At 34.9% G+C, this 230,686-nt stretch carries 215 protein-coding genes and 6 tRNA genes (2 of these 221 cut by a window edge); 90 read left to right on the forward strand and 131 right to left on the reverse strand.

Annotation, left to right across the window (positions count from 1 at the left end; translation table 11 throughout):
- On the reverse strand, positions 1 to 727 hold the beginning of the coding sequence (gene glgB / locus C1638_RS01635; RefSeq protein WP_185140404.1) for a 1,4-alpha-glucan branching protein GlgB. Its footprint begins 1,220 nt before the window's first position; 727 of the gene's 1,947 nt are visible here — the first part of the coding sequence; it begins with the start codon at positions 725 to 727; its stop codon lies beyond the left edge, outside the window.
- 201 nt (positions 728 to 928) lie between these two features.
- Between glgB and C1638_RS01640 the strand changes: the two genes are divergently transcribed.
- The 9 genes from C1638_RS01640 to C1638_RS01680 all read left to right on the forward strand — a co-directional run bounded on the left by C1638_RS01640 (position 929) and on the right by C1638_RS01680 (position 10,737).
- Positions 929 to 2,050: an alpha/beta hydrolase-fold protein gene (locus tag C1638_RS01640; RefSeq protein WP_109619025.1), complete on the forward strand. Its 1,122-nt coding sequence runs from the start codon at positions 929 to 931 to the stop codon at positions 2,048 to 2,050.
- A gap of 89 nt (positions 2,051 to 2,139) precedes the next feature.
- On the forward strand, positions 2,140 to 3,555 hold the full coding sequence (locus tag C1638_RS01645; protein WP_109617605.1) for a leucyl aminopeptidase family protein: 1,416 nt from the start codon (positions 2,140 to 2,142) through the stop codon (positions 3,553 to 3,555).
- Between the two features lie 141 nt (positions 3,556 to 3,696).
- Positions 3,697 to 4,911, forward strand: a complete 1,215-nt coding sequence (locus C1638_RS01650; RefSeq protein WP_109617607.1) for an ATP-grasp domain-containing protein — start codon at positions 3,697 to 3,699, stop codon at positions 4,909 to 4,911.
- A 32-nt stretch (positions 4,912 to 4,943) separates the two neighbouring features.
- Entirely contained in the window at positions 4,944 to 5,657 is a 714-nt protein-coding gene (locus C1638_RS01655; protein WP_109617609.1) for an alpha/beta fold hydrolase, read from the forward strand.
- Positions 5,658 to 5,916: 259 nt separating this feature from the next.
- Positions 5,917 to 6,870, forward strand: coding sequence for an ATP-grasp domain-containing protein (locus C1638_RS01660; protein ID WP_109617611.1), 954 nt, complete (start codon positions 5,917 to 5,919; stop codon positions 6,868 to 6,870).
- 31 nt (positions 6,871 to 6,901) lie between these two features.
- Positions 6,902 to 8,020, forward strand: a complete 1,119-nt coding sequence (locus C1638_RS01665) for a carboxylate-amine ligase (RefSeq protein WP_076351627.1) — start codon at positions 6,902 to 6,904, stop codon at positions 8,018 to 8,020.
- A gap of 33 nt (positions 8,021 to 8,053) precedes the next feature.
- The gene (locus C1638_RS01670; protein WP_109617613.1) at positions 8,054 to 8,887 is read left to right on the forward strand and encodes a type 1 glutamine amidotransferase; all 834 of its coding nucleotides are present in this window, start codon (positions 8,054 to 8,056) and stop codon (positions 8,885 to 8,887) included.
- 92 nt (positions 8,888 to 8,979) lie between these two features.
- Entirely contained in the window at positions 8,980 to 10,164 is a 1,185-nt protein-coding gene (locus C1638_RS01675; protein ID WP_109617615.1) for an ATP-grasp domain-containing protein, read from the forward strand.
- Positions 10,165 to 10,245: 81 nt separating this feature from the next.
- On the forward strand, positions 10,246 to 10,737 hold the full coding sequence (locus C1638_RS01680; protein WP_109617617.1) for a MepB family protein: 492 nt from the start codon (positions 10,246 to 10,248) through the stop codon (positions 10,735 to 10,737).
- Between the two features lie 89 nt (positions 10,738 to 10,826).
- Here C1638_RS01680 and cphA read toward each other — a convergent pair whose 3' ends face one another.
- The gene (cphA, locus tag C1638_RS01685) at positions 10,827 to 13,457 is read right to left on the reverse strand and encodes a cyanophycin synthetase (RefSeq protein ID WP_109617619.1); all 2,631 of its coding nucleotides are present in this window, start codon (positions 13,455 to 13,457) and stop codon (positions 10,827 to 10,829) included.
- Between the two features lie 201 nt (positions 13,458 to 13,658).
- On the opposite strand from cphA, the gene C1638_RS01690 reads away from it, so the two are divergent.
- From C1638_RS01690 to C1638_RS01700, 3 genes are all read left to right on the forward strand, one after another.
- Positions 13,659 to 14,546 carry a cyanophycinase gene (locus C1638_RS01690; protein ID WP_109619027.1) on the forward strand — a complete coding sequence of 296 codons (888 nt, stop codon included), beginning with the start codon at positions 13,659 to 13,661 and terminating at the stop codon, positions 14,544 to 14,546.
- Between the two features lie 129 nt (positions 14,547 to 14,675).
- Positions 14,676 to 15,518: an isoaspartyl peptidase/L-asparaginase gene (locus C1638_RS01695; RefSeq protein WP_109617620.1), complete on the forward strand. Its 843-nt coding sequence runs from the start codon at positions 14,676 to 14,678 to the stop codon at positions 15,516 to 15,518.
- A 97-nt stretch (positions 15,519 to 15,615) separates the two neighbouring features.
- Positions 15,616 to 15,852 (forward strand): YtxH domain-containing protein, encoded by a 237-nt coding sequence (locus C1638_RS01700; RefSeq protein ID WP_109617622.1) that lies wholly within the window; start codon positions 15,616 to 15,618, stop codon positions 15,850 to 15,852.
- Positions 15,853 to 15,948: 96 nt separating this feature from the next.
- Here the strand turns inward: C1638_RS01700 and C1638_RS01705 are convergent, their stop codons facing one another.
- The 9 genes from C1638_RS01705 to C1638_RS01750 form a co-directional block, all read right to left on the reverse strand.
- Positions 15,949 to 16,212, reverse strand: a complete 264-nt coding sequence (locus C1638_RS01705) for a hypothetical protein (protein ID WP_109617624.1) — start codon at positions 16,210 to 16,212, stop codon at positions 15,949 to 15,951.
- Between the two features lie 50 nt (positions 16,213 to 16,262).
- Positions 16,263 to 16,463, reverse strand: a complete 201-nt coding sequence (locus C1638_RS01710) for a hypothetical protein (RefSeq protein WP_109617626.1) — start codon at positions 16,461 to 16,463, stop codon at positions 16,263 to 16,265.
- Positions 16,463 to 16,993, reverse strand: coding sequence for a PH domain-containing protein (locus C1638_RS01715; RefSeq protein WP_109619029.1), 531 nt, complete (start codon positions 16,991 to 16,993; stop codon positions 16,463 to 16,465). Before C1638_RS01715 ends, C1638_RS01710 begins: the two co-directional genes overlap by 1 nt.
- A gap of 165 nt (positions 16,994 to 17,158) precedes the next feature.
- Entirely contained in the window at positions 17,159 to 18,016 is an 858-nt protein-coding gene (locus C1638_RS22590; RefSeq protein WP_228427977.1) for a PH domain-containing protein, read from the reverse strand.
- An 11-nt stretch (positions 18,017 to 18,027) separates the two neighbouring features.
- A complete protein-coding gene (locus tag C1638_RS01730) occupies positions 18,028 to 18,897 on the reverse strand; it encodes a PH domain-containing protein (protein WP_109617628.1) in 870 nt (289 codons plus the stop codon).
- 137 nt (positions 18,898 to 19,034) lie between these two features.
- Complete coding sequence (locus C1638_RS01735) at positions 19,035 to 19,898, reverse strand: SHOCT domain-containing protein (protein WP_109619033.1); 864 nt, start codon at positions 19,896 to 19,898, stop codon at positions 19,035 to 19,037.
- A gap of 110 nt (positions 19,899 to 20,008) precedes the next feature.
- On the reverse strand, positions 20,009 to 20,491 hold the full coding sequence (locus C1638_RS01740) for an SHOCT domain-containing protein (RefSeq protein ID WP_109617630.1): 483 nt from the start codon (positions 20,489 to 20,491) through the stop codon (positions 20,009 to 20,011).
- Positions 20,492 to 20,616: 125 nt separating this feature from the next.
- Positions 20,617 to 21,984, reverse strand: a complete 1,368-nt coding sequence (hisS, locus tag C1638_RS01745; RefSeq protein ID WP_109617632.1) for a histidine--tRNA ligase — start codon at positions 21,982 to 21,984, stop codon at positions 20,617 to 20,619.
- 205 nt (positions 21,985 to 22,189) lie between these two features.
- Positions 22,190 to 22,528, reverse strand: a complete 339-nt coding sequence (locus C1638_RS01750) for a winged helix-turn-helix transcriptional regulator (protein ID WP_109617634.1) — start codon at positions 22,526 to 22,528, stop codon at positions 22,190 to 22,192.
- Between the two features lie 100 nt (positions 22,529 to 22,628).
- Between C1638_RS01750 and C1638_RS01755 the strand changes: the two genes are divergently transcribed.
- Positions 22,629 to 23,354: an SDR family NAD(P)-dependent oxidoreductase gene (locus tag C1638_RS01755; protein ID WP_109617636.1), complete on the forward strand. Its 726-nt coding sequence runs from the start codon at positions 22,629 to 22,631 to the stop codon at positions 23,352 to 23,354.
- 85 nt (positions 23,355 to 23,439) lie between these two features.
- Here the strand turns inward: C1638_RS01755 and C1638_RS01760 are convergent, their stop codons facing one another.
- Positions 23,440 to 23,892 (reverse strand): HRDC domain-containing protein, encoded by a 453-nt coding sequence (locus tag C1638_RS01760; RefSeq protein ID WP_109617637.1) that lies wholly within the window; start codon positions 23,890 to 23,892, stop codon positions 23,440 to 23,442.
- 17 nt (positions 23,893 to 23,909) lie between these two features.
- Positions 23,910 to 24,242 (reverse strand): single-stranded DNA-binding protein, encoded by a 333-nt coding sequence (locus tag C1638_RS01765; RefSeq protein WP_109617639.1) that lies wholly within the window; start codon positions 24,240 to 24,242, stop codon positions 23,910 to 23,912.
- Positions 24,243 to 24,624: 382 nt separating this feature from the next.
- Here C1638_RS01765 and C1638_RS22745 point away from each other — a divergent pair, with 382 nt between their 5' ends.
- From C1638_RS22745 to C1638_RS01780, 3 genes are all read left to right on the forward strand, one after another.
- Positions 24,625 to 24,759: a hypothetical protein gene (locus C1638_RS22745; protein WP_369073484.1), complete on the forward strand. Its 135-nt coding sequence runs from the start codon at positions 24,625 to 24,627 to the stop codon at positions 24,757 to 24,759.
- A 202-nt stretch (positions 24,760 to 24,961) separates the two neighbouring features.
- Entirely contained in the window at positions 24,962 to 25,837 is an 876-nt protein-coding gene (locus C1638_RS01775; protein ID WP_109617641.1) for an AraC family transcriptional regulator, read from the forward strand.
- A 67-nt stretch (positions 25,838 to 25,904) separates the two neighbouring features.
- Complete coding sequence (locus C1638_RS01780) at positions 25,905 to 27,071, forward strand: iron-containing alcohol dehydrogenase (protein WP_109617643.1); 1,167 nt, start codon at positions 25,905 to 25,907, stop codon at positions 27,069 to 27,071.
- Positions 27,072 to 27,191: 120 nt separating this feature from the next.
- Here C1638_RS01780 and C1638_RS01785 read toward each other — a convergent pair whose 3' ends face one another.
- The gene (locus C1638_RS01785; RefSeq protein WP_109617645.1) at positions 27,192 to 27,368 is read right to left on the reverse strand and encodes a class I SAM-dependent methyltransferase; all 177 of its coding nucleotides are present in this window, start codon (positions 27,366 to 27,368) and stop codon (positions 27,192 to 27,194) included.
- A gap of 229 nt (positions 27,369 to 27,597) precedes the next feature.
- On the opposite strand from C1638_RS01785, the gene C1638_RS01790 reads away from it, so the two are divergent.
- From C1638_RS01790 to C1638_RS01830, 9 genes are all read left to right on the forward strand, one after another.
- Positions 27,598 to 28,200 carry an HPP family protein gene (locus C1638_RS01790; protein ID WP_109617647.1) on the forward strand — a complete coding sequence of 201 codons (603 nt, stop codon included), beginning with the start codon at positions 27,598 to 27,600 and terminating at the stop codon, positions 28,198 to 28,200.
- A gap of 5 nt (positions 28,201 to 28,205) precedes the next feature.
- Positions 28,206 to 28,550 (forward strand): hypothetical protein, encoded by a 345-nt coding sequence (locus tag C1638_RS01795; protein WP_185140405.1) that lies wholly within the window; start codon positions 28,206 to 28,208, stop codon positions 28,548 to 28,550.
- Between the two features lie 30 nt (positions 28,551 to 28,580).
- Positions 28,581 to 29,492 (forward strand): TIGR01777 family oxidoreductase, encoded by a 912-nt coding sequence (locus C1638_RS01800; RefSeq protein ID WP_109617651.1) that lies wholly within the window; start codon positions 28,581 to 28,583, stop codon positions 29,490 to 29,492.
- 9 nt (positions 29,493 to 29,501) lie between these two features.
- Positions 29,502 to 30,077: a hypothetical protein gene (locus tag C1638_RS01805; RefSeq protein ID WP_123838307.1), complete on the forward strand. Its 576-nt coding sequence runs from the start codon at positions 29,502 to 29,504 to the stop codon at positions 30,075 to 30,077.
- An 88-nt stretch (positions 30,078 to 30,165) separates the two neighbouring features.
- The gene (nudK, locus tag C1638_RS01810) at positions 30,166 to 30,747 is read left to right on the forward strand and encodes a GDP-mannose pyrophosphatase NudK (protein WP_109619035.1); all 582 of its coding nucleotides are present in this window, start codon (positions 30,166 to 30,168) and stop codon (positions 30,745 to 30,747) included.
- A 32-nt stretch (positions 30,748 to 30,779) separates the two neighbouring features.
- Positions 30,780 to 31,268, forward strand: coding sequence for a hypothetical protein (locus C1638_RS01815; RefSeq protein WP_109617661.1), 489 nt, complete (start codon positions 30,780 to 30,782; stop codon positions 31,266 to 31,268).
- A 21-nt stretch (positions 31,269 to 31,289) separates the two neighbouring features.
- On the forward strand, positions 31,290 to 31,748 hold the full coding sequence (locus tag C1638_RS01820; protein ID WP_109617663.1) for a DUF2750 domain-containing protein: 459 nt from the start codon (positions 31,290 to 31,292) through the stop codon (positions 31,746 to 31,748).
- Between the two features lie 63 nt (positions 31,749 to 31,811).
- Positions 31,812 to 32,465: a DUF2306 domain-containing protein gene (locus C1638_RS01825; protein WP_165826484.1), complete on the forward strand. Its 654-nt coding sequence runs from the start codon at positions 31,812 to 31,814 to the stop codon at positions 32,463 to 32,465.
- Between the two features lie 276 nt (positions 32,466 to 32,741).
- Positions 32,742 to 33,119: a VOC family protein gene (locus C1638_RS01830; protein ID WP_109617668.1), complete on the forward strand. Its 378-nt coding sequence runs from the start codon at positions 32,742 to 32,744 to the stop codon at positions 33,117 to 33,119.
- A 309-nt stretch (positions 33,120 to 33,428) separates the two neighbouring features.
- Here the strand turns inward: C1638_RS01830 and C1638_RS01835 are convergent, their stop codons facing one another.
- Together C1638_RS01835 and C1638_RS01840 are read right to left on the reverse strand one after the other, a co-directional pair.
- Entirely contained in the window at positions 33,429 to 35,897 is a 2,469-nt protein-coding gene (locus C1638_RS01835; protein WP_109617670.1) for an SEL1-like repeat protein, read from the reverse strand.
- Positions 35,898 to 35,916: 19 nt separating this feature from the next.
- Positions 35,917 to 38,220, reverse strand: coding sequence for a tetratricopeptide repeat protein (locus C1638_RS01840; protein WP_109617672.1), 2,304 nt, complete (start codon positions 38,218 to 38,220; stop codon positions 35,917 to 35,919).
- A gap of 222 nt (positions 38,221 to 38,442) precedes the next feature.
- On the opposite strand from C1638_RS01840, the gene C1638_RS01845 reads away from it, so the two are divergent.
- The 5 genes from C1638_RS01845 to C1638_RS01865 all read left to right on the forward strand — a co-directional run bounded on the left by C1638_RS01845 (position 38,443) and on the right by C1638_RS01865 (position 42,540).
- Positions 38,443 to 39,207, forward strand: coding sequence for a hypothetical protein (locus C1638_RS01845; protein WP_228427980.1), 765 nt, complete (start codon positions 38,443 to 38,445; stop codon positions 39,205 to 39,207).
- A gap of 149 nt (positions 39,208 to 39,356) precedes the next feature.
- The gene (locus C1638_RS01850) at positions 39,357 to 40,121 is read left to right on the forward strand and encodes a hypothetical protein (protein ID WP_109617674.1); all 765 of its coding nucleotides are present in this window, start codon (positions 39,357 to 39,359) and stop codon (positions 40,119 to 40,121) included.
- Positions 40,122 to 40,298: 177 nt separating this feature from the next.
- On the forward strand, positions 40,299 to 41,195 hold the full coding sequence (locus C1638_RS01855; RefSeq protein ID WP_109617676.1) for a retropepsin-like aspartic protease: 897 nt from the start codon (positions 40,299 to 40,301) through the stop codon (positions 41,193 to 41,195).
- 140 nt (positions 41,196 to 41,335) lie between these two features.
- Positions 41,336 to 41,740, forward strand: coding sequence for a helix-turn-helix domain-containing protein (locus C1638_RS01860; protein ID WP_109617678.1), 405 nt, complete (start codon positions 41,336 to 41,338; stop codon positions 41,738 to 41,740).
- A 68-nt stretch (positions 41,741 to 41,808) separates the two neighbouring features.
- Positions 41,809 to 42,540: an SDR family oxidoreductase gene (locus C1638_RS01865; protein WP_109617680.1), complete on the forward strand. Its 732-nt coding sequence runs from the start codon at positions 41,809 to 41,811 to the stop codon at positions 42,538 to 42,540.
- Between the two features lie 106 nt (positions 42,541 to 42,646).
- On the opposite strand, the gene C1638_RS01870 is transcribed toward C1638_RS01865, so the two are convergent.
- From C1638_RS01870 to C1638_RS01885, 4 genes are all read right to left on the reverse strand, one after another.
- Positions 42,647 to 45,835: an efflux RND transporter permease subunit gene (locus C1638_RS01870; RefSeq protein ID WP_109617682.1), complete on the reverse strand. Its 3,189-nt coding sequence runs from the start codon at positions 45,833 to 45,835 to the stop codon at positions 42,647 to 42,649.
- A gap of 7 nt (positions 45,836 to 45,842) precedes the next feature.
- A complete protein-coding gene (locus C1638_RS01875) occupies positions 45,843 to 46,904 on the reverse strand; it encodes an efflux RND transporter periplasmic adaptor subunit (RefSeq protein ID WP_109617685.1) in 1,062 nt (353 codons plus the stop codon).
- A gap of 9 nt (positions 46,905 to 46,913) precedes the next feature.
- Complete coding sequence (locus C1638_RS01880; RefSeq protein ID WP_109617687.1) at positions 46,914 to 48,266, reverse strand: TolC family protein; 1,353 nt, start codon at positions 48,264 to 48,266, stop codon at positions 46,914 to 46,916.
- 87 nt (positions 48,267 to 48,353) lie between these two features.
- Positions 48,354 to 48,947, reverse strand: coding sequence for a TetR/AcrR family transcriptional regulator (locus C1638_RS01885; protein ID WP_106917642.1), 594 nt, complete (start codon positions 48,945 to 48,947; stop codon positions 48,354 to 48,356).
- Positions 48,948 to 49,135: 188 nt separating this feature from the next.
- Between C1638_RS01885 and C1638_RS01890 the strand changes: the two genes are divergently transcribed.
- Positions 49,136 to 53,047 carry a DUF7948 domain-containing protein gene (locus tag C1638_RS01890; protein WP_109617689.1) on the forward strand — a complete coding sequence of 1,304 codons (3,912 nt, stop codon included), beginning with the start codon at positions 49,136 to 49,138 and terminating at the stop codon, positions 53,045 to 53,047.
- A 31-nt stretch (positions 53,048 to 53,078) separates the two neighbouring features.
- Here C1638_RS01890 and C1638_RS01895 read toward each other — a convergent pair whose 3' ends face one another.
- A complete protein-coding gene (locus C1638_RS01895; protein ID WP_109617690.1) occupies positions 53,079 to 53,903 on the reverse strand; it encodes a CvfB family protein in 825 nt (274 codons plus the stop codon).
- Between the two features lie 127 nt (positions 53,904 to 54,030).
- Here C1638_RS01895 and C1638_RS01900 point away from each other — a divergent pair, with 127 nt between their 5' ends.
- Complete coding sequence (locus tag C1638_RS01900; protein WP_109617693.1) at positions 54,031 to 54,477, forward strand: hypothetical protein; 447 nt, start codon at positions 54,031 to 54,033, stop codon at positions 54,475 to 54,477.
- A gap of 105 nt (positions 54,478 to 54,582) precedes the next feature.
- Here the strand turns inward: C1638_RS01900 and C1638_RS01905 are convergent, their stop codons facing one another.
- From C1638_RS01905 to recQ, 5 genes are all read right to left on the reverse strand, one after another.
- Complete coding sequence (locus C1638_RS01905) at positions 54,583 to 55,422, reverse strand: proline and serine-rich protein 1 family protein (protein ID WP_228427983.1); 840 nt, start codon at positions 55,420 to 55,422, stop codon at positions 54,583 to 54,585.
- Between the two features lie 102 nt (positions 55,423 to 55,524).
- The gene (gene lpdA / locus C1638_RS01910; RefSeq protein WP_109617697.1) at positions 55,525 to 56,928 is read right to left on the reverse strand and encodes a dihydrolipoyl dehydrogenase; all 1,404 of its coding nucleotides are present in this window, start codon (positions 56,926 to 56,928) and stop codon (positions 55,525 to 55,527) included.
- Positions 56,929 to 57,052: 124 nt separating this feature from the next.
- A complete protein-coding gene (locus tag C1638_RS01915; protein ID WP_109617699.1) occupies positions 57,053 to 57,403 on the reverse strand; it encodes a hypothetical protein in 351 nt (116 codons plus the stop codon).
- A gap of 68 nt (positions 57,404 to 57,471) precedes the next feature.
- Positions 57,472 to 58,551: a glycosyltransferase gene (locus C1638_RS01920; RefSeq protein WP_109617701.1), complete on the reverse strand. Its 1,080-nt coding sequence runs from the start codon at positions 58,549 to 58,551 to the stop codon at positions 57,472 to 57,474.
- Between the two features lie 193 nt (positions 58,552 to 58,744).
- Entirely contained in the window at positions 58,745 to 60,949 is a 2,205-nt protein-coding gene (gene recQ, locus C1638_RS01925; protein WP_109617702.1) for a DNA helicase RecQ, read from the reverse strand.
- Positions 60,950 to 61,107: 158 nt separating this feature from the next.
- Here recQ and C1638_RS01930 point away from each other — a divergent pair, with 158 nt between their 5' ends.
- The 6 genes from C1638_RS01930 (at position 61,108) to C1638_RS01955 (ending at position 68,428) form a co-directional block, all read left to right on the forward strand.
- Entirely contained in the window at positions 61,108 to 62,067 is a 960-nt protein-coding gene (locus C1638_RS01930) for a KpsF/GutQ family sugar-phosphate isomerase (protein ID WP_109617704.1), read from the forward strand.
- 10 nt (positions 62,068 to 62,077) lie between these two features.
- Positions 62,078 to 62,641 (forward strand): Crp/Fnr family transcriptional regulator, encoded by a 564-nt coding sequence (locus C1638_RS01935; protein WP_109617706.1) that lies wholly within the window; start codon positions 62,078 to 62,080, stop codon positions 62,639 to 62,641.
- A gap of 96 nt (positions 62,642 to 62,737) precedes the next feature.
- Positions 62,738 to 63,424 carry a type 1 glutamine amidotransferase domain-containing protein gene (locus tag C1638_RS01940; protein ID WP_109617708.1) on the forward strand — a complete coding sequence of 229 codons (687 nt, stop codon included), beginning with the start codon at positions 62,738 to 62,740 and terminating at the stop codon, positions 63,422 to 63,424.
- A 221-nt stretch (positions 63,425 to 63,645) separates the two neighbouring features.
- Positions 63,646 to 64,473 (forward strand): twin-arginine translocase subunit TatC, encoded by an 828-nt coding sequence (gene tatC / locus C1638_RS01945; RefSeq protein WP_109617710.1) that lies wholly within the window; start codon positions 63,646 to 63,648, stop codon positions 64,471 to 64,473.
- 277 nt (positions 64,474 to 64,750) lie between these two features.
- On the forward strand, positions 64,751 to 66,382 hold the full coding sequence (locus tag C1638_RS01950) for a M1 family metallopeptidase (RefSeq protein ID WP_109617713.1): 1,632 nt from the start codon (positions 64,751 to 64,753) through the stop codon (positions 66,380 to 66,382).
- A 189-nt stretch (positions 66,383 to 66,571) separates the two neighbouring features.
- On the forward strand, positions 66,572 to 68,428 hold the full coding sequence (locus C1638_RS01955) for a M61 family metallopeptidase (RefSeq protein WP_109617714.1): 1,857 nt from the start codon (positions 66,572 to 66,574) through the stop codon (positions 68,426 to 68,428).
- Between the two features lie 45 nt (positions 68,429 to 68,473).
- On the opposite strand, the gene C1638_RS01960 is transcribed toward C1638_RS01955, so the two are convergent.
- The 4 genes from C1638_RS01960 to pepE all read right to left on the reverse strand — a co-directional run bounded on the left by C1638_RS01960 (position 68,474) and on the right by pepE (position 72,682).
- Positions 68,474 to 69,646: a sensor histidine kinase gene (locus C1638_RS01960; protein WP_185140406.1), complete on the reverse strand. Its 1,173-nt coding sequence runs from the start codon at positions 69,644 to 69,646 to the stop codon at positions 68,474 to 68,476.
- Positions 69,647 to 71,020, reverse strand: a complete 1,374-nt coding sequence (gene dacB / locus C1638_RS01965; RefSeq protein ID WP_109617716.1) for a D-alanyl-D-alanine carboxypeptidase/D-alanyl-D-alanine endopeptidase — start codon at positions 71,018 to 71,020, stop codon at positions 69,647 to 69,649.
- A 109-nt stretch (positions 71,021 to 71,129) separates the two neighbouring features.
- Positions 71,130 to 71,990 carry a hypothetical protein gene (locus tag C1638_RS01970; protein WP_109617718.1) on the reverse strand — a complete coding sequence of 287 codons (861 nt, stop codon included), beginning with the start codon at positions 71,988 to 71,990 and terminating at the stop codon, positions 71,130 to 71,132.
- The gene (gene pepE, locus C1638_RS01975) at positions 71,990 to 72,682 is read right to left on the reverse strand and encodes a dipeptidase PepE (RefSeq protein ID WP_109619041.1); all 693 of its coding nucleotides are present in this window, start codon (positions 72,680 to 72,682) and stop codon (positions 71,990 to 71,992) included. Before pepE ends, C1638_RS01970 begins: the two co-directional genes overlap by 1 nt.
- Before the next feature lie 189 nt (positions 72,683 to 72,871).
- On the opposite strand from pepE, the gene C1638_RS01980 reads away from it, so the two are divergent.
- On the forward strand, positions 72,872 to 73,432 hold the full coding sequence (locus tag C1638_RS01980; RefSeq protein WP_109617719.1) for a tetratricopeptide repeat protein: 561 nt from the start codon (positions 72,872 to 72,874) through the stop codon (positions 73,430 to 73,432).
- Between the two features lie 53 nt (positions 73,433 to 73,485).
- Here the strand turns inward: C1638_RS01980 and C1638_RS01985 are convergent, their stop codons facing one another.
- On the reverse strand, positions 73,486 to 73,974 hold the full coding sequence (locus C1638_RS01985) for a YdeI/OmpD-associated family protein (protein WP_109617721.1): 489 nt from the start codon (positions 73,972 to 73,974) through the stop codon (positions 73,486 to 73,488).
- A 207-nt stretch (positions 73,975 to 74,181) separates the two neighbouring features.
- Here C1638_RS01985 and fsa point away from each other — a divergent pair, with 207 nt between their 5' ends.
- Positions 74,182 to 74,835 carry a fructose-6-phosphate aldolase gene (gene fsa, locus C1638_RS01990; RefSeq protein ID WP_109617723.1) on the forward strand — a complete coding sequence of 218 codons (654 nt, stop codon included), beginning with the start codon at positions 74,182 to 74,184 and terminating at the stop codon, positions 74,833 to 74,835.
- Between the two features lie 75 nt (positions 74,836 to 74,910).
- On the opposite strand, the gene C1638_RS01995 is transcribed toward fsa, so the two are convergent.
- From C1638_RS01995 to C1638_RS02010, 4 genes are all read right to left on the reverse strand, one after another.
- Positions 74,911 to 75,486, reverse strand: coding sequence for a sugar O-acetyltransferase (locus C1638_RS01995; RefSeq protein WP_109617725.1), 576 nt, complete (start codon positions 75,484 to 75,486; stop codon positions 74,911 to 74,913).
- Between the two features lie 160 nt (positions 75,487 to 75,646).
- Positions 75,647 to 76,552 (reverse strand): GLPGLI family protein, encoded by a 906-nt coding sequence (locus C1638_RS02000; RefSeq protein WP_109617727.1) that lies wholly within the window; start codon positions 76,550 to 76,552, stop codon positions 75,647 to 75,649.
- A gap of 54 nt (positions 76,553 to 76,606) precedes the next feature.
- Positions 76,607 to 78,370 carry a M56 family metallopeptidase gene (locus C1638_RS02005; RefSeq protein WP_109617729.1) on the reverse strand — a complete coding sequence of 588 codons (1,764 nt, stop codon included), beginning with the start codon at positions 78,368 to 78,370 and terminating at the stop codon, positions 76,607 to 76,609.
- A gap of 5 nt (positions 78,371 to 78,375) precedes the next feature.
- Entirely contained in the window at positions 78,376 to 78,741 is a 366-nt protein-coding gene (locus tag C1638_RS02010) for a BlaI/MecI/CopY family transcriptional regulator (RefSeq protein ID WP_076351535.1), read from the reverse strand.
- Between the two features lie 455 nt (positions 78,742 to 79,196).
- Between C1638_RS02010 and C1638_RS02015 the strand changes: the two genes are divergently transcribed.
- Complete coding sequence (locus C1638_RS02015) at positions 79,197 to 80,405, forward strand: PepSY-associated TM helix domain-containing protein (RefSeq protein WP_109617731.1); 1,209 nt, start codon at positions 79,197 to 79,199, stop codon at positions 80,403 to 80,405.
- 10 nt (positions 80,406 to 80,415) lie between these two features.
- Complete coding sequence (locus tag C1638_RS02020) at positions 80,416 to 82,539, forward strand: TonB-dependent receptor domain-containing protein (RefSeq protein WP_109617733.1); 2,124 nt, start codon at positions 80,416 to 80,418, stop codon at positions 82,537 to 82,539.
- 304 nt (positions 82,540 to 82,843) lie between these two features.
- Here the strand turns inward: C1638_RS02020 and C1638_RS02025 are convergent, their stop codons facing one another.
- Positions 82,844 to 84,046, reverse strand: coding sequence for a DUF4374 domain-containing protein (locus C1638_RS02025; protein ID WP_109617734.1), 1,203 nt, complete (start codon positions 84,044 to 84,046; stop codon positions 82,844 to 82,846).
- 6 nt (positions 84,047 to 84,052) lie between these two features.
- Entirely contained in the window at positions 84,053 to 86,413 is a 2,361-nt protein-coding gene (locus tag C1638_RS02030) for a TonB-dependent receptor (protein ID WP_109617736.1), read from the reverse strand.
- Between the two features lie 566 nt (positions 86,414 to 86,979).
- Here C1638_RS02030 and C1638_RS02035 point away from each other — a divergent pair.
- On the forward strand, positions 86,980 to 87,561 hold the full coding sequence (locus tag C1638_RS02035; RefSeq protein ID WP_109617738.1) for a hypothetical protein: 582 nt from the start codon (positions 86,980 to 86,982) through the stop codon (positions 87,559 to 87,561).
- A gap of 441 nt (positions 87,562 to 88,002) precedes the next feature.
- On the opposite strand, the gene C1638_RS02040 is transcribed toward C1638_RS02035, so the two are convergent.
- On the reverse strand, positions 88,003 to 88,449 hold the full coding sequence (locus C1638_RS02040; protein ID WP_109617740.1) for a GNAT family N-acetyltransferase: 447 nt from the start codon (positions 88,447 to 88,449) through the stop codon (positions 88,003 to 88,005).
- 199 nt (positions 88,450 to 88,648) lie between these two features.
- Here C1638_RS02040 and C1638_RS02045 point away from each other — a divergent pair, with 199 nt between their 5' ends.
- From C1638_RS02045 to C1638_RS02065, 5 genes are all read left to right on the forward strand, one after another.
- Complete coding sequence (locus tag C1638_RS02045; RefSeq protein ID WP_109617742.1) at positions 88,649 to 89,362, forward strand: 2OG-Fe(II) oxygenase; 714 nt, start codon at positions 88,649 to 88,651, stop codon at positions 89,360 to 89,362.
- Between the two features lie 49 nt (positions 89,363 to 89,411).
- A complete protein-coding gene (locus tag C1638_RS02050; RefSeq protein WP_109617744.1) occupies positions 89,412 to 89,696 on the forward strand; it encodes an Ada metal-binding domain-containing protein in 285 nt (94 codons plus the stop codon).
- 11 nt (positions 89,697 to 89,707) lie between these two features.
- Complete coding sequence (locus C1638_RS02055; protein ID WP_109617746.1) at positions 89,708 to 90,511, forward strand: class I SAM-dependent methyltransferase; 804 nt, start codon at positions 89,708 to 89,710, stop codon at positions 90,509 to 90,511.
- A 288-nt stretch (positions 90,512 to 90,799) separates the two neighbouring features.
- Positions 90,800 to 92,104 (forward strand): hypothetical protein, encoded by a 1,305-nt coding sequence (locus C1638_RS02060; RefSeq protein ID WP_123838308.1) that lies wholly within the window; start codon positions 90,800 to 90,802, stop codon positions 92,102 to 92,104.
- A gap of 20 nt (positions 92,105 to 92,124) precedes the next feature.
- Positions 92,125 to 92,679, forward strand: a complete 555-nt coding sequence (locus tag C1638_RS02065; RefSeq protein ID WP_109617750.1) for a DUF6705 family protein — start codon at positions 92,125 to 92,127, stop codon at positions 92,677 to 92,679.
- Positions 92,680 to 92,909: 230 nt separating this feature from the next.
- On the opposite strand, the gene C1638_RS02070 is transcribed toward C1638_RS02065, so the two are convergent.
- From C1638_RS02070 to C1638_RS02090, 5 genes are all read right to left on the reverse strand, one after another.
- Positions 92,910 to 92,982 (reverse strand) — tRNA-Met (locus C1638_RS02070).
- 40 nt (positions 92,983 to 93,022) lie between these two features.
- Positions 93,023 to 93,095 (reverse strand) — tRNA-Met (locus tag C1638_RS02075).
- 39 nt (positions 93,096 to 93,134) lie between these two features.
- Positions 93,135 to 93,207, reverse strand: a tRNA-Met gene (locus tag C1638_RS02080).
- A 40-nt stretch (positions 93,208 to 93,247) separates the two neighbouring features.
- A tRNA-Met gene (locus C1638_RS02085) sits at positions 93,248 to 93,320 on the reverse strand.
- 39 nt (positions 93,321 to 93,359) lie between these two features.
- Positions 93,360 to 93,432: transfer RNA gene (locus tag C1638_RS02090), tRNA-Met, on the reverse strand.
- A gap of 101 nt (positions 93,433 to 93,533) precedes the next feature.
- On the opposite strand from C1638_RS02090, the gene C1638_RS02095 reads away from it, so the two are divergent.
- The 7 genes from C1638_RS02095 (at position 93,534) to C1638_RS02125 (ending at position 99,810) form a co-directional block, all read left to right on the forward strand.
- Positions 93,534 to 94,145: an L-threonylcarbamoyladenylate synthase gene (locus tag C1638_RS02095; protein WP_109617752.1), complete on the forward strand. Its 612-nt coding sequence runs from the start codon at positions 93,534 to 93,536 to the stop codon at positions 94,143 to 94,145.
- A gap of 38 nt (positions 94,146 to 94,183) precedes the next feature.
- Positions 94,184 to 94,885: a CPBP family intramembrane glutamic endopeptidase gene (locus C1638_RS02100; protein ID WP_109617754.1), complete on the forward strand. Its 702-nt coding sequence runs from the start codon at positions 94,184 to 94,186 to the stop codon at positions 94,883 to 94,885.
- Positions 94,886 to 94,889: 4 nt separating this feature from the next.
- On the forward strand, positions 94,890 to 95,648 hold the full coding sequence (gene yaaA / locus C1638_RS02105; protein WP_109617756.1) for a peroxide stress protein YaaA: 759 nt from the start codon (positions 94,890 to 94,892) through the stop codon (positions 95,646 to 95,648).
- Entirely contained in the window at positions 95,649 to 96,497 is an 849-nt protein-coding gene (gene prmC, locus C1638_RS02110) for a peptide chain release factor N(5)-glutamine methyltransferase (protein WP_109617757.1), read from the forward strand.
- Positions 96,498 to 96,539: 42 nt separating this feature from the next.
- Complete coding sequence (locus C1638_RS02115; protein WP_109617759.1) at positions 96,540 to 96,899, forward strand: DUF4180 domain-containing protein; 360 nt, start codon at positions 96,540 to 96,542, stop codon at positions 96,897 to 96,899.
- A 768-nt stretch (positions 96,900 to 97,667) separates the two neighbouring features.
- A complete protein-coding gene (locus C1638_RS02120) occupies positions 97,668 to 98,243 on the forward strand; it encodes a phage tail-like protein (protein WP_109617761.1) in 576 nt (191 codons plus the stop codon).
- 7 nt (positions 98,244 to 98,250) lie between these two features.
- Complete coding sequence (locus tag C1638_RS02125; protein ID WP_228427986.1) at positions 98,251 to 99,810, forward strand: lectin-like domain-containing protein; 1,560 nt, start codon at positions 98,251 to 98,253, stop codon at positions 99,808 to 99,810.
- 91 nt (positions 99,811 to 99,901) lie between these two features.
- Here C1638_RS02125 and C1638_RS02130 read toward each other — a convergent pair whose 3' ends face one another.
- The 8 genes from C1638_RS02130 to C1638_RS02165 form a co-directional block, all read right to left on the reverse strand.
- On the reverse strand, positions 99,902 to 100,873 hold the full coding sequence (locus C1638_RS02130; RefSeq protein ID WP_109617764.1) for an NAD-dependent epimerase/dehydratase family protein: 972 nt from the start codon (positions 100,871 to 100,873) through the stop codon (positions 99,902 to 99,904).
- Positions 100,870 to 101,655 (reverse strand): SDR family NAD(P)-dependent oxidoreductase, encoded by a 786-nt coding sequence (locus C1638_RS02135; protein ID WP_109617766.1) that lies wholly within the window; start codon positions 101,653 to 101,655, stop codon positions 100,870 to 100,872. The genes C1638_RS02130 and C1638_RS02135 overlap by 4 nt, the downstream gene beginning before the upstream one ends.
- Before the next feature lie 161 nt (positions 101,656 to 101,816).
- Positions 101,817 to 102,905 (reverse strand): helix-turn-helix domain-containing protein, encoded by a 1,089-nt coding sequence (locus C1638_RS02140; RefSeq protein ID WP_109617768.1) that lies wholly within the window; start codon positions 102,903 to 102,905, stop codon positions 101,817 to 101,819.
- Positions 102,906 to 102,935: 30 nt separating this feature from the next.
- A complete protein-coding gene (locus C1638_RS02145; RefSeq protein WP_109617770.1) occupies positions 102,936 to 103,577 on the reverse strand; it encodes a rhomboid family intramembrane serine protease in 642 nt (213 codons plus the stop codon).
- A 55-nt stretch (positions 103,578 to 103,632) separates the two neighbouring features.
- Positions 103,633 to 106,224, reverse strand: a complete 2,592-nt coding sequence (locus C1638_RS02150; RefSeq protein WP_109617772.1) for a DNA gyrase/topoisomerase IV subunit A — start codon at positions 106,222 to 106,224, stop codon at positions 103,633 to 103,635.
- Positions 106,225 to 106,232: 8 nt separating this feature from the next.
- Positions 106,233 to 106,649, reverse strand: coding sequence for a hypothetical protein (locus tag C1638_RS02155; protein ID WP_109617774.1), 417 nt, complete (start codon positions 106,647 to 106,649; stop codon positions 106,233 to 106,235).
- 82 nt (positions 106,650 to 106,731) lie between these two features.
- A complete protein-coding gene (locus C1638_RS02160; RefSeq protein WP_109617776.1) occupies positions 106,732 to 108,621 on the reverse strand; it encodes a DNA topoisomerase IV subunit B in 1,890 nt (629 codons plus the stop codon).
- A gap of 222 nt (positions 108,622 to 108,843) precedes the next feature.
- Positions 108,844 to 109,383, reverse strand: coding sequence for a DUF2867 domain-containing protein (locus tag C1638_RS02165; RefSeq protein ID WP_109619045.1), 540 nt, complete (start codon positions 109,381 to 109,383; stop codon positions 108,844 to 108,846).
- Between the two features lie 306 nt (positions 109,384 to 109,689).
- On the opposite strand from C1638_RS02165, the gene C1638_RS02170 reads away from it, so the two are divergent.
- On the forward strand, positions 109,690 to 110,838 hold the full coding sequence (locus C1638_RS02170; RefSeq protein WP_109617778.1) for a methionine aminotransferase: 1,149 nt from the start codon (positions 109,690 to 109,692) through the stop codon (positions 110,836 to 110,838).
- A 162-nt stretch (positions 110,839 to 111,000) separates the two neighbouring features.
- A complete protein-coding gene (locus tag C1638_RS02175; RefSeq protein ID WP_109617780.1) occupies positions 111,001 to 111,210 on the forward strand; it encodes a hypothetical protein in 210 nt (69 codons plus the stop codon).
- Positions 111,211 to 111,292: 82 nt separating this feature from the next.
- Here the strand turns inward: C1638_RS02175 and C1638_RS02180 are convergent, their stop codons facing one another.
- Positions 111,293 to 112,057 carry an SDR family NAD(P)-dependent oxidoreductase gene (locus C1638_RS02180; protein ID WP_109617782.1) on the reverse strand — a complete coding sequence of 255 codons (765 nt, stop codon included), beginning with the start codon at positions 112,055 to 112,057 and terminating at the stop codon, positions 111,293 to 111,295.
- A gap of 90 nt (positions 112,058 to 112,147) precedes the next feature.
- Complete coding sequence (locus C1638_RS02185; protein WP_109617784.1) at positions 112,148 to 113,086, reverse strand: helix-turn-helix domain-containing protein; 939 nt, start codon at positions 113,084 to 113,086, stop codon at positions 112,148 to 112,150.
- A gap of 146 nt (positions 113,087 to 113,232) precedes the next feature.
- On the opposite strand from C1638_RS02185, the gene C1638_RS02190 reads away from it, so the two are divergent.
- On the forward strand, positions 113,233 to 113,409 hold the full coding sequence (locus C1638_RS02190) for a bacteriocin (RefSeq protein WP_109617786.1): 177 nt from the start codon (positions 113,233 to 113,235) through the stop codon (positions 113,407 to 113,409).
- A gap of 160 nt (positions 113,410 to 113,569) precedes the next feature.
- On the opposite strand, the gene ychF is transcribed toward C1638_RS02190, so the two are convergent.
- The 4 genes from ychF to typA all read right to left on the reverse strand — a co-directional run bounded on the left by ychF (position 113,570) and on the right by typA (position 119,285).
- Positions 113,570 to 114,661: a redox-regulated ATPase YchF gene (ychF, locus tag C1638_RS02195; RefSeq protein WP_109617788.1), complete on the reverse strand. Its 1,092-nt coding sequence runs from the start codon at positions 114,659 to 114,661 to the stop codon at positions 113,570 to 113,572.
- Between the two features lie 199 nt (positions 114,662 to 114,860).
- The gene (locus C1638_RS02200; protein WP_109617791.1) at positions 114,861 to 115,412 is read right to left on the reverse strand and encodes a ferritin; all 552 of its coding nucleotides are present in this window, start codon (positions 115,410 to 115,412) and stop codon (positions 114,861 to 114,863) included.
- 315 nt (positions 115,413 to 115,727) lie between these two features.
- Entirely contained in the window at positions 115,728 to 117,338 is a 1,611-nt protein-coding gene (locus tag C1638_RS02205; RefSeq protein WP_109617793.1) for a glycoside hydrolase family 10-like protein, read from the reverse strand.
- A 141-nt stretch (positions 117,339 to 117,479) separates the two neighbouring features.
- Positions 117,480 to 119,285: a translational GTPase TypA gene (gene typA / locus C1638_RS02210; RefSeq protein WP_076351471.1), complete on the reverse strand. Its 1,806-nt coding sequence runs from the start codon at positions 119,283 to 119,285 to the stop codon at positions 117,480 to 117,482.
- Positions 119,286 to 119,499: 214 nt separating this feature from the next.
- On the opposite strand from typA, the gene C1638_RS02215 reads away from it, so the two are divergent.
- The gene (locus C1638_RS02215) at positions 119,500 to 121,152 is read left to right on the forward strand and encodes a hypothetical protein (RefSeq protein ID WP_123838309.1); all 1,653 of its coding nucleotides are present in this window, start codon (positions 119,500 to 119,502) and stop codon (positions 121,150 to 121,152) included.
- A gap of 35 nt (positions 121,153 to 121,187) precedes the next feature.
- Here the strand turns inward: C1638_RS02215 and C1638_RS02220 are convergent, their stop codons facing one another.
- Positions 121,188 to 121,439, reverse strand: a complete 252-nt coding sequence (locus C1638_RS02220; protein WP_109617796.1) for a DUF1294 domain-containing protein — start codon at positions 121,437 to 121,439, stop codon at positions 121,188 to 121,190.
- A 142-nt stretch (positions 121,440 to 121,581) separates the two neighbouring features.
- Between C1638_RS02220 and C1638_RS02225 the strand changes: the two genes are divergently transcribed.
- Entirely contained in the window at positions 121,582 to 121,938 is a 357-nt protein-coding gene (locus C1638_RS02225) for a hypothetical protein (RefSeq protein ID WP_109617798.1), read from the forward strand.
- Between the two features lie 87 nt (positions 121,939 to 122,025).
- Here C1638_RS02225 and C1638_RS02230 read toward each other — a convergent pair whose 3' ends face one another.
- The 6 genes from C1638_RS02230 to C1638_RS02255 all read right to left on the reverse strand — a co-directional run bounded on the left by C1638_RS02230 (position 122,026) and on the right by C1638_RS02255 (position 131,763).
- Complete coding sequence (locus C1638_RS02230) at positions 122,026 to 123,357, reverse strand: T9SS type A sorting domain-containing protein (protein WP_109617801.1); 1,332 nt, start codon at positions 123,355 to 123,357, stop codon at positions 122,026 to 122,028.
- A gap of 229 nt (positions 123,358 to 123,586) precedes the next feature.
- Positions 123,587 to 124,261 carry a YceI family protein gene (locus C1638_RS02235; protein ID WP_109617803.1) on the reverse strand — a complete coding sequence of 225 codons (675 nt, stop codon included), beginning with the start codon at positions 124,259 to 124,261 and terminating at the stop codon, positions 123,587 to 123,589.
- Positions 124,262 to 124,921: 660 nt separating this feature from the next.
- Entirely contained in the window at positions 124,922 to 125,614 is a 693-nt protein-coding gene (locus C1638_RS02240) for a M48 family metallopeptidase (RefSeq protein ID WP_109617805.1), read from the reverse strand.
- Complete coding sequence (locus C1638_RS02245) at positions 125,607 to 128,783, reverse strand: type I restriction endonuclease subunit R (RefSeq protein ID WP_109617807.1); 3,177 nt, start codon at positions 128,781 to 128,783, stop codon at positions 125,607 to 125,609. Before C1638_RS02245 ends, C1638_RS02240 begins: the two co-directional genes overlap by 8 nt.
- 122 nt (positions 128,784 to 128,905) lie before the next feature.
- On the reverse strand, positions 128,906 to 130,204 hold the full coding sequence (locus C1638_RS02250) for a restriction endonuclease subunit S (protein ID WP_109617809.1): 1,299 nt from the start codon (positions 130,202 to 130,204) through the stop codon (positions 128,906 to 128,908).
- Positions 130,201 to 131,763 carry a type I restriction-modification system subunit M gene (locus C1638_RS02255; RefSeq protein WP_109617811.1) on the reverse strand — a complete coding sequence of 521 codons (1,563 nt, stop codon included), beginning with the start codon at positions 131,761 to 131,763 and terminating at the stop codon, positions 130,201 to 130,203. The genes C1638_RS02250 and C1638_RS02255 overlap by 4 nt, the downstream gene beginning before the upstream one ends.
- 376 nt (positions 131,764 to 132,139) lie before the next feature.
- Between C1638_RS02255 and C1638_RS02260 the strand changes: the two genes are divergently transcribed.
- The 3 genes from C1638_RS02260 to C1638_RS02270 all read left to right on the forward strand — a co-directional run bounded on the left by C1638_RS02260 (position 132,140) and on the right by C1638_RS02270 (position 135,507).
- A complete protein-coding gene (locus tag C1638_RS02260; RefSeq protein ID WP_228427989.1) occupies positions 132,140 to 132,607 on the forward strand; it encodes an O-methyltransferase in 468 nt (155 codons plus the stop codon).
- Positions 132,608 to 132,707: 100 nt separating this feature from the next.
- Positions 132,708 to 134,831, forward strand: coding sequence for a Tex family protein (locus C1638_RS02265; RefSeq protein WP_109617813.1), 2,124 nt, complete (start codon positions 132,708 to 132,710; stop codon positions 134,829 to 134,831).
- A 49-nt stretch (positions 134,832 to 134,880) separates the two neighbouring features.
- Entirely contained in the window at positions 134,881 to 135,507 is a 627-nt protein-coding gene (locus C1638_RS02270; RefSeq protein WP_109617815.1) for an HAD family hydrolase, read from the forward strand.
- An 85-nt stretch (positions 135,508 to 135,592) separates the two neighbouring features.
- On the opposite strand, the gene C1638_RS02275 is transcribed toward C1638_RS02270, so the two are convergent.
- The 4 genes from C1638_RS02275 to C1638_RS02290 all read right to left on the reverse strand — a co-directional run bounded on the left by C1638_RS02275 (position 135,593) and on the right by C1638_RS02290 (position 140,591).
- Positions 135,593 to 137,164 (reverse strand): M20/M25/M40 family metallo-hydrolase, encoded by a 1,572-nt coding sequence (locus C1638_RS02275; RefSeq protein WP_109619049.1) that lies wholly within the window; start codon positions 137,162 to 137,164, stop codon positions 135,593 to 135,595.
- A gap of 176 nt (positions 137,165 to 137,340) precedes the next feature.
- Entirely contained in the window at positions 137,341 to 138,456 is a 1,116-nt protein-coding gene (locus C1638_RS02280) for a hypothetical protein (protein WP_123838310.1), read from the reverse strand.
- Positions 138,457 to 138,721: 265 nt separating this feature from the next.
- Positions 138,722 to 138,898 (reverse strand): BF3379 family histone-like protein, encoded by a 177-nt coding sequence (locus tag C1638_RS02285; protein WP_034684091.1) that lies wholly within the window; start codon positions 138,896 to 138,898, stop codon positions 138,722 to 138,724.
- A gap of 277 nt (positions 138,899 to 139,175) precedes the next feature.
- Entirely contained in the window at positions 139,176 to 140,591 is a 1,416-nt protein-coding gene (locus C1638_RS02290; protein ID WP_109617819.1) for an aminotransferase-like domain-containing protein, read from the reverse strand.
- 114 nt (positions 140,592 to 140,705) lie between these two features.
- Between C1638_RS02290 and C1638_RS02295 the strand changes: the two genes are divergently transcribed.
- The 3 genes from C1638_RS02295 (at position 140,706) to C1638_RS02305 (ending at position 143,523) form a co-directional block, all read left to right on the forward strand.
- Complete coding sequence (locus C1638_RS02295; RefSeq protein ID WP_109617822.1) at positions 140,706 to 141,218, forward strand: hypothetical protein; 513 nt, start codon at positions 140,706 to 140,708, stop codon at positions 141,216 to 141,218.
- A gap of 98 nt (positions 141,219 to 141,316) precedes the next feature.
- Complete coding sequence (locus tag C1638_RS02300) at positions 141,317 to 142,228, forward strand: helix-turn-helix domain-containing protein (RefSeq protein ID WP_109617824.1); 912 nt, start codon at positions 141,317 to 141,319, stop codon at positions 142,226 to 142,228.
- A gap of 89 nt (positions 142,229 to 142,317) precedes the next feature.
- Positions 142,318 to 143,523: an MFS transporter gene (locus tag C1638_RS02305; RefSeq protein ID WP_109617825.1), complete on the forward strand. Its 1,206-nt coding sequence runs from the start codon at positions 142,318 to 142,320 to the stop codon at positions 143,521 to 143,523.
- 28 nt (positions 143,524 to 143,551) lie between these two features.
- Here the strand turns inward: C1638_RS02305 and C1638_RS02310 are convergent, their stop codons facing one another.
- The 4 genes from C1638_RS02310 to C1638_RS02325 form a co-directional block, all read right to left on the reverse strand.
- Positions 143,552 to 143,905 carry a DUF488 domain-containing protein gene (locus C1638_RS02310; RefSeq protein ID WP_109617827.1) on the reverse strand — a complete coding sequence of 118 codons (354 nt, stop codon included), beginning with the start codon at positions 143,903 to 143,905 and terminating at the stop codon, positions 143,552 to 143,554.
- A 65-nt stretch (positions 143,906 to 143,970) separates the two neighbouring features.
- On the reverse strand, positions 143,971 to 145,092 hold the full coding sequence (locus C1638_RS02315) for a lactonase family protein (protein WP_438829974.1): 1,122 nt from the start codon (positions 145,090 to 145,092) through the stop codon (positions 143,971 to 143,973).
- Positions 145,093 to 145,573: 481 nt separating this feature from the next.
- Positions 145,574 to 146,218, reverse strand: a complete 645-nt coding sequence (locus tag C1638_RS02320) for a TetR/AcrR family transcriptional regulator (RefSeq protein WP_109617829.1) — start codon at positions 146,216 to 146,218, stop codon at positions 145,574 to 145,576.
- 236 nt (positions 146,219 to 146,454) lie between these two features.
- A complete protein-coding gene (locus tag C1638_RS02325) occupies positions 146,455 to 147,108 on the reverse strand; it encodes a TetR/AcrR family transcriptional regulator (RefSeq protein ID WP_109617831.1) in 654 nt (217 codons plus the stop codon).
- A 565-nt stretch (positions 147,109 to 147,673) separates the two neighbouring features.
- Between C1638_RS02325 and C1638_RS02330 the strand changes: the two genes are divergently transcribed.
- The 3 genes from C1638_RS02330 (at position 147,674) to C1638_RS02340 (ending at position 149,599) form a co-directional block, all read left to right on the forward strand.
- Complete coding sequence (locus C1638_RS02330; RefSeq protein WP_109617833.1) at positions 147,674 to 148,342, forward strand: hypothetical protein; 669 nt, start codon at positions 147,674 to 147,676, stop codon at positions 148,340 to 148,342.
- 118 nt (positions 148,343 to 148,460) lie between these two features.
- On the forward strand, positions 148,461 to 148,907 hold the full coding sequence (locus C1638_RS02335) for a KTSC domain-containing protein (RefSeq protein ID WP_109617835.1): 447 nt from the start codon (positions 148,461 to 148,463) through the stop codon (positions 148,905 to 148,907).
- Between the two features lie 332 nt (positions 148,908 to 149,239).
- On the forward strand, positions 149,240 to 149,599 hold the full coding sequence (locus tag C1638_RS02340) for a prevent-host-death protein (RefSeq protein ID WP_109617837.1): 360 nt from the start codon (positions 149,240 to 149,242) through the stop codon (positions 149,597 to 149,599).
- Positions 149,600 to 149,814: 215 nt separating this feature from the next.
- On the opposite strand, the gene C1638_RS02345 is transcribed toward C1638_RS02340, so the two are convergent.
- Positions 149,815 to 151,992, reverse strand: coding sequence for an ATP-binding protein (locus C1638_RS02345; protein ID WP_109617839.1), 2,178 nt, complete (start codon positions 151,990 to 151,992; stop codon positions 149,815 to 149,817).
- Positions 151,993 to 152,631: 639 nt separating this feature from the next.
- Between C1638_RS02345 and C1638_RS02350 the strand changes: the two genes are divergently transcribed.
- A complete protein-coding gene (locus C1638_RS02350; protein WP_109617841.1) occupies positions 152,632 to 153,474 on the forward strand; it encodes a M12 family metallopeptidase in 843 nt (280 codons plus the stop codon).
- Between the two features lie 321 nt (positions 153,475 to 153,795).
- Here C1638_RS02350 and C1638_RS02355 read toward each other — a convergent pair whose 3' ends face one another.
- From C1638_RS02355 to C1638_RS02380, 6 genes are all read right to left on the reverse strand, one after another.
- Entirely contained in the window at positions 153,796 to 154,911 is a 1,116-nt protein-coding gene (locus C1638_RS02355) for a nuclear transport factor 2 family protein (RefSeq protein WP_109617842.1), read from the reverse strand.
- 112 nt (positions 154,912 to 155,023) lie between these two features.
- Positions 155,024 to 156,046, reverse strand: a complete 1,023-nt coding sequence (locus C1638_RS02360) for a helix-turn-helix domain-containing protein (protein ID WP_165826485.1) — start codon at positions 156,044 to 156,046, stop codon at positions 155,024 to 155,026.
- 481 nt (positions 156,047 to 156,527) lie between these two features.
- On the reverse strand, positions 156,528 to 157,208 hold the full coding sequence (locus C1638_RS02365; RefSeq protein ID WP_109617846.1) for a MarR family winged helix-turn-helix transcriptional regulator: 681 nt from the start codon (positions 157,206 to 157,208) through the stop codon (positions 156,528 to 156,530).
- Between the two features lie 63 nt (positions 157,209 to 157,271).
- Positions 157,272 to 158,300 carry a ferrochelatase gene (gene hemH / locus C1638_RS02370; protein WP_109617848.1) on the reverse strand — a complete coding sequence of 343 codons (1,029 nt, stop codon included), beginning with the start codon at positions 158,298 to 158,300 and terminating at the stop codon, positions 157,272 to 157,274.
- A 36-nt stretch (positions 158,301 to 158,336) separates the two neighbouring features.
- On the reverse strand, positions 158,337 to 159,620 hold the full coding sequence (locus C1638_RS02375) for a cryptochrome/photolyase family protein (RefSeq protein ID WP_109617851.1): 1,284 nt from the start codon (positions 159,618 to 159,620) through the stop codon (positions 158,337 to 158,339).
- Positions 159,621 to 159,901: 281 nt separating this feature from the next.
- Entirely contained in the window at positions 159,902 to 160,201 is a 300-nt protein-coding gene (locus C1638_RS02380; protein WP_084184293.1) for a hypothetical protein, read from the reverse strand.
- Positions 160,202 to 160,803: 602 nt separating this feature from the next.
- On the opposite strand from C1638_RS02380, the gene C1638_RS02385 reads away from it, so the two are divergent.
- The 5 genes from C1638_RS02385 to C1638_RS02405 are packed head-to-tail and all read left to right on the forward strand — an operon-like array spanning position 160,804 to position 166,315.
- Complete coding sequence (locus C1638_RS02385) at positions 160,804 to 161,811, forward strand: LacI family DNA-binding transcriptional regulator (protein ID WP_109617853.1); 1,008 nt, start codon at positions 160,804 to 160,806, stop codon at positions 161,809 to 161,811.
- Positions 161,812 to 161,866: 55 nt separating this feature from the next.
- Entirely contained in the window at positions 161,867 to 162,781 is a 915-nt protein-coding gene (locus C1638_RS02390) for a carbohydrate kinase family protein (RefSeq protein ID WP_109617855.1), read from the forward strand.
- Positions 162,732 to 164,036, forward strand: a complete 1,305-nt coding sequence (fucP, locus tag C1638_RS02395; RefSeq protein WP_228427992.1) for an L-fucose:H+ symporter permease — start codon at positions 162,732 to 162,734, stop codon at positions 164,034 to 164,036. The genes C1638_RS02390 and fucP overlap by 50 nt, the downstream gene beginning before the upstream one ends.
- Positions 164,037 to 164,041: 5 nt before the next feature.
- Positions 164,042 to 165,451 carry a carbohydrate porin gene (locus C1638_RS02400; RefSeq protein ID WP_109617857.1) on the forward strand — a complete coding sequence of 470 codons (1,410 nt, stop codon included), beginning with the start codon at positions 164,042 to 164,044 and terminating at the stop codon, positions 165,449 to 165,451.
- Between the two features lie 18 nt (positions 165,452 to 165,469).
- On the forward strand, positions 165,470 to 166,315 hold the full coding sequence (locus C1638_RS02405) for a sugar phosphate isomerase/epimerase family protein (protein WP_228427995.1): 846 nt from the start codon (positions 165,470 to 165,472) through the stop codon (positions 166,313 to 166,315).
- A gap of 158 nt (positions 166,316 to 166,473) precedes the next feature.
- Here C1638_RS02405 and C1638_RS02410 read toward each other — a convergent pair.
- The 4 genes from C1638_RS02410 to C1638_RS02425 all read right to left on the reverse strand — a co-directional run bounded on the left by C1638_RS02410 (position 166,474) and on the right by C1638_RS02425 (position 171,866).
- A tRNA-Arg gene (locus tag C1638_RS02410) sits at positions 166,474 to 166,545 on the reverse strand.
- Positions 166,546 to 166,610: 65 nt separating this feature from the next.
- Positions 166,611 to 168,377, reverse strand: coding sequence for a TonB-dependent receptor (locus tag C1638_RS02415; protein ID WP_109617859.1), 1,767 nt, complete (start codon positions 168,375 to 168,377; stop codon positions 166,611 to 166,613).
- Between the two features lie 30 nt (positions 168,378 to 168,407).
- Positions 168,408 to 168,893 (reverse strand): hypothetical protein, encoded by a 486-nt coding sequence (locus C1638_RS02420; RefSeq protein ID WP_109617861.1) that lies wholly within the window; start codon positions 168,891 to 168,893, stop codon positions 168,408 to 168,410.
- 9 nt (positions 168,894 to 168,902) lie between these two features.
- On the reverse strand, positions 168,903 to 171,866 hold the full coding sequence (locus tag C1638_RS02425) for a tetratricopeptide repeat protein (RefSeq protein ID WP_109617863.1): 2,964 nt from the start codon (positions 171,864 to 171,866) through the stop codon (positions 168,903 to 168,905).
- A gap of 255 nt (positions 171,867 to 172,121) precedes the next feature.
- Here C1638_RS02425 and C1638_RS02430 point away from each other — a divergent pair, with 255 nt between their 5' ends.
- The 3 genes from C1638_RS02430 to C1638_RS02440 all read left to right on the forward strand — a co-directional run bounded on the left by C1638_RS02430 (position 172,122) and on the right by C1638_RS02440 (position 176,639).
- Entirely contained in the window at positions 172,122 to 174,362 is a 2,241-nt protein-coding gene (locus tag C1638_RS02430; protein WP_109617865.1) for a CocE/NonD family hydrolase, read from the forward strand.
- A gap of 103 nt (positions 174,363 to 174,465) precedes the next feature.
- Positions 174,466 to 176,148 (forward strand): APC family permease, encoded by a 1,683-nt coding sequence (locus C1638_RS02435; protein ID WP_109617867.1) that lies wholly within the window; start codon positions 174,466 to 174,468, stop codon positions 176,146 to 176,148.
- 158 nt (positions 176,149 to 176,306) lie between these two features.
- The gene (locus C1638_RS02440; protein ID WP_109617869.1) at positions 176,307 to 176,639 is read left to right on the forward strand and encodes an Mpo1-like protein; all 333 of its coding nucleotides are present in this window, start codon (positions 176,307 to 176,309) and stop codon (positions 176,637 to 176,639) included.
- 103 nt (positions 176,640 to 176,742) lie between these two features.
- Here C1638_RS02440 and C1638_RS02445 read toward each other — a convergent pair whose 3' ends face one another.
- From C1638_RS02445 to C1638_RS02460, 4 genes are all read right to left on the reverse strand, one after another.
- The gene (locus tag C1638_RS02445; protein ID WP_109617871.1) at positions 176,743 to 177,195 is read right to left on the reverse strand and encodes a hypothetical protein; all 453 of its coding nucleotides are present in this window, start codon (positions 177,193 to 177,195) and stop codon (positions 176,743 to 176,745) included.
- An 18-nt stretch (positions 177,196 to 177,213) separates the two neighbouring features.
- The gene (locus tag C1638_RS02450) at positions 177,214 to 177,672 is read right to left on the reverse strand and encodes a lipocalin-like domain-containing protein (RefSeq protein ID WP_109617873.1); all 459 of its coding nucleotides are present in this window, start codon (positions 177,670 to 177,672) and stop codon (positions 177,214 to 177,216) included.
- Positions 177,672 to 178,481 (reverse strand): hypothetical protein, encoded by an 810-nt coding sequence (locus C1638_RS02455; RefSeq protein ID WP_109617876.1) that lies wholly within the window; start codon positions 178,479 to 178,481, stop codon positions 177,672 to 177,674. Before C1638_RS02455 ends, C1638_RS02450 begins: the two co-directional genes overlap by 1 nt.
- Positions 178,482 to 178,563: 82 nt before the next feature.
- Complete coding sequence (locus C1638_RS02460; protein WP_109617877.1) at positions 178,564 to 180,585, reverse strand: DUF3857 domain-containing protein; 2,022 nt, start codon at positions 180,583 to 180,585, stop codon at positions 178,564 to 178,566.
- A 148-nt stretch (positions 180,586 to 180,733) separates the two neighbouring features.
- Here C1638_RS02460 and C1638_RS22595 point away from each other — a divergent pair, with 148 nt between their 5' ends.
- Complete coding sequence (locus C1638_RS22595) at positions 180,734 to 181,345, forward strand: DUF4377 domain-containing protein (protein ID WP_228427997.1); 612 nt, start codon at positions 180,734 to 180,736, stop codon at positions 181,343 to 181,345.
- A 112-nt stretch (positions 181,346 to 181,457) separates the two neighbouring features.
- Here the strand turns inward: C1638_RS22595 and C1638_RS02475 are convergent, their stop codons facing one another.
- Complete coding sequence (locus C1638_RS02475; protein WP_109617879.1) at positions 181,458 to 182,396, reverse strand: SPFH domain-containing protein; 939 nt, start codon at positions 182,394 to 182,396, stop codon at positions 181,458 to 181,460.
- 108 nt (positions 182,397 to 182,504) lie between these two features.
- A complete protein-coding gene (locus C1638_RS02480) occupies positions 182,505 to 183,860 on the reverse strand; it encodes a deoxyguanosinetriphosphate triphosphohydrolase (RefSeq protein WP_109619059.1) in 1,356 nt (451 codons plus the stop codon).
- 212 nt (positions 183,861 to 184,072) lie between these two features.
- On the opposite strand from C1638_RS02480, the gene C1638_RS02485 reads away from it, so the two are divergent.
- Positions 184,073 to 184,699 (forward strand): class I SAM-dependent methyltransferase, encoded by a 627-nt coding sequence (locus C1638_RS02485; protein WP_109617881.1) that lies wholly within the window; start codon positions 184,073 to 184,075, stop codon positions 184,697 to 184,699.
- Positions 184,700 to 184,725: 26 nt separating this feature from the next.
- Here C1638_RS02485 and C1638_RS02490 read toward each other — a convergent pair whose 3' ends face one another.
- Together C1638_RS02490 and C1638_RS02495 are read right to left on the reverse strand one after the other, a co-directional pair.
- A complete protein-coding gene (locus tag C1638_RS02490; protein ID WP_109617883.1) occupies positions 184,726 to 185,451 on the reverse strand; it encodes a LytR/AlgR family response regulator transcription factor in 726 nt (241 codons plus the stop codon).
- Positions 185,451 to 186,527, reverse strand: a complete 1,077-nt coding sequence (locus tag C1638_RS02495; protein WP_109617885.1) for a sensor histidine kinase — start codon at positions 186,525 to 186,527, stop codon at positions 185,451 to 185,453. The genes C1638_RS02490 and C1638_RS02495 overlap by 1 nt, the downstream gene beginning before the upstream one ends.
- A gap of 193 nt (positions 186,528 to 186,720) precedes the next feature.
- Here C1638_RS02495 and C1638_RS02500 point away from each other — a divergent pair, with 193 nt between their 5' ends.
- The gene (locus tag C1638_RS02500) at positions 186,721 to 187,149 is read left to right on the forward strand and encodes a hypothetical protein (protein WP_109617887.1); all 429 of its coding nucleotides are present in this window, start codon (positions 186,721 to 186,723) and stop codon (positions 187,147 to 187,149) included.
- Between the two features lie 33 nt (positions 187,150 to 187,182).
- Here C1638_RS02500 and C1638_RS02505 read toward each other — a convergent pair whose 3' ends face one another.
- Positions 187,183 to 187,518 (reverse strand): DMT family transporter, encoded by a 336-nt coding sequence (locus C1638_RS02505; RefSeq protein ID WP_109617888.1) that lies wholly within the window; start codon positions 187,516 to 187,518, stop codon positions 187,183 to 187,185.
- A 1,097-nt stretch (positions 187,519 to 188,615) separates the two neighbouring features.
- Here C1638_RS02505 and C1638_RS02510 point away from each other — a divergent pair.
- From C1638_RS02510 to C1638_RS02525, 4 genes are all read left to right on the forward strand, one after another.
- Positions 188,616 to 189,335 (forward strand): AAA family ATPase, encoded by a 720-nt coding sequence (locus C1638_RS02510; protein WP_109617890.1) that lies wholly within the window; start codon positions 188,616 to 188,618, stop codon positions 189,333 to 189,335.
- Positions 189,332 to 190,081: a YggS family pyridoxal phosphate-dependent enzyme gene (locus tag C1638_RS02515; protein ID WP_109617891.1), complete on the forward strand. Its 750-nt coding sequence runs from the start codon at positions 189,332 to 189,334 to the stop codon at positions 190,079 to 190,081. Before C1638_RS02510 ends, C1638_RS02515 begins: the two co-directional genes overlap by 4 nt.
- A gap of 13 nt (positions 190,082 to 190,094) precedes the next feature.
- A complete protein-coding gene (locus C1638_RS02520) occupies positions 190,095 to 190,538 on the forward strand; it encodes a hypothetical protein (protein WP_123838311.1) in 444 nt (147 codons plus the stop codon).
- A 362-nt stretch (positions 190,539 to 190,900) separates the two neighbouring features.
- Positions 190,901 to 191,620: an ankyrin repeat domain-containing protein gene (locus C1638_RS02525; RefSeq protein WP_109617893.1), complete on the forward strand. Its 720-nt coding sequence runs from the start codon at positions 190,901 to 190,903 to the stop codon at positions 191,618 to 191,620.
- Between the two features lie 121 nt (positions 191,621 to 191,741).
- Here C1638_RS02525 and C1638_RS02530 read toward each other — a convergent pair whose 3' ends face one another.
- Entirely contained in the window at positions 191,742 to 193,010 is a 1,269-nt protein-coding gene (locus C1638_RS02530) for a hypothetical protein (RefSeq protein ID WP_109617894.1), read from the reverse strand.
- Positions 193,011 to 193,142: 132 nt separating this feature from the next.
- Entirely contained in the window at positions 193,143 to 196,001 is a 2,859-nt protein-coding gene (gene gcvP / locus C1638_RS02535; RefSeq protein ID WP_109617895.1) for an aminomethyl-transferring glycine dehydrogenase, read from the reverse strand.
- A gap of 475 nt (positions 196,002 to 196,476) precedes the next feature.
- On the opposite strand from gcvP, the gene C1638_RS22220 reads away from it, so the two are divergent.
- Complete coding sequence (locus tag C1638_RS22220) at positions 196,477 to 196,629, forward strand: hypothetical protein (RefSeq protein WP_162926100.1); 153 nt, start codon at positions 196,477 to 196,479, stop codon at positions 196,627 to 196,629.
- 1 nt (position 196,630) lies between these two features.
- On the opposite strand, the gene C1638_RS02540 is transcribed toward C1638_RS22220, so the two are convergent.
- From C1638_RS02540 to tpx (C1638_RS02650), 23 genes are all read right to left on the reverse strand, one after another.
- Positions 196,631 to 197,278: a J domain-containing protein gene (locus C1638_RS02540; RefSeq protein WP_109617897.1), complete on the reverse strand. Its 648-nt coding sequence runs from the start codon at positions 197,276 to 197,278 to the stop codon at positions 196,631 to 196,633.
- A 422-nt stretch (positions 197,279 to 197,700) separates the two neighbouring features.
- The gene (locus C1638_RS02545; protein ID WP_076351331.1) at positions 197,701 to 197,958 is read right to left on the reverse strand and encodes a hypothetical protein; all 258 of its coding nucleotides are present in this window, start codon (positions 197,956 to 197,958) and stop codon (positions 197,701 to 197,703) included.
- Between the two features lie 91 nt (positions 197,959 to 198,049).
- Complete coding sequence (locus C1638_RS02550; protein WP_109617899.1) at positions 198,050 to 198,382, reverse strand: hypothetical protein; 333 nt, start codon at positions 198,380 to 198,382, stop codon at positions 198,050 to 198,052.
- 11 nt (positions 198,383 to 198,393) lie between these two features.
- Positions 198,394 to 198,948 (reverse strand): RNA polymerase sigma factor, encoded by a 555-nt coding sequence (locus C1638_RS02555; protein ID WP_174567008.1) that lies wholly within the window; start codon positions 198,946 to 198,948, stop codon positions 198,394 to 198,396.
- A gap of 232 nt (positions 198,949 to 199,180) precedes the next feature.
- Positions 199,181 to 201,190: a S9 family peptidase gene (locus tag C1638_RS02560; RefSeq protein WP_109617901.1), complete on the reverse strand. Its 2,010-nt coding sequence runs from the start codon at positions 201,188 to 201,190 to the stop codon at positions 199,181 to 199,183.
- Between the two features lie 171 nt (positions 201,191 to 201,361).
- On the reverse strand, positions 201,362 to 201,820 hold the full coding sequence (locus tag C1638_RS02565) for a DoxX family protein (protein WP_109617903.1): 459 nt from the start codon (positions 201,818 to 201,820) through the stop codon (positions 201,362 to 201,364).
- A 33-nt stretch (positions 201,821 to 201,853) separates the two neighbouring features.
- Complete coding sequence (locus C1638_RS02570) at positions 201,854 to 202,312, reverse strand: SRPBCC family protein (RefSeq protein ID WP_109617905.1); 459 nt, start codon at positions 202,310 to 202,312, stop codon at positions 201,854 to 201,856.
- 62 nt (positions 202,313 to 202,374) lie between these two features.
- Positions 202,375 to 202,803 carry an SRPBCC family protein gene (locus C1638_RS02575; RefSeq protein WP_109617907.1) on the reverse strand — a complete coding sequence of 143 codons (429 nt, stop codon included), beginning with the start codon at positions 202,801 to 202,803 and terminating at the stop codon, positions 202,375 to 202,377.
- A gap of 90 nt (positions 202,804 to 202,893) precedes the next feature.
- A complete protein-coding gene (locus C1638_RS02580; RefSeq protein ID WP_109617909.1) occupies positions 202,894 to 203,760 on the reverse strand; it encodes a VOC family protein in 867 nt (288 codons plus the stop codon).
- A 261-nt stretch (positions 203,761 to 204,021) separates the two neighbouring features.
- Positions 204,022 to 204,261, reverse strand: a complete 240-nt coding sequence (locus tag C1638_RS02585; protein WP_228427998.1) for a DNA-directed RNA polymerase subunit alpha C-terminal domain-containing protein — start codon at positions 204,259 to 204,261, stop codon at positions 204,022 to 204,024.
- A gap of 35 nt (positions 204,262 to 204,296) precedes the next feature.
- A complete protein-coding gene (locus C1638_RS02590; protein WP_109617911.1) occupies positions 204,297 to 204,710 on the reverse strand; it encodes an SRPBCC family protein in 414 nt (137 codons plus the stop codon).
- A gap of 85 nt (positions 204,711 to 204,795) precedes the next feature.
- Positions 204,796 to 205,227: a VOC family protein gene (locus tag C1638_RS02595; protein WP_076351310.1), complete on the reverse strand. Its 432-nt coding sequence runs from the start codon at positions 205,225 to 205,227 to the stop codon at positions 204,796 to 204,798.
- A 93-nt stretch (positions 205,228 to 205,320) separates the two neighbouring features.
- Complete coding sequence (locus tag C1638_RS02600) at positions 205,321 to 206,097, reverse strand: alpha/beta fold hydrolase (protein WP_109617913.1); 777 nt, start codon at positions 206,095 to 206,097, stop codon at positions 205,321 to 205,323.
- 3 nt (positions 206,098 to 206,100) lie between these two features.
- Positions 206,101 to 206,625 carry a DinB family protein gene (locus tag C1638_RS02605; RefSeq protein WP_076351306.1) on the reverse strand — a complete coding sequence of 175 codons (525 nt, stop codon included), beginning with the start codon at positions 206,623 to 206,625 and terminating at the stop codon, positions 206,101 to 206,103.
- Between the two features lie 105 nt (positions 206,626 to 206,730).
- Positions 206,731 to 207,192, reverse strand: a complete 462-nt coding sequence (locus C1638_RS02610) for a DinB family protein (protein ID WP_109617915.1) — start codon at positions 207,190 to 207,192, stop codon at positions 206,731 to 206,733.
- Between the two features lie 29 nt (positions 207,193 to 207,221).
- Positions 207,222 to 207,632 (reverse strand): VOC family protein, encoded by a 411-nt coding sequence (locus C1638_RS02615; RefSeq protein ID WP_109617917.1) that lies wholly within the window; start codon positions 207,630 to 207,632, stop codon positions 207,222 to 207,224.
- 77 nt (positions 207,633 to 207,709) lie between these two features.
- Positions 207,710 to 208,300, reverse strand: a complete 591-nt coding sequence (locus C1638_RS02620; RefSeq protein ID WP_076351300.1) for a Crp/Fnr family transcriptional regulator — start codon at positions 208,298 to 208,300, stop codon at positions 207,710 to 207,712.
- 221 nt (positions 208,301 to 208,521) lie between these two features.
- A complete protein-coding gene (locus C1638_RS02625; RefSeq protein WP_109617919.1) occupies positions 208,522 to 209,733 on the reverse strand; it encodes a DUF763 domain-containing protein in 1,212 nt (403 codons plus the stop codon).
- Between the two features lie 136 nt (positions 209,734 to 209,869).
- Complete coding sequence (locus tag C1638_RS02630) at positions 209,870 to 210,274, reverse strand: glyoxalase superfamily protein (RefSeq protein WP_109617921.1); 405 nt, start codon at positions 210,272 to 210,274, stop codon at positions 209,870 to 209,872.
- 13 nt (positions 210,275 to 210,287) lie between these two features.
- Entirely contained in the window at positions 210,288 to 210,635 is a 348-nt protein-coding gene (locus C1638_RS02635) for a VOC family protein (RefSeq protein WP_109617923.1), read from the reverse strand.
- 83 nt (positions 210,636 to 210,718) lie between these two features.
- Positions 210,719 to 211,408, reverse strand: coding sequence for an alpha/beta hydrolase (locus C1638_RS02640; RefSeq protein WP_109617925.1), 690 nt, complete (start codon positions 211,406 to 211,408; stop codon positions 210,719 to 210,721).
- Between the two features lie 62 nt (positions 211,409 to 211,470).
- Positions 211,471 to 212,046, reverse strand: a complete 576-nt coding sequence (locus C1638_RS02645) for a Crp/Fnr family transcriptional regulator (protein ID WP_109617927.1) — start codon at positions 212,044 to 212,046, stop codon at positions 211,471 to 211,473.
- A gap of 72 nt (positions 212,047 to 212,118) precedes the next feature.
- A complete protein-coding gene (tpx, locus tag C1638_RS02650; protein ID WP_109617929.1) occupies positions 212,119 to 212,622 on the reverse strand; it encodes a thiol peroxidase in 504 nt (167 codons plus the stop codon).
- Positions 212,623 to 212,792: 170 nt separating this feature from the next.
- Here tpx (C1638_RS02650) and C1638_RS02655 point away from each other — a divergent pair, with 170 nt between their 5' ends.
- The gene (locus tag C1638_RS02655) at positions 212,793 to 215,012 is read left to right on the forward strand and encodes an NADP-dependent isocitrate dehydrogenase (RefSeq protein ID WP_109617931.1); all 2,220 of its coding nucleotides are present in this window, start codon (positions 212,793 to 212,795) and stop codon (positions 215,010 to 215,012) included.
- 106 nt (positions 215,013 to 215,118) lie between these two features.
- Here C1638_RS02655 and C1638_RS02660 read toward each other — a convergent pair whose 3' ends face one another.
- From C1638_RS02660 to C1638_RS02675, 4 genes are all read right to left on the reverse strand, one after another.
- Positions 215,119 to 216,111 carry an MBL fold metallo-hydrolase gene (locus C1638_RS02660; protein WP_109617933.1) on the reverse strand — a complete coding sequence of 331 codons (993 nt, stop codon included), beginning with the start codon at positions 216,109 to 216,111 and terminating at the stop codon, positions 215,119 to 215,121.
- An 83-nt stretch (positions 216,112 to 216,194) separates the two neighbouring features.
- Positions 216,195 to 217,196: an aldo/keto reductase gene (locus C1638_RS02665; protein ID WP_109617935.1), complete on the reverse strand. Its 1,002-nt coding sequence runs from the start codon at positions 217,194 to 217,196 to the stop codon at positions 216,195 to 216,197.
- 87 nt (positions 217,197 to 217,283) lie between these two features.
- Positions 217,284 to 218,189: a helix-turn-helix domain-containing protein gene (locus C1638_RS02670; RefSeq protein ID WP_109617937.1), complete on the reverse strand. Its 906-nt coding sequence runs from the start codon at positions 218,187 to 218,189 to the stop codon at positions 217,284 to 217,286.
- A gap of 164 nt (positions 218,190 to 218,353) precedes the next feature.
- Positions 218,354 to 218,806: a hypothetical protein gene (locus C1638_RS02675; protein WP_109617939.1), complete on the reverse strand. Its 453-nt coding sequence runs from the start codon at positions 218,804 to 218,806 to the stop codon at positions 218,354 to 218,356.
- A gap of 479 nt (positions 218,807 to 219,285) precedes the next feature.
- Between C1638_RS02675 and C1638_RS02680 the strand changes: the two genes are divergently transcribed.
- Positions 219,286 to 219,573, forward strand: coding sequence for a GNAT family N-acetyltransferase (locus C1638_RS02680; RefSeq protein WP_076351278.1), 288 nt, complete (start codon positions 219,286 to 219,288; stop codon positions 219,571 to 219,573).
- On the opposite strand, the gene C1638_RS02685 is transcribed toward C1638_RS02680, so the two are convergent.
- Positions 219,574 to 220,695: an MBL fold metallo-hydrolase gene (locus tag C1638_RS02685; protein ID WP_228428000.1), complete on the reverse strand. Its 1,122-nt coding sequence runs from the start codon at positions 220,693 to 220,695 to the stop codon at positions 219,574 to 219,576.
- A 154-nt stretch (positions 220,696 to 220,849) separates the two neighbouring features.
- On the opposite strand from C1638_RS02685, the gene C1638_RS02690 reads away from it, so the two are divergent.
- Complete coding sequence (locus C1638_RS02690; RefSeq protein ID WP_109617941.1) at positions 220,850 to 222,379, forward strand: S41 family peptidase; 1,530 nt, start codon at positions 220,850 to 220,852, stop codon at positions 222,377 to 222,379.
- Positions 222,380 to 222,479: 100 nt separating this feature from the next.
- Here the strand turns inward: C1638_RS02690 and C1638_RS02695 are convergent, their stop codons facing one another.
- The 5 genes from C1638_RS02695 to C1638_RS02715 form a co-directional block, all read right to left on the reverse strand.
- Entirely contained in the window at positions 222,480 to 223,070 is a 591-nt protein-coding gene (locus C1638_RS02695; protein WP_109617943.1) for a hypothetical protein, read from the reverse strand.
- A 12-nt stretch (positions 223,071 to 223,082) separates the two neighbouring features.
- The gene (locus tag C1638_RS02700; protein WP_109617946.1) at positions 223,083 to 223,592 is read right to left on the reverse strand and encodes an RNA polymerase sigma factor; all 510 of its coding nucleotides are present in this window, start codon (positions 223,590 to 223,592) and stop codon (positions 223,083 to 223,085) included.
- Between the two features lie 126 nt (positions 223,593 to 223,718).
- Complete coding sequence (locus tag C1638_RS02705; protein ID WP_109617947.1) at positions 223,719 to 224,534, reverse strand: hypothetical protein; 816 nt, start codon at positions 224,532 to 224,534, stop codon at positions 223,719 to 223,721.
- A gap of 11 nt (positions 224,535 to 224,545) precedes the next feature.
- A complete protein-coding gene (locus C1638_RS02710) occupies positions 224,546 to 225,055 on the reverse strand; it encodes an RNA polymerase sigma factor (protein WP_109617949.1) in 510 nt (169 codons plus the stop codon).
- 152 nt (positions 225,056 to 225,207) lie between these two features.
- Entirely contained in the window at positions 225,208 to 226,836 is a 1,629-nt protein-coding gene (locus C1638_RS02715; protein ID WP_109617951.1) for an NADP-dependent glyceraldehyde-3-phosphate dehydrogenase, read from the reverse strand.
- Between the two features lie 169 nt (positions 226,837 to 227,005).
- On the opposite strand from C1638_RS02715, the gene tpx (C1638_RS02720) reads away from it, so the two are divergent.
- A complete protein-coding gene (tpx, locus tag C1638_RS02720; protein WP_109617953.1) occupies positions 227,006 to 227,578 on the forward strand; it encodes a thiol peroxidase in 573 nt (190 codons plus the stop codon).
- Positions 227,579 to 227,732: 154 nt separating this feature from the next.
- Here tpx (C1638_RS02720) and C1638_RS02725 read toward each other — a convergent pair whose 3' ends face one another.
- The 4 genes from C1638_RS02725 to C1638_RS02745 all read right to left on the reverse strand — a co-directional run.
- Entirely contained in the window at positions 227,733 to 228,491 is a 759-nt protein-coding gene (locus C1638_RS02725; RefSeq protein ID WP_109617955.1) for an NAD-binding protein, read from the reverse strand.
- Between the two features lie 82 nt (positions 228,492 to 228,573).
- Entirely contained in the window at positions 228,574 to 229,140 is a 567-nt protein-coding gene (locus C1638_RS02730; RefSeq protein WP_123838312.1) for a hypothetical protein, read from the reverse strand.
- 391 nt (positions 229,141 to 229,531) lie between these two features.
- Positions 229,532 to 230,293: an MBL fold metallo-hydrolase gene (locus C1638_RS02740; RefSeq protein WP_109617962.1), complete on the reverse strand. Its 762-nt coding sequence runs from the start codon at positions 230,291 to 230,293 to the stop codon at positions 229,532 to 229,534.
- A gap of 54 nt (positions 230,294 to 230,347) precedes the next feature.
- Positions 230,348 to 230,686, reverse strand: partial view of a Crp/Fnr family transcriptional regulator gene (locus C1638_RS02745; protein ID WP_109617964.1) — the 3' portion only. 204 nt of this gene lie beyond the right edge of the window; the window shows 339 of its 543 coding nt (coding positions 205–543); its start codon lies beyond the right edge, outside the window; it ends in the stop codon at positions 230,348 to 230,350.

Raw genomic sequence — 230,686 nt, forward strand, 5'->3', positions numbered from 1 at the left:
TTACACCTATCTTATTTTTATGAAGTTCATCAATCAGGAACATCAAATCCTGTGGTGAACCGAAACGCGAAGTTGCCGCATAAAACCCTGTAATCTGATACCCCCAACTCGGATCATATGGAAACTCCATAACCGGCATAAACTCTACATGGGTGAAACCCATTTCGGTTATATAAGGTACAAGCTTGCTTGCTATGTCACGGTAATTCAAAAAGCGGTCAGGGTTATCTTGTTCTCTTACCCAAGAGCCTAAATGCAGCTCATAAACAGAAATTGGAGCTTCCAGACTATTTCTTTCATGGCGATTTTCCATCCATTCCTTGTCATTCCAATCATACCAAGTTGTAGAAACCAGTGATGCCGCCTGAATGTTTTGCTCCCAGCTTAATGCATAAGGATCGCTTTTTTCTAAAATTTCTCCTCTTTCTGTCTCAATAGCATATTTATATAAGGTGCCCCAAGTTAATCCATCAATGAAGCCTTCCCAAATCCCCGATCCATCCCATCTTGGAAACAAAATATGATCCTTATGATTCCAATTATTGAAATTTCCTATTACAGAAACCTTTTTTGCATGGGGTGCCCAAACTGAAAAATAAACTCCCTTTACGCCATCCTTTTCTACAGAATGTGCTCCAAATTTACCATATAGCTTATAGTGTCTACCTTCTTTAAAAAGATACACATCATGATCAGTGAAAAGCGTATAGGTTTTAACAGAATTCATCAAGATCAGTTTGTATTTATATTTTCCCTGAAACTACGAAAAATACTAACAACCGTGATTAATTATTCTTCAAATAATTATCAAGTTAGTTTTCTTCTTCCGTCTATCTATCAAATATATCATTTTTTAATTCACTTTTTTATGATTCCAAAACAATCTTTTTTATAAATTTAGCCAACTAATATTTATTAAACACATATGATGAGGTTTGAACTTTATACTGATGAAAAAGACGACAGACCAGTATTTATCACGGGGAATTTCAATAATTGGAACCCCAAGGACTATACTTACCAGCTTACACAAGCGGACTCATGCAATTACTTCATAGAAATTGATAATCAAATACTTCCGGAAGAAATTGAATATAAATTCACCAAAGGAGGCTGGGAAAACGTTGAGCTTGACAAATACGGAAACATTACCCCTAACCGCAAGGCTAAAAAATCCGTAGAAAAAACCTCCGATACTGTAGAAAAATGGAGATTGAACTGGGGGCCGTTCAAGAAAGAATTCTTTCCTGTTGCAGAAGTCATTTCTGAAAAATTCTATATTCCACAGCTTGATCGTTATCGTAAAGTTTGGGCAGTACTTCCGTATGACTATCACACATCGGATAAACACTACCCTGTCTTATATCTTCAGGATGCCCAGAATCTTTTCAATGAAGGAAGTGGCTTCGGAAACTGGGAAATCGACAAAAAACTATCCATTCTTGCAGAATATGGACGAGGCGATGTTATCGTCATCGCTATAGAACATGGAAGCGAAGACAGAATCAAGGAATATATTTTCGATAATGATAATATTGCCAACGGTTCCGAGGGCAAAAAATACATCCGTTTCATTACAGATACCCTAAAACCTTTTGTAGATGAAAATTACCGTACCAAGAAAGATCGCGACAATACAGGAATTGGAGGCAGCTCGTTAGGCGCCCTTATCAGTATTTACAGCGGTTTTCTTTATCCGGAGGTCTATTCGAAATTATTGATCTTCTCTCCCTCTCTTTGGGTAGAGCCAAATAATAATTTCCCAATGATGAACTTCAGGGTTCCTTTTAAAACAAAAATATATTTATACGGTGGCGGACAGGAAGGATCCAAAATGGTAAAAAGAATTCATATTTTCGAGGAATATCTGAAAAGATGGGAAAAAAAGAATCTTTTTGACTTCGAATTCAGAACCAATATCAATCCGGAAGGAACTCACAATGAGTTTTACTGGTCGCAGGAATTCCCAAGGGCCATTGAGTGGCTGTTCTACAACAATACAGAAAATCCTGTGGAGGTAAAACCACAACAACAAAGCATTAAAAATTAAATTTATAAATCGTCATTAATGAAATCTATCTGCAGACAAGCACAAATAAAGATGGCAATTTCATTGGACCTAAAATAATATATCTACGTATGAAATTAATCAACAAAAAAGATAAAAACTACACTCAGGTTTTCCACTTATTCACTGAGGAAGAATGGACGAAAACAGGTAAAAACTTCAATAAAAATATTGCCACTTTCTTCACAGGAAAGAAACATGAGGTTTTTGTCAATGCTCATGAAGAGGGAATAACCTATTTTATTGGTCTTGGAAAATCTACTTTGCAAAATTTTGAAATCCAACAGGTTGCTCTAAAATTTTCACAAACTCAAAAGGAAAAACTACAATCCGTTTCTACCTTAATGCTTGCAGATTTCCTTAATGAAAAGCAGTTTGAAGAATTTGTAAAAGGACTACTTATTGGAACTTACAACTATCCTTTTGAAAAGAATCATCCTTTCTGGAATACAAAATTTGAACTTCATTTCGAGAATTTAAGTCAGAAAAAACTGGATCATATCAGTCAAAAAGCTGAAGCATTAAGTAATGGACAGATCGCTTGCCAGGATTGGCTGAACAAGCCTGCCAATTTTAAGAAACCTGACATTTTCAGTTTGTATCTTAAAAATCTGGCAAAAAAAAACGACCTAAAATACACTGTATTCAATAGAAAAAAATGTGAAGAACTTGGCTTGGGAGCTTACCTTGCCGTTAATCAGGGAAGCGCCTATGATGCAGCGTTTACTATTTTAGAATATAAAACTACCGTTAAAAATGCTAAAACATTCGGTTTGGTTGGAAAATGTGTATTGTTTGACACCGGAGGAGTCTCATTAAAAAATTCAGCCAACCTGCATTACATGAAATCGGATATGGGCGGCGCCACAGCAGTTCTTGGAACATTGATCTACGCTGCAGAAATGAAGCTTCCTGTTAATATCACAGCCGTTCTCCCGATCACAGATAACGCTATTTCCGAAAAAGCCCTGCTTCCGAGTGATGTGATTACAGCATACAATGGAAAAACAATTGAGGTCCTTGATACTGATGCAGAAGGCAGGTTAATTCTTGCAGACAGCCTTTCTTATCTATCCAAAAATTACAAAACAGATTTTCTTATTGATCTCGCTACCTTAACGGGAAGTTCAGTAAGAATGTTTGGTGACACCTGTGGTGCCATGTTTTCTAATAATGAGGAACTGAAAAACATGTTAATAAAAACCGGAGATCAAACCAACCAGAGACTTTGGAATCTTCCTTTGTGGGACGTCTGGAAAGATGATATTCAATCTGATGTAGCAGATCTGAAAAACCTCTCTATGAAACCTGTTGGAGATTGCATTATTGCTGCAAAATTTTTAGAGTATTTCATTGAAAACCATCCTAAATGGGCACATTTGGATATAGCAGGGGTAGCCTTTGGAAATGTGGGTTATGCCAAGGAAAAAGCAGCAACTGGTTTTGGGGTTCAATTGTTGGTGGATTTAATCGAAAATTATCAATAAAAATTAGTTTATTACAAAAAATCTCTGTATACTTGATTAGTAGTTTTCCAAAAGCGCACCATATTTCAATTTCTGATATTGATCAAATAATAAAAATATAGTTTTATTTTTGAAAATTTACTAAAACATAAAAAACATTATATGGAGGAGAAAATTATAGTATGTATTTCGTGCTATTACAAGGGCTATGACTTCATGGATGAAATGAAGAAGCTCGGTAATAAAATCATATTAGTAACATCAGAAAATCTTAAAGAAAAAAACTGGCCGTGGCATGCCATTGATGAGGTATTTTATATGCCCGAAATCAAGCCATCTGTATGGAACCTTGAACATCTTATTCAAGGATTTTCACACCTAATGAAAACCAGAAAGGTAGACGCTGTTGTAGCTCTTGATGACTTCGATGTAGAAAAAGCAGCCTTAATCCGGGAGACTTTCCGTATTCCCGGAATGGGGCAAACTACCCACCGCTACTTCAGGGATAAGCTTGCTATGCGGCAAAAAGCAAAGGATTCGGGAATTAGTGTTCCAGAATTTACTGCTGTTTTCAATGACGATATCGTTAACGATTTTGTTGATAAAGTACCGGCTCCGTGGGTACTGAAGCCTCGTTCAGAAGCTTCTGCATCAGGAATTAAGAAGATTACGACAAAGGAACAACTTCATGAAGCTCTGGAAATTCTTGGAGAAGAACGTCACCTTTTCTTACTGGAAAGCTTTAAACTCGGAGATGTTTACCATGTAGACAGCCTTACATTCAATAAAGAGATCGTATTTACCTCTGCATCAAAATATCTGGCTCCTCCTATGCAGGTTTCTCATGAGGGCGGTGTCTTCAGATCCAAAACACTGGGGAGATATTCTGAAGAGTTTAAAGCATTAGAGGAAATCAATGCCAGGGTACTTTCCAACTTTGGACTTCTGAATGGTGCAACCCATACAGAGTTTATCCGAGGTAAGGAAGACGGAAAATGGTATTTCCTTGAAACCTCTTCAAGAGTTGGTGGTGCCCACATTCCCGATCTGGTAGAAGCATCAAGCAATATCAATATATGGAGAGAATGGGCCAAGATTGAGGATGCTCTTTTAAGAAACAAAAGTTATAACGTCTTGCCTCCTACAGGATATTATTCAGGATTGATTGTAGCTTTAATCAAAGAAAAAGAACCCGATTACAGCAAATTTGAAAGTGAAGAAGTGGTAAGATTTCTTCCTATAGACTACCACGTCGGAATTGTTTACAAATCCAGCGATGCTTCAATAATAGAGGAAAGATTGGATAGTGCAGCTGAAATGATCAATGCAGAAATGCTTAACATTCTGCCTCCCAAAAGCAGCAAATTGAGAAGTTAGAATATATAACCATTAAAAGTAAAGAAATTTCAATGCCTCATATAGAACATACAGAGTATTATTCAAATATACTAGGAATAAGCCTTAAGGTGGAAGTAACCGGACATTACGGACATCCCATCATTATGTTTCCTACTTCTCAGGGACAGTATACCCAGAATCATGATTTTCATCTTAATGGAAGTATTAACTGGTTTATAGAACAGGGGAAAGTAAAGCTTTATAATATCCAAACTATCGACAGCTGGAGCTTTTATGATGAAAAAATATCACCACAGCAGAGAATCAGAAATTATGAACGATATGTACAGTTCCTGATCAAGGAATTTGTCCCTTATATTCAAAAGCTTCATAAAACCCATCGTGTGGCCGTTGCCGGAGCAAGTTTTGGAGGATATCATGCCGCCAATTTTGCGTTGAGGTTTCCGGATGTGGTTTCCCATCTGTTTTGTCTTTCAGGAGCTTTCAGCATAAGAAACTTTATGGATGGTTATTCTGATGATCTGGTTTATTTTAACTGCCCAAGGGAGTTTGTAAGAAATGATGATGCTTGGAAGTACAAGCACATGCACATTGTATTAAGTACCTCTGATCAGGACATATGCAAAGACAAAAATGTTGAAATGGCTGAAATATTAAGGATAAAAGGTATTGATTTCTGGTATGATGAAAGAAAATGGATTGGTCATGACTGGCCGTTATGGAGAATGGTATTTCCAACATTTATAGGAGCATATTTCTCTTAAATGTCATATGGACACAAAAGTTTTTAAGTTACAACTAAAGTACACTTGAGCTTTTTTAAAATCTATAATTTTTAATTTCCAAAAATATCATATTTGAAAACGTGATATTCCCCTCACTTCGGAGGGCGGCAAATCTTTGATTTACCGAGGTGATTGTAAAGAAAAAAACATTACATTTAGTAAGCTAAAACACTCAGAATCTTTACCATAGAAAAGACTGAACAGAAAAAAAATATATACCCATTTAAAAACAGAAATTATGACAAAAAAAGTAGGAATCCTATTCGGTATGGAAGACACATTTCCCTGGGCATTTATAGATAAGGTAAATGAACTGGGAGCCGGAGATATCGTGGCTGAACCTGTTACTATTGATAAACTGGAACAGGGTGCAGATTATGGCTATGCAGTGATCATCGACAGAATTTCGCAAGACGTTCCCTTTTACAGAGCTTATCTGAAAAATGCAGCACTTAACGGCACTTATGTAATCAATAATCCATTTTGGTGGAGTGCTGACGAAAAGTTTTTCAATAATGCACTAATGAGCAAGCTTGGAATTCCACTTCCTAAAACAGTATTACTGCCATCACATGAAAGACCAACAGATACTTCAGAAACGTCATTCAGGAACCTGAAGTTCCCGCATGACTGGGAATATATTTTCGACTATGTTGGGTTCCCTGCCTATATGAAACCTCACGACGGTGGAGGTTGGAAAAATGTTTACAGAGTAGAGAATCCGGATGATCTTTGGAATAAACTGGGAGAAACAGAACAATTGGTGATGATGGTTCAGGAAGAGATTGTCTTTGATGACTATTACAGAGTATATTGTTTGGGCCAAAAATATGTTCACATCATGCCGTATGAGCCTAGAAACCCACATCACCTGAGGTATGCAACAACACACCAGACACAAGGTGAAGAGCTTGAAAAACTTTTGAAAACCATTCATGATTACACTATCAAAATGAATAAAGCCTTAGGATATGATTTCAATACGGTAGAATTTGCCATAAGAGACGGTATTCCTTATGCCATCGATTTCTGCAACCCGGCACCTGATGCAGACAGAAACTCTGTGGGAGAAGAAAATTTTGCATGGATCGTAGAACATGCAGCAAAACTGGCCATTGAAAAAGCCAAGGAATATGTTCAGGGAAAACCTAATATCGCTTGGGGAACTTTTGTGAAAGATTCCATAAAATAACATTGAAAAAGAATTAAAAAAACACAACAAAATGCATCAATTTACTATTGGAATCGAAGAAGAATATCAGATCATCGATGTGGAAAGCAGAGATCTTATTTCTCATGTTTCAAAAATCATTGAGGGTGGAAAAGCGGTATTAAGTGAAAATCTAAAACACGAGATGCACGAATCCATGATTGAAATGGAAACGGGAATCTGCCAGAATATTCAGGAAGCCAGAGCTGAGCTGACCAATTTAAGAAGACATCTTATTAATACTGCTCATGAACAGGGATTACGTGTTTCCGGAGGTGGTACCCATCCTTTTTCTCATTGGTCTGACAATAATATCACACAGGGAGAAAGATACATCAAAATTGTAGATGATATGGGAGATGTAGCCCGGGAAAATCTTATTTTCGGACTTCACGTACACATTGGAATTCCCAACCGAGAGGAAGGAGTAAGAATACAAAATGTGATGCGCTACTTTCTACCCCACGTCTATGCTCTTTCTACCAATTCACCATTCTGGATTGGAAGATATACGGGCTTTAAATCTTACAGACAGGAAATTTTTGTGAAATTTCCCAGAACAGGTATTCCAAGCTACTTCAATTCATTGGGAGAATTTGACAGCTATGTTGATCTTTTGATAAAAACGGGTACCATAGACAATGCCAAGAAAATCTGGTGGGATTTAAGAGTTCATCCTTTTTACCCTACCATTGAATTCAGAATTTGTGATATGCCACTAAGAATTGATGAAACTGTATGTCTTGCTGCCATCATGCAAAGTTTGGTTGCTAAAATTTATAAGCTGCATCAGCAAAATCTAAGTTTCAGAAGCTACAGAAGACTGCTGTTGAACGAAAATAAATGGCGTGCGTCCAAAAGTGGTATTGAAGCCCATCTGATTGATTTCGGAAAAGAAGAATCCGTTCCTTATCCTATTTTATTAAAGGAACTTTTAGAGTTTATTGATGATGTTGTAGACGATTTAGGATGTCGTCATGAAGTAGAATATGCGTGGAAAATTCTGGAAAACGGAACAGGTGCAGACAGACAGCTCCAGATCTTTAAAGAAACAGGAGATCTTACAAAAGTTGTAGATTATATGATCTCAGAAACTGAGTATGGCATAACACATGGCGAACCCGCTTCGTAATATTTTTGGTAACTTTACAAAAAATATGATGTAATGAAAGATATTCGAATTGCCTTGCTGGACATGAACAACAATCATGTAAATCAAGGCTTTAGAAACATTAAAGAAATTTCCGAAGCGTTTCAGCAGAATTCTGAAGAAAATGTAATCATCAAGACATTTGATGTGAGATTTAAAGACGAAATGCCTGAGATTGGAGACTTTGATATTTTTATTTCTTCAGGCGGGCCAGGAACCCCACACCGAGAAGGTTTTGAGTGGGAAGAAAGGTTTGCTAATTTTTTAGACACCGTTTTTGAACATAATAAATACAACGAAGATAAAAAATATCTTTTCCTGATTTGTCATTCATTCCAACTGGCAAGCATTCATTGGAAGCTGGGAAATATCTGCAAAAGAAAATCTTATTCCTTTGGAGTAATGCCTGTTCACAAAACCAGAGAAGGCAGAGATGAGTTTTTGTTTAAAAATCTACCGGATCCTTTTTATGCAGTAGATTCCAGAGCATATCAATTCATTGAACCAGATCACGAACGTTTTGAAGAATTGGGAATGACGGTTATGGCCATTGAAAAATTCCGTCCTCATATCAATTTGGAGAGAGCGGTAATGGCTGTTCGCTTTTCAGACGAGATATTTGGAACTCAGTTTCATCCAGAAGCAAGCCCAGAGGGATTGATTGAAAACCTGAAAGATGATAAGAACAGAGAAGCCATGATTGAAAATTTCGGAATGGAAAAATATCTTGAAACTATGGACAGAATAGATGATGAAGATAAAATCATCCTTACCAGAAACCAAATTCTTCCAAGATTTCTTCAGTTCGCAAAAAAAAACATTTTGAAAGAAGTTGAATCTTTAGCTTAAAAGCTATTTGATATCAAGTTTATACTAAATAGTTACAAAATATTAAATCGAACATTTTTGTTCGATTTTTTTTAACATCACAAAAGAAAAATATGATCCCAAAATATAGAAAACAATTTAACCAAGAGTTTTCAGGAGAAAAATACAAGCAACTCAAGGATATTTTAAAACAAAAAAGCGGTTTAGAGCCGGGCTTTAGAACTTCAGAAAGTCCCATTTTTCTTACTAAGGAATTTGAGGGTAAATTACTGGATGCTAGTGAAAGTATTATTAGCCAAATTAAGGCTCTTCCATCTGAAACTCTTCAAAAAGCAATTCCAGAAAACTGCAGGGTTCCTAATGATACCAACCAGCCTCATTTTTTTACTATTGATTTTGGTATCTGCAAAGGTGAAAATGGAGAAATAGAACCACAGCTGATAGAACTCCAAGCATTTCCGTCATTATATGCCTTTCAAAAAACCTTTGAAGACACGTTTTGTGAGGTCTACCCATTTCTTGCAGACATCCGAAATACAATGTCTCAAAGCACCTTTCAACAGCATTTAAAAGAATTAATTGTTGGTAACGAAAGTCCTGAACATGTAATTCTCCTTGAAATTTTCCCTGAAAGACAGAAAACGGCAATTGATTTTGCTTTGACAGAAAAATTGTTGGGAATAAAAACAGTTTGCCTGACAAAAGTAAAAAAAGAGGGTAAAAAACTGTACTATGAAAACAATGGACAACTGACCGAGATCAAAAGAATATACAATCGAGTAATATTTGATGAACTGGACAGAATTCCTGATCTTGTTACCGAATTTGATTTTCGTGAAGAGGTTGATGTAAAATGGATTACCCATCCAAACTGGTTTTTTAAAATCTCAAAGTTCCTTTTACCTTTATTACAACATCAATTTGTTCCGAAAAGCTATTTTCTGCATGAGTTTCCTGAAGCAGAGAACCTTAACGATTTTGTATTGAAACCATTATTTTCATTTGCAGGAAGCGGCGTTAATCTAAATCCAACCAAGGAAATCACAGAGGCCATTGAAGATAAAGAAAACTATATTTTGCAAAGAAAAGTAACTTACGAACCTATTTTTGAAGATATTAATGGAGAGTTTTCAAAAGCAGAAATTCGATTATTGTATATCTGGAAAGAAAACGATGAACGCCCTATTCTATTGGAAAATCTGGGAAGAATGACAAAAGCAGCAATGGTAAATGTGGACTTCAATAAGAAAGATGCGATCTGGATTGGAAGTTCCAATGCCTTTTTTGCAGAAAGTTAATCTATAAAAAAAGCGATCATGATATAAAAATATGATCAAAATTGACAAAAAAATGGATGAATCTGAAACAATTTGAATACAATGTCCATAAAAACCATTGAAGGAATAGTATTTCAACCGCTTGGGCTGGAATATTCTAATGCTGAAGAAGAACAGGAATCTGGAGTGTATTCAGGTTTTAATTTCACATTAAATCATCTTAAAATAAAATTTCGGATCTCAAAAATAACCCCTACCAAAATAGGGCAGTTTGTAACCATCTGGAAACGGAACGAAAAAGGAGAAACTACTCCTTTTGAAGCCAGTGATCCTATTGATTTTTATCTCATAGCTTCTTTTAAGGATGATTTTTCCGGAATATTTATTTTCCCGAAAAACATATTGTTGGAAAAAGGTATTTTATCAGACGGAAAAAAGATAGGCAAGAGAGGAATAAGGGTTTATCCAAGCTGGGATGAACCTCAAAGTAAACAGGCTCAAAAAACACAGGAATGGCAAATCAAATATTTTCTGGAGCTTTCACAGGAGAATGATAAGATGCGACAACAAGCTAAACTTCTGTTCAAAATATAAAAAAATAGGGATCTAAAATAATTTTACCCAAACAAAAAAACGGCCGTACATTCTAGTACAGCCGTTTTTTATTTCAATTTTTTAGATTTTTAAAGATTTTTGTTGTCTTCCAACAATTCTCTGGCCTGATATTCCTGTACCAGGTCAATTGCATTAGAAATAACATCACTTAAAGCAGTGATAAAAGTTCCTTCCTCTGCCATTCCCATGGCATGTTTTAAAGCTTCAATTTCTTTAGGAATAATCTCATAGCTCACATCTTTACCAGCTTCATTAATCCCATCTATAATCAATCCATTGATTTCTTCCTCTGTTCTTCCACGAAGGTGTTTTTCATTTCGGATGATAATATAATCGAACATTCTGCCGGCAATTTTTCCACATTCTTTAATATCACTATCACGTCTGTCTCCAACGCCGGAAATAATACCTATTTTCTTTGTAGATTCAACGTTTTTAAGATAATCTTCAATAGCTTCATAACCTGAAGGATTATGAGCAAAATCAATCAGCACTTTAAAGTTTTTGAATTTAAAAACATTTAATCTTCCCGGAGTAAGCTGTGCACTTGGGATAAAGGTTCTCAATGAATTGGAAATATCCTCGATACCAAATCCCTGAAGATAACTTGCCAAACTGGCAGCCAGTACATTTTCGATCATAAATCGGGCTTTTCCTTCCATTGTAATTGGGAAATCTTTTGCCTTACCAATCCTGATCTTCCAGTCTCCTTTTTTAATGGTTACAAATCCCTCTTCGTAAACGCAAGTTATTCTTCCTTCCTTAGCAAATTTTACAATATGAGGATTATTTTCATCCATGCTGAAGATCGCAACATTACAATCAAGATCATTCACAATCTTCATAGAATATTCATTGTCTGCATTCAATACGCTCCAACCGGTTTTCTTTACACTGTCCAGTACTACTCTCTTTACCTTGGCAAGGTCTTTTAAACTGTGAATATCATTCATACCCAAATGGTCTTCCTCAATATTCGTCAGTACCCCGATATCACATTGTGAAAACCCTAATCCGGAACGTAGAATTCCTCCTCTTGCGGTTTCAAGAACAGCAAATTCCACAGTAGGATCCTTTAAAATAAATTCTGCTGAAATGGGTCCGGTAGTATCTCCTTTTGACAGCATGGTATTTTGGATGTAAATTCCGTCCGAAGTTGTAAATCCTACCCTATACCCGTTACTCTTTACAATATGTGAAATAAGCCTTGTTGTTGTTGTCTTTCCATTGGTACCCGTTACTGCAATGATTGGAATTGTAAATGGCTTCCCTTGCGGATAAAGCATATCTACAACCGGAGCGGCAACGTTTCTCGGCAGTCCCTCGCTTGGCGCCAGGTGCATTCTGAATCCCGGTGCTGCATTCACTTCTATAATCGCCCCACCACTTTCCTTTAAAGGCTGGGTAAGGTTTTCTGCCATAATATCAATACCACAAACGTCCAATCCAATAATCTTGGAAATTCTTTCTGCCATCGTAATATTCTCAGGATGTACCATATCGGTAACATCAATTGATGTACCTCCTGTCGAAAGATTAGCCGTAGATTTCAAATAAACTACTTCTCCTCTCTGCGGAATCGTTTCTAGGGTATATTGAAGTTTTTCAAGTAATTCCAAAGTATCTTTATCTACCTCAATCTCGGTAAGAACATTTTCATGCCCATATCCACGTCTTGGATCTTTATTTTCTTTTTCAATAAGCTCCTGAATATTATGATCTCCATCGCCCACAATATGAGCAGGAACCCTTCTTGCCGCAGCAACCATTTTATTATCAATGACCAGTACCCTGAAATCATATCCGGTAATATATTTTTCAACAATTACCTTTCTGGAATATTTTTGAGCGTGCTCCAATCCTATTTTAGCTGAATCCCAATCGTTGACATTAATGGACGAACCTTTTCCGTGATTTCCGTCCAAAGGCTTTAAAACAATCGGATATCCAATTTTTTTGATAACATTTGTCAAATCATCCTCATCCACCACCAGATCTCCGATAGGAACCGGAATGGCTGCATCATGAAGCATTCTTTTGGTTAATTCTTTATTGCAGGCGATATCTACAGCAATGGAACTAGTTTTTCCGGTAATGGTAGCCTGAAAGCGTTGTTGGTTTACCCCATATCCTAGTTGTACCAGAGAATTTGTCCCCAATCGGATCCATGGTATTTTTCGGGATACTGCTTCTTCTACAATACTTCCGGTAGATGGCCCTAAGCGAACACGTTCCCTTATTTCCTTTAATTTGTGAATACAGGCATTCACATCATAATCCATCCCGTCAATTAATGATTGTGCCATCTTTACTGATTCTTCGGCAGCATAAATTCCCACATTTTCTTCAAGATAATTGAACACTACATTATACACTCCCGGAGTTTTTGTTTCCCGGGTTCTTCCAAAGCCAACATCCATTCCTGCAAGGGTCTGTATTTCCAGAGCAATATGCTCAATGACATGCCCCATCCAGGTTCCTGTTTCCACTCTATGGAAAAAACCACCTTCCACTCCTTCTGAACACCTATGGGTGATCAATGATGGGAGTAATTTTTCAATTCTCTCCCTGAATCCTTCTATTTTATTGGTAGGATAATTCTCCATTTCCTCAAGGTCTAACCTCATCTGTATCAGCTTCTTTCTTCTGATACTCCAGATATTAGGACCACGTAGTGCCTGAATCTTTTCGATTTTCATAGTCTATTGGCATTTTATCAGTTAATAATAACTCTTTTCAAAATCAAATATAATATAAAACCCTAAACAAAACTACAGTAGGTTTGAAGATTTACTAAAAAAGAATTAAATTCAATTAACATTTCTAAAACATTAAAAATCAACTAAAGATGGCACGAATTTCGCCAAAGAATGTTAATTATTTTTTATTTTTGTACCATGATGAAACCTGTTGGAAAATTAATAGTGATCGGAGGAGCTGTAAACAAGGGAAGTTTTTCAGAAACCGATTATGATCAGAATATCGAAAAGAATCTTAACTTTTTTGAGCGTGGGATCCTACGAAAGATTATCAACGAATCAAAACACAAAGAAGATTCTGTCATTGAAGTTGTAACAACGGCCTCTCAAATTCCTCAGATTGTAGGCTCTGAATATAAAAAAGCATTTGAATTTCTGGGTGCTAAAAATGTAAATGTTCTCGACATTCATAATCGTGAAGAAGCCAATTCTGATGCTATGGTAGCAAGGGCTAATGCGGCTGATGTGATGATGTTCACCGGAGGAGATCAGTTGAGACTAACTTCTATTTTGGGTGGAACAAGATTTCACGATACCATTTTATTAAAATATCAGGAACAGGACTTTATCTACTCAGGAACCTCTGCAGGTGCCGCCGCTGCCTCTGAAAACATGATTTATCAAGGAAGCAGTTCTGAAGCACTTCTAAAGGGAGAAATCAAAACTACACAAGGATTAGGTTTAATCGACAATGTGATCATTGACACCCACTTTGTACAAAGAGGCAGAATCGGACGTCTTTTTCAGGCAGTGGTTAATAATCCAAGAACACTAGGAATCGGACTTGGGGAAGATACAGGACTTTTTATCCATAATGATGTGATGACTGCTGTAGGTTCGGGCCTTGTTATTCTAGTAGACGGAAGATTTATAAAAGATACCAACCTTACAAACATCAACCTGGGAGAACCTATTTCCATTGATAATTTGACAGTTCATGTAATGTCTATGAATGATCATTATGATCTTACAACAAAGGCACTTACTATTGAGAACTCTCAATTTAATCCAATTCCTCAGGATAAATAGTTAAAAATAGTATAAAAACGGAGCTTCGGTTCCGTTTTTTGTTTAATATTACCTATTAAGAACTCATCTAAAATTTATTATTTATAAATTAACTTCGTCAAAATATTTATTAACTATCATTTATATTTTATGAAAATCATCATCCACGGCGGTTTTTTTTCAGAGAGCGATCAAAGCCATGAGGTAAAAACAGCAAAACAAGATTCTTTAAAGCAAATAGCCCAAAAGGCTTTCGAATATCTTCAGACCCATACTGCTTTTGATGCAGTTGCTTATGCTGTTTCTCTATTGGAAGACGATCCTTTGTATAATGCAGGAATCGGTTCGCAAATTCAAAGTGACGGGGTAATCCGTATGAGTGCTGCTATTATGAATGGAGAAACCCAAAAGTTAAGCGGTGTCATTAATATTCAGGATGTAAAGAATCCTATTTTTGTCGCCAAGGACCTGATTGGGGAAGATGACAGGGTTTTAGGTGGACAAGGAGCAAAAAAATATGCTACAGAGCATGGATTTGAGAATTTTTCTACAGAAATACCCCAAAGAAGAAAAGAATATGAAGCTAAACTTAATAACGGCGGAAAAGGTACGGTAGGCTGTGTAGCCATTGATAAGGATGGAAAACTGGCTGTTGCTACTTCCACAGGCGGAAAAGGCTTTGAGATTCCGGGTAGGATCTCAGATTCTGCCACAGTGGCAGGAAATTACGCCAATGCTTTCTGCGCTGTAAGCTGTACAGGTGTGGGGGAAGATATTGTAAGCAATGCCACTGCCACAAAAATTGTGACAAGAGTTACAGACGGAATGAGCTTAGAAAGAGCTTTTGATAAAACTTTTGAAGAACTTAAAACCATTGACGGATTTGCAGGTGCCATTGCTATTGATAAAGACGGCAATGTTTATCATCAGGATTCATACCCCACTATGGTTTTTGCTAGTTTTGATGGTGAAAATTTTGAGACCTTTTCTTAATTTTAACATTTTTTTATCATTCTACTTAATTTTTTGGCACGTATTTTACATGTTTATTAATAACAAATTTTAATATTAAATCTTAAAAATAGAAATCATGGGAAACAAAACAAAAGGCGTATTAGCTTTACTTGGATTAGGTGCTTTAGCTTATTGGAAATATAAGAATTCAACTCCTGAAGATCAACAGGCTGTAAAGGATAAACTTAATACAGCAAAAGATAATCTTAACAAATGGGGGAATGACATTAAAAATAAAGCCAATGACGTTGCTTCTCAAGTTCAAACTAAAGTAGATGAAGCTAAAACAAAGGCTGAAGATTCTTTAAACTAAAAACAGAAAGTAGTTTTTTTTAACATTCATATATAGAAAAAGTCATCGTAATTGTGCGATGACTTTTTTGATTTTAGGTTTCTAATACTCAAATTTTTATTTTCTTCTTAAAAGTAAATTCATGAGTGGAAAAGCATCCAGAAAAGCAGTTCTTGAATCATCTTTTACTTTATCGCAATCTGACCATTCCAAATTTTCGTTAATACTTTTAATACATTTATTACGACGTATATAGTAAACAGCAGAGTAATTGATTTGTTGATTTTCAGAATCTTCTTTATTGTGAATATTTATTTTTGCCTTAATCAGTTTTTTATTCTTATAATAGAACTGATAGTCATGAATATAGTTAACCATCATTTTATGTTCTATCTTTATATATTTTGTTTGTCGGACATTACAAGCTAAGCTTACGCTACTACTGGAACATCATTTTTACCATCACTTATTCCTGTTACAATGGTTTCTTTTTGTAATTCTGTATCAGCATCCAGTAACTGGCATTGGTACTCCACTTCTTTTATATAGGCCTCATTTTTGGTTTGGCTTATACATGACGAAACTAGAATTACTGGTAAAAATAAAACATAAGGTTTCAAGAAATAACTCATTAACCAAGCAGTTTTTTCTTTTGCTCGTTAAATTCTTCCTCACTTAGCACTCCACTCTCTTTTAATCTTCCTAGCTGTTCTAACTGATCCAAGGTACTTGGTTCTGATTTATTTTGAAAATATTCTTCGGGATGAGACATGAAGTTTCTTACTTTTTCACAAAATAATTCTGCGTCATATTTTCCTACTCCATCAATTTCTACAATGTCATCCGAGACATGAATATCTATGGATGCGAGCATCAATTCAGTTTCATATTGTATGGAACTTATTTTACTATATGAGAAGTCTTCAACTTTTAACCCATACATGAATTCTTTATCTACAAAGATCAATCTTCTGTCAGTCGCTACTAAGATAATATGATGGGTTGTAATTTTGTTCCTGCCCTCAACGAGATAAACAATCTTTTCATCTTCTGACAGTATATTGGGTAATTCACGAATTTCTTTTCGTGCAAAAAAAGTAGGATTAATATCCAGTTGTTCAAGTTCTTCTTTTATTTCGTCCAGTCTCGATTTTTTACTCATAGCAGTAGTTTATGGGCCTAAATTACTATTTCTTGGCAAGAAAATAATTTAATTCAATAAAAATATTAGATTTTAGAGGGAATGACAATGGGAGTATATAAACTGTAAACTTCCCAACCCAGATTTTCATACAAAAGCCTACCCTCTTCTGTAGCAACCAAAAAATTATTGAAGTTGCTCCAAAAGTTTCTTTTTTTGTTCTGCAAATTCGGCATCTGTCAAAACTCCATTTTCTCTTAGTCTTCCCAATTTTTCTAACTGTTCAAAAACTTCTTCTGTTGATAGTCTTTTTACAGGCTGGGTTTGCTTTTTAGGCTGTTCCACAGGCTGGGTCAGAGATTCCTGAGGCTGATTATAGACTCCCTTTATGGTATCATAGAATTTTTCAGCATCTTCTCTATCAAGGTAGCACTCAAATTCTATTACTCTTTCATCCAAATGCAATTTAATGATTGGTGATCTTGGATCTGTAACAAAACTTACAGACTTAATGGTATCATTGGGGTAGTCAATGATCTTTGCAGCTCCAAACATTGACTTTGATACTGAAAGCATTCTTTTCTGCGTTGCTACCAAGATTCCGGCATCTAATGTCTTAACAAACTGTGCATCTGTAACAGCAATAATCTTTTCATCTTCGGAAATAAGGTTAGGAAGTTCCTTAATTTCACCTTTAGTAAATACAGAAAGATTGACATTCAGATTTTCAAGCTCGTATTTTATTTTTTGCTTTCTGCGTTTAAAAACTTCTCGGGAAATGCTTTGAGGCTCAGGATCTGCGGCCATCGGAAGATTTTCTTCTACCACTACAGGTTGATTCTGCTCTCCATTCTTGTTTTCTATCATGCTGTTAATATCAGCAATGCTAAACTTATTAAGATTGTATAGCAATTCCTGGTTGATATAGCTTATTTTATCTAAACATTTATTGCACAAAACACCACCGTCTGCAAGTTTATTTTCTCCCAGAAGAGTATCCATAGACGTTAATTCTGTTTTACACAATGAACAGTTATTACTCATTTTTTTGTTTTTTATAATTTATCCAGCAGTTTTTTCTTCTGCATTTCAAATTCTTCATTGGTTAAGATACCGTTTTCTCTTAGTTTTCCCAGCTTCTCCAGCTTTTCAAAGACAGCCCCTGCATCTTCTTCTCTCGTGGATCCCTGATGTTGTTGTCTCAAAGGGTTTTGAGGACTGTGTATATAGTTTTGTATAGCTTCATAGAAAATCTTTGCTGCATTTCGGTTATTCAGTTTAAACTCTGCTTTTATTCCTTCGTTTGTATATAATTTCAATTCGGAAGAAACCAATCCATAGCTATGTTGCGCTGATACAATCTTGTTATGAGGAAATTCATTTTCCCTGTCGTCACCTAAAAGATTTCTATCTATAAATACCACTCTACGCTCCGTTGAAACTAAAATCCCATCCAGATTATTATTTAAATATTTTCCTTCAGCAATGGCAATAAGTCTTTCATCTTTATCCAGAATATTGGCTAGTTCATTTACCTCAATATTTGCAAAAATACTGATCTGGGCATTTAAGGCAACGATTTGATCTCTGATTTCGTCGAGTCTTGTGGGTTCTTCAGATTCTTTTTTGCCAACATTTATCTGAAAAGAATGTGAAAATGTGACTACGGTTCGTGATACTGAAGTTTCTACCACAGGTTCCAGCACTATTTCCTCTTCTTTTTCTTCTATGCTTTCTCCCAATACAATATCTCTTACCTGTACCAAGCTATAATTACCAAGGTCATATACGAGGTCTTTATTAATGTTGGTTGCTTTATTCAGACATTTATTACACAGAATACCTCCGTCTGAAAGTTTGTTTTCCCCCAGAACGGTATCCATGGGTGTTAATGGATTTCCACATAGAGCACAATTTGTGTTCATTCTAGTTTTTATGTTTAAAAGTTTCAAATCAAAACAGAGATAAAATAATCTGTTCCAATTTATATCAACTCAAGTTACATATGCTGATTTATTTTCAATCGAAATCTAAACTATTGAGTTTTTCTTTTTTAAAGCCGCTAAAGTCTTTCCAATAATTTTGCTTTTTGAGCTGTAAATTCTTCTTCACTTAAAACTCCCATTTCTCTTAGTTTCCCAAGCTTTTCCAGCTGTGAGAAAATCACTTCCGGAGATTCTTTTTGGGCATTGAGTGAACTTTGTGGTGCCTGAACAGGAGTATTTTGATATAATGATTGTGGTTGTCTTACCTGTTGATTGAGTGGTTTTGCTGGCTCGTTAATACGTCCGTTTGCTATATTACAAAATGCTCTTCCATCACTTTTATTATGCAGTTTAAACTCTGCTGCACCTCCTCTTGTATTTACTTTTAATATTGAATACAAAAGGTTTTCAACCTGTTCTAAAGATATAATGTCCTGATGGGTAAATTCTCTTTTTACAATTCCTCCCAAGAACTTTTTATCCATGAAAATCACTCTCTTCTGTGTTGAAAAAATAATCCCCTCCCTTTTGCTATGAAGATCTATACATTCTGCAATAGCTACCAACCTTTCATCTCCGTCCAAAACTTTATCGAGCTCATTCACCTCTTCATTGGCCAACACACTTAGTCTGGCATTAAGGGCAACAATCTGGTCTTTGATTTCGTCAAGTCTGGTTGGGGCATCATACTCAAAATTATTAGATCCTGCATAGGGAGAGCTTCCAGGATTCTGGCTGGCATCAATTTTACTTTTAAGGAACATTCCTGTAATTTCAGCGAAATAAAACTGATCAAGATTATTGATAAGATCTCTGTTGATCGTAATTGCTTTATTAAAACATTCAGCACACAGGTAACCGCCATCTGCAAGTTTATTTTTTCCTACAAGCATATCCGTAGACGTTAACGGTGTTCCGCATAATGCACAAATAGTATTCATCTGGTTTTATGTTTAAAAGTTTTTTTACTAAAACAGAGTATCTCTTTTACTCTATTTTTCTATTATCGATCCAAAATACAAATTCTGATTCGATTAATACATAAATTGGCTTAGAGTTTTTCTAGAAGTCTTTTCTTTTGTTCTGCAAATTCTTCATCGGTAAGTATTCCGCTTTCTCTAAGCTTTCCCAATTGCTCTAAAAGTTCAAGAACAGGTACTTGATCTTCTTCGACTTCCTGATATCCAAGAGCGGTATTCACAGCTTTACAAAATCCTAAGGCAAGCTTTGAATCATTATTTTCAAATTGAAAAATATTTTCTTCAGTATTTATTTTAAGAATAGGCTCCAGATATTGTAACTCTATTATCCTTTCATGAGGAATGACTTCGATATCATCTGTTCCCAATCCTTTAAAAATTAGTCTAGTTTCTGTTGACAATAGCAACGTTGCCTTTTCATTATACAGTCCGTCAATAATATGAATTACTCTTTCACTTCCCATCAAAATATCCGGAAGTTGATCAATATATTCTACTGCCCATACTAGCAAGTCTGGGTTAATATATTGAATTTGATATCTTATATTTTGCATCAGTTTCTTATTAAAAATAAAAAAGTAAGATGGTTTTCTAAACCTTAATCAGTTTAAGTTGTAATAAAAACAGCCCAAGGTTATTAAAAGCCTTGAGCTGTTTCTTTATCTATAAAATTATTTTTTCACCCCAAAAACTCTTCCAAAGAAACAGTTTTCTGTTCTCCTGCTTCAAGATTTTTAAAGGTTACTGTTCCGTTTTTTATTTCCTCTTCGCCAAGGAAGACAAGGTTCTTAATTCCTTTCTTTTCAGCGTAGGTAAATTGCTTGTTGATTTTTGCGTTTTCAGGATATAGTTCTGCTGAAACTCCTTTTCCTCTTAGCTGCATAATCAATCTTAGCGCTTCAGTTGTTTCTTTTCCTCCGAAATTAGCAAATAAGTATTCTATTTTAGAAGATGCTTCTTCCGGGAAAAGATTTAATTCTTCCATTACTAAATAGATTCTATCCAGGCCAAATGAAATTCCTATTCCCGGAATATTCTTCACCCCGAAAACCTCTGTCAGGTTATCATATCTACCTCCACCACCAATGGAACCCATTGCTACCTCATCAGCTTTCACCTCAAAGATGGCTCCGGTATAATAATCAAGTCCTCTTGCCAACGTAATATTGAATACCAGATTCTGCATATCAACCCCTAAGTTTAAGGATTGTGTAAGAACAAACTCTAATTCTTCTACTCCCTGTAATCCTATTTCGTTACCAACAAATTTTTCTTTCAGCTGAAGTAGATTTTCTAATGCATCATCAGATTGTTCAAATAAGAAATCCAATTTATCAATAGACTCATGAGAGATTTCTCTTTCCAATAGTTCCTTAACCACGCCGTCTTTTCCAATTTTGTCTAATTTGTCCAAGGCAACGGTAAAATCAATTAGTTTATCTGTAATTCCTGCATATTCAGCTAATCCGGAAAGGATCTTTCTGTTGTTCATATGAATGGTAACAGGAACTTTCAAATCAGCAAATGACTTTAAATATAATTGAACCAAATCCGCTTCCTGCAATAAGCTTTCGCTTCCTACCACATCGGCATCACATTGGTAAAATTCTCTATATCTTCCTTTTTGAGGTCTATCTGCTCTCCATACCGGTTGTATCTGAAACCTTTTGAATGGAAATGTTAATTTTCCATGATTCATTGCTACAAATCTTGCAAAAGGTACAGTAAGGTCATAACGAAGCGCCTTATCCGTAAGGTTATCTGAACTGAAAGGTTTCTCTAACGCTCTTTGAAAGTCATGAAGCATTAGAGTCTTTTTATCATCCTTTGCTTCATTAATACTTGAGTTTAAAATCTTAAAAATTAAACGATCTCCTTCTTCCCCGTACTTTCCTGTTAAAGTAGAAAGATTTTCAAAACTTGGGGTTTCCAATGGTTGAAATCCAAATAATTCAAAATTATTCTGTAAAATATTGATGATATATTTTCTTCTGGAAACTTCCTGTGACGTAAAATCTCTCGTTCCTTTTGCTAAACTTGGCTTCATTTCTTATATGTCATTTTGATATACGCAAAAGTACGGAATTGCAAGGAATTTTACACCGTATAAAAGCTGAAGAAATAATCTTTATCTCTTTTACAGTAAAAGCATTCGTTTATTTTTCAAAAAATCAAAAGTAATCTATACAAGGTTTATACATTTTATAAAAAGATCCTTGCTTTACACTAATTTAAGATATCAAATATTAAAATCAATCTTTAATTTCTTCTCTATGCTGATACCCCCAACTAATCATTATATTAATCAGATCCCTCAAGCTTTCGGCATAAGGTGTACTAGAATATTCAGTCGTAACAGGCTTCGTATAAACAACCTTTCGAGTAATAAGCTTATTAAGCTCCAATTCACGCAATTCTTTTGACAAAATTCTTGGACTTATATCAATCATTTTAGACAATTCACCAAAACGCTTAGTTCCTGTGGTAACCAAAGCACCTAAAATTACAAGCTTCCACTTCCCTCCTATAACATAAAGAGTATCCTGAATTGCCAAATATGCATTATCACAAGGTTTTTTCTCAGTATTCATATAAACACTTACATTTTTGTAACCACTATCATAGAGGTAACTGATAACAAAAATACAAATTTGATCCTATAATTTTGCATGAGTATTAAACAGCAATATTATGAATAAAACAATAATGATTATTGGCGCAGGGCAAGGTGTAGGTTTAGAAACAGCCAGATATTTTGGACTAAATGGGTATCAGATAGGATTAATGAGTAGAAATCAGAAAAAGCTTGATAGCCTAAAGGCAGAGCTTGAAGCAGAAGGAATTTCTGTCATCAATGAAATCATTGACGCCAACATTCCGGAATCTGTTTCTAGTTCTGTAAAAAAATTGGCAGAAAAACTAGGAAATCGCCTGGATATTGTTTTATATAATGTACCCGGGCCTTTGGGAGCTGAATCTTATGTTCCGGTAGTGGATTTATCTTTTGATTTATTAAGTACCTATTTAAATACAAGAGTTTTAAGTGCGTTAGAGGTTGCTAAAACAACAATTCCATATCTTTCACAAACGAATGGGTCTATTCTATTTACAAGTGGACAATCAGATAGGTTTGCTTATCCTTTTACCTCTGCAATGGGAGTTTCTCAGGCTGCTTTACGAATGCTTACCACTCATCTTCATAATGAGCTTACCGAAAAAGGCATTTTTGTTGGATATGTCCCTATTGATAATCCTCCTTTATATTCTAATTCTGAAAAGGAAAATACAAGGTCTGATCTTCCTTCGGGGTTTGAATTGGAAAATCGCACTGAAGCAACGAACGTAGCTAAGAAATTATTTAATTTGTCAATGAAAAGAGATAATCTAGAAACAAGAGTGGAACCAACCTCTCATTAATTTAGAAAATTTCACCTACAACAGAAGCTGAAGAAGATTTACTTCTTCAGCTTTCAAAGTCAATAGGATTATTTATTCCGAAAAATCAGACACTTTCAAGGATTTCCAGGATTTCTTCCCCATAATTTTCAATCTTGTGTTTTCCAAACCCTTTAATATCAAGTAATTCTTCCTTTTTAGCAGGTTTATACTTGGCTACAGACATAAGTTCCTTGTTGCTTGCAATAAAGTAAGTGGGTAGATTTTGTTCCCTTGCTTTCTCTGATCTCCAGAGTTTCAAGGCATTCAAAATCTGTTCTTCATCATAGCTTAAAGAATCGTTATCAGCAGAGTATTTAATAACCTTTGGTTCTTTTACTGTATTCTTCAACAGTTTATGTTCTTCAAAATACAGAATAACAGACCAATAACATTCGTCATTTACAAAAGCTGTTTCTACTTTTATAATCTCATTTGCTTCCAGAAAATCATCCAGCATCTTTTGATCCTTGTAGAGTAATTCTTCAGGAAGCCTGATTTTAAAAACTTTTACTTTCATCATTTGTGTTTTTATAATTATTTACCGCCTAACAGTAGGATCTCGTCTACACGAATCTCTGTAATATATCGCTTAACGCCGTCTTTATCATCATATGATCTGTACGTAAGCTTTCCTTCTATGGCAATTTCCTTTCCTTTTGGAACATATTTTTCAAAAATTTCTGCTGTCTTTCCAAAAGCAATCAGATTGTGCCATTGCGTTTCTTCCACTTTCTCACCTTTAGCATTGGTGTAATGATCGCTTGTAGCTAAAGATACACTTGCTTTTACATTTCCATTTTCGAAGTTTACCATTTCAACTTCTTTGCCTGTGTAGCCAATTAATGTTACTTTGTTTCTTAGTGACATAACTTTTAGATTTTAATGATTAATATTTCAGATAAGAGACGTTCACTGTTTTCTCAAATCTCTGTTGCAAAGTTTGCGATATCACCAAAAATCAGTCGGTTATAAACTATTTAAATTCGTTTGTAGTCGTTTGTTATCGGATAACGAAAATTAAAAGTGTTTAGGAATACTTGCTTTTAATAGTAAAAATATTGATATAGTTTTAAAATAAAAGTAAATGATATGAACTTACTCAGGAATAATAGATTTTTTTTTTAGATAAAAATTTTGAAAACCTCTCTATTTTATAACTTATTTTTTTGCAAACTTCTAAAAACGTCTAACAAAAATACGTACAGTAAGAAAGAGAAAAGGTTATACCCAACAGCAAATTGCTGATGCTATTGTTACAGATGTTTCAAATGATAGTAGAAAAGAAAGCGGAACTGTAAAAATTATACAGTCTGAATGGGATAAACTAGCAAAGTTTCTTGAAGTGCCAGTTGAGGAAATTTACGAAGAGGAAGAAGAAAAATAATTATTGAAAATCTACAGGAATATATCAGTTTACTTAAAGAAGAAATCAATAAACTGAAAAATAAACGATTTTCTTCAATCTCAATATAAATCAGGATAGATTATCTTCTATTCTGATTTATATTGAGATTTAAATTAATTTTGTCTTCTGTTTCTTACTAAGAAGGAACTTTAATGATTTTTGAATATAAAGAAATGAATATATGAGGACGTTAGAAATTAAAAAGAATATTCAGAAAGAAGAGGATAAGAATCTTTCTTTTCGGGTTTTTGATTTAACCAATGACTATTTGAAAAATTATGGAAAGCCTCACAAAAAGGATCATTTTTTTATTATTATCATAGAAAGTGGGACACTACAACTCCATATTGAGGATAAAATTCATTTTTTGAAACCGGGAAAAATCTCTGTGGTATTTCCTGAGCAGGTTCATTTTATTTCTGAGACAAGCGATGATCTGAAAGGAAAAATCATTCTGTTTGAAGAAATACTGTTTTGTTCAGATATTTTGAAGAATGAACTTAGTACTTATAATGTCAATCTTTCCACACAGCTTCATTGTACCGTTTTATCTCCTGAAGACTTTCAACAGAGCTTATATTTGATTTCCATCATTCAGGGGATTTATCAGCAGCCAAGTCTTATCAAAAAGGAACAGGCAAGGTTTCATATCAAAATTTTTCTGTTAGGTTTAATTGAATCTGTTCACGGACTGCATCCTATTTTGCATAAAGAAACGCCTGACAAACCAGTTTATGTCCGTTTTAAAAAATTACTGAATGAACATTATAAACAATACAGAACGGTTCAATATTATGCTGATGAACTGGCTATTACAACAAAAAAATTAAATTCAATTACAAAAAAGCATTGTGGAGAAACGGCTATTCAGGCCATTCACAACCGGATTTTAATAGAGATTAAGCGACAATTGATGTTTTCAGACCTTTCTCATAAGGAAATTGCTTTTGACCTCGGTTTCAACTCTCCGTCTGCACTCAACAAATTCGTAAAATCAAAATTGAAAGAAACTCCTACAGCTCTTCAGCAGGAATTGGCGCAAATGTATAACACATAATCCTGTTTGTATAACATCCTCCGTTTGGGCTTCTCTAATTTTGTCTCATTAAAATCAAAAAAAAAAAATGAGCAAATTATTTATTGCAGGAGAGGTATTCCATGGTGCCGGAAGTCTTTCAGAGTTAGCAAATATTAAAGGTAAAAAAGCCGTAATTGTAACTGGAGGAAGCTCTATGAGAAAAAGCGGAACTCTTGATAAAGCAGTTGCTTACCTTACAGAAGCTGGAATCGAAACTCAAATTTTCGAGGGTGTAGAGGAAGATCCATCATCAGCAACATGTCTGAAAGGAGCTGAAATGATGAAAACATTTGAGCCTGATTGGGTTATTGGATTAGGAGGTTGTTCTGCTATTGATGCAGCCAAAATTATGTGGGTATTTTATGAATATCCTGATACTGATTTTGATGCAATGATTAAACCTTTCACTGTTCCGGTTTTAAGAAATAAGGCAAAGTTTATCGCTATTCCTTCTACAAGCGGAACAGGAACTGAAACAACGGGTCTTGCAGTGATTACAGACAGAGAAAAAGGGGTAAAATATCCTATTGTTTCTTATGAATTAACACCGGATATTGCCATTGTAGATGGAGAGATCTGTGCTTCAATGCCTGCACATGTGACATCAAATACAGGTCTAGATGCATTAACACACTGTGTGGAAGCTTTTGTTTCTAATATTGATAATAATATTGCAGATGCTCTTTCTAAAGGTGGTCTTGAGATTGTTTTCAATAACTTAAAAGAAGCAGTAGAAAACCCAAACAATATTACAGCACGTCAGAATATGCACGATGCTTCTTTTATGGCAGGATTAGCATTCAATAATGCATGGTTGGGAATTGTTCATTCATTATCTCACCAGGTTGGAGCATTGTATGGGATTCCTCACGGAGCTTCCAATGCCATTTTCCTTCCGAATGTTATCCGTTACAATGCACAGGCTACAGAACGTTACCCTGATTTAGCAAGAGTAATTGGCAAAGAAACAGCTGAAGAACTTGCTCAGGCAATTGAGACGTTACGTTCTGAAGTTAATAATCAATCAGCAATCAAAGAATTTGGAATTTCAAGAGAGGATTGGGATAAAAACATTGATTATATTACGGCCAATGCACTGGCAGATCCTTGTACCGGTTTCAATCCGAGAGTTCCTTCTTTAGATGAATTAAAGGCTATTTATAATGCTTGTTATGAAGGTCTTGTTTATAGTGAGGAATTGGTTTTAGGATAATATTTAAATTTTAGCATCAAAAAAGCAGGAGCCCAAAATGGTTCCTGCTTTTGTTATTCAACTAAAAAGGCATTCAAGATTATACTTTTTCACATTCTATACTACTGCTAAGTTCTGTTCCTATCTGAATGATACGGGTAAATGTGAGGCTTGAATTTTAAATTTGGTTAACGTTCTTTCCTTTCCGGGTAAACAAGCCATCATCACAATATCCAAAAGTTTTGCAAGATAAGGTTGATTTCGGGAATCATCAGGAATTACAGCATCTATAATCAAAAGTTTTGCCCCTTTCGGCATTGCATATTTTTAAAATATGAATACATTCTTCATCAATCCAATCAACAAATAACCAATACAAAATAAATTATTCATAAAAAAATAATCTATTCTACTTTCTATGTAAAAAACGCTTAGCTCCTCAATACTATCCATTTACAAACGGATAATTCTGTATCTTTGTTCTAACTTCGATAAAGCCTATGCATTTTGCATACAATCAATTATAAAAAGTAAAGAAGAAAAGTACATGAAGAAGACAATAAAAAGAACGTTCAGGGTTTCAAAATATGTAATCTATAAGGAAACTCTGGTTGATTACAAAGAGCATTTTTGGTCATTTCTGGGTGCTTTTTTTGGAATTGGATTGATTGCTTTTATTCAGTCCCACTCTTTAGCACAGACTGAGAATATATTTCTGATCGGTTCTTTTGGAGCCTCAAGTGTTCTTATTTATGGAGCAATTCAGAGTCCTTTGGCCCAACCGAGAAATCTGGTTGGTGGACATGTTCTTTCAGCATTGGTGGGAGTTACAGTTTATCAGATCGTTCCGGACATCATATGGCTTTCTGCACCTTTGGCCGTAGCTTTTTCTATTGTATTGATGCAGTATACAAAAACTTTACATCCTCCGGGTGGGGCTACAGCATTGATAGCAGTGAGCTCTACGGGAAAAATTCCGGAATTAGGATACTGGTACGTCATCTCTCCTGTTTTGTCAGGGTGTATTATTCTTCTGCTCGTAGCTTTACTTTTTAATAATATAACACCTAACAGAAGCTATCCTACTCATAGCAGGTTTATAAGATTATTAAGAAAAAAGCACGCACATGCACACAAAATGAAAAAATAAAGATTATGAATTGTCTGGAATGTGGTGAAAAAATTATCGGGAGGTCTGATAAAAAATTCTGCAACGATGCCTGCAGAAATGCCTACAATAATAAGCAGAACAAGGATTCTACAAATCTGATGCGAAATGTAAACAACAAGCTTCGCAAAAACTACCGTATTCTGAAAGAAATAAATACCGATGGTAAAACAAAGATTGCCAAATCTAAGCTAGATGGCTTAGGTTTTGATTTTGAGTATTTCACCAACCTGAAAGTTTATAAAAATGGATCAGAGTACAGGTTTATCTATGATTATGGCTATAAAATTCTGGAAGAAGATTTTATTTTGATTGTAAAAAGCCAAGTCTAAATTATCTGCACCTCTCTCAAATGTATTATTATGAAAGAAATTGTCTTGATTACAGGAGCCAGCGGCATGATAGCACGGGAACTGGTCAAAAGAATAGGAAACGAATACGACATACGGTTACTTACCCGAAAAAAAGAACGTAATAATGAATATGAATGGGACATAAAAAAGGGTACCATAGATGAATCTGCAGTAGAAAATGTTTCTCATATCATTCACCTGGCGGGAGCCAATATATCGGAAAAACGCTGGACCGAAGAACGGAAAAAGGAATTGATATCCAGCAGGATTGATTCGGCGGGATTGCTTTTGAATGCCTTGAAGAAAAAAAATATACGACTTAAATCTTTTATTTCCGCTTCAGGTATCAATTATTATGGTACTGAAACTACAGAAAAAATTTTCACAGAAAAAGATGCTGCAGGCAATGATTTTCTAAGTGAAGTGGTTGTTCTTTGGGAAAAAGCTGCAGAGAAATTCAAAGAGCAAAATATTGCTGAAAGAGTTGTCAAAATACGTACAGCTGTTGTACTTTCTGAAAAAGATGGGGCCTTAAAGAAAATGATTCCACCTATCAAGTCATATATAGGATCACCTCTTGGAAACGGAAAACAATATATGCCATGGATTCATGTTGAGGATATTTGTTCTATCTATGAATTTGCTTTAAAAAACACGGCTATAAATGGGGCTTATAATGCAGTCTCACCTCAGCATGCCACCAATACTGATTTGACCAAGAAGATCGCTGAGGTACTTAATAAACCTTTATTCATGCCTAATGTTCCCGATTTTATTTTAAAATTAATATTTGGTGAATTGGCAACAGCTATACTAGAGGGCTCAAGGGCTTCTTCACAGAAAATTCAGGAGGCAGGGTTTCAATTTCAGTTTCCGGATTTAAAGAAAGCACTTGAAAATTTATTAAATCATAAAAAATAATTTGGTATTATGAAAAGACAACACGTATTTATGCTTTTCCTACTGCTTTCCATTTCCGTTTCTGGACAGAAAAACGAGGTTCTGAATGCTAAGGAAAAAGCTCTTACCGAACAGTTCAAAAATGAATACAAAAAGAAAAATTATAAAAAATTCACTGGTAAAATAACCGTAAAAGATAGTCTGGTCATGTTTGATGATAAGATTATTAATTACGATAAAAATGATAAGGAAACAAAAATACTGCTGCAGGAAGGGATTATCTATCCACAACTTTTAACAGATTATTTGATAGAAAAATTTCTCACAGACACTACCGACAAGATGCAGAGGAAATTTTACAAACTTCAGAAAGATCCCCACGCTTCCTTTGACATGTCCAATATGAAAATAATGGATACTCATCATCTGAGTTTTCTCAGTTCAAATCCTGAAGTAAAGGTATTCAATATTACTTCTAAAGACGGAAAATCACCAGGAACATCCAATTATCTTATTGAACTTACCAATAAAAATGCAACAACTGCAACTTCTATGGAAGACTTCATTAAAAATTCTAAGCTTACTTTTATCCTGAAGAATAATTAATTTTTCAAATTTTAAAAGTTATCATCAATAAATACCAAAATTTAAAAATCACTCCAAACAATTGAAATATATTATGGAAAAAACTCTTATGCAGAACAGTAGAATAAAAATCTTAAAAACAGAAATCCTTTCAGATAACTGGTATACTTTAAACAAAGTAACTTTCAATATTCAAAAAAAAGACGGAACTACTGAAACGCAAAGCAGAGAAGCTTATGACCGCGGAAATGGAGCTGTTATCCTTCTTTACAACACAAGTACCAACACGGTTATTCTAACCAGACAGTTCAGACTACCTACCTACATCAATGGAAATACCTCAGGAATGCTTATCGAGGCTTGTGCGGGGCTTTTAGACAATGACAATCCTGAAGACTGTATAAAACGAGAGACGGAAGAAGAAACAGGCTATAAAATATCAAAAGTTGAAAAAGTATTTGAAGCTTATATGTCTCCCGGTTCTGTAACGGAAATTCTTCACTTCTTTATTGCTGAATATTCCAATGAAATGAAGATAACAAACGGCGGCGGCCTTGAAGAAGAGGGCGAAAACATTGAGGTTTTAGAACTTTCTTTTGACAAAGCACTGACCATGATTGATTCTGGAGAGGTTAAAGATGCAAAAACGATTATGCTGCTGCAGTATCTGAGACTCAAAAATATTATATAGTTTAACAGCGTCTGCATTAAAGCAATTCATGTATGAAGAAAAATCAAGTATTGATTATAGCTTTTATTCTATTTTTAACAAGTTGTAATCAGGTTGATAAAGACCCAAAAGCAACAAATTCAAATATCAGAATAATGGATAACTCAGAAATTATTAAACATGTAAAGCTCGCAATAAACCCTAAATTCCAAGACTGGGTTCTTTTCAAAAATGGGACTTACCTTATTTTTGAAAATGCCGACACCATTAAAAGTGTAAATGATGAAGCAATAAAGCAGATGAAAGAATTTGGGCCGGTGTTTGCCGGAGGTCCCGCCGGTGATTTCAGTACCATTCATTTAACGAAAACGGAGGGCTGGATAATTTCCGGACATGGCTACGGAATGTACACCTATGTAAACCCGTCAGAGATTGAAAATAAAACACCCAATGATATAGAAATTGGGTTATTTGGCAGAACAAAAAGAGATCTTGACGGAAAAAACCCTGAAATAATATACACAAACAGTCGTAAAAAGTAGCTTATAATAATTTTTTTTAAAATGATACAGGATCATATTACCGTTCAAAACCGTTATAAAGATTTCATAAAAAAAATCATTGAAACAGAAATCGTGTACACCTTAAAGGATGAAAAAGGATATGCAACTTCCTACTCCAACGAAATAGAAGATGAAGATGGTGAACCGACACAGATTGTTTGTTTCTGGTCAGATCCTGCGAGAGCAAAATCCTGCGTGGATCAGGAATGGAGTCATTATGAGGTCTCTCCTATTTCCCTCAGAGAGTTTATAGAAAACTGGTGCTTAGGGATGAACAGTGACGGTCTCATTGTCGGAACTAATTTTGACAGTCATCTTTTCGGCTATGAAGCCGAGCCTCTAGAGGTTATTATGGATAGTATTGAAGAGCTTAGAACTACCGGAAAATCTTTGGAACTGAGAAAATTCGAAAATATGGGGGACCTTGAAAGCCAGATCAGGGAAATTTTGAAAGATTAATGTACATATCCTTATATCAATCAGCACATGCTAAAGACCTTGGGAATTAAAATTATTAAAATAATGGCTGGGATTTCAGTCATTATTTTTAGTATTCTGATGCTGAAAACGATTTCCCAATATACTTCTCTTGAGAAAAATGTAGGCTTTCTCGCATTTAAACAAAACGTGATTGACAACCCTTACTGGATGACTTTTTTTTACATCCATATTTTCTCAATAACGCTTTGTCTTTTGGCTGGCTTAACGCAGTTTTCTAATCTGTTTTTAGAGGAGAATAAAAAGTTGCACAGAATCATTGGAAAGATCTATGTTTACAATATTCTTATCATTAATGTTCCTGCATGTTTTGTATTGGGATTATTTTCAAATGGTGGATTAACAGGAATTGTAGGATTTCTAATTCAGGATATTCTTTGGGCTTATTTTACCATTAGGGCAGTACTTTTCATTAAAAAAGGAAATGTAACTGATCATAAAAATTATATGATTCTAAGCTATGCGATCACCACGACTGCCATTACATTCAGAATCGTTAAAAATTTATTCTATAATGAAAAGTATCATGATTATGAGCTTTTCTATGGTCTCAATGTTTGGCTGGCCCTTGTTGTAAACTTATTGATTGCTTATTTAATTCTTAAAAGAAATCGCCCTTTATTACCGTTGAAAAGAGACATTCGCCAGGAAAATAACAACGGCAATAAACAGTATTGATAAAAATGAAACAAGGAAAACCAGTAAGTTTAAAAATACGGCATAATTACTCTTCATTGTCCATCTTTTACAGAAACGCATCATGAGATAAGCCATTGCCGTAAAAATTGCCAAAATAAGTACCAGATAAAGAAAATCCCAATTTATATCAGTAAGCTCCCAGCCCATAAAATTATTTTAATCCAATATAATATTTTTTTTTGAAAGACACCAGAATGGCTCCAAATCTCACTGATTTCAGGTATTTTTATGAAATATTTAGACTAAAAAGAAAAAATGATAATAAAGAATATAGACCACATTGTATTAACGGTTGCCAGTATAGAAAAGACGATTGAATTTTACACTCAGATTATGGGATTTGAAGTAGTAACATTCGGAGAAAACCGAAAGGCACTCATCTTTGGAAATCAAAAGATCAACCTACACCAAAAAGGCTATGAGTTTGAACCTAAGGCTGACAGCCCAACCTGTGGTTCTGCAGATCTTTGCTTCATTGCAGAAACGGATATTCAGGAGGTAGTGGAAGAACTGAAGCAGAAAAACATTAAAATTATTGAGGGAATTGTAGATAGAACCGGCGCTGTGGGGAAGATAAAATCCGTCTATTTCCGTGATCCGGACGAGAATCTCATTGAGGTAAGTAATTATTAAAGCTGTTTAAATTTTTTTATTAAACCACAAATAAGATACACAAGCTTTTTAAACACTTAAGCTATTTAAGTGGTATACTTTGTGTATAAGAAGTACAATAAAGTTTTGTTGAAAATCAAAGATTTTCATCTTATGTGAACTTAATTGTGTAATAATTCCTTACACTTTCTAAAGTGTACTAAAGTGTTAAAAATAAAAAAAATTGTGATTAAGTTTAAACAGACTTATTATTAAAAGATCAATTTAAACCATTAAGATCAGTAAAGAAATAGAATTTTCTTATCACCTTAATGGTTTAAAAATTTCATATTATACATCCATATCATTCTCTTCTCCAAAAGCCTTCCAATAGTTATATTTATCAGGATTGGCAAAAGCTGGATCTTCCTTATAAAAGTACAAAAGTCTGCTCAAAGCATGAGTATAAGTGGAATATCCCAAAGCTTTTTCATAGTGACTGATCGCTTTTTTTATATTTTGCTTTACACCAAGGCCATCATCATACAGGATTCCGTAATAGATGTTGGAATAAGTATTTTCGCTGTCTTTTCTTAAATAGCGTTGAAGGTTGGCATAATCTCTTTTTTGATAATAGATCTCAGATATCTTATCCTCATTGAACTGGAACTTCTTTTCTGCCTGCTTATAATAATCCAATGCAATATCATAATCCTGCAATACATAATCACCATAGAAGTATAAAATTCCCAGATTTTGCATTGCTAATCCGTTGCCAAGCTCAGCAGCCCTACGGAAATATTGTAAAGCTTTTTTAATGTTCTGCGGGTATCCTATACCATTTTGATAATGATAGCCAAGATTATTCAATGCGTAGGTTTGGTCCTGTAATGCTGCTTTTTCATACAGGATAAGTCCTTTCTGAAGATCGTAATACTTTGGAGGAGTGTTGTCATCTGTATAAATATACCCTAGTTCTACCATCATATTGGCATCACCTCGCTCTACTCCTATCTTATAAAGCCTGATGGCATCTTTAATGTTCCCTTCTTGGGCATATTCTTCGGCACGCGATGCTAAAGTTTCATTATCAAAATGAGCTTCATATCCGGAACCTAACTTTTCTTTCCATGTATTGTAGAAATTAAGAAAATACTGCTGATCCTTTCCACGCAGATTATATCTTTTATCATATAAAGAACCCATTTGAGAGCTGGAAACCTTGTATAATTCTCTTTCGGAATTTAATATAAACATTTCATTCCCCTTAAAAAGGCAAAGCAGCTGTTCATCATATTCTATTCCCTCACAGATATAATCATAAATCTCACTTTTCACATCTGTCTTTTGATCATAATAAAGCATTCCTCCAGCAACAGTGATACGAAAGGTTTCCTGTTTACAAGCTTCAATTTTCTTATATTCTTTGGATGACGCAATCATCCAGTGGTCTTCTGATGCATTATACAATCCTATTCCATTTTGGTCAGAAAGCAGAAATACGTCTTGCATAAACTGGGAATACCAGTCTCTGTGAATATTTTCAATGGTATTATTTTCCAGCCTAAACTGTTGATGACTTGTGTCGTAAATATACCATACCTTATCTTTTTTGTAAGCAAAAGCAGTATAGCTGTAGTCTCCCAAAACCATCATTACATCTATTTCCGAATCCAAAAGGTTTCCATCCGGTTTTATAACGCAAGTCTTTTTCTGAAACTTATTAGGATTGACTCTGTAATAGCCATTTGAGATATGAACCAGTGAATCTTCAGGATGTTCTCCGAAGTAAACTCCATTCATTGTATAATAAGATCTCTTGGAGGTTCCTGTCTTTTTACTAAAGATCAAATCATTATAATCATACTCAAAAGGGCTTTCTGAAAGATCTGCAATAACTTGTTTGTTGGATAGATTGACCACACGGTAGTTTCCATCTTTTTTTGCATTAAAAAGCCCGTTGTACCAAAGAATATCCAGTTCTTCGTATTCACAAGGAATGATAAGTTCCCCGGAAGCAATGTCAATCATCCCCCATTTACCATCAACTTCTACATTTCCGTAATTTTTTTCATCTATAGGAAAAGTATCAATAGCATCGTCATAAATACATTCAATGAGAACCTTTCCATCATTTCTCAGATATCCAAACTTCCCGTTTTTTTGCGCTACGGCAATACCTTCAGTATTGAATGCAAAAATTTCATCATAAACGGAAGGCATTACTATATTCCCTTTACTATCCTTCAGCCCCCAAAGTGCATTTTCTTCAAAAGGTTCTGTTGGGTTTTTATACAATTCATCATTCCAGTATCCCAGTCCATATTCTATCCAATCTGTTTCCAGCAATTCTAAAAAAGAATCATAACCACGTCTTGCAAAAATTTCCTTTTCCAACCCGACAAGGTTCTGATTTCGCATTGCTTTCTCATAGAGTTTATTTTTTTCTGTGATTTCCAACACCCAGTCTTTGGCCTGATTTGTATGGCTTTCTTCATTCATGTTGAATACATCTGTTGCATTCATTGAAAAGGTATCATAAGGAAGTGCCTCCAGAAATTCAAACATTTTGTTTACCGGCTCATAATATACTTTTTTATAATGAAGCTGGTAATGGTCTGCTAGCAGTTGGTAGAAGCGTCTTAATCTTGAAACACCTTCTACTTTATCAAAAAAAAGTCCTTTCCCTTTCGATCTGGGGTTTCCACCAAATAAAGGTATGAACAGCTCAGGGATTTCATAGTTCCATTCTCCCAGATAATATGGATATACCTCTTTGGTCTGTGAGTCAAAATTATATACATAAATACGGTGTGCCATATATTTTATATTTCAACAGTTAGAATCCAAACTTAGAAAACAGCCCCGGTTTTTTCCATGAAGCTTTATATTCATCTGCAATAGAGTCATACTCCGGAAATGATCGCACATGGTCCAATAGAGCGTGAGCATCTTTAAGATTTCCATCCTGATACAATACAACAGCTTTTGCCAATTCTACACTTTCCGTAAGATCATCATATCCCCATTCTTCATCATTATAGATTTTACTGAATCTTTCTGCAAGCATTAAAGTCTGATCCTTATTATTTAGTTTTTCATAGATTCGGATTCCGTAGCTTAACCAAAGCACATAATCTTCCGGATCCATAGCGTCGTCATTTTCAGCATCATATTGACTGAATATAGAGGCTGCTTCTGTATAATCACCCTGAAGAAAATTACTTTTAACGATCATATAAATTGTTTTGGCCTTATCAAAATCATTTAAAAGAAAGTCTTTTTTATTTTCCAGATAATTTTTGGCTGCTTTTGCTACATTTTTGTAGTTTTCTTCCTCATTATAGATCTGCATCAATGCATACTGCGGATTAGGTTCCTTGGGAAAACGTTCTGCCAGATCGTTATAATAAGATAATCTGGTGTCGTGATCTTCACTTTCCAGACGTGGATAAAGGATTCCCTCCAAAACATTTTTACCTGCTTCCAGATCCCTGTAGTCATAATCACTGATCTCAGGATTATCCATTGTATGCTGGTAGAAGTAATTAAGGGCTTCTTCGGCATCAGAATACACTTCAGGAGAGCCTTGCAAGCCTAAAACTTCTATCTGGCGTGCTCTGTAGTACAGGTTTTTATAGAGATAATCTTCATCCTCATCATCGTACAAGCCGAAATAACTATTCAGTGCCTCTTCTGCTTTCTCATAATTTTCTTCAAATAGCAATGCATCAATCAATACAAGATGAAGTTCCCTGAATTCTGAATATTTCAACCCTTCAGAGGCAACCTTTATTGCAGAAAGATGATCACCCAATAAAGAATGCTTAATGGCCAGATTATTACAACACATCGCTCTGGTGTGCATATCGTTGTAATAATTACTTTCAAACTGCTCTTCTTCATAATATCTTTGAAAAGCTTCATAAGCCTGTTGGTAAACCATAGTATGAACTTCAGTCCATTTGATCTGGTCTTCCTCATCCTCTATTTCCTCTATAAATTCATTAAGATAAACTCCTTCGTTATAAATATCAGTAGGCAAATCTGTGAAAGCCGGAATTTCAGAGGGTATGATTTTATGTAAGTGATATTCTGATTCTACTTTTCGTCTCCATGCTGTTGCATTGGAAGAGCGTTCTACAGCTTTTTCCAGTAAAGGAATTGCTTCAGAATATTGCATTGCATCATAGAAATAAGTTCCTGCAAAGTGATAGCCTGAGAAAATTTGCGGATGGGTATTGATGACCTCAAGGGCATGTTGCTTATAAAAATCGTCCGCAATTTTCAGCATATCAGCGTAATTCCGTTCAATGATCAGCTGGTAATAGAAAACATCAGGATGATTGAATCCGTTTTGAATCAATTCTGCAAAACGCTGATGCCATTCTACCAGCTTTTCCTGTATAAACATCGCGCTGTTACTCCCTTTAATAGCTTTCAACATCATCTTCAATGAAAGATCCGGTGCATTATTTTCATAGGCAATATCTGCAAGGTTTATAAAGTCAGAATCCTCTCTGCTTACAAATGTGGAATGTTCCCGATCAATAAGAGCGGTAAGTTCTTCCCCGGAGATCATCTTTTCACGGTCCAGCAGATAGATCTTTTTGATCCAGAACAACGATGTATTTTTATCTCTAAGTTCACGATTGTCGGCAAATTCTCTTTGGAAGTAGTACATCCCTGCTTCAAGGCTATTTAAAAGAGGTTTATTCTCACCCAGAGATTCATATATTTTGACTAAAAAATCATAGCCATAGACTTCATTTTCAGAATCGTCCAGTAAACGCTCTGCGTAAGCTATAAATTCTGCTTTATTTTCTTCAGTAATATGTTTCTTTACCCTACCTATCTGCATCAATGTATATTCGTTGCTTAAAGGATAATTCAGGATATTATAAAGTGCTCTTATGTTGTTGGGATTCACATTTAGAATCCTGCGTAGATAAGGAATAACCTTGTCGTGGATAGCATTATAGGCTTCCTCATGCCCATCATAGTAAACCTTGTCATGGTAGGCCACTGCCATTAAGAATAATACCTCTTCATCCTCAGGGTTTGACAATAAATATTGTTCTCCCTCTGCAATACACTGTTCCAGATCTCCCTGATAAAACAGTTGCTCTAATTTATTATACATTATTAATATTTTGTTCTAATAATTTTATCATTTCATTTGCTGCACGCCCAGATAAATTCTGCACGTTCTTTATATTCTATGCAAAATATAAAAAACAAAGTGAAAAACAAATGCCAAAGCTTATAAAATAAGGAAAGGCATTCAATAAAAACAGGTTTAATTCTTTAGATTTTGGGTTTAAATGAGTATTTTTAAATCCAAAATTCAGAAAATTCGGGCACTATGCATATGAAAAAAATGATGATAGGTTTTTCCCTGGTTCTATATGTTGCTGCTTGGGGACAAAAAAAGCCTGCTCAGAGTAATAAACTGGTACTTTACAGTTATCAAACTTTTGGTTGTGACAACAAGGGATATTTTGATCCTTCAAAATATAAAAAGGAGGAAATAGATGGTACTTACAAACTTTTATATCCTTTAGACTGGTCTCCGTTTTCTTCTCTTATTGTTTTTAGCCCTTCAAAATTTGATGATATTCGCAGTAACAGCAACCACCTTTTACAACAAGCTGAAAAAGACTATCTGAAAAGAAAAAAAGAACTTTTGGACCTTAAAACAATGGATCTTCCTATTTGGAAAAAACAGCAAGAAGAGGCTATGAAGCTTTTGGAAAACGAATATCAACTCAGAAAAGAGCTTCTTATGGCCTATTCTGATCCTCAGTCTCTTAAAAACAGTAAATTTTATAATACCTGTAAAGAATATATTGATGCCATCACCACCAATGATAAGCAAAAAATGTATTCGGTATGGAAAAGTTTGTTTGAGCAAAAAAATAATGAAGAAACTTATTCCGGTACAAAGGACGTATTTAATGCTAAATGGAACGATCAACGAAAAGATGATTTTGCACTCATAGATCTCATCAATGCTTTCAGTAATTGTGCTAATCACAGTTTCAGAACTAAGGTAGATGAGGAGGGTACTTTATTTAAGGCTTTTGAAAAGGTTTTTGTAAAATTGAAAAGAGATTGCGACGAGCCATAAACCCGCCTGTTTAAAGCAAAAAATTAAAATTCACATTAAATTACAAAAATCGATAGATAAAATTGATCTAATTCTTTAATTTTCAAATTTAAAGCCTTAATTTTGCACTGAAATTTTAGAAAATTCGGATTCTTTCTACAACTATGCGCATGAAAAATATGATGATTGGGCTTTCTATAGCCTTATCTGCTCCTGTTTGGGGACAAAAAGGCCCTACAAAAACAAACAATCTGACACTATATAGCTATCAGACATTCAACTGTGATAACAAGGGGTATTTTGATGCTACCAAATATGAAAAAGAAGAAATAGACGGGGTTAATAAACTTTTATATAAATTCAACGGGGTTCATTTTGATACCAACCCCATCTTTAAACTTTCAAGCCTTGAAGATGTTCGTAAAAATAAAGATATTCATTTAGAAAATCTGGAAAAACAGTATCAGGAAAAGAAGAAAGAACTTTACAGCCTTAAGGTAATTAACCTTCCTGTATGGCAAAACTTGTACGAAGAGGCAATCAAGACCTTTGAAAATGAATATGAACTGAACAAGGAAGAAATTCTGGCTTTCTCTGACCCTACCACTCTTAAAGACAGCAAGTTCTACGCAACCTGCAAGGAACCTATTGATGCCATATCTTCTCCGGACAGAGAGAAAATGTTTGCCTCATGGAAGATGTATACAGAGCTTAAAAGTAAAAACAATGCTGATCCGCAAGGAGTGATGAACCGATTTAATGCTAAAATGGATGATCCTCAAAAGGAAGATTATGCTCTTATAGATCTCATTGGTCTTAGTTTTCATAACTGTGCCAACAGCAGTTTCAGACAGAAACGTGATGACGAGGGAACGGTTTATAAAAGCTTTGACAAAATCTTTACAAAGCTGAAAAAGAATTGCGATGAACCATAAAGAAAATTAAAAATTTAAATATTATAATGGCAGTACTCATTTTGGGTACTGCTTTTTTATTTAAAATCCTATGAATAAAAGTTCTGGGTTAAAGAACGGTTAAGGGAAGGTTAATGACATTCTATTTCTTTGCCTTGGTTATAAATAGATTTATTTTCGTCGGAAAATACTACTCATATGGATTTTATTTATCTTTTTTTTACGGCATTTATCAGCATGGCAGTTTCGGCACAAAAGGGGCCTGCAGTTATTCCTTTTTCTCTGGAGAACAACTCTGTTTATCTACAATGTAAAGTAAACAAAACGGACAGCATTAAATTCTTATTTGACACGGGAGCAGATGGCTCTGTCATCAATATCAATTCAAAGAAAAAAGTAGCTCTGAAAATTGACGGAAAATCAGAAAACAGGGGTTCAAATGGTGTAAATACGGTTGATTACAGCAGCCAGAATACCGTAGAGTTTGGAAATATAAAGAAAAATGCTGTTCTCTTTACTCTGATTCCTTATGGTGCGGTTAATTTTGATGGTGTTTTTGGTACAGATATGATGAAAGGGAAAATCATTGAGATCGATTATCACAAAAATGTAATCCGGTTTTATGATGAAAATGATGCATCTATTGATTATTCAGGATACGAAAAAATGAAGCTTCACATGATTGACAACTACCCTGCCATAGAAAGCATCATCACTATAAATGGTAAACAATATTCAGGATTTTTCGGTCTTGACACCGGAGCGGACGATGCTTTAACTATAGCTTCTCCTTATGCTAAAAAGAATGCCTTTAGCAGCGCCATGAAAACTATCGGGAAAGCCACGGCACAAGGTTCTGACGGTTCAGTCTATGAAATGCCTGTTGTACTTTGTCCGTCCATTCAATTTGCACAGAAATACCTTTATAATATCCCTATTACACTTTCCGGCTCTACTGAAGGGATTGATTCCTCAGAAAAAATGGCAGGATTTTTCGGAAACGGCTTTTTAAAAAGGTTCAATACCATTATTGATTTTAAGAATCAGTATATTTATTTTAAACTGAATAAAAATCTGTATTCGGAGTTTAATTAATTATTTTAAGATTATTATTGATCATAAAAAAATACGTATTTGGTTTTGAATTTGATAGTAATATAAAAAGCTCGGATATTCCTCATTCTTCAGAAATATTATGAGGGGTTTCCAGATGTTAGATCTGTAAATGAATAAGAATGAAAAAACAGGATAAAAATATTTCTTTCAGACAGGTAGAAATAGTAAACCAATTTCTTGCTGAACTAGACCAACACCTGGCTGATCTTCAGTCAGGGCAAGTTGAAACAGCATATGAAGTTAATCAATTTGCAGAGCTTTTATTTATCAATCCGAATCACTTAAGTGATACTGTCAAAGAAGTTATAGGAAAATCACCGTGTGCGGTGTATGAAGAGAAACTGATTGTTATTTCTAAAGAGATGATCATCAATACCAACAAGCCTATTAATGAGATCGCAAGAATATTAGACTACGATCCTTCTAATTTCACGAAGTTCTTCAAACGATTTACTGGTAAAACACCAAAAAAATACAGAAATGAGAACCATCCTGATCTAAAAACAGAAGAGGTTACCATTTAAACAGAAAAGGTTACTATTTTGTCTGTCATACGCTTTTTAATTTTGCATTATTATTTAATGATAAAATTATGACAAGCAAAAAGACAGCTCTGATTACGGGAGCAAATAAAGGAATCGGTTTTGAAACAGCAAAACAACTTTTACAACTTGGGTATTTCGTCTTCATTGGAAGCAGAGATCTTGACAGGGGTTTAAAAGCTGTTGAAACCTTAAAGGATTTGGGTTACACGGATGTCGATATTTTACAAATTGATGTCACCAATTTACTCTCTGTGCAACAAGCCAAAACTGAACTGGAATCTAAGATTTCCAAACTGGATGTTCTGATCAATAATGCAGGAATAATAGGAGAAATGCCTCAAAATGCATCCTCTATTTCTTTAGATAATATCAGAACCGTTTATGAGACCAATTTCTTTGGAGTAATTCAGGTAACCCAACACTTATTGGATTTAATGAAAAAGTCTGAACATCCTAGAATTGTTAATGTTTCCAGTGATCTGGGTTCATTAACTAATCAGAGCAATCCTAATTATGAATTTTATGATGTTAAACCTATCGCCTACTCCAGTTCAAAAACAGCCGTCAATACTTTTACAGTAATGCTTGCTTATGAGCTTAAAGACACAAATTTTAAAATCAATAGTGTCAACCCAGGATTCACAGCTACTGATCTTAATGGATTTACCGGATATCAAACTCCAGAGCAAGGAACCAAAGCTATCATAGCATTTGCTACAATTGATGATAACGGACCTTCTGGAAAATTTTTCAGTGATGGATTTGAGGTAGCCTGGTAGCAAAATCGAAGTAGAATATTTTCATTTTAGTAAAAAAGAGTTATTAAGTTGAAACAAAAAGCGCCTCAGAAATTCTGAGGCGCTTTCGGTTAATTAAAGGCTTAATTTATTTATCTAAATGCTTAGGAGTAAATCCGTCCTCATTTAGTTCTCTGTGTTCATATTCAGCTTTCATTTCAGCTTCATAGTCTACTTTAGTATCTTTACCCATTCTTCTTAGAACAGAGTCAAATAGAGAGTATACTACCGGCACAATGATCAAGGTAAGGAATAGAGATGATGTTAAACCACCAATAACTACCCATGCAAGACCTTTGTTCATTTCTGCTCCTGCTCCACTTGCCAATGCAATCGGTAACATACCGAAGATCATTGCAATTGTTGTCATCAGGATCGGACGAAGACGTGCGTGGTTGGCCTGTACCAAAGCATCATGTGTATTAGCTCCTGCTGCTTTTCTTGCATTCGTAAAGTCAACGATAAGGATCGCATTCTTCGCTACAAGACCAATCAACATGATCATACCTAGCATGGTAAAGATGTTCAATGAATTGGCTGTCAAGGCAAGAATAACCATTACCCCGATCATCGCCAATGGAATAGAGAACAATACCACGAAAGGATACACGAAACTATCATATAGTGAAACCATTACCAGATATACCAATACGATAGCTGCTAATAATGCAATTCCTAAAGTACCGAAACCTTCCTGCTGGTTTTCCATATCACCACTCCAAATGTAATCTACACCAATAGGTTTCTTCTTGCTATCCATGAACTGATTTGCCCATTCATTAGCAACGTCACCAACGGGTCTACCCACTGCTTTTGCTCTTACTTTTACAGATGGAGATTTATCTCTACGCTCAAGCAAACTTGGTCCTGAACCCATCTTTACATCAGCAAACTGACTTAGACGAATTTGCTGTCCCTGAGGGTTTGTAAACATAAGGTTTTTAACATCATCAATGGATTGTCTGTTCACATCTCCAAAACGGATATTAATATCGTATTCATATTCTCCGGCTCTGAATTTTCCGTCTGTATTTCCGTTGAATGCAGTCTGCATCGTTTGTCCTACACTTGAAAGGTTCAAGCCTAAAGAAGCCATTTTATCTCTGTCAATAGACACCTGTACTTCAGGGTTACCTGAGTCTGTGGATAATTCTGCATCTACTGCTCCAGGAACTTTTTTCAATAATTCTAAGATTCTTGTTGCTTCTTTTACAGCCATTGCATTATCCGGAGCTGTTACTACCATTTCGATTGGAGCATTTTCAGCACCCATAATACCGATTGGAGCAGTTTTGAATTCAACTCCTGTGAATTTCTCTTCTAGCTCTCTTTTTATTTTCGCGGCTTTGATGTTAGTACTTTCAGAACGTTCAGATTTGTCTGTTAAGTTTACCTGAACCTCAGATTGGTACGTTGTTGCCTGAGCACCACCAAAACCTGTAGACTGCTGTCCTACTGTTGTAATAAGGTCTACAACATCTTTATCGTTTCTTAAAAACTTCTCAACATCTAATGTTAATTGGTTTGTTTTTTCAACAGTTGCATCTTTTGAAAGTTCCATCTGTACCAAGAACTGACCACGGTCAATTGGCGGGAAGAATTCTCCTCCAATGAAACCAAATGCTACTAACATGAATGAACTGATCAAAACAATGAATGTAATAATCACAGTAGAAATTCTTCTCAACGTCGTTTTCAGACACCATTCAAGAATTCCTGTGATCCAGTGCGTGAAGCTGTCGATTAACCCCTCAAACCAAAGAATGAATTTCTCGAACCAGTTTTTACCTGTTAAGTGCTCTAGTTTACCAAATCTTGATGACAACCAAGGAATGATGGTAAATGAAGCCAACAATGATAATAAGGTTGCAATAACCACCGTGACACAGAACTGAGCCAAGATGTTTGCTACAAGACCTGAACTCATTGCAATTGGTAAGAATACTACCACAATTACCAATGTAATAGCAGCAACAGTAAATCCAATTTCTGAAGCTCCGTCATAGGCTGCTCTGATCTTGCTTTTCCCCATCTCCATATGACGGTAGATGTTCTCAAGTACAACAATTGCGTCATCCACAAGGATACCTACCACGAGCGATAGTCCTAGTAAACTCATCAAGTTCAAAGTATACCCCATTAAGTTCATTCCGATAAATGCTGCCACCAATGAAGCCGGGATAGAAACCATTACAATAAATGCATTTCTGATACTGTGAAGGAATAATAGCATTACAATTGCCACAAGAATAATCGCTAAGAATAAGTCGAAAATAACGTGGTTTGCAGATTCCAGGGTAAATTCTGTTGTATCATTTACAATTTTTACTTTTACTCCCTGAACTTTATAAGCTTCTTCTACTGTTTTAATGGTTTTCTGAACGCTTTCAGATACAGCTACCGCATTCGCATCAGACTGCTTTTTCACCTGCATCAAAATGGTAGAAGACTGGTTGAATCTCGCTACTTTTTCAGCATCTTTCTGAGAGTCAAAAACTGTTGCAATATCAGATAAACGAACCTGTGCACCATTTTTATTGGAAACAACAAGGTTGTTCATTTCCTCAATCGACTTATATTTCCCTGATAATCTAATCGTAGATTTTGAGGTTCTCGTTTTCAAACTACCTGTAGGGAAGTCAAGGTTTGAGGAAAGAATTGACTGCTGTACATCTGATATTGAAAGTCCGTACCCCTGTAATTTTTTCTCATCCAGATTCACCTGAATTTCTCTTTCCTGTCCACCCACAAGGTCAACCTGAGCGACACCGTTTACACGGGAGAAAATGGGTTCTATCTTTTTATCTAATAAATCGTAAAGATCCTTACTATTTAATTTATCAGATGAAATACTCATTGTGATAATAGGTAAATCATCTAAGGAGAATTTATTCAGTGACGGTGCTTTTACATCATCCGGAAGGTCTGCCAGAATAGCGTTTACCTTTCTCTGAGCATCATTCAATGCATAGTCAACATCTGCTCCATCGTTCAGCTGAACCATGATAACGGATAAACTTTCATATGAAGAAGATTCTACTTTTTTTACATTTTCCAAAGAACCTACGGCATCCTCAATCTTTCGGGTGACGGACGTCTCCACCTCTGCCGGTGAAGCTCCCGGATACACCGTGGAAATAGTTACCATGTTGGTTTCAAACTTCGGAATCAATTCGTATCCCATGAGCGTATAACTCAGGATACCTCCCAACGTCAGAATTGTAAATAATACAATTACCAACGAGGGTCTTTTAATCGATATTTCTGCTAACTTCATATATCGTTTACTTTATAATGTTTACTTTAGATCCGTTGTCCAGGTTGATCTGTCCGCTGGTTACCACTTGCTCACCTCCGTTCAATCCGCTTAACACCTGTACTTTATCTCCGTAAACTTTTCCAATGGTTACTTTAATTAATTTAGCAACACCATTCTGAACAACAAATAACTGTCCTGAACTTACACCGTTTACAAACGCTTCAGCAGGAACTGTCAGCATATTCTGAGTTTCTGCACCATTGTTTGTGCTAAATTTAGCAGTTGCATACATACCTGCTTTTAGGTTTCCTCTGTTCTGAACTTCAATTTCAACAGGGAAATTCAAGGAAGCATCACTTTTTGGAGCGATAAATGTAATTCTACCTACAAAAGAATCTTCTGGTAAAACGTTAACCTTAATTGGAACTTCCTGCCCTAGCTGAATTTTTCCGATCTGGCTTTCGTCTACCAATACGGAAAGCTTCAAGCTGTTGATATTAACGATTTCAAACATAGAAGTTCCTATGGAAACAACTGTACCTGGCTCAACCATTTTTTTATTGATTGTACCACTGATCCCTGCACGGATGCTGGTATCATTTACTCTTACACCCTGAGCTTTTACAGCTGCCTGTGCATTTTTCAGCTGCAGTCTTGAATTATCTACCTGCTGTTTTGTAACACCTCCTGTTTTAAAGGCGTTTTCGTAACGCTGATTATCGATAATAGCATTCTGCAAGTTATTCTGAGCCTGTGTAACATCCACTTCGATAGCATCTCTCTTGATGGTTGCCAAAACCTGACCTGCTCCTACTCTTGAACCTTCTTTCACCAAAACGCTTACAATACGTCCGGCAATTTCAGAAGACTGATTCATCTCCTGCTTAGGAAGAAATGTTCCGTTTGCAGAATAGTCTGTATCTATATTTTCTCTTGCAACCGTTACAATATTTACATTGATTTTATCTACCTGCTTGGCAACCTCCTTTACTTCCTGAGTCTGCTTTTCTTTGTTACCGGCAATCTTATATGCGGCCAACCCTACAAGTACAGCTGCTACGATGATATATATTAAAGTTTTTTTCATTTTAGTTTATTATAAGTTTTGTAGTGTGTTCAATTCACCCTTAGCTTTTATTAGCTTGATCTCAGCTTGCTTGTAATCCAACAATGCATTAGAATAGTTCTGTTTTGCTTGTGTTAAAGCATTTTCAGAATCCAAGACTTCTGTAAGCGTTGCTAAACCATACTGATAATTGGACTGGGTATTTTTCTGTACTCTTTCTGCAAGATCTACGTTATCTTTCATGCTCTGGATATTGATGATTGCATTTTCCATATTGGTTATGGAATTTTTATAATCCAGATCCAAACTCAGCTGTGTTTTTTGGATATCCTGATCTAAATCCTGAAGATCAATTTCTGCCTGCTGAATCTTAGCTTTTGTAGCTCCACCTGTGAAAATAGGAATACTAACATTCAAACCGATTGCTGAATAATCACTCCAAAGCACTCCATTATTAAGACCATTGGTTAAAGGGAATTTTTTCCCCATACCAGCCCAACCATAATTTGCTGTAAGGTTAACAGTAGGATAAAGATAGGCTTCTGTAGCTTTTTTGTTAAACTGAAGAAGCTCTCTATTTTTATTTAAAACTCTGATTTCCGTGCGGTTATCAAGATTTACATTACTTGCTATCAATTCAGGTTTTGGCTCAATCGTTTTTTCTTCAAGCTCGATATCTGTACCGATAGGAACTCCCATATAAAATTTCAGAGCATTTTTTGAAAGCTCAACAGAGTTAATCAACTGCTGTCTATTTGACCCAATATTAGTAAGCTGTACATTGGTACGATCTAAGTCTATGCTTTTTGCAAGACCATTATCTACCAAGCTTTTAATTACATTTCTTACTTTCTCAGTATTAGCATAACTAGCTTTTACTGTTTTAAGGTTTTCTTCCTGTACAAACACCTGATAATAAGCTGTTGCTACATTCTCAATGATCTGCTCATTGGTTAATTCAGCATTTAGTACGTAAAACTCTCTTGTAGATTTTGCAGCTTTAAGTCCTGTGAAAACTCTTTGGTCAAATAAAGCCTGCTGAAGCTGAACAACAGCACTAGAACTCCAAGGCTGACCCAACTGAGCTCTGATTCTCTCTCCTCCAAATTCAAGCAAAGATTCCTGAATTACTGGATTGTATGTAAGTCCGGCTGTTGCACTGATCTGCGGAAGAGCACCGGCTCTGGCCTCATCAATCTTATATTCAGCTTTTTTTATCTGTAAAGCAGCTTTCTTAGCCTCTGCTTTATTTTGTAGTGCCTGTTTAATTGCCTCCTGCAGAGAAACCTGCTGCTGGGCAGACACCGATGAAAAGCCGAAAATCATAAATGCAGCAGCTATCCCTATTTTTAGCTTTCTAGCAGTTATACGTTTTCTGTTCATAATTTTATACTTCGTTTATTTTTTTATACACTTGTTATTATTTTCTTTCTAAATGACGAATCATTTTTAGAAATACTTTATATTTTTTTAGTTTTTAAATAACATATTGATAATGATCTCTTTTCGTGCTGAAATAATCTTATCATAATCCTCATCACTAATCATTAGATTCTCCATAAAAAGAGGTCTAATTGCACTTGGAAAAACCAATAGTGAAACCATATTCAGTATAAACTGAACAGGGTCCATTGTTTCAATATTTCCCAATTCCATTTCTTTCTCGATATCGCTGTACATTTTTTGAAGGATATCTTCTTCTATTTCTCTTTGATGGCAGGTTCCCTTGTTGATCTGGGAAACGATATAGCTTTCCAGGTATGGGTACTGAAGACTGGTAGAAAGGCTACTTTCTATAAATTCGCTGATCTTTTCCTTGAAAGGAAGATCTGAATTCTGGATGATCTTTGATTTTTCCTGCTCTACTTTTTGAGCTTCATCAAAGATGATCTGAATCAGTTTATCTCTTGATCTGAAATAATAGTTAATAAGGGTTCTGTTTACTCCCGCTTCATCAGCTATTTCCTGCGTAGTAGCATCAAATTTTCCTTTCACAAAGAACAAATTCTTCGCTGTCTCCTTGATCAATTCCTGTGTTTGGTCTTTTTTTGCTTGATTTGACATTTTTGTTAAACAAATTTGTGCAAATTTATAGTAAAATTTATTTTTGACAAAATTGTTAAACAAAAAAATTAAACAAAATTGTCATGACATTCATCATGTTTCAAAAAAAAAATAAAATTCAGTGATTTATTATTTAATGATCAATCAAAAGGGGATTTTCATATCTTTACTGTAAAAATTAATAACCGATGCCAAAAATTTTATTTCTCCTCTCATTTCTGAGTGGGATATTTATATTTTCTCAAAAAAAGATATCAGAAAACAATTCTTATTATTTTTACGAAAACAAGGGTCAAATTATTGATCAGGATGGTAAAGAAAATAAAGATGTAAAATATCTATTTCATTCTAAGGGATTAAATGTACAATTACATTCTAATGGGTTTTCTTATGATATTTATGAAACAAAAAAAACTGCAAATCCTAATTTTTCAAAAAAATCTGACAAACTTATTCCCGATCCCAGGCATTATAATATAGATGAATTCATCTATGAAAAACTGATTCATAGAATCGATATTGAGTTTGTAAATTCTAATAGAAACCCAAGCATTACCGCAGAGGGAAAGTCTCCAGATTATGATAACTATTTCAATCTCCCTAATAACTCTAAAGGCATTAGAAATGTTCATCGTTTTCAAAAGATTCGATATAAGGACATTTATCCTAACATTGACCTTATCTTCTTCAAGCCCAATGATACTTTGAAACCAATTGAATATAATTTCATCATCAATCCAGGCGGAAAGGTTTCAGATATAAAAATGAAATTCAATGGAGCTCCTACATCCATTAAAAATGATAAACTTACTATGAATGTACGTTTTGGAGAAATTCATGAAAACATTCCTAATAGTTGGATCATTACTGCTAAAAAAGAAAATATAAACATTTCTTTTAAGGATCTAGGAAACCAGACTTTTGGGTTCAACTCTCCGAATGACACTTATAAAAATACCCTTGTTATTGATCCTGTCCCTACAAGAGTTTGGGGAAGCTATGCCGGAGGGTATGGCGAAGAATATGGAAGAATAGAAACAGATATTCAAAATAATGCCTATTTGTTTGGCTCTACCAATAGCACAAACAACCTAGCAACTTCTGGGACTTACCAACAAACTATAATAGGAACTTTTGATGCTTTTTTAACAAAAATAACCAAAGATGGGCAAAAGCTATGGGGCACTTATTATGGAACACCTTTGAATGATTCCTTTGAGGATGTTGATTTTGATGGAACTTTCAATGTATATGCAGGAGGAGAAACGTATAGATCAGGAAGTAATACAGATGTTACCCTGGTTAAGTTTGACAATAATGGAGGTCTAGTCTACGAAAAAAATTTTATTGGTAACTCACCGGATGAACTATATACTGTATCTTATAATAATGGACAGGTTTTTTTAGGAGGCCAAACAATGAGTCCTAATTTCCCTGTATTAAATGCATCCCAACCAACAAAACTAAGCCCCAATGGTTATTCTGATGCTTACCTGACTGCTCTAGATGCATTAACCGGTAATATGATATGGTCTTCATTTTTTGGAGCTTCGGATCACTCAACTGCTATTTTTAACATATTCTCTTCTTCAGGGGACTTAGAAATTATTGGAGCTACTCAATCACCATTAATCCCAATGGTCAATCCCTTTCAACCAACTTTTGGAGGTGTATCAGACGGATTATACTTAAAGTTCTCAAAAACAGGAACATTATTAAGATCTAGCTATTATGGATATTCCAGTCAGGAATTTGTATGGGAGGCAAGAATCGTAAATAATATTTTAATATTGGCAGGTGAGTTTCCTAATCTAAATGGGCCAATCTATGGGCCAGCAGGAATTTGGAGGGTAGATCTGGGTACCAATGCTATCACCAAGGTTACTCTGCCTTTTCATTATACGACTCAGCTTACAGCACATATTGATTCTGAAAGTAATGTATTTTTCAGTGCACTATCCAATGTAGGCCAAACCGACATAGCTACTTCTGATGGCTATATGACATCCACCGGCCCATACATAAAGACCTCAATGATAAAATATGACATCAATAACAATAGAGAATGGGGTACATTTTATGGAGGTAATGGAGGTACTCAGCTAGGTCGTATTACAAAAGACAGTGATGGGTTTATTTATTTAACAGGAATGTCTAGCAACAATACAACAGGAATTGCTACTCCCGGAACTTTTCAACAGCAGGGAGGGCATCCGTCTAATGATATTTTTATTGCCAAATTTAAAGATTGTAAGTCTACGATTACATTAACTTCCAATTCTCCAGTCTGTCCTAATTCTACCCTTCAACTTAATGCCAATGGAGGAACAACATACAAATGGACCGGCCCGAACGGATTTACTTCCACACTACAAAACCCTACCATTCCTAATGCTAATGCTGCAAATGAGGGCATCTATTTCTGCCAGGTTACCGGATCATCTTGTGATGGCGTTTTCACAATGGATATTACTGTTGGCGATAGTGTACTACCGGTTCCTGATATTATTAACTTACCTGATATTACAGGGGACTGCAATACAGTAATTACCAACTTCCCTACTGCTACAGACAACTGTGCCGGAGCGATTACTGCAACTACAACAGATCCACTATCATACTCTATTCCCGGAAATTATGTCATTCATTGGACCTATAATGATGGCCATGGAAATACAGCTACACAAAATCAAAATGTAATTGTTAGTCCTATTGCAATTCCAATGAGTGCAAGTACATCACAGATATTTTGTTCAAAAAACAATCCGAAAATTTCAGATATTCAGATCACAGGCCAAAATATAAAATGGTATGATGCTGCAGGCAATATTTTACCAATAACAACACCTCTTGTTAATGGACAGACTTATTATGTCTCTCAAACCATTAATGGCTGTGAAAGTAGCAAAAGGGCCATTCAGGTAACAGTAAATACGACTCCTAAGCCAACGGCTAATGTGAATCAGGAGTTCTGTGAATCAGCAAATCCAGCATTAGATAAGTTGGTCGTAACGGGAACTTCATTGATATTCTATAATGCAGCAGGAAATGTGTTGCCAATAACAACACCTCTTGTGCATGGACAAACTTATTATGTAACTCAAACATTAAACAATTGTGAGTCTGAAAAGCTAGCTATTTCTGTAACGCTTACTCTGGATAATGTTCCCGCTAAAGACTATGCAGAGACCTTATGTAACAATAATACAGGAAATACAATGACCGTAAACCTTCAGTCTTATGAGGGCAGTATCATTAATAATCCTGGTAATTATGTTTTTACTTATACAGATACAGCTGGAAACCCTATTGCTAACCCTTCAGCTTATGTTTTAAATATTGGAACAACAGTTATTCGGGTGAGAGTATCAACTGCTGCCGGATGTTTCAAATTAGTGAGATTAAGTTTAACTTTAAATCCTAAACCTGTTGTTAATCTTCCTCTAAAATTAGATTTTTGCGCAGGTAAATCTGCAATTTTGGATCCTGGACCAGGATTTAAATCTTATTTATGGAGCACAGGGGCTACAACCCAAACCATTACAGTATCTACGCCAGGAACTTATTCTGTAAAGGTAACCAACAATTTCGGATGTGAGAATACAGCCTCCACTCAGGTTACTCATACTGTTTTACCGTCTATTGTATCAATAAATATTACAAACACTACAGCCACAGTTATTCTTTCCGAAACGGGAAGCTTTGAATACTCTCTGGATAATTCCACATGGCAGGATTCTAATATTTTCACTAATCTAAGTATGGGAGAATATACAGTGTATGTAAGAACAAAAGCTGGCTGTACTATTGGGCAAAAAAAATTCTCCATTTTCAATATACCAAATGTAATTACACCTAACGGAGATGGAATCAATGATACCTGGAGAATAGCCGGATTAGAAAATTATCCCGGAACTGAAGTTCTCCTTTATGATAGAAGAGGAATGCTTATTTTTAAGGAAGTAATAAAGAAATCTCCTTTCCAATGGAATGGGAAATATGACCTACAACCAATTCCTACAGGAAGTTATTGGTACACCATACAGGTTTCGGACGGAAGAAATTATAACGGATGGCTATTGATTAAGAATAGAGAATAAAAAAAGAGCAGATAATTCTGCTCTTTTTGTTTTATAATAATTTGATTTTGTCTTCTGTAATATCGATGATCTTATCTTTATAAAGTCCTCCGATGGCTTTCTTAAAATTCTTTTTACTCATCTGAAGTTCATCTTTAATTTCTTCAGGGGAAGATTTATCTGAAACATGTAGAAGTCCATAATTTTCTTCCAGTTTATCCAAAATCTTTTGTTTGAATTCATCAATGTTTTCAAAACCATCAGACTGTAGAGAAACATCAATTTTACCATCTTCACGAATAACTTTGATATAACCTTTCTCTTCTGATAAAGGATATAGCTTTTTGAAAACATCTGATGTGTAAATCAAACCTATATATTGTTTATTGATTACCACATTCCATCCCAGTTCACTTTCATTCATCATGATAAGATCTACTTTATCTCCTTTTTTAAATGGAAGATCCTGATATTGTGGATTTCTCTTAAACTTTGTAGTTCCTGTGATCAGATCCATATTTTCGTCTACATAAATATAAACCAAATATCTTTTTCCTTCAATGATCTTAGTCTTCTGCTGCTTGTAGGGAATAAAAAGATCCTTAATAATCCCCCAATCCATAAACGCTCCGCTAGGCAGACTCTGCACACAGCTCATCACCGCAAATTCACCTACTTCTGCCAATGGAATCTCAGTGGTAGCCTTTAATTTATCATCATCCTGATAAACAAAAACCTCAACATACTCTCCTATTTCCTGATCTTCACGAGTGAAAATTTTAGGAAGAAAAGCCTTTTCACCGGATTCGTCCGTTAAGATCCATCCTGAATTATTTTTATCTAAAATTTCTAAATTCTGAGTTTTTCCGAGTTGCATTGATGATAAATTAGCTGACAAAGGTACGGAAATTTGAAGATTTTAACCTACTGAATACTTTTAAGAATTATTTTATCTTTCCAATAGCCTTTAAAACTGCTACATTTGAATAAAAATACCGGAAAACATGAAAAAATATTTCGTTCTAGCATTTCTTATTTCTACGGTCACTGCAAACGCACAATTACTGGAAAATGCAGCCATTAATGTAGCTTATCGATACTCCGGACGAAATGTTTTACAGGCCGGCTTAGAGTTCAGAATTGGGGATTCTCGTTATCAATCTGTAATTCTTGGCCCATCCATGCTTTATACACGTATCAATCAAACCGATAAATTTCTTCCGGAAGCCAATGTTTATTACACTAATAATGGGCAGCTTTATGGAGTTTCAATAAACCAATACTCACTGGAACCTAGAATTGGAATCTCACTGTTCAATATGCTATTTCTCAATACCGGATATGCCTTTCCCATCCATAAGGACAAATATTTTAAAGGGATTACTTTCGGAGTACAATTCAATATTGCGCCCAATAACTCCAAGTTTTATGATAAAATGAGGATCATGTAAATAAATTAAAATTTTATTATTTTTAATCGGTTTCGTAAATTATTTATTCAAATCTACAGAAGATTCATTCACAAAAAAGAGAAGCGGTTAACTTCTCTTACTCTATTATAATCTGGAAATATAATCCATCAGTTCCCTTTTGCTGTTTTCAAAATCAAATGCATCATAGACTACAAAATATTTGTTCTTATCAGCACAATTATGATACATAGATTTCGCTAAAGCTAATTTATTTTTATCAAAACTGAGCGACTTTACCAAGTCTCTTATCTGTACAGCTGTAAACATGGTATTTCGCATCTGTTGATTAATCATTGCAACTTTACCATCATCAAAGCTTTCATTTCTTTTTAACATCTCAAAAAACTGGCGGAAACTTGCATTATCCATGACATTTCCTGCATTATTCCAATTTCCGGAGTTATTACCGTAAGGGTTATTCCATACATCATTCCAATCATTAAATCCGTATTGCCCCTGAACAGGATATGAATCTAAAAGATACAACCCCTCATTTGTGAAAAAGTCCAGTACCATTCTACTATTATTTCGAAGCATTAAAGTAGTTCTGTAAATTAAAAACCCGTTTTCATAAATAGAGACAGGTACTTTACCAGATTGCAAATCAAAGAAACGGTATTTTCCAGAGCCATTTCCTATCATTTGGTCTCCAACTTCAACGGTAAAAAAGCCTTGTTCTGGGATTCGAAGAAAAACCTCAGCATATCCATAGTTTTTATTCCATTGATAATTGGGGCTTTTTATCTTATTATTGGAACGGTCTGAACTGCGGTCAATCGTTTTATTTCTTGTATTTATTCCGTTTGGAGCCTGCATTTCTGTGGTAGAAGCTTCATTTCTTAGCAGTTCTCCTACTTTTCCTGCTTCTTGAGCAAATGAACTAATGCCTATCAAAAGCATTGAACTTATAAAAATTTTCTTCATTCCTAATTTTTTCAAGATTAATCTCCATTTTTATGCCAAAAAAAGGGAAAATCAGTTGATTTTCCCTTTCTATATTGAAATGATTAATTTCTTAATCAAATATTACATGTGAATTGATCTTTTTGCTGTAGCATCTAATGCAGCTTCTTTAATAGCTTCTGCATAAGTTGGGTGAGCGTGAGAACTTCTTGCAATATCTTCAGCACTTGCACGGAATTCCATAGCAATTACTCCTTCAGCAATAAGGTCAGCAGCTCTTGCTCCAATGATGTGCATTCCTAAGATCTCATCAGTTTTTTCGTCTGCAATAATCTTCACAAGACCATCTACATCACCACTTGCACGGCTTCTTCCTAGCGCTCTCATTGGGAAAGATCCTACTTTGTAAGCTACTCCTTCCTCTTTCAATTGCTCTTCAGTTTTACCTACTCCTGCAACTTCCGGCCAAGTATATACAACACCTGGGATCAGATTATAGTTGATGTGAGGTTTTTGACCTGCTAATATTTCAGCAACAAGAACTCCTTCTTCCTCTGCTTTGTGAGCAAGCATAGCACCTTTGATAACATCACCAATTGCATAAATGTTTGCAACGTTAGTTTGTAGGTGATCGTTTGTTTTTACTCTTCCTCTTTCGTCTAGCTCTACGCCAGCCTTTTCAAGACCAAGACCATCTGTATAAGGTTTTCTTCCTACAGAAACTAAACAGTAATCTCCTTCTACAACTACCTCTTCACCTTTTTTATCTTTAGCAGTGATCTTTACAGTATCTCCGTTTCTCTCCACTGCAGAAACCGCAGTAGAAAGCATAAACTTCATACCTTGCTTTTTAAGAACCTTAGTTAATTCTTTGCTTAAAGCACCATCCATTCCAGGGATAATTTTATCCATGAATTCAACAACTGTTACCTGAGCACCTAATCTTAAGTATACAGAACCTAATTCAAGACCAATAACTCCACCTCCGATTACCACAAGGTGCTTAGGAATTTCTTTAAGATTTAATGCTTCAGTAGAAGTGATCACTCTTTCTTTATCTAGAGAGATAAAAGGAAGTGAAGACGGCTTAGAACCTGTTGCAATGATTGTATATTTAGATTCGATCGTTTCAGAAGAACCGTCGTTTTTAGTGATTTTAATTTGAGTAGCAGATTCAAAACTTCCTAATCCTTCAAAAACGGTAATTTTGTTTTTGTCCATCAAAAAGTTGATCCCCTTAGTTGTTTGGTCTACCACTTCGTTTTTACGCTCAATGATTCTTGCAATATCTGCTTTTGGCTCATTGATAATAATTCCGTGGCTTGCAAAATTGTGTTTTGCATTCTCGAAATGCTCTGAGCTGTCAAGAAGCGCTTTTGACGGAATACATCCAACGTTAAGACAAGTTCCGCCTAAAGTTGAATATTTTTCAATAATTGCTGTTTTGAAACCTAACTGTGCTGCACGGATCGCAGCTACATAACCTCCAGGACCAGAACCTATTACGGTAACATCGAATTGACTCATGTTATTTTATGAATTTGTTTATTATTATCTATCTTACTTCTCACAAATTTACGTATAAATTACCAAGCACCAAAGTGAGTTTTATCAATTTTGAGATCAAAAAAATTTAAATACCTTAACGCGGTTATAGATCTATTCTCACCTTTCCGCTTCCAATACTTCCTGAGCTATCAAAATAAGAACCGCCATATACATACCACTCAAGGTTTTCCAGATACTCCGCTGCATTTTCAGGGGTTATGAGTGTACGGTCTTTTTTCGAAACAATTCCTTTGTACCATCTTCCTGATTTGGAAAAACTTTCATATTCCACAAAATAATGAATCCATATTCTTTGACACAATTTACATTGTTGAATCGTTACTTCTCCATATCTTCCATTAGTATGATCTATACCTAATTCTGAACTTCTATATTCTGTATAATTGGAGCCGGGTTTTTCACAAGCGCATCCTATTTGGGAAACTTTATTCATTGACATCTATTTTATCAGATCCCAAATCTAAGAAAATAAACCTCCATAAGACAAGTGATAGGGTAATACTATTTCACCAAATCCAGCAGAACCTTTTCGTATTTACCCATGATAATATTTTTTGAAAATCTGGATTTAATAGAATTCTTTATAGCATCACGATTATAATTTTGCTGCATCGCGGATATTATTTTCTGTGCAAAATCCTCATAATTTTCAATATTACCAACTTCCCCGTTAATATTATACTGAATAATCTCGTTAATCCCTCCGGGGCAGTTATTGGCTAAGGAATAGGTTCCACAGGCACCAGCTTCCAAAAGTACATTAGGAAAACCCTCATATCTTGAAGAAAGGATAAATAAATCTGCATATTTTAAAAACTGATAAGGATTCTCTTGGCGGCCATGAAAAATAACGTTCTTAAGTCCCAGAAATTCCTTCATTTGGAGCAATACATCCTTATCTTTTCCATCTCCTAAGATGTGAAGCTGGATATTTTCACTTTTAAGCCTTGAAAACACTTTCAATAGATTATCAAAGCCTTTTCTCGCAGATAAATTCCCAATGGCCACTACATTTTTATAGTTGTATTTGAAACATTCAGGTTTGGAAGAAATCGCTAGCTTTTCATCAATGAAATCAAAATCTACAGGGTTATTAATTTTGACAATTTTTTTCTTTTTAATCTTAAAATTATCAACCAGATCTTTCATCATATCATCACTTTGAGCAATGATTCTCTGATAGTTATTATAAAAATTATAGAAAAATTTGATTTCTTTTCTGGTAACATGCTGCGTCACCACATTTGTTTCTCTGGCAATAAACTTTGTTCTCGGAAAAAGCTTTATAAATAATGATAAATAAGCATTCACTTCACCAAAACCGGAAAATACAATATCAGGTTTTCTTCTGTAGATTTCCCCTAAAATAGGCCTTAATGAATGTCTTATTCTTTCTGTATTAATGTCTATGATCTCAACATCTTTTTTCAAGAAATTAAGATATCCGCCTTGTTTCCGTAAAAGCAAAATCTTGGGTTCAAAACGATCCCTGGAGAGATGATTTGCAATGGTGGTAACAATTCTTTCTGCGCCTCCGGTTTCTAAGTCCGGCAGAATAAATATGACAGATATTTTTTTCATCAGTTAAAGTTACTAAAAAGTTTGGTTATGTTTAAAGTGAAGCCAGGCTGTAGCAATCTTATTAACAGAAATTAACTAAGCTTTAAAATAGGAGCTTATTTTATATTTATTCTTAAAATAAGACAGGGACAAAAATAAATTAAGCTCTTCAATCGAAGAGCTTAATTTATTTCTTTTAATTATGTTGAAATATTTAATTTGCAACGTCACTGATAAATTTGATTCTCAGCATTCTTACTTCCTCATCAGACAATTCATCTCCAAATTCATCAAGCAGCACTTTCATACTATCACTTTCTGATTCGTTCATGAATTCCATAAAGCCGTCAACAATATCTTCATCAAAATTATCTTCGATATAATAATCGATATTCAGTTTTGTTCCCTGGTAGACAATTCGTTCCATTTCTTTCAATAATTCGTCCATAGAAAGATTCTTGGCTCTTGCTATATCTTCAAGGTCAATTTTCTTATCGGTACTCTGAATAATGAAAACCTTATGGCTGGATTTATTGGCAACCTGCTTCAAAACCATATCCTGTGTACGCTCTATATTGTTATCCTCAACATAGGTTTTGATATAGTCTGCGAATTCCTTACCATATTTTTTAGCTTTTCCTTCTCCTACACCATAAATCTTAGCAATCTCATCTACAGTAATAGGATATTGAACAGTCATATCTTCCAAACTCGGGTCCATAAACACCGTATATGGTGGAATACTATACTTTTTAGCTACTTTTTTCCTTAATTCTTTTAGGAGGTTGAACAGATCCTGATCTAAGCCTCCGGCAGCCTGCTGCTGTACCTGATCACTGTCTGCCTTAGCTTGTGTAAGATCAAACTCTCTATCTTCTGTAATTAAAAAGATATCCTTGGATTTACCACTTAAAGCTTCTCGTCCCTTTTCAGAAATCTTTAGAACACCATAGGTTTCAATATCTTTTTGCAGGTAATTCTGAACAGTAGCCTGTCTCAGGATTGTTTTCCAATAGTTATCCTTTTCATCTTTTCCGAAGCTAAAATGAGGATTCTGCTCCAGTTTATAGGATTTTGTAACAGCTGTTTCTTTTCCAACGATAACAGAGATTAAATCTTTTGATTTGAATTTTTCTCCAGTATCGCTAATCAGTTCAAGGACCTTTTTTAAATCTGTAGTAGCATCTTTTAATTTTGGAGGATTGAATGAGTTATCACACATCTTCGCTCCGTCTCCATTCACAGGATCAAAGATTTCTCCAAAATAATATAGAATATATTGTCTTCTGCTCATTGAAGTTTCGGCATAACCTACCACTTCATTCAAAAGCTGCAATCCGATTTCTCTTTCAGAAACAGGTTTTTGTGCCAGGAATTTCTCAAGTTTTTCAATATCCTTAGGATCGTAGAATGCCAGACAATGGCCTTCGCCACCATCTCTTCCTGCTCTTCCGGTTTCCTGATAATAACTTTCCAGAGATTTCGGGAAGTCATAGTGAATCACGAAACGAACATCCGGCTTGTCAATTCCCATTCCAAATGCAATGGTTGCAACAATAACATCTACTTCCTCCATCAGGAATTTATCCTGATTGGCAACCCTCACTTTTTGGTCAAGACCAGCATGGTAAGGAAGTGCATTGATTCCGTTTACCTGCAGAAGTTGGGCAAATTCTTCCACTTTTCTTCTGCTCAGGCAATATACGATTCCTGATTTTCCTTTATGCTGATTGATAAATTTAACAATCTCCCTATCTATATTTATTTTGGGACATACCTCATAATATAGATTAGGACGGTTAAAACTTTCCTTAAAGACCAAAGCATTCGTCATCCCCAATGTCTTTTGGATATCATCCTGAACCTTTGGTGTTGCTGTTGCCGTTAAGGCGATCACCGGTACATCGGCAATCTTATCAATAATTTGTTTCAAGTTCCTGTATTCAGGTCTAAAATCATGTCCCCACTCTGAAATACAGTGTGCCTCATCAATAGCAAAGAAAGAAATCTTAACTTCTTTCAAAAAGTCCAGATAATCATCTTTAATCAATGATTCAGGAGCAACATACAAAAGTTTGGTTTTTCCGCTTTTTATGTCGTCAAAAACTTGTTTTGTCTGTGTCTTGTTTAATGATGAATTTAATACATGCGCTACCCCATTCTCAGATGAAAGCCCGTTTACGGCATCTACCTGATTTTTCATTAACGCTATTAAAGGTGAAACAACTATTGCCGTACCTTCCGAAATAAGTGCCGGAAGCTGATAACATAATGATTTACCACCACCTGTAGGCATCAAAACAAATATATCCTTCCCATTCAATAGGTTTTCTATGATTTGTTCTTGTTGTCCCTTAAATGTAGAAAACCCAAAATACTTTTTCAATTCGCCCGATAAATTGGCTTTTTTTGCGCTCATCTAATTTTCTATTGCTAAATTTGCATCTAACCCAAAGTTATAAAAATTCTGCTTAAAATAAAAGCGAACGAATTTATAAAAAATAAAATTTATATTAAATTTTGTTTTTAAAATATAACATTTTTTAAAAACTTTTTTGTATACCTTATTGTCATAAAATGGATAGAACCAACATAATATCAATAGCTAAAAGTACTTTAGAAATAGAAATTTCAGAACTTGAAAAATTAAAAAACAGAATTGACGACCAATTTGCCCAGGCAGTAGAAATTATTCATTCTGCAAAAGGGAAATTGATTGTAGTAGGTATTGGAAAATCTGCTCATGTAGGCAATAAAATTGTTGCTACACTGAACTCTACAGGAACTCCATCACAATTTCTGCATGCTTCGGAGGCTATTCATGGTGATCTTGGAGTAATTCAAAAGCAAGATGTAGTGCTATGCATCTCCAATTCCGGAAATTCTCCTGAAATTGCGAATCTTGTTCCTTATCTGAAAGATTATTCTTCTGCATTGATAGGAATGACCGGTAATAAAAAAAGTAAATTGGCAGAATTCTCTGAAATTATCCTTGATACCCACGTTGATGTTGAAGCTTGTCCTAATAAACTGGCACCTACAAGCTCTACAACTATTCAAATGGCATTAGGTGATGCCCTTGCGGTAGCTTTAATGGAGCTTAATGAATTCAAAGCGAATGATTTTGCTAAGTTTCATCCCGGAGGAAGTTTAGGAAAAAACCTGACTTCTAAAGTTGAACAGTTCCTGTCTTCACAAAAGCCTCAGGTTTCTGAAGATGCTACCATAAGAGATGTTATCATTTCCATCAGTGCTTCAAGCCACGGAATTACTGTGGTTACCAATGGAGATCAGATTGTAGGAGTTATTACAGATGGTGATCTGAGAAGAATGTTAATGAAAGGAGAAGATATCAGTAAAGTCTTTGCTAAGGACATCATGTCTGCTCATCCAAGAACCATTGAAAAGGATGCCAGAGCTAAAGAAGCCATGAAAACTTTGAAAGAAAATAATATTGGCCAGCTTGTAGTTACTGAAAACGGAAAGTATTTCGGGATCATTGATCTGCATAAGTTATTGGATGAAGGAATAAATTAATGCTGATGATATGAGCCATTTTCTACACGCACATATCCGGGAAATCATTGACCTTACAGATGATGAGCTTGAGATTCTACAAGGCTTTTTCACAAAAAAGAGATTCCGAAAAAGACAATTTCTGATACAGGAACATCAACCTGTACATGAAATTTTTCTGATAGAGAAAGGTATTCTTAAAAGTAGTATTATAGATAACACAGGAAAAGAGCATATTCTTCAGTTCGCGGCACCCAACTGGTGGATTTCAGATTTTGCCGGATTTTTTAAGCAGGAAACTTCATCACTGGCCGTGGAATGCATTGAAGATTCTGAAGTGTATGCAGTATCTTATGAAGATTTGAATATTCTTTGTTCAAAAGTACCAACCATGGAACGCTTTTTCAGAATAAAGTCCAATTTTGGGTATGTAGCCCTACAGCAGAGAATCCTTTCATTAATGAGTAAGTCTGCCAAAGAACGTTATGAAGATTTTATACAACAATATCCCGGTTTTATAGATCATATCCCCAAACAGCTTATAGCAAGCTATCTGGGAGTTTCCAGAGAGACATTAAGCCGACTATATTCTTAAGATGTGACCTAGGTCACATCTTTTTTTTGAGGTATATCCTTATCATGATAAGTTTAAAAGTCCAATCTTTGTATTATAATTTTAATATAAATACCAATGAAAAAGAAAGCATTAATTGTAGTAACAAGTGTGGAGAAATATCCTAATATGGAAAGAGCAACAGGCCTTTGGCTGGGTGAAGCGGTTCATTTTTATGAAAAGTTAGATGAGAAAGGCTATGAGATTGATTTTGTAAGTCCAAAAGGAGGCTATACTCCACTAGATCCTATTTCCTTACAAATGTTTGTACAACCTGTAGACTGGAAATATTATGCCGATACAACTTTCAGAGAAAAAATGGCAAATACTTTAAAACCGGATGAAGTTAACCCTAAAGATTATAATGTTATTTATTATGCAGGAGGTCATGGTGTTGTATGGGATTTTCCTGACAATAATGAATTACAGGAAATTGCCCGCAGTATTTATGAAGATGGGGGAATTGTATCGTCAGTATGCCACGGAGCTGTAGGACTTTTTAATATAAAGCTTTCCAATGGAGAACATCTGATTAATGGAAAAACAGTTACCGGGTTTTCAAACTCAGAGGAAATTGCTGCAGAATTGGCCGATCACATGCCTTACCTGACAGAAGATGTACTGAAAAGTAAAGGAGCCCATTATGTAAAAGCGGATCAGGATTTTATTCCTTTTGCTGTTTCTGATGGAAGACTTGTTACAGGGCAAAACCCTCAATCCGGAGGTGCCGTAGCAGATAAAGTGTTGGAAATTTTGGAAAAATAAATACCAAAACTAGAAATAAAAAACAGCTTGCAGTCTAAAATAATCATTTTGGGCTGCAAGCTGTTGTATCCAAAAGTATCTTTAAGAATACGTCAACTGTCTGTAACATAAACTTGAACAAAATCATTGATAATAAATTCTAAATACTGATTATTATTTCATAATTTCGCAGACTTAAACTGCTTGCCTCACAGGGTTAGTATTTTGAAAGATTCTACTATATGGACAATAAAAAAGACATGTCCTTTCTTGGGCACATTGGAGAATTAAGAGGACATTTGGTCCGTTCAATCATTGCTATCATCATTGCAGCCTTTGCGGTTGGTTTCAATATCAATTGGATTATGGACCACGTTTTTTTCGGGCCTACCAGAAATGATTTTCCTACATTCAAAGTTGTTAATCATTTTTCAAGAATGATCTTAGGAGAAGACAGTATTCACCTTCCAAAGGACTTTCCTGTACGTGTACAAAGACTGTATCAGCAGTTTAATGTAATGATGTCTGTTTCCATTTTTGGTGGACTAGTAGCTGCGTTTCCTTATATTGTATGGGAATTATGGCGTTTCATTGGTCCGGCTTTGCACCCAAGAGAAAGAAAAAATTCCATTTATATTATTAATGCAGTATGGATGCTTTTCATGACAGGAGTTCTATGTGGTTACTTTTTAATCCTGCCTTTTGCAGTCAATTTTGGAGTGATTTTTAAGATTTCAGATATTATTGTTCCGCTTTATGATCTGAGTGATTATACCACGTTGTTTTTGCAGGTTGTATTAGGAATGGGGGTCATCTTTCTTTTCCCTATTTTGATCTATTTCCTTACCACTATTGGAATTTTGACTCCAACATTTATGAAGACTTACCGTCGTCATGCTATTGTATTGATCATGGTAGTGGCTGCAATCATTACTCCTGCAGACGTTTTGAGTATGTTGATGGCTGCATTCCCATTACTTATTTTATATGAGTTTAGTATCATGATGTGTACCGTTACTTATAAAAAGTTACAAAAGAGCAATGGAAATCTTCCTGCTGTACAGAAGTAATTAAGAAATAAAGATTTTATCATCTATATCAAAAGCCCGGCAATAGTCGGGCTTTTTGAATTTTATAAAACTGTCAAAAGACACAGGGGTTTTATTTCTATATTTTCTTTAAGATGCAAAGATTCTATCTTTAAAAAATTATACACTAAGGAACTTTAAAATTAAAATAAACCCTCGCAGACGTCTTGTAAATAAATTACTCAGTATTTTCACCCTATCTTTATTTAGCTGTTAATTTAATTTTATACTTTTGAAAAGATTATTAATTTAATTTTATATGAAAAAGCTGTCATACACCCTTTTATTTGTTTCCGGAATTGCCTTTGGACAGTTCTTTGAAAAGGGTAAAGTTTATACAAAACAGGATACGTTAAAGGGTTCTAATACTTCATTCAGAGATTTTTGGGATGTCAAGAAATATGATTTTTCCGTAGAACCTGACTTTGAACAAAAAAGTGTTAGGGGAACTAATAAGATAAGCTTTGAGATTATAAAGAACGTCACCAACCCTGTTTTTCAGATTGATCTTCAACAACCTATGAAAGCAGATAAAGTTACCGGGAATTTCCCAATCGCCAGCTATAAGCAGGACGGAGACTTTATTTTTATTACCACCAATAAAAAATTTAAAAAAGGAGAGAAATACACCATCGATGTTACCTACTCCGGAAATCCATTAATTGCTAAAAATGCCCCTTGGGACGGAGGATGGGTTTTTACTAAGGATCAAAATGGAAATCCTTGGATGAGTCCCGCTGTTCAGGGAATTGGCTCTTCTATTTGGTTACCAACCAAAGATATATGGAGTGATGAACCGGATAATGGCATCATTATGAAAATTATTACACCAAATGACCTTGTAGGAGTTGGAAACGGAAGACTGATCGATAAAAAGACCAACGGCAGCAAGACTACTTATACATGGGAAGTGAAAAATCCTATCAATGATTACTCTATCATTCCTAATATTGGTAAATACGTAAACTTTAAGGATACCTTTGATGGAGAAAAAGGAAAACTGGATTTGGATTATTGGGTTCTTGATTATAACCTGGAAAAAGCAAAGAAACAGTTCCAACAGGTAAAACCGATGCTTTCTGCATTTGAACATTGGTTTGGGCCCTACCCTTTTTATGAGGATTCCTATAAATTGGTAGATTCCCCTTATTTAGGGATGGAACACCAGAGTAACGTTGCTTATGGGAATGATTACCAAAATGGATACCGCGGAAAAGACCTTTCCGGAACCGGAGTCGGGTTAAAGTGGGATTACATCATTATTCATGAAAGCGGCCATGAATGGTTTGCCAATAATATCACGGCCAAAGATCAGGCAGATATGTGGATCCATGAGAGTTTTACAATGTATTCTGAGGTTCTTTTTACAGAAAACTACCTTGATAAGAAGTCTGCTGATATCTACATGGTAGGCCTTAGAAACAAGATTCAGAATGATGCCCCTATCATTGGGCAATACGGTGTTAGAAATGAAGGCAGCGGTGATATGTACCCTAAAGGAGCCTACATGCTTCATACCATTAGACAGGTCATTAATAATGATGAAAAATTCAGACAGATCTTAAGAGGATTGAGTAAAGACTTCTATCATCAGACGGTTACTACGAAGCAAGTTGAGGATTATATTTCATCCAAATCAGGAATTGATTTTTCAAGTGTCTTCAACCAGTATTTAAGAACCATAAAGATTCCTACCCTTGAGTATTCTCAAAATGGAGATTCTTTTAAATTCAGATATACAGATGTGGTAAAGAATCTTAAACTTCCTATCATCATCAATGGAGATCAAACCATAAACCCTACTGAGGAATGGCAAACCGTAAAGCTTAAGAAAAGCACTCCGGTTGAATTGAGTAAGAATTATTATATTAATTATAAGAGTATTCAATAAATAAAACACAAAGGGCAAAATCGCAAAATAACACTGCTGATTTTGCCCTTTTTAATTATATATTTTCTATTCATTAACTCTTTTTACAGTTTTACTTTTTATCCTATGAAATTTTAAGAAAAGTTTAATACTCCACTTCGTAACAAATTGCAGAAAAAAGCAACTATTTAACTATAAAATTTAAACCTAATGAGAAAAACAGCACTTAGCTTAGGCCTTTTTGCCGCTTTTTTAGCCAATGCACAATCAATAAAAACCACTATTGACCTTGTTAATGTAAAAGATGATAAAGTAGCCGTTACCATGGAATTTCCGAAAATGAAATCCGGGGATGTTAAGTTTCATTTTCCTAAAACAGTTCCGGGTACTTATTCTGTAGATGATTATGGAAGATTTGTAGAGGGAATCAAGTTTTATGATAACAAAGGCAAAGAACTTACTTATACAAAGGTAAATGACAATACCTATTCATTGAAAAATGCTCAGAACCTGACTAAGATTTCTTATCTTGTGAATGACAGTTTTGATGAAGAAATGGACACTTCAAAGCATAAAGCCGTATTTTCTCCTTCAGGAACTGATATTGAACAGGGGAAAATCTATATGGTAAACACCCATGGTTTCGTTGGGTATATTGATAATATGCAGGATGTACCTTACCAATTGATCATACAGAAACCCACTGACTTCTATGGAACAACAGCTTTGGTAGATCAGGATAAGTCTGACTCTACAGATACTTATACGCTGGCCAATTACGCCAAAGTAACGGATTCTCCGCTGATGTATACCAAACCGGATTTCATCACTTTTAATGCAGGCGGAATGGAGCTTGTATTGGGAGTTTATTCGCCAACAGGAAAATATAAGGCAGCAGATTTCAAGGCTAATCTTGAAAAAATGGTTGTTGCCCAAAAGAAGTTTCTTGGGGATATGAATACCAATAAAAAGTATGCAATCATGTTGTATCTTTCCGGGGGTGACGGACCAAAAATTAAAGGTTTCGGAGCTTTAGAGCATCATGAATCTACTAGTGTAGTTCTTCCTGAAATGATGCCTAAAGATGCTATTGACCAAACAATCACTGATGTCGTTTCTCACGAATTCTTCCATACTGTTAATCCTTTAAAGACGCATTCTGAGGAGATTCATTACTTCGATTATGCAGATCCTAAAATGTCTCAGCATTTATGGATGTACGAAGGTGGAACGGAATATTTTGCTAATTTATTTCAGATTCAGGAAGGTTTAATTACCAAGGACGAGTTTCTTAAAAGAATTGGAGAAAAAATTGCCAACTCTAAGAATTACGATGATACGATGCCATTTACGGTAATGAGCAAAAATGTATTGCAGGATGCTTATAAGGATCAGTATAGAAATGTATATGAGAAAGGAGCATTGCTTGCCATGTGCCTGGATATTGAACTGAGAAAATTATCTAATGGAGAAATGGGCTATCGTGATATGATCAGAAAATTATCTCAAAGATTCGGTGAAAATAAGCCGTTCAAGGATGATAAACTGATTGATGAACTGGTAACCGTAACCGGATATCCACAGGTAAAGGATTTTTATAATAAATATATTGCAGGAAGCCAGCCAACACCTTATGCCGAATACTTAAGCTCGGTAGGTGTAGAGGTACATAAGCAGGAAACACCTCCTATTTTCTGGTTTATCAGAGATCCAAATCAAACAGGTTATGATGATAAAACCAAAGCTCTTGCCTTTGATGAGAATTCTGCTCTGTCACCTTTCGCTAAAAGCATAGGATTTAAAATTACAGATCAGATCCTTGCTTTGGATGGGAAAACAATAGATATTCAAAAAATTCAGGACTTTATTGGTTACACCAAAACCATTAAGGAAGGTCAGAATGTTACGGTAACCATTTTGAGAGATAATGGAGGTAAGAAAGAAAAAATGGACCTTAAAGGAAAGGCTATTTTAGATAAGATGTCTATGGAGGCGCTTGGGTTTAAAGCCAATGCTACTCCGGCAGAACTGAAATTACAAAGTCAGTGGCTGACTGGTAAAAAATAAAAACAAAAAGCGGGGAAAACATCCCCGCTTTTATTATGCTTAAATTTACGCTTTTCTAATCGTTATTCTAAAGGTAGTTCCCTTTCCTACTTCTGTCTGGGAAATCTTAATATCTCCGTTATGATATTCATGAATAACTCTTCGGGCTAATGATAAGCCTAATCCCCAACCTCTTTTCTTAGTAGAATATCCCGGTTTAAAAGCATTTCTCGCTTGCTGCTTTGTCATACCACTTCCGTTGTCCTTTACTTCGATCAGAATATTTTTATTTCTCTCAAAAACTGACATGGTAATGGAACCCTCACCTTTCATCGCATCCACCGCATTTTTCACAAGGTTTTCAATCACCCAGCTCATCAGAATTTTATTGTGAGGAACCAAAACTTTGTAGGTAGGAAGATGGAGGGTAAAATTGACTTTTCTGGAAATTCTGGTCTTTAAATAGTCATAATTTTCCTGAATAGTTTCATTAAAATTCATGTCATTCAATTCCGGAATCGATCCTATCTTTGAAAAACGTTCGGAGATGGTTCTTAGCCTTTCAATATCTTTCTCAATTTCATGAACTCCTTCAGAATCCGGAGTATCCAGCTTCATAATCTCCATCCAGCCAATCATTGAGGACAAGGGAGTTCCTATTTGATGGGCAGTTTCCTTGGCCAAACCCGCCCAAAGATATCCTTCATCTGTTTTTTTGATCGTTCTGAAAAACCAGAAAGTGAATCCAAAATACAACAGAATAAATAATCCTAAAATATAAGGTGAATAGCGTAGATTATTCAGCAGGCGTGAGTTATCATAATACACAAACTGATTGTTCCCATCCGGAACCTTGATTTCAATCGGAGCATAGTTTTTCTCCATACTTTCCATCAAATCATGCAGTTGTTCAGGGTTCTTGATGGTGCTTTCCGGAATGTTTCTGTAATATCCCAGATCGAGAATAGGTTTTTTGTATTTGTCCGTTACAATGAAGGGAATAGTATTATTAATATTCAGGATTTCGGGAAGAAGGTCAAGAACATCAGTATCCGGAGTCTTTACCTCCTGTTGGATTCTTATCGCCTTAGAAAGAAGACTGATCCTTTTGATCTCCTCTTTCCTAAGAAAATTAATAAGCGATGTAGAAGCCACTACAATGGCAATCACCAAAGTAGTCATCACAACAAAAATAATCCAGTTGTTCATTCTGGCTAGTATAGATTTCCTCAAGGCCATTTATTTTAAAACATTAAGAATTTTCTGCAGCTCTGCACTTCCACTTCCCTGATAATTGTTGATAATAATTGAAAATACATATTTTTTTCCATCTTTGGCAGTATGATAGCCTGCAAAAGATTTAGTGTCTCTCATCGTTCCGCTTTTCATTTTCATCCCATTATCCTGAACTGGAAATCCATCATAATAGGATTCAAACCACGATTGTTTCTTAGCATATAAAAGAGCCTGAACTTCCGCTTTGGCAGCAACATAATTCTGGGGAGAAAGCCCACTTCCATCGGCAAAATTGATCATATTTGAATTGATTCCTTTTGATTTCCAGAATTCTTTCAGATAGGCTACTCCGCTTTTGAAACTTGGATTTCCTTTTTTCTCTTTTCCCAGCGTTTTAATGATGGTTTCTCCGTAAAGATTAACGCTTTTTCTCAAAAACCAGTAAACAATTTTATCGAGGGTTGGAGATTGGTACGTCAAAATAACATTAGTTTTGGGAGCTTCCAGGGCTTGTTTTCCCTCTATTTCAAGCTGTGAATTCGTCACTGCCTTTCCTGAAAGTTCTATTCCTGATTCTTTTAACCATAGCTTTACCTCTGAAGCCAGTTGTAAAGGAGGATTGGGTGTAGATCCGGAAACCGTTACTGTTTTTCCGCCCGGAAGCATTCCGTTGATTAAAGCAACATTGGAATGAGGTGCTGTAAAGATGAGGCTTTGATCGGAACTACCACCAGCCTTTAAATCATTGAGCCATTTCACTCCTTCCAATGGATAGGAAAAGCTTTTAAAATCTGATCCGTTAATATTGATATCAAATTGATTTTCTCTCCAGTTGATTCCCCAAACCCCTGCTCCATAGTAATTTCCAAGGTCATCCCAAGGCCATCCACCGGGAATTGTCTGATGATCAAAGTAAGAATCATCAATAATCAGGTCACCTGATATTTTTGTAATTCCTGAGTTTTTAACAGCCTCAATTAGTTTCTTTTTGAAATTTTCAGGTTTGTAGGCATCATATCTCCAGCTTCCCAGCGTAGGATCACCATTGGAGCTGATAAAAAGATTCCCGTTCAAAATACCTCCGGAGATATTTCCGGAATAGCTTGACGTTGTGGTATAGGTGTAGTTCTTCCCTAATGTTTCCAATGCAGCGCCTGCTGTAAAGATTTTCTGGGTAGAAGCTGTTGAAAGTCCTTTATTTCCTTGATATTCGTATATAAAATTCCCGTTTTCATCTGATACATAAAACGATAAACTAGAGGAAACCGTTCCCGAAGAATCCATAAGATCCTTGGTTACCTTATCTAATTTCTGGGCTATATTTTGAGCCGAAAAAATCTGTACAGAAAGGGTAAGAACTGCAAGTGTTTTTTTCATTACATTGTAGTTTGGTTGTAAACTTTACTAATGCCTCCAAGCCTTTACAGCATTTATAAATGCTGTGCCCGGAGCTTTTTTATTTTATTTAAATTCTAATCAAATATAGTTAAAATAAAAGCTTTTCATATTCACTGAGATCGTTGTGACTGAAAAGAATCTGATGATCAGGAACTTTCTCAAATGAACGGTCATACTTGAAGTATTTTTCATAATCATCTTCATCTATAAAAAGCTCTATCTGACAATCTTTGATATAGCCTGATTTTTCTCCATAATCTTCAATAGAAGATGCAGAATCATTCCAGGGCTCATGATGACAACGCAGACATTCTCTCTGATGAATTGCTTTATAGCCACATATTTCACAATCCTGCAGGTTATTAAACAATTCAGAGACATCGTATTGTATCTCTTCAGCAAACAGATGTGAAGGAATAGTCTTTAAAAGCAAATAATAATTGGGTTGCTGCCAGGAAAAATAAACCTGCTCTTCTTGATCCAATTCAGGCCCTGTAAACCATATACCTTGGAGATCATATTCAATCTCCACGCTCGTAACGTCTTTAAGGTTCAATATCTTTTTACCTTTTGATTTGACATTAAGATCTTCGTCAATTTCAATCACAGATTGCTGTTCCAGAAAATGACTTAGGCATAAAGTGGTTTGCCAGGAATCTATTGTTCTCATTTTACCCTCGCTTCCACAGATCTCACAGGTTTTTGTAGATAATGTCGAGTATTTGTCGATAATATTTTTAAGCGTTATATTGAGTTCTTCATGCTCAGAATAAATATTGCAACACAGTTCTCCGAATTTTTCTTTTCCGAAAACATCATTTTCAATATTCCAGCCTCCAATGGCAAATTCAAACAACATGTGTCTGATCATATTCCTCCATCCGGTACTATTGACAGAAAAATTCTTCAGATTACGCTCTATAAAGTGGTCTATCTCTTCCTGTCTCATTACAATGAGCTTCCGGCCTCTAATTCATAAGGTTCCTTGTTCTTTTCAAAAATTCTAGTCAGTTCACTACCTTCAACAGTAATGGTATCTCCAGCTCTTCGAATCCAGTTCCCTTCTCTAAGCCCTACAACCTTGATATGATTCTGAGTAAGAAATTCCATGATACGGGTTTCCCTTGTTTCTCCGTTATGTTTCAAATCCGGATTGGGATCAAGATAATGTGGATTGAGGTTGAAAGGAACCAATCCCATGCAGTCAAAGCTTGGCGGATAAACAATCGGCATATCATTCGTTGTTTTCATGTTTTGCCCTCCGATATTACTTCCTGCACTGCATCCAAGATATGCTTTTCCGTTGCTGACATTTTCTTTTAGAACAGACATTAAGCTTTCTTCGTGTAAGGTTTTAACCAATAAAAAAGTATTTCCTCCTCCGGTAAAATAACCTTTTGCCTGATGTATGGCTTCTGCTTTATCTTCAAATTCATGAAGTCCTTTTACTTTAATATTGATGGATTCAAAGAAAGAACGTGCCTTTGCAGTGTAGTCATCATGAGAAATACCTCCTGGTCTTGCAAAAGGGATAAAGACAATTTCGTCAATTCCGGTATATAATGTAATAAGTTCTTCTCTTAAGTATTCTAAGTATTCTCCACCAAAAAGTGTGGAGGTTGAAGCTAATATGATATTCATATAAGGGTTATATTGATTATAGAAATAATGTTGAACAACAAAGATAGCAAACATCAACGAATCAAAAATTAAACTAAAAAAAACATTTTATTCGTTAATATTTTCTAAAAAACCCTAAAGCTTCTAAAAATTTAGATTTTGTGGAATTATTATTGAATTTTAGAATTTAGAATTTTAAAATATTAGATTATGAAAATGACGAGAGTAAATATTAAAAATCTATTTTTAGGTTTAATACTTGTAGGAAGTGCAACTTTTGTAAATGCACAAACTACCCAAACAGACAGTGCCAACGCTACAGCTAATGCAGCTGCAACCACTCAAACAGGTAATCCTACTATTGATGGTCTTAAAAAACAAATTGAGGCTAATCCAAAGGATACAGAATCATTGGCAAAACTGGCAGCAGCCTATCAAGATGCTTCAGACTGGACCAATGCAGTAGAAACATGGAAAAAAATATCGGCTTTACTACCGGATTGGTCACCATCATATTACAGCCAGGCTTATGCGTATCAATCTGCTAAAGATGATGCCAATGCAAAAATTGCTTATGAAAAGTATATTGCCACTGTAAAGCCTGAGGAAGTGGAGCAAAATAAGAAAAATCTGGCTTATGCCTATTTCTATATTGCTTTCGCAGAACAACAAACAGATCCTAGTAAAGCAAAAGAACATATTGCTAAGTCTATACAATATGATCCAACCAATCAGGATGCTGTAAAACTTAGTAAAGCATTAAATTCATAAATATAAAATCCGGAAAAATTTCCGGATTTTTTTATGGTTTGAAGCGAATTGTTTTATTCAATATTCTTTCCAAAAAAGTCTGTTTCACCATGCAGATGCCGAATGATCTTCTCAATATTCCGTTGAACGCTGGCCTCTGTTTTCAGATTGTTGATATACCGAATTAGCTCATGGCGTCTTGATGGAATGAGTTTTTCAAAATTAGAAGTCGCCAGATCACTACTTTTTATTGCCTGTTCCAATTGAGGGTGAATAGGAATACTCCTGTCAGAATCATCATATTCTAAAGCTACTTCAATGGTTTCTCCAATTCTCTTGGGTGAATTCTTCAGCATTGTAAAATTAATATACAGTCTCCATTCTCCTAAATATTTCATTAGGTTTTGCTTAAATTCCTTTCCATTTATGGTCCCTTTTACCGGAATCGGGCTTTTATTTCGTCCTGAGTCTTCAAAAATTCTTTCCAGAACTTCTTCAGGAATAAAAACAAAGGGATTGATCCCAATAATTTCTAAGGGAGCTGTAAAACTGTTGCTTTTCATGAGTAACAAATTTAAATGATTTTATAAAGTGTACAATCTAAAAAGTAGTTAGATGCTATAGTAGCGATCAGATAGGTAATATTAACGATTAGACTTTCTCATTCTAAAACATTTTTATACTCAAAACTTAACCTTTTACCCACAAAATTCATATGTAAGAACTCAATTAAATCACCTATCTTTGCATCAATAAATCTATTTAACAAAATGAAATTTTTTATTGACACAGCTAATTTAGAGCAAATCAAGGAAGCGAAAGATCTTGGAATCTTAGATGGTGTAACGACCAACCCTTCATTAATGGCTAAGGAAGGTATTCAGGGAACTGAAGCAATCAAAAACCATTATAAGGCGATCTGCGAGCTTGTAGATGGAGATATTTCTGCTGAAGTACTTTCTACAACGTATGAAGAAATGATCAAGGAAGGAGACGAATTGGCTGCAATCCACCCAAATATCGTTGTAAAAATCCCAATGATTAAAGACGGTATCAAGGCTTTAAAATATTTTTCTGATAAAGGAATCAGAACTAACTGTACTCTAATTTTTTCTTCAGGACAGGCTCTTTTGGCAGCTAAAGCAGGAGCAACTTATGTTTCTCCATTCCTAGGAAGATTAGATGATATTTCTACTGACGGATTAAACCTTATTCAGGAGATCAGATTAATTTTCGATAACTATATGTTTGAAACTGAAATTCTTGCTGCTTCTATCCGTCACTCTATGCACATCATCGACTGTGCTAAAATTGGAGCTGATGTAATTACATCTCCACTGCCTCCAATCTTGAGCTTATTGAAGCATCCATTAACGGATAGCGGACTGGCTCAGTTTATTGCAGATTCTCAGAAATTAGCATAAGACTTAAAGTCTTTTCAGATATAAAAAATCCCGGAACTTTGTTTCGGGATTTTATTTATAGTTCATAATATTGATTTAAGAATCTGTATTTTCCTCGGCAATATTTTTAACAACTCTACATGGGTTGCCTACTGCCACTACATTCTCCGGAATATTTTTAGTAACAACACTTCCCGCACCTATCACGGTATTATTCCCAATGGAAACTCCTGGTAAAATGACTACATTTCCTCCTAACCATACGTTATCTCCCACTGTAATGGGATGTGCATATTCCAGACCTTCATTTCTCTGTTTTGCATCAAGAGGATGTCCCGCTGTATAAAAACTACAATTGGGACCAATAAAAACATTATCTCCGAATTTTACAGGAGCACAATCTAGAATAACGAGATTATGATTGGCATAAAAGTTCTCTCCCACCTCAATATTATATCCGTAATCACACCAGAAAGACGGTTCTATACATAGGTTTTCCTTTGTACTGCCAAGAATCTTTTTAATCAGAGTATTTCTACTTTCGGTATCAGAATTTTTCAATCCGTTATACTCCAGACATAGATCTTTACACGCAATACGCTCCTGAATCAGCTGTTCATCATAATTGGCGTTATATAAAAGTCCTGCAGCACATTTTTCTTTTTCTGTCATAACTATTAGATTCTAGATTTAAAAACAGCTTAAAAATATAAATATTTGTCATAATTAAGATAGGCTTTTATGTATATTTTCATTCAAAATCTTTTATCTAGAAACAAAAAAAACAGGACACCTCTAAAGTTACCCTGTTTAAGTAGAAAATAAAATAATTTTAATTCACAAGATCCGGTTCTATCGGATTGTTATCTTTTTGAAGAACTTCTTTTGTTCTTTTCTCCATTTCTCTGAAGACCTGGCTTGGGTCTGAAATTTCCTTTCCGTCTGACGTTTTTACTTTAAAGGCAAACTTAGTTCCTGTTTCTCCTCCGCTTTTCATCATCAGTTCTCTCATATTCTTTGTAGGATCGTTTACATAGGCTTTCCATGCTTTTTTAAACTGATCTTTTGTCACTTCTATTTCCTTTCCTCCCAATCCCAACACTTTCACATTCTCAGGAAGCTGAATTTCCTTTTCTGAGCTTTGAGCTTTTACCGTCTTATTTCCTGCCAGTACCATAATATGAGATCCCGTAGCATCTTCAAGCTTTACAATTAGCCCAGGAAGTCCATAAAAAATATAAGGCCCATCCTGAAAAGGAATCTCTGTTGTAAACCAAGCCGTCCAGTCTCTTCCTCCTAGGGTGGTTATTGCTTTTTGGGCATTGTATTCTCCTATTTTTTGTTTTTCAGGTAATATTTTCCATTCCGGTTTTTTATCTTCCTTTATCTTGTATTTATCCATGGAGATACTTCTGAAAAGATAAGTTTTAAAATCTGGATATTGCTTGGTGACTTTATAAGCAACCTGACCTGGTTTTTCTCTCCTGTTCACGCTTATATTTCCACCACCTGCTTTCAGTTGATTTTCAAGTTCTGCCCTGCTTATAGAATCTGCAACAAATTTATCATGGCTGTAATAGTTTGATCCGTCTTTGTCAATGTCCAACAGCATCATTTCCTTTTTCACCTCTTCTTTATTATTAGAATCGGGAATAAACTTGTATTCATAAAAGAACCTGTTGACTTGTGCATTAGCCAATACACCCAGGAACATCAAAAATAGAATTTTACTTTTCATAATCAATAATAAAAAAAGCTTTGCCAAATGGTATTGACAAAGCTTGATGAAACTTTATTTCTTTGTCTGAAGTCTTATTTCGCTCTCAGTACCTTTCATTTTATTTTCCTTAATGACATTGATACTTGCAATATTTTCAGGCTTTATAGAGTGAAACTCTTCTTTGGAAACTATTCTTCCGTCTACGAAAAACTTCGATTCATCAAAGCCGTTCATATTATATTTCTTGATCCCATTCATGGCAATGTTTCCATTTCCGTCTTTTTTAATGAAATCTGCCTGCAAAACCATCACGTTTGGTGAAGTACCTGCTTTTGTAAAATTAATTTCCTTAAAATCCCTGCCAACAGCTTCAGCTGCTATTCTCTGAGCTTCAATTCTTGCCTTTGCTCCTATTTTTCGGGCTTCTTCTCCGGCTTTTCTTGCAGCTTCTCCATTTATTCTTGCTTCTTCACCAGCTATTCTTGCAAGTTCACCTTCCTTTCTGGCTCTTTCTCCCTCAGTTCTTGCCTGCTCAGCCGCTTCTCTGCCTATTCTTCCTGCTTCTATTCCAATTTTGCTGGCTTCTCTACCTGCTTTCGCTGCTTCTCTTTTAATTTTACGAAGTTCCTTTTTATCAAGAGGGTTCAGGTTTTCAAGCTCTTTCATTTGATTTTTCCATTCAGCAGAGTTGAAATATTCATCAACTTCTATAGATGCTGCAATACCTCCTATCTCTGATGCCAGGGTACTTATTTCATCAATTTTTTTGTCAAATGCTTCGCTGTCTGGGCTCAAATTATTCAGTTCATTTTCCTTTTCACTTAATTTTCTTTCAAGCTCAGCCAGCCTTTCATTGTCACCAGGTGATTTTGGTTTAGATTCCGTAATCTCCTTTTGTTCTGTTTTTTCTTTTACCGTGTCTATCTTAATCTCTGAAACTGCTTTTTTAATAGAAAGGTTTGTTTCTTCAATTTCTCTGTTTTTAGCATTTACCAAATAAGCAAAAGCTACTGTAAATAAAACTGGCAACGCTAAGATTCTATGCGCATACCCGAATTTGGTTTTTGGTTTTTGTAACATTTTAAGTCTTTTTTTAAGGTTTGAACTTAGAAACGGACTTGCAACAGCCAGCTGTGTTCCGGAAAAGTGGCTTGCTAAAAGCATCTGCGCAAATGCTTTGGTGTCCGAATTCTTTACGGCTTTTTTATCAGCCAGATATTCATGGATTAAACTAATTTCTCTTTTAATGATATGAAAGAACGGATTGAACCAGAAAATAGCTGTAGTAACTTCGATAAGAATCTTATCAAATGAATGCTTCTGTTCAATATGTACCATTTCATGCTTTAAAATTTGCTCTCCTATTTCAGAATCCAGTGTGATGGTATTCTTCCAGAAAAGGTTTTTAAAGTAAGAAAATGGAGCTTCGGTGAGGTTTGTACGGTAAAAATTGATCCCGTCAAAACTTTCTTTCTGAAACTGTGCTTTAAACTGCTGAATCTTAAAGATCCCATAGAGCAGCTTCCCTATAAGATAGAGAGAAACCAGTCCCAGAGCTGAAAAAATAATGCTAAAATAAAGGTTACCATTGTCTAATTTTTTTTCTGTTTTAAAATTCTGAATTTTATCAAGAAGCATATACATGTCACTATTTACTTCTATCGTAAAATCTTCTACTTTGATAAGGGGCAGTAGTAATGATATTAAAATTGCCGCCAGCAGATAAAATCTGTTATAATGATGGAATGTCTTGTCTTTTAAAGACAACCGATAGTACAAAAACATTACACCCGAGCATAAAATTAATTTTCCAAAGTATAAAAGTATTGCCTCCATGGTTATTAGTTTTTCTTTTTAAGTTCGTCTAACAGCATTTCAAGATCCTCTACTGTCATTTCATTTTTTTCTACCAGGAATGAAACGGCACTTTTATAAGAACCTTTGAAATAGTTTTTTACAAGACTTTTCATTGTTTTTCCAGAGTATTGTTCTTTTGTAACCAGTGGAAAATATTCATGCTGTCTTCCATGTACGTCATAGTCTACGAACTCCTTGTCTTTCAATACTTTCAAAATGGTAGAAACGGTATTTGTATGCGGTTTTGGTTCCGGAAAAAGATCAAGAACATCTTTAAGAAATCCTTTCTCCAATTTCCATAAATACTGCATTACCTGTTCCTCTGCCTTTGTTAAAGTTTGATGTTTCATATCTTATTCATTTATCATTATAGTGATATATCATCCATGAAATTCATATCACTAATAAATTAGTTATACAAATGTAGAAATAAAATTGAATCAAACAACTATTTTTTTAGTGATAAGACATAAATAAACATAATCAATTGATTAACAACGCAATAAAATCACTTTAAATGTATTCATTTATTAGTAATAGTAAAATTATCATTGGTTTAATGAAAAGAAAAAGCACTATTTACTTTGAAAAATTATAAAATTTATACCTGGCACTTACCTGTAAAAACACAGCTGCAATTTTTTATAATAGTTTCTTCTTTATTCTGATATAGTATCAACTCTTATAAATCCTAATAAAAATCAGGTTTATCAGGTAAAATAAAGCCCTCACACTGTTTAGAATTATTACAAATAAAACTATATTTGCAACTTACTTATTTTTAATAAGACTAAATAATAATAAAATGCAAAAAATTGGCCAAAAGAAGTCCAAGGGTACCTTTAAAAAATATATTCTGAAAGCTCACTTGTGGCTCGGACTGCTTTCTGGGATCATTGTATTAATAGTTTCTTTATCAGGCGCTTTTTTTGTTTTCAATGAAGACATTACCGCAGCATTGCGTAAGGAGCACACTTTTCATGGAGAAAAGGATATTCAGCATAAGAAGCCTATTCCTATACGTGAGTTAAAAGACCTGGTGAATGCCCAACTGAAAAATGAAATCGTAAAAACAGAGGAAGTTACGATTCCTATAGACCCTACCCGTTCCTACCAATTCTCACTGCTCAAAAGTAACCGGGACGGCTGGAATCACTTCAACACATTTATTGTCTATAAAAATGTTTATGTAAACCAATATACCGGAAAGGTACTCGCAATATACGATGTAAAAAACAATCCTTTCTTTATCTGTATGATTTTGCATCGTTCACTGCTGCTTAGTAATAAAGTAGGGGGTACTATTGTGGGAGTGTCTACTATTATCTTTGTGATCATGCTGATTACCGGCATTATCCTTTGGTGGCCAAAGAATAAAAAGATGCGCAAACAGCGTCTATGGTTTCGTTGGGAGAAAGTAAAAGGCTGGCGACGTAAAAACTACGATGTACACAACATCCTTGGCTTCTATGTTTCCTTTCTTGCTATTATTGTAGCTATTACCGGTATTATGTATTCGTTCCGTATTACGCAAATGTGGCTATATGTATTACTCAATGGCTTTTCTTCAGCTACTCCGGATTACAGTCAGTATAAAACAACCGCACCGGAATCTGTTGAAACTGCAACAACTATAGACCGCATCATAGAAGAGGTAAAAACTCATTACCCGAAAGCATATTCTTTTGGCATTGATCTGGAAGATCATGCCGAGGCAGATCACCAACACGATAATTTAAGCATCTGGATCAAGGAAAAAGAATTCACTTATGCTGAGTCTTCCATGATGATTTTCGATGAACATTCAGGGAAGCTTCTATTTAGCCGTCCGCATAAAGACAAACTTATGGCTGAAAGAGCTACAGATGCTACCTATGATTTGCACGTGGGGGCTTTCTTCGGAATGCCCGGAAAAATACTGGCATTTATAATGAGTTTATTCTGTGCCTCGTTGCCAGTAACGGGATTTATGATCTGGTGGGGCCGAAGAAATAAAAAGAAAACAACAACCTAAATCTATTATCATGAAGAAACACTATATATGGTTACCTTTAATGGCAAGCCTGAACGCTTACGGACAGACGGAAAGTCTGACCGATTCTTTGCATACAGAAAAAATCTCAGAGATTAGCGGTATTGTAGTAAAAGGTAGCAAAGCGGTCTTTCAGCAGAAAGCCGACAAAATGATTTTTAATGTAGAAAATAGTGTATTATCCGATGGTACTACGGTACTGGAATTATTAGGAAAAACACCGGGTGTAGTGGTTTCGCAGGAAGGCGAGCTATCCCTACGTGGTAAAAAAGGAGTAAGTGTAATGATTAACGGTAAGCTGAGTTCCCTTTCTACTAAAGAACTGGCCAATCTATTGCGCTCTACCAATTCTACACTGGTAAAGAATATTGAGATTATTGCTAATCCATCTTCCAAATACGATGCTGCAGGAAATGCAGGTATCATTAATATCGTACTTAAAAAGAGCTCTTCAGAAGGATTTAGCGGGAACTATTATCTGAACGGCGGAAGAGGTCGTAAAAACAGAATTAATACCGGCCTAAGCCTGAACTATACTCATAAGAAACTATCCTTGCACGGAGATTACAGCTATACTTTCCGTGGTGAGGAAGAAAGACGAAATTTTAGTCAGATCTTTTTTGATGAAAAACAGCCTCAACAAATGACGAGGAGAACAGATCAGAATTCAATAACCAATGAGCCTTTAACTTCCAATAATTTTAAGTTCGGAGCAGATTATGCTTTAAGTGACAAAACGACTATTGGCGCTTTATTCGATGCTAAAATAGGACGATATGAAGACTTTTCGAGTGGTGAAAACAGAATATTTCAACCTGTAGATAATTTGTTTGCTCACGTTCTTTCGGATAACAAAAGCAAAGAAAACTGGTATGATTACACCTATAATCTAAAGGGTACACACATCTTCAATGATAAGGATTATAAGGTAGATGTGGATCTGGAATATGAAACTTCACGCTTTAATTCCCATCAGAATCAGCTTTCAAATGCATTGGTGAATCAGGGAACAGAGAAGTTTAACAACAGAAGGGGCAGCATTGCTTCCCGCCTGAAAGTCTTTAATGCTAAGGTAGACTTTACCCTACCTTTTAGTGAAATGCATAGCTTAGAAACAGGTCTGAAATCTACGATAAAGTCTAACAACAACCCTTCGGAGTATTTTATACAGCAAGGGGAGAACTGGATAAATGATGATAAAGCAAGTAATGAATATGTGTACAAAGAGCAGATTCATGCATTATATACCAATTATAAGCTGAATCTTACGAAATGGACATTCCAGCTGGGATTGAGAGCAGAAATGACACACACGGACATTAATCAGAAAACGTCTCAAGAACAGCGAAAAAGGGATTACACGAACTTGTTCCCTAGTGCGTCTATCAAATATCAGGCGAACGATCAGCATGGATTCTATGCTTCGTACAGTAAAAGGATCAACAGACCGAGCCATTTTGATCTGAATCCGTTCCGTTTTTATGATGATCCATTCAACTATTGGCAAGGAAATCCGAATCTGAATCCTGAGTTTACTCACGCAACAGAATTAGGCTATACATGGGGAAAATACATTATAGCTTCGGCTTACTTTAGTGTAACAAACGATGTAATGACAGAAGTATACAACTACCAGCCTGATACAGGAATTCTGGTAAAGACTCAGGATAACCTGAATAAGTCTTATGTATATGGTGCCAACATAACGGCAACTACAAAGCTTTTCAATTTCTGGTCACTTACCTCCATGCTTAATGTATTCAACAATGAGTATAAGGGAAATTACCAGAATTACTCGATAAACAGTTCACAGCTGGCATTTACATTGAATGCACAGAACAGTTTCAGTATTGCAAAAGGGGTGAAAGCTGAGGCTAATGCACAGTATTTCTCGAAATCAAACATTGGCTTATTTATCCGTGATGCTTACTTTGATTTGACATTAGGGGTTTCTAAAACATTATGGAAAGATAAAGCAACAGTAAAACTAGCAGTAACGGACTTATTAAAAACAAATAATTACCGTGTCACGGGAGATAATTTCAGCTCTACAATCCGACAAAAATACAATCTGGACAGCCGTGTGGTAACATTGTCATTCAATTACAAGCTTTAGAATACCAAATCCTAGAAATAAAAGCTATCAGATAGCTTAGAGTGGTCGGAAGAAATATCCGGCCATTTTTAGTATATCAAAATCTTAACTTATCAAGATGAGTATGGTATGAAATACCAACCTTAAAAGGCTTTAAATAATACAATATTGCACTTTGAACAGAGTCGAATGGTTTACTTTTCATTATTAAGCTATTTGAAATACACGGTTTAAGCAGAAACAAAAAGCTGTTCTCAATAATTTTGAGAACAGCTTTTTTAATCAGGTAAATATTCCGTATTTCTACGATATGGATAAGCCATGATTAGTCATATAACTTATCAAAGCGGGCAAAGCCTGAAATCTTATCAGGAAGCTTCATTCCTTTAGTTATTTTATCAGTTTGCAGATCATAGATCCATACATAATTTCCCCCTTTATTGGTGTTTATAGCAATGTATAACTTTTTATCCTTAACAAATATTCCTTGTTCATAGGGTTCATCTCCCGGTAGCTCGTCCAATACACGAACCAATTGTTTGGTTTCGATATCTACAATCGCATAGCGACCATTATAGGTATTACCTAGTGCCGGATCGCGGTATAGAACCACCATTTTATTGTTACCAATATAATCGATTACTGTTTCCAGAGATTTGCCTCCTACAAGATCGGTAAGATTGATCTGATATCCTGCATCTGGTGAAGTTGCTCCTTTAAGCGCTCTGAAAAGATAAATGCTACTTGTTCCCGCTCCTACACGTGGGAAACAGGTATAATAAAAAGCTTCTTTATCTTTTGTAAAGGTAGTTTTGAAATAAGGGGAACCATTTGCAACCCCCGAGCTTCGAGTATCAGTGATCGAATTTTTCACTTTGAAAGTTTTATAATCTATTACAGCAAAATTGTAATATTCCGGAGTGAGCCATTTCCCGTCGCGGAAACTATACTGCAAGTAGATCTGTCCATCCATATAGGTCATAGCACCCAGCGAATAGAAATTATAAGCATTTGGGAAAGGCTGGAATCCTTCAATCTCACCCTGACGGATAATACTAAGGTCTGAAGTATTGAAAATAGTATAGCGTATATGCTGGCCATCACCTGTTTCGCCTACAATAACCAAAGTATTATCATCTATCCATACATAACTGGAAATATCACTGATATAGGTAAATGGGACTTCCTTTACAGTTGTCAGCTTATCCTGTGTATATTTAAACTTTTTAAAGACACCCTGATCGGTTTTATAATTATAGATAAAACCATTTTTTACAATGTAGGAGTAGGTTCCTTTGGAGTTAATCTCGTCTCCTTCTTTGGTAATATCCATTTCTCCTTTTGTAAGATCGTTGGCAGCCGTCATATAATGTACGGTATTAGGCCAGCTTCCTAAGGCTGAAAGCAGAAAGTATTTATAGTCTTTTTCACCGCTTTCGGAACTTCCGGAGTCTGGTTCTCGTTCACAACCAATAATGGTTAAACATGCAAGTATTAAAAATATACTGTTTCTGAAGTATTGTGTCATGATCTTTTACTTAAATAGGTATCTGAATTTTATATAGAAAGCACGTCCCTGCTTCTGAAGTTTGAAGTTGTCATATGCCAGCGCATCACTAAGGTTGGTTACATCGAACGCCACATTATATCTCCCGCTCTTCATGGAATAACTCATACCAACATTGTGCAGGGTTTGTCTTGGAATAAATGGAATATTTCCTGGATTCCCATAGGATTTCCAGTTTTTGTAGAACCATTCAGTCGTCTGTAGTCCGTAGTAAAGCTCTACACGGCTGTCTTTTTGTAACCAGTCATCTTTACCAATGCTTACATTCAAATTCCCAAATAACCAAGGTTGGTTGGGAACATCTTTCTTGTAAGTTGCTGAAACTACATCTTCACTGTTGTTGGCAAATTTTGTATTGTCATACGCTTTGTTGTAGCTCACATTCATTAGCACATTAAGGAGTCTTTTGTACTGGTAACTCAGCTCTCCTTCCAGTCCACGGGTAAAAATATTGGAAAGGTTTTCATATTTGAAAGTACTGTTGTACAAATTAGGAACGGTATAGATAAAATCCTTTGTATCACGAATATATCCCGCCCCTTCGATACGGAAAGCATGCTGCCCCCAATGATGATCGTAGTAAAAACCTACATTTACATTATTACTGGTTTCAGGCTTCAAGTTCATATTACTGGTTACAGCAACACCATCTCCGAAAATTTCCTGTGGTTCCACCAAACGATAAGAACGTTCAAATGATCCTTTTATCCCCAGTCCTCTTGTAATTTTTACCGTGGTGGCAAAACCATAACCCCAGTTACTAAAATTATCCTTTGCCGGATTATCAGTTCTGGTCACCGGATCGAACACTATTTTTTGAAGCCCTACACGATAATATTTACCAAAGAAAACGTTAGTCCAGTGCTTATTGAAAAAATCCTGTTGATAAGCCATAGACAAGATCTGCTTCGTCATCTTCGCCGGAAATACATCATCTTTCTGCTCTTCAAGTTGATTGAATGTCGTGTTCTTAATATAATCAAGTACATAATTGAAGATAAGCTTGTGGTGGTCAACGATTCTGTAAGTAGCTCCTACCTGTGAGTAAAGACGATCTTCATGTTGCATTATTATACTCCTACCTCCTTTTTCACTTGTAGCAGAAGGCTCGAAAGTACCATCCCAGCTATATTTACGCATAAGCGTATCGGTTGCTTTCTGAACACTTTTAGAGAAACCGGCATAAACATTCACATCCAAACGATCATTGAAGAGGTTCGTTTTTTTATACTTCATAAAGTAATTATGTGCTTCTCCACTTTGTTTTACCCCACCATACACTACTTCCTGATTGGAGCCTGTCTGTATCTGTTTGTCGAAAACCGATTGTGACATTCCTACAAAAAAAGAATCTGCCCAGCTTTTGTTTTCTAATCCAATTTCAGCCATCCCGAAAACAGATTGATATCTGTCGTTAAAGCGTTTTACATTTCTTAGCTCATATTGGTTTTGAGCAGGGTTCCATATTTTCATATCTTTCATCAGATAGTCGTTATCCGAGTGGTTATAAAAACTGTTGACGCGTAGGATAAGCCCTGTTTTATCATCTTTAAACTGTCCATTCAGATTAATACGCTGTGTATTGAAAGATCCTAGACTTACACTGGCATCCAGGTAATTTTTGCTGCTTCCGGGAGTAATAATATTAACTGCCCCACCCATAGCATCAGTACTTAGATGAATAGGAACAACCCCTTTATAAATCTCTACTCGCTCGGCCATATTTACAGGTAATGTACTCATGTCTACTCCTTTCCCCAGCATTTCCAAAGGAACGCCATCGATAAAGAATTTCACGGCCTTACCAGACATTCCGTTGATAGAGAAATTATAATCAGAACCTACACCACCCTGCTGCCGAACTTTAATTCCTGTGGTCCTGTTCAAAACCTGATTAAGATCGGCCGTAGTATTAGCCAATTTAGCAACATCTATAGCATTAACAGTAAAAGCACCGTCTTGCAGTGCTTTCACCTTACCTTTGCCATGTACTATAACTTCTTCTACAACCGCCTGGTCCTCTGTTAACTGAATACTTAAAGGAGATCCTTCGCTACCAAAGTTTATTTTCTTTCTGAACTTTTTATAGCCATTCAGATTAAAGACTAATGTAGCTTCTCCTTTCTTGTAATTCATCCTGAAATTTCCATTTTGATCGGTTTGTACTTTAATTTTTGTGTTTTCAACAAAAATAGTTACCCCACTTAACCCACGTTTTGTGTGGTCCTGCACAACTCCCTGAACCAAAAAATCACCATCCTGTGCTTTGGTGAGGGAGATTGAAAGTGTGAAAATGAGAAAGATAAAAATACGCTGATATAATTTCATTATTTATAATTATTATAAATAGCAAAATTAAAGGTTCCCTATCAATCTCCAAAGGAAAAGGCTTTTTTATTTTTAACTATTCTAAATAGAATTAATAAAAGAAATTAAGCAAAACACATAAATAACTCACATTCAGCTATAAAAAGAAAAACAAAAGGTAATTATGTTTTGATAATATGAAAAAAATCATCTGCAGAATAAAGTATACGCCTATAGATTTGCTCGATTTCTATAGATTTAGGTAAATACAGAGGTGAAAATTAATACCATAATCACTTTCTTAGCTCTACTTTTTTAGAATAATATATATAAGAATTCTTAAAATAGTTTAGATCCGATTACCCTCATTTTAATTTTAAACTCTCTATAAAAATATTTCTATGATGAATTTTATTTCTTATTAAGAAATTTTATAAAAAAATCACTTCAAAAAAGAGTTTAAAAACATCATTTATACAACGATGAACAATTTACATTATAGATTTGTTAAATTTTATTAAATAAAATTAAAATGAATTTGTTTTAACCGGGAAATTATATTTATTTTAGTGCTTTAAAAATTTCTCATGAAAAGATATAATTTATTGATTGTACTACTACTGCTTATTTTTAACGTTACGACAGCACAAAAGACAAAATCACCAGCTGCAGACCTTAGTATATTAAAGGATACAAAATCAAAAATCGAAGCCACAGTTCCATTAGTAATTCAACATCTTCAGGCCATTGCTACAAAAGAAAGTGACAATAACATCGTGAACAACGGAAAAATTGCACTAGGAAAGGAATATGGCATCCTGGAATCTGAATGGTTTCTTTACAGAAATAACATGAAAAACTGTATTTTGAACAATTCTTCTAAGAAAGCTAAAAAATGTATGGAATATCATACTCAATACCTTAGAAATACATTCATTAATTATGGTAACTATATTTCTAATCTTACAAGAAAGAATGGGTATTTAGGTGTAGAAGGAGATACAAAATTCGAATTCAAACCTGCTGATATCACTACAAAACTTAGTGAAGCTTATGCCAATGCCAATGATGCTGCAGGAAGAATGAAAGCAGACCAGAAAAGAGAATTTTTAGAGCAAACCATGTCTGAGGAGAACAAACTAGCTCCTTACGGCCAGATAGCTCAATAATATTGAAATCATTTATACTTTCAAAACATAAAAAAAGAGAATTGCAAATGCAGTTCTCTTTTTTATTTGGAGCAAAAGAACCTCCGCCCAAAAGCAGTTTTGTGGTACTAATCATAAAACCTGGGGAAAAAGTAGAAAATAAGGCGGAGATAATTTTGCATAAGCTTTACAGGATCAACTGTCCTACCCATGACCTGTAAAGCTGTACAAAAATAGGGCTATGCAGCCTGCCTGTAAAAGAATCGTTGTAGAATTAAATGATAACAGTTGTAGAAGTAATACTACTTATTTTAATTTTCTGACAGGTAAAATAGAGGCAGGAAATAAGAAGAATTTGTTGTTGAAGAAAAATAAATTTAAAATAAGACCGGTTTTGTATAAAATGGCTTCTACAAACTTACTATCCGGCGCTCGTCTTCTCCTCTCCTTACCTCTATTTATTTATTTCCACCATTGATAATAATTGTGTAATCCATCATATTCAAATCCACAACGAGGGTATAGAGCATTTCCAATATCATTGGTCTTTTCTGTTTCCAGCATCAGTCCGCAAGCACCTGTTTCTTCACACCACAGTTTGCTACGATCAATTAAGGCTACAGAAAGTCCTTTTCCTCTATAGTCAGGATGTACAAATAAGTCACTCAACAGCCACTGTTTTTGCAGCTTAGTATAATGGTACAATTTATAAAGTTGCACAAATCCTACAGCTTTACCCTCAACCCAAGCAAGAAAAATATCAGACTCACTGTTTAAAAACCTTTCTTTAAGAAAAGCCTTTCCTCTTTCCAAATCTGACTCCTGTCTATAAAATATACGGTAGAGATTAAATAATTCTGCCGTTACATTAAGATCCTCAAGGCTTGCTTTTTTAATTGTGTAATTCATCGTTATATTTATTTTGTTTAACAGTGCAAAAGTATCTTTAAATAGGACCAGCATTATCATCCAGATTAAAGTTATATAAATAGTCCAGAAGATAATACACTGCATGTAATGGGGAGATCATAAATAGATAAAAGACCACACGTTTTGGATTTTATACCTCTTTATAAGTTGGGAACTTTGTCATCTAAAAATAAAATCAATGACAGATATAATCCAGAAAATTGAAAACATAGACTGGCAGCACATCACAGAGACAATGCATCAACATGGGCATGCCATGATTCCTCAATTACTATCAGACAACCAATGCAATGAATTAATTTCCAATTACAGCAAAGCAAACTTCTATCGAAAGACCGTGGTGATGGCACGGCATCGCTTCGGCCTGGGTGAATATAAATACTTTAATTACCCTCTACCAGAGCTAATTCAAACAATACGAACCCAAATCTATCCCCATCTGGCTCCTATTGCCAACTCATGGTTCAAAGCTTTAAATATTGACACTCATTTTCCTTTGGAACACGGGAAATTTCTACAGGAATGTCATTCTCATGACCAGCAAAAGGCAACTGTTTTAATTTTAAAATATGAAGATGGTGGTTTCAATACTTTACATCAGGATCTATATGGAAATCATTATTTTCCTATTCAAATTGTATTAATGCTCAGTGAGCCGGATGAAGATTTTACAGGTGGAGAATTTGTACTTACCCAGCAGGTTCCCAGAGCGCAATCTAAAGCGATAGTTTTACAACCCAAAAAAGGAGACGTTCTCATTTTCACAACCAATTTTAAACCTGAAAAAGGAACCAAAGGATATTATAGAGTGAATATGAAACACGGCGTAAGTGAAGTAAAAACAGGAAAACGCTATGCATTGGGAATTATTTTCCATGACGCAATTAACTGATCTATAGAGTAAAAGAATTTAACATACTTAATTTTTAAATCTTAAAAATATGATGCAACATGCTCAATTGTCAGACACTGAACTAAGAAGTAAAATTCGAAAGCAGGAAATTTGTTTCGGAGGAAATAAAAGGCTGAAAATTTATGGCTTACTCAGTTGCCTCTCAGGTAAAAGAATGAAACGGGAAAACAGGGTTTTATTCATTAGCGAAAAAGAAGCTCTACAAAACGATTATCGTCCTTGTGGGCATTGTATGAGAGAACAATACAAAAGCTGGAAAGATTATCAAAAAGGCAGTTCAATATCAGAATTTGTGTATATTACTGACGTTTAAAAACTAATACAATGATCACAGAAAATAATTATCTGGAAATTAACCGAAATTCCTGGAATAACAGAACAGAAAGCCATTTAAAGTCAGAATTTTATGACCTTAAAGGTTTCTTGAATGGAAATAGCTCATTAAACGACATCGAATTGAATCTTTTAGGTGACCTCCAAGGGAAATCTGTTTTACATTTACAATGCCATTTCGGTCAAGATACCATTTCGATAAGCAGGCTTGGAGCAGAGGTTACAGGCGTTGATTTATCAGATAAAGCTATTGAAAGTGCCAAACAACTTGCTCATGAAACCCAGTCCAATGCCAACTTTATCTGTTGTGATATTTATGATCTACCCAATCATTTAGATAAACAATTTGACATTGTTTATACCAGCTATGGAACTATTGGATGGCTACCGGATCTTGATAAATGGGCAAAAGTCATTTCACAATTCTTAAAGCCGGGTGGACAGTTTATATTTGTTGAGTTTCATCCTGTTGTATGGATGTTTGATGACAACTTTGAAACAATAGGCTACAGATACTTTAACTCGGGAGCTATTATTGAAACAGAAAGTGGAACGTATGCTGACAGAAATGCAGAGATTACCCAATCGTATGTTATGTGGAATCATGGTTTAAGTGAAGTAATAAATAGCCTGATTAAAAACGGGCTTGAAATCAACAGCTTAGATGAGTTTGACTATTCTCCTTATAATTGTTTCAATAAAACCATTGAATTCGAGTCTAAAAAATATAGTATAGAACATTTGGATAATAAAATCCCTATGATTTATTCAGTAACAGCGAAAAAGAAAAAATAAATTCCAGTCAATTTTAAGCAATTAAAACTTAGCCTTCCGTAGATTTTCAAAATTCCACAGTTGAAAATACTTGTGTTATTCGCAAAATCTACTGGAGGCTTCATTTTTTTATATAGAAACGATACAAGATCGATATTATACACTTGTAATGTACTGGAGTATTTCATGAGTTATGGTTTTCAGTAATTTGGATATGAAAAAATAATTTACTTTTATCACGATGATAAAAAATCACATCAAATAGAATTAATTATTATATTTACACCCAAAACAAACACACAAATGCTTATGAAGAAAAATTTAGTCTATGGGCTATTATTGCTCTCCACATTATCTGTTTCCCTTAATTCCTGCAGAACAGACGAAATGCTTACTAGCACAGAACAAACCCAGAAGGAAAAAATAGCCTTTTTCGAGCGCTTTGAAAATGAAAAAAGCCTTTCTAAAAATGCAGGTTCCAATAATTATGCAATCCCCTTTGGAAACTCCATGATCGCCTACTTTGAGAAGTATCCCGAAAAGAAAACAGAACTTGAAAACAAGTATGGAACTGTTGACTTAAGGGTTTCCTCACAGGATATTGGAGGAGATGAGGGGGATAACAGAAAGCTTCTATTTTTTCCTATGCTCAAGGATGGAAAAGTAACGGCTGTAATAGCCGGAGTGGTAAATGCAGAAAGGGATTATCTCTACTTTGACGTTCATCAAAACACTCATTCTGATGCTGTTTACCTAATTAATAAATTTCAAAACTACTACGATACCAAGACAGTATCCCAAAATAGCAATGATCCCATTGATGTGGGGGAAGTTATCATTATTGTAACAAGACCAATAAAACTAACGATGTATGACGTATGGAGCGGAGGTGGAGGTATTGGTAGCGGAGGACATGACATGGGAGGTGGAAACGGGGATTTTGGAGGAAATGGTGGCAGTGGTGGCAATCCATACACCCCACAGAATCAGAATCCTTGTGAGAAAATGAAAGGACAAAACCAAAATACGGAATTTAAAGCAAAGGTTGCAGAAATTGATAAGAAAGAAATATTTGATAAGGATAAGGAAACTGGTTTTTCTGCAGCTTATGGGCAACCAAAAACAAATTATGAACCTTTGTCAAATAATAATGACAATTTAAAATTTCCATATGGAAATAAGTACTATGGATATATGCACGCTCATTTGGATAGTAAAGATGGGCTAGTTAAAATATTTTCACCTGCCGATATTTTTACATTCCTAACTTCCTGTGTAAGAAATGCTGAATCTAAGGGATCAATGTCAGATGCTTATGGCATAGTTATTACATCACAAGGTAATTATATATTGAAATATTCTGGTGATGGAAGTTTTGGTATTGGACCAGGATCACTTGCTAGCTGGCAATCCTCTTATGAAAAGATATTTTCAAGTCTTACAGAGAGTCAACTTTTAGACCCTAATATAATTGAAAAAGAATTTACAAAGTTTATGGATGAAAAAGTGAAAATTGATGGGTTAGAGGTATATAAAAGTGATAAAACAACAGGTGATACCACTAAATTAAAATACGATAAGGCTACAAATAAAGTAGTTCCAACCCCTTGTTAATGACTAAATATTTAAAAATCATGAAGAATAAATTTTTAATTATACTTTTTTTTGTTGCTACTTTTTGTAATGCACAACAAATTTACTCACTCCGACCAGCAGAAAGCTCTTTACCGGAAGGATCATATCAAAAGGACACCAATAATGAGTTGCCAGAATATGAAGGGACTTGGAAAGGGACTTGGGATAACAAAACTGTTTTCGTAACATTCAAGAAATTGACAAATCAATATGATACAGATTTAAAGTATTATAAAGATTACCTAATTGGAAAATTCAAAGTTATTGATGGTAACGGAAGTGTACTTTTTGATAACTCAACTATCACTGATGCCAGTGCAAAAATAATGGGACACAGTTTCAGAAGATACAATGATAGATACTTATTATCTTATATTGATTATGATTTATGTAATACAAATGCAAACATTGCGATAAAGTTTGCAGACTCTTCCAAAACACAACTAATTTGGAAACTTACTTATGGAAGTAATATGATAACGATCGAATGTCCATATTATAATACTCAAACTCCTGAAGCTTTGCCTAAAGATATAGTTCTAACAAAACAATAAAGCTTCTGTTTAATAAAAAAACACACTCAATTGAGTGTGTTTTTTTTAGAAATTATCACTTAATTTTTCAATCTCTCTTTTTTTACAAATTCTTCCATTTCTTCAATAAAATTTCCTCTTTCATCGCTTGATAGAGATAATGCACTCAGTGTTTAAGTTTCAAAAATGTGTACATAAAAAAAATCGGTATAACTTACTGTTATACCGATCTTACCAGTTTAAAAACTTAGTAGCGGGAACCGGACTCGAACCGATGACCTTCGGGTTATGAGCCCGACGAGCTACCTACTGCTCCATCCCGCGGTGTATTTTTTAGAGTGTCTACCGAAGACACTTAACTTAGTAGCGGGAACCGGACTCGAACCGATGACCTTCGGGTTATGAGCCCGACGAGCTACCTACTGCTCCATCCCGCGGTGTATTTTTAGAGTGCTTACCGAAAGCACTTAACTTAGTAGCGGGAACCGGACTCGAACCGATGACCTTCGGGTTATGAGCCCGACGAGCTACCTACTGCTCCATCCCGCGGTGTATTTTTTAGAGTGCTTACCGAAGACACTTAACTTAGTAGCGGGAACCGGACTCGAACCGATGACCTTCGGGTTATGAGCCCGACGAGCTACCTACTGCTCCATCCCGCGGTGTATTTTTAGAGTGCTTACCGAAAGCACTTAACTTAGTAGCGGGAACCGGACTCGAACCGATGACCTTCGGGTTATGAGCCCGACGAGCTACCTACTGCTCCATCCCGCGATATTGGATTGCAAAGGTACAAATATTTTTTACAAATCCTAATTTTTCTTTTAAATAAAGGACTTTTACAGAAACTATTTTATTATTTGTATCTTTGTTCTATGGCAAAGATATTGAAAATTTACCCAGACAACCCTCAGGAAAATCTTGTGAATGAGGTTATTAAAACATTGAATAATGGCGGATTAATTATCTACCCTTCAGATACAATTTATGCCTTAGGCTGCAATATTTTTGATATAAAAGCCATGGAAAAACTGGCCCAACTTAAAAAATTAAAGCTAGAAAAGTCAAAATTCTCTATAATTTGTAATGACTTGAGCCATCTTTCCGATTTCACAAGACCTATTGACACCTCTATTTTCAGATTTCTGAAAAGTCATCTTCCGGGTCCGTTTACATTTATTCTTGAGGCTAATAAAAGTTTGCCATTGGCTTATAAAGGGCACAAAACAATTGGTATTCGTGTTCCTGATCACCCAATTCCACAGCTTATCGTTGAAAAATTAGGTCACCCTATTGCATCAACATCTATTCATGACGATGATGAAATCATTGAATACTCTACAGATCCTGAGCTTATTGCTGAGAAATATGACCATCTTGTAGATATTGTGATTGATTCAGGATATGGAGATAATGTGGCTTCAACTATTGTAGACCTTACTTCAGGCGAACCGGAAATCATCCGTCAGGGAAAGGGAATTATTTAATTCAAAGTTTGAAGTTTAAGGTTTAGGATTATTGGATTATGAGTCTTAATGGGAAATATTCTATAGGAATTTTACTCACTTTTGTGCTTTTGGCTGCGGTAATGCTGTATGTTTTTCCTGTTATCAGAATGGTTACGGGTATACAAAGTATTACGGTAGAGAGTTTTTCTCTGAGCCGACTTGCCATATGGAGTGTTCTGCTTATTGTATTTCTGTATTCATACTTTATTGAAAAAGGATCTTTTCTATTAAAAGATGAAAAGAAATATCCCCTTGGATTCTATTTAAAGGCTGTTATCTGCTTATACTTGGTTTGTGCAATAGGAGGTGCATTTATAAATACATTGCTTCAATTCTTGTTACAAGAAAAAATCAGTAATAAGCTTCTTCAGCTTACCTCAATTTTTAAGAATAATTATTTTTTAATTATTTTAACATGCCTTACAGCAGGCGTTGTAGAAGAATTTCTGATGCGTGGATATATACAACCCAGAATTGAGAAATTATACAATAGTCCTCTTTTGGGAGTTATTGTGTCTGCATTACTGTTTGGCATTCTTCACAGTACCTACGGAACAATAGGTCAGGTTGTAGTACCTTTCTTTATTGGAGCCGTTTTTGCTATGTTTTATAAAAAATATTCAAATATTAAAATTCTGATCATTTGCCATTTTATGTTTGATCTGGTATCTCTGATGATTATGAACTTTATAGATTTTAAACACTTATCTGTATTTTAACATTATGAAAATTATATCATCTCCTGCAAAATTAATGAACGTAGAAAATTCAACGGATCTGTTGAAATCCACTACTCCGAAATTCATTGAAGATGCAGCATTTATACATTCTTATTTAAAAGAAAAGTCTCCAAAATATCTTTCCGAATTAATGGAAATTTCGCCTAAACTGGCTGATGAAAACTGGGAAAGAAATCAAAGATGGAAATCTAAGCCTACCGCAAAGGAATCTGCACCGGCTATGTTTGCCTTTACTGGTGAAGTGTACAGAGGATTAGACGCAAAGACACTTGACAAAAATGCTATTGACTATTTACAGAAGAACTACAGAATGCTTTCCGGATTGTACGGATTGCTAAAACCATCTGATAAAGTAATGCTGTACCGACTAGAAATGGGTCGCCATTTTGAATTTGAGCAATATAAAAACCTATATGAATTCTGGAGAGAAAAGATTACAGAACAGCTTAATTCTGAAATGAAAAAGGGAGAGGTTCTTCTTCACCTGGCAAGCAATGAGTATGGGAAAGTAATTGACAGAAAAAAATTAAACCATAAAGTAATCGACTTCGATTTTTATGAATTAAAAGACGGCAAGTTGAAAACGATTGTCGTTTATACGAAACATGCAAGAGGACTTGTTGTAAGATTCTGTGCTGAAACGAATGCAAAAACATTGGATGATGTAAAAGCTTTCAATTATGAAAGATATAGAATTGATGAAGAGAGGTCTACTGATACAAAACTGGTTTTCACAAGATAAATGACAATTTCAGCATATAAAAAATATTTTAAAGCAGAACTTTCCGACGTTTATACAGAGTCGGAAAGCGCTTTCTTATCCTCTCTATTCATTCATAAAATAGCAGGTTTCGATAACTTTCAGCAAAGAAGGTTCTCAGAACAGGAACTTTTAATGGATGACGAGAAACAACTTTATAATTTGGTTTCAGAATTAAAAACAGGAAAACCCTATCAACAGATTTTGGGTGAAACTGAATTCTATGGAATGAAATTCTTCGTAGATGAAAATGTTCTGATTCCTCGTCCGGAAACTGAAGAACTGCTTGAAATAGCGATTCGTGAGATTCAAGGACTGAAACTTAAAATCCAAGGATTAAAAATTCTGGATATTGGAACCGGTAGCGGTGTGATTCCTTTAGTTTTAAAGAAACATTTTCCGAACGCTGAAGTTTCTTCTATAGATTTTTCTGAAAAAGCATTGAAAACAGCTCAACAAAATGCCGATCATCATCAATTGGAAGTTCAGTTCATTCATGGCGATTACCTTAATTTTAAATTGGCTGAAAATTATGATATCATTATTTCAAACCCACCATACATAGGAATTGAGGAAGAAATTGAAATAGCTGATTCTGTGAAAGAATTCGAACCTAAAATGGCCCTCTTCTCTCCTACTTCTGATGCGTTAATCTTTTACAGAAAAATTGCAGAAGATGCTAAGGATCACTTGAATGATGATGGACTTCTATTTTTAGAAATCAATCAAAAACTTGGACCTGAAACTCTTGAACTGTATTCGTACTTTGCCAATGTTCAATTAGTAAAGGATTTATCTGAAAATGACAGATTTATCTGCGGAAAGAAATAAGTAAATTTATCTCCCAGAAAACGTAATCATCTCACTGAAATCATGGTCATCAAATCACACAATATCAAAAATATAAAAGTTGCAGAAGTACTCTCTGATGAAGTAATAATTCAATCGGTACAAGACGGGCTGGATCTAATGGGTGATATTTATTACCAAGGATTTGACAAAGTAATTGTTTATGAAAAAGATATTACGCCTGATTTCTTTGATTTAAAAACTAAAATTGCAGGAGAAATCCTGCAAAAGTTTTCCAATTACCGTATTGGATTAGCCATTATCGGCGATTTCAGCAAATATGAAAGCAAGAGCATGAAAGATTTTATTTATGAAAGTAATAAAACAGGACATGTCAACTTTCTAGAAACATTGGAGGATGCTTTGGAAAACTTTCTAAAATAAATGTTTCTGTAATATTAAGCTTTATTCTAATTCTTATCTATGCTAGTCAGGTAATCTTCTTCCTGACTGACATAAACTCTGCCCATCTTATTTCTAGAATATGGGCTAACTTCCTATAACATAACAAAAAGTATTATTTTTTTTGAAAAATTTTTGAAAGAAAACTCAGAGGGAAATTCTTTTCATCTTCATCAAATCCACACTTTGAAATCGAAATTACATCCAGATTTCCCCTAATAATTAAAAAAAACCATGTATTTAATTCATTTAATAAACGCATTATATAAAAGTAAAATCAATAAAATTACTATATGAATAAATAAAACCAAATAAAAAGCAATTATCAATTTAAAAATCGGGCGAATGAAAATTTAATTGATAGAAAGCAGCGAAATAATATAATTAATTCATATTTTTGCATAAACACAAGCATTATGAATATCATTATTTTAGATACTACAACTACGATTTCGACGTAGTCAATTATTTGCTAATCACTATTGAATTTCTTAGCAAAATCAGCATAAAAAAAAATAACATTTTATCAATAAAAGCCTAAGGTTTTATTGCTGCTATTTTTTCGTGCCCATCACAGACAATCGTTATTTTCGAAGAAGTTGACATACATATCAATTTCTAAGATTAACATTCGATTTAAAAATCAAAAAAACCAATATCCATTTTAAAAAATTAAGAATACTGCCGGTATTTTTAGGCAATTAATATTGTTAAAAAATTATTATTAACACACAAATAAATTCACAAGCAATGAAAATTTTTCTTTTACAAATTTCGATTTTTTTAATTAGCATTTCTGCACATGCTCAGGTTGGGATTAACACCCCTAATCCAGATGAAAGTGCAGCTTTAGATGTTTATAGTCAAAGTAAAGGAATGTTAATTCCCAGGCTTACAACAGCAAAAAGAGATGCTATACCTAAACCGGCCAACTCTCTTCTCATTTACGATACCGATAAAAAATGCTTGAGCCAAAATATAGGTACACCTACCGCTCCGGATTGGCTATGTATCAGTAATAATGCTGTTAAAATCTTTTATATGCCGAGTGTTTCTTTCGATACTTCACAGAATGCTAATGGTCAAATTAAAGATTTATATACCCTTTATAAGAATCAATTTGGATCTCCGAAAGCAAAAAGCACAAGTGCACCGGCCTCAATTCCTTTTTTCCCATCGAATAAAGACATTTATTATTATGTAACCGATGCTGATCCTAATGTATTCAGTAATATTTCTATTTCGGATTCAGGGGTAATGACTTATGATGTGAGAGCAGCGGCAACAGATTGTTCTTTTATTAATATTGTTTTTGTTGTAAAATAAGTAAGCTATGATAAAGAGCAACCTAATTATACAACATAAAAGATTTTTGTTTATTTTTCTACTGTTTATTTTTTCTCAACATATTTCAGCACAGAATGAACAAGGGACAGGTTATCCGTACTTCGTAAGTTTTACACAGGGATTACAGCCACAAGAGGCTTATAAAGTATCTACAAGTGGAGTTCAGAATGATGCAACCTTTACTACTGATGGTTTACGATTAACCCGAAATGTAAACAACACATCCGGAGGAGTGATATTGGCTGATAAAATATTTAAAAGCAACCAGGGAATTAAGTTTGAATTTGAATATGCAATTTATGGCGGAGATTCCAATGGTGGAGATGGTATATCTATATTTTTAGTAGATGGATCAATTCCTAAAGATCAACTTAATCTTGGATACTTTGGCGGAGGATTGGGCTATACTTTTGTTCTGAGAAACTCAAACCAAGGAGGAAATCTTGAGGGATTAAGAGGTGCTTATCTGGGAATTGGGCTGGATGAATTTGGAAATTTTAAAACCAGATTCCGTCAGGGAGACAGAACAAGGAACGGACTTTCTGATGTATCAATAGCCAATGGCCGAAGTAATGTAACTTTAAGAGGGAAACGTGGTAATCAATATCTTTCGTCTTCTGAGCCTGCGGGATACAATGGTTATCCATTACTTTATAGTACGGCAACTAATACAGCTCCCTCAAGTAATAATCGTTCAATTTACCTGGATGTTCAAACAGGGAAGCATATTGCTACTCAAAATTCAAACTTTAATCAATTTATCATGGAGAGTGGCGGAACTACAATTCCTAAAGATGACAACGATGCCAGATACCGTAAAGCATTTGTAACACTAGTTCCTAATCCATCAGGAGGTTATAATGTAACCTTAGAAATACAGCATGGAAATGTTAAGGAAAAGATTATTGATAACTATTATTATCCTACTTCTTTAAAATATACAGAGAATGCGATGCAAAATAATCAGGTAAGAACTCTTGATACTTCTCCTCCTGCCACCTTTAGAATTGGTTTTGCGGCATCAACAGGGGATGCCAAAAATATACATCTATTAAAGAATTTAGGAGTCAGCAAACCTTATGCTGCTGAAGTAACGGATGATTTATTTGCAGGATGCCCAAAGATAAAATCTATGTACGCTCCATTACTCAATGATGTTGCCTATTCTTCTATAAATGGTCAAAACCCACCAACTGCTTCTTATGACAATATTGATTTTAAATCATTCCGATTCTTAGATATCAATGGAAATGTGATTCCCAATATAGTAAACAATGTTTACACCAACAGCGAAGGAACATGGACCTATTACCCATCTACGGGGAAAGTTTCTTTCAGGCCTGCTAATGGATTTACCGGAATAGCTAAAATAAGATATGATATCAAAGGGGGCGGCAGAAACGGAACTGAAAGTCCTTACAACAATGAAGATTACAGATCAATGCCAGCATTGATACAGGTCAATATCTCAAGCTCTAATAATTGCAGCAAACCTTGTGTTATTTCTAATAAAAATGTAACTCAAAAAATAGATTATCCTCGTTAAGAAAACCGGATACTACTAAAACATAAAATTTAAATATATAAAAACCAGCTTTTTAAGGGCTGGTTTTTTCATTAATAATCGCTATTAAAAATCAATGCATATTCTTTTTAATAAAATATTGAACGGCTTCTTCTATTGCATTATCAATGGAACGATACTGAATATCCAGATTCTCTACTGATTTTTGATTGGAATAATAATTACAGATTTGCAGTGCTTTCATATTGGATGTACTGAGGCTTGTTTTTATTTTTAATATCCGCAGGCTATCTCCTATCAGCCCAATACAACTCAGAAATCTATTTGGAATTGGAATCATGACGGGATGTTGGTCTGTAATTTCGTTTATTTTTTTGAAAAACTCTCTGTAGCTTAAGTTTTCATTGGCCAAAAGATATCTTTCACCATTCTTTCCTTTACCTATGGCAGCTACTACTCCATTGGCGGCATCTTCTACGTGAACAAAGTTTTTTCCTCCTTTCGGATAGAAGACCAATTTCTTTTTCCATGCCCAAAAGATCAGTTTTCCGGAACTTGGTTTGGTATCGTAAGCTCCAATCATAAAAGTTGGGTTCAGAATAATAACATCAATGTTCTTATGATTCTGTAAAAGAAAATTTTCAGCTTCAAGTTTACTTTGGGCGTAATATATTTTTGTGAAAGGATACTTTTGTTCTTTATCTTCATTCCCCAATTGTTTTTCATCTCCATAGCCTAATGTATTGGCAGAACTTATGAACAGGAATCTTTTTACTCCGCAGGCTTCTGCCTGAGTGATTAAATTTGCTGTCATTTCATAGTTTACTTTTCTGTAATCATTATAACTTAGCAAATCCTGCCGCGTTTCTGCAGCAATGTGAATCACACAGTCAGTTTCCTTAAGAAACAGAGAAAGATCAGACGAAAGCTCTGCTTCCACCAGTTTCAGGTTTTCATTTTCCTCACCCACATAGTTGCTTTTCTTGCGCACCAGAGCAATAACAGTATAACCATCTTTTAATAATTTAATAATGACATTGGTTCCCAGAAGTCCTGTAGCTCCGGTTACAAAAACGTTTTTCATGCTTCGATCTCTCTTTTTATGGCCTGCGTCATCAATGGAAGTTTAATCCATATCGGGACAATCTTCATCATCAGCCAACTAATTGGGTTCACCATAATTACGGAATCTTTTTTAAATAACTGCTGAATGCAGCGGGAAGCTACTTTATCAGGGTTTAAAAGTGTCATTTTACCCCAGAAGCCTTGCTTTTCAATTCTTTTACAGACATCGGCATTGGTTTTCATGGCTCCGGGGTTTACAACGCTTACAAAAACATTAGTATCTTTTAACTCTTCATGCAATCCTCTTGAAAATGAATGGATAAAGGTTTTGGTTGCAGGATAAACGGTCTTAAATCCTATCGGAGAAAAAGCAGCCATGCTGGAAACATTTAAAATATATGCCTTGGGCTGCTTTAGCAGATTGGGCAGAAGTTGGTGCGTAATAAGTGAGGTAGCCGTTACATTGACCTGAAGAATTGTATTGATATAATCTGAACTTGCTTCTGTAAACCTTTTGGTTCCACCAAGCCCTGCATTATTGATCAAAATATGGATATTGAAAGACGAGTTAAGCCATTCTGTGAGCTTTAACACATTTTGATTGACAGAAAGGTCTACTTCATAATAATGGGTCTTTATTTGATATTTTTCTTCAAGCTGTTGAGAAAGTTCTTTGAGGTTCTGATTCGGAAGACTTACCAAAATGACATTAATGTTTTTCATGGCTAGATTTTCAGCAAATGCTTTTCCTAAGCCTTGGCTGGCTCCTGTAACTACTGCGTACGATTCTTGGGTATCCATAAGATTAAATTTTACGGTACAAAGCTATCGTAGGGATGCCCTTTTAATGTTCCGAATTATCTGAGCGAACCTATTTTTAAATCAAAACACAACGAATACTCAATTGATTAAAAATCAACATATTAAACACAAATAAAAAGTAAAACTTTATAAATCGGAACTTATTTTTTGAACTCAGAAGGAGTTTGTCCGGTCAGTTTTTTGAAAGTTGTATTGAATGAGGTTTTGGAATTGAATCCTGATTCATAGGCAATCCCTAAAATTGATAATTTGCTGTCCGTTTCCTTTAAAAGTTTTTTGGCATATTCTACCCTAAATTCATTGATGTACTGGAAAAAGTTTTTTCCGAAACCTGTATTAATTACATAGGATAAATGATGAGTGGAAACAGATAACATTTCTGCCAGTTTAATAAGGTTCAGCTCACTGTCCAGATAAGGTTTTTGGGTGTTCATTATCTTTTCCAGCTGGGTTTTAATCTTTAATAACTCTTCATCAGAAATCAGTTTTCTTTTTACGTCTTCTGAATCCGAATCTTCATTAATGGAGATAAGTTCTTCCCGTTGTTTTTCTTCCAGAGGATAAATCTCTTTTTCTTTCAGGGAGTAGTAACCAACACAGTATATAACAAGGAGAAAAACTGTATTGATAAAGAAGTTCAATGATTTTGGATCATAAAACAGGTTATAAATTACATAGATAATGTTCACGGCAAAAAGCACCAGAATAATATATTCCAGCCAATTCAGATCAATTCCTTCTGTATTGGAGGAAAACTGTTGAATTTTTCGTTGATGCTTTCTGATGGTAATATAGGAAAGTCCTGTATAAAACAATGCCTGAACTAAAATAAGGATAACAGCCAAAGACTCAAACGGATCCTTATAACCTAGTCTTACTAATACAAGACAGGTTAAAAATGCTGCCGGCAGCAGGAGAAATTTAAAATCTGTTATTTTAAACCTAAAAGACGGGTTGGTATAGAACAATACACTTAAGTAGAAAAAAATCGGGGTCAGATATTGTATAGATCTTATCAGAAAAAGGGAATGAAATTCAATAACTGAACCGGTAATCAGGAAAAGCACCTCGTCCATCCAAAATGTGGACCACAGGAAAAGAAAGAGCCCAAACCAAAAATTAGCTTTTTTGTTAACTTTTAAAGGGTTGGCTAGCTTTAATAAAGAAAGCAAAACCAATGAACCATAGATAAGTATCACGATGAAACTATTAAATTCTGATGTGTTCATTGGTTTTGATATTTTAATTAGAAATAGTTTTTATCCTATTCGTTTCCTGACAAAGATCTGATAGCCCAAATAAATTAAAGGAAGTGACATTACCCCCAGATAGAACAAGTTACTCATTGCCAGCTGCGGATGCATTACTACGGAATAAACAAGTCCGAAAAAGGCACCTCCAAGGTGAGCCGCATGCCCAAGGTTATCCCATTGCTTAGGATTCAGCATCATATATACTGAATAACCAAAATACAAGGTTCCAAACAGCCATCCCGGTAAAAAGTTGACACTAATTTCATTCGGGGCCATTGCTATGGAAGCAAAAATAATACCCGAAACGGCTCCTGATGCTCCGATTGCGGAATACCAAGGCTGCTTCTGATAAATCTGTAAGCTAAATAGGTTACCCAGAATCATTGATCCAAAGTAAATGATTAGAAATCCTATTTCTCCAAAAAAGTGGATCACCACTCCCTGAAAGAAGTATAGGGAAAGCATATTGAAAAACAAATGCATAAAGTCTGCATGCAAAAATGCAGAGCTGATTAGTCTTATATATTCTTTTTTGTTGGCAATTGCTCCAACATTGAATTTATATTTTTCAAATAAACTGGTATTGTTGAATCCCATGTAACTAAAGATACATGTGACTGCCATGATAATCAAAACTACTATACTCATCTGGTATTTTTTATTTTATTTTCTTGAAAATATGAAAACTGCTTTTCAATATATTCTATTCAGTTTCGTTATCTCCGTCTCCCTGAAACAAATCTCCGATGATCCCTCCATCTTCATCCATATCACCTGTTGGTTCCGGCTCTTCATACACTTCCGGTTCTTCTTCTACAGGTTCTGGAATGGTAATATTAATAGCTTTTACCTTAAATTTCGTAAACTGGTTTCCGATCGCCTTTATCCCTTTTACGGCAATGAATTCGTCGATATTTATAGTTTCCGGATCACGTTCTTTGCCTTTATCTTTTGCAAAAATGATTTCTGCAGTAACATCATTTGATATCACTACATTTTCTATGAATGACTTCGGATGCTCAGACGGCATAAAGGTTTGTAAATTAACCGTATTTTCCAACAGGAATCTCTTGATAAAATAAATATCCTTTTCGCCATCGTAATAGATACAGGTAATAGGCTGTGCAGGTCTCCATTTTTCAAGAACCAAGTATTCATCATCAAAACGGTTCCCCAGATCGAATGAAACAAGCTTTACTTCGCCATTGGTATTGATCGTCAAGATCTTGTCATCTCCTTTAAAGCTTCCCAGTAATGTACCTCTTGCATCAGCATTCAGTCTTCTTACTGTATCATCAAACCAGATTCTTCTTGGAGCGAGTGTAGAAACCCCCTCTTCTTTCATATCTACTTTCTTCACAGCATATTTGGTCACCAGATTTCCTTTAGAATCACGGCCTTTAATGGCAAGTTCAGAGAAATTGATTTCCATTTTATTCTTTCTGATTCTTGGGTTTGGCTTTAAAAGTACAGTTACTGTTTCCGCTTCTCCATTAGGGTTGGCAGAAAAGTACAATGTTTCTGAACCTTTTTTATCAGAAGCCAAAGGATAATCTGTATTTCTGGTTACTCCTGTTACAGAGAAACGCTTCATGTAAAACGGCCCCTCTCTTCCTTCGCGGTAGATCATGTTGTACACCGTTCTCTTGTCGTTTTTCTTCCAGATAGCAACGTGAAGTATATCTTTTCCAATGAATGTTTTAGCCTCCACTTTTACCACTTTCATGCTACCGTCTTTTCGGAAAGTAATGATATCATCAATATCTGAACAATCGAATAAATATTGATCTTTTTTCAATGAGGTTCCGATAAAGCCTTCTTCAAAGTTTGCATAAAACTTCTCATTGGCAACAGCAACCTTAGTAGCATCAATGGTATCAAAAATCCTAAGCTCGGTTTTTCTTTGCTTGTCTTTTCCATATTTCTTCTGAATATTTAAATAATAATCAATAGCATACGTGATCAGATTGGCAAGGTGGTGTTTTACCTGCTCTATTTTACCCTCAAGAGAGGCAATATTTTCTTTAAATTTATCTAAATCGAATCTTGAAATTCTCTTGATTCTGATTTCTGTTAGTCTTAAGATATCCTCTTCTGTAACCGCTCTTAAAAGATGTCCGGTATGAGGTTTCAATCCTACATCAATTGTTTTCAGGACATCTTCCCAGCTTTTCACCTCTTCGATATCATGATAGACTCTGTTTTCGATGAAGATTCTTTCTAATGATGAAAAATGCCAGCTTTCCTGAAGTTCGTGAAGTTCTATTTCAAGCTCTTTTTCCAGCAATGAAACCGTATGGTCCGTATTCATTCTCAGAATTTCGGAAACATTCAGGAACATAGGCTTGTCCCCCACAATTACACATGCATTTGGAGAAATTGTCACTTGACAGTCGGTAAATGCATATAAAGCATCAATCGTCTTGTCCGGAGAAACATCATTATGAATATGAATCAGAATTTCTACTTTATCAGAAGTATTATCCTCAATTTTTTTGATCTTGATCTTTCCTCTCTCATTGGCCTTTAAAATAGAGTCAATAAGATCACTTGTCGTTTTGGAATATGGAAGTTCAGAAATTACCAGCAAATGTTTGTCTGTTTGGGTAATTCTTGCTCTCGCTCTTACCTTTCCTCCTCTGTGACCGTCATTATATTCAGATACATCAAGATATCCGGCCGTTAAAAAGTCCGGATACAATTCAAATTTCTTTCCTTTTAAATAGGCTATAGATGCGTTGATCAGTTCATTGAAGTTGTGTGGAAGTATCTTTGTAGAAAGTCCTACCCCGATTCCTTCTACACCCTGGGTAAGAAGTAATGGAAACTTAACCGGAAGATCAATAGGTTCATTATTTCTTCCATCATAGGATTTTGTCCATTCGGTAGTTTTAGGATTGAATACTACTTCCAGAGCGAAAGGCGTCAATCTTGCTTCAATGTATCTTGCCGCCGCTGCAGAATCTCCTGTATAGATATTCCCCCAGTTACCCTGAGTATCTATCAGTAGTTCTTTCTGACCAATCTGTACCATGGCGTCTGTAATGGAGGCATCACCGTGAGGGTGATACTTCATGGTATTTCCCACGATATTGGCTACCTTATTGTAACGGCCATCCTCCAGTTCCCGCATAGAGTGCATGATTCTTCGCTGCACAGGCTTCAACCCGTCATATACGGACGGAATAGCCCTATCCAGAATTACATAGGAAGCATAATCCAGAAACCAATCTTTATAAAGACCGGAAACTTTCTTTAAGCTGTCACCCTCATGCGAATATTCTTCTGTCGTCATCTGTTATATTAATCTTTTTTCTCCTTATTAGCTTTCACAACTTTATTCAGAGAGAGTTTTAAATCGTTTACTTCTTTTCTGCTCAAATAAGAAATCTGGTACTTCAGTATGGTGGAACCACTATTCTTACTTGAAAGTGTAATGTATAATCTTTTGATAAAGAAAATACTGACTACATCATATTTTATCAGTTTATATTTTGGAAATTCGTCATGAAGAGGGGGATTTAAAAAAGGAATAATATTCCTGTTTTTAAAATTCAATGCTTCTCCATCACTGTCATATTCAAAGATCTGTCTTCCACTAAGGTAAAAAACAACCAGCATTAACAGGGGAATGATAATGAGTAAATAACTCTCATCTCCTAATGCATTAAATCTATATTTATTAGCCAGAAACCCAAGTATTCCAAATACTACTATCATGAGTAGCAGGGTACTTAAAGAATTATAAATTGATATTTTATTACGGTTACTTAGTCTCATTTGATTCTTATGTTGTCACAGTCTATAAACTGTCTACGTCATTCAAAATTTGTTTTTTATCAATATCCGTATCATCTTCTACCACTAGGTTTTCAAGGATAAAAGCCTGCCTGTCTGGGGTATTTTTACCCATATAAAACTCCAATAGCTGTTCTATGGTTTGATCTTTTCCTATTACAACAGGTTCCAAACGGATGTCTTTACCAATAAAGTGTTTAAATTCATCCGGAGAAATCTCTCCCAGTCCCTTAAATCGGGTAATTTCAGGGTTTTTACCAAGATCATTCAGTGCTTTTACTCTTTCTGCTTCTGAATAGCAATACCTTGTTTCTTTTTTGTTTCTCACCCTGAATAAAGGGGTCTGAAGAATATAAAGGTGGTTATTTTTAATCAGATCAGGGAAAAACTGAAGAAAGAATGTAATCATCAATAGACGAATGTGCATTCCATCCACATCGGCATCGGTTGCAATAATTACCTGATTATATCTTAGGTCTTCCAAGCTTTCTTCAATATTTAAAGCAGCCTGAAGAAGGTTAAATTCTTCGTTTTCGTACACCACTTTCTTCGTAAGACCATAGCAGTTCAGAGGCTTACCTTTTAATGAAAATACAGCCTGTGTTTCTACATCTCTGGACTTTGTGATAGATCCTGATGCGGAATCTCCCTCGGTGATAAAGATTTGTGTATCTCCTTTTCTTTCTGCTTTCTGATCATTGTAATGTTGTCTGCAGTCACGAAGTTTTTTATTGTGCAGAGATACTTTTTTAGCTCTTTCTCTTGCAAGTTTTTGAATTCCGGAAAGTTCCTTTCTTTCTCTTTCTGAGATTAATATTTTTCTTTGAATTGCTTCTGCAATTTCAGGATTCTTGTGTAAGAAGTTATCTAGCTTGCTTTTAAGAAAATCAATGATAAAGGTTCTTACGGTAGGTCCATTAGGTCCCATATCATTAGACCCCAGCTTTGTCTTGGTCTGAGATTCAAATACCGGCTCCTCAACATTAATGGAAATTGCTGCAATAATAGATTTTCTAATATCGGAAGCATCGAAGCTTTTATTAAAAAACTCACGAATTGTCTTCACATACGCTTCACGGAAAGCATTAAGGTGTGTTCCACCCTGCGTTGTATTCTGTCCGTTTACGAATGAGAAATACGTTTCTGTCTGAGATTTGTCAGAATGGGTAATTGCAACCTCAATATCTTCTTCTTTCAAATGAACAATCGGATAAAGAATCTCGCTTTCTAATTCTTCTTCCAACAAGTCTTTAAGACCGTTTTCAGAAAAATAAGTTTCTCCGTTGAAAAGAATTTTCAGTCCCGGATTCAAATAAGCATAGTTACGGAGCATTCTTTCGATATACTCTTTTCTATATTTGAAATGCAGGAATATTTCCCCATCAGGAATGAATGAAATTTCAGTTCCGTTTCTGTCAGAAGTTTCCTTTTCATCAAAATCTTCTTTAATCATACCACGGGAAAACTCCGCTGCCTTCATCTTTCCGTCACGGAAAGAACGCACCTTGAAATACTCTGAAAGAGCATTTACCGCTTTCGTACCCACCCCATTCAGTCCGACAGATTTCTTGAACGCCTTACTGTCATATTTACCTCCGGTATTCATTTTGGAAACGGCATCTACCATTTTTCCCAGCGGGATTCCACGACCGAAGTCACGGATGGTAACCTTACCATCGTCCAGTTTTATTTCAATTCTTTTTCCGGATCTCATTCTGAACTCATCTATCGAGTTATCCAGAATTTCTTTAAGTAAAATGTAAATACCATCATCCGCAGAAGAACCATCACCGAGCTTCCCGATGTACATGCCGGGACGCAAACGGATATGTTCTTGCCAATCGAGGGTTCTGATATTATCTTCGGAGTAGGTTGGATTTATTTCTTGTGACATATATGATTTCAGCAAACATACAAAAGTACGAAATTGTACAAAATTATCCGAATTTTAAAGTTCATTTTTTTATCAACATTCATCCTAAAATTCGTATTGATCTATCAAAAAAGTAGACTTAAATAAATTAAGAATAATGAGTAAGCGTTCCTGCCTAGGTTTATTTCATTTTACAACCTGTTGACAATCGTAAAGACCATAAAGAAATTTATCAAAATAGTACTACTTCACGCTCTCCAACTGACCTATCATATTCTTCAGCATGGCAGGAACAATAAGCTTATGAAAAGGACGAACAGGTAGAAAATACAGCACTCCCAGCCAGTTATGGTATTTTACGGTGGTGGAAATTGTAAGAAAGCCTGCATCTTTCTGATCCTTATTTTCATCAAATAAAAGAGAGATTCTGAAATCCAGATGTTTATCATCTTCTCCCAAAATAATCTCATTATTCGTTTTACCAAATATTTTAAAAAGCCCTACATGTTCACCTACCTCACATGTAAAGCGATCAGCAGCTTTCGCAGCGTCAGTTTCAGTACCCGTTTTCAATCCGAATAATGAGACAATCTTGTTTCTAAATGCAAACATTTTCTTTCCCCATTTTGGACTGCTTGTAAAGAAAACTTTACCCACTTCAGTAATATCAATACTGTGGCCTGTATCCGCTAATTTTCCTTCAAAACTATCGATATAATCAAAGCTTTCTTTTTCTCTGGATAAAACTGACTTTTCCGGAAGTTCAATTTTCTTAATATTCATGTTCATTGGGTTTTAACTTGGTTATTTGTCTAACAAATGTAGGCATACCTGAAGTTAATAAAAAGTAAAAGCCACACTTTTCTAAACAATTGTTTAAAAATCATATTTTCTACATAACCGTTATTGAAAAACTTTGCTGGTTTGCAGAGCTGGCAGATTTCCATCTTTTATACCCGCTTTTTTATATTTTAGTCTTAAAATGTTTAATCTTTTTTTCAACCTTAGTCCCAAGCTTTCTGAAATTCTCCAACAAATTCAAAAAGGTTTTAAATATTTCATTAAATTCGGGTTCATAAAATCGTTTTTATGATACAACTTCCTTTATCTAAACTTTCCAATGTAGGAACTACTATTTTCAGCCAAATGACGCAGCTGGCCAATGAAAATGAAGCCATCAACTTATCACAAGGGTTTCCTGACTTCATGCCTGATCCCGAACTCCTGAATTATGTAGATCATTTTATCAAGAAAGGCTTCAACCAGTATGCCCCGCTAGGAGGAATGATTGCTTTGAAAGAGGAAATTGCAAGAAAGATTGAAAACAGCCATCAAACAACCTATCATCCTGATTCGGAAATAACCATTACAGCAGGAGGAACCCAGGCTATTTTCACCGCAATTGCTGCTTTTATCAAGAAAGAAGATGAAGTGATTATCTTTGAACCTGCTTATGATTGCTATGAGCCTACCGTTGAGCTTTTCGGTGGTATTGTGAAACGATTTGAAATGAAAGCTCCCGATTATCAAATTGACTGGACTGCTGTAAAAGGGCTGATTAGTGAGAGAACCAAAATGATCATCCTCAATAATCCCAACAATCCATCCGGAAAAATATTAACGGAAAAAGACATTCAGGAACTGATTCAATTGGTAAAAGGAACTTCTATTCTTATTTTAAGTGATGAAGTTTATGAAAATATTGTTTTTGACGGAAAGCAGCATTTAAGTATCTGTAAATATCCCGAACTTAGAGAAAGAAGTCTTCTAGTTGCCTCATTTGGAAAGCTCTTCCACGTTACGGGCTGGAAAGTTGGCTATTGTGCTGCTCCAAAAATTTTAACGGATGAATTCCGAAAGGTGCATCAATTCAATGTTTTCTGTGTAAATACACCTATTCAGCTTGCACTGGCGGAATACATGAAAAATGATGAACATTATACCCATCTTAATCAATTTTTCCAAGAGAAAAGAGACTTTTTAAGAAAAGGGCTGAGCGGAACGTCTTTTGAACTGCTGGATTGTGAGGGAACTTATTTTCAAGCGTTGAAATACAATAAAATTTCTGATAAAAATGATTTTGATTTTGCTACTGAATTAACGATCAATCATAAAGTAGCAACTGTCCCATTTTCTTCTTTTTATAAAAACAAAATCAATGAAAATGTAATCCGATTGTGTTTTGCTAAAAAACAGGAGACTTTGGAAAAAGCTATTGAGAATCTTTCAAAGGTTTAGTAAAAAAACAATAACCGGATATTATATTTATATTTTATCTTCAATAGGTGATTTACTATTGAAACTTTTCATATATTCGTAATATTAACGTATTAAAAATCAGAGTTATGAAAAGTAAAATTTCATTAATCATATCTGATTAACTTATCTAAAACTAAAACCATGAAAAATTTAAACAAAGGAAAAAAATTAACAAAGAGTGAACTGAGAGTAATTAGCGGTGGTAATGGCAATGTAAGATGCACAACCTCTTCCGGATCCTGCAAATCTATAGGACCAGGATGTATGGAAGATAAATGTCAGCTACCCGTACCTTTAGAGCCCATCGATCCTGATGGCCCTGTGATTTTTCCTGATCCCGGAAGCTTATAATAGACTATCATAAAAAGAACCAACCTGATACGGTTGGTTCTTCTATTTTTTAGGAAAGACAAAATCAATAGCTAAGAATATTCTATAAAAACATTCCTCCTGAAACTTCTATCCTCTGCCCGTTGATCCAGCCGGCATCCTCAGTACATAAAAAGGACACTACTCCACCAATATCATCCGGAAGGCCTACTCTCCCTAGAGCCGTAGCGCCTGCTACCACAGTATTGATCTCTTTATTATCTCTTACTCTTCCGCCTCCGAAATCAGTTTCAATAGCTCCCGGTGCTACTACATTCGCTTTAATCTTTCTTGAACCCAACTCTTTAGCCATATACTTCGTCAGCATTTCTACTCCTGCTTTAATAGAACCATAAACAGAAGATCCCGGAGTCGCAAACCTTGCCAATCCTGAGGAAATATTAACGATCCCACCGCCATCATTAATGAAAGGCAATAGTTTTTGGGTTAAAAAGAATACTCCTTTAAAGTGGATATCCACCATATCATCAAGCTGTTCCTCTGTAACTTCTGTAATGGGTGAATACAAAGCCGTTCCTGCATTATTGACTAGGTAATCAATATTGGAACTTCCTGTTGTCTCTTGCAAATGATCTGTAACATTTTTTACAAAAGCATTAAAACTTTTATGATCTTTTGTATCCAATTGGAATGCAACAGCATTTCTTCCCATACCTTTTATTTCATTAACAACAGCTTTAGCTTCTTCTTCATTGCCTCTATAAGTAATGATGACGTCTAATCCTTTTTCGGCAATCTTAAGGGCAGAATTTTTACCCAATCCACGATTAGCTCCTGTTATCAATGCAATTTTTGTTCTTGTGTCCATTTTTATTTTGATTATTTTGATGATACAAAGTTGGTATATTTTCTACAGGATTTGTTTGCTTGAATCAATCTGAAATTTGCAAAATTCAAATCACGACCGAAATTCCAAGGGTGTGTATGATGTTTTTCTTTTAAAGAAGTTTGAAAAATGGGCTATTTCCTCAAAACCCAGCGCATAGGATATCTCAGAGACATTCCATTGGGTTTGTTTTAAGAGTATTTTCGCTTCCTGAATGATACGATCTCCAATAAATTCTGTTGTGGTTTTCCCTGTACTTTCTTTTAATTTTTTATTCAAATAATTAATGTGTACAGCCAGTCTTTCTGCATAATCCTTTGCCGTTTTCAACTGAAGTCTCTGCTCCAGAGATTCAATGGGAAACTGTCTCTCCAACAATTCAATGAATAAGGAAACTACCCTGAGGGAAGCATCATTGGAAGTAGAAATTTTTGTGGCCGGCTGCAGTTTTTGTCCATAATGGATCAATTCCAATACATAGTTTCTAATCAGATCATATTTAAATACATAGTCTGAATCAATTTCCTTTTTAATTTTTTTAAAGAGCAAACCTATTTCATCCGCCAGCTCATCATCAATTTCAAATACAGGAATACCTCCCGGCTGAAAGATTGGCAGATTCTCTAAGCCATTGTAAGACCTATCCTTGATGAGAAAATCCTCAGTAAATACACAGAAACTTCCAGACTGCTCATGATCTTCAGGGATCCAATGATAAGGAACCTTTGGTGTAGCAAACAACAGGGCGTTCTGCTTGATGGATATTACTTTATCTGCATATTCTGCCCGATTATTTCCTCTGATCAGGCTAATCTTATAGTATTTCCTCCTGTTATAAGGCATTTCTGAGGTAGTCTTTACCCTTTCGATCGTTTGTGCGATATCAAATACATTAAAATGTCCAATGTCCTTATGAAGACCTTTTGGAAAGATGTCCTCAAGATTCTTACCCAGCTTGGCAGTCATCTCCCTATAAAAGTCTTCCAGTGAGGAATGGGCTATTTTTTCCATGATAGATATTTTGTAAAATTCAAATATACAAAGTTGATTTTTAATGAAATGAAAATAAAATACTATCTTGTTTTTTCTATATTCAGTGATATATATTAAAATATTTCCCTATTTTAGTAATAGTTAACACATTAAAAACCAAACCAATGAGAATTCAAATTTCACAGATCGGCAAAAAGCTGAACAAAAAAGAGTTGAAAACCATTACCGGCGGATTAGCCAGATGTATTGATCTCACTACAGGCCGTTGCAGAATGACCGGAAGTAGTTGTGCAGAGCGAGAGTGCAAATATGTTCCGGAACTCCCATTTCCATTTGATTAAATAGTACAACAAAAAAAATAGCTTTCTAACATTAGGAAGCTATTATATTAATCATCAAAAAGTATTTCCTTTACACTACTTGTTTATATACTAAAAGGCAAAAAACGCCCCCAAATTCATGGAAGCGCTTTTTTATAAACTAACTTTAATATTTTCTCTTTTATACGTTGAATCTGAAGTGCATGATGTCACCATCCTGAACCACATATTCTTTACCTTCTACAGAAAGTTTTCCAGCTTCTTTGATCTTTACTTCAGAACCATACGTCATATAGTCATCATACTTGATAACTTCTGCACGGATGAATCCTTTTTCAAAGTCTGTGTGGATTACACCAGCTGCCTGAGGAGCCGTCCATCCTTGTCCGATAGTCCATGCTCTTACTTCTTTAACACCTGCTGTAAAGTAAGTCTGAAGCTTTAATAAATCGTAAGCTTTTCTGATCAAACGGTTTACTCCAGGTTCTGTAAGACCTAGCTCTTCAAGGAAAATCTCTCTTTCTTCGAAAGTTTCCAGTTCATTGATATCAGCTTCAATCTGAGCCGCCAAAACTACAACTTCAGCGCCTTCATTTTTAGCCATTTCTTCGATCTTTCCAATCCAGTCATTTCCGTTTTTAATAGAGTTTTCATCTACATTACAAACGTAAAGTACAGGTTTATTGGTTAAAAGCTGAACTTCACCAATGATTGATTTTGCAAAGTCATCTACTGCAAATTCTCTAGCATTCTTCCCATCTTCAAGGAATTTCTGCAGATTTTGAAGGATCTCGTAAGTTAAAAGATCTTCTTTCTTACCAGACTTGATGAATTTTTTAGCTTTTTCAACTGCTTTTCCTACTGTTTCAAGGTCTTTCAGTTGTAATTCGATATCAATAATTTCTTTATCTCTTAATGGATCTACTGAACCCTCAACGTGAATGATATTTCCGTTATCAAAACATCTCAAAACATGGATGATTGCTTCACACTCACGGATATTAGCTAAGAACTGGTTCCCCAATCCTTCTCCTTTGCTGGCTCCCTTTACAAGACCTGCAATATCAACGATTTCAACTACAGCCGGTAAAACTCTTTCCGGTTTTACTATTTTTTCCAATTCAAATAATCTCTGATCTGGTACGGAAACCGTTCCAAGATTAGGTTCAATAGTACAGAAAGGATAGTTTGCTGATTGAGCTTTTGCATTACTCAAACAGTTAAAAAGTGTTGATTTACCTACATTCGGCAGGCCTACGATTCCACATTTCATATTGTAAAATTCAAAGTTTAAGGTTTAGGGGCTAAAGTTCAATATTTAGAGTTTAAAAGAATTGCTTCTTTTCACTTAAAATTATCGAGCCTTTAACTTTCAGCGTGCAAAGATAGTGAAATTAAAGGGAGTTTCATAATAAAAAAATCTGCCAGTATTCTGACAGATTCTCAAACGGTTTTGGTTTTATTTATTGTTTTTATGGATGATCTCCTGTAGCCTCCTGAGCCAGAGGAACATCATTCGGTGCTTCCTGTAAAGCTTTATCTAAGGTAAATAAGGATTCGTCTGTTGCACGATCGCCACCTGCAATTTTCAATTTATCAATTAAGTTGTGAGCAAGGGTCTCTTCTTCAATCTGTTCCTGAACAAACCATTGCATAAAGTTCCATGTTGCCCAGTCTTTTTCGGCCATGGAAAGATCTACTATTTTGTAGATCGCTGTTGTATTGTCTACTTCATGTTTAAAAACCCCATCAAAGCAAGCTGTAAGTGATTCCGGATCAGCCGGGGGTGCAGGAATGGCATTAACTTTAGGCTTTCCACCTCTGTTTAAAATGTACTCCATGAACTTGATTGAGTGGTTTCTTTCTTCCTGGGAGTGTCTATACAGAAAATTGGCAATTCCTTGGTAACCTTTATCGTCTGCCCAAATTCCATAAGATAAAAAAATGTGTGATGCATGAATCTCCTTGTTCATCTGGTCACTAAGTGCTTTTTCCACTTTTGCGGAAAGTCTGTTAGTATTCATAATGTTATATTTTGGTGATTATGAGATTATTCATACAAAAATGGTTCCGCTTAGGTTTCTGATTTACATAAAATGAAACGAGAATAAAATTTAATTTACTGGTTCTAATAAACTTAGTATAATAATTTATAGTTATTCTAAAATATTATATTTCTATATATTATTATTTTTTGAACAATAATAAAACACTATAAATAAACTATTTATATTTTGCATCCATAAAAAAAGGGCTCAACTTTACGTTAAACCCTTTTTATTTATTTAAAAATTCTGATGATGTCTGCTTTAAAACATCATCTTTATTTTAATTTTATTTTATCTGATCTTCTTTGCCATGTAATCACTTTCATTTCCTAATCTATCAATGGCTTTAATGGCTACTCCATTTAGCTTTTTTCCATCTTTTGACTTAGGAACGTCTTTTGAAAGAGTATCCAGCGTTAAAATCTCAGTCTGCCACTCTCCGTTATACTGGGTAAAAAGCACCCATTGGAAAACGTCAGCTACATTTTTTGTACTCCAGCTTACCTGTGCAGAACTTCCATTATCCGTGATGAACAATGTTGGTGTTTGCAATGGCACAGCCTTAATCCATGGGGATTTAGGAATTAATGCCTTTTCATTATACGGACCACTTTTCAAAGTAGGAAGCATTCCTGGATTTTTTGTAAGTCCGGCAATACTCCAGTGAATTTCTCCGGCATCATTTTTCAGGATTTTTCTGGAGATTTCAATTTGGTTCTTAATTTCTGTAGGACGGTCAGATACTTTAATTTCAACTGTATTTAAGCCTGGCCATAGGTGTCTCTTCATTGTATTTTCAGACTGCCACCAGTTTAACAATGATTCAAATGCCTGTCCTTTTGAATCAATCGGCCAATATAATTGTGGAGAGAAATAATCTACCCATCCTTTGTTTAACCATAATTTAGCATCTGCATATAGCTCGTCATACTGTGAAGATCCCACAACTCCTGCAGGATAACCCGGCTTCCAGATTCCAAAGGGACTGATTCCGAATCTTACATTATTTTTCTCTGCATGAATTTCTTTATAGATACGCTCTACAAATTTATTAACGTTATCTCTTCTCCAATCTGCTCTTGATAAGCTCCCACCATTGCTTACGTATGTATTCCAACTTGCGTGGTCAGGGAAATCGGCACCTTTGTTATAGGTTGCATATGGATAGAAGTAATCATCAAAGTGAATGGCGTCAATGTCATATCTTTTTACAATATCCTTTACTACATTGGAAACATGTCCTTGTGTTTTTGGATTTGCCGGATCAAACCAATACATTCCGTTCTTTAATCTTACTACAATATCAGAAAGTGTATTAGCCATTGACAGCTTTGTCACTGAACCTCCGTTGGTATGGTGAGCACGATAAGGATTTAACCAAACATGCAGCTCCAACCCTCTTTTGTGGGATTCTTCAATCCAAAACTGAAGTGGATCATAATTAGGATAAGGAGCTTTTCCTGTTTCTCCTGTTAAAAAGTACGACCAAGGTTCAATATTACTTGTATATAAAGCATCTGCAGAGGGTCTGATCTGAAAGATAGCTGCATTGAAGTTATTGTTCTTCAACATATCCAGCATATTGATGGCTTCTGCTTTTTGTTGCTCTACTGTAAGATCGTTTCTTGAAGGCCAGTTGATATTGGCTACACTGGCGATCCATGCTCCACGGAATTCTCTTTTGATTTCCGGAAGATTGGTTCTGAAAGTTTCTTCTGCTTGAGCGGTTCCTGTTGTTGGCTTAGTTACTACAGGAGGTTTAGGTTGGGTTGTATTGGTGTTTGGTTTTGTTGTATTTTTAACGGGAGGGGTCTTTGCTACATTATTCTGAACTGAACATGAGGTACTGTAAGACGCAAAAACTCCTAATAAAACGATAAGTTTTAATTTATTCATTCTCATAGTCACAAAACTACTTTAAATTATATTTTGATATTTTGGATTTTCATCTGAAAAAATAAACAATTTTTCCGATTATTTAGAAAAAAAGCCTCGAAAAATTCGAGGCTTTTCTATATGATAACAGTTTCAAATCAGAAGCTATTAAGCTTTAGCTGATCTTTCAACTCTTTTTCTTTCTTCTTCAGAAAGGATTTTCTTTCTCATTCTGATGAAGTTTGGAGTTACCTCAATAGCTTCATCACCTTGGATATATTCCATACATTCTTCAAGAGAGAATAAGATTTTCGGAGCAACACCTGTGTCTTTATCTTTTCCAGAAGCTCTCATGTTGTTCAACTGTTTTGCTTCTACGATGTTTACTACCAAGTCTCCTGGTTTGTTTTGTTCACCAATGATCATCCCTGCATAGATTTCCTCACCCGGATCAACAAAGAACTTACCTCTGTCCTGTAGTTTAGCGATAGAATATTCTGTAGCTGGACCTTGAGTCTTGCTGATTAATACTCCATTATTTCTTCCAGGAATAGCACCTTTGAAAGGCTTATATTCTGTGAAACGGTGTGCCATAATAGCTTCACCTGCAGTAGCTGTCAACATTTGAGAACGTAATCCGATCAAACCTCTTGAAGGAATTTCGAATTCCATGTGCTGCATTTCACCTTTAGTTTCCATAATGTGAAGATCTCCTTTTCTTTGAGTAGCTAAATCGATAACTCTTGAAGCATATTCTTCAGGAACATCTACTACTAAAGATTCATAAGGCTCACATTTTTCACCATCAATTTCTCTTAGGATAACCTGTGGCTGACCAATTGTCATTTCATACCCTTCTCTTCTCATTGTTTCGATCAAAACAGATAAGTGAAGAATACCTCTACCGAAAACTAGGAAAGTATTTGCATCATCAGTTTGTTGAACTCTTAATGCTAAGTTTTTCTCTAATTCTTTTGTTAATCTTTCTTTCAGGTGATTAGATGTTACATATTTACCATCTTTACCGAAGAAAGGTGAATTGTTGATAGAGAACGTCATGTTCAATGTAGGCTCATCAATTGCAGTTCTTTCCAATGGTTCAGGATTTTCAAGATCTACGAATGAATCTCCAATCTGGAAAGCATCAAAACCTACTACAGCACAGATATCTCCAGCTTGTACTTCAGTTACTTTTTTCTTTCCTAATCCTTCGAAAACGTAAAGTTCTTTTACTTTTCCTTTTACAACTTTACCGTCTGCCTGAGCTAAACCAATCCACTGAGATTCTTTAAGCTCTCCTCTTGTTACTTTTCCGATTGCAATTCTTCCTAAGAAAGAAGAGAAATCTAAAGAAGTAATCTGCATCTGAAGGTTTCCTTCAGTTACCTTTGGTTCAGGAACATATTGTAAAATCCCATCTAATAATGGTAAAATATCTTCAGTTTGTTCTAATGAAGTATTGAACCAACCTTGCTTAGAAGAACCATAGAAAGTTGGGAAATCCAACTGCTCTTCAGTAGCTTCAAGGTTGAAGAATAAATCAAATACCTGATCGTGAACTTCGTCCGGACGACAGTTTGGTTTATCTACTTTATTGATAACAACTAATGGTCTAAGACCTAATTCCAAAGCTTTTTGAAGTACGAATCTTGTTTGTGGCATTGGTCCTTCGAACGCATCCACCAACAAAATAACTCCGTCAGCCATTTTTAATACTCTTTCTACTTCCCCACCGAAATCCGCGTGACCAGGAGTATCAATTACGTTAATTTTTGTGTCTTTATAGGTAACAGAAATATTCTTGGATAAGATGGTGATCCCTCTTTCTCTTTCAAGATCATTGTTATCCATAATTAATTCTCCACTCTCCTGATTCTCTCTGAAAATATTGGTAGCGTGAATGATTTTGTCAACCAAAGTCGTCTTCCCGTGGTCAACGTGTGCGATAATCGCAATATTTCTAATGTTTTGCATATAGGATTTTTACGGGTGCAAAAATAGTGATTTAAAATGAATTAATTAAAATCTTTATGTAATATTTAACAATTTCATAATGAGAAATTTAGATAATTCCTTCAAAAAAGCTGGATAAAATATTATGCGTCAAGTTCTGTCGTTGCATGCATTTATCTTTGCCTCAGTAGTTTTCCTGCAGGAAACATTTTTTTTTACACCAAAAACAAAGTTTATGATTTTTACCAATGAATTTTTTTCATCTTCAAGCACTATTGCCAATACAGCCAGAATAGAACTTATTGATGAATTTACTTATGCAACTCACATCTATGAGCAAGTTCTACAAGTCACTGACCTAAATGGACAAGTCATTGACCCAGATGGAATTGTATATAGAAACCGAAATGGAGTTTATTATTTGAATAAGACTGTTTCAGAAAGCAGTGAGCCTCTAGATGTAGGTATTTTCGGAGCAAAAGGTAATAAGATTACAGATGATACGGAAAGTATTAACAAAGCTGTTTTATATTTAACTAAAATTGGCGGAGGTGTTTTAAACTTTAATGGAAATAATATATATTTAGTTTCAGGTTCAATATTTATCACTAATAAAGTAAGCTTTCATTGTAATGGTGCTACTTTTAAAGGAAATAAGACTAATACTATTATCAAAACGGCCTATCTGCTAGATGGTACTTTAACAAGTAACCATCAAACTGAAGCAGATACACAAGTAATTACCTTCTCACAAATAAAAGACGCTAATTTTGAAACGTGTGCCGTAGGCTTAGATTTCTTTAATTTTTGTCATGGTTCAAGCTTAGAAAACATTAAGTTTACAAACTGTGATGTTTCCTGGAAATTTTTAAACTGTTTTTATACTTCCATTAAAAATGTTATGTCTTCTGGTGCAAATAGTGACCAATATGCTTATCAATTTTTAGGGCAGAGTAATGCACTTTTATTGGAAAGAGTATCAGCAACCAAAGATTTCGGGTTCTTATTTCAGGGAGGAACTACCGCTACAACACTAATCTCACCAACTGTAGAAGGAGGACAGACCGGATTCAAATTCAAAGATGATTGTTTAGGTATTATCATCAAAGGAATATATGCAGAAGCAATATTTAATGCCATTGATTTATCCGATGTTAAATATGGTAATTTTGAAATCACCGGAGGTTATTTTAATTATGTTGATAAACCTCTGATTGGAGTGAAGGCTCCTGTTTCAGAAGGTATTAATGGTGAAATCACTGGTGAATGGAAAAACAATACCATTGTAAATATAGGTGGTATTCTTCCAGTTAAAGATCAAAATGGGGTAACAATCGGCTACAATACGTATAATGGTTTAATGGATATTTCCCAACCTAGAAACTATATTCATTACTCACTTCCTACTTTCGATAGAGATGGAGAGCTTCCTCCAAACTGGATCGTAGGAGATTTTAACATTATATCTTCTTATGGACAGATTAAAGATACCCATACGAAAGCCATAGGCAACGTGAAAAGACAATTCGGTGTTATTCCGGTGACAAGAAGTGGCGATGTCGGTGATGGGAAGGCCGGTCACATTCCAGATTGTACCCATGAGCTGATTGGAAATAATCCTTCTAATTTTGGAATCAAAATCAAAACCAAGATTAAATTTCAAGACTATATGATGTTTGTAAAGTTTAATATTTATGTAGCGACCTATTCCTTAGGCAGATGGTTTTATGGGGATATTTTCGGCAAAAACCTATCAATCAAAGATGTTGGAAATTCACAGACCACTTCGATCGAAAACGAAAACGGATTTCTGGTCATTAAAATAGTCGGATTTAACGAACCTAATCTAAGCTATATCATTCAGGGAAATGTTCAGCTTATTGTTTAATAAAAGACACCTCTTTTGAGGTGTTTTTTGTTATACTAATGTCTTATAAGCCTATACAGTAGTACAACATCAATCAATACTACCAAAAAAAATTTAACCAGAAATGATTTTTTGGAAACCTTATGATTAAAGATCACCATTCCGAAAGCAGCACCTGCAAGCCCTATTAACGAAAATGCTAAAAGAACGTTTTCGGAAATCCTCCATTGATGTCTTTTGGCCTGCAGTTTATCAAACCCAAAAACTCCGAATGTAATAAGGTTAACAATCAATAGAAAAGGAATCATTTTACATTTAATTTGCTGCAAAAGTAAAGTTTAATTTGATTATAGAAAAAGTTTAGAATTTAAAGTATTGTTGGTTACAAATAATTTGTAGTATTTATCAAAATAAGATTTTTTAAATTTGTTACCCATAAAAAGTGCATCAATGACAGTATATGATTTGGCAGGAACTTATTCTATTAAAGGAAGCAATCAGGAAGAGTCTGACCAAGCTTCTTATCAAGGTACATTAGTCTTATCTGTTGATGAAAATGCCCGTATTATTGCCCAATGGACGATTGGTGATCATATTCAGAACGGAACCGGGTTTTATAAAGATCATATTTTAGTACTTAATTTTAATTACAAAGATGATGATCATAAAATCTATAAAGGTGTTGCGGTATACCGCTGTCTAAACCAAAATATATTGGACGGATTCTGGTCTGAAAAATATGGTAATCCTCTATATCTGGGAACTGAATACTGTGTACGTATTCAGAATTCATGGGAGTTGAATTAATTGCTTTGCCTAATTTAAAGTAAGTAATCCCAACAAAAAAAAGTGATCTTGGGAGATCACTTTTATCTTTAAACTGGTCATAAAAGTCTATTCTTTAATGAACTTCTTTACAATTGTATTGCCGTTGTGACGGATTTCAATATGATAGGTTCCTTCTGAAAACCATGAAACATTAATGCGATTATCATTGGTTTTCCCTTGCTGTATTAGTCTTCCTGCAGAATCCCATATCACATAACCATCAATAAGAATTTTTGATCTAACATAAAGGTAATCCCCTGTAGGTATTGGATAAATTGCAAATTCATCATCGTCATCTTTACTGCCAACAGGAGTTTCTGTCTCTACGGGAGACTTATCTACAATCCCCATAAGTTTATAGATATTCGTTTTATTTGTTGTCATAGTACCATAGGTAGAATTAGCACCTGTGCTTGTAGGATCAAACTTAGGATCATCATCAATTTTAGTCCATGTAAGCCCCTTATCCAGAGTATATTTTGTAATCTGCCCGGATGCCAATAAGACATCACTATTAGGAATTTTTAAGATATTATAATCTGAAGTTCCGGTTTCTGTTTTTCCAAGATCAGTCCAGGTTACTCCCCCATCGGTTGTTTTATGAAGTTTTCCGGAAAAGTATTCAACCATATAAGCTGTATTTGCATCTTCAAGTGTAAAATGTCCCATACTATTTGAAGTTGTCCCAGTCATAGCACCAGAATTGTATGGCGACTGCACCACAGTCCACGTAACACCTTTATCATTGGTTTTAAAAATTTTTCCATTATATGTTCCAAACCAAAAAGAATCTTTATATCCGGCGTAAAACCCCCATTGAAGTATTGCAGTATCAGTTCCTATTATTGGAGGAACATTCCCCTCATTAATACCTTGCCAGCTATCACCTCCATCGGTGGTTCTATAAATCTTGAATTTTGAGGAGCTGCTTTCTCGACACACTACAATACCATTATTGGCATCAAAAAAATACATGGAATGAGGATAAGTATCAAATTCACCTGTCTTCAGCCAGGTTACTCCACCATCTTTGGTCTTAAATACTTTTGCACTATTATTTACAGCCCAAAGATATAATGCTGAATTAGAAGAAAGTGAAGAAAACCCCCTGTATGTAAATCCATTAGGATCATTACTTACTAAATTAAATGGAAAATACCCTTTGGTAGCCCAGGTATTTCCGCCATCCGTACTTATTGAAAAACTCGTTCCTGTTGCTACCTTAAAAGGCGCTGCTCCATCAGCAAAAGAAACCCAGATAAGATCTTTGGCACCTACTGAATATTGTGGGGAATAAGGAAAACCAGGTGGTACAGTTGGGTCAAGCTTTTTCCAGTAAAGCTGAGCATTGAAGATCCCCCCCAAAAAGGAGAATAAAAATAGATAGAGTTTTATCATAGTTATTTAGTTTTTTTTGAATTTAATTCTTAAATAATTAAATTTTAGTTAAAAATAGTAAATAAAAACCAAACATATAACACAATAAAAACAAAATAAACAACAAAACATTAAAAACATCAAACATTATTTTTTAGTGTATTGCCATCATTTGTAAATAGGAAGAAGTTTTCCAAATAAAAAAGAGCGGTCTTATTCAGACAGCTCTTTAGTTATAATATTACGCTAATTATTTTTTAGCTTTTACATCGATTGCGATCTCAATATCTTTGCTGATCATCCATTCTGCAGGGTCTGCTTCAGAAGTACCAAACTTAATTCCCCAATCTGTTCTGTTTACAGTAAATTTAGCCTGAACAGCCGCAGTATTATCTACTACATCTACTTTAGCAGGGAAAGTAACATTCATCGTTTTTCCCATTAATGTAAGGTTTCCGCTTACTGTTTTGTTAGCACCTGCAACAGCATCTTTTGGAGTTTCCTTAAGGTCTGTTACACTTGTGATTTTAAAGTCTGAAGTAGGGTTTTTTGCTACATCAAAGAAGTCAGGATTTTTAAGGTGAGCCTCAAGATCTGCCGGTTTTTTATCTTTTTCAGTTACTGAAGCAGGATCAACTTTAATGGAAGTCATATCAATATTGAAGTTTCCAGCTACAACTTGTCCACCTTCAATGCTTAGATCACCTGACTTCACGTTAAGCGTTCCCCAACGAGGTGCAAAACCTCCTTTATGGAAAGCTTTCCAGTTAACAACAGAAGTTGCTGCATCAACTGCTAATACTTCTCCTTTGCTTTCTGCAACGTTTTGCTCGGTAGCTACAGCTGTATCTGTTTTTTCTTTATTATTACAAGATGCTGCTAGCAATCCTACTCCTACTAATGCAATTACACTAAGTTTTTTCATATTATTGAATTGTTTAAAAAAGTTTAATCGAAATTTTTCTTGTTGTTTTTCGGATACAAAAATAGAAAAACCATATTTCTGTCATCTTAACATATATCAAGAAATGGATTTTTTTAGATTTTATTGCTCATTTAAGAAAAACAAACAGCAAAATAGTGAATTTATTGCTTATTACAATGATAATTGAGAATTTTGGATAAGAAAAATGGTGAAAACATGTCCTAAATTTATTATCTTCGTGATTAGTCACAGTGAATTCCTTTCTTTTTTAGACTTCCCATATGTTGTGAAAACACTCAAGACGGGGCAACTCGCCTTTTTCATTTCCTGAAAATTGTGTATTTTAGAATTCCACAATCTACGGATTTTGTCTTTATATACATCTCACAGATTATTCTAAGATGGATAATGAAAATTCAAAAAATATGAATCAGCAATTATTTGAAAAAGTAGATCCGTACATCAGGAATTTTTCTTGAAGATGTTGAACCTGATCATATTGAAAACTATAATTTAAGAGATAAGTTTTTAGAGTTGAGAAAGAATATTAAATGATTGGATGATAAAGTTTCCAATATTAAATAGATAACAAATTCAAACGAAGATTATATGATCACATAAAATTGAAGTCTAATGGTCACTGCTTCTGAACTTTGCTCTTTACAACTTCATCTCATACATTTTAGCATCCAGCTCTTTCCAATTGAAAATATGTTTAGATAATTCAGCCCAAAATTCTTTTGAATGGCTTTTTACTTTGGTATGAACAAGCTCATGAACTACCAAATATTCTATTAGTGAAAATGGAAGTTTAATGGCATGAAAATTTATTATTATAGTATTCGATGGTGTACAGCTTCCCCATCGTTTTTCAAGCTTCATAAACTTGACATTGTCGTATTGTAACCCTATCGTTTTAGATTTCTTTCTTAAAATAGGTTCTATTTTTTCCTGTGCTTTTAATCTGTAGTAGTTTTCAACAGCTTTACGTAAATTTTCTTGAGTGTTCAAGTGATCCGGTAGTGTAATCTTGAATTTAGATTCTGTAAAATCAATTTCAATTTTATGACTGTGATTTTCAATAATGATCTCAACATAATACTTTCTTCCTAGATACTGAATTCTGGAACCAGTGACAATTTCACCATCATTCAAGGAACTTACCAACTCTAATTTATCTAAAATCCATTTGGCTTTTCTAAGTATCAATTTATTGGCTTGCTCAATTGAAATCGCTTTTCCTTTGAGAATAACACCAACGTCTTTTTCTACGCTAATATAATGTGATTTAAGACCGTCTTTTTCCATGATTGAATACTCAATGGTCTTGTTACCATATTGTACACTATACATCTTTATTCTTCTTTAAAACATCTACCATTTCTTTTGCTTTAGCCTTAGCTTCTGACCGTTCTAACTTAGTGCTCAAGAATCGTATTATCTTATTTTCAATGTCTTTTTGAACTTGGCCTTTACTCTCCCATGATACAATACTCAGCTCGCCTTTGATAAGATCAAACAATGTTTTGGTTGCATCGTCGGCAGTACCATCAAAAAGCGTTTTCATCGAGTTATAGACAGCTCGTTCTCGTTCTGTCACAAAGCCTTTTTGCTCACCTTCTTTTTGCTCATTGATAATTTCATCTTGAATTATAGTGTAAGCTAGAAGTAATTGAGCTTCATCCATTCGCTGTGCTTCTTTCTGCTTCAACAATTCATCTAGCCTTTGAGCCAATGGTTTGTAAAAATCAGGATTCTTATCTAATCCAACTTTAATGACGTGTTTCAAGTTATTTCGCATCTTTAGTTCTTTGGTTGCAGGTGATGCGTTCATGATTTCCTCTTTAAATTTATTTTTGTCAATAATAGAAATTGGTTCAGATAATAAACTATGAACTCCGTTTGATTTTAGATGTTCATCAATCATCATTTGAAGCATTTTACTTTCGTCCTTACTGATTTTCAATTCATCATCATCAGGAAATGCATTTTTAGCTCTTATTTTAATTTCATTAAATAACTTAAAGTCACTTTGATACTTCAAAGCCTTGGTATTTGGCAAGACGATATTGATTGATTTGTTAAAGTCTTTCAGTAGAGATTTGAAATCGTCTCGTATGTTGATAGGTTCAATATAACTTAGTGCTAAATCAATATAGTCTTCTCTTTTGTAGTTTCTATCAATTTTCAATGGTTTAAAGAAATCAATTAATTTGGTGTGATTCATTTCTAACTTTGGAAATTCTTCATTGATATTCTTCAAAATATCATCAGGTCTTATGTCACCAGAAAAGATTTCTAACGCTTGAATTAAATATGCTGTGATTCCGTTATAATCTACAATAAAACCTGCATTTTTTCCCTTTCTGGAACGGTTTACTCTGGCAATAGCTTGAAGAAGGTTGTGTTCCTTCAAAGGTTTATCCAAATACAAACAAGAGGCAATAGGAGCATCCCAACCTGTTAGCAACATATCTGAAACGATCATAATCGCTGTATTGTCAAATTTTTTCTTGCCTGATTTTTCGGTTTCTTCTTCGTTTCCAAAAGGCAGTTTAAAATCGTTCGTAGCATCTTTGATGTCTTCGGGCGGTACAACGTATATTGGTCTTTTATTAGCAGGGTTATTTCTGTTCCATTCTAAGGTTTCATAGTAATCTTTAGCAATGGCATCCGTTTTTGGTGAACTCATACTCACTACTACTTTGGACTCAAAACTATGATAGCCTTCTTCTTTGAGTCTGTGTAAGGTTTGCTGGTATTTAATAGCTGATTCTCTTCCGCTACATACTAACATGGCTTTGTGACCATCTGGAAAAATTTTATCCCTGAAATGGTCAATTAAATGTCTGGAAATATCATTAATCCGTTCTGCTGATAATTGGTATTTTTTAAGAGCCTCTCGTTTTAGTTTATCCTTTTTTTCTTCAGATGCATTGCCAAATTTCACCTCAAATTCTTCATCAATAGCTTCTTTTTTAACATCTAACTTGCAGATTCCTTCATCATACAATAGCTCAACAGTAGCTCCATCGGAAACAGATTCTATAATGGTATAAACATCAATATATTCTCCTCCATAGAATTCTCCTAAAGTCGATTTGTCTTCTTTAGATATTGGAGTTCCTGTAAAGGCTATAAACTTAGCGTTGGGTAAAACCGTTCTCATGAAAGAAGCTAGAAAACCATAATGACTTCGATGGGCTTCATCTACTAAAATATAAAGATTTTCTTTTCTGGAAAGCTCTTCTAATTCTATTTCAACACGATCAATTTCCACCCATTTCCCTTTTTGAAGTTCTTTGGTAATCTTGATAAGCGTTTTATCTTTTAGATGTTTTTCAATCATCAAATTACCTTTCTCTTCTAGTTCGGTCTGGTCAGTAGAGTCTGTTGCTTCTTTATCGGTTTCTTGAAATTTTTGTATCGTGGTTGTAATTATTCCTCCGTAATCATTTCGAAGTAATTTATCTAAATGCACTACCGAGGAAGCTTGGTTCACATTCTTGAATCCCACGTTTTGTAATGTCTTAGTGATTTGTAGATCCAAATCTTTTCTATCGGTCATTATCATCACCGTTGGATTATCAAAGCCATATTCTGGGGCCTGTAATTTACGGGCAACATAAGCCATCGTTAACGATTTACCAGAACCTTGCGTGTGCCAAACGACACCACCTTCTCCAGCTTGCAGGCGTTCTATTGTTTTATTGGTGGCTCTTATTTGTTGATATCGTGGCAGTTTTTTTATGGTAATCCCATTCTCCAATTCAAATAAAACAAAGTGACGGATGATATCCAACACTCGTTCTTTCTTGAAAAGGGCAATGAGTAATTTATCTTGTTCCGTTTTGGCAAGAGCTAAAATATCAGTATCCTCTTTATTGGTCTTAAAAACAGAATAAAATTGTTGTGGCGAATTTATCGCTCCATATTTTCCACCAACTTGCCAAATCCCAGCACATATCTGATTGAAATGAAACAGCTTCTCTGAGTTTTCCTGGTAGTACTTTAAATCTCCATAAGCAGAGTCCCAAGCTGTTGGAGCATTCGGAGATTTACATTCAATGATACCAATAGGTAAACCATTGATGTAAATAACCAAGTCAGGAATAGAGTGTCGAAACCTTCCGTGAAATTTCATTTGACTCACCACCAAAAAGTCATTGTTACCTATATTTTCATAATCGATGAAATGTACTGCATGAAATCCTTCTACGCCATCAATAATTTGTTTGACAGTATATGTTCCACCTCTCATCAGTTCCCATACCTTCTGGTTAATCTCCATTAATGAAGTTCCCGTAACCGTTGTAATGAGCGTATAAGCTTTATTAAGATTATTGTCGTTTATCCATGGATTGATGCGTTTAATAGCATCTAATAATCGCGTTTTAAGAATTACCTCGGTGATATCATTGCGTTCCTGATGTTGCTCCCCATTGAAATAATGGTAGCCCATTTCTTGCAACAACGCTATGGCTGGCAACTCGCTATAAATATACTCTGGTTTGTTATTCATGAATATTTTATTGTGTGTATTTCTTTACCTAAGGTCTGGAATCTAAAAAGGTCTTACGCTGAAACAAAAATAAGCGTTTTTTATACCTTTTTGTTTCCTCTCGCTTAGTAACTTTTTCTAGATTAAACTTTTACCCTAATTTTCCCTGTTAATAGCTGTTGCATTAAGCCTTGTTTGAGTTCTTGATAGTGGGTTTTCTTTTCTAATAATACTTCTAGTTTATCATCTATCGAATTGAGAATATTTGCTATTTTATTTTGTTCAGGCAATGGAGGATGTAAAATAATTAATGTAGCTATTTCTTTAGTATTTACAACTCCTTGTGTAGAACCAGCTGTCTTTTTTCTAACTTGTTCTTTGATTACGTTAGAATTAAACTGAAATTTTAAAAATTCAGGATTTAATGTGGTCTTTGGGCGAATAATGATAATATTTAAACAATTGGATTCTTCAAAATTTTTTGGAACCAAAACAGCTTGACCACTAGAACCGTGTCTAGCTATTAATAAATCCCCTTCAAATATTTTTGATTTAGTATTTTTATTATGAAATTCTTGAGTAACATATTTTAGATTGGAATATTTAATTTTTCCATCTGATAAATTCCCTGTACGTATCATCAGAACACCTTCGTTCTTTTCACAATAAAATTTTTCACATGTACCTACAAATCCAACATTTATTTTAATGCATTCTTCTTTTAAAATTTTTATATCCCAACTCTCAGGAATCATACCCAAACTAGACTCTTTAAACTCAGTATGACCAATACCTTTCGTTAACAACCGTTGTATTAAGCCTTTTTTGAGTTCTTGGGTTTCCGTAATTTGTTGGTCTACAACCTCGATTTTTTCATCTACAGTGCTTAATATTTCAGCTATTTTCTGTTGTTCTTGGACAGAATTTGGTACAGATAAACAGATTTGTTTTAATTCATTTAATCCAATTCTTGCTCTAGTTGTACCTGTGCTTTTAGACTCAGCTTCGTCTCTAAAATATTTTGAATTCAAGGCTTGAAAAACAAACTCATTGTCAAATCTATGAGTATCGACCGAAAGACGAATTCCATCAGAACACATCACATATCTTTCATCTGCCGAAGGAACTTTACAGCACCTAGCTACTGGTGCCATTTTAGCAAGAATTATTTCACCCGGATATATATTACATGAAATAAGCTCATTTGCTTTTTGTTCTGACGTGTAAACAATACCCTTATCAATAAATTTTCCTTCTCCAATATTTTGAAGTTGTAAAATTTTAACACCAGATTGTGTGTAGTGTTCTGATTTTAAATCAGACCCAAATGGACCTCCTGTAAATCCATATCGATCTTTTTTATTTCTTAATTCATATAAAGGAATTCTACTCCAAGTATCTGGAATATCATTTTGAAATGAAATTTTATTAAATTTAATCATACCCCCAATTCCTTTAAAAATCCAGCTATCTTCACATTAATTTCTATTTCACGTTTTTCTAAATCAGAAAGCTTTTGGTGTACCATTTTAATGTCCACTTCAACTTCTGCTTCTGAGGTATCAATAAAACGAGAAATATTGAGGTTGTAATCGTTTTCGGCCAACTCGGTTATAGGTACAATACGCATGTATTTTTCTACATCAGTTGCACCATCATATGCATTTACTATTTTAGTAATATGTTCTGGTAATAATTCGTTTTGGTTTTTTCCTTCTTTGTAATCACTACTGGCATCAATAATGGTTACTTTTCCTTTTTGTGCTTCGGTTTTATTTTTATTAATAATCCAAATTGAGGCAGGTATTCCTGTGTTGTAGAACAATGCACTTGGCAACCCTACAATTCCTTCTACCAAGTCAGCTTCAAGTAAAGCTTTACGAATCGTTCCTTCGGTTCCGCTTCTAAACAAAGTACCGTGTGGTAAGACAACACCCGCTTTTCCGTCTTGTTTTAAAACCGCCACCATGTGTTGTAAAAAAGCTAAATCCGCATACCCTCTCGGCGGTATTCCAAATTGGAAACGTCCATAAGGATCAGTTACTACTTTGGCATAATTTGGGGTTATTTTTTTCTCTTTACCATCCTTATCCAATTTTACCTCAATCGAGTTTTCAGCAGGTGTCCACCATCCATCCATCGAGAATGGAGGATTCGCAATCACACGGTCAAATAAATCCAACTCGTTATTTTCGTTTTTATGCTGTGGCGTGATTAATGTGTCTCCTTTTCGAATATCAGTATCCATAAAATTATGAAGCAACATATTCAATTTGCCAATAGCCCATGTACCCAAGTTTTTCTCTTGCCCAAACAACGATACATTGATATTGTTTTCTATTTTTCCGTTGGGTTGTTCGGCAATATAACGAGCCGATTCAATCAACATACCCCCTGATCCACAAGTGGGATCATAAATTTTTTGTTTGGGTTCTGGTTTTATCAGTTGTACAATCAATTGCACCACACCACGAGGTGTATAGAATTCCCCACCTTTTTTACCTGCATCATCGGCAAACATTTTAATCAAATACTCATAAGCATCACCTAATAAATCATTTGACTCCAGGTTAGAATTTCTTAATGAGTGTTGATTAAAGTGTCTTAAGAGACGTTGTAATAATTCATCAGATAACTTTTCTTTATCACCAAACTTGGTGGCAGTCATTACACCTTCTAAAGAAGTATTTTCACGTTCAATTCCTGCAAAAGCTTTATCTAAAGCAATACCAATATTCTCCGTTTCTTTTTTGATGGTTTCCCAACGAGACTCGATTGGCATTTGGAAATAAGTTCCATCTTCTGCTTCCTCACGAGAAACACCGTCACGAGTCATGATGTTTTCAACCTCTTCTTCAAATACATCGTTGGAACGTTTTAAGAATAATAACCCAAAAATGTAATTTTTAAAATCAGAAGAGTCAATGCTTCCTCTCAATATATTTGCGGAATCCCAAAGCCAGCTTTCTAAAGTGCTTAGAGATAATTTATTATCAGTCATTACGGTATTTATCCTTTTATTTGAAGCGTAAATATAGTACAAAACAGAGGATTTTGGATGGTTTTCTATAAATTCTCAAGCAAAAACAAATCCATTATAAAAAGTAATTTTAAAGAACCAAAGTCTTCAGAATTGACATCATAGGTCAAAAACAGCATTAACCAAATGACCCTAACAGTATAATTCAAAACCATTTAGCATTTCCACATTAATTTCGATTATTATCACTACAAAATTATCAAAACAACATTTATCAATTATACTTATAGATTAAGATTAAGATTAAGATTAAGATTAAAATTACATTTACTTTTGATTACAAACAACTTCTCTGATAATCTGTATTATCAAAAGTTTGTGATAATAACAGGGAACTTTGGGTGCCTACAGTACCATTTGGATGGCCAGAGCAATTCCTGTTGACAGCAAAGTAATCACAATAGAATTTGCCCACCATCATGCTGATATTGCCAGCCAGAACATTGCAAAAGCCGGACTTTCTGATCAAATTGATCTAAGGGTTGGGAAAGCAATAGATATAGTAAAGGAATTCATTACAAAAGGAGAAGAACCTTTCGATTTTATATTTATTGATCCCGACAAACCTCCTTATACTGAATATTTTGAATTGGCATTACAGCTTTCACACCCCGGAACACTTATTATTTGTGATAATGTAATTCGAGAGGGTAAAGTTTTAGACATCAATACTAGTGATAAAAAAGTAAAAGGTGTGCAACACTTTAATCAGATGTTGGCCAATAATCCAAAAGTTACCGCTACTATTATGCAAACAATAGGAACAAAAGAATATGATGGCATTGCAATAGCAGTTGTAAATTAAGTTTCCACTACAATTTCCCTAATTAAACAGAACATTAAAAGAGTAACAACTTTCATTTTCTCATTTCAAAACCCTATTTTAGCTATCCGAAAACAGAACAATGAAGACCGTAGAATTCATACAGAAACAGCTCAATATTTCAGAAAAGAGCATTAACAATACCTTACAATTACTAGCAGAAGACTGTACCATTCCTTTTATTTCCCGTTACCGAAAAGATAAGACAGGAAATCTGGATGAAATACAGATCGAACAGATTTCAAAGATCAGTAAGCAGTTTGAAGAGATTGTTAAAAGAAAAGAATCTATTTTAAAATCTATAGAGGAACAGGATGCTTTAACCCCTGAACTCAGACAGAGAATTGAAGAGAGTTTTGATATACAGGAATTGGAAGACTTATATCTTCCTTTTAAAAAACGCAGAAAAACCAAAGCTGATACTGCCAAAGAAAAAGGATTGGAACCTTTAGCGAAGATCATCATGAGCCAAAAGCATAATGATGTTCAGTCTTTGGCTTCAAAATATTTAAATAATGATGTTCCATCTGAAGAAGAAGCTCTTCAGGGTGCCAGAGATATCATGGCAGAATGGATCAACGAGAATATGTATGTTCGTAAGAATCTCCGTAGATTATATCAACGTAAGGCGATCATCACTTCCAAGGTGGTAAAGGCTAAAAAAGAGGAAGAAGACGCCCAGAAGTTCTCCCAATATTTTGAATGGGAGGAAAGCCTTTCCAGAACTCCATCCCATAGACTTTTAGCTATGCTAAGAGCAGAAACGGAAGGTTTTGTAAAAGTGAATATTGGTATTGACAAGGAAGAAGCCATTGACTTTATCGAAAACGCGATTATCAAATCTAACAATGAGAGCTCTGAACACATTGCTCTGGCCATAAAAGACAGCTACAAAAGACTTCTGGAACCTGCTATTTCTAATGAAACACTACAGGAAGCCAAGGAAAAAGCTGATAAAAAAGCCATTGAAATTTTTTCTGAAAACCTAGGCCAGTTACTTCTAGCTCCACCATTGGGAGAAAAAAAGATTTTGGCGATAGATCCAGGTTATAGAAGTGGCTGCAAAGTAGTCTGTCTTGATGAAAAGGGGGATCTTCTTCATAATGAAACCCTCTACCCTCACGCTCCACAGAATGAAACAGGAATGGCTATGAAAAAAATCCGTTCTATGGTGAATGCTTATAATATTGAAGCGATCTCTATTGGAAACGGCACTGCAAGTCGAGAAACAGAATTTTTCATAAAGAAAATTGCTTTCGATAAGCCATTACAGGTTTTTGTGGTTTCTGAAGCGGGTGCATCCGTTTATTCGGCAAGTAAAATTGCCAGAGATGAGTTCCCTACTTATGATGTGACTGTGCGAGGTGCGGTGTCTATCGGAAGAAGACTTTCTGATCCTTTAGCCGAACTTGTAAAAATTGATCCAAAATCCATTGGTGTTGGACAGTATCAGCACGATGTGGATCAAACCCAACTAAAGAATGAATTGGATTCTACTGTAATGAGATGTGTAAACTCTGTGGGAATCAACATCAATACGGCTAGTAAGTCCTTATTGAGCTATGTTTCAGGGATCGGAGAAAAAATGGCTGAAAACATTGTTAATTACAGAGCTGAAAACGGAGCTTTTGAAGACAGAAAACAGCTTAAAAAAGTTCCGAGACTTGGAGAAAAAGCATTCCAGCAGGCAGCAGCTTTTGTAAGAATCTCTAATTCTAAAAATCCATTGGATAATTCCGCAGTACATCCTGAAGCCTACGGAATCGTTGAGAAAATAGCAAAAGATCTGGGAATAAAAACTCATGAACTCATCGCCAATAAGGAGAAAATAGCCTTGGTAAAGCCTGAAAGCTATATTACAGAAGAAATTGGAATTCTGGGGATCAAGGATATTCTAAAAGAGCTGGAAAAACCGGGATTAGATCCAAGGAAAGCAGCCAAAGTATTTGAATTTGATCCTCATGTAAAAAGCATTAAAGATTTAAAAGCAGGCATGATTCTGCCGGGAATTGTTAACAATATCACTGCTTTTGGATGCTTTGTGGATCTTGGAATTAAGGAAAGCGGACTCGTTCACATTTCACAGTTGAAAGAAGGCTTTGTATCTGATGTTAACGAAGTAGTAAAGCTTCATCAACATGTCAGAGTAAAAGTAACGGAAGTGGACGAAGCAAGAAAAAGAGTTCAGCTGAGTATGATTTTGTAACTTCTTAACTTGAAAATTAACTGCAGTAAAAATAAAATAATAGCATACTTTGAATAAAAAAAATTTAATCTTCGATCTGGATGGTACATTGTGGGACCCAAGAGCTACTATCATTGGGATATGGAATGAGGTCTTGGGTAAGCATCAGTTGATAAAACAAGAATTGAAACCTGAAGATATGGATCAATACATGGGTTTATTGGCTCATGATATTGTCAAGGATATTGTTCCCGGAATTTCAGATGCAAGAGCTAAAGAAGTTCTTTCTGAGATTGTAGCTCAGGAAAATAAGGTACTTCGGGTGCAGGGTGGAATCCTTTATAATGATGTGGAAGCAACTTTAAAAGGCCTAGCACACAATCTATTTATCGTCAGCAACTGTCAGGATGGTTATATTGAATCTTTTTTAGAATATTATCAATTCAATGATCTCTTTGTAGATTTTGAATCTCACGGACGAACCAAAAAACCAAAATCCGAAAATATTAAGCTCGTTATGGAGCGAAATCATTTATCCATCGAAGAGTCTGTATACATTGGTGATACACAGACAGATTACGATTCCGCAAAATCCAATGGATTGCCTTTTATCTTCTGTGAATATGGATTTGGTAAGCTGGCTACACCACACTCTCCCTCAATTTCAAAATTCTCAGACTTGGAACTTTATGTTTAATTAAAGTCGAAAAGAGTTCTCGAATAAAAAAACAAGGCTGCCTCCATAGAGACAGCCTTTATATTTGTAAGTATTTTTACCGTTCTTATTTATAATCCTTAGAACTTCTTCTTGGTTCTCTTACTTCCGGCCATTGTACCGTACCACCTTTTTCGTCCTTAGGCATTACTCTTTTTTCTCTGTTGGTGAATTCCGGATCTTCAGAAGCCATATATGCTAATGCAGCCGTTAAGATCACATTGTTTTTCACCTCATCGAATACAATTTTGTCATAAGTATCCTTTGTTGTATGCCAGGTATATCCAAAATACCCCCAATTCAAAGAACTTAAAGAAAAACCTGGTACACCCGCTGCTACAAATGAAGCATGGTCTGAACCTCCGCCACCAGGCATTCCCGGGAAATCAGTTTTTATATGACTTCTCACTGCCTTTGGAACGCCGTCAAGCCATTTTCCGATATAATCATAAGCCTTTACAAATCCCTGACCACTGATATTGATCACACGTCCAGTTCCATTATCCTGATTGAAAGCTGCCTGCACACCTTTTATAATCTGTGGATTGTCTGCTACAAAACCTCTGGATCCGTTTAATCCCTGTTCTTCACTTCCCCAAAGCCCTAAAACAATTGTTCTTTTATTATTTGGATAATATTTTTTCAGAATTCTCATGGTTTCAAGCATGGTAAGCGTTCCTGTTCCGTTGTCAGTCGCTCCCTGAGCACCATCCCAAGAATCAAGGTGAGCAGAAAGGATTACATATTCTTCAGGTTTTTCCTTACCCTTGATCATTCCAATGGTATTGAAGTTTTTTGCATCAGGAAGCACTTTGGATTGTGCATCAATCTTAATTTTAGGTTGAGCTCCTTTTTCCGCCATTCTATAAAGCATTCCATAATCTTCCACGTCAATATCAACCATTGGAATTTTAGAAGTCTTTGCTCCAAAGATTCTGTTAGCACCCATAATTCCTGTCCAGTTTGAAATAGCAATTCCTGCTGCTCCTGCCTTTTCCAAAGCTTCCGGAAGAGTATTATTATCATAGCCGATATTTTTCACATACGCTGTAAAATCCTTGGTAGCCTGATCTTTTTCTGCTTTAAGTTTTTCATAAAGCTCCGGGGTTGCAAATTCCTTGATCTGTTCATCAGAACGTCCTATTTTCTGATACTGAGCCATCAGTACTATTTTTCCCTTTACAGACGGAAGCCATTTATCAAATTCAGCCTTGGAAGAAACCTTTGGCAGAACAACTACCTCCGCCTCTACAGCTTTTTTAGTTGCAGGGCTCCACGCCAATTGCGTTGCTGACAATGACTTTACACGTGGAGATATCATATCAACATGCGTAGTTCCTCTTTGCCACCCTTTCCATGTTCCAAACTGCTGAAGATTCGCTTCAATTCCCCATGAACGAAGCTTTTCTGCACTCCATTCGTTAGCTGCAAGCATTTCCGGAGTTCCTACAAGACGTGGTCCTATACCATCCAGAAGCTCATAAGCCATACCCTCAAGCTGAGAATTATTATTTACTTCATCTACAAAACTTTTTACGATAGGATTAAGGTTTTCTTTTGGATCTACCTTTACCTGAGCCCATGAAAATTGGGCAGCCAACACTACAGCTGGTACTGCAAAAAATCTATTTATCCTCATAATATTTATTGATTGGTTTAAAGATAACAGAAATTGCGGAGATGGTAAAGGAATAGGGCTAAAATTTGCTTTATCTGCAAGAGATTTCGCCTTTAGCATGAACGCGCAAGAACATAAATACAAATATCTCTTTAAAATTTACAGATGAGAAGATACCCTTTATTTTAAAAGAAAATTTAAGGATATATCATTTTATCTGAGGTAGTTCCATACTGCTCATTCACAAATGCTTGCTCCTGCTCTGAAAGCAAAATGGTATTGTTTTTATTTTGTTTTACCTGAACATTATCCCAGATATTTTTACTGAAATCTACTTTTGGATTAAGCCCCTCTGCATCAGATTTTTTAAAGGTATTATAAATGAGTTCTCTACTGATCCTCTTCTCATGCTTTACACCTCTGTAGTAAGCGATATACTTATTTCCCTCAAGACGGGTTAGCGCAGGAACATACACCCCATCTTTCTTATAAAAATCAAAAACAAGCACTGCATTTCCTAACTGATAATCATATTCTTCACCGGTTGCAGTTTTTCTCTTAACCATCGGGAAATTGTCCTGTAAATAATGTATTTCAAAATAGGTAATTACCTTATCCGCTTTATTAAACTTAAATTCCCCTTTCACATCAATCCCCTCCAATGATTTAATTTTAAAAGTAATTAATTGCTCATCTCCTTCTTCAAAAATCATCCATCCTGAATATTTAGTTTTTTTATTTTTTAAATGAAACAATACACGATTCAATTCAAAGTTGAAAAAATAATTCCCCATATATTCGTGAGAAAATTCATTGGTAGCAGGAGTGAAAATTTTATCTGATTTTATATTTTTCAAGTATTTCACATCGTTCAGCTGCATTTGCAGAATTCTGTCGTAATCTTTTTGAAATCCATCCTTATAATCATAGTAATTCCTTTTACTCCATAACTTAGCTTCTGCAATGGTCAGAAAATACAGTTGATTATTGTCGCTTTTTTTCTCTTTGTATACCACATCATAAACGGATGGCTCTTTATAATATCTTTTCTTGTAGTTTTTATTGACATCTTCAAAGATTTCCCTGATATCTACACTTGCCATTTTTACTTCATCAATATTTTTATAAGCCCTTTTCAGCTTTACTGAGGAATTAAATTGAGGAAATGTTGCATTTTGGAAGCCTGAGGCTGAAATTTCAAAATTGACAGCACTTTGTTCTACGGGAGCATAGCCATCTTCGTTAGTATAAACAATTTGATCTTGTGAAATAATTCTTGCATTTGGAACCGGAATTCCTGTTTCCGAATCCACTACCCTAATTTTTTGAGCAGAAAAAAGTCCAGAAAACAGGACTAAAAAGAAATAATAATGTTTCATAATAACCTATACCATTGATGTTCCTAAAATACAAATTATCTACATCGTTTTTACTGTACGATGTAAAAATTAATATACAACACATTGAAAGATGAATAATGAAAGCTAAAATATGCCAACTGAAGGACACAAAGATGCAAAGAAAGGGATTCTTTACAGAGCATAAAAAAACCGGCTACAAAAGCCGGCTAAAGGAGAATTACTTCTTAGATTCTTCTACAGAAACTTTTCTGAAATCCTTGAACAATTTGCTTAGTTCTAAAGCTGATTTACGAGCTCTTGTTCCAGCAGCTTTGTTTCCTTTTTCCGCTTGTTGGTTTGCCTCAGTTGTGAACGCTTCAAATTCCGCGTTGATTTTTTCAATTAGTTCTTTCATTTATTTAAAAATTTAGGCTGCAAATATAGGTTTTATGGTGATTCGAGCCTAGCTACAGTGAAAAAAATTTGAGGTAAAAAGCTATTTTTTCAACATATTTCTATGTGAGAGTAGATTTTTCTCTAGTTAACACCCTCAAAATCTTTAAAAAAGCACGTTTTATCACCTGAGAGCAGGTTCTCAAGAGATTTGGAATGTTTCAAAAAGCACTCCTTTTTCCATATCAAAACAGCATAGAAAGCATTAAATAGCTCCGATTAACTTTTCATCATTAATATTAAAGAAGAAAATCTTTTGCTTTTTCACCCATTTTTTCCAGTAAAAGAATACTTTCAGGAGTAATTCTTTCTGCAAAAACAATCCGAAAATGATGGCTATATTGATCCGTAAGTGAGAATGTATCTCCGGGAGTAAACAGAACCTTATGATCTTCACAGTACTGATAAAATTTCTGCATATCTATATTTTCCGGCATTTGTCCCCAAATACTGTATCCGCCTTGCGGCTGAGGAAAGTATGAGTCCTGAGGGAAGTATTTCCTTAAAGTCCCCAACAGCTGAACTGCCTGCTGATGTAACTTTTTCCTGAATGAACGCAAGTGTCTTTCATATCTGTTTTCCTGCAAAAGCTTAAGAACAAGTTCCTGATAAATCGGGGAAACTGTTCTTCCTAACACAAACTTTGTTCTCTCTGCTCTTGAATAATAATGACCTGCATACAGCCAACCCAAACGAATGCCGGGAGCCAGTGTCTTTGAAAATGAAGAATAAATCATTACCAATCCTTTATGGTCAAAGCTTTTAATACTGGATGGTCTCTCTTCTCCAAAATAAAGATCAGAATAGATGTCATTCTCAATAATGCATACCTGACGGGCTTCTGCTATTCTTAACAATTCCTTTTTGGTTTCGTCACTCATCATTATTCCTGTAGGATTATGAAAATTGGGAGTAACCACCAGGGCACGTACATTATTTTCCGCACAAGCCTTTTGAAAGTACTCCAAATCAAAGCCATTGTGATGATTAACCGGAACTTCAATCACTTTAAGTCCCAGATTAGCAATCACCTCCAATACAGAAAACACGCACGGGCTATCTACCGCCACAATATCTCCAGCCTTTGTTACAGAGCTTAATGCAATTGTTAAAGCCTGCAAGGCTCCGTCAGTAATAATCAATTCTTCAGGGTTTAATGTACAGCTATATATTCCCATTCTCTGGGAAATTTGTTTCCTCAATGATTCAAGTCCGTTGGAGGGATAATACCTCAGCAATGACGCTCCTTTTTCACGAATAACTTCCTGCATTGTTCGGAGGATCAGCTTTTGTGGAATAAGAAGATCTCCCGGCACCGCATTATTAAAGGAAGTCGCTTCGGAAGTTTGCTTGGATGTCAGCATCATGTTCTTCATAAATACCTCATCCCTTACTACCGGAGAAAGCTTTGTTTTTCGCTCAGGAATATGGCTTTCTTTCATCTCACAGACAAAATATCCTGAGCGTGGATGGCTCTCAATTAAACCTTTAATCATAAGAGATTCAAAACCGCTTTGTACGGAACTTGTACTTAAATTATACCTTTCCTTTATTTCGCGGACGGAAGGCAAGCGATCCTTAGCCCTCAAAGCCCCTTTGCGGATTTGCTCTTCAATCCCCTTTGTAAAAACTTCATATTTATAAGACTTCATCATGCTATCTCAATCTGTACTGAACAAATTTACAAAATACACATCTGTATCGGTTATATTTTAACAAACTGTACCTATTCTGAATGGATTAATCTTATAATTTTGATAAAAAAAAGAATGGAAATCATTTCAAAATTCACCATAGGTTCAGACGAGGGAGTTAATGATCTTTTTACAGTCATTAAATCTTCGGTCAGCAATACTTATAAAAATCTTATTTCAGAGGAAAGCATCAGAAAATACATTGCGGATTGGGATCCTAGAAAAATGATTAATGAACTGAATAATCTGTCTAATCAGCTTATCATTACTTATGCAGATCAAAAACCGGTGGGATATTGCATTTTGAAAAGCGGCTCCATATATCCTGGTTTTTCGGAAGATAAAAGGATGACTGAAGTTAATTTCGTTGTTCTTCAGGAATATAATTCAGTTGAAATTAGGGAATCTCTTTGGAAAAAATGCAGATCTGCAACATCATTTACGGATATCCTATGGACTAATATCCTTACAGAAGATCCTTTATTGGAGTTTTTCAAGGATACAGGTTTTGTTATTAAGGAAAATTCACAGACAGATCCATTCCTGCTTCCTTCTTATATTATGGAATTACAAATTATTAAAAATTAAAACAAACTTTAAAAGAATTCTGATCATACGAAACTTATTCAAAGGCAAATCTAAAGACAAAAGATTTGCCTATCTTTGATTTTCATAATTTTAAAGTAATGAGTGATCAACTGGAAACCATAGAGGATTATTATAAGCGCACCCAAAAGGATCTGCTGGAAATGTCATATTCAGAGCTTGAAAAAGGAAAGTCTCATTTCAATATATTTCCACGGAAGTATTGTGGCTTCAAAAGTCCCTACAACCGCCGTGATTATTATAAAATCTGTTTTATGATAGGAAAAGGAACAATCCATTATGGCCTGCATAAACTATATATTGACCGTCCGGTACTTTTTTTTCCGTCTCCTAATATTCCTTATTCATGGGAATGTGGGGATAACATTCAGGAGGGGTATTTCTGCTTGTTTAATCAGGAGTTTTTTAATGGAAATTCAGAGTTTAATTTATTTAAAAAAACTTCCTTATTTAAAGAATGGAGCAAGCCCTTTATCTTTCTGAATGAGGAGCAAACGCAGTTGGCCAATATGTATTTTGAGCAAATGCACAAGTTAAACCATTCTACTTATCCGTTTCGTTGCAGCGGCATTAAAAGTAACCTTGCTTCCGTATTGCACCTTGCCTTAGAAAGCCACGTAGAAGATATAAGCCTTAGTGAGCTTCCAGCCAACGTTCGCCTGTACAGACTATTTGATGAACTTCTTAATAAACAGTTTCCTTTGGACTCTCCTGCTTATCCATTGGCTTTAAAAACGGCTTCTGACTTTGCAGATCATCTTAATGTACATGTCAATCATTTAAATTCCTCAGTAAAATCAGTAACCCATCTCACTACGACACAGATTATTAAGGAAAAAATGTTTGAAGAATCTAAAAGCCTACTGAAGTATACCAACTGGGATATTGCTCAAATTGGCTACACTCTTGGTTTTGAACAACCTTCCCACTTTAATAACTTCTTTAAAAAGCACGCACAGGTTTCCCCTTTAAAATTTAAGAACGCTATTTAAATATTTGAATTTCGTAATTTTTACTTTGTCTTTTAAAATTGGTTTTTCTATTTCTTGAACTATTTTTGCATTGTAAAAAAAGAATGAATATGTTGAGAGAAGCATCTGAACAACGCATCAGATTAATAACCATTATGGCCTTTGTGTCTATTCCACTTTCGGGATTTGTCACTGATATTTACCTACCCTCATTTCCATCTATGGCCAAGGAGATGATGGTTTCGGAAAAAGATATCCAGATTACTTTAACGTCTTACCTGCTGAGCTATGGGATTTCCCAATTATTTGTAGGCGGAATTCTGGACAGTATTGGACGTTATCGCCCTAAGCTGATTGCTTTATTTATTTTGATACTGAGTAGTATTTTAATTACCACAACCAACAGTATTTTTTTAATATGTTTACTCCGTATTCTTCAGGGAGCTGCTGTTTCAGTTCTTGTGGTAGCTACCCGTGCTATTTTTGTAGATCTTTATGATTCAGAAAAGGTAAAGCATTATCTAAGCTACTTTACCATTGTGTGGTCCTGCGGCCCTATTCTGGCTCCTTTTCTTGGAGGCTATCTTGAAAAACTGTTCAACTGGCATGCTAACTTTTATTTCCTTGCCTTTTATGCCGGATTTTTATTCCTTTTTGAATGGTTCTTCAGTGGAGAAAGTCTTCCACAGAAAAAGAAGTTGGATCTTTCGGAAAACATCAGTCTTTACAAGATGATGCTTAAAAACAGAATCTTCATGTTGGGAATCTTCATCTTAGGCTTAAGTTATTCCATTGTGATGCTATTCAATATTACCGGACCGTTTATTATTGAAAACACCTTTCATTTTACACCTGTTGTGATTGGATATTGCACTTTGATCCTGGGATTCTCATGGATGATTGGTGGTTTTATTGGAAAACGCAGACTGACATTAGATTTTAAACCAAGAATCTTACAGCCTATTTTACTTCAACTGATTCTGATTGCAGGTTTAATTATCACCAGTTACTTTGCAGAAAGCCTTTTCATTATGGTTCCTTTTGCCTTTTTTATTCATATCTGTTCCGGAATTTTGTTTACCTCATTTTTCACCACAAGTATGCTATACTTCCCTAAAAATGCAGGAACAGCAGGTGGTTTAATGGGTGGATTGGTTTATGTAATCACTTCAATAACCAGCTTTATTATTTCTATAAGCGGAACTGTTACAGAACAAAAAGATCTTTCTTGGCGTTACCTCATCATCGCATGTTTACTCCTCGGGATTATTCTTGTGATGCACCAAGCCGTAAAAAAAGAAAAAGCAGAGAATTAATCTCTGCTTTTTTATTTTGGGTATCTTATCACTTAAGACTTTCCAGATATTTCTTCAAAACAATAGGATGGCAATGTTCCTCGTCCTTTGCTGCATACACCAGCGTTATTTTCTCCTGATCTTTATGACGGTTCAAAAAGTCCTTTCCTAAATTATTATCATCAAGTTCTTTCCTATATTTCTCAGAGAAATCATTCCACAATTCAGGGTCGTGATGAAACCATTTCCTCAATTCCGAAGATGGCGCCAAGTCTTTGTCCCAATCATCAATCATAGCTTTCTCCTTGGTCAGTCCGCGAGGCCATAGACGATCTACCAGAACTCTATATCCATCTGTGAGCGAAGAGGTTTCATAAACTCTTTTTAATACAATTACAGACATTCTGATTATTTTCAATAATAAAAGCAAATTTTATTCCTCATCCCCTATTTTTAAATTCATAAGAATTAATACTGTCCAATCTGCACAGAAGATACTCCATTCATTTTCAATTTTCTACCCACTTTTTTCAGCAATCCGGTTTCGGCATTTCGCTTAAATACAGTTGCTGTTCCACTTACTGCGTTTGTTGTTATTAAAAACTTTCCGGTGTTATCAATAGCAAATACCCTTGGATGTTTTCCTCCGGTCGGCTGATATCCTACAGTTTTTAGGGTTCCGTTACCTTGGATTGAAAATATGGCGATATTATTCTCCTGTCCTCTATTTGAGGCGTATAAATAACGACCATCAGGAGAAATATGAACATCTGAACTTTCAAAGTTATCTTTAATTTTATCTGAATGAGTGTCTATCCTCTGAATGCTTTCTAGTTTTCCACTTTCATACTTATACACACTCACCGCTCCTCCCATTTCTTCAATACAATAAGCATATTTACCGTTGGGGTGAAATGTAAAATGCCTTGGCCCACTTCCTAAAACAGCTTGTACAAAAGGTTTTTCAGCTTCTTTCAATGGTTCTTTCTGATCACTATCAAACTTATAACTTCTTATTTTATCTGCTCCCAGATCAGGTAAAAATACATAATCAAAATCAGGAGAAAAGACCGTTGAATGAATATGAGAACGCTCCTGCCTATCCGGATTCACACTTCCTTCTGAAAATTGAAAATTCTGAACGTACGGCTGTATGAATCCATTCTCTAAAACCGGATAAACCGAAGTGCTTCCCTCGGTATAATTTCCATTAATCAGCCATTTCCCATTTTTATGAGCAGTCAGATAAACAGGGTTTTCACCTCCGCTTTTTTGACTGTTGATAAAGGTCAAGGTCTTTTTTTCGGGATTAAACTCGAAACTGCTTACACTTCCAGCATCTTTCGTTTTACTTTCAGTACAGGCAAAAAGATATTTTTTGTTGGGAGACAAAGTCAGAAATGATGGATTTAAAATTCCCTTAATGGATGTTACTTTTGACAATTTACCTTTAATGGTATCCAATTGATATACATAGATTCCCTCGGTTTCTTTGTCACGGTTAAATGAGCCAAAAAATACATATGTATCCTGTGCATACAACTTTATACCTGATAAAATAACAAGCATAATGCTTACTGTTTTTTTCAATTTTTATTAGTTTTTGGAAATGTTTTGGAAAATACGGTGAACGATCCACAAATGTATGTATTAGTTACTATTCAAAATACTGAAGCTTTATAATTTTTATAGCTATCAACTCTCATTATAGAAGTAATTTCATGTACAATCAATGTAGATAATTTTTATTTTCAGTCTTTTTACTGCATCCATTTCCTTTACAAAAGCCAACTACCATTCACTTTATCTTACTGACTAACTGATCAATTGTAAAGAAATATAAAATTTTTTACAACTTTTAGACACTTTAAAGTGTCTTATTTTATATATTTGCACAAACTAAAAACCATTCTATATATTTTTAACACTCAGTTGAGAAAAAAAATTCGAATACTAAGGTAAAAGCACTAAATGTAACAGCACCATTAGAACTCTAATGATGCTGTTTTTATTTCTTCAAAAAATTATTCCTTATAGATACAAACAAGCAACTTTCTTAGCTGTTGTGGTTTTAATATTGCAAATGATCATAGGCCTGCTCTATAAAAAAAGAAACGGCTCTCTTGATGTTGTCCCGTCCATCATCAGAAGTGAGATCTACACCACAAAAAAAATTACTATTCACAGAAGACCTTAAATTCAGATAGTAAAGACCTGAAACTACTATTGCCATGATCGCCCGAAAATCCTCTGAATTCTCTTTAAAATAAGGATCCATCATTAATTTAAATATGTATTCTCCATTTTCCTCCTGTGTATCTGTGAGTTTTTTTAATGATTTTCGAGATTCAGATAATCTCCAGAGTAATAATTTTTGTGCCTCTTTATTTTTATAGATATAATCAAACTGTGAGTGCAGCATTTCTTCCATGAATGATCTACCTCCGTCATCTGTTTTCGGCTTTATTTTTTCAATTTCTTCAGTTGTAATCTTGCTCCAGTAATCATGAGAACGAATATATTCATCCATCAAGCCATCCATACCACCAAAATAAGTGTAGATCATTTTTTTATCAACCCCGGCTATAGAAGCAATATCATTGACTTTTAACCCTGCATGGCCTTTTGTTTTCAGAATTTTTCCAACGGCATCCAAAAATTTTTTTTTACTGCGTTCCGTATTCCGAATACTGCCTGCTGTTGATTTTCTTTCCATGGTTAAACATTCAATTGTACAAGTTTAAGAAAATTTAATCATTTTAAACACTAGTTAGTGTCTTATTTTGTATATTTGCATCAACTAAGAACCATTCTATATATTTTTAAACACTATCTGAGTGAAAAAAAATTTAAAAGAATTTCGAAACACTAAGGTAAAAACACTAAAAGTAACAGCATCACTAGATTTCTAATGATGCTGTTTTTTATTATTTAAAAATAGTAGTCTTTTCCTCAATCTTCCTGAGAATTCAGATTCTCATAGGTCTGCCCTACCATAAAAGATATTGCTCTTTTAACTCTTTCACGCCCTTCGGGGCTATTCATATCGAGACCACAAAAAACACTTCCATTTACAGAAGCAAACATATTCAGATAATAAAGTCCGGAAACCATGATTGCCATGATCGCCCTAAAATCCTCCGAATTTCCTTTAAAATATGGGTGGAAAATATATTTAAAAATATGTTCTCCGTTTTCTTCCTGGGTATCAATTAGCTTTTTTAATGATTTTCGAGGTTCAGATAAGCTCCATAGTAATAATTTTTGAGCTTCCTTGTTGGTGTATACGTAATCAAACTGTGAGAGTAGCATTTCTTTAATAAATGATTCTCCACCGTCTTTTATATCAGGTAATATTTTGTCTGTTTTATCTGTTGTTGCATTAATCCAATAATCCTGTGAGCGAATGTACTCGTCTATCAAGCCATCCATACCGCCAAAGTATGTATAGATCATCTTTTTATCTACGCCTGCTGTAGTAGCAATGTCATTTACCTTTAATCCTGCATAACCTTTGGTTTTCAGAATTTTCCCAACCGCATCCAAGAATTTCTTTTTACTGCGTTCCTTATTTCGGATACTGCCTGCTGCTGATTTTCTTTCCATGATTAAACATTCAATTATACAAGTTTATGAAATTTTTAATTATTTTAGACACTAATTGGTGTCCTATTTCATATATTTGCACAAACTAAGCCATTCTACATATATAAAACACTATTTAAATTGAAAAAAAACTATGACTTACTTTGATGACATTATTGTTCATTTTAGACCAACAACATTCAGATATAAGGAAAATGGGAAGCATTGAAGCTTCTATTCCAAAGGTTATACAAATGATGATACTAAAGTAATAATGGATCAAAATTCCAGATTTCGTGTAGGGTCAGCCAGTACAACTTTACCACAGTAATAATCCCAAACACTGTATAAGTAGACAAATCTAAACTGAATGATCCTCTCGTTAAAAGGATTCTTAAAGTAAAAGCTACAAGAAGCATAAAATATTCAGAAACTCAAAGGTAAAATACAAAAGACTTCTAATAATGATGTTCTTATTTTCAGGGACTAATTATTATAAACTTGTCAATTTATCCACTACAATATCCCTATTTTTTATCTTTAGTTAAAATTATAACACTAATAATTAATTTAAACAAATTAAATCATGAAGAAAATTTTGGTACTATGTGGCCTGGTATTTCTAACAGCCTGCTCAAACCCAACAAGCAAAAAATATAATGAAGCTACCATGGCTGAAGACCTAAAAGAAATTGGGGAAAGCAAAAAATGGAACGAACAAGATGCCGGATTATTTGCAGGATGGTTGATAAGAGCTAAACTGAAAGGTGAATCTTTAGAAAACAAGACCTATCAGGGTATTCTGGACGAAGCTAAAAAGTTTAAGGCTGAAAAAGAAGCTTTGGCAGCAAAAGCAAAAAAGGAAGCTGAAGTAAGGAAACAGAAAATGAAAGAAGCTCTTATTGTGACAATATTTGATAAAGAATATGTTCCGAGTAACTTTGATGTCGGGAGATTAGATGATTATAACTTATTCAAATATGCTATTCAAAATAAATCTCCTAAGGAAATAAAAGCTGCTAAAATTAGTTTTAAAATTTATAATTCTTTGGGAGAACAAATTGGAGACTCTTATAGCATGGATTTTACAGATGACAGAATTGCAGGCAACGCTACTTTTAAGGGTGATGCTGCTTTTGACTATAATCAGTTTTCTAATGAAGATAAAAAAATAGCTGCAGCAAAGCTTGAAGATTTAAGCTTTGACTTTGATGTTCAGAAAATTGTCTATTCTGATGGTTCAATTTTAGAATAACAGGCTCAAATTAAGCTACAAGCCGTTTTTCAGACATCAAATAAATTAATAATGAATAAGTTATGATTTTTAGAATTAATTTCCTTAATTTTGCACCCCGAAAATAGGGATTCAAATTATGAAAAGAGTTGGTGAGCATAGAAAGCTTCTTGGGGTTGACAAAAATGTAACTTTAAAAGAATTAAAAGTAATTTACAGAAATACGATGAAAGATTCGCATCCTGATAAATTTGTTAATGATGAAGCCGGAAAACTGGAAGCTGAAGAAAAAAGTAAGGCAGTAATTGAAGCCTATCATTTTTTGGTAAGTATCAATGAGGAAACTCAGGAAAAATATAAGGAAGAATACACTGAAACAATAACGAAGTCTAATATTCATGATTTTTATTTTGAAAAGCAGATTTTGAACGTTCAGCATTTGAATGGAAAAATGTATGAATATCTAGGTGTACCAAGAAATACGTATATAAAAATGGTCAATGCAGATTCGCCAAGTCGTTTTGCAAGAAGACACATTTATGGAAATTTCATCTACAGAAAAGCTGGTGAGGCTATGGAAGATTAATTTTTTCATTCAAAAACAAATAAAAAGACTTTCAGTTCATTCTGAAAGTCTTTTTTTATATAAAATAAAAGACAGAAAGAGTTCCGTCATATGCTACTTCACATTTAACTGAAAAATTATTATTCCATATTATATTTTAAGTTTTAATTTAAAACTCCTCTCTGAGCTTAATTAGAATCCTATATTTCAATTAATTATCACTAAAAACCTTATTTTTTTAATACCTTGTTTATGATGTATTGAATAAAATTCAATCATTATGATGGGAACCTTCTATTAAAATACGCTGTTATTTGTTATAATTAAGCCTATATTTACCAAAATTTAAAATAATGAATTATAAGCTTGAGCTCAATACTCAAGAGCCTAACTCAAAAATTGTTTTTCACAACATTTTATTTGATGCATTCAAGATTAATGTTGTTGAAAGATTTATTGGGTCAATGAAGTCTCGTCCAACACTATGTGAAGTTTTATTTAAAGTCAGAACTATCGACAATGAGCTTATTAAAAGAAAAGATGGTAACATCAGGGTGAAGATTAAAGGAGAGGATTTTGAAACGTATCACAGATTAACAAGAGAGCTAAGCTCTTATGAATATAAAAATAGGCTGATCAATAGAAAAGATGTTGAGCAGAATTACGTTCATTTCATTTTGAGCCTAGTTATTGCTAATTATAATCTGAATTAATATTTTCAGCAATTAAACCATTTGGCACGAGCTAAACGCTCGTGTCTTTTTTTCAATTCTTTTCTGTTTTATTTCTGTTATACTCTGATTATTATATTAATTTTTGGGATACTTTTACGAACCCTATTTCTGATTAATTTTATCATAATATTCGTTGTACTCAAAATTAAGTATCTCAATACATAATGAAAATGCAGAAGCTTTAAAAACAGTAATTATAGAGGAACGTTCATGAATTCAAGATAAAAACTTGTTCCTACATTCATCTTACTCTCAACGGAGACCTTAGCTCCTAAGCGATCAGCTATTCTTTTCACAATAGATAGTCCAATGCCTGCTCCTTCAAATGCTACAGTATTAGGCATTCTCCTAAAAATTTCAAAAATATTGACTCCATTACTTAAATCAATACCAATACCGTTATCCCGAATTTCATAAATAACCGATAAATCTTGCCTATAGCTTTTGACTTCTACAAGAGGATTTTCTTTTCTGGAACTATATTTAACGGCATTCCCAATAAGATTTAAGAACATTTGATAAAGTAGTGTTCTTTCACCTGGGATAGCTATTGTTTCACCAAGGATGAACTTAAGATTTTCACTTTCATACTGTTTCTTGGTATTTTCTAAAATATCAATTATTTTTCTTTGTGGATTAATCATTTCAAGCTCAAAATGAACATAAGTAGACTGGGAAAGTTCATACACTTTATCCATCATCTCGGTCATAAGCCGAGTAGAATTAAGGATATTAGTTGCCAGCCTATTGAATAGTTTATTTTTGTCTTCTTCGCGGTTAAGAATCATATCGGCTGACAAGTTAATCATTGCCAGAGGGTTTTTAAGATCATGAGTCAGTATATACCCAAAGGTATCTAGCGCACTATTTGAACGGATAAGCTCTCTGTTCAGTTTGAAGATTTCTCCACCTCTTTGGGCAATTGCCTGTTGTATAACGTATGCTATTTTTTCAAGAAATGCAAGCTCTCTTATTTTCCAGTTTATAGACTTTCCTTTGGTCAGCTTTCTCCAGCTTTCAAAAGATGTTCGCGGACTAGGATAAGAAATCTGACTTCCCTCTGGTGTTATAGAAAATTTCTCTGGCTTTCCCGCCCATATTTCCTCCACAATATTTTCTTTCCGAAAAAGATAGAGAAACCATCTATTTCCGGGAAGTAAATTGACTCTAATCACACCCGGAAAGGAAGTTTCATCATGAGATTCTGATTGAAAGTAATTAAAATGGTTTGTAGAAAATAAACTTTCTTCTTCTTTGTTCAAAAGATATTTATCTATTATATCTATACTATTTTTATCAGGAGTCTCTCCATTATAGCTCAACTCTCCATTATACTTCACAGCAAGTCCATCGGCAGCAACGATCTCCATTATTTTGGGAGTATATTTTTTTAAAACACCCACAAAATCATATTGCATCAAAAGTTCAGTTTTAAGATCTCTTTCTAAAGCTCCCATAATTTTATGAGCACTAATCAATTCTTTTTGATGTTTCAAAAGATGATAGTTTACGGCATACTGCGTTAAGAAAGTACATACATTTCTCTGTTCAAGGTCAACATGTTTAGGTACTGTATTTTGGCATGTTACCAATCCCCAAAGTTTTTCTTCAATTATGATTGAAAAGCTAACACTTGCGTAGGTATTTGTATTCCGAAGATATTGTAGATGTATAGGTGAGAAAGCTCTAAGACTACAGTAACTTAAATCCAGTTTATCAGAAGAGATTCCAAGAATATCAAATATTTCCCCGTCCACATTTGCAGCATTACGGGCAGGAAATCTTAAATATAGCTCGCGAGCTTGTATAGGAATATCGAATTCAGGATATCTATATGATAAATAGGACGGCAGATCTTCATTTTTTGATTCTGCAATTACCTGTCCACTATTATCTTCAAGAAATTGGTAAACCATTGCACGATCAAAACCCGTTATTTCTTTGATGAGATGGGTTAGCGTCTGCCAACAATCTTCACTACGTTCAAGTTCTTTGGCATAATTATTCAAATCGGTTGATCTTACAACATAATTATTACAAATCTCAATTTCAAAAAATATTTTTTCATCATATTGATAGATGCTGATATAGTATTCTTGATTACGAATAGAGATACGTTCTGTAAACCTTTTAAGTGGGGCAGATACATATTTTTCTATTTCGGAGATCATAGATCCACTGTCATCAACAATCAGATTCAACAATTGATCTATTGTAAGTTTCAATATTTTATCGAAAGAAAGCTCTGTAATTTCAACCGAGTTTCTGCTGGCAGCAACACACACACCATTCTCAAAAACAAATAGATAACCAAAATACTGGATTTTTCCGCAAAGATGTATTTGCTCTTCATGACATCCAACCTGAAGCATAATTTCCTTATTTAAAAATAAAACTATAATATTCAGAAATCTTTAAGAAAGTTATCATTAAGAATACTGGTAAACACCCTGAATAAAAGACATTGTATCGATTTACTAAAATACTAAACTATAATTAAAATACCGAAATTTATTTTTCCAATTGAAAGTTTTATACCATTATCTGTAAAACTCAGGATTAAATTGGAAGCTTGATTATTTTCATTTCTATTTTTATAAAAAAAAGATTCATTATTACATTTTACTTCAACATTATAACCTTTCATTTTTTTCAAGAATAACGATATACTTAAATCACTAAATTTTGATTTTCAATAGAGAAAACTTAAGAAAAAGGAATTTTTACCACGAAATTTATACTCATTATATACTTAATTTTGTTTAATATACAATGTGATGATGCTAATATGAGACAATATACCCTTGAAATGATATGATTCCACAAGTATGAAATTCCTTTATAGAAAGGCAATTAGGTTAATGTAGTACCTGTGTAGATGTGCCTTAATCTTAATTTACAAAAGAAAAAAAGAGGGAGCATTATTTTTTATTATAGCTTTAATTCACACATAGTGGATTATCTATTTTCTTAATCGTTAAAAAAATTAATCAACATAAAACACCAACATTATGGAATTACACAAGAAAATTTTATTAGGATCATTTATTTCAATGGCTTTAGTATCATGTAATACTACAAATGATAATGTGGATGAAAAAATCCCACAAGACCAACAATTGCTTTCGGCACTACAAGCCATTCCAACAGCAGATATTCCTGCAGGTTTCGAAAAAACACAAATGTGTAAAGATGTAAATCTTCCGGGAGAGGATAATATTCCTGGAGCAGCTTCAAGGGGAGCTGTTATTACTAATAAAAAATGGACAAATGGCAGCGTTATCACTGTAGGTCTTTACGGAGGAAGCACTTACGTTCGCAACAAGGTGATACAATACGCCAAGGAATGGTCCAAATATGCCAATATTACTTTTAATTTTGTTACCACTGGAACGCCACAGATTCGTGTGACATTTACATCCGGTGCCGGATCTTATTCATATATAGGAAAAGATGCCCTTAGTATAGCATCTAATAAAGAAACAATGAACTTTGGCTGGTTTAATGATTCGACAAGTGATACAGAATTCAGCAGAACAGTCATTCATGAATTTGGCCACGCCCTTGGAATGATCCATGAGCACCAACATCCTTTAGCAGCTATTCCGTGGGATAAGCCAAAAGTATACGCCTATTATGCAGGTGCTCCAAATTACTGGACTCAAGCTCAGGTAGATAATAACCTTTTTGCAAAATATTCAACTTCACAAACACAATATAGTGCTTATGATACGCAATCTATTATGCATTATAGTATCAGTTCAACGCTGACCACAAATGGATTCAGTGTGGGTAGTAATACTGTTTTATCTCCTACAGATAAGCAATTTATCGGAACAGTATATCCAAAATAAGAAATCTACTTATCTCAATATGAGTCTACCTTGTGTAAAATCGGGGTAGACTTTTCTTGTGTCTATAATCTAGTAAGGAGTAACCCAATGAATTGTTAGGAAAAATAAAAACAATAATAACAAACTTCGTTGGTTTTGGCGATATCCCTAGACGGATGAAGCCAGAGACCTAGTTTTCGATGCTCAAAACACTGAACATCCTCAGTTTTCAGAAAAAAACCCTAGTTCTGATAAATAAAAAAGCCCCTAAAAAGGAGCTAAAATAAACAAAATGTCGTCAAAATTTAATTTTATCAATTTTTATGAACGTTAAATTTTATTCTAATTATTTTTCTCAATCAATTCAATAATTTTTAGAGCAACACCATTTGATGATTGAAAATTTTGTCCAGTGATAATTCGACCGTCTTGTTCCACATGAGACACATTTCCTTTTGAAAATTTAAAAGTCCCTCCTCTTTCTTCTATTGTCTTTTGAATTAAGAATGGAAAATGTTTAAAATATTCTCCATCTTGTTTTTCAAAAGAATCAGGATAGCCGCTTATAGTCTTTCCTTGAACTAAGAATTTACCATTTTTAGTTCTTAAGTTAACAATACCCGCTGTCCCATGACATACGGAAGAGATAATACCCTTATTACCTTCATATACTTGCATCGCAATGCGCTGAATATCTGAATTTTCAGGAACGTCATACATCGCACTTCCACCGCCAATATAATGAACTGCTTTGTAATTTTTATAATCAATTTGTTTAGGGTTCAAAGTATATTTTATGGCGTACATAAAGTCTTGATTATATAAATACTGCTTTTGCAAGCTATCGGAGGTATTGATATAAGCTAAAGGAATATCACCACCCTCCGGACTTACAAAATCAACAGTATACCCTGCATTTACAAAAGTATCATAAGCGTTTACGATTTCTGCAAAGCTATTACCCGTTGAAATTATAGATTTCCCATAATAATGGGCATTGGAAACAATGAATAATATTTTTTTTCCGGTTTTATTACTGGCTTTACTACTTGCCGATTTACTAATTATTTTCCATTTATCCTGAATTTTTTTTAACAAGAACATATCCATAAATTCTTGTTTTCTTTCAGGAATAAGAATTTCGGCTTTTGCAATAGCAATATCATTAAAATATTCTATAGAGATAATTTTCCCAATACGACCGTTAAACTCTCCTTTATTTCCTTTTTGAAACCAGTTGACATATTCTGAAACTGGAACAATCCATAAAGGTTTTTCTTTGTGGCTTAGAAAAAGATTGGCTTCAGAATAAAAAGCCTCGCTAATACTGTCGGGTTCATTGTAAGATGTACCATTAATATAATTTTGAATACAATTCTCAATGAGAGATTGTTCCGACTGTGCAAAAGACCCATTTGATAGGAGTACAAATAAAATTGCGAAAAATATTTTTCTCATAAACTTTAGATTTTAATGATTTAAAAATGTTTCGCAAAAATATATTGCCTAATTTTTAATTCATTCCAAGTTTATCATAATGAAGTACGAATGTATATTTTAGGAGTAAAAATTATGTTTTTTGGTAATTTGAAGGCGTAGTTCCTGTGATTTTTTTAAATGAACTATAAAATGTACTGCTCGAATTAAACCCAGATTCAAAACCCACAGCATCTATTTTCAACTGAGTACTTTCCTTTAATAACCGTTTTGCTTCATCAATTCGATATTCATTGATGAATTGAGTGAAACTTTTAGCCAAATTATCATTAATAAATTGTGATAGTAACTGAGGGCGAATATTTAATTCTTTTGCTAAAATTGATAATGTGAGATCGGGGTTTGTATAAATTTTTCTTGTTTCAAAAAGTATATTAATTTTTTCTTGAATTTCCTTTACCAGCTTTTCATCTATTTTGTTGATGTATTTTTCTTTACTAATGACAGGAATTAAGGTTTTGTTTTTTGCATAATAAATCAGAAGGAAAGAAATGTAAAAGCTGAAAGAAAAAGTCAAAGCCCCAGAAATATATGACGTATATCTGGATAAAGAATAGGAAAGCCAAATGGCAAAAACACCACAAATAACTGACAATACCCAAGTTTCTTGATAGCTAATTCGGTTGCGATGGGTGATCAACTTACTGAAAATTTTCCTAGCCTCATAAATGGATAATACAATAAAAATAAACCATTGAATATTTATAGAATAATAAATGATTCCTCTCCATATCTCAGGATTTTCCTTGTACGGAAAAAGAAAACCAAAAATAATTATCGTTGTAATTATAACAATGAGACTATATTTTGCAAAAGAATAATTAAGCTTTTGCAGTATTGATTTAACAAAAAAATACAATAGAGGACCAATTAAAAAACAAGCCGACAAACCTATTTGTAAATACGTTTTTGACAGCTGCGGATTAAAATTATAAAATACAGATTTTCCGATCCTTGTACTTAAAGACAGTAATAAAAGCCCTAAAAATAAATCGGATATAGCTTTATTTCTCTTGAAGAATAAAAAATAGAACCCCAAAACAACACTATTAAAAACACCTATAGCACTTAAAAAAAATAATATTTGATTGTCCATATTCATTATTTGAAAATATGTTTCTTTTTGGAATTGTTAGCAGTTATCATTTTGAATTTCGTAATGTAATTAGATTTTTACCTTAAAATTTCTTTATGTAACTGATAAGCCAAATTTAGCAAAAACTTTTTTACGAAGCACTTTCCCACTCTTGATATAAAAAACCTTGCTAATAGCGGTTTTAAATATCACAGCAACTTATAAGATTATTTAAGCAAAGATTGGTCTTATTCAGAATGAGTATAGAAATTTGAATTGATTTTGTAACATGATAAATTTTCATAAAACAAATAACGCCAATGATTTTCATTGGCGTTAACTTGCAGAACTTGAATATTTATAAATTTTGAAATATTACCTACATTTTACAGTACTATCAGCTCGTACCACTAAATGAAATAAATTGAATAACATTCTTAAAATGGTGATTTAGCAAATAAAAAATATAATATTTATTATCTATTAATTTTTAATGTAAGGACTAAGCATCTTTAAATGCATACTCATTATACACTGTATTGATGAGCTGATCAGAATTGATATTTCGTGAAAAAATAGGATAATGAAAGCGATCCAGTTTATTTAAAATACGGATAAGCTCCATTTTTTCATGATAATTGAGATTTCCAGCTACGATATTGGTTGCCTGACGAATCTTTTCCATTTGATTTTCCAAGATCAATAATCCTCTTTCAGTAATACGGATTAGCTTACTGCGTTTATCCAAATCAGAATCTGTCTGTTCAATAAGTCCCTGACGTAACAGTCTTGCAATAATAAGCATACCCACGGGCTTATCATGAATGTTTTTTTTGATCAATGCCATCTTAGTCATCTCACCAAAAGCTTTCAGATTAATCAGATAAATAAAGTCTTCCTGGGTAGAGAATTCTGAATCTGAGATGGCAGACTTTGAGTAGGTTTTCGCATATCGGTTAAGATGAACAAGCAATGTACTTATAGCACTTTCCGGCGTTCTTCCATTTTCTTTCCCATCCCAATAAGGTTCTTCAGAATTATTTTCCGGCTTACTATTATCCTTATCAGAAATCCACGCTTTAAAACCTTGAATAGTTCCCGGATACAAATCAGGACAAGCATGGACCTCGGTTTCAAACTCCTGTAGTAAGTCTATAAAATCTTTAATAAGTATATAATTCATATCCGTTAAATAGTTTACAAAAATACCTAATTCCTTAAAGAGTTACGCAATATATGATCAAAACTATGTTAAATAGAATTGATTAAGTTGCTCTTCACATAGTATACGAACGACTTCAATCCAACGATCCTCATCATTCAAACAAGGTATATAGGTGAAAGTTTCACCACCAGCTTCAATAAACTGCTCTTTTCCTTCAACAGAAATTTCTTCCAGGGTTTCCAGGCAGTCTGAAACAAATGCAGGACAAACAATCGCAAGATTTTTAACTCCTTTTTGTGGAATAGTTTCTAATGTATGATCTGTATAAGGTTCTATCCATTTGTCTTTTCCTAATCTGGACTGAAAAGAGACAATGACTTTATCTTTGGTCAAGTTAAGCTTTCTAATAACCCGATCTGTGGTATTAAAACACTGGTGCCGATAACAAAATGAATGACTGGGATTCGTTTCTTTATAACAGCAATCGTTCATATTACACGTCTTTGTTGGATCTGTTTTGTAAATATGTCGTTCAGGAACACCATGGTAAGAAAATAATAAAGCATCAAAATTTTCTGGAAGCTTCTCCCTGATACTTTCCGCCAGACAGTCCGTATATAGATCCCGGTTATAAAAAGGCTGTACGTAGTTGATTCTTACACCTGGGAATTTTTTCTTTCTGACCTCTTCTGCTTTTTCAATAACACTTTCAGTGGTACTCATTGCATATTGTGGATAAAGAGGAAACAGTACAATTTCCGTGATCCCTTTTTCAACAAGATTCCTGATACCTGTCTCAATGCTTGGTTCAGCATATCTCATCCCTATTTCCACAGGCACATCCATTATTTTTTGAAGCTTTTTCCGAATCTTTTCTGTAATAACGATCAATGGTGAACCTTCATCAGTCCAAACCGTTTTATAAGCTTGAGCAGATTTGGCAGGTCTTGTTTTCAGGATAATTCCCTGAACAAGAAGTGCCCGAAAGATCCAACGGTAATCAATTACCCGTTCATCCATCAAAAATTCATCTAAATATTCCTTTACATCTTCTACCGCAGTAGATCTCGGAGAACCAAGATTGATTAATAAAATTCCTTTTTTAGCCAATGTTATTTATTTATTTGTGAATCGTTATACTATCGCTTATTCTGTCAATCCCTCTTTGTAAGCTTTCAATGCTCTTTCTCTGGCTTTTGTATGTTCCACGATGGGCTGCTCTTTATAACCTTCCGGAAGCCACTTTCTGATATACTGAGTATCTTTATCAAACTTTTTTGTTTGTTCATAGGGATTGAATATCCTGAAATAAGGCGCAGCATCGCAACCACAGCCTGCAGACCACTGCCAGTTTCCATTATTGGCAGCCAGGTCATAGTCTAGCAATTTTTCAGCAAAATAAGCCTCTCCCCATCTCCAATCAATAAGCAGATGTTTGGTAAGAAAACTTGCAGTGATCATTCTTACCCTGTTGTGCATAAATCCGGTTTCATTGAGCTGTCTCATTCCGGCATCTACAATTGGATATCCGGTTTTACCCTCACACCACGCCCTAAATTCTTTTTCATTGTTCCTCCAAGCAATGTTCTCATATTTCTTTTTAAAACACTGATGAACAACACTTGGAAAATGATACAAAATCTGCATGAAAAATTCCCTCCAGATCAGTTCATTAAGCCATACTTCATTATGCTTAGCTGCATATTGTACACATTTCCGGATCGAAATGGTTCCAAAACGAAGTGCAGTCCCAAGATGGGTCGTATGATCCATGGCAGGGAAATCCCGGTACTTACCATAAGAATCTATTATACTACTGTCCAGTTCCGGTATTATAAATTCAAGATCTGTTTTCTCAAATCCAATTTCTTTTAATGAAATGATTTCCAATGAGCCTTTATAATTTGCAAAATGGGCCCAGTTTGTAGTAACCGTTTCTATATTTTTCAAATTTTCTTTCCATTTCTTTGAGTAGGGAGTAAAAACGGTATAGGGAGAAAAATCATTTTTCAAAATATTATTTTTTTCAAAAATGACCTGATCTTTAAAATTTTTAAATTGAATATGATTTTCCAACAGCAAATCAGCCACCTGCCGGTCCCGTTGTATAGCTTGTGGTTCATAATCCCTATTGCTAAAAACGGTGTCAATATTAAAATCCTTAATTATTTTTTTAAAGACCTCCATTGAAGGGCCATAATAAACATAAAGCCCACTGTTATGCTTTTTCAGCTCTTTATGAATCTGCTGTAAAGCCTGATGGATATAATCTACCCTTTTGTCATTTTTATTATGAAGCTGGTTCAGTATATCAGTATCAAAAATAAAAACCGGAATAACCTTTAATCCCGAATTAAGTGCATGATGAAGCCCTATATTATCTTCCAGCCTAAGATCTCTTCTGAACCAAAAAACATTCACTTTATTCATGATTTTATAGCTTTAAAAATTGATATTCGTACTTTTATAATGGATCACAAATATACTAATAATAAAATCAAAAAAGAATATTAATAAACCAATATTTATATGATATCAATTATGAAATAAGTAAGGGTAAAAAACAGAATGATATAGAATGAAGAAAATTATATAAAGGGATTAATTTGCAATCCAGAAATAATTTCAAATTAAGATACAAATAAACTAAATATACAGCTAAAACATAAAATGCCCGGAACTTCTAGTTCCGGGCATTTATTAAACTAACATTAATTGGTTTTCTTTCTCCATTCTGCTTTCACATCTTCCGCAGCATCTTTGGTACTTTCCCAAGCTTCATCAGCCTTATCTTTAATATCTTCCCATGCATCGGAAAAGTTTGACTTCACTCTATCTAACCAGTCTTCCTGAGTCGCTTCCTGATCATTATCTCTTTTTTCATTGATATAATCTTTAGCTTTATCTGCTAACTCATTGATTTTCCATTTTGCATCATCAGCTGCATTTTTTAAAGAGTTTTTTGTTTGATCTACTGCATTTTCCGCTTTGTTGTAATCTGAATTATTCATAATATAATATTTTAGTAATTGGTATATAAATAAACAATCTTCGTGCCTAAAAAATAATTATGGTGTTAAAAAAATATTAAAGTTACTTTCTTCAGCGATAGATTTATTCAGTGATGATCTATTCCATTTCTGCAAACACTAGTTATGCAAGTAACAGCTCTGTCCTCTACCAAGCTTGCTGTTAACTCAGTTAATATTAATCTACGAGCAATAATCCATCAATTTTCCGGACTTCCTTTTTTGCGGTTATATAGAAAGCAGCATTTGGAATATCAACATCCATTCAAATTTGGGCAGAAAAGTAAATAAGACGTAACAGTAATAATGTTTAAAAAAGTTTTTAATAATATGAAAATCTTATAAATATATAATTTTTAAAAAAATACTGGATAAACGTTTAACCAAATTTAATAACTATTATAGTAGAATGTAACAATTCGTTAACATTAAAATAGTTAGCTTAAAATAATCGACTGAATATCAATGTATTATATTCAAATTAAAAATTTCGCGAAATTACATTATTTTCTTAAACCACCAAAAAAATATTGCTATTGTTTTTTTACTATTTTATGAAATACTTTTGTGTCTTAAACAATTAAATGAAAAGACCTTCTATAAAAGATATTGCTACATTGGCAGGAGTTTCCGTAGCCACAGTATCTTATGTTCTCAACAGAAAGGAAGGACAGCGTATCAGTGAAGAGACTCGAAAAAAAATTTTTGAAATTGCTGAAACGATTAACTATACTCCCAATAAGATAGCAAAAAGCCTTAAAACCAATAAAACGAAGCTTCTGGGGCTTATTGTTGCTGATATTTCCAATGAATTCTATTCACACATGGCAAGGAACCTGGAAGATAAAGCATTAAAACTAGGCTATACTCTAATCATTGGCAGTTCTGATGAAAATGCAGAAAAATTTAAAAAACTTATTGAGCTTTTTTCACAGCAACAAGTGGACGGGATGATCGTTGCTCCGGTATCCGGTTCAGAAAAAATACTTGAAAGCCTTATCAATATCAAATACCCTATTGTCACTATTGACAGGTATCTTAAAGGGGTTGCAATTCCTGGGATTACGATTGATAATCAGGAAATAGCAGAGCGTACGACCAACTTACTGATCAATAAAGATTTTAATAAAATAATATATGTAGGTTACAAAACTGAGCTTCCGCATCTGCTGGACCGTCAGCACGGTTTTGAAAAAGCGGTAAAATCTTCAGAAAAACCAGTTGAAGTATACTATCTTTTGGTAGGATTAGAAAATATAGCACAGGAGGTACAATTACAGCTTGGAAAGATGCTGGGGAAAGCACCCCAAAATACAGCACTCTATTTTTCCAGTAATAAACTTGCAGTAGCAGGTCTTTCCTATCTTGTTAAAAATAATATAAAAGTTCCGGAGCAGGTATCTGTAGTAGCATTTGATGAAACTGATGCCTATGATCTTTTCCCAACGGAAATCACCTATATTCAACAGCCTATCAAAGAAATGGCTGAAGAGGCTATTAATCTGCTGGATGGGCAGATCAGCGATTATGCAGCAACTGGAAAAAGGATTACATTATCGGCAAAACTAATCTCTAAAGCATCCTTAAAATAACCAACTTTACAGTCAATCATTTTTTTTATATATTAACTTAAACGTTTAACCAAATATGAATACCAATAAATTTAATTATGTCGTATGCTTTGGGGAGGTTCTATGGGACATCTTCCCTTCTGGTTCCAGAGCTGGTGGTGCTCCATTTAATGTAGCTTATAATCTTTTCAAAATGGGAATTGATACAAAAATGCTCAGTAGGATCGGAAATGATCAATTAGGCCATCAGCTTCTTAACCAAATTGACCAATGGGGAATAACAACAGATTTTATACAGGTAGATCAGAAAAGACCTACAGGAACTGTACTTGCCAATTTTGATGAGCATGGTGAGGCTCAATATGAAATTGTAAAAGAAGTAGCATGGGATTATATTGAGGCTCTTCCGGAACATAAAGAATTGATTCAGAATTCTAAGGCATTTGTTTTTGGAAGTTTAATCACAAGAAATGAAGCCTCCAAAAAAACGTTACTGGAACTTTTAGAACATTCAAAATTCAGGATATTTGACGTTAATTTCCGCCCTCCATTCATTGATTTTGAATTCATTAAGAAACTATTGTACAAAGCTGATCTTGTCAAAATGAATAAAGCAGAACTTAGAACAATTCTGGAATTTCTCGGCGTAGATTATATTGATGAAGATACAAGTATCAGACATCTTCAGGATTATTTTAACCTGAATGAAATCATTCTTACCAAAGGGAGTAAAGGTGCCAGATATTTTGTAGGCAGTACCTCTTATAATTTTCCGGCAGTTCATATTGAGATAGCAGACACGGTAGGAAGTGGAGATTCTTTTCTTGCAGGATTTCTGTCTAAAAGGATTCAGGGAAGATCGCCGGAAGAGATTATGAAGCAAGCTACATCATTAGGTGCTTTTATCACTTCAAAATCTGGAGCATGCCCGGATTACACCTATGAAGAATTTAGAACATTCAGAGAAAATAACTGCTGCAAAACTTCTTAAAACAGATACTATGACTACTCCAAAATTTACAGATAAGAAATATTATATTGTCCTGTCTTTTGTTATCTCTCTATTCTTTTTCTGGGCTATTGCGCTTACAATGGGAGATGTGCTTAATAAGCATTTCCAGAATGTTCTTCACATCTCAAAATCAAAATCAGGACTCGTACAGCTTTCCATCTTTGGTGCGTATGCACTTATGGGCATTCCGGCAGGTATATTCATGAAAAGATTTGGCTATAAATCCGGTGTCATATTAGGGCTTTCACTTTTTGCCTTGGGAGCTTTTTTGTTTATTCCGGCAGCTGATGCTTCTTCATTTGATTTCTTCAGATTAGCTCTTTTTGTGCTTGCCATGGGAATGGCAACGCTTGAAACCGTGGCCCATCCTTTTGTAGCTGCTTTGGGCGATGAAAGAACGAGTGATCAGAGAGTGAATTTTGCTCAGTCTTTTAATGGTTTAGGAGCTATCATTGGTCCTCTTTTGGGTGGATATTTTATTTTTGGAACTCCAGATTCAGGATCAGATTCTCTGGATTCTGTAAAAAACCTTTATACATGGATTGGAACTGTGATTTTGGTGATCACAATTATTTTCAGTTTCATCAAGGTACCGGATCTCAAAGATCCTCATGCAGAAGACATCCTGATTTCAGAAAATGAAAATGGTGAAGATGAATCTGTTTCAGATCCTCATGCACCACTCTATAAGCAGAGACATTTTATATTTGCAGTCATTGCCCAGTTTTTTAATATTGCTGCACAAGGTGGAACATGGGCTTATTTTATCAATTATGGGGTAGAAAAAATGCATCTTCCTGAAATACAAGCCTCCTATTATTTCTCTTTGAGTATGGCCATGATGATGATTGGAAGATTTATCGGCACTTTCCTGATGAGATTCATTGCTCCCAATAAACTGCTGGCTATATTTACAGCATGTAATATTGTTCTTTGCCTGATTATTTCTCAGAGTTTCGGCTGGGCCTCATTTATAAGTCTTATTTTACTCAACCTGTTCCTGAGTGTAATGTATCCTACCATTTTCAGTCTCGGTCTTAAAAGGTTGGGATCAAAGGTACAGCAAGCTTCATCATTTCTGGTTATGGCGATGTTTGGAGGAGCTGTTTTTCCCCCGCTAATGGGTAAGATTGCAGAAAAAGATATTGCTCATGCTTATCTCCTTCCTATTCTATGCTATGTTGTTATTTTATTGTTTGCATTAAAATTTTATAAGCCTAAAACCTTTAAATAATCCCTATGAAAACAAAGATTCTATGGGCCTGGTGCATTGTACTTCTATGCATCAGCGGGGAAATTAATGCCCAGATTACCATAACCAACAAGAAATTTTCCTTTGGAACAACTGGAAGAATCGGCGTTGGATATTCTCCGAATGCAGATGGAAAGACAGGAAGGCAATTAAACCTAAATAATCAGGGATCTTTGGGCGGTAGAATGGATCAGGGAGATTATGTTGACTTTTTACCTACTTTCCATTTTAGTCCCGTGGTCAATGGTGACAGTACAAAAAGTACAAAGATAGACATGCAGGCAAGATTAAGCTTTTACTCCGGAGGAACTTTTCTTGGAAATGTAGATTCAAAATCTAATCAGGGGATGATAATAGCCTTACCGGAAGCATTTGTAGAGGCTAGGAACATTATGGGTAGCGATTGGGATGTATGGGCCGGATCAAGATGGCTGAGATATGATGACATTCATATTGCAGATTACTTTTATTTTGATGACCACTCGGCAACAGGTTGGGGAATAAGACACAAGAACACCCGGTTTTCTATGTTTTTTCCAGCCGCTATTGACACCGCAGCCAGTAATTCTACTCCATATTCTTATACCAATGTCATCAGTGGATCAAAAAACCTGATCTACAGACAAAGGGAGGTATTTGTTCTTGAACAGACATTTCCTTTTAAAAATTCAAGGCAAACGCTGAAGTTACTCGCAGAATTCCATCATGTAGAAAAATCAGGAGAAAATTCCATCGAGCAATATCCATCTGATCGAGGATGGGTTTTCGGAGCTAAATTAAATACCAATCTAAATACAAAAATTCCTGGTTCATTCAATCAGTTTTCTGTGAGATACGGAACCGGAATTGCCAATGGCGGAGACAATGGAAACACGCAGACCTGGCGGACCTATGGAGCACCTGATGAACTAACCAAAACCTATAAAGGAGCTTATTCTATTACAATCGTTGAGCATTTCCTTTGGAATATGTCAAACCGATGGTCGCTTAATCCCTATGCCGTTTTCACCAGAAGTAAAGGAGGATCAACCAGTAAGGATAAAGCTCCAGACTATTACAACCGTGAAATTTTCAATACAAAAACAGAATTTAATACCGGAATAAGGGCTACATACTATATTAACAACTGGCTCCATATCCTTTCTGAACTACACTATGCTTCCAGAAAAAACGGAACAGAGGATGCTGCATCAATGATGAAGCTGGTTTTGGCTCCCACCATTGTTCCTACTGCAGAACGAAGTGTATGGGCACGACCTCACATCCGTTTTATTGCAGAAGTATCCAGATATAATGATCATGCTATGAATAGTCTTTATTCACCATTCTTACAGCAGTCAGGAGCAAAAAGATTCGGGACTTATTTCGGAATACGAACAGAATGGTGGATTTTTTAAAAGTAAAATAAAGAAAATATGATGAATATAAAACTAGGGGCTTCCCTACTCTCCTGGATCACTCCGTTGTGGAATGCAGAATCAGGAAAATATGCCATAGAAAAAACCGCAGAGACCGGGTTTGATCTCATCGAAATACTGCTGCCGAACTCTATGGAATTTGATGCTGCCACGGTAAAAAAACAGCTCAAAGAAAATCATCTGGAAGCCATATGCTCATTAAACCTTCCAAATGATGCTCATATTGCATTTTATCCTGATGCTGCGGAAAAACTCATCAAAAAAGCAATCGATAAAGTTGATGAACTAGAAACCAATCTTCTGGCTGGGGTTCTGCATGGAGGAATAGGAGTTTTTACTGGAAAGCCACTCACAGAAAATGAAAAAGAAATCATCGTTGAAGTATGGTCCAATGTAGCAGATTATGCCCAAGCGAGAAATATAGATATCGCCATAGAACCTATTAACCGCTATGAATCCTATGTTTGTAATACTGCAGACAACGTCCTGGAGCTTATTAAGGAGACAAGAAAAAATAATCTCTTTCTTCACCTTGATACTTTTCATATGAATATTGAAGAAAATAATTTTTATGACCCGATTATCAATTCCGGAAAAAGGCTGAAACATATCCATGTTACAGAGTCTCACCGTGGTATGTTGGGAGAAGGAAATGTAAATTGGGAAGCATTTTTCTCTGCGTTGAAAGCAATCAATTTTGAGGGGAATCTGGTTCTTGAAAATTTTAGTTCTTCGGTTCCGGGGATGCAGGAAAAGGTTTCATTATGGCAGCAATCCCCTTACAATGCACAGGAGCTTGCTGAAAGAAGCCTTGCTTTTTTAAAGAAACATATAGAAAAATAATCATTCATTCACTTATGTTTTTTAGGCTATTATTTCAATAGCCTTTTTGTGTTTGATAATTCTTCTATATCAATTTTGAATCATAATTATCTAAACCCAAAATAGACAAAATAAACAGCTAATTGCAAATAAAAAAAGCTCCTAAAAAAGGAGCTTTGTGACCGCAGAAGGATTCGAACCCTCACTGTTGGAGCCGAAATCCAAAGTTCTATCCATTAAACTATGCAGCCGATTTATGAGTAATAAATGATAAGTAATTTATATATCACTTATCATTCATTGTTTTATCTGAGGATTAGAAAGTAATTTTCACTCCTCCCAAAATTTGGGCACCAAGAACTTTATATCCTTTGTACGTCTGGTATTTTGAGCTTAGAAGATTATTTCCGAGTGCGAAAATACTGAAATTTTTATGAATTTTATACTCTGCAGAAAGATTTAAATCCGCATAGCCACCAACTTTATCGTTGGTATTCTCTGTAGATTGGAAAATCATATTAGGACTTCCCACACCCTCTATTGCATAAGAGTTTGTTGTTCTGTCACTTGCAAATATTCCTTTGAAACCTAACAACAATTTCTTGTCAAGCATAGTATATTTTGCACCGATGCTTGCATTCACTAATGGAACGTTATAAATGTTGTCATAATTCTTTAAACTATACTTGGTGAACCTTACTTCTCCATCAATAATTAAATTTTCCAGTGGGAAATACTGTACACTTCCTTTGATATCACTTACATTTCCATCATCGTATACCGCAGAAAATGTATTGCCAAAATCATAGGCAGAACGGTTCAGGGTATAGTTGTTATCAAAAAGATTATTGGCCTTAAAGAACATAATATCTTTCATTTTTCCAAAACCTGCAGAGAAGTCATATTTCAGAGTTTCATCAATATCTCCTCTCAATCCTACATAAAAATGATATTTCGTCTCTGTTGGCTTTAAATATTGGTCAGATAAAGCATATGGATTTGCTTGTAAAAGATCTCCGTATGTATTAAGTTTCAAACCTCCATCTACCCCACCATAGAATTTGAATTCTTTGGCAGCAGCCACCTGGAACTCAGCTTGTGGAAACCAGTAGGTCTTATTATTCTTCATTTGCTCCATCTGAGTATTTGAGTTTTTAGCATTCAGGAAAGAGAATGAAGACCCAAGCATCAAATAAGACTCTCCTTTTCTAAAGGTCACCTTTGGAGCCAAATTGGTATTAAAGAAATTAGAAGAGTTCTTATTTCCTATTTCAAAATCTGTCTTAACTGCTTCTAAACCTACTCCTAAGTCAGCATTCAGATTAATTCCTGATTTACCTAGTTCAACAGCATGCTTGGATAGGTTGGCAAGAATGGAAACCTGATTCTCCTGAGCATCGAAATGATCTTTTAGGAATGAAGACTTTACTCTTACATCATTTAAAATCTCGTTAGAATAAAAATCATAGTAACCGTTTACCTTGAACTGATTTACTTTTTGCTTTAAATCTACATCAGAAGCTGGCTCAAGGGCATAAATACCGTAATAGTTATAATTATTCAATCCATATTCAGCATTCAAATTGAATTTCCCTTTTTCTCCATAAGAATTAAGGAAAGCTCCGATACTGGCTGAAGTCTGCTTTGATTTCCAATCGTAATCCTTTTTAAGACCACTGGTTGAAAGCAAATGAACATCCGCTCCTACTTCAATCTTGTTCTGAAGCACCTTAGAAACATTTCCGTCTAGCAGAATCTTTCCATAGTTACCCATTCCAAACTGAACATAGTTATTCTGAGCGGTACCATCAAATTTTGGAGCCACATCTTCTCCCTGAATCGTTGAAGTTTTGAAATCTGAAACCGCAGGAACATCCGTAATGATATATTTCACAGGGTTCTGAGACTTCTCTTCCGGCGGATAGTTTTTAATGGTTTCTACGGAAGTCTTCTTCTTCTCGATCTTCTTCACCTCCGGTTCTCTCTTTTTATTAAGAACCAGTTTTTCCTCCTTGATCTGGGAAAACGCGAACTGCGAAACCCCTAAAAATAATATGGATAATAATTGAATTTTCTTGTTCATATTTTCTTTATTTGAAAAATATAACGGGATCTATTTATTGGAAGCTATATAATTTCCCAACAAAGCCTTCCCTGACTGTTTTGAAAAAGTTTTGCCTAATCTGAATATATTAAACAGCCAAAGGCTTTGATAAACTTTTAAATTGTATTGATAATTTTTCGTTGTATTCTTCTCGGCAATATCATAGCTGTAAGAAATATCATATGGAAACCCCGAGGGCATCAATCCTAGTGTTATCATACTTCCAATCATTGGATTTCCACAGAAAGGAGTACGGGTTGTCATAGGATGCAATGTTATTTTTACGGCATTGGTACTGTCATCTACAATTTCATAAATTTTGGAATGTTTTAAAATGTCAAATTCTTTCTTAAGCTCCTTATTCGCTACAAAAACTTTCTGTTTTGTAAAGTCTGCCTTTACATTTCTGTATTCTTTATCAGAAACATTATAAGCAGGAATACAACTCCACAGCGAAGCAGAAACTAAAAAAGAATATATTATTATTTTAAACACCTTCAATTCTTATTTCTTAATCTGTTTTTTAACTTCTTTTGCTTCTGCAATAATTTCAGGGAAATCCTTGTAGTTTGCAATAATCTGGTCACAGGTATAACTTGCCTGATAATTATCTTTCAAGCCTATATAGTTCTTAGCCATTAATACCAATGCTTTCGCTCCCCAATATTCTTCGGAAGCATAATTATTCGCAAGCTTAAAGATCGTTTCATTGGAAGACTTGAATGCCTTACCTTTATTTTGATAATAAGCCTTTGCATAGAATGCTTCTGCTGCTACAGAGGTATTGGATGATTTTTCAAGGGAAGTATAGGCAGACTGAGCGTCTTTATCCTTTCCGGAATTCATTAAACTTCTTGCCTTAATCACTTTTGCAGTTTCAATTACTGCAGCCGAGTTTTTAGAATTGGCAATTACCGCATTGGCTAATTTTTCAGCTTCAGAGAAGTTCTTTTCATCCGCATACAGTTTCATTAGCTCAACATTTGCGTAATTTTTAATGCTGATATTGGAAGAGTTTTTAATACCCTCCAGATACTTTTTCGCTTCCGTGGTATTCCCTTGTGTAATGAAGATTTGAGCTAAACGAGTTTGTGCATCATCCTGGTAATCATTCTGAATTCCAGCAACTTCCTGCAGCACAAGTAAAGCTTTAGTTGAATTATTAGTTTGATAGTAACTTTCTCCTAATTCATATTTAGCCTGATACAATCCCTCACCTGTTGGGTTCTGTGTCAGATACTTTTCGTAGTAAGAAATAGCATTTTTATAGTCTTTCTTCGCAAAGTATTGTTTTCCGGTAGATAAGTTGATTTCATCAATTTCAGAAGCATCAACATTCACTCCGATATTTCTTGCAAAACTTTCATATCCTGAAACATCACCATTCTTCGTAAAGATTGGTTTTGTAGCCTGAACTATTTTTGTAGCATACGCTGTATTTTTATACTGCTCACCCAATGACTTCAACTCGGAAAGAGCTTTATCATTCTGGTTTTGGTCAATATAATTTTGAGCTCTGTAAATGGAAGCATTGGCAATCAAATCCTTGTCTGAAGATGTTTTAATTACCTTTCCAAAATAATCATTGGAGTTGGCAAAATCATCCTGAGCCGCATAGGCAGTTCCAATTTCGTATTGTGCATCATCGTAATATTCGGAATCCGGATATTTCGATAAAAGATTTTTTAAATTATTGATTTTTGCCTGAGTATCCCCTTTAAATCCTAAAGCCATTGCTTTTTGGTAAACGGTATAATCTGTAACATCTTCGTTTTTATCGTAGATAGCAATGGCTTCGTTCAGATCATTATTGGCGTAGTGAATATCTGCAAGACGAAGCTCAGCATCATTTTTAAATTCAGGTTTCGGATTGGTCAGATATTGTTTGAAATACGTTTGTGCCTGATCAAATTTCTTGGATTTAAAATAAGCATATCCTAAATCATAAGGCAATTGTTGCTTTTCAGGGAAAGTCTCATTAAGAAGCTTTTCGTAACGAACAATGGCAGACGGATAGTTTCCTTTCTGATAATATACCTGCGCAAGCCAGTATAAAGCTCTGCTGTTAAATTCTTTATTGATATTGAATCCTAAACTTCTCAGGAAATATTTTTCAGCTTCATCATAATTTCCTTTATTGAATTCTTCCGTTCCCAATAAATAAGAAACTTCCTGATCTACTTTATTGATCTCAGGAGTAGAACCCTGCAGCTTATCAATAGCATTCAATGTTTCTTTATAATTTCCGGAATACAGGTATGATTTCACCAATAGCGATCTCATTTCTGAAGCATTGGATCCATTCTGATTATCGCTGATATAATTTTGAATAACAGTAGACGGATTTTCAAACGGATTACCGATATCATATCCTAGTTTAGCGTATTGTTCATGGGCCAGTTTTTTCACTTTCGCATCATAATCCATCTGGTAAGAAGAACGGAATGCAGAAAGAGCCTCCTGCTTTTTATCAACAGCCAGATAGGCATTTCCTAATTGATAATAAGCATTTTGTGCCAGTGCAGAATTACTGTTAATAAGCTGATTATAATATGAAACCGCCTCGTCATACTTTTTAAGCTGTGCTGCAACGAATCCCATTTCATAAAGATCATTTTCAGATGGGTTCTGCTGTACATTCAGATAATCTTTCAAATGCGGATAGGCAGAAGAATAGTCGCCTTTCATGAAGTAACTCTCTCCAATGATCTTGTGAACCTCTGCTTTATAGGATTCTGAAATATTTTCGTTCAATAGTGCATTTCCTTCAGAAATAGCCTTATCATAGTTCTTGTCATTGTAGTACATCTGTACATAATAAGGACGTACCAGCTTTGAAAACTTATCCTGATCCTTAACAGAATCAAAATACTGGAAAGCCTTATCATTTTGTCTGTTGCTGTAATACAAATGTCCAAGCATATAGGCAATATCACCTTTTTGAGACTGATCAGCTGTTTTATAGGCTTCTTCAAGAGCATCAGTAGCTCCTTTAGAATCTCCCATCATGAATTTTGCATATCCAAGCTTCAGAATATACTGTGTATTTTCCTCTTTTGAAAGCTGGTATTGGTTAACCTTTTTAAGGGTTTCCAACGCTTTGTCAAAATCCTTTTTCGCCAGATAGTAATCTGCCAAAGGAAGATTAGCCTGAGCAAAGTAGGCAGAGTTTGGATATTCTTTCATGAAAGCCGTCAATCCATCCTCAGCATGATTTTTCTGAAGAATAACCCCTATCACATTGTCAAAAAACTGAGCCGCTTCCTTTTTTGAACGAGACAAATTCTGATTATAGAAATATTGTCTTGCATATTCGTATTGGGAAGCGTTGTATATTTTGGTCTGATAAAGATTTTCAGCTAGATTGAATCTATAATTTTCTTTCTGTGTAAAATATTGGGACTGTTGAGCATCGGAAATTCCGAAGTATATGACCGCAGCCGCTAAAAGTATTTTTTTTGATTTCATTCTTCTCGTATAAGAAAATTAGTCTAAATAAGTTAACGAAAATATTAAAAACTTATTGTTTAAGCAAGTTTTAACAGATTTAATACTCTAAGATAAATATTTAACAATAATGAAAACATTTCACTATCACATGATAAAATTTATTAATTTCGTCTGATAAAATCTAAACAATTTTAGTAAACAGTTATCAAAAATTCATTTTGACCTGATACCTTTTCAACAGCAGCTAAAAACATACCATAAACACACTGTAATATGAAATTTAAGATACTTTTAGCATTAATTTTTGTAAACCTCATGCAGGCTCAAAAATTTTATTTTCCAAAAACAGCAGTCTCCGATTCTCTTATTTTAGAAAAACAAATGCCCGGACTGGCTGCAAAAGTGATCTCTAATCTGCAGACTGTGAAGCATAAACCTGAAAATAATCTAGATTTTCTAGATAATCTTTTCCGTTTACAAATCGTTGCCAAAGATTATAAAAAGGCAATAATAACTCTGTCTGAGTATCGTAATGAATTTGCTGATCATAATATGGCCGGATACAAATCTATGGGATATGAATTGTATAGTCTGGCAAAATTAGCTCAAACAGAAACCAAGGCTTCTTTTCCTAATGCTCTTCAGACTGTTTTCAACAAAAAGTATGAAAGCATTGATGAAAAACTGATTCCCAGAATTGGAGCAGCTATTGAGGCCGATGTAAATGATTCCAAAAAACTTCTGAAAAAAGTATTGAGCAAACAACAAGGAAAAGACAGCATAGATTATAATTCTGCACTAGCTTTATGTAAAACTTATCTCAACTATAAAACATACTCCAGTATTTTACCTCAGGCTTCAAAACTGCTTGAATCAAAGGACCAGGAAAAATTTATTATTGAAACTAAGGACCTTAAAACAAAATACGGAAACACCTTAACGATTACCATTGTCAGAAAAAAAGAAAATAAGTCTCCACTTCCGGTTATTCTTGCCAGTAATATTTATGCGGGACAATTTGATAGTTTCTTCGGAAAAAGAGCTGCAATCTACAACTATGTAGGAGCAGTAGTAAACACCCGTGGTAAAAGAAACAGTAATGATGAGAACAATCCGTTTGAATATGAATCACAGGATATCTACGAAGTTATAGACTGGATAAGCAAGCAGCCTTGGTGCAATGGAAAGGTAGGAATGATGGGAGGAAGCTATCTAGGATTCAGTCAATGGGCTGCTGTAAAAAAACTACATCCTGCATTAAAAACAATTGTACCACAAGTAGCAGTAGGAATCGGGATTGATTATCCTTCTCAGAATAATGTATTCATGAGCTATATGCTAAGGTGGATTCAGTATGTTACCAATAATAAGTATACAGACGAATTGGATTTTGGCAACGCTACAAAATGGGATTCCATTAATACGAAATGGTATAAAAGTGGAAAATCATTCAGGGCATTAGATACTATAAGTGGTAAGCCTAGTAAAATATTCCAAAGATGGCTAGATCACCCGGGATATGATCAGTATTGGAAAAAAATGGTTCCTTACAAAGAGGAATTTGCCAAAATAAATATTCCGATCTTAACTACCACCGGATATTACGATGATGATCAGATAGGTGCCTTATATTATTTCAAGGAACATAATAAATACAATAAAAATGCTGAGCATTATATGACAATAGGCCCTTATACTCATGGTGGGGCGCAAAGCATCGGGTACACCTATGTGGAGGGAAATCCTATAGACCCAGCTGCCAGAATCAGTATTGATGACCTTGCTTTTTCTTGGTTTGATTATATTCTTAAGAATGGTAAAAAACCTGAAATTTTAAAGGATAAAGTCAATTTTCAGATCATGAACACCAACACATGGAAACATGTTCCCACTCTTGATCAAATGCATACTTCTACTCTTAAGTTCTACCTTCAGAATAGTAAAAATAATTCCTCTGTCTTTAATAAACCCGGAAGCCTGAGTTTTACCAAACAAACTGTTGATTTCAAAAACAGAGATGATAAAGATACTTATTATGTGGTAAGCAAAAAAGACAGTATTAAAACCACCGATTTCATTTATTTTGAAAGTGAGGTACTGGATAAAGATCTTATTATGAGTGGAAATCTTTCAGGCGTTTTCAATATTTCTATCAATAAAAAGGATGTAGACACAAGTACTCTTCTTTACGAGATCAAGCCGGATGGAAAATCGTTCTGGTTATCTACCCATCTGGCAAGAGCCAGTTATGCTAAGGATAATGAAGTACGTCAACTTCTTGAGCCTAATAAAATTCAGCAAATTCCAATCAAGCAGTCAATATTTATGAGTAAGAAGATTAAAAAAGGAAGTAAGCTGCTATTATTGGTTGGTGTCAACAAAAATTCGGCATGGCAGATCAATTATGGGACGGGTAAAGATGTAAGTGAAGAAACCATAAAGGATTCTGGAGAACCGCTGGAAGTAAAATGGTATAACGACAGCTATGTGGAAATACCTGTTTATGAAGACTAAAGGCTTTTCGTTAAGTATTTTTACCTAAATGTTCTTAACGACTGTTAACATCAAAATAAAAAATCATTACATTTGTTTTTTTCAAATCAAATATAGTTATTGAATGAGTCAACTTTTTAGAAGAAAAATCTATTCGGATACAGACACATCGACAGGACTTTTAAGAGTTTTAGGTGTATGGGACATTGTATTTTTTGGTATTGCGGCGATTATAGGAGCTGGAAGTTTCAGTAGTTTGGGAGAAGCCGTTTTTAGAGGTGGTCCCGGTGTTATCCTTCTATATTTGATTTGTGGCTTTGCTTGTGGGTTTACCGCTTTATGCTATGCTGAATTTGCCAGCAGAATTCCTACAGCAGGCTCTGCGTATACGTATGCCTACGCCAGTTTCGGGGAACTGATTGCCTGGATAATCGGATGGGCTTTGATTATGGAATATTCCTTTGGGAACATCTATGTTGCATTCTCATGGTCTGATTATTTCACGAGCTTCCTTGGGCGTCTCGGCATGCATATTCCGGATTATCTTACTTGTAGTTATACAGAGGCCAGTAAAGCTTTTAGAAATGGCTCAGAAAATAAAGAATTATTAAACGCTTGGAAATCAGCTCCATTGATTGGAAATCTAAAATTCATTGTAGATATTCCGGCCTTGGTAATCAATGGTTTAATTACCTGGCTTTGTTATGTTGGAGTAAAGGAAAGTAAAAACTTTAACAACTCTTTAGTAATCCTAAAGCTTGGTGTAATCTTATTGGTTATTGTAGTTGGCTTTTCTTATATCAATACAGACAACTGGACTCCAATAAGCCCTACCACAGGTAGTCCATCCTTTATGCCAAATGGCTTTACGGGAGTAATGAGCGCTGTTTCAGGGGTATTCTTTGCTTATATTGGTTTTGATGCATTAAGTGTTCTTTCTGAGGAGACAAAGGATCCGCAGAAAACACTTCCAAAAGGGATGATTATCTCTCTTGTATTGTGTACAGTAATCTATATTGCACTTACCTTGGTATTAACAGGTATGGTGGATTACAAAAAATTCGATGGTGTAGGAGATCCGCTTTCATTCATATTTGAAAAAACAAATGCAAATGTAGCATGGATGGAGCTTGTAGTTTCGTTTGTGGCTATTGTTGCCATTACCACTGTATTATTGGTTTTCCAGATGGGACAGCCAAGAATCTGGTATGCAATGAGCCGTGACGGATTAATGCCTCAAAAGTTTCTGACTATTCACCCAAAATACAAAACACCTTCTTTTGCAACTATTGTTACAGGTATTGTAGTGGGAATCCCTATTTTGTTTACAGATAAAACGTTCATCTTAGATTTTACAAGTATTGGAACCATCTTCGCTTTCGTATTGGTTTGTGCAGGAGTTCTTGTTCTTCCGGCTAAGGAGAAGATAAAAGGCAGGTTCCATCTTCCTTATATTAATGGTAAAATTATTTTCCCTGTTGTTTTTATTGGCGGGTTAATTACTTTTTACTACTGGCAACCGGAATTTTTCCAAACTCTTATGAATTGGGGAGATCCTAAAGAAGGAGAATTCAGAGCCTCTATTTTCTTCTTTATTATCATCAATCTGATCCTATGTGTTGTAACTTTCATCAAGAACTTATCATTAATTCCATTGATTGGATTAAGTTCATGCCTGTATCTTCTTACAGGAATGAGCCACGAGAATTGGTTCTGGTTCGGAATGTGGTTCCTGATCGGTATGGTAATTTACTTCTGCTACGGATACAAAAACAGTAAATTAGGAAAACAATTAAAAAATAGCTAAATAAGCAACAAATACAATTGCGGAAAGGCAAAATAGCAAAGAGGTTAAATCCGATGGAGGGACCGATTGGCTATTTTGCCTTTTTTCTTTTTTATCCTTTTGTGAAAATCGGCAGAATTATTGCTTTAACTTCAATAGAATCAATAAACTAGACCACCATGACTGAAAGGATCAAAACATACAGAGAATTTTATCAGTTTTATCTTACTGAGCACAGTAAAACAGGAACCCGAATTTTTCACTTTATCGGAACCCTGCTCATATTCTTTGTAATAGGCTATGTTATCAGCTCCGGCAAGGAAAGGTTTCTATGGTACATCCCGATTGTAGGATACGGATTTGCGTGGTTTAGTCATGCGGTTATTGAAAGAAACAAACCTGCCACCTTTAAGTATCCGTTATGGTCTTTAATTTCAGATTTTAAGCTGTTTTTTGAGCTTTTAATCGGGAAACAGAAATTTATTACGAAGACTGGCAGCCAGCCTCATTAAACTTAAATTTTTTGATAATTTACAGGGTTGCAAAAAAGGAAAACTTTATTGCAAGTGGTATGCTATGCTTTGAAAATACGTTAAAACCGTACACTTCTTGCTTCTAACTTTTATTTTGAGCCTGTATTTTCTTTCCTATTAAATATCCTAAAGACGGCAGAATTAAGGATAATAGCAATGGCACAACTAATGAAAAACCACTTCCCTCCAACACTACAATTAAAGGAAATACAAATGCATTATAGGCAATCAGCGCCAAGGTAAACATAAAGCTATTACCACCCGCTGTTGAAAAAAGATTAAAATCATTTCCAAACTGATCAAACAGTCCGGACATTGCAAATAATAAAACATTTATAAAGAACATCCACAAAACAGATCTGTATGTCATTTTTTTCTTTGCATTAAGATATCCCGCAAGAATTAAAAGAAGTGACATGATTGCAGAAATCGTGTAATCTACACCAGACATACTCACTTCGCTCCCACTTTTTTCAAAGAAATAAATGGCATACAACAACAAATTGATGAGATAGATTACTGTAACATAGTTCATAGGTTAAAAATTTAATATTTAGTATTGCTTTTCGAGAATGCTGTAATGAATGGTATTCAATACCGCTTCTAATTTTGCATCACTATTCTTTGCAGGAATTGGAATATAGCTGGAGAATAGCATTGTCTTATCTTTATTGAACGTCACAACCACTTCTTCAAGAATATTTTTATCATCCACAAAAAACTGAATTCTGTTATCTACAATTCTCCAAAAAGACAGTCGGGGTTCAGATGGCATGCAGTCCCCTACACTTCCTTCCACATAATTATAAATAGCAAAGCCATCCTCTCGGAGAGCGTAGTTTCTCATTAGACGACAATTGTCAAAATCTTTTTTAACCTTTGTTTTACTTTCGTAAAATCCTGATTCTTTTAACTTCCAGAATCCCAACACATCCTCTTTCTTTAATTTCTGCGCACTCACAAGGGAGGAGAAAACCAAAATAAAAGTAGTGGACAATATCATTCTTATCATTACTTTTTCTTTTTCTTTTTGTTGATTTTCTTATTATTTGAGCTTTCTGGTTGCTTATCCATATCTTCTCCAAGATCAATAAGACCCATGGAAAGCATAGATGCAGGATCTCCGTTTTTTTCGCCCTCTTTCCAGATTTCAAAAGCTTTATCATTAAGTCCTAAAAGATGATAGTAGGCTCCAAGAACGTTGTATCCCTCTGTTTCACCAAGGTTTATTATTTTTTTGGAAAGCTCGATCAATTCAGGGTGAGGCTTAAGTTTTTGAGCCTTAAGTTTTTCATGATCTCCTAAAAAACCGGGCGTATACTCCATCATTTTTAATCCAAAGGTATTGAGGCATGCCTTAGCTAAACCTTGATTACAAAAGCTTTCACTGATAGCAGTAAAATCATTGGAAAACAAAGCATCCAGACCAGACATATCTTTCGTCTTATCGTAATATGCAGCCAATAAAGCCGCTCTTTTTTGAGACTCCTCAGGATTTATTCTGTTATTAACCTCTGTACTGTCTTTTTTACGAATCCATACTCCATTTTTAACCCAGTCTGAAATCCCAATAAGTCGGTCTTTTTTAATTTTAAAAATAAAAACACTTTTATCAGGGATTACCACCAAGCTGTCATTTCTAGTAAAGTAATAACTGCTTCTCATTCCGCCGATTACCTTTCCGTTTCCATCAAAATTGAATTCCTTGTAAAAGGTTTCATTTCCCTGTTCTTCAAAATATCCCTGCAAGGCATTATCCGCCTTTTGAGCTGAGATAATGGTTATAAAAAAGGTAGAAGTCAGTACGAATAATTTTCTCATCTGTTATTTTCTTAATAGCAATATAATAGTTTGGATATGGACTGCTTTGCATACCCAAACCTTTTATCTTTACATCAATGTCTTATTTAAATCTCTTTTTAAAGCTGAACTTAAGTCTGTTCATCAATCCTGGTTCTATAATATCAACTCCCAGCCCAAAATTACTGTCAGCTACCGTATGATGGTCATTTCTGAATTTTTCAAATTCGTTTTGTGGAATTTCAATATTGACCAATGGATCATATTCAATAGTAACTGTTGCTCCGTTTTTACTTACTTTCTTCCTACTTTTATATTCAAAATAAGGATTATTAATGGTGCTTTCCTGAACTGTATATTTTTCTTCCGTATCAATCTTCTGATCGGTATACAGGTTAATTTCATACCTTTCTCTGTCGAAATTATGCCAGAAAGGTAAATCTTTATGCATAAAATCCCTTGCACTCGCTTTCACTACATTTCTGTCAAAGTACATCAGAAAACGATTATTTTGTGGATCCGTATAGTAAGGATTCTCCACGGTAGCAGAGTATTGAATTTTTATTTCATTTAACTTTTTATCATCGCTTGCTACATCTATAACAGCATCCTTAAATATATTTCTTATATCGGTTCCGTTTCTGTCATTAGAATAATTAAGACCATAAAAAAGGAAATTATTCCAGCTGTCTATGATTTCCCTTTTATTGGTAACTTTAAAATACCTCCTCATCGCGTTGGCACGATTCCCTTTATAAGTAGTTTCAACGTTCAGTTTTCCTATTAACCCTTGTACATTGAAGTCTATTTTTTCATTAAGGCAGAAATAGGGAAACTTAAATGGCTTTCTTATCTGAAGCTCCTGATCTCTTTTCACTTCAAGATAATGCATAAAATAGATAAACCCTCTATTTTCAATCAACCCGAATTCATCTCTGATAGTAGCATCAATAAAGTATTCCTCACCTTTGTAGGTAACCTTTACCACCACATGATTGAAGTTCAACAATGAAGGCAGATAATATTTAATATAATAATCTGTGTTGAAATTTACCAACACAACAGAGGCATCCACACCTATATAATCTAAGATAACCTTTAATAAAACAGATTTTGCCTTACAGTCACCCTGTTTATTTTCATAGGTTATGGCAGGCTCCTGTGGCTTATGCCCATTCATTTCATCGGCATTGAAGACATAATAGATATGATTCTGAACATATTCTATAGCAAACCGAAGTTTTTCATCCTGATCATGAATGTCATCCAACTTTTCTACTACATTGGGAGCAAAATCCTTTAAGGAAGATTTACTGAAAATTTCCTCATAAAAAGGAACAATATAATTGGAAAGATCTTTCCAGTTGTTGTCCGTAGCAAAGTCTATATAAGGGAAGATCTCACGCCCGGCATCTACAGGATTGATATAATTTTGTTCTTCAATAACGAAGCGTTCACCTTTCTTTAAGTGATTAATTTCCGGTTCCAGAACATTTCCCTGTTCATCCCTGAAAAATGTTTTTTTATAAGCGACAGTCTCTTCACGTTCATTAATAAATGTAAACTTAAAACTTCCGTACGCCCAATAATTATCCGGACTTACCCAAACATATTTTGAAAATTCCTTTCTCAGGAAATCACGATCTGTAAAAGGCTTAACCCTTGAGTCCTCCAGCACCAATACATCATATAGCCTAAGGTCTTTAATCGTAATATTAATTTTTTTATTACTGCTCAGGACTCCCCCGCTACTTTGATTTTCACTGTCGAGAACCTTAATTTTCGTATCCGGAATCTTATCTATTAAGACTCCATCTCTCAAAACACTAATCCTGTGAAGCTGATATATCTCATTTTCTTCCACAATAACATCAGAAACGGAAGCTCTTTCTAAATTTCCTGGCTCATTTAAAGTATAGGCCATACAGGCATACTCGCTATTTTCCTTATTGCTTGTGTAATATTTTTTGTCTAAAAAGTAACAGTAATCCCTGCCCTCATCTGTTTGTTTTCTGGCAAATTCGGAATCTTTGATGTGGTCTATAATCTCCTGGTCTCCAATATTCCCCGCCCACATTTCAGGCTTCTGAATCCTGTAATTTTCAACTTGAATTTGATTCTCCATATTTATATTTACGTATTATGTTCTTTGGTTATGATCATTAAGAACATCAAATTAAATGATTAAAAAACTAAAAAACAATAGAAGAACTGCGACAATTCCTGAAAAAGTTCGGCATGGTAATTGCCAAGTATGGTCTAAAATCAAGTTTATGAAAAGTATAGCAACAATTCTAAAAGGGGCGGCACCCGCATTAGCATTATTCGCAATGACACAATGTACAACTACCGCAGGAGCATCCTCAGCAGATGAAAAAACATTCATCGTAGGACCACAAACTGCAGATTGTACAGGAGTAGCTCCTATGAAATGTCTGCAGGTAAAGGAAAAGGCATCAGAAAACTGGACTAATTTCTACACGAATATCGATGGATTTACCTACGAGCCCGGATATGAATATGTTTTAAAGGTAAAAACAGAAAAAATAGCAAATCCACCCGCTGATGGTTCTTCCATCAAATATACATTGGTAAAGCAGGTTTCCAAAACTAAAAAAGAAGCTGCAGCCAATGAAAAAACACTTATCATAGGATCACAAACTGTAGATTGTTCTGCAGGAGCGGGACGTATGAAGTGTATGCAGGTAAAAGAGAATGCTTCTGAAAACTGGAGTAACTTCTACAGCCATATTGAAGGGTTTACTTATGAGCCAGGTTATGAATATGTTTTGAAAGTAAAAACAGAAAAAATTGCCAATCCACCGGCAGATGCGTCTTCAATTAAATATACATTGATAGAACAGGTTTCTAAAACCAAGAAATAATAATAAAAAACTCCGAAGAAATTTCTTCGGAGTTTTTTTATGTGTACATCTGAAAAAAGAAGTTTTATCAAACAATTGGTATACTTCTTTATTCAGTCTTTCTATTTCTTTATTAATATCCCTGCTCTTTTTGAGGCGGTTCAGGATATTTCCCTTTACTTACTTCTCCTACAGTGTTGGCTGTAGTCATAGCCACTACCAGATCATTCAGCATATTGCTTGCTGCAGTAGGTGAATTTGGAAGAAGTACAAGGTTGCTTCGGGTACTTGCTCCTACAGAATGTAAAGTATCATAATGCTGTGTTACAACAATAAGTGCAGACGCCTCATGCGAATTGATATCCACATTGTTCAGCATTCTTACCGATTCTTCAAGACCTTTTGCAATTTCTCTTCTTTGATCTGCAATCCCCTGCCCTTGTAGCTTTTTAGATTCTGCTTCAGCTTTTGCTACAGCAACAATTCTGATTCTTTGTGCTTCAGATTCATATTCTGCGGCTGTTTTTTCTCTTTCGGCAGCGTTAATTCTGTTCATGGCATGCTTTACCTGCTCATCCGGATCAATATCTGTTACCAGCGCTTTGATAATATCATATCCGTAGCTGTTCATCGCTTCCTGAAGTTCACCTTTTACTGCTACTGCAATATCATCTTTTCTTACGAAAACATCATCAAGCTTCATTTTAGGAACTTCTGCACGTACTACATCAAACACAAAAGATGTAATTTGGTTTTCAGGATTTTCCAAACGATAGTACGCATCTCCCACCTGATTTCTGATTACCTGATACTGAACAGAAATTTTCATTTTAATGAATACATTATCTAATGTTTTGGTATCAATCATTACATCCAATTGCTGAATTCTAAGATTCAGTCTTTTAGCAATCTGATCAATGATAGGAAGCTTAAGATGTAATCCGGAGTGCTTTACTCCCTGAAATTTCCCAAAACGTTCAATAATCGCAGCAGTTTCCTGCTTCACGACAAAGAATGATGCAAATAAAATGATTAGCCCAAAGATGATGACAGGCGCTATAAAAATACCCATAGTTTAATTTTTTATGATAAGTAGTAATAATATGTGTTTTGTTAAACCATCTAAGCTCATTTTAATAAGTTTAAACAGTTTTTCATAAATATACTACTTATTTTCAAACTAAACCGTCATTCCGATGTCTATTCCTTTAATTTTTCGATATAAATCAGTAGCATAGTTATCCGTCATTCCTGAAACAAAATCGATAATTCCGAGAACTTTTTGATAGTCTGTTCCGTTATCATATACAAACTGTCTTGGAAGAAGCTTTAATGCTTTTTTATCGTAGGATTTTCTTTCATCATCCGGCTTCAGAATGGATGGAATAAAGTGATCCAGCAATTCGTACATTACATTGTATCCTGCATTCTCAATTTCTACAACGGCTTTATGATTGTAAATTTTTTCGATGGAGAAAGATTCTATATCCTGCAAAGCGTTGTTTTCAGATTTATAGATATCCAAAAGTCCTTTATCCAGATTACCTTCCAAAATCGTTTCAAAGTTCTGCTTATAGATTTCAAGAGATTTATTGATTAGGGCATTGATTGCTTTAGCTCTCAAATAGGAGATCTTTTCATTTTCATTGGAAATGGAAACCAGTTTATTTTTAACCTTATCCATATCATTGCTTTCGGATTTTACCAGTTCAAAGAAAAGATTTTCACAGTCTGAAGTGGATACAATTCCTAGCCTGTGAGCATCCTCCATGTCAATAATATTATAACAGATATCATCGGCAGCTTCTACCAGCCATACAAACGGGTGTCTTTTAAAGATATGAGGTTCTTCGCTTTCTGAGATAAGCTGGGTTCCTTTTGCTATTTCAAGAAAGATATCTTTCTCATTCTGGAAGAACCCAAATTTTTTACGATGAATAATTCCTTTTTGCTTAGCTACGGCTTCACATGGGTATTTTGCAATACTTGCCAATGTAGAAAAAGTAAGCTGGATCCCTCCCGCATCTTTTCCCTGCTGTTGCTGAGCCAATACTCGGATAGCGTTTGCATTTCCTTCAAAATTAACCAAATCGGCCCATTCCTTTTCATTGAATTTTGATTTCAGATCCTTTTCATTCCTTTCAAAATAGCTTGCAATAGCATCTTCTCCGGAATGTCCAAAAGCAGGATTTCCCACATCATGACAAAGACATGCTGCTGCAATTACATTTCCTAAATTATATAGATAAAAATTCTTTGAATCTTCGGTAAGGTCATTTTTATAATCCTCAACAATAAATTCACCAATAATACTTCCTAAACTTCTTCCTACAGACGACACTTCCAGTGAATGTGTAAGCCTGTTATGTACAAAAACACTTCCGGGAAGAGGAAAAACCTGAGTTTTATTTTGTAGTCTTCTGAAAGCTGAAGAGAAGATTATTCTGTCGAAATCTCTTTGAAAATCAGTTCTTGAAACCTTAGTTTGCGGATTGTTTCCTGTACGTTGATTGGTGAAAATCTGGTTTAAATTCATCATTTTTCAAAATTACTCCAAATTTTAATTTTATGGAATAGTATTTAGATTTTTATTAAAGAGATCTCTCATTCAAAAAATCTATTGCAGTAAATGTTTTTCATGGCCGGAAACCAGAAGAAAATAGTCTACATTTGATGTGATAAAGCAGAATGAGGAATCTACTTCATTCTTGAAAATAATTTAAATACATCATTAAATTTCTTTTGTAAATGACAGACAACACGTGGCTCAACAGATGGGATGAGAGATACGACAGCGAACAGTTTGCGTATGGAACAGATCCTAATCATTATCTAAAAGAACAACTGAATAAATTAATTCCTGGCAGTATCCTTTTCCCGGCAGAAGGTGAAGGACGAAATGCTGTTTTTGCAGCTACAAAAGGATGGAATGTTTCTGCTTTTGACATCAGTGCCAATGGTCAGAAGAAAGCTTTTCAGCTTGCTGAGCAAAACCATGTGAATATTGATTATCAGGTGGGAGAATTATCTACTTTGAATTATCAGCAGGAGCAGTTTGATGCTATCGCTCTTATTTATGCCCATTTTCCGGCATCTGTTAAATCTTCGATACATCAAATGCTGAATCAGTATCTGCGAAAAGGTGGTTTTATTATTTTTGAAGCTTTCAGTAAAAATCATCTTGAATACATTGCCAAAGATGAAAAAGTAGGAGGCCCAAAAGATATTGAATCCCTGTTTTCTATAGATGAAATTAAAGCTGATTTTCAGGATTATAATATCGTGGAACTTACAGAAAAAGAGATTGATCTTAATGAAGGGTTATTCCATAACGGAACAGGCTCTGTTATTCGTTTTGTGGGTCAGAAAATGTAAACTTAATGAAGTCTTTATTGATGATTTTATAAGTCAGAATTGAGAAATCCGCCGGCATATTTTGCGAAAAAATCAGCTCTATATACTTCTCCGATCGGAATCTCGGCTTCTTCTATATAGATATTATGATTATCAAAGGAATCAATATACTCTGTATTTACAACATATGATTTACTCACCCGAATAAAGTTTTCTCCTGACATTTTCTGATGGATTGTTTTCAGGTTCATTGCGGTAATGAGCTTCTGTTGCTTCGTATGCATTACAACATAATCTTTCAAGCCTTCGATAAACTTAATATCTGAAAAGCTGATCTTGTAAAATCGTCGGTCTGCTTTGATGAATAAAAAATCTGCGGTATTAGATTCTACTGTATTTTTTATGGTGTCTTTAGACAAAAGCTCTGTATATAAGATAGCTTTATCTATTGCCTTTTCTAATCTTTGGGAATCAATGGGCTTCAACAGATAATCTACCGCTTCAAGCTCATAGCTCTTCAATGCATATTGAGAATAGGCTGTGGTAAAGATAATCAGGGATCTCTTGGGAAGCATTTCAGCAAACTCCAACCCTGTTACCATCGGCATTTCAATATCCAGAAAAATAAGGTCTACATCATTGTCTTTAAGAAATTCTAATGCTGATGGTGCATTAGAAAATTCACCGAGGATATCAATCTTTGAGCTTTCTTCAATCAGCGAGCGCATTTCTGATCTTGCTAAAGGTTCATCATCTACTATAATACAGTTCATTATACAGGGATTTTTAAATTAACAGTATATTCTTTCTCTTCTGAGTGGATATTAAGTTCAAAGGTATCATTATACAGAAGTTCTAATCTTCTGGTGATATTAGCGAGTCCAAGTCCGCTGTTTTTCTTGTCTGAGACTATATAATCCGGATTTCTGGAATTTACACAGATAAAGTGAAGCAGCTTACTTTCAATCCTGATCTCTATTTTCACATAAGATTCTTTTCCACTGATATCTACACTGTGTTTTACCGCATTTTCTACAAAGGTGGTAAATAAGTTTGGAGGAATAAAGGTGGTATTAATGGTTCTTTTATCAGCCTCTATATGAATTTCAAAAGAAAAATGTTCCCTTCTTATTTTTTCGAGGTTCAAAAAATTGGACAGAAAATCAATTTCTGAAGTCAACAAAGTTTTTTCTTCACTGTTTTCATACAGCTGATATCTTAGAAACTCTGAAAGTTTCACAATAACCACAGATGCTTTTGCCGGATCTGTTCTTATCAAAGCCTTTACATTATTCAGCATATTGAACAGAAAGTGAGGATTGATCTGGTTTCTGAGCTCATTCAGCTCCATATTCAGAGTAAGATTGCTCAATTCGTTGATTCTTTTATTATCATTGATCCACTTCTGCAAAAGTTTGATTGTAGTGGTTGTCAGAATAATAGGAATACACATCAACACCCCTTCATAAATTCCGCCTTTTTCATTATCCCTCTGAATATGATCAATCCTGAAATCTGCAAAAAGAGTTCTTAAACCATATCCAATAATATTAAGCCCTACAACTCCTAATACAACAAGCAATACCAGATAGCTAAGGTATCGTGTTTTAAAGAAAAACCGAGGAACAAGTATATAGGTATTAATATAAACCATGACAATAAGTGCCGCATATACAAAGAATAGTACATAATACTGAGCGGCTCCTGAATAAGGATGCCAAAATCTGGCACTGTACAGCAAAAAGAAAAAGAAGATAAGAAATAACAGATGTCTTCGTAATCTATATTTTCTCTCCACCAGGAAGTCCATTACAAATGTTTCTTTAAATTTCCAAGTGCTGTATTTCATAGTGTGAGGCTAGCTTTATCATTCACAAAAATAGTCATTAACGTAAATTACAATTATTTTATTATACAAAACCTTAGTTTTATTATACTAATTATAGTCATCCTGGATTTTGTATAAAATACCAGCCATTTTGTATAAAAATAAAATATGTCTTTGGTTTTCTGTATTTCTTTGTAGCCTTTAAAAAATGCGCATGGAATTAACTACTTTTCACGAACTAACAAAGGAAATATCATTAGAATGTTTTTTTATGACAGAATCTCAAAAAGAAGAAAAAGTAATACAGCTTATTGATCTGCACCACTTTGTAGAGTGCTTTGATTCGAAGATAAAAATTCTGAACTACATTCATCATTCTATTAATATTGTAGAGCAAAACGGTGAGAAAAAAGGAATTCTGTTTTGTGACCTGAACCACTCTTCCGTTCCGGACAGCAATACTTCAGAAGAATTCAGAAGAAGACATGGGCTTTCTGAAATCTGGTTTGTTTTTGTAGAGGAAACGTCTGCCTCCAACATGGCAAACTATACGGATGCAATTATTGAAAACAGTCTGGATATTTTTTATGATAGAATTTTTTCATTCAATTTTTTCCAATCGATAATAAAAAGGTTGAAATAAATGATGAATAATATCCTTCAGTTTATTCACCAATTAATGCGTTCCCATTTTTGAAAATACATTAATAACAACTACCCCAATAACGATAAGAGCGATCCCGATAATAGCCGCTAAATCCGGAACCTGCTTGAAAGCTATAATCCCGATCATTGTTATAAAGACAATCCCGACTCCTGACCAAATAGCGTAAGTAATTCCTACCGGAATCTGACGAAGCGTTAAGCTCAAACAATAAAAAGCACAGGCATATCCTATTACAGTAATTACAGATGGCCACAGTTTAGAAAACTCTTCCGACTTTTTCAGAAATGTAGTGGCGATTATTTCACATATAATAGCTAAAGCAAGAAAAATATAACTGCGTCCCATACGATGTATTCTTTTATGCAAAAGTAATAAAACCTACTTCCTTTTTTCCTTTCCCTCAATAAAGAATCTTTGAAAAGCTAAATGATCCTTTTACATTTCCGATCTACTCAAGATTTACTCTGTGAGTCTACATTCTTTCTAAAAACAATACAACAACCTGTTAGTAAACATTTTAACCCAATAAAAGATTAGTATTTATATTTTACAATTTATAAATACTTCCAGATTAAAGCTGGAAATAAAATATGCTTTTTTCGATTTTGGCACAAATAGACAGCCTAGTAGTGTGTCATGGAATCTGACAACTGCCAAAAGGATCAACACAAAAAATCCCCAATAAAATAAATTTTGTTAACACAGAAATCGGTTTCTCGCTAAAATTTCACAACCCATTAAAACATTTTACAACAATATTATGCGTCACATTGTTTATTATTTGTTTTATCAAGTCTAATATAGAAGCCTGCAAACTGTTAACATTTTAATATTTTTTTCAAGGCATAATAATAAATATATTAATAAATTCATAATAATACATTAACACATTGTAAACAAAAAACCAACATAAAATTAATTAAAACACCCCTAACACACTGACATACATCATAGTATTTTACTTTGGCACGTGATTTGAAAGCTGTAATATTGCAATTGAAAGATTGATAAAATAAAGTCAAATAATTAAAAATAATACAAAATGGTAACTTATATCGGTATCGCAACATGTTTAGTAGTATTCTCATCATATTTCATGACAGTAAGAAGAGAAAGAAACTAATTATTAAAACAAAAAGCCTATAGCAAAACTATACTAATTATATTGTTTTATGTTTTTACTCTGAGAAATCAGATCGCTCTTTTACCATTAGGGTAAAAGGGCCCAAAAACATAGCAAAAAGATCTTAGTTTCATAACAAATTTTAATATCCAAATGAGAAAAGCCAGACATCTGTTTGGCTTTTCTTTTTGTTTTTAAACACCTAATCCCCTACCCTTATATTATTCCGCTGGCCCAGGTATTTATTATCAATCAGGATTTTATATAACATTCAATAAAGCTTTATCTTTGTTAATCCAAGAATTATTTAATCGACATCATGAATCTTTACAACCTCATCATCCAAGACAAGGAACAGGTAACCCTTAATGAAGTATTTCTCGATAAAAACAACAGGGACCATCTTGTGCAGCTTATTAAGGAAAATACCTACAGCAAAGAACTGCAGGAATATGGGCTTCCGGTGAATAATAAGATTTTACTTCAGGGAAGTTCAGGTTGCGGAAAAACAATGACAGCAAAGGCTATTGCCAATGCTCTGGGAAAAAATATTATTATTTTAAATTTAAGTAATATTGTTTCATCCCGTATTGGCGAAACTTCCCAGAATATTAAAATGATATTTGATAAGGCTGCAAGAGAAAGATCCGTTCTTTTTCTGGATGAGCTAGACCAGATTGGAAAAGCTAGAGGCAGTGATGATAAGGATGTGGGTGAAATGAGAAGGCTGGTGAACACTTTAATCCAACTCATCGATTATTACCCCGAAGATGCTCTTCTTCTCTGCGCAACCAATCACCCTGAGATCATTGACACCGCTTTACTGAGACGTTTTCAACTGAAGATCAATTACGAGATGCCGTCCAATGATTTTCTGGATACGTTCTATGATAAACTGCTCGCTAAGTTTCCTGAAGATATGAGGACTATTGAAAGAAAATACTCAATTTCTTTTGCAGAGGCTAAAGACCATGCTTTAACATCAGTAAAAGCTGCTTTAATAAAAAAACTAGAGGCCAAAGAAACCATCAAGTCATGAAAGAAGACATTCTCCATAACCTTGAAATCATCAATACCCGGATAAAAAACGCGTGTGAAAAAGCAGGTAGGAATCCTCATGAGGTTAAATTATTACTAGCCACCAAAACCGTTTCGGCAGAGCGCATCAAAATTGCACTGGAAAACGGACAAACCCTAATTGCTGAAAATAAAGTACAGGAACTGAAAGAAAAGTATGAAGATCTAAAAGCTATTCCTCACGAGAACCACTTTATCGGGCATCTTCAGAGCAATAAAATCAAGGACATCTTAAAGTATGATGTATCTTGTATTCAGTCTCTTGATCGTCTGGAATTGGCCGAAAAACTTCATCAAAAGCTTCTGGCAGGAAATAGGACAATAGAAGTTCTTATTCAGGTGAATACGTCCAATGAGGAAAGCAAATTTGGAATAGATCCTGATAAAGCTATTGAATTGATTAAAAAGATCTCTGAATTTTCTACATTGAAAATAAAAGGATTAATGACCATCGGACTCTTCAGTGCAGAAACAGAAAAGGTAAGATTGTGTTTTAAAATCCTGAAAAACCTACAACAGAAAATCTTCCAAGAAAAAATTCCTAATGTAGAAATGAACGAGCTTTCTATGGGAATGAGCGGAGATCTGGAAACCGCCATTGAAGAGGGAGCAACAATTGTACGTGTAGGAACAGCAATTTTTGGAGCGAGGATCTATCCTGATAATTATTACTGGGACGAGGGAAAAATTGAAAATAAAGGAATTTAATACTCAAAAAAACATGACATCACTTCACTATACATTTGAAAGAGAAATAAAAGGCAGAAAAACATTAAAAAATGTGACTGATGCTGTGCAGAATTCTTTTATGGAAAGAGAAGTAGATCATATAAACATTGACGGCAATATCATAACCGGAAAAGACAGCCTCGTGAAACTGGATTTTTCAAACAGATCTCCACTTGTGATATCTCCGGGCAAGGAATACTTCATCTATAATGAAGCCACGAGAATTTTAACTTACAAGATAGAGTCTTTTTATCCTGTATTATTTAATTTGATATACGCTGTTATTCTATTTTTAATTTTACATTTTCTAGTTGGCCATTTGATCATAGAGACTGTAATCCCTATCCTATTTTTTATTCTTATCACCTTTGTCAGCTACTTTCAATATCAATCAGTCATTGATAAGGTTTCCAGAACTCTGAATGAAAGACCTTAAAAACAGCCTCTAATTTAGTCTACAAATTCGGTATACTTTTTGATCATAAAAGTTTAATAACCAAACAAATACATTTATGATTAAAAAATTACTCTCGGGCTGTCTATTGATGACAGTATTATTCTTTTTTTCATGTGAAAAAGAAAACACACAGATGAAAAGTGGAATTTCAATTGAAACCATTTCAATGATTACAGTACTCATTATGGGTGTAGCAATCCTGGTTGCCTACAGCTATAAGAGAAGATAGCAAAATAAAATATAACAAAAGAGTCACCTTTCAGTTTTTGGGAGGTGATTTTTATTGCTATATAAAAGGGGTTTTGATTATATTTGGTACTTTGATATAAAATTAATTTCCCATGAAAACCAAAAGCTTTATTATTGCTTTATCACTACTTACATTCAACTCTGTTTACTCTCAAAAAATATTCAAGGCTATTGAAAACCAGGATTTGGAAAAAATAACCAAACTTATAGAAAAAGGTGAAAATGTAAATCAACAGATTGAAAATGGCTTAACTCCTTTATTTTCTGCCTCTGCGACTGGCAATATTAAATTGGTAGAACTTCTTATCAATAAGGGAGCTAACGTTAATACTCAGCTAAAAAGTAATGCTACAGCGTTAAATATTGCTGCTCAGGAAGGATATACAAACATAGCTGAATTACTATTAAAAAATAAAGCTAATCCTAACTTAAAAGATATCAACGGCTGGACAGCTCTAACATTTGCAGCAAGAAATGGAAAATTTGACATTGTAAAAATACTTGTAGAGAACAATGCTGAAATAGATTCTAAAGCTAATGACAACGCTACTCCATTCTGCATCGCTGTATCAAAAAACTATTTGAATATTGCAGAATATCTTTTAGGAAAAGGAACTAACATCAATAATCTTGATAAAGACAATGAAACTCCCATTATGTATTGCGCTCAATCTGGGAATACAGAGGGAGTAAAGCTCTTACTTCAATACAAACCTGATCTAACCATAAAAAATAAAGACGGCAAAACCGCTCTTGAAATAGCAAAGCAGAACAATCATCCTGAAGTGGTTAAACTACTGGAAAATATTTAAGATAAATGGAAAGATCATTAGGACTTTGAAATCACTTCACTTTGCCTGTAATTGTAACCCACAAAAAGAATAAAAAATAAATCCCTCTCATTACTGAAAGGGATTTGTTATTTCTAAGGACTTACAGACCCTGAATTTTGATCAAGACATTATTCTTGAAGTACAAATAGTTTTTCCAACCATAAACCCATTGTTCTGCCACACCGTTACTGAATTTTATTGTATTTACAGAAATTGGTTTTCCCCAAGACATCTCACACATTTCTTTGGTCATACCAATGGCAACTTTACTGTTATGAACCAAATTACCATATTTTTCACCAAACATCTTAACAAGAACTCGTCTTGATTCTTCATCATCTTTAGCCATCTTTGCTTGCTTGGCAATTTCCTGTTTATTTAAATCCTCTTGTTTCTGTAGCTTTCTTGCTTCACGTGCATTAAAATCATTTTCAGTGATGAATCTTCCTTTTTCAATCATATCATCAATAGTAACTCTTATCTCTTCTCCTTTATTATTTTTAAGAAAGAAATAAGGAAAAAGCCTGAAGTTTTCTTTTGTATCTACAAAGCTAAAATCAGCACACGTCCATTTATCGTTTTGCTTTATATATACTTCATTTCCTGTGTTTATATCTCTGAATCCACTTAAATCCCGTTCAGCAATCAGATTATTTGATGAATACTTCTTTTTCAGTTTTGTAAAGAATGAAACAAGAATAAAAGGTGCATGCTGAATACCATCATCTCTTCTTACTTTCCATAAAATAGTATCTTTGGTGATATTATCTTTCAGTTTGAATACATAAATATTATTCACACCTCCGTCTACATCTTCTAGTTTAACATCTGTTTTTTCTGATGCCAAATCCCTAGGCTCAAGACTGTTCTTAAGAACAACATCCAATATTGTAAAATATTTACCCTCAAGCGCAGCTATTTTTGTGTGAAAAACACCCTTTATTTCATTTGTCCCGATTACTTTATATTGTTCAAAAGAAGGAGCATATATATAAGTAGAATCCATAGCAGAATTTAAATATTTTTTCTCACCTGCTTTAGTTCCAAATCCGGGATTCAGCTGTTCATAAGTATAAGTGGGTATTTTTTTTACAGAAACTTTATTTTTATAATAGAAATTTTCTGTAAGCGAATCTTTCATAGTAACCTCATACTTAGGTACATATTTTTTAGATCTAGGTATATAGTACAATGTCTGCCCTATAAACTGATAGAAATCTACAGCTTTTTTTTGATATGATATATTAACCAAGCTGTCATAAGCTTTTGGTTTTTGTACAATTTTTTCGCCAGTATTCTCTTCACGAATCGTAATCTGTCCAAAGGATTTAAAGCATACTAATAATAGTAAGGCAAAAAGAAATCTCATAGTTATTATGTTTTTAAATTTGTGTTATCTGCGAAATATCAGATAATGGTTATTGATACGGTTTTAAAGGGCCAAAAATACAAAAAATCCCTCTCATTACTGAAAGGGATTTATTATATCTAAAAACTCAGATTACATATAAGCTTCAATCGGCTCACAAGTACACACTAAGTTTCTATCTCCATATGCTTCATCTACTCTTGATACAGAAGCGAAGAATTTGTGGTCTCTTACCCATTGTAACGGATAAGCTGCCTTTTCTCTGCTGTATGGCTTATCCCAAGAATCAGAGATCACCAATTGCTCTGTGTGAGGAGCGTTTTTCAATACGTTATTTGCCGGATCAGCCTGTCCGTTTGCAATCTCATCAATCTCGTGCTTAATCGCAATTAAAGCTTCAGCAAAACGATCAATTTCAGACTTGCTTTCAGATTCTGTCGGCTCAATCATCAATGTTCCTGCAACTGGGAAAGAAACGGTGGGAGCATGGAAACCATAATCCATCAATCTCTTCGCAACATCAGCCACTTCAATTCCTAAAGATTTGAACTGACGGAAATCTACGATACATTCGTGAGCTACTCTTCCATTTTCGTTTGAATATAGAATTGGGAAATGCTCAGCCAAAATTACCTTAAGGTAGTTCGCATTCATAATAGCATGTCCTGTTGCTTTTTTCAGACCATCAGTACCTAACATTTTAATGTAAGAATAAGAAATGTTAAGAATTAAACCTGAACCGTAAGGTGCTGCAGAAATACCTTCAATAGCATCTTTAGTTCCAATTCTGATATTTGCATTAGATGGTAAGAATGGTACCAAGTGCTTAGCAACACAGATTGGACCTACTCCAGGACCTCCACCTCCGTGAGGAATTGCAAAAGTCTTGTGAAGATTAAGGTGACAAACGTCTGCACCAATGTTTCCAGGACTTGTAAATCCTACCTGAGCGTTCATGTTTGCACCATCCATGTATACCTGTCCTCCATGTTCGTGGATTAGGTTGGTAATTTCCTTGATGTTAGCATCAAAGAATCCGTAAGTAGACGGATAGGTAATCATTACAGCTGATAAATTAGCTGAATGTTGTTCTGTTTTAGCTTTAAGATCTTCGAAGTCGATTTCCCCGTTTTCAAGGTTTTTAACAACAACGATCTTCATTCCTGCCATTGCTGCAGAAGCCGGGTTGGTTCCGTGCGCAGACTGAGGAATCAATACTACATTTCTGTGGTGATCACCTCTTGAGATATGGTATTCTCTGATTACCATTAGTCCTGCATATTCTCCCTGAGCTCCGGAGTTTGGCTGTAAAGATGTTCCTGCGAAACCAGTAATTTCAGCAAGATCTTTCTCAAGCTCTGCAATCATTTGCTGGTAACCACCTGCCTGATCTACCGGTACAAATGGATGTACACTACCCCAATCTGCCCATGAAAGTGGCAACATTTGAGTAGCTGCGTTAAGCTTCATTGTACAAGATCCTAGAGAAATCATTGAATGCGTCAATGATAAATCTTTTCTCTCAAGACGCTTGATGTAACGCATCAATTCTGTTTCTGTATGGTATTTGTTGAATACTTCTTCTGTAAGAATTTCATCCTTTCTAAGGTTTTCTTCCGGAATGCTGTATCCTTCTTTTATTTCTAATTTGAAAGTTTGCTTATCTTTAAATTGAGCGAAAGAAGCCATTAGATAGTTTAATTTCTCTAATGTTGTACTTTCATTGATCGCAATACTTACAACTCCTTCTGTAAAGTAGTTAAGGTTAAGTCTGTGATCCTGCATCAATCTTACCAATCTTGCTTTTTCATCCTCAGCCATTACAATTTTCACTGTATCGAAGATAGGCTCTTCTACCGTCTGATATCCTAATGCCTTAAGACCATTCTTTAATGCATTAGCTTTAAAGTGAATCTGATCAGCGATATAGTTTAATCCTTTTGGACCGTGATAAACAGCATACATACCAGCCATTACAGCCAATAGAACCTGAGCGGTACAAATGTTAGAAGTTGCTCTTTCTCTCTTAATGTGCTGCTCTCTTGTCTGTAAAGCCATTCTTAATGCACGCTTTCCGTACATATCCTGAGAAACCCCAATGATTCTTCCAGGAATATCTCTTTTATAATCTTCTTTACAAGCAAAGAATGCTGCGTGAGGTCCTCCGTAACCTAATGGAATACCAAATCTCTGTGAAGTTCCCACAGCACAATCAGCACCCATTTCAGCCGGTGACTTTAATTTCACCAAAGCCATAGGATCACAAGCAACAGCTACCTGAAGATCTAGTTTCTTATATTCTACAATATTTTCCGTATAGTCAAGAACAATACCGTTTTTTCCAGGATATTGCAATAACACTCCATAGTAAGAAGCATCGAATGCATGTGTTTTGTGGTCTCCTATTACGACTTCAATTCCAAGCCCCTCCGCCTTAGTTTTCAAAACAGAGATGGTTTGAGGCAATACAAGGTCAGAGATAAAGAATTTATTAGCTTCAGCCTTTTTCTGATCTTTGGTTCTGTTGTTGAAGAACATGTGCATTGCTTCAGCAGCTGCAGTTGATTCATCCAATAGAGATGCATTTGCCAATCCGAAACCTGTAAGATCACATACTACAGTTTGGAAATTAAGAAGCGCTTCCAGTCTTCCTTGTGCAATTTCTGCCTGATAAGGAGTATATGCAGTATACCAACTAGGATTTTCAAAGATATTTCTCTGAATAGCTGATGGTAAAAGCGTGTTGTGGTATCCGAAACCGATATAACTTGTATAATCAGTGTTTTTTGATGCCAAGTCCTTAGAATGGTTTAGCATTTCGTATTCCGAAAGCGGTTCTGAGATCTCAAGATCTTTTTCTAAACGGATAGAAGAAGGGATAGTTTGAGAAATTAACTCTTCAATACTAGAAACGCCAAGTTTTTCCAACATCGCCTGTTTATCGGCTTCATTAAGAGAAATGTGACGGCTCACAAACTGTTCTGTATTCATTTTTATTTATTAGATTTTGTTTGTAAAAAGATGCGTAAAATTACAATTTTTTACACGATTGTACAACATCATAAAACCATAGATAATTCACCCTGTCGTTCAGTTGTTTTAGTTCAATTTGCTTTTGATAGCCATCAGATAAGGTTTAGTTTATTTTAAACAGTAATTGTATAGATTCTATAAATAATACTCAATAATACAACCTATTTATTGTCAATAAAATAGTGAAATATTCATTGAAAACTTTAAATAATTTTCAGTGATTTTAAATTAATCGGGAAATATATTAAGTTCATAATTATACAGTAAAAAATGTCTTGAAATGATTAATTATGGGGAATTTAAATTCGAATTATGTTAAATTTCCAGAGTATTCTGAATGCTCAAAAAGCCAACAACACTGCTATTGATCAGGTTGTAAGAATTTTATGAAATTTTATTAATTATATTTATTCTAAATTAATATATTTGCAACATGAATATGATTGTCCCGTTTAAAGTTCAGCCTTTGGCTCCTGCATATGCATTCAATAATGAAGAGATGTTCTGTGAAAAGAAATCTTGCTGTAAGAAATTCAAGAAAGGGAAAAGATGTAAAAAGTGTCCGGGAAGAAAGAAAATGGCTTAGGCTAAATAAATTCTTTTATTAAGAAGTATAAAGCAATTCCCAAAATTACAATTCCCCAAAACAACATTGTAATTTTAGACTGCCCGTTTTTGTTCAAAGCTGTTCTCGGCTGAGATTTAAACATATCCTCTACTGTGTTTTTGAATTTCTCTGTATCATTTTCAAAAACCTCTGTAATGGTAATTCCCTGAACTACGGTTTTATGCAGAAGTGAATTCGTTGCATGAAGCAAGAGTTGGAATTTCCCATCCTTAAATTCCGTGATCTTAAAAGTTCTTTCACCATAAGGTTTCTCCAATCCGAAAGGCAATACCTTTACCACATCGGCATTACTCGTTTGCCAATTGATGATAATCTCCTCACCTTTTTTCGCATGAATTTTATTAGCTGTAAAAGTCTTTATTGCTGGCGGAATATTATATCTGAAGCTTCTTTGATGACTTTCTAAGTTCTGGTCATAGGAATGTCTTCTGCCTGGGTCACTCAATGTTTCATAAGCTTCCTGAATTTCACGGAAACGGTCTGCAAAGAAATCATCATTATCATTCTTGTCGGGATGGTATTTTAAAGACAGCTTTCGATAAGCCTTTTTGATGTCTTCTTCTGAAGCATCCTGAGATATACCGAGAAAATAGTAGTAATCTTTCATTGAGCAATACAAAAATAAGGATTTATTTTTTTTTGTTTGATATTTACGGTAAAATTTTGATAGAAGAAAAGCTCTAAAAGTCATTGCGAATCAAAGATGAAGCAGTCTCAAAATGATTTTTATATTGATGATTTGAAAACGCAAAGGCACTAAAGGTTTTATAAGGTCGTTGCTTTTAAGGCACTAGGATTTTATCTTCAATAAAATTTCAACAGCAGTTTTTTCATTCCGAGGATAGCAAGAAATCTAAACTTAGTATTAAAATAGTATTCACGCAGATTTTGCAAATGACTATATATCAATATCATCTGTGAGAAAGCGGGAAAGCAATAAAGTATAATCTATAAAATAAAAAAATTCCGGCGCGGGAAGCTCAGCTTCCCGCGCCGGAATTAAACAATTTCAATTTAGTCTTTTACGAATTATGCTTCGCAGGTATTATCTTTTCTGCAGCATCTTGAAGCGAATTCCTTTTTGAATTTTCCTTTCAATGCTTCATACTCTTCATTATTCATTTCTCTGATCTTGTCAGCTAATCCAAATGGAGATTTTTCTTTGATTCCGTATTCATCAAAAATACCTTTAATAAATCTTTTTCTTTGTACTGCTTTTTTAGCGATTAAAGCTACACCTACAACGGCTAATGCTCCAAGAGCACCTTTTAATGCTGAATTTTTCATTTTTTCAAAATTTTAAATTTTACTACTTCTTGTTTTTTATATAGACGAATGAATTTTAATTTTACTTTACTACTTCTTTAAAATTTCTAAATTATTCGTTGTTTCTGTTGAAGAATCCTCCGGAGCATTTATTCTTCCATACTTCCTTGAATTTTTCTTTGTCTTCGGGCGACCACCCTTCCATGCTTTGTCTCATTTTTCTTTCCTTGAAATCTCTCATTCCTTTACCAAAATGAAAACCTCCGAAAAGGATCTTACTTAAGATCAATATTCCCATAGACTGCCAGAACGTAATGGCCTTTACTCCTAAAATTTCCGGAAGCAGACAATTCCATAGCATCATTACAATCCATGTAACGGCTAATAAAATTAATGGTGGACATAAGAATAAAAAAATCCAGCCCTTTTTGTGTTTATGATTCATAATTTCTTTTTCTAACTTTTTAAATCTTCGTATAGTCTTCTCAACCTGTTTCTTAAATGCTTCACAGCATAGTTTTTTCTACTGATGATGGTCTTGATATTTTCTCCTTGTTCATCAGCAATCTCCTGAAGGGTTTTGTCGTTTAGTTCATTCTCTACGTAGACCAACCTTTGTTTTTCCGGGAGTTCATCAAGCGCCTCAAACAGTTTTTTCCAGATCTCATCCTGAAACATCTTCACTTCAGGACCTGCGCTATCATCCATCAATAAAATATCTTTGATGGAAAAACTACCGTCTTCATCTTCGTAAACAAAATCTTCAAGATTTTCTGTTTTCTTTTTACGATAACGGTCCGTAATCTTATTCGCAGTGACCCTGTAAAGCCAGCCTCCTACATTTACAATCTCGGAAAGATTGGTAATGCTGCTGAACTGATACCACACTTCCTGCAGAATATCTTCTGCATCCTCTGTGTTTTTCACTTTGGGACGAATATAGGACATCAGCTTTCCTCCGTAGTTGGAAACGGTCTGCGAGATGATGCTTTCTTTCTCTTTCTGTGGCATTGTTATTTTTTCGACAACCTCCATACTGATATGACGACTGTCTTCTTGGTTTTACTTTAATAAATTTATAATATTTTTCTTAGAATTCAATTTTTCTTGTATCCATCGGCTTTCTATTTCATAAAATATTTTTCTATTATTTATATACTTAACTATCTAACATCTCAATAATAACAAAAAAGAAACGGAGGATACTACATCCTCCGTTTCCATCATTATAAAAATTTTAAACTTACTTAGCCTTATTGAAATTCTCTGCAAAGAATCCTAGCATCGACTTGTAAAATTCGATTCTGTTCGGTTCTTTTCCGAATCCGTGTCCTTCATCATATTTTACCATGTAAGGTACTTCAAATCCTTTAGCACGCATAGCTTTCACAATCTGATCAGATTCATTGATATTTACTCTAGGATCATTGGCACCCTGAACTACAAATAATGGCTTTTTAATCTTATCAATCTGGAAAACAGGAGATACTTCCTTGGCGATTTTAGCTTCTTCAGGGTTATCTAAATCATACCAGATTTGTTTTACCATCTCTTTGTAAGGTTTCCAGTATTCCGGGAACGATTCGAAGAATGTAAAAATATTGGATACTCCTACATAATCCACTCCACAAGCATATAAATCGGGAGTTTTGATCAAGCCCATCAAGGTAGCATATCCTCCGTGGCTGCCTCCGTAAATTGCGATCTTATCTTTATCTACCCACCCTTGGCTGATGGCATATTTTACTCCATCTTCTACATCATCCATTGCTTTTCTTCCAATCTGCTTATATCCTGCTTTTTGGAATTCTTTTCCATATCCTCCTGAAATTCTGAAATTCACCTGAAGTGTAGCATAGCCTCTGCTTGCAAACAGCTGGCTTTCTGGGTTGAAGCCCCAATCATCTCTGATTCCCTGAGGGCCCCCATGTGGATTCACAACTAAAGGAACCTTTTTGCCTTCTAATGCTGCTTTAGGCAGGGTAATATAACCACGAATTGTTAGTCCGTCTCTACTTTTGAATTCAATTGGTCTCATTTCTGCCATATCCTCTTCTTTCAACTGTGGCATCAGGTTATAAAGAAGTTTTGTTTGCTTGGTCTTTGTGTCATACTCGTAGTACGTTCCATATAGCTTATCGCTTCCTACTACTACAAGAAGTTTATCATTATTATCATCTGAAGAAACGATACCAAATTCCTTATCTCCAAACTGAGATTTTAGCTTATCATCAATTTCTTTATAGAATTTACTTACCGGAACCGTTTCTCCTTTTACGCCGTTATAACTAACGTAATCCAGTTCATAATTTCTGTTCTTACCAGAAACACTTATTGAGCTTACATCATATACCGGATTGGAATAAACCTCCTTGATTACAGCATTTTTCTTTAAATCATATAAAACAATCTTTGCTTTATCACTGTCTAGATTAGTGACCACATAAGCTTCGTCTTTGTTCTTGGAATTATCATTAAATCTGACAATACTGAATGTATCTGACCAATCCGTTGACTTAATCAGATTGAATTTCCCTGTCTGCAGGTCTTTATAGTAAGTCTTCGTTGTTAATCCGTTTTCAAGAATAGTATATCCTCTTAAATTTCCGTCTTTATCAAAAATATAGTCGTCAATAGGGCTATTGGCATCTTTATTTTCATACAATTGGGTTATTTCTCCTGTTACGAAGTTAACTTTATAGGGTTCAAAGATCTGTTTGTTGTTCTTATTCATTGTCACTACAACGAAGTCTGTATCTTTTATCGGAATAATTGAGCCTAATGTAATTCCGTCAAATGGAGTTAAATCCTTAAGGTTACTACCATCGGTGTCCGCAGCATAAAGATGAATATTCTCATTACCCCCTTTGTCCTGTGTATAGAATAAGCGGTTTTTATTCAACCAGCCATAGGCTTTTATCAGGTCATCTTTTTCTACAATTGCCTTGGTAATTTTCCCTGTGCTTAATTCTTTAACATAGACATGATTTTTACTGTCCTTGTCTTTTTCTTTATAGGAAAGGAACTTTCCATCCGGCGATATTTTAAATTGGGAAGCCTTTGGTCTTGCAAAGTAATCTTCAACTTTATACTTGAAGTTTCCTTTGTCATAAGAAACAAGCTTCTCAAGATTAGCCTTGGTAGACGGAAGCGTGGGATCTCCCGGAAGTTTGGATGTAGAACTCTGTGCATTTATCATAATAGCAGAAAGTACAATATAAGCTGTACCGAAAATTTTGGAATTTAGATTCATAACTTATGCTTTAAAGTTAAAACTATTGCTTGCATTTAATCTTTTAATTGAAAAAATTAAAGCTTTTATATATAAGACAGCTTAAACCTCAAAACGTTACATAATTTAAGCATTATTTTTATAAAAAAAATCAAATAAATAAAAAAGACAGCTTTAAAAGCTGCCTTATATCTAATGTAAATAAATTCCAAAGTACCAGGTCCACGCTATTAAAATGATCTGCATAGGAATCCTTTGAGCGTAAAGATATTGCATCCCCGGGCCTGTATAATCTGCCTTAAAAATATTAATATTCTTTTTGGAAGAATTGATGTTAGCCACAAAGACCAACACATAAAATATGATTAATAAGATTGCCGTCATCTCACGAATAGGGGGAATCATTAAACCTATTCCTGCAGCGATTTCTAAAAGTCCGGTAAAATATACCCAAAACATTTTGCCGGGAATAAACTCCGGGATCATCATCGCCATTCCTTTCTGAAACTTAAAATGAGAGAAACCTGTAAATATGATGAATACCGCCATTCCAAGGTTCCCTGAGAATACGAAGTCTGGTTTTCCCTGAAAAACTGTGGTTCCAAGCAAAGCCAATATAAATGTGCCGAATAGGATTACTAATAATTTCATACGTTTTTAAATTCAAATAATAAGGAATGTAATTTATACTGAAGTAAGATTGACTCCTTCGGCAAGGCTTTTCACCACGATCAATCCTTTTGTAAAACCTGTATTCATATGATCTCGCCATTGTTTCTCAACCTGAACCTCAGCATGAAGTTTTGTTTTTCCCTCATAGTCGATTAGAAAATATTTTTCAAAGCATCCATTCCACTCCATTACCTCTTTGCTTTGGGTGTCTTCTATTCCGTTTTCTATCATTCCCAGGTGTTTAAAAACTATTTGGTTAGGTTCATCCAGACTGTCTATAGTAGAGACCATTCCGTCACCTTTGTCATTTAGAAAGTACGTTTTACCGCCTACTTCCCAGTCAGACTTCATGATAGATGATCCTGCACCGAAATACTGCGTCCATACGCTATATGTTTCAGGACTCCAAAGAATGTCCCAGACTTTTTGCAAGGGAGCATTGATTATTGTTTCGTAAGATAGGGTTTCCATATTTTAAAATTTTGTGATTAATTATAATACTTCCCAACCCATCTGACTTACTTTCAACCGATTTAAAGTTGGTTTTCCGAAAGATGCTTAATAATCATCTGTGCTTTGGGAAATTTTTCTTCAAAAAATGCTTTAAATTCCTCCGGAGAGTGAATTTCTGTTCTTAATAAGGTTCCGTTTTCATTTTCCTCTAAAAAATAGGTTTCTGTTGCATCTCCCCAGTTCTGTGGAACCTCAATACCATCATAAATTTCGCCCAGATGAAGAAATTTTATTTCCTCATTGGGTATAATTTTTTCAATTCTGCTGTACATCCCGTTATGCTTGGGATCAAAAAACTTGATGATATTATTCTCTTCCAGAGTTCCTTCATAAAAAGAGCCTTCCGCAAAAGCAGTTGACCATTGCCTGTAGGTAATATCTCCCCAAAGGACACTCCATACTTTTTCGGGTTCTGCATTGATCTCTATTTCATATGATAATATCTCCATACCTGTAAATTTTGAATTTGATTATGACTTGCTCCATTTCTTTAAGAGCAAAGCTTTTATAAATAGCATCAAACAATAAGCCGAAGTTTTTTAAGAATTATATGCGTCTTCTAAATCCTGAATAATTATTCTCTGCATTTTCATCATGGCCTGAACTACTTTATAAGCTTTTTCCTGATTAGAATCATTCATTAATTGAATGAGTCTTTTAGGAACAATCTGCCAGCTTACACCGTATTTGTCTTTTAACCAGCCACACATACTTTCTCTCCCTCCATTTGAAGTGAGTGTATTCCAATAATGATCGGTTTGTTGCTGATCATCGGTCATTACGACCAATGAGATTCCTTCATTAAAATCAAATTGATGATCATAGGAATTATCCATACAGAATAAAGTATAGTTGTCAATTACAAAATTGGCATGCTGAACATTTTCTGCCGGCTCCGGAATAGGATGTCCTTCACTTCCATCCCCATATTTTAATACATTTCCAATGCTTGAATTCGGGAACGTTTGGGTATAAAGCTCCATTGCTTCTTTAGCCTTACCATTGTTTTGATGAATGAACATCATGGTAGGAACTATTTTCTGATCACCAGATTTTTCTCCCAGAAACAGCTGCCATGTAACTCCATATTGATCCTGAACCCATCCATATTTTTTGCTCCATGAATAAGAGCCAAGCTCCATCAGAGCAATTCCTCCTTCCAGCAACTTATCCCAATATTTTTGAACTTCATCTTCTGTATCACAAATTACCATGAACGAAATGGAAGCGTTCTTTTTAAACTGTGGCCCACCATTCAAAAGCATCAGCCTTTGTCCGAACAAATCAATGTTCATCACAACCGGGGTATCTGCAGTAATCTCTCCTCCAAAGACATTACAGTAAAACTCTGCAGATTGTTTGGCATCTCCGTCATACCAGAGACATGGGAAAATATCTTTATTCATAAGTTTCAATTTTAAAATTGGCTTTATATAGTTTAATTATTTTTTATTGATTGATAAATTTAGCAGATCAAGTATTATAAATCTGTAAAACTTTCGTGCAAAAAAAGAATAGAAATTTTATCTGTGATACAATTTCTAAATCTTACAACAATTCATTCTTTCCTATGAAAACATAAAGCAAGAGAAATCTTATGTCTTTGCACGTAAAGAAATGATCTTTCTTTATTTGCAATGACACAATAAAAAATTTGACTTTACTTTTTACGCTTCCTTAAAAAAAAACTGATTCTCCGTCATATGGTCCTTTAATTTCATCATTGCGTTTTTTCCAAAACCATGAAGCTGCAGAAGTTCTTTTTCAGAATAATCTGACAGTTTTTCCAAAGAATCTATTTTCTCTTTTTTCAAGGCGTTTCTTGCCGGGATTGCAATCACACCAAGAAGAAAATCCTCTTTGGGATCATAGTTAATAGCATAAATGGAATTCAAACTCTTTGACATGATAACTAAATTGATCATGGCTACAAAAAATATTTTTAGTGGTTCTCTACATACTTATGGAAATTATTGAGAATAGCATACCAGCCATCTCTTTGCATTTCCACAGAATTTTGTTTTTCCGGATCGAAAACTTCAATAACTTTCGTTGTGTTTTCGTCAATCTTATCAAAAATTACTTCAACTTTTCTTCCATCTTCCATATGGTATTTAATTTTCTCATAAGGAACAACTTCATCATACACTCCTTCAAAGTCAAATGCGAAGCTTTTATCCTTTGCTTCCATTCTATTTTTAAATTTCCCTCCTACTTTCAGATCATTTTCTGAGCTAGGACATTGCCAGCTTTCATGGGCAAAGTTCCACTTCGTAATATGCTTAGGCTCATTGAAATAATTCCATACTTTTTCTACTGGAGCTAAAATTGTAATGTCTATTTTAATTGGATCCATTGTTCTACTTTTTAGTGATTTGAATAAAAGAGCTGCCCAAAACAGGCACCTCTTTTATGGTTAGTTAAATATAGTAAATATAAGGTTATTTTGTATACTCTTCATTATAATTCACCATCCAATGAACACCATATTTATCCTGAAAGCTCCCAAAATAGTCACCCCAAAACTGATCTTCAAGGGGCATTTCTACATTTCCACCCTCAGAAAGCCCTTTAAAAATTCTTTCTGCATCGTTTCTTGAATCAGGGAAAATAGAAACATAGTTGTTATTTCCTACCGTTAAGGTTTGTCCAAAGCCCGGAACGATATCTGATGCCATCAAAAGGTCGCTTCCTATGGGTAGTGCAATATGCATCACTCTGTTTTTTTCCTCATCTGAAAGGTTTTCAGTACCGGGAGCATTTCCCATTTTATGAACTTCTCCTACGAACTCGCCTCCAAAAACAGATTTATAAAAGTTAAAAGCTTCTTCAGCTGTTCCATCGAAATTTAGGTACGGATTTAATTTTGCCATGATTTTTAATTTTAAATGTTATTGTTTATGGGAAACACAAATGACAAGGATCATTCACTAATTACACCAATGCCACAAGTGTTATTTATTGTCTTAATTATTCAGAAATTGCTCTACTTCTTTCACTGTAAAGTCCAGTAAATTTTCATTGATGCTCCCATCGAAGTCAGCCATCATATAAGTTCCGTGAGTTGCGGGAAGTATCATTAACGTAGAATTTTTCACTAAACGCCACATTGCTATCGTATGTTCCGGCTTCATTACGTCTTTATCACCACTAATGAATAATGTAGGTGATTGTATTGAGGTAAGAATTTCATCTCCCCAGTCTTCAAAGGTTTGCATTCTTTTGCAATCCTTATCAAAGAGATTTTCCAGTTTTGAAAAATCAGGATTGAGATTTAAGAAATTGATCTTAAATGGTTCAGGCATTGATTCAAAGGTCACTTCCTGCATCCCTTCGAAGAAGCCATCCATCATGCCTTCTTTTTTATAAAATGCGGATGCAACCACCATTTTTTCTACGATATTGGGATGGCGGTGAGCTATTTGCATCACAGTGTTTCCGCCATTACTGAATCCCCAAAATGAGGCTTTATCTATGTTTATTTCCGCTAAAAGAGCAACCACATCATCGGCATCCTGCTGAAATGTTTCAGGAATATCACGATGCTCGCTTCGTCCATGATTTTGAAGATCAATCCCTATAAGCTGAAATTTGCTTTCCAGCCTTGTAATGGCTTCTTTAAAATCATACAAAATAGAAGAACCGCCACCATGAATCAACACTAATGGTTTTCCGGATCCGTAGATTTCATAATACAACTGTATCCCATTCACCCATTTATAGCCTTTTTCTACAGGATTCATAGGTTAGTAATTAAGGTTTTCATCCACATCATACTTCATTCCCGGATAGTTTAAGATTCTACGCATCAAACCTATTTGCCCGCATAGATAATCTTCTCGACCAATGCACATTCCCGCAAAATTGAGCTTTGTTTCTTTTACAAAGGGAATGTTCATGCCTATTTCAAAGATCTCATCCAGTTCTTCATCAGTTATTTCCCATAATTTTTGATATACTTTTGGAGAAATATCATGGAAGTTCTTCTTCAAATCTGCCAAGGTTGGGTATTTAATGCTTTCATCCAAAGCTTTTCCCTGAAAAAAAAGATCATTGTTTGGATCCTGTTCCTGCAGTCCAAGTACCCAGCCCAAGCCGTAGCGCATATTCACAAAGTTCCCTGCCATCCATACAATGTGATTGGTTTTGTTTTCAATTCTTTTCAAGCCATCTTCTTCCGAAATACCATCCAAAACATTCATAAAGCCTTGGGTATGCATTCTGTAAGCCGGAATGATGAGTTCTATTTTTTTTGATTTTGGTGTGTCCATTTTAACTATTTTTTATGGATTTAAAAGTAAATATTGGAAAATATAAAGACGAGACTTTAACTTCTGATAATGCTTTTAAGCACTGTTCTCTTACAGATTTTAATATCATCTTATGGCTCCTGGTCTTCCAAGAATTCTTCGGAGATACCCTAGCTGCCCTCCGTGATAAATCTCGTGGAGACAGAGTGTTGAAATATCTTTCACATTTTCTTCCTTAAAGTTTTCAAGGACATTCAATTTGGCTTCCAACTTATCTTGTGATTGCTGGAGATATGATTTGAGTTCATCAAAATTTATAAACTCTGCTTTTCTGTCCCAGGCAATTTCACCTCTGTTGTAACATGAGAATTTTTCACCATCCCAAATTGATTCTTCTCCTAAAATATTCAATAAGCTGTTTCTGATGTAGATCAAATGTCCCAGAATCCAGTTCATACAATTGGCTTCATCATTAGGAAAAATCATTGATTCTTCATGGGTAATTCCCTCTGTATTTAAAGTAACTATTTTGAGACTGCTGAATATCTGGTTTTTCACCAATTCTATCTCATTCGACTTTGTTTCCATATTTCTAATGTGATGGGTAGACTGATAAATTATTCTGTAGGAATCTGAGAAGCGTCTGCATGCATTACTTCCCACTGATGACCGTCAATATCTGCAAAAGCACTTTGATACATCCATCCATGATCCATGGATTCACTATACTTTGAACCTCCGTTTTCAATGGCTGTCTTCACGATCTGATCCACTTCTGCACGGCTGTCTACTCCAATGGCAAGAAGCACCTGCGTGGTGTCTCCTTTAGCATAAGGTCTGTTGGTAAATGTTTGGAAAAACTCTTCTTTCAAAAACATGGTGTAGATATAATCTTCTTTCATTACTACACATATTGCTTTATCATCTGAAAACTGCTCGTTAATGGAAAACCCCAGCTTCGTCCAGAATTCTCTGGTTTTTTGTACGTCTTTTATAGGTAGATTGACATAGATTTGATTGACTTTCATTTTTGTAATTTTTGGTGTTAAACTTTAAACCAAAATTACCAAGGTGTAATGAAAATCTACTTGTCATAGGGCAAGATTTAATTTTTCTTGGGATGTGAAACCAATTCTTTACGGATTCTGCTCAGGGAAGTGTCTGTTACACCTAGATACGAAGCTATCTGCTTCAATGGAGCAAACTGTACTACTTTGGATTTCTGTTCCAACAGATTAAGGTATCTTTTGGTAGCAGAAAGGGTAAACATTTCTACAGATCTTTGTTTATAAGCAAAGAGTTCCTTGGACATCCATGATCTCCCCCATTCCCTTAGATTGGGAATTTTATGGAATAGCTCCTGAAAGGTATCATAATCCAGCTTCCAGCATTCACAATCTGTAATGCAGACAATATTTTCCTGAGACGGAATTCTTTGAAACATTGATAAAACCTCAATAATCACTTCATTTTCTACAAAAAAGTGGGTGGTTACTTCATTTCCGTTGAAATCATTAACAAATGAGCGAGCCAAACCGCTATCCAGAATATAGTATTCATTGGCTGTTTTTCCTTCTTCAAGAATAAAATCACCTTTTTGAAATGATGTCTTTTCGTGTGCCTGAAATATTTCCTCAAGCTCTTCCTGAAAGAAAAATGGGAAATCATAGCATATTTCTAAGGATTTATTAGTCATCAGATCGTTTTTTTAAGACTTTAAAAATAGAATTTTTAATTGAATGAAGATAAAAAATATTAAACAAAATAATTTTTCCCTTAATTTAAATCACATACCTTATTGAAAGTAAAATATTTTAATCAATTGAAAAAATTAAACAGATGTTTTGTTTTTTGGTGAAAATATGGTAATAGTGATAATGGAAATGGATATATCTCTTTTTGTCTTTATCGGGAATCTTAAAACAGGGACAGCTGAATACCATTGGAAGAATCAGGTTTCTTAGCATCTCCAAATACTGTTTTACCACCAAAGCGCCATGAATTCTGTCTTTCTTCTTCAATGACTTCCTGAATATCAAAATCCGGGGTAAAATCTTTTTCGGCGGTGGTTATTATTTGATGGAGTTTATTTAATGTATTCAATTTGTCAGAGTTTCCGAGTTTGGACTTTTCTATTCCTCTTCGGAGAATACTGATACTTTCATCGTAGGTATTAATTGGAACCGGAAAAGGATGACCGTCCTTACCTCCGTGGGCAAAGGAAAACCTTGCAGGATCAGCAAATCTTGCCGGAGCACCATGAATTACTTCACTGACTAAGGCCAAAGACTGCATTGTTCTGGGCCCTACTCCTTCCAACATCAACAAATCCTCAAAATTCTGTGGTTGTTGTTCTCGGGTTACATATAAAAGTGCTCCCAGACGTTTAAGATCAACATCCGAAGCCCGAACATCATGATGAGCAGGAAGAATCAGCCTTGAAAAATCTTTCATTACATCTATAGAGTCTGTGTGGGAAATATCCAAAATTCCTTTTCGATTTCCTGCCGCTTCTGAATCTGTGAGGTTTAAAATATGCCCTCTTGAAACACCACTGATTCCTGTATGTGGCTCTTCTACAAATGAAGTTATGTTTTCAGAATGCCAATGATATCGTCTTGCAGTTCCGTCAGATTCATGCATTCCCTGTTGAATAACACTCCAGTTTCCATTATCTGACAAGACAAAATTATGCAGGTACAATTGATATCCATCCTGAATAGCTGTATTATCCACCTTGGCAGAAAGTTTACTGGCTCTTACCAATTCAGTACCGTTGAGACCTGTTTTTTCAGCAATCTGAATGAGTTCCGATGGGGTTTCTCTGGAAAACTTTCCCTTTCCTCCACAAATATAAAGCCCCAGTGATTGGGAATTGGGATTAATAGACCGTTTCAAGGCTCCCATAACAGAAGTGGTAATTCCTGAAGAATGCCAATCCATTCCCATTACTGCTCCAAAGCTCTGGAACCAAAACGGGTCTGCTAACCGGCGTAATACCTCATCCTTACCATAATCCATGAGAATCACTTCAACAATGGAAAGTCCAAGAATAGACATACGCTCGTACAACCACGGCGGTACTTTACCGTAGTGAAGAGGCAGATCTGCTGTTCCTGAACGTTTCATTTGTCAATTTTGGAAAACAAAGTTAGGCTTAATATTTCAAATTCATCATGAACACAGCCAAGTTTAAATAAGTAAAAAAAGACAAATAATTACTTTTATAATCCCAAGGAGTTTTTTAGAACAGCTGCTTTTCAGATCAATGAGTTGAGTGAAGATTTAAGGCTCCGTGCTTCTTTTCATCAAACTTTTCATTGAAAATAATCTTATTTCCAAAAGGATCATTCACAGTGAAAGAGACTGCATCATAAAAGGTTTTCCCAAGCCCGGGACGGTTGTATTTATAATTTTTATCGATGAGTTCTTTGTGATATTCTACAACACCCTCTCCCCAGATAAAAATACTGCTTCCTGGGCTTGCATCGCCATGATGCTCGCTCAGGTGAAAAACCATGTTCTCTTTTTTCACCTCTATATAAACGGGAAAATTTTCTTCAAACCGATGTTCCCATACGATTTCAAACCCTAGCCAGTCAATATAAAACTCAAGTGTTTTCTGGTAATCAAAAATCCTGAGCACAGGAATAATCTGTTCTGCTTTCATAGTATGCTGTATTTTATTGATGAGAAAGAATATTAATTAATTTTCCAAATGGATCTTTTACAAAAAACCTACGGACTCCCCAATCTTCATTGGTAATTTCGTAAGTAATCTCAAAGCCTGCCTGCTTCATTTTACTATAAATTTCATCCACATAATCTACTTCTATAGAAAGATCGGGAACTTCTGTATCATTTCCTCCCTGTTGAGCAAAACTGATCTGCACCTTTGTCTCTTCATCGTTACCAAGGGTCTTGATCCAACCATGATCCATCAAAACATCAAGCTCTAAAATATCCTGATAAAAGTGGTTACTTCCTGCCAGATCATTGGTCTTTATATTGGCTACAATTCTCTTTACCATTTCAATTATATTAATAAAAAAAGCTCTGTGAAAATACTTAAAATTTTCCAGAGCTTTATAAATTCTTTATTCTCAATTACTTTCTAGAGTGAAGAAGCGGCTTCTAAAATAAGCTGTGTAACTTCTTCGGGATGAGATGCTAACGAAGCATGCCCAGCATCCAAAGTAATTATTTTCTTAGGCTGAAGACGTTCTGCCATTTCTTTTTCTGTTTCCGCAGGAATCATATGGTCATTCGATGAAATCTGATACCAACTTGGTCGCACTTTCCAGGCAGGTTCACCCGCTACATCACCAAAACACTGCCCATGAATCGGTTTTTGGGATAATGCCATTACCAAAGCTTTTTCATCATCCAAATCTTGGCAGAAAGCGGATTTAAACTCATCATATTTGATCCATAAAAACCCTTTGTCATCAGGATAAATACTTGCGCCACCCGGAGATTCCCTTCTTCCTAAAAGGGATCCTAAACTATCTCCTGCATCAGGTGCGAAAGCTGCAATATAAACAAGGCCGGCTACTTTATCATGATGTCCTGCACCTGAAATAACAGCTCCACCATAAGAGTGTCCTACCAGAAGTACTTTTCCATCCTGAGCATCGATAAGATCTTTTGTTTTATCAATATCATTCTGCAAAGAAGTTAAAGGGTTTTGAACACTTCTTACTTTATAACCTGCTTTTACAAGTGAAGGGATAACATACTGCCAGTGAGAACCATCTCCCCAAGCTCCGTGTACCAAAATAATGGTTAAATCTTTTTGTTCCATAATAATTAAAATTTGATAATAGTAAAACTACGACCTAAAATTTCATCTGACGTTAACTTAAGTTAATTTATAATTCTACTACGGATTCGACTAAGAGATTGTTCTGTAACTCCCAGATAACTTGCTATATGTTTTTGTGCTATTTTCTGGAAAAGAAGGGGTTGTTGTTTTAAAAGATTTAAGTATCTGTTTTCTGGAGACAGGCATAATAAATCATCAATCCTTTTTTTGGCGTCCAAATAAATTTTTTCACTCATCACCCGTCCAAATTTTTGCCAGTATGCTTCTTTCTGATATAATGCCTGCAAATGATCTTTACTCAGCAGCAGAATTTCACAATCTCCCAACGCCTGAATATTCATATTGGAGACCGTATCACAAAGAATGCTTTCATAATCGGTGAAAAATTCATTTTCAAAATAAAATCCAAAGTTGATTTCCTTTCCCTGATCATTAATATAAAAGCTTCTGATGATTCCTTTTTTAATAAATCCCAGATATCTGCATTTGTCACCCTGTTTCAGGAAAAAGTCTGATTTTAAAAGCTTAGTATCTTTAAGGAGTGCATAAAATTCATCGAAATGCTCCTGATCTACCTGAAATAGCTCTCCGTATTTTGTGTAGTGGTCTGACATCATTTATGGTGTATTTTAGATTCAAAAAAGCCTTGCAAAAGTTCATTCACAAGGCTTTTTAAAAGATTATTTCTATTATTGATTCAAGGCTGTAAGCGCTGCATCATAATTAGGTTCGTTTGCAATTTCTGAAACTTGTTCTGTATAAATTACTTTATTGTTTTCGTCTGTAACAATCACCGCGCGGCTTAGCAAGCCTTTCAAAGGAGAATCTGTAATGGTCACTTCATAATCATCACCAAAGCTGCTTCTGAAGTCAGAAAGAGTCTCTACATTGTTCAATCCCTCTGCTGCACAGAATCTTCCTAATGCAAAAGGAAGGTCTTTAGAAACATTAATTACTACTGTATTATCCAATTTTGAAGCTTCTTCATTGAATTTTCTACTTGAAGCAGCACAAGTTGGAGTATCAATACTTGGAAAAATATTGAATACTTTTTTCTTTCCTTCAAAGTTTTGAAGAGTCTTTACATTTAACCCAGAATCTACTAAGGCAAAATCCTTAACTTTTGTTCCTACTGATGGTAATGCTCCTATTGTGTGTACTTCGTTTCCTTTTAAAGTGATTGTCGTTGACATAATATTTATTTTTTTAGTTTTTCAAATTTAATCAAAAATAGATTTTTTTTCTGTGTAATTAAGGTTAAATTAATCTTAAAGTAAAAAATCTAGGCGTAGAATTCATCCCAAAATTTAAATTTTAACTAAATTTGTGGGACTTAAAATTTCAAATAACAAATAACAGTATAATGTCAGAAAAATCAAAAATTTACTACACGTTAACGGATGAAGCTCCAATGCTGGCTACACACTCATTTTTACCTATTGTAAAAGCTTTTACTAAATCAGCAAATATTGAGATCGCTGTTCCGGATATTTCTTTGGCAGGAAGAATTTTAGCTAACTTTCCTGAGTTTTTAAAGGATGACCAAAAAATTGGTGATGCTTTGGCTGAATTAGGAGAACTGGCGACTAAGCCTGAAGCTAATATCATCAAATTACCAAATATTTCTGCTTCTGTTCCTCAGCTTGACGCTGCTATCGCTGAACTACAGGCTAAAGGTTTCGCAGTTCCAAATTATCCTGCAGAGCCGAAGAATGATGAAGAGAAAGCAATCAAAGCTAAATATGCAAAGGTTCTGGGAAGTGCTGTAAACCCTGTATTAAGAGAAGGAAATTCTGACAGACGTGCTCCAAAGGCTGTTAAAAACTATGCTAAAACAAACCCTCACAGAATGGGTAACTGGGCATCTGACAGCAAAACTGACGTAGCTCACATGAACAATGGCGATTTCTACGGAACAGAAAATTCTACTACATTAGAAAACGCTACAAAATATAAAATCGTATTCAAAGGAAATGACGGTGCTGAAACTTTACTGAAAGACTTCGCAGGTCTTCAGGCTGGTGAAGTAATCGATTCTTCTGTAATGAACCTAAATGCATTGAGAGTATTCGTTCAGGAAGCTATCGAAGAAGCTAAGAACAAAAATGTACTTCTTTCTGCTCACCTTAAAGCTACGATGATGAAGATCTCTGATCCAATCATTTTCGGAGCTATCGTAGAAACTTTCTTCAAGGATGTATTTACTAAATATGCTGAGACTTTCAAATCTTTAGATGTTAACCCAAATAACGGTCTTGCTGATCTTTTTGAAAAAATCAAAGGAAATGCTCAGGAAGCTGACATCAAGGCTGACATTGAAAAAGCTCTTGCTGACGGACCAAGAGTGGCAATGGTAAATTCTGACAAAGGAATTACTAACTTCCACGTACCTTCTGACATTATTGTTGACGCATCTATGGCTGCCCTTGTAAGAGGTGGAGGTAAAATGTGGAACAAGGAAGGAAATGAAGAAGATACAGTTTGTATCATTCCGGACCGTTCTTATGCAGGTTTCTATCAGTCTGTAATAGATGATATGAAAGCACACGGAAAATTAGACCCTACCACGATGGGATCTGTTCCAAACGTTGGTTTAATGGCTCAAAAAGCTGAGGAATATGGTTCTCACGACAAAACTTTCCAATTATCTGCAGACGGAACTGTAGAGGTTCAGGATGAAGCTGGAAATGTTCTTCTTTCTCAAAAAGTAGAAAAAGATGACATCTTCAGAATGTGTCAGACTAAAGATGCTCCTATTCAGGACTGGGTGAAATTGGCTGTAAACAGATCTAGACTTTCTGATACTCCTGCGATCTTCTGGTTAGACAAAGGAAGAGCTCACGACAGAGAGATCATCAAAAAAGTAGAAAAATATCTTGCTGATTATGATACAACAGGTCTAGACATCAGAATTCTTGATGTAAAAGACGCAATGACAGAAACTTTAAAAAGAGCAAGAGAAGGTAAGGATACAATTTCTGTTTCAGGAAACGTATTAAGAGATTACTTAACTGACCTTTTCCCAATCCTTGAGCTTGGTACTTCTGCAAAAATGCTTTCTATTGTTCCATTGATGAATGGTGGTGGTTTATTTGAAACAGGTGCCGGAGGTTCTGCTCCAAAACACGTTGAGCAATTCCTTGAAGAAGGATACCTAAGATGGGATTCTCTAGGTGAATTCTTGGCATTACAGGCATCTTTAGAACATTTAGCTCAAACTCAAGGGAATACAAAATCTCAGGTTTTAGCTGATGCATTGGATGAGGCAAACGCTAAGTTCTTGGCTACAGATAAATCTCCTGCAAGAAAAGTAGGTCAGATTGATAACAGAGGTTCTCACTTCTATTTAGCAATGTATTGGGCTGAGGCTCTTGCTAACCAAACTACTGATGCTGAATTAGCTGCTCAGTTTGCTCCGGTTGCACAAGCAATGCAGGAAAATGAAGAAGTAATTAATGCAGAATTAATTGGTGCTCAAGGTAAACCTCAAAACATTGATGGTTACTACAAAACTGATACTTATAAAACGTATTCAGCAATGAGACCAAGCACAGTTTTAAATGAAATTGTTGATGCAATTTAATTGCTGATACTGATATAAATGAAAAGCTCCTTTTTTAAGGAGCTTTTTTTATTTTAAAAATGTAAAAATTGAATTGTTCGTCAAGCCTTGATCTATCACTCACTACCTAATTCATAAACCCCTCAGGAATCCATTCAAACGCATCGGCTTTCTTCTTTGTAAACCCTAGTCCCGGCCAAGGCAAATGACAGGCAAAAGCTCTGGTTTTGGTATCTGCCAATTGTAGGAGCAGCTTTTTTCTTGAAGCCGTAGCAATATCCAGATCTGTATCTCCAGAAAACCCCCATTCAGGGTGAGGGAAAAGAATAACATCAGAATGAATGAGGTCTGCAATATATATGAGCTTTTCATTCCCTGAAGAGATTGTAGTAACTATTAAACCCGGAGTATGCCCCGGAGCCAGTTGAAAACTGAAATACTCATACAATGGATTGTTTAAGTCATAGAATTTCAACTTGGGCTTAATCGTTTTCAATATATTTTGAAGTGCCGGAATAATCTGACTGAGCACTTCCGGTTTTGCTTTCAAAGCACTATTGTTAAAATCCTTAATGGAAGCCTGCATCCAGAAATCATATTCAGTTTTTGAAATGAAAATATTGGCATTGGGAAAAACAAGAGAATTTTGCTTATCCACTACTCCACCTATGTGATCCGGATGTGCATGAGAAATGAAAACATCAGTAATATCTTTTGCTGCAAATCCTGCCTTTTGGAGGCTTTTCAACAAAAATCCAGATCTTTCATCGGCAAAAATCCCCATTCCTGAATCCATTAAAATCAGTCTATTCTTTGTTTTAATCAACAGAAAATTCAGGGCCATATCAATATAATCTTCCGGTCTAAAATTATCTTTAAGAATGGTTTTCAATTCTGAAACGTTCCCTCGTGGAGCAAATGAATTTACATCTGTTTCATGAATATATCCGCCTGTAAGGATAAACAAATCCAATTCTCCCAATTTTATTTTTTTAAAACCGGATAAATCATCTTCAGGTTTTTCCGGACTTGTCTTTGTCTCTGCAAAAACATTAGAAAAAGGAACAAAACTTAATGCTCCTGCCAATAATCCGTTTTTTAATAAGTCTCTTCTGTTCATATTGTAATGTGGTGTTTTTCAAATTGTATATCTAACAAAAAACTGAGCTTCTGTTATTCAGAAACCCAGTTTATGTATAGTCTTTAGTTGTTTACTAATTTCATAGAACCCTCACTGTATCTTTCTCCTACATTCGGATACTTTTTCAGAATGGCATCAATGGTATCCAAGTCGGATTGGGAAAGATCAATATTAACGGCTGCTATATTTTCTTCCAGATATTTGATTCGTTTGGTTCCCGGAATTGGAATAATATCATCTCCCTGATTCAGTACCCAAGCCAATGCTAATTGAGTTCCTTTCACCCCCTTGGAAGCTGCAAACTCATTAATTTCATTAGCCAGTTTAGTATTATTCTCCAGATATTCCTGTTGATAACGAGGTAATGATTTTCTGAAATCATCGTCACCAAGATTTTGTACTTCATTGATATTGGCAAAAAGACCTCTTGCCAGCGGCGAATACGGAACCAAGGAAATTCCTAATTCTCTGATGGTTGGAAGTATTTCACTTTCAACATCCTTAGTAAGGATAGAATATTCTGATTGTAAAGCAGTAATGGGATGAATTGTATTGGCTTTTCTTATTGATTCTGCTGAAGCTTCAGATAGACCGATATATTTTACTTTTCCGGCTTTTACCAATTCAGCCATCGCTCCTACAGTCTCTTCTACAGGTATATTTGGATCAACTCTGTGTGCATAATACAAGTCTATGGTATCTATTTTTAACCTTTGAAGACTTAAATCCACTGCTTGTTTAATCCATTCCGGTGAGCCGTCGAAATAGGTACCCGCAGCACCGCTATGACTGGCCTTTCCATCTTTAAACCTGAATCCGAATTTAGTGGCAATAAAAATCTTATCTCTGTTTGGAACTAAAACCTTGGAGATCAGCTTTTCATTTTCTCCGTTGGCATACATATCTGCAGTATCCCAAAAGTTAACTCCTAGATCTAATGCTCTATGTAAAGTATTGATACTTTCCTGTTCATCTGCGGGACCGTAAGCAAAGCTCATTCCCATACAACCTAATCCAATAGCAGAAAGCTGCTCACCTGTATTTCCTAATTTTCTAAATTTCATGATGGTTTTGATTTTAATTTTATAAGACAAAATTAGAACATGAAAGGTCCATCTTTCGTATAGAATTCAAACTAAGAATTATAAAATTCAAACAAGGTTCATTCTAAGGGCATTTGGGGTTACTCCCGTTTGTTTTTTAAAGTAATTGGTAAAATAAGCAGGTTCTTCAAAGCCCAATCCATAGGCTATTTCAGCAACATTCCAGTCTGTATGGGTCAACAGGGCATTCGCTTCCTGAATGATCCGTCCAGTAATCTGCTGGCTCGTGGTTTTTCCTGTAATCTCTTTCACTGAGCGGTTTAAAGAGTTGACATGAATGGAAAGACTCTGGGCATAATCATTTGGGGTTTTTAGCTTTAAAAATGCCTCAGGACTATCAATCGGGAATTGTCTTTCCAGTAGTTCCATAAATAAAGAGGCTACTCTTTGTGATGCATTTTGGTAAGGCTCAAAGGTTTCTGCCGGATGCATTCTCATTGTTTCATGAATCATCAAATGAAGATAGGCCCTAAGCATATCATATTTATGAATGTAATCCGATTGAATCTCCGTCATCATTTTGGTATACAGATCCGAAAGTATTTCTTGCTGTTCTTCCTCTACAAAGAAAACCGGAGTTCCTCCAATCTTAAAAAGCGGAGAATCCTGAAGGTTTCCCAAGCGGCTTCCATTCTGCAAAAACTGTTCTGTAAAAAGACAAAACCAACCTTTCTGATCTTCGTCATCAGCCTCCCATGAGTAAGGAACAATAGGATTTGAGAACAATAATGCCGGGCGATCCACCTGAATCCATTTATCAGCATAATGAAGCTTTCCTTTTCCTATGATTAATGAAATTTTGTAGTAATCTCTCCTGCTGTAAGGTGATAACAGAGAGCAGAATTCCCTTGAAAAAACATTAAAATGTCCCATCCCATTCGTTCCGATACATTGCAATCCCTGATCAGGAGCATTTCTTTCATAAAAACCGCTTAATGATTCTGTTGATTCCATCTATCAAAGTTATAAAATTCAAACAAATTAATTCATAAATTATTTTATTTGAATAGGAAAGATTGCTTTTTAACATTTGCATTCCCATCATAATTTTAATCATAAAAATGGCTGACAAGAATGCCAGCCAATTTAAATAGTGAGTATATATAGTTGATAATGGTCTAATCCCAATCACCATGGTGCCCATGATGTTTATTTTGTTTTTTATAATATTTAGAGCGTTCTTTATTGTATTTCTCCTGTTGTTTACGATATTTTTTATAATCGTTCTTATTTCTTCCGTATACAATCACCGGATTTTGTCCTTTATAATATCTCTTTTTAAAAGTATTATATTTTTCTCTTCCCAGAATTCTTTCCAGCTCTGAATAACGATCTCCTCTCCATCTTCCCGGATCTACAACGTACACTCTATTCCATGTGTCATAATCGCGGTATCTATCATTCAATACATAAATCTGGTTGGCCTGCCCTTTGGAAAGCAGCAGATCTGCAACTACAGTCTGCCAGTTAACATCGGCAATACTTCTCCTATAATCATTATAATAATCTGATTGGGCATAGCTCATACTGAACGTTCCAATCAAAAATAAGGTTAACAATAACTTTTTCATTTCATTCCTCTTTTAAATTAAACATGATGACATAGTCAATTAAAGTGCCAATAATTAAAAGGAATTGCCAATAATTGTTAACAAAAAGTATAAATAACTGATTATCTTTTAAATAATTTTAGAAATTATTTATTTTATCCGTTGAATAAATCCTGATTATATTTCTCTTACATTCTTAAACAACTAGGATACAAATCTTAACTTTCAATACTCAAAGCCCTAATTTTTATACCTTTAGGTATCTGATAAAGTCAAATGAGTTTTACTTAGGTTAAAAACTTATTATATTAAAATTTAATAATAAAAATTTTTATCCTAACCTCATTTTTAAATCTCTTACTATTCACAATTATATTTATAAAATTCGTTAAGATTCCCGGAAACTATCATTTCATATCAATTAATTTTGTAATTTTAATGGAGAGAACACTTTCAGGAGTTCTTTAAGTTATTTTTTAATCAACCAAATCTCAATAATTATGGAAAGTATAAAATTTATGGTATCTCCATATCAGGATGAATTGCAGCTACTCCTTGATGGGCAAAAAGCAGGTTATATGTCCATAAAGGTTGATGGAAGACTGCTAATTGTTTATTACACCAAGCTTGATGAAGAACATGAGGGAAAAGGCTATGCTAAGCTTCTGCTGGATGAATTGGTACGCTATGCAGAGGAAAAAGATTTGCTTGTAGACCCGGAATGTGATTTTGTCCGTCAGCAGTTTGAAAACCATCCCGCAAGGTACAAAGACATTTGGCATGCCTAATCAGTCTTCCCACCAGACTGTAAACTGTTGATTTGAATTATTTAGATCAACAACCTCTCCGATCATCGGGGTGAGGATATCCAAATTTTGTTCTTTTCCAAGGCTGGTTATCTTTTGTAAAGGCTCATTCCAAGGGTGAAGTGCCAGTGCAAATTTTGCAGCATGAACCGGAATTATTTTTTTTGCATTAATATCTATACTTGCCTGAATTACATCTTCCGGTAATGTATGAATATATCTCCATGCCTCTCCGTATTGTCCGTTTTCAAGAATAGCATAATCAAAAGGACCATATTTTTCCCCAATCATTTTAAAATGGGAATCATAACCGCTGTCTCCACCCAAAAAGATTTTCTTTGTGGGGGTTTCCAGTACATAAGAAGCCCAAAGAGTATCATTCTGCCTCACTCTTCTTCCCGAAAAGTGCCTTGCAGGGGTAAAGGCAATCTTTATATTATTTTTTAGCTCTACTTCGGTTCCCCATTCTTCTTCAATAAGCTGATGTTCTTTATATCCCCATCTTTCCAGGTGTACACCCACTCCCAATGGAACAATAGCCCTATGAGTTCGATCCCTTATGGATTGTACTGTAGGATAATCCAAATGGTCAAAATGATCGTGGGTAATTATCAAATAATCTAGTTCCGGAATATCTTCCGGTTTATAGATATCCGATCCTTTAAATGCTTTATTGAAATATTTAAATGGCGATCCGTATAAACTCAATACCGGATCTATAAGAAAAGACACCCCATCGGTCTGTAAATAATAGGATGAATGCCCTAGCCAAATGAAAACATCAGTGTTTTTATCAAGACTTCTCAAATCTGTATGAATAGATGGAATTCCTTTCACGGGTTTCAGTAACGGGTGCTTTTTACCAAAAAGGAAATCATAGGTCACTTTTGACATTTTGTAGCCCTCAGCAATAGAGGGTGTATAACTGATATTCTGAAACTGCTTATTTCTATACAGTTTTGACTGCTTCATACGCTCTAATCTCTTTCCTTTTGGGATCCCACCAAATGGTTTTCCGTTTATCACGATAAAATAGGTTACTATCAATAGAGCTGCAATCGTAATAATCCAATAATACATCATTAGTAAAAAAATAATGATCAAAGGTATCAACTTTTAGATTTACATGAAAATATGCAGTGTTTGGCTTTATTTTTTTAACTAAATTTATCATGTGTTTCAGAAAATTTATTATTCATTTAAGTGATGTTTAATTTTAAACTCTCTATTTTAGCAGCTTAAAAAACTCAAAGGTATATTGAAAAATTATTCGGCAATATTTATTCTGGCTATGCTTTCGTCGTGCGCTTCCATTAGAAGACACAATGAACAGCGGGCTTCATGTATTCCTCCTGACCAGCTTAAAGAGGATGTAGACTATGCCTATGCAAAACTACAACAGATGCATCCTCAATTGTACTGGTACATTCCCAAGCAGGAATTGGAACATAAATTTGACAGTCTTAAGCAAACCCTTAACGAACCTCTTACTCCACTTCAGTTTTATTTTAAGTTCCAGCCGGTTATTGCGGGCATCCGTGAAGGGCATCTTTCATTAAGAATGCCAAGAAAAAAATTCACTAAAAAGGAAATAAAAAAGCTAGAGCATAAAAAAGGATTGTTTAGCCGCTTTGAATATTACATTTCTAATGATCAGATGTATATTATTCAAAACAATGATTCTATTGAAAACATCCAGCCGGGAACTGAGATTCTATCCATCAATAATGTTCCTGTTTCAGACTATATAAAAAAATATAGAAGCCTGATCAGCAGTGATGGCTATAATACTACGTTTCAGCCATATTTTTTAAGAGATTTATTTTTCAACTATTACACTGCAGAAAACGGGCTTTCTGATAAGGCAACCATTGAAACCCTTTATAAAGGAGAAAAGCACACCTATATTCTAAACAGGGAATCTAAATCTGATACCGATGTTGAAAAGGATAAGGAAATGAAGAAACGTACTGAGGATAAAAAGCTGAATGACTATGTGGCTGCCAGCAATTCTTATAACCGAAGTTTTAGATTTCTGGATAAGGACAGCACCATTGCTTATATCAAAGTAAAAAGTTTTTCAAGAGAATATTCTGAGGAATTTTATAAAAAGACATTTTCAAAGATCAAAAGTGCGAAAGCAAGTTACCTCATCATAGATGTTCGTAATAATTATGGGGGTTCTCTATATGAAATTAATAATCTGTACTCTTATTTGACAGATAAGCCTTTCACATTGATAAAGCCATCTCAGGTGACATCGAGAGATGTTCCTCTAAGAACTAATTATTTCAGAAAAAGTACTCCTCTGGAATTTGCATTTAAAAGTATAGCATATCCAAGTTACTTTTTTGCTCAGGCATTCAGCACGTATACAAAAGACGGAAAGGTTTTCTATAAAATGAAAGCTGACAAACCTACAAAACCCAACAAGGAGGCTTTCAACGGAAAGGTATTTGTACTCATTAACGGCGGAAGTTTCTCTGCGTCATCTATTATTACAGCGAAGCTTAAGAATGATAAAAGAGCAACCCTTGTGGGTGAAGAAACAGGAGGCGCCAATGATGGAACAGTAGCCGGTTTTTATTCTTATCAAAAACTGCCCAATTCCGAAATAAGATTTCCTATCGGACTGCTTCTTGTACAGCCCGACATTAGCTTCTCGGATTCTAAAAAGGGAGTTGTTCCGGATGTAGTGGTTCATGAAAGCATGCAGGATATTATTGATAGAAAAGATCCGCAGCTTGAATGGATAAGGAATGAAATTTCCAGAGAAAAGATAAATTGATTATTCTTATTGATCTATTTTGTTGAGATTGGCTTAAATTCAAAATTGAATTACAAACTATAAAAAATGACTCGGCGGGCTGAAAGCCCGCCGAGTCATTTTATGCCCTTAGCTCATCCAAAAGGGTTTCAATATGCTTGATATATCTTCCATAATAACGGTAGAACCAAAATCTTCCACATACAAAGAGCAAGAATAATCCTCCTATCACAGAGCCGATTAATATAAGTGCAATTTTCAATTCTCCCAGAGGTTTTGGCCAGGGTATAAATTCTAATACAATAAGCATTTCGCACACAATAAACGGAGCAAAACTAATGTAATAAGACAGATAGTATTGCTTATTCAGATTGAGTTGATTAACCAGATCTTTTAAAGATTCATACGTCTTAAGCTCTGTATTGCTGATATCGTTATACAGTTTAAAAAATTTACTAAAAAAGAAAATCGTAACAATAAGCATTGAAGCAACTAAAACTGTTATGTATAATTGGAATTTAAAGGGTTTACATAGTGAGCAAACCATAAATGCAAAACCAAAGATAGCAATGACCCACCAAAATTCTGCACGCATATTCTTACGTACTTTTTCAAGAGGAAGATTGATTTTATTTTTTTGTTCTATGCTAATTTCCGGAGTTTCATCTACAATATCTTCATTCCAGGCATTTTTCAATTCATCTATATTCATGGGATTACTGATTTAATGGTTGTTAATTCTATGTTGGTTTAAGATATCTTTAAGTTTATTTTTTGCGCGGTTCATTTTCACTCTTACATTTCCCTCTGAGATTCCTATTTCTTCCGCAATCTGCTTTCCTGAAAAATCCTCAAGATAATAGAATATAAAGGCTTTATCGATTGGGTTGAGTTCATGGATAGCCTTATACATCTCTGCCAGACGTTCTTCTTTACCATAGTCATAATCTTCCTGAGAGATTACATAATTGGAAAGGTCTTCATTAGCTATAAAACTTCTTCTCTTATCTGTTTTAAGGAAAATAATGGCTGTATTTAAAGCAATCCTGTATAACCAGGTAGAAAATTCACTCTGCCCTTTGAAGCTCGGATATGCTTTCCAAATCTGATAAGTAATTTCCTGAAAAAGATCATCCTGATCGTCTTTTTCAGACATATACATTTTGGAAATCTTAAAAATGATTCCCTTATGCTTTTTAATCTTCTGGATAAACTCTTGCTCTAGTGAGGTCATAGCTTGTTACTCTATAGAGTTAGTTTTCGTTTAAAAAAATTGTTACAGAAAATATTCAAAAAAAAATAAAAAGCCCGATAGAAAAGTCTGTCGGGCTTATATTTTCAATGAATAATATTTCAATCTCTAATTCAATCTGTTTAGCGCTCTTTGCAGCGTTGTTATATTAATTAAATCCAGTTTAGCACCGATAATAATGATGATCAAAAGGACCAATGTCAGAAACAAAATAATAAAAATGTATACAGATACAAACCATATCACTGTATTCAGGATATTCCCTTTGATTCCTAATCTGTTCATGAAAAACTTCTGGGATCGCTCAAACCAGGTCTTTTTCTTTTCAACCCTAGGCTGTACTTCCACCCCATTAAGTTCATCCACCAAATGTATTACATCATCTATATATCTTCCATACATATAATAAATCCAGTATTTTATAATAAAGCAGACCAGTAGTAACGTAATCAGAAAACTAATCCCGAAAATTGCCAGATTATATTCCATATCAAAATGAAAATTAATCTTGATCAGGGATAATAGAAAAGCAAGCGGAATGTAGGAAATATAATAGGAAATGTAGATTTCTTTCGATATCAGCAATTGGGTTTTAAGGTTAAACAGATCGTAATTTGTATTAATACTGTTTTTTTGAAGCAATTTATAAAGCTTAAGAAAGCGGGAATAAAAGTAAACTATAAAAACAATAGTCAGAACTGTGACAAATGCTGAGATGGTCGTAATATTAGAGTCTGTGGAAGCAAATGGAAAACCGGTAAGAAGCAATGGCAATGTAACAACCATCAGCCAAAACTCAGTTTTCATATTTATTTTCAGCATCTGAAGCGGAGAATGGATCTCACGTTGTTTTTCCAGGGAAATTTCAGGAGGATCCTGCCCAGTATCTTTATTCCAAAGTTCTTTAAAGTTGTCTAACTCCATAGTCTAATCTATTAATTTGAACCTATACCTTGTTTAGCAATGATTTCTTTTAGTCTTTCCTTTGCTCTTTTAAGTTTTACTCTTGCATTCACTTCAGTAATTCCCAGCTGGAGCGCAATTTCTCTCCCCGAAAAATCCTCTAAAAAGAAAAAGATCAAAGCCTTATCAATAGGACTCAGCTGATGAATAGCCTCATACATCAGCTTCATATTCTTATCATCTGTATCATTATAAGGTTCCTGTCTGGCATTCAGTCCATCAATGTTTTGATTCTGTATAAAACTACGTTTTTTTTCACTTCGCAAAAATACAATTGCTGTGTTTAGCGCAGTTCTGTACAGCCATGTTGAGAAATCACTCCTCTTTTGAAAATCTCCATATGATTTCCAAGCTTGGTAAATAATCTCCTGGTAGAGATCATTTTGGTCGTCCTTATTATCCATATACATTTTAGAGATCTTGAAAACAACACCTTTGTGCTTTTCAATTTTCTCTAAAAACTCTTTTTCGGGTGAAGACATGATTTACACACTAATCCTTGGGCAACGTTAAAAAACGTCACCTTATTATAACACAATACTCAATTTCCAGCCATTAAGTTAAAAAATCCTTAAAAAACAAAAGCGTTTATTAAGGATTTTTATTTTATGTTAAATACAACTTCAGATATGAACTAGAAAATATAGTCGGTGCTTAAGAAGTTGGAATCATGTTCTCTCACAATGGTATTTAATAATGTTTTGTTGGATTCCGTCAGTTTTGCAGCCACCAAAGATCGGATTGAAAATGAACGAAGGGCATCAAAAACAGAAAGCGTTCCCTCTGCACTATCCTTTCTACCGGTAAACGGAAATACATCCGGACCACGCTGTGCCTGACAATTGATATTCACACGGCTTACCAGATTTACAAAAGGATCAATGAGTTTCGCTACCTCATGTGGATCTTCGCTGAAAATGCTTACCTGCATTCCATGAGAAGCATTCACCTGATAATCTATAGGTTCTTCAATATCCTCAAATGGCACAACAGGAATCACAGGACCGAACTGTTCTTCATGATACAGCTTCATATCACTGTTCACAGGATATACTACAGCCGGAAATACAAAAGATTCTTCCGTATAGCCTCCGTCTTTGTTCAAAACTGTGGCCCCTTTCGATAATGCATCATCAATACATTCTTTCAAATAAGGAGGTTTGTTCACTTCCGGAAGTGGAGTAACTTTCACATCTTTTTCCCATGGCAATCCGGCTTTCAGGGCAGAAACCGCTTCACTTAACTTTTTGGTAAATTCTGCTGCAATTTCTTTCTGAACAAAGATTAGCTTTAGGGCTGTACAACGTTGCCCATTAAAAGAAAGTGCTCCCAGAATACATTCACTCACCGCCACATCAAGGTTTGCATTTTTAGTTACAATCGCGGCATTTTTAGCATCTAGACTTAAAATTGCTCTTAAACGGTTAACTTTTGGATGCAGCTTTTTCAGCCCATTAGCCACTTTACTAGATCCGATAAAGGCTAGTACGTTAACTTTTCCGCTTTCCATGATTGGAGTGATGATTTCTGAACCTTTTCCATATAAAGTGTTCACTGTGCCTTTCGGGAAAGCTTCTTTAAATGCATTCAATAAAGGATAATGGGCCAGCACACCATGTTTTGGAAGTTTAAATAAAATTGTATTTCCCATGATCAGTGCTGGAATCAATGTAGTAAAGATCTCATTTAACGGATAATTGAATGGTCCCATACTCAAGACTACTCCAAGCGGTGCTCTTCTGATTTGAGCAATGGTCCCTTCAGCCTCCTGAAAACGGGAAGACTCTCTATCCAGCTCCTTAAGCGCATCTATTGTTTGATTGATGTAATCTACGGTACGGTCAAACTCCTTGGTAGAATCTGCCAGCGTTTTCCCGATCTCCCACATTAATAATTTAATGATCAGATCTCGCTGCTGGATCATCAGGTATACAAACTTCTGCATACATTTGATTCTTCCCTCCACGGACATCGTAGGCCATTCGCCAAGGCCATTATCATAGGCTTTTACACAGGCTTCAAGAACTTCCATCGCCTCATCAGGACCGATATTCGGAATGCTTCCCAATAGCTTCCTCTCCAATCCGTTTTCTGTTGGAATACAAACAGGGGAATAAATATTTTGGGTATCTCCTTTCCACTCTACCAATTCGCCATTAAGAAGATAGACTTTCTGATGAATTTCAGGAACCTTGAATTCTTCGGGAATTTCGTTTTCGCTTTTAAAAATATCTTGAAATGATGCACTGTTTACTGAACTCATATTTTTAGTATTTAATAATTTGAATCTGAATTTTTGAAGAATAAAGGTAGATGTAAAAATTGATTTTAAGAATAATGATTCAATAGATTTGCTCTATTTAAAAGCTATTTGAATGAAAATTAACTCAGCTAACTAAAAAAAAGAATAATTTTGCTAAAAATAAATTTCAATGTTTTCAAAAATAATTTTCAGTACATTATTTTTCTTATCAGCATTTGGTTTCGCTCAAAATACAAAAACAAGCAATACCGTTTTGATGGGTGGAAAACCTGTACGTACCTATTCCAAATTACCGGCAGTCAATAAACCGGCTCCTAAGTTTGTCCTTACTGATGTTAGTATGAATGACCAGACTTTAGATTCCTACAAAGGGAAATATGTCATTCTAAACATCTTCCCAAGTGTAGATACAGGGGTTTGTTCTGCATCTGTTCATCATTTCAATGAGGATGCTGGTAATCTTCCAAACACAGTAGTTCTTTGTATTTCTAAGGATTTGCCATTTGCCCAAAAGAGATTTTGTGGCGCAGAAGGAATCAAAAATGTGGTTATGCTTTCTGACTTTCGTTCTGATTTCGGATGGAACTATGGGGTAGAAATGATAGACTCTCCCATGAAAGGTCTTCTCAGCAGAGCTGTAGTAGTGATTGACCCATCGGGAAACATCATTTATGAAGAGCAAGTACCGGATATTTCCCAGGAACCGAATTATGAAGCAGCTATTGCAGCTGTAGGAAAATAAGCTTTTGCTTTTAATATTATAAATAGCTCCGGCGATCTTCGATCGCCGGAGCTACTATTTTAAATTCTTTTTTTTCTTTTTAGTGGTCATCAAAATCACTCTTCCTTTTGCTTTCTCTCCATAGATTACGGAATCACTTAATTTCCCGAAGCATTTACAAATGAAAATACCTCGGATCCGGATATTGAAATTCAAAATTCAGATCTGAAATTAATTTTCCTGGTGAAATAGTTCTGCCTTTATTCGTACGTTCTCCTGAATAAGGCATATCTTTTTGGGCATTGATGATCTCTTCTTTATTGGGATGAATAGGGGCTACCACATTATAGACTTTGGAATGAGATTTATTTTCCAACATTTTTTCAACAACCGAACAGATATCAGCATAATGAATATGATTGACCAGCAAGTCCAAATTTGAAATATTATAATTCTTTAAAAGTCGCTGATCACCCATTAATCCTGCCAGTCTCAAAATATTAACCTTAGGGAATCTGTTTGTTATTGCACTTTCACTTGGAACATCCTCCGCAGATTGGTCATCTTCTGTAAATTCCTGATCAATATTTGGATATACGCCGGTAGAGCTCATCATATAGAGCTGGCCTTTATAGTCTCCAAGAAATGTAAGCAAATTCTGAGCTCTCTTCTGCAATGGAATTTCAGCTCCTTTTATTCCTGCAAAAGGAACAGTAATAATCACCGCATCTAATTGTGATGCAATTTCCCATTCTTGGATTGTTTCGGATCTATCGTCTTCAAAACTAACTTGTGTAACGTGATATCCCTTATCTGATAAATCCTGTATTTTAGACTCAGAAGTAGTGGTTGCAAAAATCTTATATTGCCCAGATAATCTTTCTGCAATATGACCACCCAACCAGCCACAACCTATAATTCCAATTTTTTTCATCTTTCAATATATTAGTTTATTGGATAAAAAACAACTTATTCCGAATGACAATCATCTATATTACATAAATTTCAGCATATTCTTATTTTTTACTTTCAATCACAATCACTCCATATTTGCCTCTATCACCATACAGTTTAGTAGCTCCTTCACCAGAAAGTATATTTACGCTTTTCACTTTATCTCCGTTTATTTTTTTCATCTTCTTTTCGTTTATTTTTTTATTGTCCAGCAGGATCAATGGTTGTGTGGACTCAATTTCTTCCTCAGTAGGCATGCCCAGCCACATTGTTTTATTTAACGTATTGTTGATGACTTCTACACCTTGTAATCCTTTTTTAAAATCTACTTTCTTTACTTCTTCATCTTTCAATTCCTGTGCTTTGGCAGTCGTTATCATTCCACTCGCAGCCAATAATCCTAAGGCTATTTTGGAGGTTAATGAGAAGCCTAAATTTCTTCCAAGCTGATCATCTGTAAATCTTCCACAAAGCTTTTTATCAGACTTAAAGCTCATTAAAAGTTCTTCATCCGAATAGCCTGTAAAATCTGTTACTGTTTTAGAACAGACCCCACAGAATTTTCCTTTTTCATCAGAAGTCATATTCTCCCAATTCTCATGACATGGTTTAGGTATGGTTAGTTTCATAGTTTCTTTTATCTATAAGGATGCTCTATTAATAAATAAGGTTGGAAAGATATTAAAACAATTCTAATTTTCAATTAGTATTTATAGGTATAGTTGGAAATCGCAAGGGCGCAAAGTTTTTAATCTTGAAAACCTTTTTTAGGCGCAAGAAAATCAATGATTTTTGGCAAGCAAGGCGTATACTTTATTTGCTCGCAGATATAACAGATTGCGCGGATTCTTTCCATAAAAATCTGCTTAATCTCCAAAATCTGTGTGAGGTTTTAAAAGATATACTATTCAATTTTATCACAGATAAAATCCCTGTAACTTATAGCAAAATCTTCTTTATAATCATTTGCGTCTTTGTAATTCAAACTATAAAAACTTTGTTGTTCAAGAAAAAAAATAATTAAGATTCTATCAGCATGTCTCCATCTTTCAAAGTCACATACTCCTGTCCCACTTCCTCCGAAACGTTCTTCAAATCATAATCATCAAATACCTGAGGGATATAAAATTTCTCATGAGCAAACAATCCGTAATGGATAGGAACCAGTTTTTTGGCGTGTAATAAATGGGCTGCTGTAAAGGCTTCCTTTAGATTGAGGGAAGCAGGAACGGGACTATACTCCAATCCGATGACTTCAAAATTAACAACGACTCCGTTCACCGGCAGAAATGCGTAATCTATGTTTGGGTTTTCTTTTCCAAGCTTCCAGAATTGGTTGTGCCAGATAGTATCTCCGCCATGAAATATTTTTGTAGTTGGGCCTTCCACAATCCATGAGGATTGAATTTCTCCCACTCCATCCATTGCAAATACAGGTTTAAAGGTAATATTTCGGTCTGTGAACGTTTCATCCAGATTTAATACAATCATTTGAACATCATCAATAAGCTTTCTTACAAAGGGTTCTAATCCTGAGTAGACAATCAACTTCCCATCCTTTTTTAAGCATTTTTTGATGACACTTTTGTCAAAATGGTCTAAATGTAAATGGGTAAACAGGATGTAATCTGCCTGTACATGATCTGAGAATTTCAGAAGTTCTTCTACAGCCTCTCCCAAGACGGGTTTATAGTAGGAAAAATCTTCTACGGCATCTATCAGGATGGTTTTGTTTTGAGAGACAAGCTTTATTCCAGCCCAGTTTAGCTTTTGTATTTCCATATTTCTTTTTTCACAAAGGAAAAGACTTAAGAAAGGCTAAACAATAAACAAAAGTTAATTAATTCTCTTTCGGATCCGGCTTAATGAGATAGCAGTAATCCCGATGTAGGAAGCCAGGTATTTTAATGGAATATTCTGAATGTAGTGTGGCTTATTTTCCAGCAGATATTCGTAGAGATCCTGCGGAGTGTTTTTCAGCAGGAGCATTTCCCGCTTCATAGCAGCATTCAGTTTTCTGCTCAGATAGTAGTTTTGTACGAAACGACATTGGGGATTAATGATAAACATTTCTTTGACCTCATCCAAGGTAATTTCCCATGCCAGTCCTTTATTGATCGATTCATAAATAGCATCAGATCCTTTTTCTTCCACGGTAAAAATATCGCCGGGAAA

The organism is Chryseobacterium oncorhynchi, assembly GCF_002899895.1.
GTDB classification, from domain to species: Bacteria; Bacteroidota; Bacteroidia; order Flavobacteriales; family Weeksellaceae; genus Chryseobacterium; species Chryseobacterium oncorhynchi.

Bases quoted from the DNA above. Each gene is read 5' to 3' on its own strand.
- C1638_RS02480 (WP_109619059.1), bottom strand. From the start codon at position 183,860: ATGAATTTAAACCAGATTTTCACCAATCAACGTACAGGAAACAATCCG.
- C1638_RS02445 (WP_109617871.1), bottom strand. From the start codon at position 177,195: ATGAACTATGTTACAGTAATCTATCTCATCAATTTGTTGTTGTATGCC.
- C1638_RS22590 (WP_228427977.1), bottom strand. From the start codon at position 18,016: ATGAGTAATAACTGTTCATTGTGTAAAACAGAATTAACGTCTATGGAT.
- C1638_RS01765 (WP_109617639.1), bottom strand. From the start codon at position 24,242: ATGTCACTAAGAAACAAAGTAACATTAATTGGCTACACAGGCAAAGAA.
- C1638_RS02235 (WP_109617803.1), bottom strand. From the start codon at position 124,261: ATGAAAAAACTTAGTGTAATTGCATTAGTAGGAGTAGGATTGCTAGCA.
- C1638_RS01705 (WP_109617624.1), bottom strand. From the start codon at position 16,212: ATGATGGTTAACTATATTCATGACTATCAGTTCTATTATAAGAATAAA.
- C1638_RS02170 (WP_109617778.1), top strand. From the start codon at position 109,690: ATGATACAACTTCCTTTATCTAAACTTTCCAATGTAGGAACTACTATT.
- C1638_RS01755 (WP_109617636.1), top strand. From the start codon at position 22,629: ATGAATAAAACAATAATGATTATTGGCGCAGGGCAAGGTGTAGGTTTA.
- C1638_RS02680 (WP_076351278.1), top strand. From the start codon at position 219,286: ATGGAAAGTATAAAATTTATGGTATCTCCATATCAGGATGAATTGCAG.
- tatC (WP_109617710.1), top strand. From the start codon at position 63,646: ATGGACAATAAAAAAGACATGTCCTTTCTTGGGCACATTGGAGAATTA.
- C1638_RS02695 (WP_109617943.1), bottom strand. From the start codon at position 223,070: ATGAATATAGATGAATTGAAAAATGCCTGGAATGAAGATATTGTAGAT.
- C1638_RS02305 (WP_109617825.1), top strand. From the start codon at position 142,318: ATGTTGAGAGAAGCATCTGAACAACGCATCAGATTAATAACCATTATG.
- C1638_RS02350 (WP_109617841.1), top strand. From the start codon at position 152,632: ATGGAATTACACAAGAAAATTTTATTAGGATCATTTATTTCAATGGCT.
- C1638_RS02000 (WP_109617727.1), bottom strand. From the start codon at position 76,552: ATGAAAAGTAAAATTCTATTTTTGATGTTCCTGGGTGTATTGGCTAAT.
- C1638_RS02010 (WP_076351535.1), bottom strand. From the start codon at position 78,741: ATGAAACATCAAACTTTAACAAAGGCAGAGGAACAGGTAATGCAGTAT.
- C1638_RS02095 (WP_109617752.1), top strand. From the start codon at position 93,534: ATGGCAAAGATATTGAAAATTTACCCAGACAACCCTCAGGAAAATCTT.
- C1638_RS02425 (WP_109617863.1), bottom strand. From the start codon at position 171,866: ATGAAATCAAAAAAAATACTTTTAGCGGCTGCGGTCATATACTTCGGA.
- C1638_RS02165 (WP_109619045.1), bottom strand. From the start codon at position 109,383: ATGAATATTAAGAAAATTGAACTTCCGGAAAAGTCAGTTTTATCCAGA.
- C1638_RS02390 (WP_109617855.1), top strand. From the start codon at position 161,867: ATGAATACCAATAAATTTAATTATGTCGTATGCTTTGGGGAGGTTCTA.
- C1638_RS02620 (WP_076351300.1), bottom strand. From the start codon at position 208,300: ATGACTAATAAATCCTTAGAAATATGCTATGATTTCCCATTTTTCTTT.
- C1638_RS01710 (WP_109617626.1), bottom strand. From the start codon at position 16,463: ATGAGTTATTTCTTGAAACCTTATGTTTTATTTTTACCAGTAATTCTA.
- C1638_RS01860 (WP_109617678.1), top strand. From the start codon at position 41,336: ATGAAAAAACAGGATAAAAATATTTCTTTCAGACAGGTAGAAATAGTA.
- C1638_RS01920 (WP_109617701.1), bottom strand. From the start codon at position 58,551: ATGAAAAAAATATCTGTCATATTTATTCTGCCGGACTTAGAAACCGGA.
- C1638_RS02155 (WP_109617774.1), bottom strand. From the start codon at position 106,649: ATGATAGTAGTATTTGGAATACTTGGGTTTCTGGCTAATAAATATAGA.
- C1638_RS02610 (WP_109617915.1), bottom strand. From the start codon at position 207,192: ATGGAAACAAAGTCGAATGAGATAGAATTGGTGAAAAACCAGATATTC.
- C1638_RS01650 (WP_109617607.1), top strand. From the start codon at position 3,697: ATGGAGGAGAAAATTATAGTATGTATTTCGTGCTATTACAAGGGCTAT.
- C1638_RS01670 (WP_109617613.1), top strand. From the start codon at position 8,054: ATGAAAGATATTCGAATTGCCTTGCTGGACATGAACAACAATCATGTA.
- C1638_RS02605 (WP_076351306.1), bottom strand. From the start codon at position 206,625: ATGGACACACCAAAATCAAAAAAAATAGAACTCATCATTCCGGCTTAC.
- C1638_RS02645 (WP_109617927.1), bottom strand. From the start codon at position 212,046: ATGATGTCAGACCACTACACAAAATACGGAGAGCTATTTCAGGTAGAT.
- C1638_RS01690 (WP_109619027.1), top strand. From the start codon at position 13,659: ATGAAACCTGTTGGAAAATTAATAGTGATCGGAGGAGCTGTAAACAAG.
- C1638_RS01845 (WP_228427980.1), top strand. From the start codon at position 38,443: ATGCATATGAAAAAAATGATGATAGGTTTTTCCCTGGTTCTATATGTT.
- C1638_RS01750 (WP_109617634.1), bottom strand. From the start codon at position 22,528: ATGAATACTGAGAAAAAACCTTGTGATAATGCATATTTGGCAATTCAG.
- C1638_RS02580 (WP_109617909.1), bottom strand. From the start codon at position 203,760: ATGAATAAAGATATTTTCCCATGTCTCTGGTATGACGGAGATGCCAAA.
- C1638_RS02360 (WP_165826485.1), bottom strand. From the start codon at position 156,046: ATGGACAATCAAATATTATTTTTTTTAAGTGCTATAGGTGTTTTTAAT.
- C1638_RS02625 (WP_109617919.1), bottom strand. From the start codon at position 209,733: ATGAAACGTTCAGGAACAGCAGATCTGCCTCTTCACTACGGTAAAGTA.
- fsa (WP_109617723.1), top strand. From the start codon at position 74,182: ATGAAATTTTTTATTGACACAGCTAATTTAGAGCAAATCAAGGAAGCG.
- nudK (WP_109619035.1), top strand. From the start codon at position 30,166: ATGCAGAACAGTAGAATAAAAATCTTAAAAACAGAAATCCTTTCAGAT.
- C1638_RS02255 (WP_109617811.1), bottom strand. From the start codon at position 131,763: ATGACTGATAATAAATTATCTCTAAGCACTTTAGAAAGCTGGCTTTGG.
- C1638_RS02665 (WP_109617935.1), bottom strand. From the start codon at position 217,196: ATGAAATTTAGAAAATTAGGAAATACAGGTGAGCAGCTTTCTGCTATT.
- C1638_RS02455 (WP_109617876.1), bottom strand. From the start codon at position 178,481: ATGAGAAAATTATTCGTACTGACTTCTACCTTTTTTATAACCATTATC.
- C1638_RS02740 (WP_109617962.1), bottom strand. From the start codon at position 230,293: ATGGAAATACAAAAGCTAAACTGGGCTGGAATAAAGCTTGTCTCTCAA.
- C1638_RS02045 (WP_109617742.1), top strand. From the start codon at position 88,649: ATGACAGATATAATCCAGAAAATTGAAAACATAGACTGGCAGCACATC.
- C1638_RS01780 (WP_109617643.1), top strand. From the start codon at position 25,905: ATGAGCAAATTATTTATTGCAGGAGAGGTATTCCATGGTGCCGGAAGT.
- C1638_RS02250 (WP_109617809.1), bottom strand. From the start codon at position 130,204: ATGATTAAATTTAATAAAATTTCATTTCAAAATGATATTCCAGATACT.
- C1638_RS02190 (WP_109617786.1), top strand. From the start codon at position 113,233: ATGAGAATTCAAATTTCACAGATCGGCAAAAAGCTGAACAAAAAAGAG.
- C1638_RS01700 (WP_109617622.1), top strand. From the start codon at position 15,616: ATGGGAAACAAAACAAAAGGCGTATTAGCTTTACTTGGATTAGGTGCT.
- C1638_RS01880 (WP_109617687.1), bottom strand. From the start codon at position 48,266: ATGAACAGAAAACGTATAACTGCTAGAAAGCTAAAAATAGGGATAGCT.
- C1638_RS02125 (WP_228427986.1), top strand. From the start codon at position 98,251: ATGATAAAGAGCAACCTAATTATACAACATAAAAGATTTTTGTTTATT.
- typA (WP_076351471.1), bottom strand. From the start codon at position 119,285: ATGCAAAACATTAGAAATATTGCGATTATCGCACACGTTGACCACGGG.
- C1638_RS01800 (WP_109617651.1), top strand. From the start codon at position 28,581: ATGAAAGAAATTGTCTTGATTACAGGAGCCAGCGGCATGATAGCACGG.
- C1638_RS02200 (WP_109617791.1), bottom strand. From the start codon at position 115,412: ATGAATACTAACAGACTTTCCGCAAAAGTGGAAAAAGCACTTAGTGAC.
- ychF (WP_109617788.1), bottom strand. From the start codon at position 114,661: ATGAAATGTGGAATCGTAGGCCTGCCGAATGTAGGTAAATCAACACTT.
- C1638_RS02655 (WP_109617931.1), top strand. From the start codon at position 212,793: ATGTCAGAAAAATCAAAAATTTACTACACGTTAACGGATGAAGCTCCA.
- C1638_RS01840 (WP_109617672.1), bottom strand. From the start codon at position 38,220: ATGTATAATAAATTAGAGCAACTGTTTTATCAGGGAGATCTGGAACAG.
- dacB (WP_109617716.1), bottom strand. From the start codon at position 71,020: ATGAAAAAAACACTTGCAGTTCTTACCCTTTCTGTACAGATTTTTTCG.
- C1638_RS01995 (WP_109617725.1), bottom strand. From the start codon at position 75,486: ATGACAGAAAAAGAAAAATGTGCTGCAGGACTTTTATATAACGCCAAT.
- C1638_RS02575 (WP_109617907.1), bottom strand. From the start codon at position 202,803: ATGGAGATATTATCATATGAAATAGAGATCAATGCAGAACCCGAAAAA.
- C1638_RS01740 (WP_109617630.1), bottom strand. From the start codon at position 20,491: ATGCAAAATATAAGATATCAAATTCAATATATTAACCCAGACTTGCTA.
- C1638_RS02295 (WP_109617822.1), top strand. From the start codon at position 140,706: ATGGAAATCATTTCAAAATTCACCATAGGTTCAGACGAGGGAGTTAAT.
- C1638_RS01775 (WP_109617641.1), top strand. From the start codon at position 24,962: ATGAGGACGTTAGAAATTAAAAAGAATATTCAGAAAGAAGAGGATAAG.
- C1638_RS02300 (WP_109617824.1), top strand. From the start codon at position 141,317: ATGAGTGATCAACTGGAAACCATAGAGGATTATTATAAGCGCACCCAA.
- C1638_RS02290 (WP_109617819.1), bottom strand. From the start codon at position 140,591: ATGATGAAGTCTTATAAATATGAAGTTTTTACAAAGGGGATTGAAGAG.
- C1638_RS02340 (WP_109617837.1), top strand. From the start codon at position 149,240: ATGAATTATAAGCTTGAGCTCAATACTCAAGAGCCTAACTCAAAAATT.
- C1638_RS02060 (WP_123838308.1), top strand. From the start codon at position 90,800: ATGAAGAAAAATTTAGTCTATGGGCTATTATTGCTCTCCACATTATCT.
- C1638_RS02035 (WP_109617738.1), top strand. From the start codon at position 86,980: ATGAAAAGATATAATTTATTGATTGTACTACTACTGCTTATTTTTAAC.
- C1638_RS02030 (WP_109617736.1), bottom strand. From the start codon at position 86,413: ATGAAATTATATCAGCGTATTTTTATCTTTCTCATTTTCACACTTTCA.
- C1638_RS01940 (WP_109617708.1), top strand. From the start codon at position 62,738: ATGAAAAAGAAAGCATTAATTGTAGTAACAAGTGTGGAGAAATATCCT.
- C1638_RS01820 (WP_109617663.1), top strand. From the start codon at position 31,290: ATGATACAGGATCATATTACCGTTCAAAACCGTTATAAAGATTTCATA.
- C1638_RS02050 (WP_109617744.1), top strand. From the start codon at position 89,412: ATGATGCAACATGCTCAATTGTCAGACACTGAACTAAGAAGTAAAATT.
- C1638_RS02065 (WP_109617750.1), top strand. From the start codon at position 92,125: ATGAAGAATAAATTTTTAATTATACTTTTTTTTGTTGCTACTTTTTGT.
- C1638_RS02515 (WP_109617891.1), top strand. From the start codon at position 189,332: ATGAAAGAAGACATTCTCCATAACCTTGAAATCATCAATACCCGGATA.
- C1638_RS02175 (WP_109617780.1), top strand. From the start codon at position 111,001: ATGAAAAATTTAAACAAAGGAAAAAAATTAACAAAGAGTGAACTGAGA.
- C1638_RS01905 (WP_228427983.1), bottom strand. From the start codon at position 55,422: ATGAAGAAAATTTTTATAAGTTCAATGCTTTTGATAGGCATTAGTTCA.
- fucP (WP_228427992.1), top strand. From the start codon at position 162,732: ATGAAGAATTTAGAACATTCAGAGAAAATAACTGCTGCAAAACTTCTT.
- tpx (WP_109617929.1), bottom strand. From the start codon at position 212,622: ATGTCAACGACAATCACTTTAAAAGGAAACGAAGTACACACAATAGGA.
- C1638_RS01855 (WP_109617676.1), top strand. From the start codon at position 40,299: ATGGATTTTATTTATCTTTTTTTTACGGCATTTATCAGCATGGCAGTT.
- C1638_RS02630 (WP_109617921.1), bottom strand. From the start codon at position 210,274: ATGAAAGCAGAACAGATTATTCCTGTGCTCAGGATTTTTGATTACCAG.
- C1638_RS02185 (WP_109617784.1), bottom strand. From the start codon at position 113,086: ATGGAAAAAATAGCCCATTCCTCACTGGAAGACTTTTATAGGGAGATG.
- C1638_RS02150 (WP_109617772.1), bottom strand. From the start codon at position 106,224: ATGACGACAGAAGAATATTCGCATGAGGGTGACAGCTTAAAGAAAGTT.
- C1638_RS01835 (WP_109617670.1), bottom strand. From the start codon at position 35,897: ATGGCACACCGTATTTATGTATATAATTTTGACTCACAGACCAAAGAG.
- C1638_RS02405 (WP_228427995.1), top strand. From the start codon at position 165,470: ATGATGAATATAAAACTAGGGGCTTCCCTACTCTCCTGGATCACTCCG.
- C1638_RS02450 (WP_109617873.1), bottom strand. From the start codon at position 177,672: ATGATAAGAATGATATTGTCCACTACTTTTATTTTGGTTTTCTCCTCC.
- pepE (WP_109619041.1), bottom strand. From the start codon at position 72,682: ATGAATATCATATTAGCTTCAACCTCCACACTTTTTGGTGGAGAATAC.
- C1638_RS02225 (WP_109617798.1), top strand. From the start codon at position 121,582: ATGACAGTATATGATTTGGCAGGAACTTATTCTATTAAAGGAAGCAAT.
- C1638_RS02005 (WP_109617729.1), bottom strand. From the start codon at position 78,370: ATGGAGGCAATACTTTTATACTTTGGAAAATTAATTTTATGCTCGGGT.
- C1638_RS02495 (WP_109617885.1), bottom strand. From the start codon at position 186,527: ATGAAATACAGCACTTGGAAATTTAAAGAAACATTTGTAATGGACTTC.
- C1638_RS02220 (WP_109617796.1), bottom strand. From the start codon at position 121,439: ATGATTCCTTTTCTATTGATTGTTAACCTTATTACATTCGGAGTTTTT.
- C1638_RS01785 (WP_109617645.1), bottom strand. From the start codon at position 27,368: ATGCCGAAAGGGGCAAAACTTTTGATTATAGATGCTGTAATTCCTGAT.
- C1638_RS02345 (WP_109617839.1), bottom strand. From the start codon at position 151,992: ATGCTTCAGGTTGGATGTCATGAAGAGCAAATACATCTTTGCGGAAAA.
- C1638_RS22595 (WP_228427997.1), top strand. From the start codon at position 180,734: ATGAAAAGTATAGCAACAATTCTAAAAGGGGCGGCACCCGCATTAGCA.
- C1638_RS02330 (WP_109617833.1), top strand. From the start codon at position 147,674: ATGAAGAAAATTTTGGTACTATGTGGCCTGGTATTTCTAACAGCCTGC.
- C1638_RS01815 (WP_109617661.1), top strand. From the start codon at position 30,780: ATGAAGAAAAATCAAGTATTGATTATAGCTTTTATTCTATTTTTAACA.
- C1638_RS01885 (WP_106917642.1), bottom strand. From the start codon at position 48,947: ATGTCAAATCAAGCAAAAAAAGACCAAACACAGGAATTGATCAAGGAG.
- C1638_RS01645 (WP_109617605.1), top strand. From the start codon at position 2,140: ATGAAATTAATCAACAAAAAAGATAAAAACTACACTCAGGTTTTCCAC.
- C1638_RS02265 (WP_109617813.1), top strand. From the start codon at position 132,708: ATGAAGACCGTAGAATTCATACAGAAACAGCTCAATATTTCAGAAAAG.
- C1638_RS01735 (WP_109619033.1), bottom strand. From the start codon at position 19,898: ATGAATACTATTTGTGCATTATGCGGAACACCGTTAACGTCTACGGAT.
- C1638_RS02560 (WP_109617901.1), bottom strand. From the start codon at position 201,190: ATGAATCTAAATTCCAAAATTTTCGGTACAGCTTATATTGTACTTTCT.
- yaaA (WP_109617756.1), top strand. From the start codon at position 94,890: ATGAAAATTATATCATCTCCTGCAAAATTAATGAACGTAGAAAATTCA.
- C1638_RS01715 (WP_109619029.1), bottom strand. From the start codon at position 16,993: ATGAGTAAAAAATCGAGACTGGACGAAATAAAAGAAGAACTTGAACAA.
- C1638_RS02245 (WP_109617807.1), bottom strand. From the start codon at position 128,783: ATGAATAACAAACCAGAGTATATTTATAGCGAGTTGCCAGCCATAGCG.
- C1638_RS02140 (WP_109617768.1), bottom strand. From the start codon at position 102,905: ATGAACACATCAGAATTTAATAGTTTCATCGTGATACTTATCTATGGT.
- C1638_RS02440 (WP_109617869.1), top strand. From the start codon at position 176,307: ATGACTGAAAGGATCAAAACATACAGAGAATTTTATCAGTTTTATCTT.
- C1638_RS01830 (WP_109617668.1), top strand. From the start codon at position 32,742: ATGATAATAAAGAATATAGACCACATTGTATTAACGGTTGCCAGTATA.
- C1638_RS02130 (WP_109617764.1), bottom strand. From the start codon at position 100,873: ATGAAAAACGTTTTTGTAACCGGAGCTACAGGACTTCTGGGAACCAAT.
- gcvP (WP_109617895.1), bottom strand. From the start codon at position 196,001: ATGAATACAGAACAGTTTGTGAGCCGTCACATTTCTCTTAATGAAGCC.
- C1638_RS02025 (WP_109617734.1), bottom strand. From the start codon at position 84,046: ATGACACAATACTTCAGAAACAGTATATTTTTAATACTTGCATGTTTA.
- lpdA (WP_109617697.1), bottom strand. From the start codon at position 56,928: ATGAGTCAATTCGATGTTACCGTAATAGGTTCTGGTCCTGGAGGTTAT.
- C1638_RS01795 (WP_185140405.1), top strand. From the start codon at position 28,206: ATGAATTGTCTGGAATGTGGTGAAAAAATTATCGGGAGGTCTGATAAA.
- C1638_RS02375 (WP_109617851.1), bottom strand. From the start codon at position 159,620: ATGAATAAAGTGAATGTTTTTTGGTTCAGAAGAGATCTTAGGCTGGAA.
- C1638_RS02380 (WP_084184293.1), bottom strand. From the start codon at position 160,201: ATGAATAATTCAGATTACAACAAAGCGGAAAATGCAGTAGATCAAACA.
- C1638_RS02475 (WP_109617879.1), bottom strand. From the start codon at position 182,396: ATGGGTATTTTTATAGCGCCTGTCATCATCTTTGGGCTAATCATTTTA.
- C1638_RS02500 (WP_109617887.1), top strand. From the start codon at position 186,721: ATGGAATTAACTACTTTTCACGAACTAACAAAGGAAATATCATTAGAA.
- C1638_RS02115 (WP_109617759.1), top strand. From the start codon at position 96,540: ATGGTCATCAAATCACACAATATCAAAAATATAAAAGTTGCAGAAGTA.
- C1638_RS02215 (WP_123838309.1), top strand. From the start codon at position 119,500: ATGATTTTTACCAATGAATTTTTTTCATCTTCAAGCACTATTGCCAAT.
- C1638_RS02730 (WP_123838312.1), bottom strand. From the start codon at position 229,140: ATGAAACTAACCATACCTAAACCATGTCATGAGAATTGGGAGAATATG.
- C1638_RS01935 (WP_109617706.1), top strand. From the start codon at position 62,078: ATGAGCCATTTTCTACACGCACATATCCGGGAAATCATTGACCTTACA.
- C1638_RS01675 (WP_109617615.1), top strand. From the start codon at position 8,980: ATGATCCCAAAATATAGAAAACAATTTAACCAAGAGTTTTCAGGAGAA.
- C1638_RS01760 (WP_109617637.1), bottom strand. From the start codon at position 23,892: ATGAAAGTAAAAGTTTTTAAAATCAGGCTTCCTGAAGAATTACTCTAC.
- C1638_RS02230 (WP_109617801.1), bottom strand. From the start codon at position 123,357: ATGATAAAACTCTATCTATTTTTATTCTCCTTTTTGGGGGGGATCTTC.
- cphA (WP_109617619.1), bottom strand. From the start codon at position 13,457: ATGAAAATCGAAAAGATTCAGGCACTACGTGGTCCTAATATCTGGAGT.
- C1638_RS01870 (WP_109617682.1), bottom strand. From the start codon at position 45,835: ATGAAGTTAGCAGAAATATCGATTAAAAGACCCTCGTTGGTAATTGTA.
- C1638_RS02490 (WP_109617883.1), bottom strand. From the start codon at position 185,451: ATGAACTGTATTATAGTAGATGATGAACCTTTAGCAAGATCAGAAATG.
- C1638_RS02540 (WP_109617897.1), bottom strand. From the start codon at position 197,278: ATGAAAGATTACTACTATTTTCTCGGTATATCTCAGGATGCTTCAGAA.
- C1638_RS02205 (WP_109617793.1), bottom strand. From the start codon at position 117,338: ATGAGAATGAATAAATTAAAACTTATCGTTTTATTAGGAGTTTTTGCG.
- C1638_RS02675 (WP_109617939.1), bottom strand. From the start codon at position 218,806: ATGAAAAAGTTATTGTTAACCTTATTTTTGATTGGAACGTTCAGTATG.
- C1638_RS02700 (WP_109617946.1), bottom strand. From the start codon at position 223,592: ATGACCTCACTAGAGCAAGAGTTTATCCAGAAGATTAAAAAGCATAAG.
- C1638_RS01695 (WP_109617620.1), top strand. From the start codon at position 14,676: ATGAAAATCATCATCCACGGCGGTTTTTTTTCAGAGAGCGATCAAAGC.
- C1638_RS01805 (WP_123838307.1), top strand. From the start codon at position 29,502: ATGAAAAGACAACACGTATTTATGCTTTTCCTACTGCTTTCCATTTCC.
- C1638_RS02100 (WP_109617754.1), top strand. From the start codon at position 94,184: ATGAGTCTTAATGGGAAATATTCTATAGGAATTTTACTCACTTTTGTG.
- C1638_RS22220 (WP_162926100.1), top strand. From the start codon at position 196,477: ATGAATATGATTGTCCCGTTTAAAGTTCAGCCTTTGGCTCCTGCATAT.
- C1638_RS01655 (WP_109617609.1), top strand. From the start codon at position 4,944: ATGCCTCATATAGAACATACAGAGTATTATTCAAATATACTAGGAATA.
- C1638_RS02520 (WP_123838311.1), top strand. From the start codon at position 190,095: ATGACATCACTTCACTATACATTTGAAAGAGAAATAAAAGGCAGAAAA.
- C1638_RS02505 (WP_109617888.1), bottom strand. From the start codon at position 187,518: ATGGGACGCAGTTATATTTTTCTTGCTTTAGCTATTATATGTGAAATA.
- C1638_RS02055 (WP_109617746.1), top strand. From the start codon at position 89,708: ATGATCACAGAAAATAATTATCTGGAAATTAACCGAAATTCCTGGAAT.
- C1638_RS02355 (WP_109617842.1), bottom strand. From the start codon at position 154,911: ATGAGAAAAATATTTTTCGCAATTTTATTTGTACTCCTATCAAATGGG.
- C1638_RS02400 (WP_109617857.1), top strand. From the start codon at position 164,042: ATGAAAACAAAGATTCTATGGGCCTGGTGCATTGTACTTCTATGCATC.
- prmC (WP_109617757.1), top strand. From the start codon at position 95,649: ATGACAATTTCAGCATATAAAAAATATTTTAAAGCAGAACTTTCCGAC.
- recQ (WP_109617702.1), bottom strand. From the start codon at position 60,949: ATGAGCGCAAAAAAAGCCAATTTATCGGGCGAATTGAAAAAGTATTTT.
- C1638_RS01915 (WP_109617699.1), bottom strand. From the start codon at position 57,403: ATGAATAAAGTTTCCCAAATAGGATGCGCTTGTGAAAAACCCGGCTCC.
- C1638_RS02310 (WP_109617827.1), bottom strand. From the start codon at position 143,905: ATGTCTGTAATTGTATTAAAAAGAGTTTATGAAACCTCTTCGCTCACA.
- C1638_RS02590 (WP_109617911.1), bottom strand. From the start codon at position 204,710: ATGGATCCAATTAAAATAGACATTACAATTTTAGCTCCAGTAGAAAAA.
- C1638_RS02435 (WP_109617867.1), top strand. From the start codon at position 174,466: ATGAGTCAACTTTTTAGAAGAAAAATCTATTCGGATACAGACACATCG.
- C1638_RS01660 (WP_109617611.1), top strand. From the start codon at position 5,917: ATGACAAAAAAAGTAGGAATCCTATTCGGTATGGAAGACACATTTCCC.
- C1638_RS02705 (WP_109617947.1), bottom strand. From the start codon at position 224,534: ATGGAGTTAGACAACTTTAAAGAACTTTGGAATAAAGATACTGGGCAG.
- C1638_RS01960 (WP_185140406.1), bottom strand. From the start codon at position 69,646: ATGGCCTTGAGGAAATCTATACTAGCCAGAATGAACAACTGGATTATT.
- C1638_RS02510 (WP_109617890.1), top strand. From the start codon at position 188,616: ATGAATCTTTACAACCTCATCATCCAAGACAAGGAACAGGTAACCCTT.
- C1638_RS02615 (WP_109617917.1), bottom strand. From the start codon at position 207,632: ATGAAAGTCAATCAAATCTATGTCAATCTACCTATAAAAGACGTACAA.
- C1638_RS02135 (WP_109617766.1), bottom strand. From the start codon at position 101,655: ATGGATACCCAAGAATCGTACGCAGTAGTTACAGGAGCCAGCCAAGGC.
- C1638_RS02485 (WP_109617881.1), top strand. From the start codon at position 184,073: ATGACAGACAACACGTGGCTCAACAGATGGGATGAGAGATACGACAGC.
- C1638_RS02430 (WP_109617865.1), top strand. From the start codon at position 172,122: ATGAAATTTAAGATACTTTTAGCATTAATTTTTGTAAACCTCATGCAG.
- hisS (WP_109617632.1), bottom strand. From the start codon at position 21,984: ATGAAGCCAAGTTTAGCAAAAGGAACGAGAGATTTTACGTCACAGGAA.
- C1638_RS01980 (WP_109617719.1), top strand. From the start codon at position 72,872: ATGAAAATGACGAGAGTAAATATTAAAAATCTATTTTTAGGTTTAATA.
- C1638_RS01730 (WP_109617628.1), bottom strand. From the start codon at position 18,897: ATGAACACAAATTGTGCTCTATGTGGAAATCCATTAACACCCATGGAT.
- C1638_RS01970 (WP_109617718.1), bottom strand. From the start codon at position 71,990: ATGAGACAGGAAGAGATAGACCACTTTATAGAGCGTAATCTGAAGAAT.
- C1638_RS02120 (WP_109617761.1), top strand. From the start codon at position 97,668: ATGAAAATTTTTCTTTTACAAATTTCGATTTTTTTAATTAGCATTTCT.
- C1638_RS02635 (WP_109617923.1), bottom strand. From the start codon at position 210,635: ATGGTAAAGAGAATTGTAGCCAATATAAAGACCAATGATCTGGCAGGA.
- C1638_RS02180 (WP_109617782.1), bottom strand. From the start codon at position 112,057: ATGGACACAAGAACAAAAATTGCATTGATAACAGGAGCTAATCGTGGA.
- C1638_RS01955 (WP_109617714.1), top strand. From the start codon at position 66,572: ATGAGAAAAACAGCACTTAGCTTAGGCCTTTTTGCCGCTTTTTTAGCC.
- C1638_RS02565 (WP_109617903.1), bottom strand. From the start codon at position 201,820: ATGAAATTATTAGTAATCCTATTCGGCACATTTATATTGGCTTTGCTT.
- C1638_RS01865 (WP_109617680.1), top strand. From the start codon at position 41,809: ATGACAAGCAAAAAGACAGCTCTGATTACGGGAGCAAATAAAGGAATC.
- C1638_RS02550 (WP_109617899.1), bottom strand. From the start codon at position 198,382: ATGAATCATAAACACAAAAAGGGCTGGATTTTTTTATTCTTATGTCCA.
- C1638_RS01825 (WP_165826484.1), top strand. From the start codon at position 31,812: ATGGCTGGGATTTCAGTCATTATTTTTAGTATTCTGATGCTGAAAACG.
- C1638_RS01850 (WP_109617674.1), top strand. From the start codon at position 39,357: ATGAAAAATATGATGATTGGGCTTTCTATAGCCTTATCTGCTCCTGTT.
- C1638_RS01665 (WP_076351627.1), top strand. From the start codon at position 6,902: ATGCATCAATTTACTATTGGAATCGAAGAAGAATATCAGATCATCGAT.
- tpx (WP_109617953.1), top strand. From the start codon at position 227,006: ATGTTTTCAAAAATAATTTTCAGTACATTATTTTTCTTATCAGCATTT.
- C1638_RS02555 (WP_174567008.1), bottom strand. From the start codon at position 198,948: ATGCCACAGAAAGAGAAAGAAAGCATCATCTCGCAGACCGTTTCCAAC.
- C1638_RS02570 (WP_109617905.1), bottom strand. From the start codon at position 202,312: ATGGAAACCCTATCTTACGAAACAATAATCAATGCTCCCTTGCAAAAA.
- C1638_RS02040 (WP_109617740.1), bottom strand. From the start codon at position 88,449: ATGAATTACACAATTAAAAAAGCAAGCCTTGAGGATCTTAATGTAACG.
- C1638_RS02160 (WP_109617776.1), bottom strand. From the start codon at position 108,621: ATGTCACAAGAAATAAATCCAACCTACTCCGAAGATAATATCAGAACC.
- C1638_RS02715 (WP_109617951.1), bottom strand. From the start codon at position 226,836: ATGAGTTCAGTAAACAGTGCATCATTTCAAGATATTTTTAAAAGCGAA.
- C1638_RS02640 (WP_109617925.1), bottom strand. From the start codon at position 211,408: ATGGAACAAAAAGATTTAACCATTATTTTGGTACACGGAGCTTGGGGA.
- C1638_RS02595 (WP_076351310.1), bottom strand. From the start codon at position 205,227: ATGGCAAAATTAAATCCGTACCTAAATTTCGATGGAACAGCTGAAGAA.
- C1638_RS02545 (WP_076351331.1), bottom strand. From the start codon at position 197,958: ATGAAAAATTCAGCATTAAAAGGTGCTCTTGGAGCATTAGCCGTTGTA.
- C1638_RS01930 (WP_109617704.1), top strand. From the start codon at position 61,108: ATGGATAGAACCAACATAATATCAATAGCTAAAAGTACTTTAGAAATA.
- C1638_RS02530 (WP_109617894.1), bottom strand. From the start codon at position 193,010: ATGAGATTTCTTTTTGCCTTACTATTATTAGTATGCTTTAAATCCTTT.
- C1638_RS02385 (WP_109617853.1), top strand. From the start codon at position 160,804: ATGAAAAGACCTTCTATAAAAGATATTGCTACATTGGCAGGAGTTTCC.
- C1638_RS02335 (WP_109617835.1), top strand. From the start codon at position 148,461: ATGAAAAGAGTTGGTGAGCATAGAAAGCTTCTTGGGGTTGACAAAAAT.
- C1638_RS02670 (WP_109617937.1), bottom strand. From the start codon at position 218,189: ATGGAATCAACAGAATCATTAAGCGGTTTTTATGAAAGAAATGCTCCT.
- C1638_RS02460 (WP_109617877.1), bottom strand. From the start codon at position 180,585: ATGGAGAATCAAATTCAAGTTGAAAATTACAGGATTCAGAAGCCTGAA.
- C1638_RS01985 (WP_109617721.1), bottom strand. From the start codon at position 73,974: ATGAAAAGCAACAGTTTTACAGCTCCCTTAGAAATTATTGGGATCAAT.
- C1638_RS01950 (WP_109617713.1), top strand. From the start codon at position 64,751: ATGAAAAAGCTGTCATACACCCTTTTATTTGTTTCCGGAATTGCCTTT.
- C1638_RS02585 (WP_228427998.1), bottom strand. From the start codon at position 204,261: ATGTCAAAGAGTTTGAATTCCATTTATGCTATTAACTATGATCCCAAA.
- C1638_RS02525 (WP_109617893.1), top strand. From the start codon at position 190,901: ATGAAAACCAAAAGCTTTATTATTGCTTTATCACTACTTACATTCAAC.
- C1638_RS02710 (WP_109617949.1), bottom strand. From the start codon at position 225,055: ATGTCTTCACCCGAAAAAGAGTTTTTAGAGAAAATTGAAAAGCACAAA.
- C1638_RS01890 (WP_109617689.1), top strand. From the start codon at position 49,136: ATGCCAAAAATTTTATTTCTCCTCTCATTTCTGAGTGGGATATTTATA.
- C1638_RS02325 (WP_109617831.1), bottom strand. From the start codon at position 147,108: ATGGAAAGAAAATCAGCAGCAGGCAGTATCCGAAATAAGGAACGCAGT.
- C1638_RS02600 (WP_109617913.1), bottom strand. From the start codon at position 206,097: ATGAATCCTGTAGAAAAAGGCTATAAATGGGTGAATGGGATACAGTTG.
- C1638_RS01895 (WP_109617690.1), bottom strand. From the start codon at position 53,903: ATGCAACTCGGAAAAACTCAGAATTTAGAAATTTTAGATAAAAATAAT.
- C1638_RS02725 (WP_109617955.1), bottom strand. From the start codon at position 228,491: ATGAAAAAAATTGGAATTATAGGTTGTGGCTGGTTGGGTGGTCATATT.
- C1638_RS02020 (WP_109617733.1), top strand. From the start codon at position 80,416: ATGAAGAAACACTATATATGGTTACCTTTAATGGCAAGCCTGAACGCT.
- C1638_RS02660 (WP_109617933.1), bottom strand. From the start codon at position 216,111: ATGAACAGAAGAGACTTATTAAAAAACGGATTATTGGCAGGAGCATTA.
- C1638_RS01790 (WP_109617647.1), top strand. From the start codon at position 27,598: ATGAAGAAGACAATAAAAAGAACGTTCAGGGTTTCAAAATATGTAATC.
- C1638_RS01900 (WP_109617693.1), top strand. From the start codon at position 54,031: ATGAAAAAATATTTCGTTCTAGCATTTCTTATTTCTACGGTCACTGCA.
- C1638_RS02145 (WP_109617770.1), bottom strand. From the start codon at position 103,577: ATGAGTATAGTAGTTTTGATTATCATGGCAGTCACATGTATCTTTAGT.
- C1638_RS02415 (WP_109617859.1), bottom strand. From the start codon at position 168,377: ATGAACAAGAAAATTCAATTATTATCCATATTATTTTTAGGGGTTTCG.
- C1638_RS02285 (WP_034684091.1), bottom strand. From the start codon at position 138,898: ATGAAAGAACTAATTGAAAAAATCAACGCGGAATTTGAAGCGTTCACA.
- C1638_RS02275 (WP_109619049.1), bottom strand. From the start codon at position 137,164: ATGAGGATAAATAGATTTTTTGCAGTACCAGCTGTAGTGTTGGCTGCC.
- C1638_RS01680 (WP_109617617.1), top strand. From the start codon at position 10,246: ATGTCCATAAAAACCATTGAAGGAATAGTATTTCAACCGCTTGGGCTG.
- C1638_RS02365 (WP_109617846.1), bottom strand. From the start codon at position 157,208: ATGAATTATATACTTATTAAAGATTTTATAGACTTACTACAGGAGTTT.
- C1638_RS01875 (WP_109617685.1), bottom strand. From the start codon at position 46,904: ATGAAAAAAACTTTAATATATATCATCGTAGCAGCTGTACTTGTAGGG.
- C1638_RS01640 (WP_109619025.1), top strand. From the start codon at position 929: ATGAGGTTTGAACTTTATACTGATGAAAAAGACGACAGACCAGTATTT.
- C1638_RS02240 (WP_109617805.1), bottom strand. From the start codon at position 125,614: ATGTATAGTGTACAATATGGTAACAAGACCATTGAGTATTCAATCATG.
- C1638_RS02320 (WP_109617829.1), bottom strand. From the start codon at position 146,218: ATGGAAAGAAAATCAACAGCAGGCAGTATTCGGAATACGGAACGCAGT.
- C1638_RS02015 (WP_109617731.1), top strand. From the start codon at position 79,197: ATGCAAAAAATTGGCCAAAAGAAGTCCAAGGGTACCTTTAAAAAATAT.